This window comes from Herbiconiux sp. L3-i23 (assembly GCF_023734115.1).
Classification (GTDB): domain Bacteria; phylum Actinomycetota; class Actinomycetes; order Actinomycetales; family Microbacteriaceae; genus Naasia.
The window spans coordinates 1-223,784 of sequence record NZ_AP025737.1; the positions used below are offsets into that span (position 1 = coordinate 1).

The window sequence follows — 223,784 nt, forward strand, 5'->3', positions numbered from 1 at the left end:
ATTCTCCGACATCTCAACGGTTTCCGAGGTCACAGCGTGGTCTCGGGGGCATCGGCCGAACGCCGCTCCGGCGCAGAGCGCCACAGTTCACGGGAGCCCAATGGCAGAGGCAGCACAGACCAGGCAGGTCTGGAGCGCGATGCTCGATGCGCTCGGTACCGACGATCGGATCACGCCGCAGCTCCGAGGGTTCATCAACCTCGTCGAGCCCAAAGGCATCATGGCCGGCACCATGTACCTCGAGGTCCCCAACGACCTCACCCGCGGAATGCTCGAGCAGCGCATCCGTGTCCCTCTACTGAATGCGATCGCCTCCCTCGACCCCGGGCTCGAAGTGGCGAACTTCGCGATCGTCGTCAACCCTGACATCGATACCAGCCCGGTGGTGCCCGTCAGCGACGCCGCCGAGCCGCACTACATCGAGACCCCGGTGCAGACCGTCACCGAACAGGGCGCCCCTGTGGCGCGCGGCGAGACGCGGCTGAACGGCAAGTACAACTTCGACAATTTCGTCATCGGCGCCTCCAACCGCTTCGCCCATGCCGCCGCCGTCGCGGTGGCCGAGGCGCCGGCGAAGGCGTACAACCCGCTGTTCATCTACGGCGACTCCGGTCTCGGCAAGACGCACCTGCTTCACGCGATCGGCCACTACGCGGTCAATCTGTATCCCGGCATCCGAGTGCGGTACGTCAGCTCCGAGGAGTTCACGAACGACTTCATCAACTCGATCGCCACGAACCGTTCGTCGCTGTTCCAGGCGAGGTACCGCGATGTCGACGTGCTCCTCATCGACGACATCCAGTTCCTGCAGGGCAAGGACTCCACTCAAGAGGCGTTCTTCCATACCTTCAACACGCTGCACGACCACAACAAGCAGGTCGTCATCACCAGCGATCTTCCGCCGAAGCATTTGACGGGGTTCGAGGACCGTATGCGCTCGCGGTTCGAGTGGGGTCTGATCACCGACGTCCAAGCGCCCGACCTCGAGACCCGCATCGCGATCCTCCGCAAGAGGGCGCAGAGCGACAAGCTGCAGGTTCCCGACGACATCCTCGAGTTCATGGCTTCGAAGGTGTCGAGCAACATCCGCGAGCTCGAGGGAACCCTGATCAGGGTGACCGCGTTCGCCAGCCTCAACCGGACTCCCGTCGACATGTCGTTGGTGCAGACGGTGTTGAAGGACCTCATCACGCTCGATGAGGACAACGTCATCGCGCCGGTCGACATCATCAATCACACCGCCGACTACTTCAAGCTGAGCGTCGACGACCTCTACGGCTCGTCGCGTTCGCAAGCCATCGCCACGGCCCGTCAGATCGCCATGTACCTCTGCAGGGAGCTGACGAACCTCTCACTCCCCAAGATCGGCCAGCTCTTCGGCGGACGCGACCACACCACCGTCATGTACGCGAACAAGAAGATCAGCGAGCTCATGAAAGAGCGGCGATCGATCTACAACCAGGTGACGGAACTCACAAGCCGGATCAAGCAGAATCACCGCTACTCGCGCGGTTGACCGACCGGTTCTCCACAGTTTCCACAGGCTTTTCCCCCGTTCATGCCTCTTCGGGGATGCTTCGCCGCGCGCTGCTCACAGCATGTGGACGGATCTGTGGACAAGTCGGGGACGACACGCGACGGGCCTGTGGGGAATCCCATCGATCATGTGCAACTCGATCGGCCGAGGCCCCCTGCCGATCGACATCGTCCGCAGCGGCCCCCACACGAGATGCACATCTTCCATGGGTGTAGTTCCCTACTCCCGACAAGGATGTCAGCCGGCCGTCCACACCATCCACACCCGTTAAGAGTGTTCCTATAGATATTCCTTCTGACTTCTCCGACAACCTTTTACCGACGGCGGGAGAGCGGGGCAGAGGCGCGGACGCCCGGTTATGCGCGGGGGACACAGCCGCTAGCATTGACCACCGGTAAGAACAGACAGGGGAAAGCGTGAAGTTCCAGGCGAACAGGGACGTCTTCAGCGAGGCTGTGTCCTTCGCGGTGAAACTCCTTCCCCAGCGGACGACCCTTCCGATCCTGAGCGGTGTGCTCATCGAGGCCGGCAGCAACGGTCTCACCCTGTCGTCGTTCGACTACGAGGTGTCCGCCCGCACCGAGATCGCCGCCGAGGTTTCCGAGCCCGGCCGTGCGCTGGTGTCCGGTCGACTCCTCGCCGACATCGCCAGCCGACTCCCGAACGCACCCGTCGAGGTGGCCTCCGAGGACAGCCGCATCGTGGTCCGCGCCGGCTCCGCCCGCTTCACCCTTCTGAGCATGCCGGTCGAGGAGTACCCGAGCCTGCCGAAGATCGGCGAGCCCACCGGTGTCGTCGCCGCCGACGTCTTCGCGAGCGCCGTCGCCCAGGTCGCGGTCGCCGCGTCGCGCGACGACGTCACGCCCGTCATCACCGGTGTCCAGCTCGAGATCTCCGGCGACCGACTCAACCTCATCGCCACCGACCGGTACCGCGTCGCCGTGCGCGGCATCCAGTGGGAGGCGAGCGCCGACGGGCTCGAGAAGCTCAGCGCCCTCGTCCCCGCCCGCACGCTCCAGGAGGTCGGCAAGACCTTCGGCTCGAGCGGCACGATCGCGATCTCGATCTCCGGCAGCGAGGACCGCGAGCTCATCGCGTTCAGCGCAGACCGCAAGACGGTGACGTCGCTCCTGATCAAGGGCAACTTCCCGCCCGTCGGTCGCCTGTTCCCCGAGGTCGTCGAGAACTACGCCGTGATGAACACCGGCGAGCTGATCGAGGCCACCCGCCGAGTCCAGCTCGTGCTCGAGCGCGAAGCCGCGCTCCGATACTCCTTCGACCTCGACGGTCTGACGCTCGAAGCCATCGGCAGCGAGCAGGCTCAGGCCTCCGAGAACATCGAAGCCCTTCTGACCGGGACTGACACCGTCGTCTCCCTCAAGCCGCAGTTCTTGCTCGACGGGCTGGGAGCCGTTCACTCGGAGTTCGTGCGCATCGCGTTCACGAAGACCGAGAACCCGAACAAGCCGGGTCCGGTGCTCATCACCAGCCAGTCCAGCAAGGAGCAGAGCGGAACCGACGACTATCGGTACCTGCTGCAGCCCAACCTCCTGCTGCGCTGATCACGAAGGAAACACCTCACATGCAACTCGGTCTCATCGGTCTCGGCAAGATGGGCAACAACATGCGTACCCGGCTGCAGAACGCCGGTATCGACGTGGTGGGCTACGACACGAATCCCGACGTCTCCGACGTCAAGGACCTCGCCGAACTCGCGTCGCGCCTCGAGGCGCCGCGCACCGTCTGGGTGATGGTCCCCGCCGGAGAGATCACCGACTCGGTGATCACCGAGCTCGCGGGAGTCCTCGAACAGGGCGACCTGGTCATCGACGGCGGCAACTCGAAGTTCACCGAAGACTTCAAGCACGCCGAGCTGCTCGCGAAGACCGGCGTCGACTACGTCGACTGCGGTGTCTCGGGCGGCGTCTGGGGTCTGAAGAACGGCTACGGCCTGATGGTGGGCGGCAGCGACGAGCAGGTCCAGCGCGTCATGCCGATCTTCGACGCGCTGCGCCCCGAGGGTCCTCGCGAGGAGAGCTTCGTGCACGTCGGCCCGGTCGGCGCCGGCCACTACGCGAAGATGGTGCACAACGGCGTCGAGTACGCCATGATGCAGTCCTACGCCGAGGGCTTCGAGCTTCTCCGTTCGCGTGACGACCTCATCAAGGACGTCACCGGCACCTTCAAGGCCTGGCAGCGCGGCACGGTCGTCCGCTCGTGGCTCCTCGAGCTGCTCGTGCTCGCGCTCGAACAGGACCCCGACTTCGAGGAGATCGACGACTACGTCGCCGACTCGGGCGAGGGCCGCTGGACCGTCGAAGAGGCTGTCGACCGCAAGGTGCCGATGCCCGCGATCGCCGCGTCGCTGTTCGCGCGTTACGTCTCCCAGCAGGACCAGTCTCCGGCGATGAAGGCCGTCGCCGCGCTACGTCAGCAGTTCGGCGGACACGCCACCAAGCCGTCCGCCGACGGCTGAGTAGAAGAGGTCCGGCGTGAGGGTGCGCCATCTGAACCTGGTCGACTTCCGTAATTACGAGAGCGCCGACGTCGAGCTGCTGCCCGGCGTCAACGTGTTCGTCGGCAGCAACGGCCAGGGGAAGACCAACCTCGTCGAGTCCCTCGGCTACCTCAGCACCCTCGGGTCCCACCGGGTCTCGTCCGACCAGGCGCTCGTGCGTCAGGGGAAGGATTCCGCGATCGTCCGAGCGCTGCTGGCGCACGGCGACCGCGAGATCCTCGTGGAACTGCAGATCAACGCGGGTTCGGCCAACAAGGTGCAGGTGGGCAGGTCCCCGGCGAAGCTCCGGGACCTGCCCCGGTACCTGTCGAGTGTGCTCTTCGCCCCCGAAGACCTGTCGCTGGTGCGCGGCGATCCGTCGGGGCGCCGCCGGATGCTCGACAATCTGCTCGTCCTGCTCTCTCCTCGCCTGGCCGGAGTGCTCTCGGACTACGACCGGGTCCTCCGTCAGCGCAACACCCTGCTCAAGAGCGCCCGCGCCACGGGGACAAAGGGCGCGGGGCTCGCCACCCTCGACATCTGGGACGAACGGCTCGTGGAGCTGGGATCCGAGATCGTCGCGCAGCGCCTGTCCCTCGTCGACCAGCTGCGCGGACACGTCGCCGGTGCGTATACCGCCATCGCCGGCGCCGACCACCGCCCCCGACTCGGGATGCAGGTGAGCGTCCTCGCGAACGATCCCGACTCCGACGACCGCGGTACCGAGCGGGTGGAGTCGAGCATCGACGCCGCCGAGCTGGCCGAGCGCTTCCGCGAGAGCCTTTCGCGGGTGCGTCCACGCGAACTCGACCGCGCGATCACGCTCGTCGGGCCCCACCGCGACGACCTGCACCTCGAACTCAACGGACTTCCGGCCCGCGGATACGCCAGTCACGGGGAGTCCTGGTCGTTCGCGCTCGCTCTGCGACTCGCCGCTGCGGAACTGGTCCGCGAGAGCTCGTCGGCTGGTGACCCGGTACTGATCCTCGACGACGTGTTCGCCGAGCTCGACGAACCCCGACGCGAGCGCTTGGCCGTCGCCGTCGCCGGCTACGAGCAGGTCCTCGTCACCGCAGCCGTCGAGGGCGACATCCCGTCGACGCTCACCGGTCGGCTGATCCGCATCCGCGCAGGTCGCATCGACGGGGTCGCCGAGCAGACCGCCGACGGGGATGTCGCGTGAAGGACGACGACGTTCGGGACGAGGCGAGGTCGGTGTATCTCCGTCTGCGGGAGGCGTTCGGAGGTGCTCCGCGGACGTCGGCGAGGCGGACGAAGAGCAGGCGGGCCAAGGAAGGCGAGACGGTTCCCTTCGGACCCGGCCGCGACCCCGGCACCATGGGGGACGTGCTCGATTCGCTCACGAAGACGATGGGGTGGACGACGCCGCTGGCGCAGACCGACCTCGTCGCCGCATGGCGCGACATCGCGGGGCCGGAGACCGCGGAGCACTCCTCTCCTACCGGCATCGACGACGGAGTGCTGCAGGTTAAGTGCGATTCGACCGCGTGGGCGACGCAGCTCCGACTGATGCGGACCGAGCTGATCACGCGCATCATGAGGGAGTACCCGGACGCCGGTGTGGAGAACATCTCCTTTTCCGGGCCTGGTGCCCCCACCTGGAAACGTGGTCCCAGGTCGATTCCAGGGCGGGGTCCGCGCGATACCTACGGGTGAGCCGACAAAAGAGGTCACCCCTGCGGAATTCGTCGCTCAGAAAGCCTCTGACGCCGCCGCGCCCCCTCCAGGTTTGATAGGATCGTACGGACCGGCGGGAGCCTTGAACGTATGACAGACGACACGAACACGACCACGCCGGATGACAGCTACGGCGCCAGCGCGATCCAAGTGCTGGAAGGCCTCGAAGCCGTTCGCAAGCGGCCCGGCATGTACATCGGTTCGACTGGACCTCGCGGTCTGCATCACCTCGTCTACGAGATCGTCGACAACTCGGTCGACGAGGCGCTCGCGGGCTACTGCGACAACATCCAGATCTTCATCCGCGCCGACGGGGCCGTGACGGTCATCGACAACGGCCGCGGCATCCCGGTCGACATCCACCCGGTGGAGAAGCGGTCGACCGTCGAGGTGGTCCTCACCGTGCTGCACGCGGGCGGCAAGTTCGGCGGTGGCGGTTACGCCGTCTCCGGTGGTCTCCACGGCGTCGGATCCTCGGTCGTGAACGCGCTGTCGACGCGCCTCGACGTCGAGGTGCGCCGTCAAGGGTTCGTCTGGCGCCAGAGCTTCGAGAACGGCGTCCCTCTGGCACCGCTCGAGAAGGGCGAGGCCTCCGACGAAACGGGCACCTCGATCACCTTCTGGCCGAACGCCGAGATCTTCGAGACCGTCGACTTCGACTATGAGACGCTCCGCACGCGCTTCCAGCAGATGGCCTTCCTCAACAAGGGTCTGCGAATCGCGATGACCGACGAGCGACAGGAGATCGGCGACGACGGCGAACCCGTCGACGGCCTGACCCACGTCTACCTGTACGAGCGCGGACTCGTCGACTACGTCGAGTACCTCAACGCGTCGAAGAAGGCCGATCTGGTCAACAACGAGGTCATCGACTTCGAGGCCGAAGACACCGAGCGCAAGATCTCGCTCGAGGTCGCGATGCAGTGGACGACGAGCTATACCGAGAGCGTCCACACCTACGCGAACACGATCAACACCCACGAGGGCGGCACCCACGAAGAGGGCTTCCGCGCCGCACTGACCACGCTCGTCAACAAGTACGCGCGCGACAAGGGCATCCTCAAGGAGAAGGACGACAACCTCTCCGGCGACGACGTGCGCGAAGGCCTTACCGCCGTCATCTCGGTGAAGCTCGGGGAGCCGCAGTTCGAGGGCCAGACGAAGACCAAGCTCGGCAACACCGAGGCGAAGGCGTTCGTGCAGCGCGTCGCCGGCGACCAGCTGGGCGACTGGTTCGAGCGCAACCCGCTGCAGGCCAAGGAGATCATCCGCAAGGCGATCCAGGCCGCGACTGCGCGCATGGCCGCGCGGAAGGCGCGAGAGACCGCTCGACGCAAGGGCCTGCTCGAGGGCGGCGGTATGCCGGGCAAGCTCAAGGACTGCCAGAGCAAGGACCCGACGGTATCCGAGATCTTCATCGTCGAGGGCGACTCCGCCGGCGGTTCCGCGGGGACGGGACGCAACCCGTTCACGCAGGCGATCCTGCCGCTGCGCGGCAAGATCCTCAACGTCGAGAAGGCACGACTCGACCGCGCCCTCGGCAACGCCGAGGTGCAGGCGATGATCACGGCATTCGGTACCGGCATCGGCGAGGACTTCAACGCCGAGAAGGCGCGGTACCACAAGGTCATCCTGATGGCCGACGCCGATGTCGACGGCCAGCACATCACGACGCTGCTGCTGACCCTGCTGTTCCGGTACATGCGGCCGCTCATCGAGCTCGGCTACGTGTACCTCGCCATGCCGCCGCTCTACCGCATCAAGTGGAGCAACGCACCGCACGACTACGTGTACAGCGACGCCGAACGCGACGCGGTGCTCAGCGATGGGCAGGCGAACAACAAGCGCATCCCCAAGGAGAACGGGATCCAGCGCTACAAGGGCCTTGGCGAGATGGACTACAAGGAGCTGTGGGAGACCACCATGGATCCCGACACCCGGACGCTCCGGCAGGTGACCCTCGACGACGCCGCGGCGGCCGACGAGATCTTCGCCACCCTGATGGGCGAGGACGTCGAGTCCCGCCGCTCGTTCATCCAGCGCAACGCCAAAGACGTCCGCTTCCTGGACATCTGACCGCGCGATCGTGCCGGCGACGGCGGTCGGGTGACGCGCACTCGTGTGCCCCTCATCCGGACCGCCGACCTAGAGCTTTCCACCGACTTCCCACCGTAAGAACGGACCCCGATGACCGACAAGATCGAGCAGGTAGACCTTCAGCTCGAGATGCAGAGGTCGTACCTCGACTACGCGATGAGCGTGATCGTGGGACGCGCCCTCCCCGACGTACGCGACGGGCTGAAGCCGGTGCACCGCCGGGTCGTCTACGCGATGTTCGACGGCGGCTACCGCCCCGACCGGGCGTTCAGCAAGTGCGCCCGCGTGGTCGGCGAGGTCATGGGGCAGTACCACCCGCACGGTGACAGCGCGATCTACGACGCCCTCGTCCGACTCGTGCAGCCGTGGAGCCTGCGGTATCCGCTCGCTCTCGGCCAGGGCAACTTCGGCTCTCCGGGCAACGACGGCGCCGCGGCGTCGCGGTACACCGAGACGAAGATGGCCCCGCTCGCCATGGAGATGGTGCGCGACATCGACAAGGAGACCGTCGACTTCCAGGACAACTACGACGGGCGCACCCAGGAGCCCGTCGTCCTGCCGAGTCGGTTCCCGAACCTGCTGGTCAACGGATCGGTCGGTATCGCCGTCGGCATGGCCACCAACATCCCGCCGCACAACCTGCGCGAGGTCGCCGACGGCGCCCTGTGGGCACTCGCGAACCCCGAAGCCACCCGCGAGGAGCTGCTCGCCGCGCTGATGCAGCGCATCAAGGGACCCGACTTCCCGACCGGCGCGCAGATCCTCGGCACCAAGGGCATCCAGGACGCGTACCTCACCGGTCGCGGATCGATCACGATGCGCGCCGTCGTCAACGTCGAGGAGATCCAGGGACGCACCTGCCTCGTCGTCACCGAACTGCCCTACCAGGTCAACCCCGACAACCTCGCGGTGAAGATCGCCGAGCTGGTCAAGGACAACCGCATCGCCGGCATCTCCGACATCCGCGACGAGAGCTCGGGCCGCACCGGTCAGCGCCTCGTCGTCGTGCTGAAGCGCGATGCGGTCGCGAAGGTCGTCCTCAACAACCTGTACAAGCACACGCAGCTGCAGGAGAACTTCGGCGCCAACATGCTGGCGATCGTCGACGGGGTGCCTCGCACCCTGCCGATCGACGGCTTCATCTCGGCGTGGGTCGACCACCAGATCGATGTCATCGTCCGTCGCACCGAGTACCTGCTGCGTGAGGCCGAGGAGCAGGCGCACATCCTCCGCGGTTATCTCAAGGCGCTCGACGCGCTCGACGAGGTCATCGCTCTCATCCGCCGGTCTCCGACCGCCGACGCCGCGCAGACCGGCCTCATGGAGTTGCTCGACGTCGACGAGATCCAGGCCGACGCGATCCTGCGCCTGCAGCTGCGCCGCCTCGCCGCGCTCGAGCGGCAGAAGATCGTCGATCAGGCGGCCGAGATCGAGCTGCAGATCGCGGACTACAAGGACATCCTCGCGAGCCCGTCGCGTCAGCGCACGATCATCAGCGACGAGCTGACCGAGATCGTCGACCGCTTCGGCGACGAGCGTCGGACCGAGATCCTGCTCGGCTACGACGGCGACATGAGCATCGAGGATCTGATCCCCGAAGAGGAGATGGTCGTCACCGTCACGCGCGGCGGGTACATCAAGCGCACGCGCAGCGACAACTACCGCAGCCAGCACCGCGGCGGCCGCGGCGTGCGAGGTGCGCAGCTGCGCGCCGACGACGTCGTCGAGCACTTCTTCGTCACCACCACCCACCACTGGCTGCTGTTCTTCACCGACAAGGGCCGGGTCTACCGGGCGAAGGCCTACGAGGTTCAGGAGGGCGGCCGCGACGCGAAGGGTCAGCACGTCGCCAACCTGCTGGCGCTGCAGCCCGATGAGCAGATCGCGGAAGTGCTCGACATCCGCGACTACAACGTCTCGCAGTACCTGGTGCTCGCCACCCGCAACGGTCTCGTCAAGAAGACGGCGCTCACCGAATACGACACGAACCGCACCGGTGGCATCATCGCGATCAACCTGCGCGAGGGCGACGAGCTCGTCTCGGCGCTGCTCGTGAACTCCGACACCGACGTGCTGATGGTGTCGAAGAAGGGCATGTCGATCCGGTTCACCGCGACCGACGAGGCCTTGCGCCCGATGGGCCGCAGCACGTCCGGCGTGATGGGCATGAGTTTCCGCGACGAGGATCAACTTCTGTCGGCGTCGGTCGTCGGCGGCGACGAGGCTGAGAACTACGTGTTCATCGTCACCGAGGGCGGCTACGCGAAGCGCACTTCGGTAGACCAGTACCGTGTGCAGAACCGTGGCGGACTCGGCATCAAGGTCGCGAAGCTCGAAGAGGCTCGCGGCGACCTGGCCGGTGCGCTCATCGTCACCGAGGGCGACGAGGTTCTCGTCGTTCTGGCAGGCGGAAAGGTGGTTCGTTCGGGTGTCTCCGAGGTCCCGGCCAAGGGACGTGACACCATGGGTGTTGTCTTCGCTCGCTTCAGTGCGCAGGACAGGATCATCGCTGTCGCCAAGAACAGCGAACGCAACGTGGAAGGCAACGCCGAGGGTGACACCCCCGAGGGCGAAGCAGTAGAGGCTCCGGGAGAGGGAGAGAACGCCGATGAGTAGTGTCGCCGAGAAACTCGCGCGCAAGTCGTCTTCGTCTGCGCGGACCCCTCAGGCCAAGCAGGTCCGTCTGAAGCTGGTCTACGTCGACTTCTGGTCGGCGGTGAAGCTGTCGTTCCTCGTGATGGTCGCGCTCGGCATCGTGCTGATCGTGGGCAGCTTCCTCGTCTGGATGGTGCTCGCGCAGACGGGTATCTTCGACACCCTGAGCGGCCTCTACGGTGAGATCTCCGGCGAGGACAGCTTCAGCATCACCGAGATCTTCGGACTCGGACAGGTGCTCGGCATCGCCCTGGTGCTGGCCATCCTCAACATCATCGTCGGCACCGTGCTCGGCGCGATCGCGACGGTGCTGTACAACCTGAGCGTCCGCATCACCGGCGGTGTGCTCGTCGGTTTCGCCAACCAGTAGGCGATTCGCACAGCAGGCCATCCGTAAGGTAAAGTCGAACCTGCTGTTTTCGGGGCTATAGCTCAGGCGGTTAGAGCGCTTCGCTGATAACGAAGAGGTCCCAGGTTCAAGTCCTGGTAGCCCCACGTACACCCGGTGCGCCGCTTCGGCGGCGCATCGGAGCACACGGGGACGTAGCTCAGTTGGCAGAGCGCCTGCTTTGCAAGCAGGATGTCAGGGGTTCGATTCCCCTCGTCTCCACAAACGACGAACCAAGCGCCACCGAAGGGTGGCGCTTTTTGTCGTTTGTGGAGACGAGAGGATGAGAAGCCGGGTGAAGGTGGGCCCCTGCCCGCGAGGGGCCCCGGGCGGCGCGAAGCGACGGCTGGGGGAGCGGGTAGGGAGTCGATTCCCCTCGTCTCCACAGACGGCACTGTGTTGGCTAACGATCAAGGCGTCGGCCAAAGGGCGGCGCTCTTGTCATTTGTGGATGGTGCACCTCCCTCGTATCGCTTCGCTCAACGGGCGGGTCTTGAGGGACTTTCGGCCCCGCATTCCGCGCCGCCGGGGGCCGCTAGAGTCGTTAGGGCCGTCGAGACGGCTCTCTTCGACAACGAGAACGGTGAATGCGATGCGAATCGGTATCCTCACGTCCGGCGGTGACTGCCCCGGTCTCAACGCGGTGATCCGCGGCGCGGTGCTGAAGGGCGACCGTGCCTACAACGCCGAGTTCGCCGGCTTCCGCTACGGGTGGCGCGGCGTCGTCGAGGGCGACATCGTGCCGCTGGACCGTCACGACGTGCGCGGTCTCTCGCGTCAGGGAGGAACCATTCTCGGCTCCTCGCGGACCAACCCCTTCGAAGGCGAGAACGGCGGGCCCGACAACATCAAGCGGACCCTGGCGGAGAACGGCATCGACGCGATCATCGCGATCGGCGGTGAAGGGACCCTCGCCGCCGCGCGCCGACTGTCCGACGAGGGCATCAACATCGTGGGCGTCCCCAAGACGATCGACAACGACCTCGCCGGCACCGACTACTCGTTCGGCTTCGACACCGCCGTCGAGATCGCCACCGAGGCGATCGACCGCGTGCGGACGACCGCCGAATCGCACCAGCGCTGCATCCTCGTCGAGGTCATGGGCCGCCACGTCGGGTGGATCGCCCTGCACTCGGGGATGGCCGCCGGTGCGCACGCCATCCTCATCCCCGAGCGCCCGATGAGCATCGAGCAGATCTGCGAGTGGGTCGAAAGCGTCCGCGACCGCGGCCGGGCTGCGGTGCTGGCCGTCTCCGAGGGCTTCCGTCTCAGCACGATGGAGGAGGAGCACTCGCACCTCGGACTCGACGCATTCAACCGCCCCCGCCTGGGCGGTATCGCCGAGCTGCTCGCCCCGATGATCGAGGCGCGCACCGGCATCGAATCGCGCTCGGTCGCCCTCGGGCACCTGCAGCGCGGCGGTGTGCCGAGCGCCTACGACCGGGTCCTCGCCACGCGGCTCGGAATCCACGCGGTCGACGCGGTCGTCGCCGAGCAATGGGGCACCATGGTCGCCCTCCGCGGCACCGACATCGTGCACTCCACCATCGCCGAGGCCACGGGCGGGCTCAACACGGTGCCCGACGCCCGCTACGACGAGGCCGCCGGACTGTTCGGCTGAGAGACGCCGCAACGAAGAAGGCCCGCCCCCTGAGGGAGCGGGCCTTCTTCGTCGAGAATCGTCAGGCGGCGGGAGTCGTCGGCGGGACGTCTCCGGGTGCCGCCTCGGGCTCGTCGTCGGCGATCCACAGATCGTCGTCGGCCCGGAAGGTCTGCCACGCGGCGTATGCGAGGCCCGCGAGGGCCACGACACCGAGACCGACGAGCACGAAGGTTCCGGCGCCGGGGCCGGACTTCTTCGGGCCGATGGCCTTCTTCGCGTTCTTGGTCGCCTTCTTCGCCTTCTTGGTGACCACCTCGGCGGTCTTCTCCGTGCGGCCGCGGACGGCATCGACCACGGAGAGGGCCGATCCGACCACGCCGGCGACGGCGGGAAGGACCTCATCGACCACGGTGTGCTTGGCCGAGTTCACGGCCGCGTTGGTGACGGCGCGTCCGCGCTCGACACCGGGGCGGAACCGCTCGTCGTACGTCGTCTGCACCCGGGGAACGACCTCCTCGCGGGTGAGGTGACCGGCCTGTCGTGATGCCTCGCGGATCACCGACGTGGCACGGTCGAGGACCTGCTGCTGCTCCTGCCAAAGCTCCTCAGCGTGACCCTTGAGCTTGCGGAGCTCCTTCTTGCGCTTGCGGGAAAGACCCATCCTTCGCCTCCAATGCGGGAATGCTCGCGTCGCTCCATCTTGCCATCTAGTCCACTGGGAGCGACCTGAGGGTTTACAGAGGCTCGGTAGGATCGAGACATGACCTCGCACACCGCAGTCGCGACCCTTCACACCACGCAGGGCGACATCCGCATCAACCTCTTCGGCAACCACGCTCCCAAGACGGTGCAGAACTTCGTCGGACTCGCCACGGGAGCGATCGAGTGGACCGACCCGGCCACCGGCGACAAGCGCACCGACCCGCTGTACTCCGACATCGTCTTCCACCGCATCATCCCCGACTTCATGATCCAGGGCGGCGACCCGCTCGGGAACGGCACCGGCGGCCCCGGCTACGAGTTCAACGACGAGATCCACCCCGAGCTCGACTTCACCGCGCCCTACGTGCTCGCCATGGCGAACGCGGGGACGTACGCCGGCAAGGGCACCAACGGATCCCAGTTCTTCATCACGACGGCGCCCACCACCTGGCTGCAGGGCAAGCACACCATCTTCGGTGTCGTCGCCGACGACGAGTCGAAGGCCGTCGTCGACAAGCTCGGCACGGTGGCCACCGACGGACGCGACCGTCCGCTCGAGGAGCAGCGCCTCACGAGCATCGACATCACCGAGGCCTGATCGGTGCCGAGCCAGGGCTCCAGTCGCGCCTGGCGGCGCTTCGTCACGGCCGTCGCCCCGTCGGCCACCAACGTGATCATCTCGGTCACCCTGCTCGTGTTCCTGGTGCAGCTGCTCCCGGGCATCGGGTCGGCGGTGACCGCCGCACTGCTGTACTCGCCCGCGTACTCGGGGTTCCCCGGCTACCCGTTCGAGCCGTGGCGTCTCGTCACCGTCGCGCTGGTGCATTCGCCGCAGCAGCTGTTCCACATCTTCTTCAACATGCTCGCGCTGTGGATGTTCGGTCAGCAGCTCGAGACGATGCTCGGCAAGTGGCGCTTCCTCGCTCTCTACGTCATCTCGACGTTGGGCGGCTCGGTGGCGGTGCTGCTGCTGCAGGGCGGAAGCGTCGTAGGTGCCTCGGGGGCGATCTTCGGTCTTCTCGGCGCCTTCTTCGTCCTGGTGCGCAAGCTCGGGGGCAACACCACCGGGCTGCTCATCGTCATCGGTCTGAACCTCGCGATCGGCTTCTTCGTCGGGTCGATCTCCTGGCAGGCGCACGTCGGCGGCCTGGTGGCCGGCGCCATCGTGGGCATCATCTACTCACAGACCAGGCATCGCCGACTCCGCCCGCTGCAGGTCGGCCTGTTGGCCGGATTCTCGGTGATCCTCGTGATCGTGGGCGTCTATCCGGCCCTCATCTACTGAGCCCGGTTATCCACAGGACAATCCACACTGTGCATAGAGTTACACCCGTGTAACTCCCTAGGGGCACCCGCATCCACCCGGGTACGAAGAAGGGCCGGTGAACTTCACCGGCCCTTCTTCATGTCGTGTTGGGGTCAACGCCACCTGGTGGTCATCAGGAAGCCGATGAAGGCGATGCCGAACCCGATCAGAATGTTCCAGCTCTCGAGCGAGGGGATCGGCCACGCGCCCTGGCTGACGTAGAACACGATGACCCAGGCCAGGCCGAGGAGCATGAAGCCGAACATGAGCGGCTTGAACCAGACGGGGTTCGGAGCCCCCTCGCCGGAGCGCTCGTCGACGGGACGGTCGGAGGAGCGCAGCTTCACACGTGCCATGCGCGGGAGTCTATCAAAAGCGATCAGCGTGAATATCGGTGGAGCAGCGCGGAGACGGTGAAGCACGAGCACGTAGGATCGCCTGGTGAGCAGGAGGAGAGCCGAGCCGCGTACGTCGCGGAGCATCTCGGCGGTGGGGGTCTTCGGCGAACTGCTCGTCACCGCAGGGGTACTCGTGCTGCTGTTCCTCGGCTGGCAGCTGTGGTGGAACGACATGATCCTCGCCGGCTCGCAGACCTCCGCCGCGCAGGAGCAGAGTCGAGAGTGGAACGATCGGGTCGAGCCCGCTCCGGTGCCGAGTGCGAGCGCCGCGACCGAGGGAGCGCCCGTCGACTTCGGTGACCCCCTCGTCGCCGAGGAGCCGGGCCACGGCGACGTCATCGCGAATCTCTACGTGCCACGATTCGGCGAGGACTACGTGCGCACCATCGCGCAGGGCACCAGCACCGACGTCCTGAACAGCACCCGGCTCGGTATCGGGCACTACGAGGGAACCCAGATGCCCGGTGCCGTCGGCAACTTCGCCATCGCGGCTCACCGCAGCGCCTACGGCGGCGGTATGCACCTCATCAACGAGTTCCGTCTCGGCGACCCCATCTACGTCGAGACTCCCGACGGCTGGTACACCTACCGCTTCACGAACCTCGAGTACGTCCTTCCCTCCGCGGTCAGCGTGCTCGACCAGGTGCCGAAGAACCCGGGCATCGCGGCAGGCGATCGCATCATCACGCTGACGAGCTGCAACCCGCTGTACTCGACCAACGAGCGGATCATCGCCTATGGCGTCCTCGACTCGTGGCAGCCGCGATCGGCCGGCGCTCCCGCCGAGCTGTCCGCGCAGATCGCCGAGGAGGGCTGATGTACGCCGCACTCTGGAGGGTCCTGCCGGGGCCCTGGTGGGTTCGTGCACTGATCCTGCTCGTCCTCCTCGCCGCCCTGCTCTTCGTCCTCGCGACCTGGGTCTTCCCCTGGGTCGACACGATGCTGAACCCGCAGGAAGTGACGGTGGGCAGTACCAGCGCTGGAGGTGCGCGATGACCCGGATCCTCGTGATCGACAACTACGACAGCTTCGTCTACACGTTGAACGGCTACCTGCAGCAACTCGGAGCCGAGACCGACGTCGTGCGCAACGACGCCATACAGGAATCGGACCTGCAGGAGACGCTCGCCGAGTACGACGGGGTCCTCGTCTCACCCGGTCCGGGCAAGCCCGGCGACGCCGGTGTCTCGATCGCCGCGGTGCACGCGGCCATCGAGAGCGGTCAGCCGTTGCTCGGAGTGTGCCTCGGCCACCAGGCGATCGCCGAGGCGCTCGGTGGCGTCGTCACCAACGCCGAAGAGCTGATGCACGGTAAGACCTCGAAGGTCGAGCACGACGGCAGCGACTTCTACGACGGCGTACCGCAGCCGTTCACCGCGACCCGCTATCACTCGCTCGCCGTCGTGGACGGCACCGTGCCGTCGGACCTCGAGGTCACCTCGCGTACGACCGGCGGCGTGATCATGGGTCTGCAGCACGTCGAGCGACCGGTCTTCGGAGTGCAGTTCCACCCCGAGTCGGTGCTGACCGAGGGCGGCTACCGGATGCTCGGCAACTGGCTCGGTGTCGTCGGACTCGACAGCGCGCGAGAGCGCGCGAAGTCGCTCAACCCGCTGATCACCGCTCGCACCGACTGATCGAGCCGCGGCGTCCCGGATGGGATGCGCGGACGGACGATCAGGTTCCGTCGCAGTAGTCGATGACGATCTCGGAGCCCTGCGGCACCGTTCCCGGGGGCATCGACTGGGTCACGACGATGTCGCTCTGCGGTCCGCAGCCGCCGGTGCGTCCGATCGTCACCCGCAGACCCAGCTCGGGACCTTCGAGGATTCCGCGCGCCTCGGCGATGGTGAGATTGCGCACGTCGGGGAGTTCGACGACCCCGTCGGAGACGATCAGGTTCACCGTGGATCCCTCGCCGAGCTGCGTGCCGGCAGGCGGGTCGCTGCTGATGACGACGTCGTTCGCGTAGGTCGGTGAATGCTGCCGGGTGATCGACCCGACGGTGAAGCCCTGCGCGGTCAGCGCCTCCTGCGCCCCGGCGAGGCCGGTGTTCTCCACATCCGGCACGGCTGCCTGCGCGATCCCGCTCGACACGTACACGTCGACGGAGTCGCCCTGCGCGAGTCGCGTGCCGGCGGGCGGATCGGTGCGGATCACCTGACCCTCTGCGATGGTCGGACTCGTCTCGGTGTGCTGGCTGACGACGAGATCGAGGTCTCGCAGCGCTTCAGCCGCACTGTCATAGGTGGCGCCGGTGAGGTCGGGCACTTCGCGGGCGACGTCGACCACCTGCTGGGTAGGCGAGAGGCTGACGACCCAGAAGACCACGGCGGCGACGATGACGATCACGGCGAGGATGCCGGACCAGATCCAGACCGCAGGAGGCCGGTTCTGGGTGCGGACGATCGTGTAGTCATCGGCCGCGAGCTGCTTCATCGCGGTCGAGGCCCCGAGGGTGTCGCTCGGTGCGGCGCCGAACAGCGTCGCACCGAAGTCCGGCTCGGGCAGCTTCTTCTGGGGGATCCGGCCCGACGCGGCCGTCTGGACGTCGTCGCGGAACTCGGCCGCGCTCTGGTAGCGCTCGTTGCGATCCTTGGTGAGCGCCCGCAGCACGACGGCGTCGAGGGCGGGGGAGATCTTGGGGTTGATCGAGCTCGGCACGGGCGGCTGCTCGCTCACGTGCTGGTAGGCGACGGCGACTGCGGTGTCGCCGCGGAACGGCGCCCGACCGGTGAGCATCTCGAAAAGGACGATGCCGGTCGAGTAGAGGTCGGTGCGGGCGTCGACGGACTCGCCGCGCGCCTGCTCCGGCGAGAAGTACTGGGCGGTGCCGAGGATCGCGGTGGTCTGGGCGACAGTTGCCGACGAGTCGGAGATGGCTCGGGCGATGCCGAAGTCCATCACCTTCACCTGGCCGTTGCGGGTGATCATGATGTTGCCGGGCTTGATGTCGCGGTGAACGACGCCGGCACGGTGGGAGTACTCGAGTGCGGTGAGGATGCCCTCGACGATGTGCGTCGCCTCGGCGGGCTCGAGCGGGCCCATCGAGATGATGTCCTTCACCATCTTGCCGTCGACGTACTCCATCACGATGAAGGGCACTTGGGTCTCGACCCCGCGCTCGTCGAGGACGATCTCCTCGCCGGCGTCGAAGACCCGGACGATCGTCGGGTGAGCCATGCGGGCCGCCGACTGCGCCTCCTGGCGGAAGCGCACGCGGAAGGCCGGGTCGGAGGCCAAGGACGAGCGCAGCAGCTTGATGGCGACGGTGCGTCCGAGGCGTGTGTCGGTGCCGAGGTGGACGTCGGCCATGCCGCCGCGACCGATCAGCGAACCGACCTGGTAGCGGCCGGCGAGGAGCCGACGGCCGTCGGTCGTCTTCGGTTTCTCGGTGGGACCCGTCGAGGTCGCCATCAGTTACCGTCCGTCGGCTCGGGGTTTGGAGCCGCCTGGACCTGGACGGTGAGCACACCGGAGTCGGGCGAGTTCCGCGATCCGCAATAGGCCACGTACGACACGGTGATCGGCCCGGTCGCGCCGGCGGTCACGTTGATCGAGGTGACATCGGCGCCGACGTTCTGGGTGCCGCTGTTCGGCACCCCGCTCACCGACACCCCGTACCCGGAGCGGCTGCCGCTCGGGCACGAGTTGAAGGCCGGCCAGCTCACCGGGAAGGTGGCGTTGGCGGCGACCGTCGAGTTCGGCGTGGTAGGCGCGTTCGGGGCGGGGATCTCCGCAACCGGTGCGTAATAGGTGACCGTGATGACCGTGCCCTTGGGCAGGTTGCCGGTGGGGTTCACCGAGTAGACGATGCCGACCTCGTCATCGGAGGTCGCCGCGTTGCCCTCGGTCAGCTCGACGCCGAGGCCGAGACCCTCGAGCGCGGCCTGCACGTCGCCGAAGGGGCGACCGGTGTAGTCGCCCTGATTCACGGTGACCGTGTTGCTTGTCTGCGTGGGCGTCGGTGTCGGCGTGGTGGGCCTCGCGCTGGTGGGCGGAGGGGAGCTGGTGGACGGGGTGTTGCCGCCGCCGTTGTTGTTCAGCGAGGTGATCAGGAACCCGATCAGCACGATGCCGAGCACCACGATGATCCCGATGAGCGGCCAGGTCCACGGGCTGCGCTTGCGCGGGGCGTCGCCGTCGGGGTTCTCACCGTCGGCAGCGGCCGCCGCGGCTCCGGCGCCTGCCGCGGCGGAGGGGAGGACCGTGGTCGCCTGCGTGGGCGCACCCTGGGCGGGGAAGAGCTGCGTCGCCGCCTCGGTGGGCGGGGTCGCCGCCCCGTGCGGCAGGATCGCCGGCACCGCGGCCGCGGCAGCCGCGACGTCGCCGCGGCGCAGCGCCTGAGCGGCGCGTGCCAGGTTCGCTGCGGAAGCGGGACGGTCGGACGGGCTCTTGGCGATGCACGCGTAGACGAGGTTCCGTACCGGCTCCGCGATGGTCAGCGGCAGCTCGGGCGGCGTCTCGTTGATCTGCGCCATCGCGATGGCGACCTGCGATTCGCCCGTGAAGGGGCGGCGTCCGGCGAGGGCCTCGTAGGCGACGATGCCGAGGGAGTAGATGTCCGTCGCGGGCGAGGCCGGGTGTCCGCTGGCCTGCTCGGGCGAGAGGTACTGGACCGTGCCCATCACCTGACCGGTCGCGGTGAGCGGGACCTGGTCGGCGATGCGGGCGATGCCGAAGTCGGTGATCTTGACACGCCCATCGGGCGTGATCAGGAGGTTTCCGGGCTTGATGTCGCGGTGCACCAGACCGGCCGCGTGGGCCGCCTGCAGGGCGGAAGCCGTCTGCGCGACGATGTCGAGCACCTTGCCCGTGGGCAGGGTGTGCTCGCGCTCGAGGATGGTCGAGAGTGCCTCGCCGGGGACGAGCTCCATCACGAGGTAGGCGCTGCCCTCCTCCTCGCCGTAGTCGTAGACGTTGGCGATGCCCTCGTGGTTGACGAGCGCGGCGTGACGGGCCTCAGCGCGGAAGCGCTCGAGGAACCCGGGATCGCCGAGGTACTCGTCCTTCAGGATCTTGATGGCGACGGTGCGCCCGATGACGAGGTCGGTGGCCTCCCAGACCTCGCCCATGCCGCCGATGGCGATCCTGCTGGCGAGTTGGTACCGAGAACCGAAGGTGAGCCCAGCTGCAGGTCTCATTTGTTCAGCACCGCCTCCATGACTGCCTTCGCGATCGGCGCGGCAACCAGGTTGCCGTAGCCCGTCTGCCCCAAACCGCCACCGTTCTCGACCACGACCGCTACAGCCACTCGGGGGTTGTCAGCGGGGGCGAACCCGGTGAACCACAAGGTGTAAGGATCGTCCTCACCGTTCTCAGCGGTCCCCGTCTTACCTGCCACGCTGACCCCGCCTATTCTTGCATTACTGGCCGCGCCGTTCTCGACGCCGTTGACCATCATCTGGGTCAACGTTGCAGAGGTGTTATCACTGATCGCCCGCGAGAACTCCGTCGGCTCCAGCTGTTGCCGGACCGACAGATCGGGGGCGAGGATCTGCTCGATGAGAGTGGGCCGCATGACCACTCCTCCGTTCGCGATTCCGGCGGAAACCATCGCCATCTGCATGGGCGTGGCGCGGTCGTCGCCCTGGCCGAAGGCCGAGAGCGCGGTCTGTGCATCGTCGAGTCCACGGGGGTAGGAGCTCGGGGTGACCGACATGGGCACGTCGAGTTCCTGACCGAAGCCGTAGGCGCGTGCCATGTCTCCGATGGCCTGCTCGCCGAGCTCGACGCCGAGCTCCGCGAACGGGATGTTGCAGGACAGTCGCAGTGCGGTCGCGATGGTCGCGGTGGAGCCGCCGCCGCACGAGCCGCCCTCGGAGTTGTTCACGAGCGAGTTGCTACCGGGCAGCTGGTAGGTGCTGGGGTTCGGGAACTCGCTGTCGGGCGTGTAGCGGCCGCTCTCGAGTGCGGCCGACGTGACGACGAGCTTGAAGACCGATCCGGGCGGATTGAGGCTTCCGCCGATGGCCCGGTTCTGCAGCGGCTCGGCGGGGTCGTCGAGCAGTGCCTGGTAGGTCGCCTCCGCTTGGCCGGTGTCGTGCACCGAGAGCAGGTTCGGGTCGAAGCCGGGCTTGGAGACCAGGGCCAGGATGGCGCCGGTGGCCGGGTCGAGGGCGACGACCGCGCCCTGCTGGTCGCCGAGCGCGTCGTATGCGGCCTGCTGGACAGCGGGGTCGATGGTCAGCTCGACGGTGTCGCCGACGGGTTCCTGGCCGGTGACGACGCGGTTGATCTGGTCGAAGAACTGCGAGCCGGCGCTGCCGCTCAGGTCCTCGTTCAGCGCGCCCTCGATGCCCGTCGGCTGGCCGCCGAGGGTGAGGTAGCCGGTGACCGACGAGTAGAGGTCGCCCTGCGGGTAGGTGCGCAGGAACTTGTACTCGTCGTCGACCGGCACCGACTCGGCGATCGGCTGACCGTCGACGAGGATCGGACCGCGCTGGGCCGAGTAGCTCTCGTACAAGGTGCGGACGTTGCGGGGGTCGTTGTCGAGGGCGTCGACCTGGACGACCTGGATGATCGAAGTCGAGGTGAGCAGGGCGACGAACATCAGGACCACGAGGATGCTGACGCGCTTCAGTTCGCGGTTCATCGTGCACCCCCGCTCATACGACGATCCTCGGCTGGGTTCGCACGGAATCCGAGACGCGCAGCAGCAGCGCGGCGATGATCCAGTTCGCGACGAGAGCCGAACCGCCCGCCGCGAGGAACGGCGTGGTGAGGCCGGTGAGCGGGATGACGCGGGTCACGCCGCCGATGACGATGAAGCACTGCAGGGCGAGCACGAAGGACAGACCGACGGCGAGGAGCTTGCCGAAATCGTCCTGCCCCGCGAAGCCGATGCGCAGTCCGCGTGAGACCAGCAGCAGATAGAGCGCGAGGATGCAGAAGATGCCGGTGATGCCGAGCTCTTCGCCGAGGGTGGCGATGATGTAGTCGCTCTGCGCGACGGGGGTGAGGTCGGGGCGCCCCTGGCCGAGGCCGGTGCCGACGATGCCGCCGTTCGCGAGACCGAAGATGCCCTGCACCAGCTGGTACGAGCCGCCGTCGGCGTCGTAGATCGCCGGGTTGAAGGCGTCGAGCCAGTTCTGCAGTCGACCGTTCACGTAGCTGAGGGTCTGGCTGGCGACCAGCGCGCCCGCGGCGAACATGAGCAGGCCGATGAGCACCCAGCTGAAGCGGCCGGTGGCGACGTAGATCATCACGAGGAAGAGCCCGAAGTAGAGCAGGGCGGTTCCGAGGTCGCGCTGGAACACGATCACCGACATGGCGAGTGCCCAGATGACGAGGATGGGGCCGAGGTCGCGCACGCGGGGGAGCTGGAGGCCGAGGAACTTCTTGCCGACGATGGCGAGCGACTCGCGCCTCGTGACGAGGTAGCCGGCGAAGAACACGGCGAGGGCGATCTTCGCGACCTCGCCGGGCTGGAAGGTGAACGCGCCGACGCCGATCCAGACGCGCGCGCCGTTGATCTCGAGTCCAATGCCGGGAAGCATCGGTAGCAGCAGGAGGACCACGCCGACGAGCATGGCGAGGTAGGTGTAGCGCTGCAGGATGCGGTGGTTGCGCACGATGAGCAGCACCGCGATGGCGATCGCGATGGCGATCGCGGTCCAGACGATCTGGCGGACGGCGACGGAGTCCCAGCCCGAGTCGTTGTAGGCGATGTCGACGCGGTAGATGCCGGCGATGCCGATGCCGTTCAGCAGGGTCGCGATCGGCAGGATGAACGGATCGGCCTCAGGAGCGACGAAGCGCATGCTGAGATGCATCGCGAGGGTGAGGACCGACAGGCCGACCCCGAGCGTGATGAGGGTGGTGTCGATCGTGCCGATAGCGCCGAGCTGCACGAGAACGATGGCCGCCGAGTTGATCAGCCACACGAGCACGAGCAGCACGAGCTCGAGGTTGCGCAGCTTGCGCGGGATGCGCATCGTGCGCACCTTGCGGCCGTCGTCCTTGCGAGGCGGGGCGGCGTTCGTGGCGACCTGTTCGGTGGTCACTGCGCGCTCCCCGAGGTCGTGTTCCTCTCGAGGTTGGTCACGATCGCGAGGGCGTCGGTGATCGAGTCGGCGCTGATCGTGTCCTCGACGCGCGTCTGGTAGAAGGTGGGCAGGTCGTCGACGGCGATGTCGGTGTCCTGGAAGACGGAGGACAGCGGGATCGGACCGATGCTCTGTTGGACGCCCTGGTAGATCGCGACGCGGTCGCCGTTGACACCGACGTAGTAGCGCGACTGGGTCCACTGGTATCCGACGACGGCGGCGGTGATCGCGCCGGCGAGGATCACGGCGACGCTGACGAGCCAGGTGAGGCGCCGACGTCCCGCCCGCTTGCGGTCCTCGGCGATGAGGGCGTCGAGGTAGTCGTCGGCGTCGGACTCGAGGTGGGTCTCGCGCGCGACCGAGGACGACTTGATGGGGTGCAGCAGCAGGGAGGGCAGGCGGAGCCGACGTCCGGCCTCGGGGTCGAACTCGAGGGGAGCGGCGGCCGATCCGACCGTCACCGCGACCGACGGCGCGTCGGGGGCGACCTGCTGCGGGTCGATGTCGGCGACGACGACGGTGACGTTGTCGGGGGCCCCGTGGTCGAGCGCCTCCTTCACCAGCTGGTCGGCGACGTCGCTCGGCGAGCCGTCCTCCTGCAGCAGCTGGTGGATGCGCTCCTCGGAGACGTAGCTGCTGAGCCCGTCCGAGCAGAGCAGCCACCGGTCACCGGGTGTAGTGCCGAGGATGCTGGTGTCGATCTCGGGTGCGGCGTCGATGTCGCCGAGCACGCGCATCAGCACCGATCGGCGAGGGTGCACCGCCGCTTCCTCCGGCGTGATGCGTCCGCTGTCGACGAGACGTTGCACGAACGTGTGGTCGGCGGTGATCTGGGTGAGCTCGCCGCCGCGGAGCAGGTAGATGCGCGAGTCGCCGATGTGGGCGATGGCGATGCTGTCGCCGACGCGGATCATGGCGCTGACGGTGGTGCCCATCCCGGTCAGCTCGGGGTGTTCGAAGACGGTCTCGGCGAGCAGCTGGTTGGCGGCGACGAGTGCCGACTGCAGGGCGAACTCGGCGTCCTGGGGCGAGGCGTAGTACTGGGTGTCGGTCTCGGCGATGCGGTTCACGGCGATCGCGGAGGCGACGTCGCCGCCCGCGTGGCCGCCCATCCCGTCGGCGACGACGAAGAGCTGACCGCCGGCGAAGCCGGAGTCCTGGTTGTTGGAGCGCACCTTGCCGACGTGCGACACGGCGGCGCCGACCGTTCTCTGAGCCACCGGGGGTTACCGCCGCAACTCGAAGCTCGTCGCGCCGACCTTGATGGGGGTGTTCATGGGCACCTGGGTCGGGACGGTGATGCGCTTGCCGTCGAGGAAGGTGCCGTTGGTGGAATCGAGGTCTTGGATGACCCACTCATCGCTCCACAGCAGGAGACGCGCGTGGTGGGTGGAGGTGTAGTCGTCGCGGATCTGGAAGCCCGATTCGCTCGAACGGCCGATGGTGAGCGGCTCGGTGCCCAGCGGGATCTCGAGGCCCGACTTGGGGCCCGAGGTGATGACGAGGCGGCTCGCGGTCTTCGTGGTCGCCATGGGCTTGGAGCCCTGAGTGGCGACGGGCGGCCCGGTCGGCAGCGACTGTACGGCCGGGGGAGTGTGCACAGGAGGTGTGGGAGCGGCGAACGCCGGCTGCTCCTGCACCTTGCGGACGCGGCTGCCGAACAGGTCGGAGCGGAGGGCGTAGACGACGGCGAAGACGAACGCCCACAGCAGAGCGAGGAAGGCGATCCTCAGGATGAGGAGAGTGAGTTCGCTCATCGGTCCGCCCAGAAGTTGCCGAGGTCGTCGCCGCGGTTGCCGCCGCCGCTCTGATACCCGCTGCTCTGGCCGGCGTCGGCACTCTGCGGCAGCACCCGGAACACGATACGGGTACGGCCGATCTGCACCACCGAGTCGGGTGCGAGCAGGGCCTTCGACACCCGCTGACCGTTGAGGGTGGTGCCGTTGGTCGAGCCGAGGTCGTTGACCTGCGCCCGCTCGCCGTCCCACAGGATCTCGACGTGCTTGCGGCTGGTGCCGGTGTCGTCGAGGGTGATGTCGGCGTCGTGTCCGCGGCCGATGACGGTGCGCGACTGGGTGAGCGGGTAGCGCTTGCCCCCGATGTCGAGCACCGGGTTCCAGGAGACGCGGCCCTGCACGGATCCGGAATCGACCCGGAGCAAGCCGTCGGTCATCGACGGCTCCTCGGTGAGGACGATGCTGATCGGGCCGGCGAACTGGTAGCCCTGCGACTTGGCGTGCTGCTGGACGAGGCTCGTGAGCTCGTCGATGAGGCTCGCTCCGAGGGAGCTCATGCGGGCGAAGTCGCCGGACGACAGCTGCACGGTGAAGCGGTTGGGGGCGAGGATGCGGTCGCGGGAGACGACGGCGGCGCGGGTGTCGAGTTCCTTCCGCAGCGCAGCGGTGATCTCGAGCGGCTGCAGACCCGACTTGAAGGTCTTCGCGAAGGCGCCGTTGACCGCACGCTCGAGACCTCTTTCGAAGCTGTCGAGAATGCCCAAGGGTCGGCGGCCTTCCGTTGTGAGAGCGCGGTGATGCCACGCATGGCTAGCGGAATGCTATCCGCACAGCCTTACAGCCCCGTGCTCGTGCGCCGGTAACGGCGCGCGGAGACCGGAAATGGGGCGTCGCCGGTGTGCTAATCTCGTTGGTCGGCGCGCAAGCGTCGATGGTGAGCGCGAGTGGCGGAATAGGCAGACGCGCACGGTTCAGGTCCGTGTGCCCGTGAGGGCGTGGGGGTTCAACTCCCCCCTCGCGCACCAAAGAGTAGTTCGTGTAACTGGGCGACCGGGATTGTGTATCTCGGTCGCCGAGTGCATTCCAGGGGTCGAACGGCACCGCTTAGGCCTTCAGCGCCGGGTCGACGTTCCCTACCGACAAGATGTCTAGGTGTTTCGGTCGCCATTGGCTGTTGAGGCGAGCCCGCAGCTCGATGCGGGTCGAATCCGGGCATGGCGAAGCCGCCGGGCTGCCGGCGGTGCTTGGGTGTCTCGAGCTGGGCTGTCTACGTGCGGGAAGGATGACGGGTACGTCGTCCATCCAGAGGCTTCGCTCGCATCGGCTGAAGCAGATCCGAGCGGCGCCGCGCCTTTCTCCGGGGCGACTTCGGATCGCGGGGAGCCTCGTGACGGTCGAGGAAGGTCTTGAGCTTGCGGATGTTGCCGCCGACGACTCCGAGGGTCGCCATCAGGTACTGGTAGGCGTAGCCACGGCCGGGTCGTCTGTACGGGTTGGCGATGTCTTCGTGGTGCCCGCTCTTGAGGTAGGCGTTGGCGCCTTCAACGGTTGAACGCAGCCCGTAGTACTTGATCCACTGCTTGGACCGGAAAGGGAAGTGCTGCCGGTATTTGAGTCCGACGGTTCCCGGAATGGACACGGTTTTCGAAGTGGGGCGCGGGAGGATCTCACCGGTGATCCGGTCGACGTACTCGTCGTCGTCGAGTTCGGGCACGAAGTAGCGCTGGAAGCCGTCTCCGTCGGGTCGGCCCTTGGGCTTGAGTCGGAAGCGCTCGCGTTCGTCGATGCGGGCGTTGCGTTCGTGTTCGGTGATGCGGCCCTCGCGGAAGTCCCGCTCCGCGTCGATCAGGGTGCCGCGCTTGCAGTGCACGTACCACTGACCCTCGACCAGGATGAACTGCTCGTACGAAGCGCGAGTCCCTAGTTGGTTGATCTTGTAATCGAACATGAAGCGGTGACCCAGTGCCGTGAGCGGGCTCGCGAAATTGTCGACGTGTAGCCCGTTGTAAGCGCGGTCGACGGCGACGAATCCGGCGGGATGTCCGACGTCGGTGAGGTGCTCGTACATCATCCTGGGCGCGCGGGTGATCTCCGAAGGAGGGTGGTAGCCGACAGCAGCGAAGAGCAGGGGGAAGTCAGTGCTGTCGGCGTCGTCGTCGGGATGGTTGCGGATCATCGCGGCCAGCTCCAGCTCGTACCCGTAGAACCGCTTCTCCCGGGCCTTGCCTTTGCCGTTGTGATCTCCGGTGCGGATGTACCAGTTGGCATCGAAGTCCACGGAGTAGGGGACACCTTCATCTGACTTGCCGCCTTTGCCTAGGACAGCGATGAAGGTGGCGTCCAGGGCAGAGTTGCCCTGCCAGCCGGTCACATGCTTGCCGGCTAGTTTCACCGAGGCGGTGACGAGCGCGTTCATGGAGGCGTCGATTCGCTTCTGGCGGATGGCCTGAACCGCGGGGTCGCGCCACTTCAGCAGTTCCTGTGCCTGCTCGGGACTGAGGATCTTCTGTCGGGTGATGCGCTCTCCGACGGGATCCCACCTGGTCCTCGAGCGATGTATCTTCGTCCGCCCTTGCCAGGATGTCCATGTCGTTGAAAGCGTGATCGATGGCTGACCTGCAGGCGTACCACAGCAAGCCCCTCAGGAGCAGACCTTGTCGCTCATCGTGGGCCCGCTCGGCTGTGGTCTCCTCGTCATCGGACCGGCCTGGGAGGAAGAGATAGTCGATTCCTTGCAGGCGGGCGGCGTCAGCGATCAAAGTCGCTTCGCTCCTCCCAGCTGTCTGGGTGTTCCGGATCTGATCGCCGCGCCACGCGGCAACATCGACAGGCGGGGCCTCGCGTGTTCGCCAGAGGACGAGGCCTAGCTCGACTCCGGGGAGTTGCAAGGGTGGTTCGAGAGTCAGGAAGGCATTGATCGCTTCGACGTCGCTCGATCGGATCACAGCCTCTAGAGCGAGCTTCTTGTCGGCGTCAGTCGCCCAGCTGTTCGGGCTGTTGATGCGGTTGATCGCTGCGCTGCGGAGCGGCCTTGGTCGCGCGTTGGGCGAAATCATGTCGGGAGGCGCGAATTATCATCAGAGCTGCCAGCAACGCTCCGAGTGCCAACCAGATGTCGGCCACATTGCCGATGAAAAGTTCGCCGTAGGCGAGGAAATCGGTGACATGGCCGATGCCGAAGCCAGGGTGAGCAAAGAGGCGGTCGGCGAGGTTTCCGGTGGCTCCTCCCCAGACGAGCCCGACAGCAGCCGCCCAGGAGAGAGTCTTGGTGTGAGCTGCGACCCAGAACAGACCAATCACGGCCAATGTGGCGATCCCGGTGAGAAGCAAGGTGCTGCCGGAACCCAAGGACATGACGGTGCCGGGATTGTAGGTGAGTTCCAGGCCGAATAGATCGCCGACGAGGGGTGTCCGTCCCCGCCCCGATAGCTCAGCGATGGCAACCGCTTTGCTGACCTGGTCGATTACGACCGCAGCTGCCGCGATGGCCGCTGTAACCCCGAAGCGCTGCCAGTTGACGGTGGGGGTGAGTAAGTGTTCTCGGACGCTGGTCATGGGTGAACCGTAACGGGTGCCGCTTTCGATGAGGCAGTGGCCAGGGTGGCCAGCAGCAGTCCACGAGAAGTAAGCGCCGCGAAGCTTCCATTCTTAGATAAGAGCGAGCTAGCTCATCTGGGACTCTTACAGGCGCTTGGCAGCCTTCGTACCGTGACCAGCGTTGTGCCTGCCCATCGGGCGCTGTGGCGGGTTCGGGGTTTCAGTCGTCGTGACGCGTGTAGATGGCTGAGTCCGCGAGTAGGTGCGGCGGTGTTGGCCGGCCTGATGATGGACGCGGGATTCCCCGGGCTCGGCTGGTGGCCGGTCACCTTCCTCGGCATCGCGGTGCTGTTGGAGCTGCTGCATCGAAGCTCTGTTCCGGTCGCGTTGGGGCTTGGAGCGGTCAGCGGTTTGACCTTCTACCTCGCGCACGTCTCATGGACCGCGGAGTACCTCGGACCAGTCCCGTGGTTGGCGCTATCGGTGCTCGAGTCGACGATTTTCGCCGTCGGAGCGGCAGCGATCGCGTTCCTCTGGGCTCTGATCGAGCGGGTTTGGCCGACTCGGGCGGGTCGGCTGGTAATGGTCCCGCTCGCGGTTGGGGGGACCTGGGTAGCCCGGGAGACCGTGGCGGGGAGTTGGCCCTACGGAGGGTTCGCGTGGGGTCGGATCGCCTACTCCCAGTCGGAGGGGCCGTTGGCGCCGCTGATCGCCTGGGTCGGAGTCTCAGGCTTCAGCTTCGTCGTCGTCGCGACCATCGTGCTGAGCATCCAACTCCTCTGCCGCCGACGGCCTCCTCTTCGATCGGTGAGCGCAGTGGTCGCGCTGGGTGTGCTCTTGCTCGCGTTCCCGGTGTGGCAGCCGACGACGTCGGGATCTCTGCGTGTGGCGGCGGTGCAGGGTAACGGACCGGCGGGGTACTTCGACGCCCGAGCGAGCGGGGACCTCATCGCAGCTCAAATCGCCGCGACCGAGGCTGCCGTCGGAACAGGGGCGGACGTTGTCGTATGGCCCGAGAACAGCATGGACGAAGACCCGCTCAACTCGGCCACCACCGGACGGCGCCTGACAGATCTGTCCAGGACACTGTCTGCACCCCTGGTGGTCGGGGCAATAACGCAACGCGACGGCCTCTACTACAACAGCTCACTGGTCTGGACTCCCGACGGCCCCACCGGGCTATACGACAAGAATCACCCGGTGCCCTTTGGCGAGTACGTTCCCGACCGGGCGTTCTGGTCTCTGCTTGCCCCTGAGCTCATTGACTTAGTGAAGCGTGACTATCAAATCGGCACTCTCGCCCCGGCGGTCGACGTCGGAGGAGTAAAAGCCGGTGTCTCGCTCTGCTTCGACATCGTCGACGATCGCCTCATCACTCAGATGATCAAGGAGGACGCGCAGATCATCCTCGCCCAAACGAACAACGCCGATTTCGGTCAAACCGACGAGGCCGCGCAGCAGCTGGCCATCGCTCGATCGCGCGCCATCGAAACCGGCCGGACCGTCGTCAACATCTCAACCGTCGGTCGTAGCCAGATCATCCTCCCCGACGGCACGACCTCGGCGGAGATCCCCGCCTTCCAGCCCGGCAGCCTCGTCGACGATGTTCCGCTCGTGGAGGAGGACACCCCAGCCACCGTCCTCCGTGACGTGATCGCGTCAACGATCGCGCTCTGCGCCCTCGTTCCCCTCCTCGCCGGATCCCTCGTCGTGCTCGTCGGACGCACTCAGCGCCGCCGCATCTTCTGAGGCGGCATCGCCCGCTGCTGCGGCGGCTGCCGCCTGAGCCTCGAGCTCCAGACGGATCTGCTCCCGAGACTCCTCCCGATAGCGCACCCGCCTGACCCGCCGCATCATGTCGACTGCGATCAGCACAGCGGCGGCGGCCACCACCAGAATCGCGGCGAAGCCGAGCGGCCCCGGCGTGATGACATTCGGGTCGAAAGTCGCCGAAGGAGACGGCGTCGGGAATGGAGCAGGAGTCTCTCCTCGGACGGCTTGAAACATCAACGGCCCTTTCGCGTGACTCGACACCATGGCCTCAGTCTGGCACAATCTGCGTATGTTCGAAGATAGCCAGGTTACTGAGTATGATCCTCAGAACCAGAACGTCGAAATCGCGGCGGAGTTGTTCGCCATGCTCTCCGACCCGACACGGATCCGGATCGTCCTGATTCTCTCGAGCGACGAGCGGTCGGTGAACGAGATCGCAGAATTCCTCGACAAGGCACCGACAACCGTTTCTCAGCACCTGGCCAAGCTGCGTATGGCGCGGCTGGTGGCCACCCGTCACGAGGGCAACCGGGTGTTCTACCGGCTCGCTAACGATCACGCCCGGCAGCTGGTGCAGGACGCTCTCCACCAAAGCGAGCACACCACCGGAGGGCCCCTCCGGCACGACGACTCCCGGGCGGACCGCTGATGGCCCACGACCACGCGCAGTCGACTGCCGGACACCCCAACCGGCTCCGCCTGGCGATCGCGCTATCGCTGACGAGTAGCGTCCTCATCGTCGAACTCATCGGCGCGGCCATCACGGGAAGCCTTGCCCTCCTCGTCGACGCCGCACACATGTTGACCGATGCGGGAGGGCTAGCGATCGCGCTGACTGCCGCGACCCTCATGCTTCGCCCGCCCACCTCCCGCCGGACCTGGGGTTTCCGGCGGCTGGAGGTGCTCGCGGCTCTCGCGCAAGCCGCCGTTCTCCTCGCCGTGGGGGTGTTCGCTTTCATCGAAGGAGCTCGCCGACTATTCGAGCCTCCAGAACTTCCTTCCAGTGAGCTGCTGGTGTTCGGTGTCATCGGATTGGCTGCGAACGTCCTCTCGATCCTGGTGTTGAGCTCAGGCCGGAACAGCAACCTGAATCTCAAGGCTGCGTTCCTCGAAGTCCTCAACGACGCACTGGGCTCCGTCGCCGTCATCGTCAGTGCTCTGGTCATCACGTGGACCGGCTGGTCCGGTGCCGACGCGATCGCGGGGATGCTCATCAGCGCCCTGATCGTCCCGCGAACACTCCTACTGATGCGGGACTCGAGCTCAGTCCTGCTGGAGACCACGCCGAAGAACCTGAATCTCGACGAAGTCCGCTCCCACATACTCCGGATGCCGGGTGTGATCGAGGTCCACGATCTGCACGCGTCGTTGATCGGAACCGGGCTGCCGATTCTCTCGGCGCATGTCATCGTCGACGACGCCAGATTCCGTGACGGGTCGGCACCCGAGCTCATCCGGCAGCTGCAGGACTGCGTGGCACAGGACTTCGACGTCAAGATCGAGCATTCGACGTTTCAGCTGGAGCCGGCCGATCATGGAGACCGCGAACACACCGGCCACTCGTGAGCCGCGGCGGCGACATAGTGCCGCTTTGTTACGATGTGGGCGATAAGAGGGTGAGACGAGGTGACGGATGAGCAAGTTGAATGGCTCTTCCGCGACCTCGGGAACTTCCCGTGCACTCGTCGCCTGGCTGCTTGTCCTCGGAACGGTGCTGGCTTTGCTGCTGGCCCACTCAGCGGAGCGCCCTCACGCCGACTCAGACGCTGGCACACGGTTCGCAGTGTCACTTTCGACGCCTTCGCCTGACTTGATCTCTCAGCAGTCTTCCTCGAACCTTGTGAGTTCGGGTCCTTCGACCGAACTCGTTGGACTGCAGGACTTGGATGCGGGCCTTCTGTGCCTCACCCTTGCTATCGGCTGCGTGATCGCGCTGCTGCTCGCTGCGTTACGACTCCCTGCCCGCGCGAGCCTCCTGCTGACTCTGCTTCCGCGACCTGGCCCTATCGGCAGCTCTTCCGCCGACAAGTTCGACGCTTCTAGCGCTTCGACTGCTTTCCCCGCGATTCTGCGCGTCTAGGACGGGCCGAGCCGGCGTACCCCCGCGCCGAAAGCTTCACCCATCCTCCAGATGACTTCGCTCGATCATTCGAGCACGCAGGAAAGCACGTGCACACCACACCCACATCCCCATCGGACGTTGACACCCCCGCCCCTACCCGAAGGTCTCTCAGGCAAGCACGTTCGAGCCTGATCCGCCCGCGCCCTCGCACTATTGGACGCGCCCACGCCAGGCGGCGCGCCCACACCGAGTCCGCCCGATCTCGATCGTCGGTGCGTCGTTCGGTCGTATCGGTCGTTTCCGCGGCCCTCGTCGCAGGATTAGCGATCGCCACCTCCCTACCCGCAATCGCTGTTGGTCCCCCAGACGAGACCGGTTCCGCCCCAGCATCGACGATTTCCGCTGGTTCTCAGGAACTGAAGATGACCACGTCCGCGCCTGCATCGCCGATCACCCGTGACGGGTACACCGCCTCGACACCGACTCAGGTCGCTGCGTTGCAGAGCATGCGGACCGCACCGACCTACGTCAACGACCTCACCTCGCCGGTGCAGTGGCCGTTTCCCGCCGGTGTCCCGTTCAGCGACATGTATGGTCCCCGCTCGTGCGACGGCTGCGCATCGTTCCACAAGGGCATCGACATGCTCCCGGGAGTCGGCACCCCGATCCAGGTGATCGCCGACGGGACGGTCATCGAGACCGGCGAATCCGACTCGGGGTTCGGGGTCTACGCCATCGTCGAACACGTCGTGGACGGGCGTCGAATCACCACCTTGTACGCGCACATGCAGTGGGGCTCCCTGCTGCTGGAACGAGGACAGACCGTCAGAGTCGGCGACGGCGTGGGGCGGGTCGGAAGCACCGGGCTGAGCACCGGGCCGCACCTGCACTTCGAGGTCACCGAAGACGGCCAATCAGTTGATCCCTACGCATGGCTGACAGAAAAGGTCGGACGATGAACACCACTCAGAACACCAGCCGGACACGCCGGATCATCTACCTCGTCGCCGGCTTGGTCGCCGCGGCTGCAATCGCTGTAGTGATCGCAATCGTGGTCAACACCACTGCCCGCACGGCGGCGCTCACCGAAACCGACGGCCCGGCCCAGGTTCTTCGCGATGACACTCACCGGCTCGACGTCGCCGAGAACGGTGAGGTCACACTGGTGGAGTTCCTCGACTTCGAATGCGAAGCCTGCGGAGCCTTCTACCCGTTTGTCGAGGAGTTACGAGCCAGGTACGACGGCCAGATCACTTTCGCTGTCCGGTACTTCCCGATCCCGAGTCACAAGAACTCGGAGAACGCCGCGATCGCCGCGCAGGCGGCATCCGAACAGGGGCAGTTCGAAGCGATGTACGAGCGGCTCTTCGAGACCCAGACGCAATGGGCGGAGAAACAGGACTCACAGGCGGCGGTATTCCGAACCTACGCACAAGAGCTGGGGCTGGACATGACCGACTACGACGCAGCGGTCGCCGACCCGGACACGCAAGCTCGCGTGCAATCGGACTTTGCTGACGGGATCGAGCTGGGTGTAGAAGGCACCCCCAGCTTCTTCCTGAACGGCGAGAGACTCGAACCAGAGTCCGCGCAAGACTTCGTCGACGCAATCGACGCCGCCCTAGCGCAATGAGAGCCGTCCCGGCAGCTGCGGCAAGCGTGCTCGTCATAGGGGTCCTCGCCGGCTGCGCCAGCGCCGATCCCATCGCCGAACAGTACCGCTCCGGCAGCGAACAGAACTACGTCGCCGGAGACGGAAGCGTCCTCGAAATCGCGGCAGAATCGCGCGACGAGCCCGTCACCTTCGCCGGTGAACTCGACACCGGCGGCACCCTGTCAAGCAGCGACTTCGACGGCGACATCCTGGTGGTCAACTTCTGGTACGCCTCCTGCCCACCATGTCGGGCGGAAGCCCCGGATCTCGAGGCGGTGAACCTCGCATACGCCGACAAGGGTGTCTCCTTCCTCGGCGTGAATGTCCGGGACGACAGTGCAGCAGCTCTGGCCTTCGCCGACACCTTCAATGTCACCTACCCCTCCCTCCTCGACCGCGAAGGCAGGATCCTTCTCGAGTTCAGCGGCCTCGTCGCGCCGAACGCGGTGCCCACGACCCTGGTCCTCGACCGCCAATCTCGGGTGGCCGCACGAGTCCTCGGCCAACTCTCCGACCGGTCGATCCTCGAGTCCCTGATCGACCGCGTGCTGGCAGAGAAGTGACACCACGCAACCGCACCCGCAACCGGTGCAAAGGCAGAGCCGCCGCCTCCTGGGCCGCCGTCGCGATCATCCTCAGCCAGGTCCTCCAAGGCGGAGCGGCAGCGGCCGCCGAATACCCGACCTGGGCAGAAGTCGAGGCGGCACGCTCCGACGAGGCGACCAAACGGGCCCAGATCGAACGCCTGTCGGCAACCGTGGCTCAGCTCGACGCGGAAGCCAGCGCCGCCCGCGTCGAGTCCGACCGCCAATCGCAACTCTTCGAAACCGCGCAGGCCGCCGTCGACGAAGCAGCACAAGAGTCCACGGACCTGAGCGCCCGGGCCCAAACTGCTCAGCAGCAGGCGAACGAATCGAAGCGCCAAGCCGGCCGAGTCGCCGCGCTAATGTCACGATCGGCCACCATGGGAGTCGCTGTCGAAGCGCTGCTCCAAGTCGACGGCGCCGAAAACCTTCTGACCCGGCTGGGCTCCGCGGCCCGCCTCAGCATCTCGCTCGGCGCTGTCCGCGAGAGCGCAGAGCGAGACCAACGCCAGGCGACTGCGCTACTCGGACAAGCCGAAGTCGCCCTCACCGAACGACAACGACTCCTCACCATTGCCGACAACACGATGCGCGCCGCAGCAACAGCAAGCGCGGCAGCCGAAAGCAAGCTCGCCGAGCAGCAGCAGTTCGGCGAACAACTCAGGGCACAACTGGCCGTTCTGGAGGAAAACCGGGCCGCCACCGAGAGTGACTACAGCCGAGGTCAAGAGGCGAAGCGCGCAGCAGAACAGAGCGCCCCAAACTACGACTCCGGTCAACTCAGCGGCCAAGGCTGGGCCCGCCCCGTGCCCGGCCGCATCACCGACCCGTATGGGCCAAGACCCCAACAACCGGTGGCAGGAGTGAATCCGTTCCACTACGCCACCGACCTCTCCGGCGGATGCGGAACCCCGATCTACGCCGCTACCAGCGGGACCGTCGACTACGCCGGATGGTTCGGGACTTACGGTAATTGGCTCCTCATCGACCACGGCTCCGGCGTTCAAACCGGATACGCCCACACCTCCAAGCTCCTGGTCAGTCAGGGGCAGCAGGTGGCAGCCGGTCAAGTGGTCGCGCTGGTGGGAACCACCGGCGCCTCCACCGGCTGCCACCTGCACTACGAGGTCAGAGTCGATGGAGCTCGAATCGACCCCGAGCCGTTCATGAGCAGCAGGGGAGCTCCTCTTGGCTAGCGCCTCGACCCGGGACCGCGACCTGCCGCCCGTCGCTCGCGGCAAACTGGTCGCCCTGATGGTCCTGCTGCCGGCGATCAGCGTCCTCGCCGCCGCGACAGCCTTCTCAGTGGTCGTCCCGTTCGAACCGGCGGTACTGGACAGCGGCGGCACCGTTGTCACGCTCGGAGCACCGATCGTGAAGTCCACACTCAACCTCACTATGGCGACCACCGCGGGGGCGCTGGTGCTCGCCACCGTCGTACTCCCTCCCGGCAGGTCTCGAAACCGGGCCCTCGACGTCGCCACCATCGCCGCGGCCTCCAGCGTCCCCCTCATCGCCGCCGGCGCGGTGCTGTCGTTCCTCGGCCTCGCCGGCCGCTTCGACCCGGCAGTCTTCCTCCCCGCCTTTGGTCAGTACCTCACCGAGATCGAGCTCGGTCAGGCCTGGATATTCACATTCCTCGCCACCGCGATACTCGCGATCCTTTGCTTTGCAGCACGAGGAGCGTGGACGGTCGCCTTCGCAACCGTCCTGTCCCTTCTGGCGTTCGTCCCGCTGGCGCTTCAAGGCCACGCGGCCGGTGCGGGAAGCCACAACTCCGCCTCCTCGGCGCTGTGGCTACACATGAGCGGGGCGGCGGTCTGGATCGGTGGACTCGTCGTCTTGTGCATCCTTTGGCTGAAGCGGGACGCCCGCACTCCAACCGTCGCTGCTTCGACCCTGGAGCGCTACTCCACCATTGCGCTGCTGTGCTTCGTCGTGGTCGCCGTATCCGGCACGATCGGCGCCGCGATCCGATTCCAGACCCCCGAGCAGCTGATCACCACCCCCTACGGATGGCTGATCATCGCCAAAGTCACACTGCTCTGCGCACTGGGCATGGCTGGCGTCCTGCACCGACGGATCTCGATCAGACAGGTGCGTGCCGGCAACCTTCGGATCTTCTGGCGCCTCGTCATCGCGGAGATCGCTCTGATGGGCTTGGCGGCGGGAACCGCCTCGGTGCTCGCTCGGACACCGATCCCGAAGAAAGAAGAGCTCGCGGTGACCGCCGCTCAGCGGTTGACCGGGCAGCCGCTACCACCGTTCCCCGACCTGCCGGCGCTGCTTCTCTCCTTCACCCCGGACCCCATCTGGCTGCTCGCCGGCGGCATCGGGGCCGTCGCCTACTCGATCGGAGTCAGCCGGCTGGCTCGGCGGGGCGACCGTTGGCCGGTCGGGCGCACCGTCAGCTGGCTCACCGGACTGGTCGTTCTCGTTTACGCCACGAACGGTGGAGCGGGCCTGTACGGCACCTACCTGTTCAGCGCCCACATGGCCAGCCACATGCTCCTCGGGATGGTGGCTCCGATCCTCCTGGTCGCGGGAGCACCGATGACCCTCGCTCTTCGAGCAATTCCCGCCCGCACTGACGGCAGCAGGGGGGTGCGCGAATGGTTGATCGCCGCGACGAAGTCCATTCCAGCCCGCATCCTCACCCACCCGATCGTCGCCGCCGGCGTTTTCGGAGTGTCCCTCATCGTGTTCTACTTCACACCGCTGCTGGGATGGGCGGTAGAAGATCCGATCGGTCACCAGTGGATGGTCGCGCACTTCGTGATCACCGGGTACCTGTTCGCGTTGAGCCTCTTCGGCGCCGACCCCATCCCGTACCGGGCTCCCTACCCGCTGCGGCTGCTGATCTTGCTCATCACAATGGCGTTCCACGCGTTCTTCGGACTCGCCATCATCACCTCGGGCAACTTGCTGCTGCCGGACTGGTACGGCGTCATCGCGACCGGATGGGGAATCAATCCGCTAGAGGATCAGCGGGTTGCCGGCGGGATCGCCTGGGGTATCGGCGAAATCCCCGCGCTGGCATTAGCCCTTCTGATCGCCGCCCAATGGTCCCGCTCCGATGGGCGAGAAACCCGCCGACGAGACCGCCACGCCGACCGTACCGACGACGCGGAACTGCGCGCCTACAACGATCGACTGCGACGTCTGAGCGAGAAACGTGGACGCTGACTCGCTGCCCATTCCACCGGAGGGCGCTCCGGACCTGCTCGCGTTCCTCAGCCCCGGCGACGCGGTCGTGCCGGTTCTCCCGGTAGCGATGACCGTCATCGCGGCGCTGTACCTGGCCGGCCTCATCCGGGTGAAACTATCGGGTCGGGCATGGCCGGCGTGGCGAGCCGTCAGTTTCCTGGTGGGCTGTCTGGCCGTCGTCGCGACCACCGGCCTCGCGCTCGAGGACTACGGGTACCGCATGTTCTCGGTGTTCATGTTCCAGCAGCTGACCTTGATGATGGCGGTGCCGCCGCTACTCGTTCTCGGAGCGCCAATGAGGCTTCTCCTCGATCTCCGCCTGCGGTCGTCGGCCGGGCGTCGGATCACGGCGGGAGTCATCGCGGTCATGCGGTCTCGAGGATTCGGGTTCGCGCTGCAGCCGGCGTTCACCATCCCGCTGTTCCTGCTGAGTTTCTACGGCCTCTACCTCACTGACCTCGCCGACCTGCTGCTCGGGTCGATAGTCGGCCATGTCGGACTCGAGGTGTTTTTCCTTGTTGCAGGAATGCTGTTCACCGTTCCGCTGCTGTCCACCGGTCCGATGCCGTTCCGGATGACTCATCACGGTCGGCTACTGGATCTGTTCGTCGAGATGCCTCTGCACGCGTTCTTCGGCGTATTTCTGATGATGGGCACCCGGCCGCTGGTCAACCTGTTCGCAACACCACCCGTCGCCTGGGACATCGACCCCATCGCCGATCAAGCGGTCGCCGGAGGGCTTGCCTGGTCCTACGGAGAGGCACCGACACTGATCATGATCCTGATCATGCTCGGACGCTGGTACCGAAGCGACACCCGGAAAGCGCAGGAACGAGACCGGCGGGTCGACCGAGACGGGGACGCCGAACTCGAGGCCTACAACGAGCGTCTCCGTCTCGCGGCGGAACGCGACCACCGGAGACTATGATGCACCGCCCCTACGACCACATCACCGAAGAGCCCGACCGTCCAGAACTGGCAGCTCCCCGCCCGCGAGCCCGCCACCGGGTCGCACGCTTCAGCCGTTGGCTCTGGACCGAACTGACCAGCATGAGAACCGCGCTGGTCCTGCTGCTGCTGCTGGCCATTGCCGCCATTCCCGGATCGCTGGTACCGCAACGAAGCGCCGACCCCAACGGGGTCGTCCAATACACCGACAACAACCCGCAACTGGCGGAGATACTCGATGCACTGCAGGTCTTCGACTCGTACTCCTCGTTTTGGTTCTCCAGCATCTACCTGTTGCTGTTCATCTCGCTGATCGGGTGCCTCGTCCCCAGGATCCGGCACCACTGGGCCGCGCTACGCGCGCGCCCCCCGAGGGCACCCGCCCGCTTCACCCGCATGCCCGCCCACCACAATCAAGAGCTCCCATCAATGACAGCCGAAACAGCGGCTCACGCCGCCGAAAGGCTGCTCAAGCGGCAGCTCTACCGGGTCAGCACCGAGGTCACCCCAACCTCGATCGCGGTCAGCGCCGAGCGCGGGTACATCCGCGAGACCGGAAACCTGGTCTTCCACCTCTCGATGGTCGGCGTACTCATCGCCGTCGGTCTCGGCGGCGGATTCTCTTACACCGGACAACGGGTTCTGGTCGAAGGGGAAGGGTTCGCCAACACGCTCAGCGCCTATGACTCGTTCAACCCGGGGCGCTTCTTCACCGATACCCAACTCGCCCCGTTCGCCCTCACCCTGGACGATCTCGCCGTCGACTACGAGACGGAGAACACCAACGCGATCGGACAACCCATCGATTTCACCGCGTCCGTGTCTACCAGATGGCAGGGAACGGAAGAAGCCATTCCGCAGCAGGTGAAAGTCAACGAGCCGATCAACGTCGCCGGAAGCGACATCTTCCTGCTCGGAAACGGTTACGCCCCTGAGATCACCGTCACTTCGCCGGCGGGCGACGTTGTGCTGCAGGAGAAGATCCCGTTCCTTCCTCAAGATGCCTTCTTGACCTCTCTCGGAATCATCAAGGTTCCCGATGGGCTCGCCGAGCAGATCGGCATGATCGGCTTCTTCTATCCGACTCAGACTGTGGGAGACAGCGGTGCCTACTTCTCCGAAAACCCCGACATGCTCAACCCCGTCCTCACCCTCAATACGTTCACAGGAGACCTGGGCCTGGAAGACGGGATTCCGCGCTCCGTGTACGCGTTGGACACCAGCGAGCTCACGCAACTGACAGGAGGGGACAGCGGTGTCGACTCGATCGAACTGCGACCCGGTGAGAGCGCTCAGCTTCCCAACGGGCTCGGTACCGTCGCACTCGGGGAGGTGCCAAGATTCGCGTCCTTTGACATCAGTTTCGACCCGGGCCAGACCTGGGTCCTGATCTTCTCGATCGTCATCGTGGCAGGGCTGCTAGCCTCGCTGCTCATTCCGCGGCGAAGGATATGGGTGCGGGTAAGCCAGAGCGGCGACGGGGTTGTCGCCGAATACGCAGGCCTGGCTCGAGGGGACGACCCCGGTCTGGAACGGGTCGTCGAAGAACTCGCCACCCAGCACCTCGACACGCTGCAACGCGCGGGTGGGGGAGCCATGTCTGACACCCCCACCCACACGATCTAGCGTCGCCGCAACCGCATTCCGATCGCGAGCCCCACAAGTCCGCCGATCACCAGAACACCACCGACGCTGAGGCCGACAATGAGGCCAACGGTGTCCGTAGGCGACTCAGCAACGCCATCGGAGGGCGTGGCCTCAGCCTGCGCCCCCTCGGCGCACACCGGCGGGGTATCCGAGCCGACCGATGCCGTGTTCCCGTCCGCTGGCACGAAGTCGAAATCGAACGCATCCGAGATCGTGTGACCATCGGTTGAGACCGCGCGCCAGGTCACGGTATAGCGACCCGGTTCGCCGAGCTCGACCGGCATCGACATGGTGTCATCCACCAGATCGACGCACCCGTCGCCGTAAAATGCCCCCGCACCATCCTCGACCCGGATGACGAATGCGTTACCGATTCCGTTGAGATCGAGAAGCGCGTCGCTGAACCTGAGGGATACCTCGTCCACTGTCGTGGCCTCGGCCCCCTGGGATGGAGTGGTCTGCAGCAGTGAGTCGTGCGCCTGAGCCGGCGCCGATGGAAGGGCGATAAGTGCCAACGCAACCGCCGCGGTCACGACGATTCGTCGCTTCACCGTGCGCGCCTGCCGCTACGCACCAAGGCGGCGATCGCCAGCGCCCCAGCAAACACGGCGACCGCTAGAGCACTGATCGCCAGTCCGAGCAGGAGCCCCCCGTTCTCGTTGGGAGCAATCGACTCGTCATCGGCGGCGCCGACCGAGGAAGCAGAGCCGTGCCCGCCTTCCGGAGCTGCGTCATTGATGTACAGCACTGGGGCTGGGCTGAGGGACTCATCCGACTCGTATTGTTCGGGCGTTGCCGACCAATCGGATACCTCGCCGTCGTCATAGCTCTGAACGACGGGAAGCACGAGATTTCCCGCTTCGGGAACCGGACCCACCCGGATGGTGAAGGTTTCGAACGCGAACGGCGCGATCCCTCCCTGGGGGTCCGCCGTGTAGATCACCCGCGTCGGAGCCGTGGTGATCGTGGTCTCACCTACGGTGACAGGCTCCGCGAGCTCTTCCTGAAGCACCGCTGTCGTCCACCCCGGGATCGCTTGATATCGAACATTGACCAGGGGGGTGTCAGTGGGCAGAAGAATCTCCACCTTGGTGGTGGAGGCTGTTTCCGATTCGTTCGGAATGGTGAAAGTGAGAGCCGCGGTTTCGCCCGCGGCCGCCGAACTCGGGCTGAGACCCACGTGAGCGTTGGCTGCAATGGCAGGGGCGATGGCCAGGACGGCGCCGAGGGAAAGCGCGGCAAGCGCGCCAAAGGACTTTGTTCTCATTATCGGATGTGCTTTCGGTTCAGGCCCTAGGGGCCAAGTCAGAGAAGGATGTGGACAGGGCCAACGGGCGGCCCTCTCCTCCACACCCACCTCGACGGAACCGAGTCGATGCGCTCCCGCGCGGGCGGGATGAACTCGAGCTTCTGCGGGAACCGAGGAAGGACTACCGCGGTCAACCGGGTGACACCACGGACGCGGCGGACGACCGTAGCGATCGTTGCGTCGAGCTGCCGAGTGCCCACCACCGTGTAGAGAACGGTCAGGACTGCGGCAGCAACGTGCAGCCAGGCCATATCGGCATGTTGATCGCCGCCGGTGAGCGTCAACATCCCGATCGGCGCACCATGGTGGCCCCCGGAGGGGACGACGGACGGGGTGTGGCTGGAAAGCCCGAAGATCGCGTGGTAGACGAATTGCGCGCCGCCGACTCCAACGCACAGACGCACGAGGCTCGGTTTGGAGGCAGAGACCGCGATCGCGATGATCACACTCGCGGCGAACGCCAGGGCGATCGCAGCGGGGGAGGGAAGGCACCCGGACGCGAGAGTGTGCGCGCCGAGCGCGACAGCGGTCGAGAACGACCCGACTGCGCTACCGCGTTTGACGCGGGACTGACGGGCAGCCAGGACATCGGCTTCCGGTCGTCGGGAAGCTGCCGGGCTCCGCCGCTTCATCTCCGACCTCCGACATCGAGCCTAGCCTGAGCGGCGACAACCGGCGATCTCGCGCCTTCAGCGGTCACCCGTCGAAGGGCCGTTGCGGGGTTCGCCCTGAAAGTCGATCACAGCAGAGGATACGTCGCGGTCGTCGCGGGGCCTTCGGTAAGTGATTCGGTCCGCCCAGCGGCGCAACGAATGGGAAAAGACGAGTAGAGCGGTGACCGCGACGAGAAGGCCCGCACCGAGCAACCAATCTGATGCTGCGGGCTCTACAGTCGGGTGTGGCCGCGGCGACATCGCCTCCACCGCAACAACCTGGCCCGCCGGGGGAGCGGAAACGCCAGACGCGGGTGGAGTCAACGCCTCTATCCCGGCGCTACCCGAGTTCGGCTCGATCACCCGTCGACTGTACATGATGCGCTGTATAGTCACTGCATGCTGACTATCGCGAGCAAGCTCGACGTCATGAACCGACTCGGGCGGGCGATGGCCGATCCGACGCGGTCGCGGATCTTGATGGAGCTCTTGTCGGGCCCGGGCTATCCGGCCCAGCTCGCCGACGTGCTCCAGATCTCCCGCACCAACGTGTCGAATCACCTGACCTGCCTGCGCGGCTGCGGAATCGTGGTAGCCACCCCTGAAGGGAGGCAGACTCGTTACGAGATCGCCGACCCTCATCTGACCCAGGCGATCACGTTGCTGGTCGACACGGTTCTCGCGTACGACGACGGCGTCGCCTGCTCAGGTGACGACTGCGACGTGCCGCTGTGCTGCTCCACCTCGAAGCGGTCGTCGGCAGAGGTGTCGCTGTGAGCGAGGAGTGCTGCGGCCCCGACGAGACACGCAAAACCCCCTCGCCGGTGCGTCTGCAGCTCACGAGGCCGATGACCGGCGGGGATGGATGCTGCGGTCCACTCGACGATGGGTCTCTGGGTGCAGTCCCGCACGATCGCCAGAAACGGCAGCACCTTGCCGGTGACGCGTGCTGCGGCCCGGAGGGGCCAGCCGTGCCTCCGACGGACCATGAGAGTGTCGAATCAGAGGTAGAAGAGAATCGGCCGCCGGTCTGGCGAGACATCGCGCTGCTTCCGCCCGCCGTCGCGGGCCTGGCTCTGGTCAGCGGCTATGTGTTCGAATGGTCGGGGCTGGGGATGCCGGCTCTGATCCTCCAATGGGTGTCGCTCATCGCCGGGGCCTACACCTTCGTGCCCGGCGCGGTACGCCGGTTGATGCACCGCCGGTTGGGCGTCGGTCTGCTGATGACCATCGCCGCGGTCGGTGCGGTCGCGCTCGGACATGTCGGCGAGGCAGCAACACTTGCGTTCCTCTTCTCACTCGCAGAGGCCCTCGAAGATCGGGCGATGGATCGCGCCAAGGAGGGACTGAAGGCGCTTCTGGCTCTCGTTCCTGCAACGGTTCGCATCTCCCGCCTTTCCGGCGAAGTCACGGTCCCTGCCGCGGAGGTGCAGGAGCTCGACATCATCGTCGTCGGCGCCGGCGACCGGGTCGCCACGGATGGTGTCGTCGTCGAGGGACGATCGAGCATCGACACTTCCGCCGTGACGGGCGAGTCCATACCCGTCGCAGTCGGGCCTGGCGACGAAGTTCCAGCCGGGGCGGTGAACGGGGCGGCGACATTGCGCATCGAAGCGACAGCCGACGGTCGCGACAACTCACTTACCCAGATCGTTCACCTGGTCGAGCAGGCGCATGCTCGAAAGGGGGACCGCGCTCGCCTGGCCGACCGAATCGCACGACCGCTGGTTCCCGCAGTCCTGATCGCGGCCGCTGTCGTCGCTCTGCTCGGAGTTCTCGTCGGCGACCCCGGACTGTGGGCCGAACGCGCACTGGTGGTGCTCGTCGCTGCGTCGCCGTGCGCGCTTGCCATCGCCGTGCCCGTCACCGTGATCAGTGCTATCGGGTCGGCGTCGAAGTTCGGCGTCATCATCAAATCGGGTGAGGCCTTCGAACGATTCGGCACGATTCGTACGATCGCCTTCGACAAGACCGGCACTCTCACTCGCAATGAGCCGCAGGTCGTCGACGTCGCGACGTCCGCCCCGCGAACCCGTGACGAGGTGCTGGCTCTCGCGGCCTCGTTGGAGGCGAACAGCAATCACCCGCTCGCATCGGCGATCACCGCCGCGGCCGCCGGCGACATTGCTCGCGCCGCGGACGTGGTCGAGGAGGCCGGTCACGGCGTCAGCGGCTGGGTCGACGGAGCCGCCGTGCGTATCGGAAACACTCGATGGTTGAATCCCGGCCCCTTGGAGGCTGCGTCGGACGCGATGGCGAACGCTGGCATGACGGTTGTCGTGGTGGAGATCAACGGTGAGATCGCGGGGGTGATCGGAGTGCGCGACGAACTGAGACCGGAGGCGGCGGAGACCATCCGCATGCTCGCCGACCAGGGTGTCGCAACCGTCATGCTCACCGGTGACAATGAGCGCACCGCGAAGGTGCTCGCCGCGCAGGCCGGCATCGACGACGTCCGCGCCGGTCAACTGCCAAAGGACAAGGCCGAAGCGATGATCACCCTGGCCAGTGCCGGCCCCACCGCGATGGTCGGTGATGGAATCAACGACGCGCCCGCCCTCGCCAGCGCCACCACAGGGATCGCGATGGGATTGAAAGGCTCCGCGGCGGCGATCGAGTCCGCTGACATCGCTTTCACCGGCACCGACCTGCGGCTCATTCCCGACGCTCTCCAACACGCCCGACGCGGCCGTCGCATCATGACGGTCAACATCGGGTTGGCTCTGACCATCATCGTCGTGCTCTTTCCGCTGGCGCTCTTCGGAGTGCTGGGGCTTGCCGGAGTCGTGCTCGTTCACGAAATCGCGGAAGTCGTCGTCATAGCGAACGGAGTCCGCGCGGCTCGCCGCCCCAAACGGTCAGCTGGCGGGGCCGACGCTCGTGTCTTCCAGCGAGAGCTCGCAGGCGCACCGACGTGAGACGCCGCACGGCAGGGAGGCTGTGAGATCGCGACTCTGTGAAAGAATCTGCGCATGGATGCAGATAAGACGACTTGCGGGCGGCACCCCGAGAGTCCCTACGTCGAGCTCGCCGTCGAGATCTTCGCGATGCTCGCCGATGCCACGCGGGTGCGGATCGTCCTGGCATTGCGGAACGAGGAGCTCTCTGTCAATCACCTCGCCGATATCGTCGACAAGTCGCCGGCGGCCGTCTCGCAACACCTCGCCAAGCTCCGCCTCGCCCGCGTCGTCGCCACACGGCAGGAGGGCACCCGCGTGTTCTATCGACTCGCGAACGAGCACGCGAGCCGGTTGGTGAGCGACGCGATCTTCCAGGCCGAGCATGCACTGACCAATACGCCTGCTCACCACCGCGAGCACACAGCCGACGGCCTGGGCTGATGCTCGGCGCCCTCCGGAACGCGGGTGTTCAGGCAGCACTGGCTTCCGCGGTGCTCTTCGGTGCCGGCACGCCCCTCGCGAAGCTCCTGCTCGAGGACGTCAGTCCGTGGCTGCTCGCTGGGCTGCTCTACTGCGGGTCCGGAGCCGGTCTGGGGCTGTATCGCCTGATCCGGCGCCCTGCGCGCGTCACGATCGCGCGCTCCCAGCTGCTTCCGCTGGCCGGCGCGGTCGTCTTCGGTGGAGTCGTCGGGCCGGTCCTTCTCCTGGTCGGCCTCTCCAGCATGCCGGCGTCGGGTGCGTCCCTACTGCTCAACGCGGAAGGCGTCTTCACCGCCGCGTTGGCCTGGTTCGTGTTCCGTGAGAACTTCGACCGTCGCATCGCGCTCGGCATGCTCGCCATCGTCGCCGGCGCCATCGTGCTCAGCATCCCCGCCGGAGCGACCTTCGGCAGCCCATGGCCCTCCCTGGCGATTCTTGGCGCATGCCTCAGCTGGGGGCTCGACAACAACCTCACCCGCAAGCTCGCCCTCACCGACGCCACCTGGCTGGCCGCGGTCAAAGGCGGCGTCGCCGGGCCGGTCAACCTCGTCCTCGCGTTCGGTCTCGGCGCGCAACTGCCCGGAGCGCTCGCAATCGGCGCATCGATGGGGATCGGGCTGGTCTCCTACGGCGTCAGTCTGGTGCTCTTCATCGTGGCCATGCGCCATGTCGGCACCGCCCGCGCCGGTGCTTACTACTCGATCGCTCCCTTTTTCGGAGCGGTTCTCGCGCTCGCCCTCGGGGAACCGCTCACCTGGTCGGTGGTGGTCGCTGGCGTGCTGATGGGGCTCGGCGTGTGGCTACACCTCACCGAACGGCACGAGCATGAGCACACGCATGACGCGATCACGCACGATCACTGGCACACGCACGACGAACATCATCAGCACGATCATGACGCCGGCACGGAAGCCACGGTGATCGGCTGGCACCGTCACGTCCACACCCATCAACCGATCACCCACACGCACGAGCACTACCCCGACGCTCACCATCGCCACCGCCACCGCCAGCGAACCCAAGACGCGCATTCTTCTTAGGAACGCACTCCCTTGCCTTGGAAGGTCCGCAAGAGAATCCCTAAACGGTACGGCCGGCAAGCATCACCAGGGAGCGGGCGAGATGAGCCCGCGATCAACGGAATTTCGAGCAGCTCTAGCTTGAGGTCCGGTGGCGATGGCTACGGGCTGTCAGGTGGTCTGACGGCCGAACACCGTTAGAGGGGGCATAAGGGCTGTACCCCCGGCGAAGGTGCCGTGCATGTCGCCCAAGCTCCAATCATCGATCACGGCGGCGAAGCCTTGGACCTCACGGCCGTCGATCTCGAACGACTGACGGATCATATCCAGAGGATGGGAATCGATCTCGTTGATCACCGGCCACGCTGTTTCTGCATCGGCGCCAGGAACCAAGCCCTGACAACCAGACGAGGTGTTCGCCTTCGGTGGTAGGCACGACGACGGCGAGCGACCAGAGTTTGCCGTCCTTTCCCGCGAGTTCAGCGGCTTCGAGTACCTCGTGCACCTGGCTGTCGACGAAGTCGAGCGCGGCCAGTTCACTGGCGGGGCCCGAGTACAGGAAGAGCCGGTATTGCGCCGCTCGAGTGACGAGCCCGGCGTCGGGCGACTCGACGATGCCCACTCTCATGGCGACCTCTCGCGCGTCGGCACGCGGTGCGGTGCCCGGCGCGCCCTCCGACGGTAACCCGCGAGTCGCCGCCGTGGAAGGGGGCGTCTCGCGCTCGCGGAGATCGGATACTCAGCGGTGGGCGCCCCCGGTTCCGCGGCGTCCGCGCCGGGAGTACCGTCGGCAGGCCGGGAGTACCGTCGGCAGCGCGGGGCTCCGCGCATCGGAGGAGGTGGCGGATGAGTGCGATGACACTGCTCGAACGGATCTGGTCCGGTATCGGCGGCGATCCCGCCGCCATTGGCCGTGTCGACGAGGGGCCACGACCCGCCGGTATGTCTGAGCCGCTCTGGCGGCTCACCCACGATTCCATCGCCGCCGCCGCGTTGCAGGCCTCGGAGCTGGCCGGCGGATCGGCGCGCGTGCGACTGGACACCGACCGGGTGCTCACCTCGGTCACCAGCGAGCGGCACTTCCTCCTCGACGGGCAGCCGCCGCAGATTTGGAGCGACCTGTCCGGCTTCTGGCGCTCGGCCGACGGATGGATGCGCACGCACACCAACTACCCCCACCATCGCGAACGCCTGCTGCGGTCGCTCGATCTCGCCGCAGGGGCCACCGTCGAGGAGTTCGCGGTGCGGGTCGCGATGAGCCACGGCGCCGATGTCGAGTCGAGGGCTGCGGCGAACGGTGCGCTCGCCGTCCGGGTGCGCAGCGTGGGCGAATGGCGTGCGCACCCGGTGGGCGCCGCGGTGGGAGACGAGCCGCTCATCGGCATCGACCGCGACCTGGTGAATGCGCCCACCCGGTCTGCGCGGGGTTCGCGCCCGCTCGACGGCGTCAGGGTGCTCGACCTCACCCGGGTCATTGCAGGCCCGGTGGCGTCGCGGACGCTGGCGCTGTTCGGAGCCGACGTGCTCAGAGTCGACTCGCCCGACCTCGTCGAGCCGGAGTGGCAGCACCTCGACAGCGGCGCGGGCAAACGGTCGGCGCTTCTGCGGCTCTCGGACCGGTCCGCGCTCGACGATCTCCTCGCTGGCGCCGACGTCGTGCCGGTCGGCTACCGGCCGGGATCCCTCGACCGGTTCGGTCTCGATCCCGCCGGTCTGAGCGCGCGGTACCCCTCGCTCGTGGTCGGCCGGCTGGACGCGTGGGGGTGGGGCACCGAGTGGAGCTCACGCCGCGGGTTCGACAGCCTCGTACAGGCGGCGTCCGGCATCGCGGCGACGTCGAGTGCCGACGGGGACCACCCGGGAGCGCTGCCGTATCAGGCGCTCGACCACGCGAGCGGCTACCTGCTCGCGACCGGCGTCATGCGAGCACTGCAGCTGCGGGACGCCAATAGGGGAGGATCCGACGTTCGGGTGTCTCTGGCGCGGACCGCGCATGAACTGCTCGGGCTCGGCTTCGCAGGCCCGGAGCCGCTGCCGAGCTTCGAGCCCACCGTGACGGTGATGGTCTCGGGGGCGGGACGCATCACCAGTACCGAACCGGCACCGGCGTTCGCCGGGTCACCGACCACGTGGCCGGCGGCGAGCAGATCGTGGGGAGGAGATGAGCCGCGCTGGCTCGAGCGGCAGGCGCGCTGATTCAGCCCGCGGGGACGGGCGGCGGAGTGCGCAGCACCTTCTGCATCGACTTCCCGCGCGCCACCTCGTCGATGAGCTTGTCGAGGTAGCGGATCTTCTGCATCAGCGGATCCTCGATCTCCTCGACCCGGACTCCGCAGATCACGCCGGTGATGGAGGCGCTAGCGGGGTTGAGTTCCACCCCGCCGAAGAACTGCTCGAAGGTCGTGCCCGCGGCGAGATGTCCCTGCATCGTCGGCTCGTCGACACCGGTGAGCCACTCGATGACCTCGTCGAGTTCGGCCTTCGAGTGTCCCTTCCGCTCGAGCTTCTGCAGGTAGAGCGGATAGACCGACGCGACGGGCATGGAGAAGATCCGGCTCATGCCACGCAGGCTACGACGCAAGTACCGTTCGCCGGAAGCCCTCCCGTCCCGCGCCTTCCGAGAGACGCGGGATGGGGGAGACCGCAGCCTCAGTGGGCGGAGTAGCCACCGTCGACCAGGTGGTAGCTGCCTGAGATGAAGGACGCGGCGTCGCTCAGCAGGAACAGTGTCAGCGCGGCGACCTCCTTGTCCGTGCCGAGACGACCTGCCGCGTGCTCGCCTTCGAGCGCGACGAGAGCCTCGGCCGAGAGGCTCGACCGGACGAGGGGCGTGTCGATGAAGCCGGGGCCGACGGCGTTGGTGCGCACGCCCTGGGCCGTGTACTCGAGTGCGGCGACCTTGGTCAGGCCGACGAGGGCGTGCTTGCTCGCCACATACGCGGCGTTCTGCGCGATACCGACCGAGCCGAGGACCGAGGCCATGTTGACCACGGCGCCGCCGCCGGATTCGACGATGGCCGGGAGCTGGAACTTGAGGCCGTAGAAGACGCCGTCGAGGTCGACCGCGCGCACGCGATCCCATGCAGCGACGTCGTAGTCGCCGATCGTCTGGGGCGGAGCGCCGATCCCCGCATTGTTGACGGCGAGGTGGAGGCCCCCGAAGGTCTCCTTCGCGAACGCGACGGCCGCCTCCGAGTCCTTCCACTCGGCGGTGTTCTGTACGAACGCCGCCGCGGAGCCGCCGGCCGCGACGATCTCGTCGACGACGCTCTGCGCGGCCTCCCGCTTGATGTCGGTCACGACGACCGATGCGCCCTCGGCGGCGAGCTCACGCGAGATCTCCGCCCCGATTCCGCTTCCTCCGCCGGTGACGACGGCCACTCTGCTGTCGAACCTGGCCATGACGACCACTTCCTCACTACCTCGATGGTCCCTGCTCTTCCGCTCCCGATGCTGGCGGCGGAGCATGAGTGGGCACCGATGATCCGGTGCGATCCCGCTGAGCGAAGGAGCCGGTCATGGCGCGACCCGTCGTCCACTTCGAGATCACCGGACGCGATCCGGATGCTCTGCGGTCCTTCTACGCCCGGGTCTTCGACTGGGATTTCGACACCGCGTCGCCTGTGGCGCCCGAGGTCTCCGACGAGGGTCGGTACGGCTTCATCGAGACCGGCGAGGAGGGCGGCATCCCGGGAGGAGTCGGCGGGGGAGCGGAGCACGAGCCGCGCGCGATCTTCTACGTGTCGGTCGACGATGTCGCCGCGGCGCTCGCCGACGCGGTCGATGCCGGCGGGACCGCCGTGATGGGTCCCGCGGCGAACCCGAACGGCAGACTCGTCGTCGCCCACTTCCGCGACCCGGAGGGCAACCTCGTCGGGCTCGCCGGACCGCGCTGAGCTCAGCCGAGCAGTTCGGCGCGCAGTTCCGCGGGGTCGGCGGCGATCGCGATCGCCCCGGTCCACTCGGCCGGCGATCCGTAACCCCATTCGACGGAGATGGTCGGGACGCCGTTGGCGCGGGCGCCGATCACGTCGTGGGTGCGGTCTCCGACCATCACCGGGTTCGACAGGTCGACGCCGTCGGCCCGAAGGTGATCGAGCACCCAGGCGACGACGTCCTCCTTCTCGCTGCGGGTCTCGTCGTCGCTGCCGCCGCCGATGAAGGTGAAGAGGTGGTCGAGCCCGTAGTGGGCGAGGATGCGCTTCGCCTGCCGTTCCGGCTTCGACGTCGCGAGAGCGAGCGGGATCCCGGCGTCGTGCACAGCGTGGAGAACCTCGGGAACGCCCGGGTACAGGGTGCTGTCGAAGGCGCCACGGGCTTGGTATTCCTCGCGGTAGATCTCGAGGGCGCGCTGCCGCTGGTCCTCGGGGATGCGCATGGCGGCGAAGCCGTCCATGATCGGCGGGCCGATGAACTCCAGCAGCTCCGAGGGGCGGGGCGTCGGGCGGCCGAGCTGTTCAAGGGTGTGGATCAGTGACGCCGTGATCCCCGACGCGGAGTCGGTGATGGTGCCGTCGAGGTCGAACAGCACGGCGGTCCAGGGTCGTTGGGTCACCCGCGCCACCCTATCCGCCACGCGTTGCCTGTCCGTTCAGGCGTACCCGGTCGTTGAGAAGGACACGAGTCCCCGCCCGGTCGTTGAGTAGGCGCGCCAGCGCCGTATCGAAACGGCTCGAGTAAGCGAGGAACGAGCGCATCGAGAGCAGACGTGCTGTGGTCTCGATGCGCTCCGCTTACTCGACCCGTCTCGATACGCTCCTTCGTCGCTACTCGACGACCGGGTCGGGGTTCGACCCTTGAGAGGGTCGCCGGTTGCCAACTCCGGTCGTTGAGTAGGCGCGCCAGCGCCGTATCGAAACGGCTCGAGTAAGCGAGGAACGAGCGCATCGAGAGCGCAGTGCTGTGGTCTCGGTGCGCTTCGCTTACTCGACCCGTCTCGATACGCTCCTTCGTCGCTACTCGACGACCGGGTCGGGGTCAGAAGAGGCGGGACTCGGCGTCGTCCATGCCGCGCATCGCGTCGTAGTCGAGCACCAGGCAGCGGATGCCGCGGTCCTGAGCGAGCGTGCGCGCCTGCGGTTTGATCTCCTGCGCGGCGAACACCCCGGTGACGGGAGCCAGGTGCGGATCCCGGTTCATCAGCTCGAGGTAGCGGGTCAGCTGCTCGACCCCGTCGATGTCGCCGCGCCGCTTCAGCTCGACCGCGACCGACCTGCCCTCGGCGTCGCGGGCGAGGATGTCGACCGGACCGATGGCGGTCATGTACTCGCGGCGCACCAGGGTGTGGCCGGGGCCGAGGAGTTCGATCTGCTCGGCGAGCAGCTTCTGCAGATCGGCTTCGACGCCGTCCTTCACCAGCCCGGGGTCGATGCCGAGCTCGTGCGAGCTGTCGGAGAGCACCTCGAACAGCGAGACGACGAGCTTGTCGTTCGTCTTGCCCGCCGTGACCGTCCACAGCTCGGTGATACCCGCCGCGCGCTGAGCGTCGTCGGGCTCGCCGACGACGAGCGAGCAGGGCGGGCTCATCCAGTTGAGCGGCTTGTACGAGCCGCCGTCGGAGTGGATGAGGACGCTGCCGTCGGCCTTCACCATCAGCACCCGCGTGGCGAGCGGCAGATGCGCGGAGAGGCGACCGGCGTAGTCGACTGAGCAACGGGCGACGACGAGACGCATTAGTCGATGTTAAGCCGCGGAACGCTCCTGCGCGGCAGGCTGCGGTTCGCGCGCGGCGGGGCTCGCGATGCCGGCGAGGGCGATGAGCACCAGCACGGGGATCAGCCCGAGAAGCAGCCCGACGTGGTCGCCGAGGAAGCCGATCAGCGGCGGCCCGGCGAGGAAGGCGAGGTATCCGATCGTCGACACCACACTCACCCGGCCGGCCGCCTTGCGCGGGTCGTCGGCCGCCGCGGACATCCCCACCGGGAAGCCGAGCGCAGCCCCGAGACCCCACAGCACTGTCGCGGCGATGGCGACGGCTGGATCCGGCACGAAGATGACGAGACCCAGCCCGAGCACCGCCGCGACGGCGGAGGCGCGCAGGACGGGGACGCGGCCGAAACGGTCGAGGAGCTTCACCCCGGCGAGGCGGCCGACCGTCATCGACAACAGGAAGAGGGAGAGCACCAGGGCGGCCTGGTCGTTGGCGAGGCCGTGCCCGTCGACCATGGCGAGCGCGAGCCAGTCGTTCGCCGACCCTTCGGCGAAGGCCATGCCGAGCACGATCACGCCGATCATCAGGGTGCGCGGCTCGGTCCACGCCGACAGTCGCGAGCGGATGCCCGGATGCGCGGACTCGGTGCCCGGCTCCTCAGGTTCGATGTCGGCGAGCTCCGACTGGAAGAACCGCACCGCCACGAGGAGGCTCGCGAGGATGAGGACGCTCATGACCCCCGTGTGCACGAGCAGCGGGATGTCGAGTGCTTCGGCGGCGGCGCCGATCGCGGTGCCGACGACGGTGCCGACGCTGAACATGGCGTGGAAGATCGGCATCACCGCGCGTCCGAGCATCCGCTCGTTCGCGGCACCCGACACGTTCATCGCGACGTCGCAGCAGCCGTTGCCCGCGCCGAACAGGGCGAGCCCCGCGAAGGTGAGCCAGACGCTGTCCACCCCGACCCCCACCGCGGCGATCGGCAGGCCGAACACTCCGATGCCGAGTGCGAGCAGCAGGGTGCGCGTCGCACCGAAGCGGGCGATGATGTGGCTCGCGAGGCTGAGACCGACGATGGATCCGGCGGCGACTCCGAAGAGCACGATGCCGATGACGGTGGTCGAGACCTCGAGTTCGTCGCGAACCCGGGGGACGCGCGAGAGCCAGGTCGCGATCGCGAGACCCGAGAGGCCGAACGTGACGAAGACGGCGTTGCGCCAGGCGGTGATCTGCGGTCGGGAGGGCAGCGCCGGCGAAGTCACCTACGAAAGCCTAATGTCGGCCTCCGACTGCCCGATGGGGATCCATGCGGTTCCTCGCGCCCGCAATCCGAGGGTGACGGCACGGGCGCCGAGCATGCCGACGCCCAGCGCGATCCACAGCCCGGCGACCGCGAGGCGCGGATCGTCGGGGGCGAAGGCCACCGCCGGCCACAGAGCGAGCAGGTACACGCCAAGGTTGACGACCCCCGCGAGCGCGAGGTAGCGCCCGTCGCCGGCGCCGATCAAAACGCCGTCGAGCACGAACACGTACCCGGCGAGCGGTAGAGCGGCGGCCGTGAGGAGCGACGCCACGGTCAGCGCCTCGCGCACGACGGGGTCGGAGGTGAACACGACGCCGAGCAGCGGGGATGCGAGCGCGAGAAGCAGCCCGAGCGCCAGCCCCGCCAGGAGCCCGGACCGCACGAGCCGCCGCGTGATGGCGACGACACGGGGCACGTCCGCGGCGCCGATACCGTGCCCGATCATCGCCTGACCCGCGATCGCGAGGGCATCGAGGGCGAAGGCGGCGGCGAGGAACACCGTCATCGCAACCTGCATCGTCGCCAACTCGATTACCCCGAGGGCGGCCGCCGCCGCGGTCGTCGCCACGAACGATGCGCGGAGGCTCAGTGTTCGGAGGAACAGCCAGCCGCCGCCGAGGGCCGCGGCGCTGACACCGCTGAGTCCGGGCCGCAGTCGAGCTCCGACCGGCCGGGCTGCCCGCACGGCGAGTACCGCGTAGACGAGCGCCATCGCCCATTGTGCGATCACGGTGCCGAGGGCCGACCCGGCGATGCCGAGCCCGGCGCCGTAGATCAGGAGCGCATTGAGCACCGCGTTCGCCGCGAACCCGATGCCCGCCACCACGAGGGTCGTGCGGGTGTCCTGGAGTCCGCGCAGCAGACCGCTCGCGGCGATCACGACGAGCATCGCCGGCACACCCCAGAGCGACAGCGAGTAGTAGGTGATCGCCGCCTCCGCGACGGGTGCCTCCGTCCCGAACGCGCCCACCACCAGAGGGGCGGTGGGGATGCCGACGGCCGTGATGACCGCGCCCAGGCCGAGAGCGAGCCACATCCCGTCGATCCCCGCCGTCACAGCCCCCGCCCGATCGCCGGCGCCGAGGCGTCTCGCGACCGCCGGTGTGGTGGCGTAAGCGAGGAAGATCAGCAGCCCGATGAGGGTCTGCAGCACCGTGCTCGCGATACTCAGCCCGCCGAGCGCGACCTCGCCGAGATGACCGACGAGCGCCGTGTCGGTGAGAAGGAACAGCGGCTCGGCCACCAGGGCGCCGAGGGCGGGCACGGCGAGGCGCGCGATCTCACGATCGAGGGGGGAGAGGAGCTGTCGTCGTGTCATGGCCGAATCCGACGCTAGGGCATGTCTCGACCCGCTTCCCGGCGAGTCGGCCGTGCTCGCCCTACTCTGGAACGCGATGAGCGAGATCACCGAGCCCGCCCTGCCCTCCGGCCTGAACTCCGACGACTTCGATCCGGAGGTCCGCCCGCAGGACGACCTGTTCCGCCACGTCAACGGACGGTGGATCGACCGCACCGAGATCCCCTCCGACCGGGCGCGGTACGGCTCCTTCTACCTGCTCGCCGAGCGGGCCGAGGAAGCGGTGCGCGACATCATCGTCGAGGCGCAGACCGCCTCGGAAGGATCGCAGGAGCGCGCCATCGGCGACCTCTTCGCGAGTTTCATGGACGAGGAGCGCGTCGAGGCGCTCGGCAGCGCGCCCCTCACCGCCATGCTCGACGAGGTCCGCGCCGTCGACTCGATCCCGGCGCTGCTCCAGACCGTCGGACGTTTGGAGCGCAGCGGCACCTCCGGGGTGCTGCGGCTCTTCATCGACAACGACCCGGGCAACCCCGAGCGCTACCTCGTCTTCATCGAGCAGGGCGGCATCGGCCTGCCCGATGAGAGCTACTACCGCGACGACAAGTTCGCCGACGTCCGCGCCGCGTACCTCGCGCACCTCGAGCGGGTCTTCGCTCTCGCCGACTGGCCCGATGCGGCGCTCGCCGCCGAGCGGGTGTTCGAGCTCGAGACCGCCGTCGCCGCCACCCACTGGGACAACGTGCGCACCCGCGACAGCGAGGCCACCTACAACCTCCGCTCCTGGCAGGACGTGCAGGAGCTGGCGGGCGTCGACCTCGCGCCGTGGCTCACCGGCCTCGACGCGCCCGCCTCGGCGCTCGATGAGGTCGTCGTCCGTGAGCCCGACTTCCTCGCCGGTGTCGGACCCCTGCTCGTCGAGGACCGACGGGACGCCTGGCGCGACTGGCTCGCGTGGCAGGTCATCCGCAGCACCTCGCCGTACCTGCCCGACGCGTTCGTCGCCGCGAACTTCGACTTCTACGGGCGCACCCTCACCGGCACGCCCGACATCCGCGCCCGGTGGAAGCGCGGCGTCTCGCTCGTCGAAGGCGCGCTCGGCGAGGCGGTGGGCCGCACCTATGTCGAGCGGCACTTCCCGCCCGCCGCGAAGACCGAGATGGATGTGCTCGTCGGCCGCCTGATCGAGGCCTACCGTCGCTCCATCACCGCCCTCGATTGGATGAGCGAGGAGACCCGCGCCCGGGCGCTCGACAAGCTCGACAAGTTCGTGCCCAAGATCGGCTATCCGGCGAAGTGGCGCGACTACTCGTCGCTCGTGATCGACGCCACCGACCTGCTCGGCAACGTCCGCCGCGCGAACGAGTTCGAATTCGCGCGGGAGCTCGCGAAGATCGGCGCCCCGCTCGACCGCGACGAGTGGTTCATGACGCCGCAGACGGTCAACGCGTACTACAACCCCGGCTTCAACGAGATCGTCTTCCCCGCCGCGATCCTGCAGTTCCCGTTCTTCGTGGAAGGCCGCGACCCGGCCGCGAACTACGGTGCGATCGGCGCGGTGATCGGCCACGAGATCGGCCACGGCTTCGACGATCAGGGGTCGCGCTTCGACGGCGACGGCCGACTCACCGACTGGTGGACGCCGGAGGACCGCGCGGCGTTCGAGGAACGCACCGCGAGCCTCATCGCCCAGTACGACGCGCTCGAACCGGCGCAGACGCCGGGGCACCACGTCAACGGTGCACTCACCATCGGCGAGAACATCGGCGACCTCGGTGGACTCGGCATCGCCTGGAAGGCGTACCTGCTCTCGCTCGAGGGGGAGGAGCCGCCGGTCATCGACGGCCTCACCGGAGCGCAGCGTTTCTTCCTCTCCTGGGCGCAGGCCTGGCAGCAGAAGTCCCGCACCGAAGAGGTGCTCCGTCTCCTCGCCATCGACCCGCACTCGCCGAGCGAGTTCCGGTGCAACCAGATCGTGCGCAACCTCGCTCCCTTCTACGACGCCTTCGACGTCCGCGAGGGTGATGCGCTGTGGCTGCCACCCGAGACCCGCGTAACCATCTGGTGACAGCGACCACCGAACGCCGGCGCCGAGGGCGCCATCACGGCGGCCCGAGAGGGCGTCACCGCGGCTTCGAGGTCGTGGAGAACTTCAGCGCGGGCTTCCAGGCCCTCGCCCATCTCGCGCTGGACGGCGCCCAGGTGTCGGCGCGCGCGATCGATCTGATGTCGGGGCGGGTGCTGTTCTCGGTCGACGACCACATCGTGCTACCGACGGCGGGCATCGGGAAGGTGCTGCTGCTCCTCGAGGTCTCGGCGGGGCTCGGCGCGAACGGCCACTCGCGGTACGACCTGCTCGACCGCACGTCGGCCGACGAGGTCGCCGAGTCGGGCATCTGGCAGCACCTGCACGCCCCCACCTTCCCGCTCGCCGATGCGGCGACGCTGGTGGGTGGGATGAGCGACAACGTGGCCACCAACGTCCTGCTCCGCCGTGTCGGCCTGTCCGCGGTGCGCGAGCGCGCCGACGAGCTGGGGCTGCAGAAGACCGCGCTCCTCGACCATGTGCGCGATCGTCGCGGGCCCGACGACGCCCCGCAGCTCTCCGTCGGGTCGATGGCGGAGCTCGTCTGGCTCTTCGCCGCGATCGCGCGGGGCGAGGCGGTCGACGCGACGACGAGCTACCGCGTCGCCGACTGGCTGGCGCTCGGGGTCGACCTCTCGATGGTCGCCTCGGCGTTCGGGCTCGACCCGCTGTCGCATCTGCGGTCGGACCACAATCTGGCGCTGTTCAACTCGACCGGGCACGAGCGGGGGCTGCTCAGCGAGGTCGGCGTCCTCCGCGGGCCGCGGGCCGGCGTCGCTTACGGCGTGACCGTGTCCTACCGGGACGGTCGACTCACCGATCGTCTGTCAGCGCTGCACGCGATGCGGACGATCGGCTTCGACCTGCTCGAGTACGTGCACTGACATCAGGTCAGGCGGTCGCGTAGCGCTCGTCGCCTGCTTCGTCGGCGTCGGGCTTGACTCCGAGGTCGAAGAGGACGTCGAACGCCGCGGTCACCTCGGCGGCACGGCCTTCGCGCGCGAGTGACTTCGCGCGCTGCGTCGGTGCGTGCACGAGGACGCTCACGAGGTGGCGCATCGCCCGCTCGGCCGCTTCGGTCGCCTCTCCGCGGGCACGGAGGCGCTCGAGCTCGGCGTCGAGCAGGTCGAAGACGCGCGATCGGTAGGCGACGACCGCGGAGGTGACCTGCTGCTCGGCCGACTCCGCGTGGTACGCGGCAGCGGCCGAGCCGATGAGCGCGCGGGCGTCGTCGGTCGCCGCCAGCTCTTCGAGCGGAGCATGCAGTCGGATGGTCTCGAGATCGAGGAGCTCGGTGTGGGGGAGGCCGCCCACAGCGGGGTCCACGTTGCGCGGCAGACCCATGTCGATCACGAAGAGCGGCGCCGACGTCGCGGAGCGGGCACCCTCGATCATGTCGCGGGTGAGCACCACGGTCTCGGCGGTGCTGCAGGTGACGATGACCGTGGCGGTGGCGAGCGCGTCGGCGAGCGTCTCCCGCGTCACGGCGCGGACGCCTTCCCGGGTGGCGAACTTGTGGGCGCGACCCGAGGGCGAAAACACTCCGACCTCGGTCACACCGCGGTCGCGGAGGGCGGCGAGGCTCGCCCCCGCGTACTTGCCGGTGCCCACCAGCAGGATCTCCTGGTCGCGCCAGTCGGAGATGCGGCTCGATGCCAGGTCGAGGGCGAGGCGCACGATCGAGCGACCGGCGCCGCCGACGCCGGTGTTGGTCTGCACGGCCCGCGACGCGGTCGACGCCCGCTGGAAGAGTCGCTCGAGTTCGGGTGAGGTGGTACCGGCGACGCGGGCCGAGTCGAGGGCGCGACGCACCTGGCCGGCGATCTCGCCCTCGCCGACGACGACCGACTCGAGTCCGCTCGAGACGGCGAAGAGGTGTTCGGCGACCTCGGGTCCCGAGTGCACGGCGGTCGAGCCGCGCAGCTCCTCGGCGGTGATGCCGGTGCGCTCGGCGATCAGCTCGATGGCGCCCTGCGCCGCGAGTTCGCGTGCGGCCGGGAGAGGTTCGTCGATGTCGAGGTAGGCCTCGAAGCGGTTGCAGGTCGCGACCACCACGGCACCGGTCACGAAGCCGGTGTGATCGACGAGATCGGGACCGACCGAGGGTCCGGAGACGGAGAGACGCTCGAGGAGATCGAAGGCCGCCGTACGGTGGCTCGCTGAGAGACAGAGGAGCACGACAAGTAATTCTACGCGCCGTGGAACACTTGGCTCTGTGTCTGCCCTGTCCGCCAATCACCCGCTCCTCGACGGTCGTACCTCCGACGCCCCTCTGATCCGCGCCTACCGCGGTGAACGGCAGCCGTCGCCGCCCGTGTGGTTCATGCGCCAGGCCGGGCGTTCGCTGCCCGAGTATCGCGAGCTGCGCGAGGGAGTCGCGATGCTCGACAGCTGCCTCGACCCCGAGATGGCCAGCGAGATCACCCTTCAGCCCGTCCGGCGTCACGGCGTCGACGCGGCCATCTTCTTCAGCGACATCGTCATCCCCCTGAAGCTCTCGGGCGTCGCCGTCGATATCGTCCCCGGCCGCGGACCCGTGCTCGAGTCGCCGGTGCGAGACGCCGCCGACGTGCGTGCGCTGCGCTCTCACACCCTCGAACCCGATGCTCTCGCACCGGTCGAGGCGGGAGTGCGCCGGACCGTCGAGCAGCTCGGAACCACTCCGCTCATCGGCTTCGCGGGCGCTCCGTTCACCCTCGCCGCCTACCTCGTCGAAGGCGGACCGTCCAAGGACCACCTGCGGGCCCGCGCGATGATGCGCGCCGATCCCGAGAGCTGGCGGGCCCTGATGGAGTGGACCGCCGATGTCACGGGCGCCTTCCTGCGAGCTCAGCTCCAGGCCGGCGCGAGCGCAGCGCAGCTGTTCGACTCGTGGGCGGGGTCTCTCTCGCCGCACGACTACGAGGAGTCGGTGCTGTGGGCGTCGCGCCGCGCGCTCGACCACGTCCGCGATCTCGAGGTCCCGCTCGTCCACTTCGGCGTCGGCACCGGCGAGATCCTGCCCGCGATGCTGAGTGCCGGCGTCGACGCCGTGGGCGTGGACTGGCGCACTCCGCTCGACGAGGCCTCCCGGCGTCTCGGCGGATCGACCACCGTGCAGGGCAACCTCGACCCGGCGATCCTGAGCGCACCCTGGCCGATCGTCGAGTCCGCCGTGCTCGACGTCGTCGACCGTGGCCGGGCCGCTCCCGCCCACGTGTTCAACCTCGGGCACGGAGTACCGGCCGACGCGGACCCGTCGGTACTGACCCGGATCGTCGAACTGCTCCACTCGGGAGCGGCGCGCTCGTGACCCGGACCCTCGTCATCGGGGGAGGGGTGGCGGGACTCGTCGCCGCTCGCGCCGCCGCCATCCGCGGCGACGAGGTCACCCTGATCGAGGCGGACGAGCGACTCGGCGGCCTGGTCGACCAGGCCGTCCTCGGCGGCGTGCCGATCGACATGGGCGCCGAGAGCATCGCGACCCGCGGAACCGCGATCGCATCGCTCCTCGGCGCCGTCGGGCTGGAGAGCGCGCCCGTCGCACCCGGCGGTGCACGGCTGTTCCTCGACGGCGCCGTCTTCCCGCTGCCGTCGGCGAGCCTGCTGGGCATCCCCGGCTCGCCGCTCGCCGACGACGTCCGCCGCATCATCGGCACTCGCGCGTCCCTGCGCGCATGGGCGGATCGCATCCGACCCGAACTGCACATCGGCCGGGAGACGAACCTCGGCTCCCTCGTCCGCCGCCGGATGGGGCCCACCGTGCTCGACGACCTGGTGCGCCCCGTGGTCGAAGGCGTCTACGGGGTGGACCCGGACGACGCCGACGTCGACGCGCTCATCCCCGGACTCAACACCGCGCTGACCAGGGCAGGGTCACTGTCGGGCGCGGTGCTGTCCCTTCGCAGCGGAGCGCCGGCGGGAGCCGCCGTCGCGGGTATCGCCGGCGGCGTCGGCGCGCTGGTCGCGGCGCTCGCCGACTCGCTCGTCGCGGTGGGAGGAGAGATCCGCCGCAGCTCTCCCGCGCTCGCCATCGCGCGCGCGGCCGACCGCTTCGAGGTCGCCATCCCCGACGGCACCCTCGAGGCCGACCGCGTCGTCGTGGCCACCCCCGGTCCCGTTGCGCGGAGACTCCTCCGCGAAACGGTTCCGACCGGCGAGTGGCCGCGATCGCGCACGAGTCGCGCGGTCGCGGTGATGCTCGACGCGCCGTCGCTCGATCAGGCTCCTCTCGGCACCGGAGTGCTCGTCGCTCGTCCCTCGGAGGGCGGTCCGACCGCGCTGACGCACTCGAGCGCCAAGTGGCCGTGGCTGCGTGAGATCCTCCCGCCCTCCCGTCACGTGATCCGGCTGTCCTACCGCGGTGACGGGCCGCCGGTCGGAGTTGCGAAAGCAGTCGCCGATGCGGCGACGCTCTTCGGCGCGCCCCTCCAGGAGTCGGCTGTGGTCGGATCGGCCGAACATACCTGGGTTCAGGACGCGCCTCGCGCCCTGCTCGGCGTCCGCGCCGCAGCCGAGGAGTTCGAACGCGCCGTTCGCGAGGTGGACGGGCTCGCGGTCACGGGCGCTTGGATCGCGGGAACCGGCATCGCGTCGATCGTGCCCCATGCGCAAGCGGCCGGAGCCGCCTGATCACGCCATTTGCTTTTCCTAGTTCGTCTAACTAGATTCTCTCCGTAAGCACATCTCGACGGAGGGACAAGCGATGAACAAGTTGAGGGAAGCCGCGGTCGTGCGGACTCGGTACCAGCGCCAGACTCCCGCCGCTCCGTCGACCATGATCGACTGGACCGTCGCCCAGCCCGGCCTCTGGGTCGGCCGCATCGGTCTCGACTTCGCCGGGCTCGTCGAGCTCGGCGCCGACGGCTACGTGGTAACCGACTGGCGCGGCGAGAAGCTCGGCACCCACGCTGCGCTCGAAGACGCGCAGCTCTCCCTCGAGCCGGCACAGCGTTCACTGCAGCGCGACCTGCAGGAGCGTGCCGCCGCCCGCACCAACGCCCTCCTGAGCTGCGCGCTCGTCGTCGGAACGCTGACCGTCGCCGGTGCGGTCGGGGCCTGGCTGGCACAGTCGGCGTGAGCGTCACCACCGACGAGCGCGGCGCATCGGGGTACTGGTACCCCGATGACGACCTCCGCGCCGTCGATGTCCTGAACGCGTTGCGCGCCTACCGCTCCGCGGAGTCCGCGATGCGCAAACGGACTCGCTCATCGATGGGGATGGGCGAGACCGATCTCAGCGCCCTGCGGTACCTTCTCGCCGAGGCGAGGGCCGGACGCACGGTCAGCCCTAAGGACCTCGCGGTGCGACTCGAGATCTCAACGGCATCCGTGTCGGTGCTGATCGACCGCCTCGAGAAGAGCGGCCATGTCGTCCGGCGACGTTCGCCGACCGACGGACGTGGAGTCATCGTCGAGGCGACTCCGTCCACGGAGGCCGAAGTGCGCGGCACTCTCGGGGCGATGCACGGTCGCATGCACGAGGTCGCGGACTCGATGACGCCCGAGGAGGCACGCGCCGTCGTGCACTTCCTCCGCCGCATGACCGCCGCGGTCGACTCGATCGACCCGCCCCATTCTGAGCGTTGACTGACCGCCAGGTGGTCTTAGGTTATTCCCGGTTTGGAATCGGGCTGTACGGCTACTGTGTGGGGCACGAACAAGACTGACGATCGGAGCTGTCATGAAGGGCAAGCTGGTTTTCGCCACCGGACTCGCGGTCGGCTATGTGCTGGGCACGCGCGCGGGTCGACGCCGCTACGAGCAGATCAAGGCGAGCGCGCAGAAGCTGTGGACGAGCGCGCCCGTCCAGAAGGGCGTCGAGCAGGTCCAGGGCTTCGTCGACGAGCACAGCCCCGACGTCCCGGCGGTTCTCGCCGACGGCGCGAAGAAGGTCATCGACAAGGTCGCCGAGTCGGCCTCGGGCAAGTCCGCGGCGCGCAAGGCGTCCTCGCAGACCCGCTCGACGACGACGCGACGCAGCTCCGGGGCGTCGGCGAACGACGCCGCGACCGAGTGAGGCACAGGTGACTGATACCGACGGCGCCGATGTGCGGAAGAAGTCGCTCGGCAAACTCATCGCCGATGTGCCCGGACTCGTCGGGCAGCTCATCCGCGACGAGATCGATCAGATCAAGAAGGAGCTCGTCAGCAAGCTGACAGCGCTCGGTATCGGGGTCGGGCTCTTCGCCGCGGCCGCGTTCCTCGGCTTCTTCCTGTTCGCGGTGCTCCTCGCCGCCGCGATCCTCGGACTCGCGGTGGTGTTCCCGGGCTGGCTCGCGGCGCTGATCGTCGCCGGAGCGCTGCTCGTCATCATCGTGATCCTCGTGCTCATCGGAGTCGCGCGCCTGAAGAAGGGCGTGCCGCCGGTTCCCGAGGAGACCATCAAGAGCGTGAAGAACGACGTGAGAGCGATCAAGGGGATGGGTAAGTATGACCACTGACGACCAGTCGCTGACCCACAAGGAACGGGCACTCGGCGAGATCCGCGACGACATCGAGACGACCCGCGAGAAGCTCGCGGCGACGCTCGACGCCATCGAGGACAAGCTCAATCTGCCCAAGCAGGCGCAGCAGGCAGCCGGCAAGCTCGGTGACCGTTTCCGCGACCTGCAGCGCGACAACCCCGTCGTGCTGTACGCCTCGGCGGCGATCGTGGCGCTCGGCACGGTCGGCGGAGTGCTCGTCTGGCGCATGGCCAGACGATGACGTCTCCTCGTTTTTGATCGCTGCTCCGGCGGGTGTGTAATGGAGGTCATGACGTCCACAGGCTTCGCCGTGTGGACGGTGTTCCATCGTGACCCGTCTACCCCATCCACCCCGGACGACGCACCCGCTCTCGAGACGCTCATCGCTTCTCTCGCCGAGCGCGGCGTCGTGACCCGGGGCTTCTACGACGTCTCCGGCCTTCGGGCCGACGCGGACATCATGGTCTGGCTCCACGGAGAAGACCCGGCCGCGCTGCAGGCCGCTATCCGCGAACTCCGGCGCTCGCCGATGCTCGCCGCCCACGGCGTGAGCTGGAGTGCCATGGGCGTGCACCGCGACGCGGAGTTCAACCGTTCGCACGTGCCCGGCTTCCTCCGCGGCGAGCACGCTCGGGAGTGGCTCACCGTCTACCCCTTCAACCGCTCGTACGACTGGTACGTGCTCCCCGAGGACGACCGCAAGCGCATGCTGATCGAGCACGGCCGCAAGGGCGCCGCGTACAAGTCGGTCGTCGCGAACACCGTCGCCGCGTTCGCGCTCGGCGACTACGAGTGGATCCTGCCGATGGAATCGGACTCTCTCACCGACCTCGTCGACATGATGCGGGAGCTGCGCGCCACCGACGCGCGTCTGCACGTGCGCGAGGAGATCCCCTTCTTCACCGGACGACGCATCGCCGTCGCCGAGATCGCCGAGGTGCTGTCGTGACCGGAGTCGTCCCTGCGGCCACCCCCGCCGCGGAGAACGGGCCCGAGCACGTCTCGGAGCCCACCGCCTACGACGCCATCCTCCTTGCGAGCTTCGGCGGGCCCGAGGGGCAGGATGATGTCATCCCGTTCCTGCGCAACGTGACCCGTGGCCGCGGCATCCCCGATGAGCGCCTCGAGGAGGTGGCCCACCACTACCGCGCGTTCGGCGGCGTGAGCCCGATCAACGATCAGAACCGCGAACTGAAGGCGGCGCTCGAGGCGGAGCTGGAGCGGCGCGGCATCGACCTGCCCGTCATCTGGGGCAACCGCAACTGGGACCCCTACCTCGCCGACGCTCTCCGCGACGCCGCCGGTGCGGGTCATCGCAAGCTCATCGCCATCGCGACCAGCGCGTACAGCTCCTACTCGAGCTGCCGCCAGTACCGCGAGGACTTCGCGATGGCGCTCGACGCGACCGGGCTCGACGGCACGCTGCAGATCGACAAGGTGCGGCAGTTCTTCGACCACCCGGGATTCGTGCAGCCGTTCATCGACGGAGTGCGCGACGGTCTCGACGAGGTGCAGCGCGCGGTGCCGGGCATCGATCTGGCGACCGAAGTGCGTCTGCTCTTCGCGACCCATTCCATCCCGAGCACCGATGCCGCCAAGTCCGGACCGGACTTCCGCGGCTTCGGCGAGGGCGGCGCGTACGCGGCCCAGCACCTCGCGGTCGCCGAGGTCGTCGCCGCGGAGTCCGGACGCGGTGTCCCGTGGGAGCTCGTCTACCAGTCGCGCAGCGGGCCGCCGAGCCAGCCCTGGCTCGAACCCGACATCAACGACCGCATCGAGGAGCTCGCGAAGGACGGCGTCCGCGCCGTCGTCATCGTTCCGATCGGGTTCGTCAGCGACCACATGGAGGTCAAGTGGGACCTCGACACCGAAGCGGTCGAGACCGCCGGTGAGCACGGCATGATCGCCGTCCGAGTCCCCACGCCGGGCACCCACGCCGCCTACGTCTCGGGCCTCGTCGACCTGGTTCTCGAACGCCGGGACGGGATCCCGGCCGCCGAGCGGCCCGCCGTCACCTCGCTCGGGCCGTGGTACGACGTGTGCCGGCCGGGGTGCTGCGAGAACGTGAGGCTCGGCTTCAAACCAGCCGTCGCCGGGTTGGCGCCGTGACCATTCGGGTCGGAACCCGGGGGAGCGCGCTCGCGCTCGCCCAGGCAGGTCACATCGCCGACCGGCTGGCCGAGGCCGCCGACGAGGAGGTCGTCCTCGTCCCGATCTCGAGCGAGGGCGACATCGACTCGTCGTCGCTGTCCGTGATCGGAGGACGCGGCGTGTTCGCGGGCGCCCTCCGCGAGGCGCTGCTGGCCGGACGGTGCGATGTGCTCGTGCATTCGCTGAAGGATCTGCCCACCGTCCCCGCTGAGGGGCTCGTCGTGGCGGCGGTTCCGGAGCGCGCCGACGCGCGGGACGTGCTCTGCGCGCGCGACGGCGCGACCCTCGACACGCTGCCCGCCGGCGCGCGGGTCGGCACGGGATCCCCCCGCCGGATCGCTCAGCTTCGCCGACGCCGTCCGGACCTCGAGATCGTCGACCTGCGCGGGAACGTCGACACCCGTCTGCTCCGCGCGAAGACCGGCGACCTCGACGCGGTGGTGCTCTCTCTCGCCGGACTCGAACGTCTCGGCCGCGCCGACGAGGTCACCGAGTACCTCGACCTCGACGCGTGGCCGACGGCCGCCGGTCAGGGGGCGCTCGCGATCGAGGTGCGCGAGGCCGATGCGGCGCACCTTCGCCCGCCGTTCCCCGAGCCGGGACCGGTCGGACGCGCGCTGCGCGGACTCTCCGACGCGACCTCCGAGCACTGCATCGCCGCCGAGCGCGATGTCCTCCGCGGGCTCGACGCGGGCTGCACCGCGCCGATCGGCGTCTCTGCGCGCATCATCGACGGCGAGTTGGCCCTGCACGCCGTCGTGTACGCACCCTCGGGCGAGGCCAACGTCGAGCACCGTGCCACCGCTCCCTTCGACTCCGACGACCTCTCCACCCTTCAGGACGCGGCAGCCGCGCTCGCCCGCGAGACCGTCACGGCGCTCCTCGATGACGGCGCCGCCGACCTCGCCCCGGTCGGTGCCGCATGACCCGCCGCGGACCACTGACCGGGTGGCGTGTCCTCGTCCCGCGCGGCGGACCATGGGGTCACGGCGTCGCCGCAGACCTCCGCCTGCGCGGCGCGACCCCGGTGGTCGCTCCGATGATCAACTTCGCCAGCACCGCCGATTCCGAGTCGCTGGTGCACGCACTCGACGAGCTGAAGGCCGGGCGCTTCGACTGGATGTCGGTGACCAGTGCCACCACGGTCGACGTGCTGTCGTCGCACCGGGTGGTCGTGCCCGACTCGACCCGTATCGCGGCGGTCGGCGAGACCACGGCGGCAGCGCTCGTCGCCGCCGGCTACCGGGTCGACTTCGTGCCGAGCCGCGACAATTCGGCCGCCGGTCTGCTGGCCGAATGGGATGAGGCGACCGGTGCCTCAGTTCCGCAGCGAATCCTGGCGCTGCGCTCCGATATCGCGAAGCCCGTGCTCACCGACGGCCTGCGGGCTGCGGGGCACGACGTCGAGTCGGTCATCGCCTACCGCACGGTGGGCGTTCCGGTCGATCCCGCGGTGATCCACGACATCGCGGCCGGAGCGTTCCGGGCGATCCTCGTCACCTCCGGAAGCGTGGCGACTCAGATCCACGAGCAGTTCGGCGAGATCCCCGAGGGCACCCTGGTCGCCTGCATCGGTCCGCGCACCGCGGCGGACGCGCGCAACGTGGGTCTGCGGGTCGACCTCGTCGCGGAGGAGCGCAGCGCCGAATCACTCATCGAAGCCCTCGTCGGCGTGGTCCGATCGGGCGCGGAAGAAGACCGATGATCCCCATCAGACCCCGCCGTCTGCGCAGCACTCCCGCGATGAGGGCGCTGACCGCCGAGACGCGACTGCACCGGTCGCGTCTCGTGCTGCCGATGTTCGTGCGCGAAGGCATCGACGAGCCCGTCGCGATCACCTCGATGCCGGGAGTGGTCCAGCACTCGCTCGACTCGGTGCGCCGCGCCGTCACCGAGGCCGCGGAAGCGGGCATCGGGGGCGTGATGCTGTTCGGCATCCCCGAGGAGAAGGACGCGGTGGGCTCCGGAGCCACCGACCCCGACGGCATCCTCAACGTCGCCACCCGTGTGGTGGCCGAAGAGGTCGGCGATGCGCTCGTCGTGCAGACCGACCTCTGCCTCGACGAATTCACCGACCACGGCCATTGCGGTGTTCTCGCCGCCGACGGGAGCGTCGACAACGACGCCACCCTCGAGCGGTACGCCGACATGGCCATCGCCCAGGCAGAGAGCGGCTCGCAGCTGCTCGGACTCAGCGGCATGATGGACGGCCAGGTCGCGGTCGTCCGCGCCGCGCTCGACGACGCCGGTCACAGCGGAGTCGCGGTGCTCGGATACGCCGCGAAGTACGCGTCGGCGTTCTACGGCCCGTTCCGCGAAGCGGTCGATTCGTCGCTGAAGGGCGACCGCCGCAGCTACCAGCTCGACCCCGGTAACGGGCGCGAGGGTCTGCGCGAGGCGCTGCTCGACATCGACGAGGGCGCCGACGTCGTCATGGTGAAGCCCGCGAGCCACTACCTCGACGTCCTCGCCGAGGTCGCGGCGGCGAGCGAGATCCCCGTGTGGGCCTACCAGGTGTCGGGCGAGTACGCGATGCTCGAAGCCGCGGCGGCCCACGGATGGATCACCCGTCGACCGGCGATCCTCGAGTCGCTGACCGCGATCTTCCGCGCCGGCGGCGATGTCGCCCTCACCTACTGGGCCGTCGAGGTCGCCCGCTGGTTGGACGAGCGATGACCGACGGCGCCCTCTTCGCCCGCGCGAAGCAGTCCATCCCCGGCGGGGTCAATTCACCGGTCCGTGCCTTCCGCTCGGTCGGCGGCGACCCCGTCTTCATCGCGAGCGCACGCGGCCCGTTCGTCTACGACACCGACGGCACGGAGTACGTCGACCTGGTCTGCTCGTGGGGGCCGATGATCCTCGGCCACGCGCATCCCGAGGTCGTCGACGCGGTGCAGACCGCCGCATCTCGAGGCTTGTCGTTCGGTGCTCCGACCCTCGCCGAGGTCGAGCTCGCCGAGCTCGTACGCGACCGCGTCTCGGCCGACGGCGCCCGACCGCTCGAGCGCATCCGGCTCGTCTCCACCGGCACCGAGGCGACCATGACGGCGATCCGCCTCGCCCGCGGCTACACCGGGCGCGACGTGATCATCAAGTTCGCCGGGCACTACCACGGGCATTCCGACGGGCTGCTCGCCGAGGCCGGCTCGGGCCTTGCGACTCTCGCGATCCCGGGGTCGGCCGGTGTCCCGGCGGACGTCGCCGCGCACACGCTGGTGATCCCGTACAACGACCTCGACGCCGTCGAGGCGGCCTTCGCCGCGCACGCCGGGCGGATCGCCGCGGTGATCGTGGAAGCCGCGTCGGCCAACATGGGGGTCGTGCCGCCGACGCCCGGCTTCAACGCGGCGCTCTCCCGCATCGCGCACGAGCATGGCGCCCTGCTCATCGTCGATGAAGTCCTCACCGGTTTCCGTGTGGGACCCGCCGGATGGTGGGGGTACGAGAACGCCGGGGCGCTGGCGTATCAGCCCGACATCGTCACCTACGGCAAGGTCATCGGCGGCGGGATGCCCCTCGCCGCGATCGCCGGTCGAGCCGACGTACTCGACCTGCTCGCCCCGCTCGGCCCCGTCTATCAGGCCGGCACCCTCTCGGGGAATCCGGTCGCGGTGGCCGCCGGGCTCACGACGCTGCGTCTCGCCGATGCCGACGTGTATCGACGGGTCGATTCCGCTGCCCAGCGGGTCGCGCAGGCGGCGTCGCGAGCGTTGGCCGCCGAGGGCGTCGCCCACGTCGTCCAGAACGCGGGCAGCCTCTTCAGCATCGTCTTCGCCGACGAGGCCGCCACCGATTACGACGCCGTGCGCGCGCAGGAGTCGTGGCGGTATCCGCCGTTCTTCCACTCGATGCTCGATCAGGGCGTCTCGCTGCCGCCGTCGGTGTTCGAGGCCTGGTTCCTCTCCGCCTCCCACGACGACGATGCGATCGGACGGATCGAAGCAGCGCTGCCCGCCGCTGCCCGCGCCGCAGCCGCCGCCGTCGCCCCCGTCGCGTAGTTCGAGCGGATGCGTGCGAGGGGCGCTCGCCGCGGAGCAGTCGCCGCCGGCGCGCTACTGCTGGTCGGGGTGCTCGCCGGCTGCGGGCCCGGCGGTAGCCCCTCGTCCTCCGCCGAGTCGGCGACCCCCTCCGCCGTGCCGCTCGAGGGCGATCGGGATGGCGACGGACAGCTGTCCGAGTTCGAGAAGCAGGTCCTCGCCCGGAACGCGCCGCGGGAGGTGGCGCTGGCGGACGGTACTGCCGCGACGGTGACCCCGGGCGAGCCACTACCGCAACCGGTCACGGACCAGATCGTGGCGGAGGCGCTGCCGGCGGTGGCCGAGGTCAGTTCGATCGATGAGTTCGAGTCCTTCGACGGGCGGAAGAAGCTCCGCGCTCTCGCCGACCGATATGCGGCGTTGCTCAGTCGCTCGGTCGTGATCGTCTACCCCGACAGGTCCGACTACTGGAACTGGGAAGTCTCGAGCGACGCCGGTGATGTGGCGGTGACGGGAATCAGCGGGACCAAGGACCGAGATGCAACTGTCGCGGCGGCTGCGGAATGGGTGGAGTCCGAGGACGCCTACCTCATCGTGGTCGGCTGAAGGCCGCTTGCGGTAGGGTCCCCGGCGATCGACGACCCGAGTATCTCGGATTGCGCATAGCGAGAGGGTTCGCGTGCAGGCCGCGCCTCCGCGCTAATGTGAACGTCGTTCACATCTCCGGCAGGCAGCGAGGACTCTCCGTGCGACCACTCCGCTACTCGATCAACGTCACGCTCGACGGTTCCGTCTCCCACGAGGTGGGGCTGCCGCCGGATGCGGAATCGATGAGGTACTGGGCCGAGCAGATGGACCGCGCCGACGCTCTCCTCTTCGGCCGCGTGACCTACCGGATGATGGAATCCGCGTGGCGGAAGCCCGCCGAGGGAGCATGGCCCGCGTGGATGAGCGACTGGCAGCTGCCGTTCGCCGAGGCCATCGACACGGCGAAGAAATACGTGTTCTCGAGCACGCTGCCCGCGGTCGACTGGAACGCCGAGCTGATTCGCGGGGACGTGCGGAGCGCCGTCGATGCGCTCAAACGGGAGCCGGGCGAAGCGATCTGGGTGGGCGGGGTGACCCTTCCGGTCGCACTGGCGGAGTGGGGACTCATCGACGAATACGAGTTCGTCGTGCATCCGGTGATCGCCGGACGCGGACCGTCCCTGCTCGGCGGGCTGCACGAGCAGATCCCGCTCGAACCGGTGGACCGGCGGGAGCTCGCGTCAGGCGTCGTGGTTCAGCGGTACCGGCCGGCCCGCCCCGTCGGCTGACGATCCCGTGAGGTCAGGTGCGGACGTCGATGACGACCCTGCCCGCGACCTTCCCCGCGAGGACCTCCCGGGCGACGGCGGCCGCCCGGTCGAGCGGTTCGGTGCGCGGCGCGATCCGGTCGATCGCGTCGGCATGCAGGGTCGCGAGATCGTTCCACGCCGCTTCCCGCCGCTCCCGTGGCGCATCGACCGAGTTGATACCCGCGAGGGTGACGCCGCGCAGGATGAACGGCATGACCGTGCCGGGGAGATCGGTGCCTCCTGCCATCCCGCAGGCGGCGACGACCCCGTCGTACCGGGTCTGGGCGAGGACGTTCACGAGCGTCGGCCCGCCGACCGAGTCGATCGCGCCCGCCCAGCGGCTCGCCTGAAGCGGCTTGCCCACCTCGGAGCCGATCGCCGAACGGTCGACGACCTCCGCCGCGCCGAGCGCGACGAGCGCGTCGCCGAGGCTGTCCGCGCGGCCGGTGACCGCGACGACGCGGTAGCCGCGCGCGGCGAGGAGGGCGATCGCGAACGATCCCACTCCACCGGCCGCCCCGGTCACGACGATGTCGCCGGAGTCGGGAGTCACTCCGTGCTCGACGAGGGAGCGCACCGACAGGGCGGCGGTGAAGCCCGCCGTTCCGATCGCGGCCGCCGCCCGGGCGGGGACGCCGTCGGGCAGTGACAGCGTGGCAGCGGCCGGCACCGCGGCGCGGGCGGCGAGTCCGCCGTCGGTGCGCTCGCCCAACCCCGCCCCGTTGACGACGACGATCTCGCCCTCACGGAAGCCGTGCGAGGCCTCCCGCACCCGGCCGACGACATCGATCCCGGGCGTCAGCGGATACTCGCGCAGGATGCCCGCACCGCCGGTGAGTGCGATCGCGTCCTTGTAGTTGATCGACGTGAAGAGCACATCCGTGTCGACGAACCCTTCCGGTGGATCGGCGGGTTCGCGCGTGCGCAGAATCGCCTCCGGTTTCGCGTCGGGCAGCGGCCTGTCCACGATGATCGCCCGATATCCCGTCGATGGATGCTTACCGCTCACGGTCCGGTTCCTCCTCGTCAGCACAGCATCATCGCCGCACCCGCTCAACGCTACGCGTCTCCCGTCGCGCGACACGAGTCCGAGGTGTCCGAGCGGTCGCTTACGATGTGCGGATGGTGGCTGGGGGGACGTACGTGCGCGGCCGTCCACGCACCGCGCCGATGCGCGCCGCCGGTGGCGGCCGGGTCGCCCCCGGCGCCGCGTCCGAGTCCGATCGTGCCCCGATCCGATGCGTCGAGACGGTCTGGCAACCGCCGCACCCGGTCGACCTGGCGATCGTCCTCGCGCCCCTCCGTCGCGGCACCGGCGACCCCACCATGCGGTGGGATCTCGATGGGACGAGCGGCCCCCGCGGGATCTGGCGCACGTTCCGCACGCCGAACGGGGCCGCCACCGCGCACTTCGCCCAGCGGCTGAGCGGCGAGATCCACGTCAGCGCCTGGGGCGACGGTGCCGAGTGGGTGGTCGGCCGGGTGCCCGAGCTCCTCGGTGGTGGCGACGACTGGTCAGACCTCGACGTCAGCGCGGTACCCATGCTCGCCGAGACGATGCGCCGCACTCCGGGGCTCCGTCTGCCTCGCGTCGGTCTCGTGCTCGAGATGATGATCCCGGCGATCATCGAGCAGCGCATCACCAGCCTCGAGGCGCGTCACTCGTGGCGCGTGCTGGTCAACGAGTTCGGTACTCCCGCTCCCGGACCTGTTCCCGTCGGTCTGCGCGTCGTGCCCGACGCCGCCACCTGGATCCGCATCCCCTCCTGGAAGTGGCATCGCGCGGGCGTCGACCCCAGTCGGTCCCGATCCTGCATTCGTGCCGCGCAGGTCGCCGCCGGCCTCGAGCGGACCCTCGACAGTCCGGGAGGTCCCGATGTCGAGCGGCGGATGCGCTCCGTGCCGGGAGTCGGCGTATGGACGGCGGCCGAGACGGCGCAGCGCTCGCACGGGGACGGCGACGCGGTCAGCGTCGGCGACTACCACGTGCACGACGTCGTCGGCTTCGCGCTGACGGGCGAGCGCGCCGACGACGACCGCATGCTCGAACTGCTCGAACCGTGGAAGGGCCACCGGCAGCGGGTGGTGCGGCTGATCTACGCGAGCGGCTTCCGCAAACCGCGCTTCGGGCCGCGGATGACGGTGCAGGACCACCGGTCGCACTGACGCGCACAGACGCGTACTGACGCGGTGGCCACGGGGTCAGCTCGGGCCGTAGACGAAGATGCGGTCCGGATCCCAGGCGGAGCGGGTCTCGTTGAGGCGGCTGAAGGCATCGGCGGGCCAGGCGCTCGCGAACTGCTGCGTCGAGGCGACGTGACCGAGGAAATTGATGTTCGTCTCCTCGGCGATCCACGGCAGGATGCCCGACACGATGTAGTCGGAGCTCTGCGGCAGTACCGTGTCGAACAGCTCGGGTAGCGGCACCCCGATCATCACGAGGGTGAAGGGTGCCGCGCCGCCGCCGACGGCGCTGTCGAGCGCCGCGCTGCGAGTGGCACCCGCCCCGATGTGCCGGATCTCGATGGCGATGAAGGGCACGTCCTTGCCCGCTCCGGCGCGGGAGAGCAGTGCGGTGACGAAGTCGTCGTCGATGTCGGCGAGCTGCATGCCGCGATCCCAGGCGGGGCCGGCCTGATCGGGATCGTCGTGGATCGAGCCGATCTCGGTGGTCGGCATGTCGCCGATGAGGTCGAGGAACGCGGGAGCCGCGGCGCGCATGGGCTGCAGGATGCGCTCACCCTCCGCCGAGTCGCCGACGAACGCGAAGCGCAGATGCAGGGCGAAGCGGCCGCGGAGGTTCTCGGGCACTTCGTCGATCGGGGGGAAGCGCAACAGTGCGACGGACGAGGTGACCGTGTCGGGCACCTCGTGCACCCATTCCACCCACGCGCGCAGCGCGTCCTCGATGTGATCGGTGTCGAAGAACAGGCCGCCGCCGTAGACATGGGTCAGCGGGATCAGTTCGAGGTCCATGTCGACCACGATCCCGAGCCCGCCCTTGCCGCCGCGCAGCGCCCAGAAGAGGTCGGGATGCTCGTCGGCCGTGGCCCGGACGAGCCGTCCGTCTGCGGTGACGACCGAGAAGCCGCGCACCCAGTCCGCGGTGAAACCATAGGTACGGGCGAGCGGGCCGAGACCGCCGCCCAGCGTGTAGCCGACCGCGCCGACGTTGGTCGACGATCCGGTGATCGGGGTCAGCCCTTGCCGAGCGGCGCGTTCGACCACGGCGCCCCATCGGGCTCCGGCACCGATCGTCGCGATCCTGCGTGCACCGTCGACGCTCACGCCCGACATCCGCCGCGTGGTGATGAGGACGCCGTCGGTGATCGGTGCGAAGGCGCCGTGACCCGTGGCTTGCACGAAGACGGGGAGCCGGTGCTGCGAGGCGAAGGTGACGGCGGCGAGCATGTCGTCGGCGGTCCGCGCGCCGACGACGACATCGGGGTCGTGCACGATGGCCGTGTTGAAGCAGGCCGCCTCTTCGGCGAGGCCCGAGTCGCCGCGGGCCAGTACGACCCCCGAGACGCCGGCGCGCAGCTCGGCGAGTTCGTCGAGGGTGATGGGCCGGCCCATATCGATGACCATAATCCGTCAATGATGCGCGCGGGCATGCGCATGGGGCAGTGTCGCGGCATCCTCCTAGGCGCTTCGGATGGAACTTGCCGAGTATTCGCTGACTGGGACGTGCGTCGGGGTGTCGTGGGACGGCCGCGCCGCCGATCCGAGGACCTAGGCTTCACCGCATGAGGGAAGCCGCCGAGGCCGGACGCGTTCCGGACGAGCTCGCCGAAGAAGCCGTCGCGACGGTCCGCCGTTGGCTCGGCGAGATCGGCGGCGAACCGCTGGATCCCGCCGCCGAACGGCTCGCGGGTGTCTTGAAGGACCCCGACGGACTCGACTTCACGTTGGGCTTCGTGGACGGAGTGGTGCGTCCCGAAGACGTGCGGGTCGCCGGCCGGAACTTCTATCGACTCGGAGACCGCGTCCCCGGATTCCTGCCGGCATGGCTGCGCGCCGCCGTCAAGGTGGGGTCGCTCGTCGCGCCGGTGCTGCCGTGGGTGGTCGTCCCGATCGCTCGTCGAGTGCTGCGCGGCATGGTGTCCCATCTGCTGGTCGACGCGCGCCCCGAGCGGCTCGGCGCGGGCATCGCCGCACTGCGCACCGACGGCGTCCGCCTGAACCTCAACCTGTTGGGCGAGGCGGTGCTCGGCGAGGGCGAATCGGAGCATCGGTTCGAGGGCACCAAGCGTCTGCTCGAGCGCGACGACGTCGACTACGTCTCCATCAAGGTGTCCTCCGTCGCGCCAGGACTCTCGATGTGGGCGTTCGACGACGAGGTCGCGCGGGTGGTCGAGCGACTGCTGCCGCTCTACCGCTTCGCCGCGTCGTCGCCGAACCCCAAGTTCATCAACCTCGACATGGAGGAGTACCGCGACCTCGACCTCACCCTCGCCGTGTTCACCCGACTGCTCGAGACCCCGGGCCTCGAGCGGCTGGAGGCGGGTGTGGTGCTGCAGGCCTACCTGCCGGACGCGTTCCCGGCCCTGCGGCGGGTGCAGGAGTGGGCTGCCGCTCGGGTGGCGCGCGGTGGCGCCCCCGTCAAGGTCCGCGTCGTGAAGGGCGCCAATCTGGCGATGGAGCGGGTGGACGCGGCCATCCACGGTTGGCCGCTCGCGACCTGGCCGTCGAAGGTCGAGACCGACGCGGCCTACCTGCGCATGCTCGACTGGGCGCTTGCACCCGAACGCACCGCGGCGGTGCGGATCGGCATCGCCGGTCACAACCTCTTCGACCTCGCGTGGGCGTGGGCGCTGGCCGGCCGCCGGGGCGTGACCGGCGACGTCGACATCGAGATGCTGCTCGGCATGGCGGCCGGAGGCGCATCCGCGGTGCGGCGCGAGGTCGGCCACGTGCTGCTCTACACCCCGGTCGTCGACCCCGCCGAGTTCGATGTCGCGATCGCGTACCTCGTGCGCCGGCTCGAAGAGAACGCGAGCGACGAGAACTTCATGTCCGTGGCATTCGAGCTCGGCGACTCGCCGGAGGCGTTCGAACGCGAGCGTCTCCGGTTCGTCGACGCCCTCGAGCTCGCCGCCGCCGACGTCGTCAGCACCAATCGGGTGCAGGACCGTCGCGCAGATCCGCGGCGCGACAGCGCTGCAGGGTTCGAGAACGAACCGGACACCGACCCGTCGACCGCGGGCAACCGCGAATGGGGCGGGGGCATCCGCCGCAGGGCGCTCTCCAGCGAGCTGGGACTCGAGACCCTGCGCGCCGCGCGGCTCGCCGACTCCGACGATCTCGACGCCGTCGTCGATCGCCTGGCCGACGCGGCCGACGAATGGGCGGAGCGGCCCGCACGCGAACGCGCCGCGGTACTCGATCGCGCGGCCGACGCGCTCGCCCGCGCCCGCGCGGACCTCATCGAGGTCGCCATGACCGAGACGGGCAAGACCATCGCCGAGGGCGACCCCGAGGTCAGCGAGGCGATCGACTTCGCCCGCTACTACGCCGAACTCGCCCGCGGCCTCGAGGGCATCGACGGCGCCCAGGCCCGGCCCGTCCGCGTCACGGCGGTCATCCCGCCGTGGAACTTCCCGATCTCGATCCCCGCGGGCGGTGTCCTCGCGGCGCTCGCCGCCGGAAGCGGGGTGCTGTTCAAGCCCGCTCCGGAGGCGCGACGCACGGGGGCTGTCGTGGCCGACGCGCTCTGGAGTGCCGGAGTACCCCGAGACCTGCTGGCATTCGTCGACCTCGACGAGCAGGAACTGGGGCGCCAGCTCATCGAGCATCCCCGCGTCGATCAGGTGCTGCTCACCGGCTCGTGGGACACGGCGGCGCTCTTCCACTCGTGGCGACCCAGCCTGCGACTCTTCGCCGAGACGAGCGGCAAGAACGCCATCGTCGTGACCCCGAGCGCGGATCTCGATCTCGCCGCCGCCGACGCCGTCCGATCGGCTTTCGGTCACGCGGGGCAGAAGTGCTCGGCCGCGAGCCTCGTCATCCTCGTCGGCTCGGTGGGGCGATCCCGTCGGTTCCTCGACCAGCTCGTCGACGCTGCCGCGTCGCTGCGCGTCGGTGTCCCGGAGGTCGCGACCACGCAGATGGGCCCGCTCGTGAACCCCGCCTCCGGCAAGTTGCTGCACGCCCTCACCACCCTGTCGCAGGGCGAGTCGTGGCTGCTCGAGCCGCGCAGGCTCGACGCCGAGGGCAGGATCTGGAGTCCCGGCATCCGCGACCGGGTCGCCGCCGACTCCGAGTTCCACCGCACCGAGTATTTCGGTCCGGTGCTGGGGATCATGCGCGCCGCGACCCTCGAGCAGGCCATCGAACTGCAGAACGCCGTGCCGTACGGCCTGACGGCAGGCCTGCACTCGCTCGACGCCGCCGAGATCGCCGAGTGGCTCGAGTCGGTCGAGGCCGGCAACCTCTACCTGAACCGCGGTATCACCGGCGCCATCGTCGCCCGGCAGCCGTTCGGTGGGTGGAAGCGCTCGTCCGTCGGAGGTGGAGGCAAGGCGGGAGGACCCAACGCGCTGCTCCGGCTGCTCGATTGGGAGTCCGATCCCGTGCAGCCGGGCAAGGACATCGCGCTCAGCGGCATCGGCGAGCGGGTCGCCGCCCTCATCGACGCGGCGACGGGCGATCTTCCTTACGAGGGCTTCGAGTTCGTCCGCGCCGCCGCGCGCAGCGACGAGAAGGCGTGGAACGAGGAGTTCGGGGTCGCCCGTGAACTCGCCCACCTCGGCGTCGAACGCAACGTCTTCCGCTACCGCCCCGCCCGAGTCGTCCTGCGGCTGGCGTCCGACGGAAGCGCCTCGGAGCTGATCCGACTCCTCGCGGCCGGCACGCGTGTGCGGGCGGGCATGACGGTGTCGACTGATCGGGCGTTGTCCGAGACGCTGTCCGGCCTGCTCGAGCGGCGAGGCGTCTCCGTGACGGTGGAGGCGGATCAGGCGTTCCTCGACCGCCTCCGCGCAGGGGATTTCGCGGGCGAGCGGATCCGCCTCGTGGGCGGCGACCCCGTGCTGGTGCACGACGCGCTCCGCGACGACCCCGACGCCGTGGTCTATTCCGGCGAGGTGACGGCGTCCGGACGAATCGAGACGCTGCCGTTCCTCCTCGAGCAGGCGATCTCGATGACGGCTCACCGCTTCGGCAACCCCGACCACCTGACGGACGGGCTCGTCTGACTCTGCTCAGGTGCCGCGTGAGACCAGCTTCGACAGCACGATCGCGCTGCGCGTGTGGTCGACGTTCGGCGCCACCCGCACCCGTTCGAGGGCAAGTTCGAGGCTCGGAATGTCGCGGCTGCGCATCCGCACGATCGCGTCGGCGCTGCCCGTGACCGTTCCGGCGTCGATGACCTCGGGCACCGCCTGCAGAATGCGCTTCAGCTCGGCGGGCGCCACGGTGCCGCGACAGAACAGCTCGACGTAGGCCTCGGTGCTCTGCCCCTCGACCTCGGGGTCGACCTGGATGGTGAACGAGCGGATCACCCCCGTCGCCACGAGCCGGTCGACGCGGCGTTTGACGGCGGATGGCGAGAGGCCGACGACGGCGCCGATGTCGCCGTACGCGGAGCGCGCGTTGAGCCGGAGGAGGTCGAGGATGCGGTGGTCGATGTTGTCCACGCGCTGAGCGTACGCGCGTTCGTTGCCTTTCGTACGATTCTGCGCAGCATACGTGCGCTTCGCGACGCAATGGCGCGCGATGCGTTCTGCATGATGTCAAGGGACGCCTGAGGAGGGCCGATGACGATCACCGAGAGCGCGGCGCTCGCAACGCCGCATCGACGGCCGCTGCGCCGCACCTACTTGATGTGCGAGCCGAGCCACTTCACCGTCGACTACCGGATCAACCCCTGGATGCATCCGAGCGAGCCGACCGACACCGCCCTCGCGCTCGAGCAGTGGCGGAGCCTGCGACAGGTGTTCCTGTCGCTCGGCCACCAGGTCGAACTGATCGAGCCCGCGGCCGGACTCCCCGACATGGTCTACGCGGCCAACGGCGGCTTCACCCTCGGCGGGGTCGCCTACTCGGCACGCTTCGCGCATGCCGAACGCGCCGACGAAGGCCCGCTCTACGCGTCCTGGTTCGCGGACAACGGCTTCGAGGTCGCCGACGCGACCGAGATCAACGAGGGCGAGGGCGACTTCCTGCTCGTCGGTGACGTGATCCTCGCCGGCCACGGCTTCCGCAGCAGCACCCGCTCGCACGACGAGGTGGCCCAGGTCTTCGGACGCGAGGTCGTCGCTCTCGAATTGGTCGATCCGCGGTTCTATCATCTCGACACCGCGATCGCGGTGCTCGATCCCGTGACACCGGCCTCCGGTGAGGCGAACATCGCCTACCTGCCCGGCGCCTTCAGCGACGCGAGCAGACGCATCCTCGAAGAGCGCTATCCCGACGCGATCCTGGTCTCCGACGAGGACGCCGTCTGGCTCGGGCTCAACTCGATCAGCGACGGCTACAACGTCGTCATCGCCTCGCGAGCCACCGGCTTCGAGGCGCAACTGCGCGCCCGCGGCTACAACCCGATCGGCGTCGACCTGTCCGAGCTGCTCAAGGGCGGAGGGGGAGTCAAGTGCTGCACGCTGGAACTGCGCCGGTGACCGGTTCGAGCCCGCTGGCGCGCAACTACTCGCCGCTTCCCGTTACGATCGCCGACGGATCCGGAGCCTGGGTGACCGACGGCGATGGTCGCCGTTACCTCGACTTCCTCGCCGCCTACTCCGCGGTGAACTTCGGTCACGGGCACCCCGCGCTCATCGCGGCCGCGCAGGAGCAGCTGCAGCGCATCACCCTCACCAGCCGGGCCTTCGACAACGACCGTCTACTGCCCTTCGCCGAGGCGCTGACGTCACTGGCCGGCAAACAGATGATGCTCCCGATGAACACCGGCGCCGAGGCGGTCGAATCGGGCATCAAGGTCGCCCGGGCGTGGGGGTACCGGATGAAGGGCGTCGCCCCCGACCGCGCCGAGATCATCGTCGCCGCGGGCAACTTCCACGGCCGTACGACCACCATCGTCGGCTTCAGCGACGACCCGCAGGCCCGCGACGACTTCGGACCGTTCGCGCCCGGGTTCCGCACCGTGCCCTACGGCGACATCGACGCCCTCCGATCGGCTATCGGCGAGAACACTGTCGCGGTGCTCATCGAACCGATCCAGGGAGAAGCGGGCGTCGTGATCCCGCCCGAGGGCTACCTCCGTGCCGTGCGCGAGACGTGCACTCGCAACGACGTGCTGTTCATCGCCGACGAGATCCAGTCCGGTCTGGGCCGCACAGGAGCGACGTTCGAGTGCGACAACGCCGGAGTCGTCCCCGACGTCTACCTGCTCGGCAAGGCGCTCGGCGGCGGCATCGTGCCCGTCTCGGCCGTCGTCGCCGACGAGGCGGTGCTCGGAGTGCTCCGGCCTGGGGAGCACGGGTCGACCTTCGGCGGCAACCCGCTCGCCGCCTCGGTCGGGCTCGCCGTCGTCCGGCTGCTCGAGACCGGCGAGTACCAGGACCGGGCACGTCACCTCGGCGAGCTGCTCGGCGACCGTCTGCGCAGCCTCGTCGGGCGCGGCGTCACCGCCGTCCGCAGTCGCGGACTGTGGGCGGGGGCCGACATCGATCCGGCGCTCGGCACCGGCCGGGAGGTCGCCGAGGACATGCTGGCTCGCGGCGTGCTCGTGAAGGACACCCACGGGCAGACGCTGCGGTTCGCGCCGCCCCTCGTCATCGGGCAGGACGACCTCGAGTGGGCGCTCGACCGCTTCGATCAGGTCCTCGCCGCCCGCCGGAACTCCGTGCCCTCGGCGTCCCACGACGGCCGCTGAGAGGGTTCTGAGGCGAAACACCGCCGCAACACGCCCTGGCTAGAGTCGCTCCATGGGAGACCTCTTCGACGGATATGCGACCCGATCCGCTCCGCAGAAGGTTCCGCCCCGCCGTCCCGCGTGGGACGAGATGTTCCCCGACACCACCTCGTCGCATCTCACCGCCGCGGCCCGGTCGCCGTACCGCGAGATCCACTCGGCGCTGTCGCGGATGACGCAGGAGGAGCTGCGCGGGCGCACCGATGCGCTGGCGTCGAGCTACCTCGCGCAGGGCGTCACCTTCGACTTCGCCGGCGAGGAGCGGCCGTTCCCCCTCGACGCGGTGCCGCGGGTGATCGACCAGGCGGAATGGACGCGGGTCGAGGCGGGCATCAAGCAGCGGGTCCTCGCGCTCGAGGCGTTCCTCGCCGATGTGTACGGACCTCAGCGCGCTGTGCTCGACGGAGTGATCCCCGCCTCGCTGATCAGCTCCTCGTCGAACTACCACCGCGAGGCGGCAGGCGTGGTGCCGCCGAACGGGGTGCGCATCCAGGTCTCCGGCATCGACCTCATCCGTGACGAAGCCGGCGAGTGGCGGGTGCTCGAGGACAACGTCCGCGTGCCGAGCGGTGTCAGCTACGTCATCTCGAACCGCCGTGTGATGGCGCAGACCCTGCCCGAACTGTTCGTCTCCATGCGGGTGCGTCCGGTCGGCGACTACCCCCACCGACTGCTCCAGGCGCTCCGGGCGAGCGCCCCGGCCGGGGTCGACGACCCGACGGTGGTCGTGCTCACACCGGGCGTGTTCAACTCGGCCTATTTCGAGCACACCCTTCTGGCGCGTCTGATGGGTGTCGAGCTGGTCGAAGGGCGCGACCTGTTCTGCTCGGGCGGACGCGTATGGATGCGCACCACCGCCGGGCCGACCCGCGTCGATGTGATCTACCGTCGGGTCGACGACGAGTTCCTCGACCCGCTGCAGTTCCGTGCGGACTCGATGCTCGGCTCGCCCGGCCTCATGCTCGCCGCGCGCCTCGGCAACGTCACCATCGCGAACGCGGTGGGCAACGGCGTCGCCGACGACAAGCTGGTCTACACGTACCTGCCCGACCTCATCCGCTACTACCTCGGCGAGGACGCCATCCTGCCGAACGTCGACACCTGGCGGCTCGAGGACCCGGGAGCACTCGAGGAGGTCCTCGACCGTCTCGACGAGCTCGTCGTGAAGCCGGTCGACAGCTCGGGCGGCAAGGGCCTCGTCGTCGGGCCCGCTGCGTCGGCCCGCGAGCTCGACGACCTGCGCACCCGGCTGAAGGCCGACCCTCGCGGGTGGATCGCCCAGCCGGTGGTCCAGCTGTCGACCATTCCGACGCTCGTCGAGGACGGCATGCGTCCGCGGCACGCCGATCTGCGCCCGTTCGCGGTGAACGACGGCCGCGACGTCTGGGTGTTGCCCGGCGGTCTCACGCGCGTGGCTCTGCCGGAGGGGCAGCTGGTGGTGAACTCGAGCCAGGGCGGCGGCAGCAAGGACACCTGGGTCGTCGGCCACGCACCGCTGTACAGCGGCGGCGCCCGGAGCGTGCAGAACCTGGTCGCGGGCCAGGCCGCTCCGACGAGTTCGATCCCGATCATCCGCGAGCACGCCCCCGACCACTCGCCCCTCGACCGCCCTCGGGACCGCGGCGAACAGCAACAACAGCAACAACAGTCCGCCAAATCCGATATTGCGGGCACAGACGCACGTTCCGGCGTGCCTACAAGCCCGGAACGTGCGTTCTCAGACCAGACAACCACAGGGGAGGAGAGCTGATGCTCAGCCGCATCGCCGAGAGCCTCTTCTGGATCGGCCGCTACATCGAACGTGGTGACGGCACCGCCCGCATCCTCGACGTGCACCTGCAGCTCCTTCTCGAGGATCCATGGATCGAGGAGGACGTCGCCTGCCGTTCGCTGATGTCGGTGATGGGCAGCTCCGCCGCCGACGACAGGGCGCTCACCCGCCAGGACGTGCTCGCGATCCTCGCCGTCGACCGCACCCACCCGGCCTCGATCGCCTACTCACTGGGAGCGGCGCGGGAGAACGCGCGGCGGGCTCGCGAGATCGTCTCCTCCGAGCTGTGGGAGTGCCTCAACACGACGAGGGCTCGTATGCCGCGCCGGGTATCGAGCGAGAAGGTGCACGAGTTCTTCGGCTGGATCCGCGAACGCGCGGCGCTCGCCGTGGGGATCATCGAGTCGCAGACGAGCCGTGACGAGACCTGGCAGTTCTTCACACTCGGTCGCAGCATCGAACGCGCGGACATGACCGCGCGCCTGCTGGCCACCCGGTCGCTGACCGAGGCGAGCGGCCCGAGTTGGACGACGATCCTGCGCTCCTGCGGCGCCTACGAGGCGTACCTGCGCACCTACCGTGGAGTCCCGTCCGCGCGGAACGCGGCCGAGTTCCTCCTGCTCGACCGACTCTTCCCGCGCTCCGTGCTGTTCTCGGTGGCGCGAGCGGAAGAGTGCCTGCGGCAGCTCGAACCGCGCAGCGAGCGGGTGGGCGTCTCGGATCAGGCCCAGCGCGAGCTCGGCCAGATCCGCAGCCTGCTGGAGTACCGGCCCATCGCCGAGATCCTCGAGGACCTGCCGGGCTACATGGACGCGGTGCAGACGGCGACGTCATCGGCGTCCGAAGCGATTCGGCAGCGCTACTTCCCAACCCATGCCGACCCGATCTGGACAGGGGAGAGCGCAACATGAAGCGTCTGCGGATCCGGCACCAGACCGGCTTCTCCTACGAGGGCGAGGTCACCGCGTCGTACAACGAGGCGCGGATGCTCCCGGCGAACTCCGACGGTCAGTTCGTGCTGCACTCGCAGCTGGAGATCTCTCCACTGTCGTCGCAGCACGGGTACGTCGACTACTGGGGAACGAGGGTCAGCTCGTTCGAGATCCTCACCCCTCACCGCGACCTGTCCCTCACGGCGACGAGTCTCGTCGAGGTGCGCGAGCGCGAACATTCCGCGACCGGCATCTCATGGGAGGAGCTGCCCGAACTCGCCGCATCGCAGGTGCAGTACATCGAGCAGACCCGACAGACCACGCTGACGCAGCCGCCGGACGACGTCGTCGAACTCGCGCGACGCATCGCGGCGGAGACGAGCGGCCCGTGCGAGGCGGCGGAAGCGATCGCCCGGGCGGTCGGCGAGTCGATGGAGTACATGCAGGGCGTCACCGGCGTGCACTCGACGGCGAGGGAGGCCTGGGCCGAGCGCAAGGGCGTCTGCCAGGACATCACTCATGTGGCGCTCGGCGCTCTTCGCAGCCTCGGCATTCCCGCCCGCTACGTGTCGGGCTACCTGCACCCGAAGCCCGACGCGGAGGTCGGCGAGACGGTGACGGGCGAGTCGCACGCGTGGATCGAGTGGTTCTGCGGCGACTGGCACGCGTGGGATCCGACCAACCTGATCCCGATCGGCGATCGTCATGTGCTGGTGGGTCGAGGGCGCGACTACAAGGATGTCGCCCCGCTACGCGGCGTCTACGCGGGGCCGTTCCGTTCGGATCTGTTCGTGCGGGTCGAGATCACCCGCGAATCCTGACGGCCGCGCCCCGTGGCGGGTGCAGGATGAGGCATGCCTGAATTCGTCGACGCGCACGGCGTCGCCATCGTCTATTACGAGTGGGAGGCGCCTGCGCCGAAGGGCGTGGTGCAGATCGCGCACGGCGTCGGCGAGCACGTTGGGCGCTACGCGCACCTCGTCGACTCGCTGGTCGCCGCCGGGTACTCGGTGGTCGCCGACGATCATCGCGGCCACGGCGCGACGGGGATGCGGCAGCACGGCGGAGACCGCTCCAAACTCGGACGCCTCGGGCCCGGCGGCCTTCGCGCCACCATCGACGCGGTCGTGCAGCTGTCCGAGCTCACCCGCGCCGCGCATCCGGGACTGCCCCTCATCATGATCGGCCACTCGTGGGGGTCGCTGATGGCGCAGATCATCGTCAACCGGCGCCCTACCCTGTACGACGCGGTGGTGCTGACGGGTACCGCCTATCGCGCGTTCGGATCGATGAACGGCGGTGACCTCAACAAGCGTCACGCGCACCTGGGCACCACCGGCGCGGAGTGGTTGTCGCGCGACCCGGAGATCTCCGGCTCGTTCTACTCCGATCCGCTGAACTTCTCGGCGGACATCCTGAAGCTGTTCGGCCTCGCCGACGCGTTGCGGCTGTTCGGACGCCCCGCCCGCGGGCTGCCCGCCGACCTGCCGGTGCTGATCATGGTCGGCGACGACGATTCGCTGGGCGGCGCAGCGAGTGCGCAGCGTCTCGCTCGCGCCTACCGACAGCGAAGCGGCCTGCGCGACGTCGAAGCGCGGGTGTACCCCGATGCCCGACACGAGGTCTTCAACGAGCTGAACAAGGACGAGGTCATCGCCGACCTGGTCGCCTGGACCGACGCCCGCGTGACGAGCGCGGCGTCGTCGCGGTGAGCGGGCGTAAGTTGGTGTGAGTGCGCTCGGCGCACGGCGGATCTCGACTAAAGACGGAGCACCGGTGCACGGCGAATACAAGGTTCCTGGCGGCAAGCTCGTCGTCGTCGATCTCGATGTGGTCGACGGGGCGATCGCGAACTTCCGACTCGCAGGCGACTTCTTCCTCGAACCCGACTCCGCGCTCGACGCGATCGACGGAGCCGTCAACGGTCTGCCGGCCGACGCGGACGCGCAGCACATCGCGGCGTCCATCCGCGCTGCGCTGCCGGTGGATGCGGTGCTGCTGGGCTTCACCCCCGAGGCGGTCGCCACCGCGGTGCGGCGCTCGATCGGCAACGCGACGACGTGGCGCGACTACGAGTGGGAGATCCTGCATCCGGGTCCGCTGTCGCCGGCGATGCACCTCGCGCTCGATCAGGTGCTCACCGACGAGGTCGGAGCGGGGCGCCGCGGGCCGCTGCTGCGGTTCTGGGAGTGGGACCGTTCCGCGATCGTGATCGGCAGCTTCCAGTCGCTGCGCAACGAGGTCGATCTCGACAACGCCGCCAAGTACGGGGTCGAGGTCGTCCGACGGATCAGCGGCGGCGGCGCGATGTTCATGGAGGCGGGAACCGCAATCACCTACTCGCTCTACGCGCCCGGAGACCTGGTCAGGGGCATGTCGTTCGCCGAGTCCTACGCGTACCTCGACGAGTGGGCGATCACGGCGCTGCGCTCGCTCGGCATCGACGCGTTCTACCAGCCTCTCAACGACATCACGTCGCCGAAGGGCAAGATCGGCGGTGCCGCTCAGAAGCGGCTCGGCGGAGGTGCAGTGCTGCACCACGTGACCATGAGCTACGACATGGACGGCGCGAAGATGGTCGAAGTGCTGCGCATCGGTCGCGAGAAGCTCAGCGACAAGGGCACGACGAGTGCCGCGAAGCGCGTCGACCCGCTGCGCAGCCAGACCGGTCTGCCGCGCGCCGAGATCATCGAGCGGATGACGTCGACCTTCACCTCGCTCTACGGGGCGACCGCCGGCGAGATCACCTCCGCCGAGTACCAGGCCGCAGAAGAGCTCGTCGCATCGAAATTCAGCACCGAGGAGTGGTTGACCCGCGTGCCGTGACCGCCGCCGCTCAGGCGGTGGTGGATGCGCGGACGACGAGCTCGGTGGGCATCATCGTCACGCGCTCGACCGGCTCGCCGGCGATGAGTCGCACCAGCATCTCGGCCATCGCCTGCCCGAGCGCCGTCGATGGCTGCATGACGGTGGTGAGCGGCGGGTCGCTGGTCTCGCCGAAGTAGTCGCCGTCGAAGCCGGCGACGGCGACGTCACCCGGCACCGAGAGGCCGCGCTCGCGCAGAGCGCTCAGGGCGCCGGCCGCCATCTGGTCGTTCGAGGCGAAGACCGCGTCGATGGGAAGACCGCGGTCGAGCAGTCGCCGCATCGCCTCGGCGCCGTGCCGCGGCGAGAAGTCGCCGACTTCGACCATGTCGTCGTGGAGTCCTGCGCCCCGCATCGCCTGCCGCCACCCTTCGAGGCGGTCGACGCCGGCGGGCATGTCCTGCCGACCGGCGATCAACGCGATGTCCTGGCGGCCGAGGTCGACGAGGTGCTGGGTGACCATCCTCGCCGCCGCGACGTTGTCGACGTCGACGAAATAGCTGCCGTCCTCTTCCGCTGACAGCGGTCGGCCGCCGAAGACGACGGGCAGAGTGGACCCGAGTCGGGCGTAGGAGTGGTCGCCGCTGTGGTGCGACACGACGAGCGCGCCGTCGACGTTGCCGCCGAGAAGGTAGCGCCGAGTCTTCTCGGGGGTCGCTTCCGACGCGATGACCATGTTGAGCGTGTACTCGGTCTCAGACAGGTAGAGGGCGGCGCCCTGCACCACTGAGGCGAAGAACGGGTCGGCGAAGACCTTCGCGGTCGATTCCGGCACGACCAGGGCGACGACCTGCGTCTTCCTGCTCGCGAGCGAGCGCGCTGCACGGTTGGGCACGTAGCCGAGCGTGTCGATGGCGCGCTGCACTGCGGAGGCCGCCTCGGCCTTCACATGCGGCGAGTTGTTGACGACGCGGCTGACCGTCGATCGGGACACCCCCGCGAGCGCCGCCACCTCTTCGAGAGTGGGTGCGGCGGTCGGCGTGATCTCGCTGGTCACGGTCACCTCGTATCGTCGATGCGCTTCGAGGTTAGCGGAGCGCCGTGACGGTCGAGATCACGCGGGCGTACGCCAGGGCGCTGTCCTTCGGAGTGCGCTCGAGGGTGTCGTAGTCGACGTGGACGATGCCGAACCGTTTGCCGTATCCCCACGCCCATTCGAAGTTGTCGAGCAGGGACCACACGAAGTAGCCCCGCACGTCGGCGCCGGCGTCGATCGCCTCGCCCATCGCCGCGATGTGCGCCTCGATGTATCGGGTGCGGTCTACGTCGTGGATGCCGCCGTCGGGGGCGATCTCGTCGTCGTACGCGGCCCCGTTCTCGGTGATGAAGAGCGGAGGCAGCGTCGGATAGTCGCGGGTGAGGCGTTCGAGGAGCACCCGCAGTCCCTCGGGGTTCACCTCCCAGTCCATCGCCGTGCGCGGCAGCCCACGACTCGGGAAGGTGAGGTGCTCCGACCCGACGAACGGGGACGAGGTCTCTCGTTCCGTCGGCGTCAGCCCCGGTCGTGCGCCCGCCGGCAGGGGATGCCCGCTGACGTTGTCGTCGTGGTAGTGGTTCACCCCGAGGAAGTCGATGCCGGCGGCGATGGTCTCGAGGTCGCCGGGCCTGACCAGCCCCTCGAAGTCGTGTTCGCGCACGTCGTCGAGGAAGTCGCGCGGATACCGGCCGAGGAGGACCGGCTCGAGGAAGGCGCGGTTCCAGATCGCGTCGAGGCGACGGGCGGCGTCGAGATCGATCGGGTCGGTGGGGTCGGCCGGCACCGCATTGGTGAGGTTGAGGGTGATGCCGACCTTCTCGGCGCCCGCGGTGCGCAGCGCGCTCGCGGCGAGACCGTGGCCGAGGTGCTGGTAATGCAGTGCGGCGAGACCGGCTCGGGGCTCCCGCCTGCCGGGGGCGTGCTCGCCTCCCGCGTAGCCGATCAGCGACGAGCAGAGCGGCTCGTTGAACGTCGTCCAGTGAGTGACCCGGTCGCCGAGTGCCGCGTGCACATCGGAGGCGTACTCCGCGAAGCGGAAGGCGGTGTCGCGCGCCGCCCAGCCGCCGCGCTCTTCGAGGGCCTGGGGGAGATCCCAGTGGTAGAGAGTGAGCCAGGGGAGGATGTCCGCTTCGAGGAGCTCGTCGACGAGTCGCGAGTAGAAGTCGAGCCCGCGGCCGTTGACGGTGCGGTCGCCCGGCTTCACGCGCGCCCAGCTCACCGAGAACCGGTACGAGCCGATGCCGAGCCGCTTCATCAGGGCGACGTCCTCGGGCATGCGGTGGTAGTGGTCCACCGCCCGCTCCGGCGTCTCACCCCGCGCGGTGGCGAGCGGCTGCCTCGCGTAGGCGTCCCAGATCGAGTCCTCCTTGCCGTCCTCGTGGGCGGCGCCTTCGACCTGGGCCGCGGCGGTGGCGGTGCCCCAGAGGAAACCGTCCGGCCAGCGCCGATCCTGCGCCGGCGCGCTCATCCCTTGACCGCCCCGCTCATGATGCCGGCGATGAGCTGGCGACCGGCGAGCACGAAGAGGATCAGCAGTGGTATCACCGAGAGCACTGCGCCGGTGAGCACGATCGAGTAGTCGACGTAGTAGCCCGACTGCAGTTGGGACAGCGCCGTCTGCAGGGTCGGATTCGTCGGGCTGAGCACGATGACCGGCCACAGATAGTCGGTCCACGCCATCATGAAGGTGAACAGGCCGAGGATCGCCATCGCCGGTCGGGCAGCGGGAACCGCGACGGTGAGGAATGTGCGGAACTGGTTCGCCCCGTCGACGCGGGCCGCCTCGATCAGCTCGTCGGGGATCACGTCGACGAGGTACTGGCGCATGAAGAAGACGCCGAACGCGGTGACGAGCGTGGGCACGATTACGGCCCCGAGGGTGCCGGTCCAGCCGAGCTGCCGCATCACGATGAACAGCGGGATGATGCCGAGCTGGGTCGGGATCGCCATGGTGGCGACCACGGCGATCATGAGCCCGTCGCGGCCGCGGAACCGCAGCTTGGCGAAGGCGTAGCCGGCGAGGGTCGAGAAGGTGACGACCGACAGGGTGATCACGCCCGAGACGATGATGCTGTTGAGGAGCGCGGTCCAGAACGGGATCGCATCGAAGACCTTGGCGGCGTTCGCGAGGAAGTTCCCGCCGGGGATCAGGGGGAGCGTCTCGCCGCGGGTGGCGTTCGTTCCGCTACCGACGACGAACGACCACCACAGCGGGTAGGTGCCGCCGACGAGGAACGCGGTGAGCAGTCCGTAGGTGAGGAACCCGGGGCGGTCGATGATTCCGGCGCGGCCTCGACGGCGCGGCAGCAGGCTGCGGCGTCGGACGGGGAACGCGACGTTGGTGGCGGGGGCGGTCATTTCGTGGTCGCCTTCCGGGCGGTGTCGGATTCGGTGGTGGCGACGGTGGCGGCGTCGGTCGCCGAGGCGACGGCGATCGCCTCGTCGGCGATGACCGCGCTCCTCCTCTTCGCTCGGGCCGAGGCGCGACGAGTGCGCACACGGTTCTCCGCCGACGCGATCCGTCGGGAGATGAAGAAGTTCAGGAGGCCGACGAGCACGATGAGGAGGAAGAGGAGCCACGCGACGGCGGCGGCCTCCCCGAAGTCCTGGCGGAAGAACGCCATCTCCCACAGGTAGAGCACCGTGGTCTGGAACTGCCGATCGGCGCCGCCGATGCCTCCCGCGTTGGAGACGTCGAAGAGGCGCGGCTCGGCGAAGATCTGCAGGCCGCCGATGGTGGCGGTGATGATGACGAAGATCAAGGTGGGACGGATGCCCGGGAGCGTGATCGAGGTGAAGCGACGGAACTTGCCGGCTCCGTCGAGCGCGGCCGATTCGTGCAGTTCGCGCGGGACCGCCTGCATGGCGGCGAGCAGGATGAGCGCGTTGTAGCCCGTCCAGCGCCAGTTGACCATCGTCGCGATCGCGATGTGGCTGGCGAGAGTATCGTGCTTCCACTCGATCGGGCCGATGCCGATCAAGCCCAGGAGATTGTTGGCGAGTCCCTGCTGCTCGTTGAACACGCTGGAGAAGATGAGGGCGACGGCGACGGGGGAGACCACGTAGGGGAGCAGGATGCTCATCCGCCAGAAGGTCTTGGCACGCAGCGCCTGGTCGAGGACACCGGCGATGAGGAGCGCGACCGCGATCTGCGGCGCCGCCGAGAGCAGGAAGATGCTGACGGTGTTGCCGATCGAGTTCCAGAAGAACCGGTCGCCGAGCACCGCCGCGAAGTTGCCGAGACCGACGAAGTCGCCCTGGCCCTGCAGCAGCTGCCAGTCGTACAGGGAGACGACCAGCGTGTAGACGAGCGGGAAGGCGCCGACCACTCCGAAGAGCAGGAAGAACGGCGAGATGTAGAAGTACGGCGAGGCTTTGAGGTCGAAGCGGCTGAGGCGCTGGCGCCGTGTGAGGGGCGTGTGTCGAGGCTGCCGCTGTTCGCGGACCGCGGTGGTCGGAGGGGTGAGCGTGCTGGTCATGACAACGGCTTTCGAAGAAGGAGGGGTGCCCGCCCGAGGGGACCGCGGGCGGGCGCCCCGGTGGATCAGTTCTTGACCAGGTCGTTCAGCAGGGCGATCGCTTCGGACCATCCGGCCGTCGCGTCGACCTCACCGCGGTCGACCTTCTGCAGTACGGGGCCGAAGACGTTCTCCTGGATGAGCGAGTCGTCTGGGCCCTTGTACTGGGCGACGACGCCTTCCGCCCGCTTGGCGAGGATCGCGCCGACGGGAGCGTCGTTGAAGAACGCGTTCGGCTCACCCTTGGCGGCGAGGTCCTCTTCGGCCGCGATGGTGCTCGGGAAGGTTCCCGCCGCCTCGAATTGAGCGATCTGCTGCTCGGGCTCGGTCAGCCACGAGGCCAGCGCCGCGGCTTCCTCCGGGTGCTTCGACTGGGTCGGCACCGACAGGAACGCGCCACCCCAGTTGGCGGGGCCGCCGGGGAAGACGTCGGCGAAGTCCCAACCGGAGTTCGCGGTGTCACCGCCGCCGGCTTCGACCTGACCCTGCACGACGCCGAGCATCCAGCCCGGGCAGACGAAGGTCGCGAAGGTGCCGTCGACGAAGGACTTGCCGCCGTTCCAGTCCCACGCCGTCTGGGCTGCGGAGAGACCGGACGCGGCACCGTCGGTGATCCAACCCCAACGCTCCTCGAGGTCGGCGTTGCCTTCGACGTTCAGCTCACCGTCGCTGGTGTAGTAGCCCTCGGGCAGCTGATTGACCATTGCATTCCAGACGAAGCCGGAGTGGTCGTACCAGGCCTTGCCGGTCGTCGACTGGTACTGCTTGCCGACCGTGAAGTAGTCGTCCCAGGTCGAGTCGGCTCCGCCGAGCAGCTCGGCCACGGCCTCGCGGTCGGAGGGCAGCCCGGCGGCCTCGAACGCCGTGCGGTTGTAGCAGAGGCCCTCGGGTCCGATGTCGGTGCCGTAGCCGATGACGCGCCCGTCGGGGTCGGTCGCCTGCTCGTACTTCCAGTCCACCCAGTCGCCGGCGCGGTCCTCGATGCCGTACTCGCGCAGATCGACGAACTGGTCGGAGACCTCCATGATCGAGCCGAGCCAGCCCTCTTCGACCGCGACGACGTCCGACAGTCCGCTGCCAGCTGCCAGCTTGGTGAACGCGTCGGTGCGGGCGTTTCCGCCGGTGTCGATGTTGTTGGCGACGATCTTGATGCCGGGGTTCGCGGCCTCGTACTCGGCGTAGAGGTCGTCGTAGCCGAAGGTGCCGAAGGTGGTGATCGTGAGCTCGATCTCTCCTTCGGACTCACCGCCGGAGCCGGATGCGCATCCGGTGGCGAGAAGGGCGAGGGTCGTCGCAGTGGCGACGCTCGCAGCGATTTTCGTGCGTGACGATTTCACGGTCACTCCTTTGTGTGCGTGGGAGTCGAGAGAGCGCGCCGTCCGGCATCCCCGCCATTGGGAGCGCTCTCACGAAGGTGACGCCGATTATATGGGCGTCGTGAAAGGGCTGTCAAGAGAGCGCTCCCAAACGGCGCGCCGCCTACCCCGCAGGAGGTCGAGCCGCCTCGCCGCCGTAGGCTCGTGGGGTGAATTCGTTCCTCCACCGCGGAGTGGCCGTCGCGCTCGCGATGGTGTCCGTCGTCGCCGTCAGCGCCTGCGCGATGGAGAAGCCGGCACCGTCGGCGGCCCCGACCACGACGGCGCCGCCGTCGATCCCTGCGCCGACCCAGTCGACGCCCGCTCCGCCTCCTCCGCCGCCCACATTCGACAAGGCGGCGCGGTCGATCGACGATCCGACGAGCATCTGGGTGGTCGTCAACCGCCTGCGCCCGCTCAACCCGCAGGATTATGTGGCGCCCGACCTGGTCGACGTCCCCGTCGAGCACACCTGGGAGCCCGTGCTCCGCCAAGAGGCCTCCGACGCGATCGTCGCGATGTTCGCCGCCGCGCAGGCGGAGGCCGGTCTCTACTTGGCGTCCAACAGCGCCTACCGCTCGTACTCGACGCAGGTGGATCTCTGGTCGCCGGACGACCCCACTACCGCGCCGCCCGGGACCAGCGAGCACCAGACGGGGCTCGCCATGGACATCGGCGCCTCGTCGGGGAACTGCTCGCTGAACACCTGCTTCGCCGACACCGCCGAGGGGCAGTGGCTCGCGGCCAACGCGTACCGCTTCGGCTTCCTCCTGCGTTTCCCGTCGGACAAGGCCGAGGTGACGGGTTACCCGTTCGAGCCCTGGCATTACCGGTACATCGGCGTCGATCTGTCGACCGAGATGCACAACACGGGCATCACGACGCTCGAGGAGTTCTTCGGCCTTCCGCCGGCGCCCGCGTGAGCGGCGACCTGACTCGCCGTGTCGTCGAAGCGACACGGCGAGTCAGGTGAACGCGTCCCCTAGCCGCCGAGGGCGGCGTCGACGATGGTCTTCGCCTCGCGCTGCACCTCGCGCAGATGCTCCTCGCCCTTGAACGACTCGGCGTAGATCTTGTAGACGTCCTCGGTGCCCGAGGGACGCGCGGCGAACCAGGCGTGCTCGGTGACGACCTTGACTCCGCCGATCGCCGCGTCGTTGCCGGGCGCCTTCGACAGCTTCGCGGTGATCTTCTCGCCCGCGACCTCGTCGGCCGAGATGGCGTCGCCGTCGAGCTTCGACAGAGTCGCCTTCTGGTCCTTCGTCGCCGCCGCGTCCACCCGCTCGTACGCGGGAGAGCCGAACTCGGCCGTCAGTGCCTCGTAGTGCTGGCTCGGAGTCTTGCCGGTCTTCGCGAGGATCTCGCTCGCGAGGAGAGCGAGGATGATGCCGTCCTTGTCGGTGGTCCACACCGAGCCGTCGAAGCGCAGGAAGCTGGCCCCCGCCGACTCCTCGCCGCCGAACGCGACCGAACCGTCGATCAGGCCGGGGACGAACCACTTGAACCCTACGGGGACCTCCCACAGGCGCCGGCCGAGCGACTCCGCGACCCGGTCGATCATGCTCGACGAAACGAGCGTCTTGCCGATCGCGGCGTCGGGGCTCCAGTCGGGGCGATTCGCGTAGAGGTACTGGATCGCGACCGCGAGGTAGTGGTTGGGGTTCATCAGCCCGGCGTCGGGCGTGACGATGCCGTGGCGGTCGGAGTCGGCGTCGTTGCCGGTGAGGATGTCGTAGTCGTGACGGCGCGCGACCACCGAGGCCATCGCCGAGGCCGACGACGGGTCCATCCGGATCTTGCCGTCCCAGTCGAGGGTCATGAAGCGCCAGGTCGGATCGATCGCGCCGTTCACGATGGTGAGGTCGAGCCCGTAGCGGTCGCGGATCGCCTCCCAGTAGCTGAGGCTCGCACCGCCCAATGGGTCAGCGCCGATGCGGATCTTGGAGTCGCGGATCGCCGCCATGTCGATGATGTTCTCGAGGTCGTCGACGTAGTGGCCGCGGAAGTCGTACGTCTCGACGGCGGTCGGCTCGGCGCGCTTCACATCCTTCAGACCCCCCGCGATGAGCTCATTCGCGCGGGCGGCGATCCACGACGTGGCGTCGCTGTCGGCGGGCCCGCCGTGCGGCGGGTTGTACTTGAAGCCACCGTCGCGGGGCGGGTTGTGGCTCGGCGTGACGACGATACCGTCGGCTTGGTCGTCGTCGGCGGCGGACTTGTTGTAGCGGAGGATCGCGTGCGACACCGCCGGGGTCGGGGTGTAACCGTCGAACTCGTCGGCGAGCACCCGGACGCCGTTGGCGACGAGCACCTCGAGTGCCGTGGTCTCGGCCGGTCGACTGAGCGCGTGGGTGTCGCGGCCGATGAAGAGCGGCCCGGTGATGCCCTGCTCGGTGCGGTAATCGACGATCGCCTGCGTGGTCGCCGCGATGTGGTCGTCGTTGAACGCGGTGTCGAACGAGCTGCCGCGGTGCCCCGATGTGCCGAACACGACGCGCTGCTCGGGGACGTTCACGTCGGGATGCAGTTCGAAGTAGGCCGCGACGAGAGCCTTGGTGTCGATGAGGTCGGACTCGAGGGCGGGGGTTCCGGCGCGATCGTGCATGCCCCCATCTTCGCGCGGCCCTACCGCTATCCTCTACTCCATGTCCGAGCCCGAAGCACCTTCCGAGCCCGGTTACAGCTACCTGGGACCTGCCGGAACGTTCACTGAAGCCGCGCTGACCCAGGTGGAGGCCGCGCGCGGCAAGCCGTGGCGGTCGGTCAACAACGTCGGCGAGGCGCTCGACGACGTCGTCGCAGGGCGGAGCGTCGCCGCGATGATCGCGATCGAGAACTCCGTCGAGGGTGGCGTCACCGCGACCCAGGACGCCCTCACCACCATCCCCGGCCTCCGGATCACGGGGGAGTACCTCGTGCCGGTCGAGTTCGTGCTCGTCGCCCGCCCCGGCACCACGTTGGCCGACGTGCGGACCATCGGAGCGCATCCCGTCGCCTACGCGCAGTGCCGGCGCTACATCGACGCGACCCTGCCGAGCCACGGCCACATCCCGTCGAGCTCGAACGTGCAGGCCGCCTCCGACCTGTTCGGAGCCGGTGCGGCCCTCCTCGACGCGGCGATCGCGCCTCCAGGCATCGTCGACCACTACCCGGTCGAGGTGTTGGCCGAGAACATCGGCGACAACCCCAACGCGGTCACCCGCTTCGTGCTGGTCAGCACCACCACCGACCTGCCCGAACGGACCGGCGCAGACAAGACGAGCCTCGTCGCCGACCTCCCCGAGGACAAGGCCGGAGCGCTCCTCGAACTGCTCGAGCAGTTCTCGACCCGGGGCATCAACCTCAGCCTGCTGCAGTCGCGCCCCATCGGAGATGCGCTCGGACGGTACCGATTCGTCATCGACCTCGACGGTCACGCCCACGACGAGCGGGTCGCCGACGCCCTGCTCGGTCTGCGACGCTTCAGCCCCCGCGTGGTGTTCCTCGGGTCGTATCCGCGCGCGGACGGTGTTCCGGTGCACCACGTCGCCCAGTACTCCGACGACAACTTCATCGAGGCGCGCGACTGGCTGCGCGGCATCCTCAGCGGAGAACGCGTCGACCCGTAAGTCGATGGTCCGCGGCGAGGACCCTGAGGGGTGCGCCTACTCGGTCGGCAGGACGTCGGCCTCGTCGGCCGGGATCTTCACCGTGAGCGCCGACGGGTCGACCCACGACCGCACCGCCGAGACGGTGCCGAAGCTGTCGCCGTCGAGCTGGAACTCCTGCGGGGTCTCGGGCCGGATGATGATCTGCTTGCCCTTCATGTAGCGGAGGGTTCGCACTTCCTTCGTCTTGCCCATCAGCTTGCGGCCGACGACGGTGCGCCGCAGCACCCCGTTCTCCCACACGATCTTGACCCAGATCTGCAGCCATCCGATCAAGCCGTCCGGACGCAGCGCCACGATGTCGAACAGGCCGTCGTCGACCGCCGCTTCGGGCAGCAGCAGGATGTTGGCAGGCAGCGAGCCGCAGTTGCCGATGAGGATCGTGTTGACCCGCAGCGAGCGAGGCGCCTCCTCGTCGAGGCGGAAGCGGATGCGCAGACGGTTGCTGCCCCGCAGCGATCGGACGATCGCGTCGACGTAGGCGAGCCACCCCACCCGCTTCTTGAGGTCGGGGTTCGTGTTCGCGATCATCTTCGCGTCGAGCCCCAGGCCCGCCATGACGAGGAACACGTGCCGGTCGCGGCTGGCGTCGGAACGCTCGATTTCGACGATGCCGAGGTCGATCTTGCGGTCGGCGCCGGTGAAGGCCGTGGCGACCGATTCCGGCAGGTTCGCGAGCGTCAGGTTCAGATTCCGGGCGAGCAGGTTGCCCGTCCCGGACGGAAGCAGCGCGATCGGCACACCGGTGTCACGCAGCGCCTCCGCGACGGCGCGCACGGTGCCGTCGCCACCGGCAGCGAGCACGACGTCGGCTCCCGAGTCGACGGCCTCCTTGGTCTGGCCTCCGCCCGGATCCTCCTCGGTGGTCTCGTACCAGCGGGTCTCGCCCCACCCCGATTCGGCAGCCTGAGCGTTCACCACGCTCTTCAGCGCCTCGACGTCGACCTTGACCGGGTTGTAGACGACAGCGGCGGTGCGCGCAGACGGAGTAGAGGCCATTCGCACACGCTAACGCAGCGTCCCTGGGCGTCGATATGGCGCAAGTTCGCGCCGCTAGGCTTGCTGCCGTGATCGACCCCGCTCTTCTTCGCGATTCCCCTGATCTCGTCAAGCGTTCGCAAGCTGCGCGCGGTGCGTCGGAACAGCTGGTCGACGACGCGAGAGCAGCGGACGCCGACCGTCGCGCGGCGCTCGCCGAGTTCGAGGGGCTCCGCGCCGAGCAGAACGCGTTCGGCAAGAAGGTGGCCGCCGCTCCGAAGGAGGAGAAGGCCGCGCTCGTCGCCGAGGTGCAGCAGCTCGCCGCCGCGGTGAAGACGGCGGGCGCCCGATCCACCGCGGCTGACGAGGCCTTCACGGCTCTCGCCCGCCGCATCCCCAACATCGTGCTCGACGGCGTCCCGCCGGGAGGCGAGGACGACTTCGTCGTGCTGCGCGAGGTCGGTGATAAGCCCGCGTTCGACTTCCCCGCGCGCGACCACCTCGAGATCGGCGAGGGTCTCGACGCGATCGACATGGCTCGTGGCGCGAAGGTGTCGGGGGCCCGGTTCTACTTCCTCAAGGGCATCGGCGCACGGCTCGAGCTCGCCATCATGAGCCTCGCCCTCGATCGGGCGCTCGCCGCCGGTTTCACGCCCGTCATCCCGCCGACGCTGGTGCGCCCCGAGATCATGGAGGGAACCGGCTTCCTCGGCGAGCACGCCGACGAGGTCTACTACCTCCCCGACGACGAGCTCTATCTGACCGGAACCAGCGAGGTCGCGCTCGCCGGCCTGCACTCCGACGAGATCGTCGACCTCGCGAAAGGCCCGATCCGGTACGCCGGATGGTCGACCTGCTACCGCCGCGAGGCCGGCTCCTACGGCAAGGACACTCGGGGCATCATCCGCGTGCACCAGTTCAACAAGCTCGAGATGTTCGTCTACACCACCCCCGACCAGGCGGAGGACGAGCATGCGCGACTCCTCGGCTGGCAGGAGTCGATGCTGCAGGCCCTCGGCCTCAGCTACCGGGTCATCGACACCGCGGCCGGCGATCTCGGAACCAGCGCGGCCCGCAAGTTCGATGTCGAAGCGTGGGTTCCCACCCAGGACGCCTACCGCGAGCTGACCTCGACGTCGAACTGCACGACGTTCCAGGGGCGCCGCCTCGGCATCCGCGCCCGCGGGGAGTCGGGCAAGACCGAGCCGGTCGCGACGCTCAACGGAACTCTCGCGACCACCCGATGGATCGTCGCCCTTCTCGAGACGCACCAGCGCGCCGACGGCTCCGTCGCGGTCCCCGAAGCGCTTCGGCCCTACCTCGGCGGACTCGAGGTGCTCGAGCCGGTGGCCGCTCGATGACCGTGCCGGCCGACGAGCGGTGGCTCATCGCCCTCGACATCGACGGCACCGTCGTGCACGAGAACGGGCGTCTGAGCGACGAGGTCCGCGACCAGGTCCAGCGACTGAGCACGGCCGGCCACGAGGTCATGCTCGCGACGGGCCGCTCCGTCGCCTCCACTCTGCCGGTGCTCGACCAGCTCGGCATCGCCCCCGAATACGTCGTCTGCTCGAACGGGGCGATCACGGTCCGCCGCGACGCGCTCGCCCCGATGGGCTACCGCCGCGAGTACGTCGAGACGTTCGACCCGGCCAGCGTCCTCACCACGATCCGATCGCACCTCGAGGGTGCGCGGTACGCGGTCGAAGACGAGACCGGGTTCTACCGCTACACCGAACCGTTCCCGGACTCGGTGCTCGGCTTGGGCTCCGAACAGGTCAGCTTCGACGAGCTGCTCGGCACTCGCGCGACCCGCGTCGTCGTCATCTCACCCGATCACGCCGTCGAGGAGTTCCTCGGGGTCGTCGAACGCATGGGCCTGCACCGGGTGAGCTACGCCGTCGGCTGGACCGCCTGGCTCGACATCGCTCCCGACGGCGTCAACAAGGCCACCGCCATGGAGCGGGTCCGCAGCATCCTCGGCGTCCCGCGCGACCGCGTGGTGGCGGTGGGTGACGGGCGCAACGACATCGAACTGCTCGAGTGGGCCGGGGAGTCCGGCCGCGGCGTCGCCATGGGCCAGGCCCCGGCCGAGGTCATCGAGGCGGCGTCCGAGACGACGGGCACGGTGGCCGAGGACGGCCTCGCGACAGCATTGAGCGCCGTCCCCGCCTGATCACCGTCCGCCCGCTCCTCCCGCGAAGCGGTACGAAGGTCGGATCTGGGCGCGGCGCCGACCGCTCCTTCCGCGCAGACGCGGGCTAGACTCGGTGCCGCTCCGCGTGCGGAGCGAGGAGGGCTGTCCGAGCGGCCGATGGAGCCAGTCTTGAAAACTGGTGGGCAGAAATGTCTCGTGGGTTCGAATCCCACGCCCTCCGCAGCGGGGTGACCCGACGGAGGAGCGCGCGCCCCGGTGCGGAGGGCGTGTTCTGAGAAGCTACTCCGGTGGTGGGCCCACGCCGCCGGTCACGACGCGACGCGAAGCGGCGTGGCGTCCGAGCGCAGCGGGGATCGAATCCCACGCCCTCCGCGACGGGGTGACCCGGCGCAGGAGGGCGGCCTCGCTGCAGCCGTGGACTGAGGACCCACCCGCGTCGTTTGGACTCACGCCCGCTGTTCCGACGCGGCCCGGCTCAGACGTCGTGGCGGGGCGGCTCCGCGAAGTCGGGGCCGGACAGTGGCTGGAACACCGAGATCGGCATCTTGTCGGGTGCCAGCATCCGCGCACTGATGGCGTGGTCAGCGGTCGGCTCCGGGATGTCCACTCGCTCAGCGCCCGCCGCCTCCAGTGTCGCGATCGTCGATCGGGCATCCTCCGACTGGAAGACCAACCGCAGCTTCGGGGCGGGAGGGTCGGAGAGCGCGCCGTCGTCGTCGAGGTCGGGATGCACGAGCTCGATGGTCGCCCGACCCACGTCGAGCACGAGCTGGGCGCCCTTCTTGTTGCGGTAGCCCTGCAACTGCTCGAGGCCGAGGGTGTCGCGGTAGAAGCGGACCGCCGCCTCCCAGTCCGGGGCCTCGATCACGACTCGCAGCTGCGAAACCTGAGGGGTGTTGTCTGGGGTGGGGTTTTCGATCGCATCGGCATCAGTCACGCGTTCGACCGTAAGACGGCGAGTGGATCGTCGACCATGCTCGACAGCGATTCCTCAGGTCGCACCGGGGCACTGATCAGTCCTCACTATGCGCGTCTTCAGCCCGTAGCCCGGCGCACCGCCGCCCTACCCGAGCTGCCCGATCACCGGTACCATATGGGGTCGCAGATCGCACGCCCGCGCCATGCTCGCGCGGCTTCCTTATGAAGTGTGTGTGGCTCGGGCGCGACGCGCCGACCATGCCATAGCCTGCTGATCCGGGCTCCTCTCCTCTCGAGGGGCCCTCTGCGATGCGATGACGCCCACCGGATCCGGCCCTCGCCGGGTGCGGCCCGAGACCAACGCCCGCAAAGGGGAAGCGATGAGCGAAATGACGCGGAGATCGAGACGGAAGCCGACCGTCACGCCGATCGCGCGCCACGGCAAGCTGCGCCGCTCGAGCGTGACTCTCGCCATCCTCAAGATCGTCGGACTCGTCACCGCCGTCGCGGTCGTCAGCGTCGGTTCGATCGCCGGTATCGCAGCGTGGGATCTGTCCCACCAGATCAAGACCGTGGAGATATCCGAGGAGATCGCGGGCCCCATTCCCGAGATCGGTCCCTACTCGGGTGGCTTCAACATGCTGCTGATCGGCAGCGACAGCCGCGCCAACTCCGCCTACTCCTACGGTGAAGACCCGGAGAGCGAACTCAACGACGTCAACATCCTCCTGCACGTCTCGGCCGACCACACGAACGCCGTCGCGATCAGCTTCCCGCGAGACATGTACGTGCCGATCCCCGAATGCAGCGACGGCGACGGCGGCACCAACGGGCCCGCCTCGTCCCAGAAGATCAACACCGCCCTGATGTACGGCGGCGGGATGGCGAAGGACGGTCTCAGCTGCGCGGTCGCGACCGTCTCCGAGCTGACCGGGCTCAGCATCCCGTTCGCGGCGACGATCACCTTCGACGGCGTCATCGAGATGTCCAACGCGATCGGCGGCGTCCCCGTCTGCGTGGCGAGCCCCATCGAGGACGAGCACACCGAGCTCTACCTCGACGCCGGCACCCACAACCTCCAGGGCGTCGACGCGCTGAAGTTCCTCCGCACCCGCTACGGCGTCGGCGACGGAAGCGACGTGACCCGCATCAGTTCGCAGCAGGTGTTCCTCTCCGCGCTGGTGCGCCAGGTGAAGAGCTCCGACACGCTCGGCGATGTCGGCAAGCTGTACGGCCTCGCAGGCGCCGCGGTGCGCAACATGGTCTTCACGTCGTCTCTCAACAACATCGACACCCTCGTGCAGATCGCCCGCGCGCTGCAGCCGATCGACCTGAGCAAGATCGCGTTCGTGCAGTACCCGACGTATCCGGTCGATGGGGGCCTCGAGCCCAACTACGACTCGGCCCAGGTGCTGATCGACGCGATCAACGCCGACCAGGCCGTCACCGTCCAGGCCCCGCCGGAGGACTCGCGCGGTTCGGTCGCCGACCCGAACGCCGTCGCCCCGGTCGATCCGAACGCGGTCGACCCGGCGACGGTCGACCCCGCCGATCCGAACGCGACGACGCCGCCCGCCGACACGTCGGTCGTGCTTCCCGATGACGTTCTCGGTCAGGTCGCCGCCGAATCCCGATGCACCGTGGGTCGCACCCTCGACGACCAGTAGGAGGTGTCGGGGCACGGTCCGCCCGAACCGCAGACCATGCCCCGACGGCTTTCACCTGTCGGCGCGCCTCGTGCGCGACAGGAGGAAAATCCCGAGGCCACCCATGAGCACCGCGAGAGCGGCCGGAAGGGCGAGAGCCCACGGATCCGTCCCGGTGTCGGCGAGAGTCTCGAGCTGGACGTCCCTGACCTCGCCGTCGCGGGAGTCGGGCAGGGCAAGAGTCGGAAGCTGCAGGTTCGGCGCAACGCTGCGCACAACCGGGGTTTCCTTCGCGGGCTGATCGATGCCGTCGTCGGTGGGCGTCTCGACGGTCGGCGTCTCCTCGGTGGGGGTCTCGATCGTGGGAGTCTCGTCGATCGGGGTCTGCTCAGCAGGAGGCTCTTCCGCGGGCGTCTCGTCGGTCGGGGTCTCGTGGCCGGGGGTCTCGTCGCCAGGGGTCTCCTCGGTCGGCGTCTCGACCGACGGGGTGTCGATCGGCTCTTCGGTCGCGGGCTCCTCCGGCGTGGTGACCGGCGGGACGGGTGTCTCGTCGAGCCCGTTCACGTCGAGGGACGGGATGAACGCGATGTGGTGGATCTCTCCCGAGCCTCTGACGGTGGCCGAGGCGGCGACGACCTGACCCTCGAGCGGAGTGCTCTTCTCGAAGACGAAGTGCGCGTCGGGAGCGAGGAGGGATCCGCTGAAGAGGCGGCTCCCGGTCACGGTGAGCGAGTCGGTGTCGACGTTCCACAGCACGTACTTCGCGATCGCGTTGCCGCCTTCTGCGAACGACGGGTTGTCGAGGCGGGTAGTGCCGGCGGGCAGGTTGATCACGAGAGGGGTGGTCGCCGACGGCGTCGCACCGGCGAAGAACTTGAGGTTGAACTTGCCGTTCTGCATGGCGGCGAGCTGACCGGGCGTGACGTTCCAGACGTTCACGGCGTCTGCGGCGAGGGTGAGGCCCAGGCTCGAGCCGTCGAGGTTGCTTCCGTTGCGCGGTCCCTCGGTGACGGACACTTCGTGGGCCCCGTCGCCGGTGGCGGAGTAGAGGTCCGCGGACAGTGCCCGGTAGCGGGAGAAGGTGCCGACGAAGGTCGCGCTGAACGCCTCCGCATTCGGAGCCACCGGCTCGCTCGATGCGATTCCCGGCGAACCGGCGATGAGGTAGCCGCCCTCTGCGCGCACGCGGCCGTTGGGCTGCACGGTGTACCCGGTGTTCGCAGCCCCGAGGACGACGTTGGGGTAGCTCTCCGCGGACAGGTTCACCATCTCGCTGTCGCGACCGCCGCCCATCGTGAGGCCGCCGTCGACCAGGAGTCGCAAGGGAATGCCGGCGACGACGGGGCGGTCGGCGGCGGCCTGGTGGCCTCCGGCCATGACCGTGTACTTGTTCTGCACGACGAGGTCGCCGCCGACGGCCCAGCTGCCTTCGGTCTCGCTGGTGCTGTTCCAGGTCGCGTCGCCCTCGGTCAGCACGGTGAAGCCGGCGTTGCCCGCCAGGGCGGGGACATCGGACGAGGCGGCCGTCGCTGTGGACGGAACGAGGAGGAGGCTCCCGGCGAGGAGCGCGAGAGCTGCGGTGGAAGAGAGGACGATGCGGCGTGCGGGGACGCCGAAGGGCAGGGTGGAAGCCACGGGGGAGGGCCGTTTCGGGTAAGGGCGCCCGGGGTCGGGTATCGAGTTCGTACTCGGGTGGACGTCGGCCGGGGTGAGGCGTTCGTTCGGATCTCACTGGGGTGGGTGAGGGGTGGGGATCGGGTACGGCGATGGGGAGGCGCCGTCCACCATCTTGGGGACAGACGATGTACCCCGGAAGTCCCCCATTCGTGCGACACCCGTTCGGGGGAGGGGTTTTCCGCGCCGGAACGGCTGGTGTGTACGAAGCGGGCTCAGAAGTCGACTATGCTGTTCGGAGCGTTTGGAGACGTCGCATAGTCCGGTCGAGTGCACCACCCTGCTAAGGTGGAGAGGGGTTTAGACTCCTCCGTGGGTTCAAATCCCACCGTCTCCGCCATTCGCTGCTGGTTCACTCCGGCAACGGCTGACCTGCGCCCGTAGCTCAATGGATAGAGCATCTGACTACGGATCAGAAGGTTGGGGGTTCGAGTCCCTCCGGGCGCACAAAGGAAAAAGGTCGGCACCGACAGGTGCCGGCCTTTTCTTGCTTTGTCCGGGTGGAGGATCGAGAAGCCTCTCTCAGGGGTGGGCCCCGACCGCGAGGGTCCCCGCGCGACGCGAAGCGGTGTGGGGTAGCGGTTGGGATCGAGTCCCTCCGTCCGGGACTCCCTCAGTGAGTTACCGCAGCTGATCCGCGATCGGGACGGACCTTTCGTGGTCGACATCGCCGGTGTGGGCGGTGGTGACGGTCTCGATCAGCACGATCTGCACCTCCTGCTCGGCGATCGGGTTGTGTCGGACGCCTCGGGGGACCACGTAGAACTGTCCGGGGCCGAGGTGCACCTCCCTGTCGCCCTCGAGCTGGATGCGAAGCTCGCCCGATACGACGTAGAAGAGCTCGTCCTCGGCGTCGTGGGCGTGCCAGACCAGCTCCCCGAGTAGCTTGGCGACCTTGACGTACTGGTCGTTCACCCGGCCGACCACGCGGGGGTTCCGGTGGTCGGTGAGCGTGGCGAGGGCGGCGGCGATATCGACGGGATCGGTTTCGGTCACAACCGAAACCTAGACCCGCACCGCTGCCGCGTCAGGTGACGCGATCGACAAGCCCGCGGCGGAGGACGATACGACTTCCTCCACCTCGTCGATGCGCGTCGAGCGTCTGCCGCCCGCACCCGTAACCACTCGTTCAGGAAGCGGACCGAGACTGCGACCATGCGATTCGGTATCCACTTCATGGACTTCAACATCCCCGGCGGCTCGAGCGCGATCGCGCCGGCGCTCGCCTCGACGGCCCAGGCGGCGGAGGCGGCGGGAGCCTCCTGGTTCACCGTGATGGACCACTACTTCCAGATGGAGCAGTTCCGCACCGCGCACGACCCGATGCTCGAGGCCTACACGACGCTCGGGTTCGTCGCGGCGAAGACCGAGCGGATGCTCCTCGGCACCGTCGTCACCGGCGTCACCTACCGCCACCCGGGTCTGCTGTCGAAGATCGTCGCCACCCTCGACGTGCTGTCGGAGGGGCGCGCCTTCCTCGGCATCGGTGCCGCCTGGTACGAGCGGGAGCATCGAGCGCTCGGCGTCCCGTACCCGCCGCTCGCGGAACGGTTCGAGCGTCTCGAGGAGGCCCTGCAGATCGCGCAGCAGATGTGGAGCGACGACGAGGGCGCCTTCGAGGGCGAGCACTACCGCCTGGCCGAGACCATCGACGTGCCCTCGCCGGTGCGCCGACCGCCGATCGTGATCGGTGGTTCCGGCGAGCAGAAGACCCTTCGCCTGGTGGCGCAGTACGCCGACGCAACCAATCTCATCGTCCCCGATGCGGACACGGCTCGGCACAAGCTCGAGGTCCTGAAAGGTCACTGCGACGCCGTCGGTCGCGATTACGACTCGATCGAGAAGACGGCGATGGCCGGAACGGGGGATCCGCTCGGCGACGTGGACGGGGCGTTGCGCCGCGCGGAGGAGTTCGCGGCCGTCGGGATCGAGCATCTGCACTTCCGCGCGATCACACCCGACCCGGCGGGGTGGGTGCGGCGGTTCGGCAACGAGCTCGCACCGCGTCTGTCGGAGATCGGCTGACGAGTCTTGGACGTGAAGAAGGCCGGCACCGTAATCCGGTGTCGGCCTTCTTCAGTCAGAAGGTGGTGGTCGTCACCACTTCTGCCAGTCGCCGCCGCCCCACTGCGAGCCGCGGTCGGTGTTGAGCACGTCGTTGAGGGTGTTCGACAGGGTGTTGTCGACCACGTCGAGCGTGTCGTTGAGGATTTCGGCGTCGTTGAGGACGTTGACGTCGCCGCCGTTGACGCTGTTGCCGCTGGCGATGTCGCCGGTCGAGACGTCGCCGCTCGCGATGTCGCCGGTGTCGACGTTGCCGAACTCGTTGCCGTTCAGCGTGTCGTTGCCGTTCAGGACCTCGTTGCCGCTGAAGTTGCCGTTCGCGACGTCGCTCACGTTGCCGATGTCGCCGAGCGAGATGTCGCCGACGTTGCCGACGGTGCTGTCGCCGCTGAGGATGTGGTCGTCACCGTTCAGGATGCCGTTGCGGTCGTTGTCCCGCGAGTTGAATCCGTTCAGGGTGTCGTTGAGGATCTTGTTGACCGAGCTGTAGCTGTCGTTGTCCTGCGTGTGCTTGGTGCTCGACGAGACCGACGAGAAGCTGTCGCCCGAGCCGCGGTGCGACTCCGATGCCTGTGCGGGCATGACGACTCCGACGGTGAGGATTGCGGCGGCGGCGCCGGCGGCTCCAACGATTCCAGTCCGCTTCATGAAGGTGTTCATTGTGGTGACTCCTTGTTCTCGGTGTAGCGCCCCGGGCTTCCCCTCGAGGCATGAGGGGTCCGGAGGGAGTCCGCGATTCGGTTTGGTCGGACAGTCCCGAAACGCCCCTCGAACGAGGGTCGGACACCCTTGGATCCGCGTCATTGCGGGGATGAATCCGGAGTCTGGCAGTTGTCTGGGTGTGACCGATCGCACGCTGGTTAGCGATGGAGAAGCGGGCCCGCGATGATGGAAGCATGCCGAAACAGCCTTCGACGCCCGAACGCACCGGGCGTCCCGTTCTGCTGCCCTCGATCCTTGGAGCGGCGGCAGTGATGGCGGGGCTGTTCGTGATCGGTACCGACGGCTACACCGTCATCCGCTACCTGGTGAGCATCCTGGCGCTCATCGTCGCCGTCATGGCGGTGCAATCGGCTCGATGGCCGTGGTCGATCCCCGTGGTCGTCATCGCCATCGTGTGGAATCCCGTCTTCGTCGTGCCACTCGAGGGCACCGTCTTCGCGGCGCTGCACATCGTCGCGGCCGCCGTCTTTCTCGCGACGGGACTCCTGCTTCGCGCGCCGATCGAGCCGGCTCCGCGACGCCGATAGACCGTTCCACTCCCCCCGAACGGGGGACAACGGTGGCCCCCGCTGATCTACGTGGGGTGCGTGTTCGGCGGTATGGCGGGGAGTAGCGGCGCGCTCGCTGAGACGGTGAGGCGGACGAGGGGGACAATTCCGACGATCTGTCCGCCATATGGGGGACATTTCAGTTTCAAAGCAGGATCGGCACTATATGTTGTGGGAAGAAGTCGGAGCGCACGCAAAGGCTTCCCCACCCGTCAGCCCGAAAGCTACCCGATACGCGGGAAAACCCCCCAACTTCCGCGTAGGCAGTCGGCAATGACCTCGTGGCCAACATCGAGACGAAGCAGGACTACCCACCCAGCACGGCGCTTTTCTGCGCGCCGGTTCTCTGTTGACTATTGCCGGTGGCGGCCCAGCCGCCACCGGCAGAGTCGTTTAAAGGCGTACCTCTGAGCGCGGCGGTCTCGGTGCGCTTCGCTCACTCGACCCTGGGCCCATGGCGCACGCTTGCGCCAGGGATTCGACACGCTCCTTGGCCGCTACGGGACTCGGTCGTCGAGTAGGCGCGAAGCGCCGTATCGAGACGGCTCGAGTAGCGAGGAACGAGCGTATCGAGAGCGCAGTTATAGATCTCAGCGCCGTGGTCTCGATGCGCTTCGCTTACTCGACCCGTTTCGATACGCTCCTCCGTCGCTACTCAACGACCGAATTCGGTCGTCGAGTAGGCGCGCCAGCGCCGTATCGAGAGTGCAGGGCCGGGGTCAGGTGTCGCCGCGGCGGAGTTTGTCGGTGAGGCGCTTCAGCTCGTCGAGTTCGTCGCCATCGAGGGCGCTGCCGACGCGACGTTCGATCGATCGGGCATGCTCGATCGCGACGGTTCTGAACGCTTCGAGGCCGGCGGGAGTGAGGCCGACGAGCGTGCCGCGCCCATCGGTCGCGTCGGGCCACTTCTCGACCAGCCCTCGCACGACGAGCCGGTCGACGAGTCGACTGATGCTCGGCTGAGTGAGCAGCACCTGCTGGGTGAGATCCCGCAACCGGCACCGGCGCTCCGGCGCCCGCGACAGGTTGAAGAGCACGTCGTACTCGTTGAGCGACATGCTGCGCGGGAACTCCACGGCGAGTTGCCGCATGACCGCGACCTGCGCGCGGAACAGGGACTCCCACGCGCTGACCGCATCGACGCTCGACATGCTGCCCTCCTCGGTGATGCAACCCACCCTAGGGGTGGGCGGCGGAGGATGCCGCATCCGGATCGGGCAGATCAGGGAGGAATCCGCTGACCGTAGACGTGATTGAGGGCCGGCCGCAGAGGCTGGCGGCCGGCCCTCTCCCTTGCACCAAGAGTGTCCTGCAATCACATTCCGCGGTAGCTGCCACAGCAAACAACTAACGCTTTAGAAAGATATAACGGTTAGGTAACGCCGCACCAGTACCCGTCGGATCTTTTCGCTGAGAATCGTCTGAGTCGACGACTTCCGAGTCAGATCCGGTCGGGGCTCGGAGCGTGCAGCGAGTGGCGGACGACCACGTCGGCGTGACGGTCGAAGCGATATCCCGATCCGCGAACGGTGCGGACGATCGACTGGTAGTTGCCGAGCTTCGAGCGCAGGCGCCGGATGTGCACGTCGATGGTGCGCTCGTTGGGTGCGTCCTCGTCGCCCTGGGCCCAGAGGGCCTCGATCAGCTGGGGGCGGTCGATCGTGCGCCCCTCGCGCAGCACCAGGAACTGGAGCAGCTCGAACTCTTTGAAGGTCAGCGGGGCGGTATCGGCGCCGAGGGTGACGCGCTTGCGGGAGATGTCGATGGTGACGCCGCCGGCGGCACTCGCCGTCCGCTCGTCCTCATCGGCGGCGTGGCGACGACCGGCCACAGCAGAGGGCTCCTGCAGTGCGCGGCGAACGACATCGACGTCGCGTCCACCGGCCCGGGTGGGGGCGAGTGCCACCGCGGCGTGGGTCTCGGAACCGGGCACGAGCTCCGCGGTGAGGGCGCGGAGCGCATTCACGAGCGTGGTCAGGTCGATTCCCGCGGCCGCAGCCTTGGCTTCGTCGACTCCAACGTACAGCGCGAATCCGCGCGCTTCGGTGCCGGCGGGGACGGCGTGCAGACGAGGGGCGGTCGGCGCGGCCGGTTCGGCGGGCGCTTCGACGCGGTGGAGGGGAGCGACGGGACGATCGAGCTGGACGAGAGACATGGGAGAAGACCTCTGATGATGATGTGGCGGTGCCGGATGCCGCCGGAGAAGGCGGCGATGCCGAGGAAGTACGACCTCGGCGCGCGGTTCCCGATGGGAACCGGAGTCCTCAGGCGCTCGAGAACCCGCGGACGCGGGCTCGATCAGAGCGGAGAACTCCTCGGAAAGCGGTCGGAAGGTTCGCTCAGCGGCACATTCGACACGACATCGCGCGGCCGGCCATCATCATGCCGGTCGTTCCCAGGGCCTCGAGGGAGGTCAGGGTGCGCGAATAGTGAGACATGCGGTCGAGCATGGCCTACCCGAGCGAGAGTTGTCAACCGGTCCGGCGGGCGCGCCGCCGGAGCGGAGGGTCAGGAGACGGTGCCGTAGAGGCGATCGCCGGCGTCGCCGAGGCCCGGGATGATGTAGCCGTGGTCGTCGAGGCGCTCGTCCAGAGCACCGAGCACGATCGTCACCTGACGGTCCGCCGTCGCCTGCTCGATCATCGCGAGACCCTCCGGCGCGGCGAGGAGGCAGATGGCCGTGACGTCGACCGCACCCCGGTCGAACAGGTACTCGATCGCGGCGAGCAGCGACCCGCCGGTGGCCAGCATGGGGTCGAGCACGAAGCACTGCCGGTTCGAGAGATCCTCGGGGAGGCGCTCGGCGTAGACGCTCGGCTCGAGCGTCTCCTCGTTGCGGACCATGCCGAGGAATCCGACCTCGGCGCTCGGCAAGAGCTTCACCATGCCGTCGAGCATGCCGAGGCCGGCACGCAGGATGGGCACGACGAGGGGCTTCGGGTCGCCGATCGCGACACCGGTCGTCGTGGCGACGGGGGTCTCGATCTCGACCTCCTCGACCCGCACCAGTCGGGTGGCCTCGTAGGCGAGCAGAGTGACGAGCTCCTCCGTCAGGGCGCGGAAGATCGACGACGGGGTGGACTTGTCCCGGAGCACGGTCAGCTTGTGGGTGATCAGAGGATGGTCGGCCACGTGCACTCGCATAGGGTCAATCTAACCAGGGCCCCGGAGAACCGGGGTCCGCGGGGGCCGGCGAGAAGCGCAGGCCCGGAGAGGCGCGAGTGGAGCGAGCAGACGCCGAACGGTGGATGACTGCGGCTCTGGCCCAGGCCGAGGCCGCGCTGCGCTCCGACGACGTGCCCGTCGGTGCAGTGGTGGTCGATGCCGAGGGCGCCGTCGTCGGCGTCGGCCGGAACGAACGCGAGCTCACCGGAGATCCGACCGCGCATGCCGAGCTCGTCGCGCTTCGGAATGCGGCGGCGCAGCGCGGTGATTGGAACCTCGCCGACTGCACCCTCGTCGTCACTCTCGAGCCGTGCGCGATGTGCGCCGGCGCCGTGCTCGCCGCTCGCATGCCGCGGGTCGTCTACGGGGCGTGGGACGACAAGGCCGGTGCCGCGGGCTCCGTCTACGACCTGCTTCGCGACCGACGGCTGCCGCACCGCGTCGACGTGCTCACCGGGATCATGGCCGACGAGTCGGCGGCTCTGCTCGCTCGGTTCTTCGAGCAGCGTCGCGACGGATGAGCCGTCGCGACGGGCCGCGTCAGTCGAGCGCGCGGATGACGATCGTCTCGGTGGGTGTCGCGGCGTCGGCGGCGATGTCCGGCTCGACGAAGACCGCCTGAACGCGAGGGTCGGCCTGGCGGACGGCGTGCTCGACCTCGCTGATCGCGAAGACGATCTCGGCGAGGCGCAGCGCGGGGGAGAGCCCGACCCGCGCGACCACGACGAGACCGCCGTCGGGGCGCTCGAGCGCGTGCAGTGCAGACACCCCCTTGATCGGTCCGACGGCGTGGATCGCCGTGTCGATTGCCGTGAGGTCGGGTGTCGTCGCCATTGCGTCCGCCTTCGAATCCGAGGGTTGCCCCAATCCTAGGATGGGCGCGTGCAGGATCAGCGACCCGACTCCCTTCCCCGCATCGCCCTCCTCGGCGCCGGCTCGATGGGGCGCGCGATCCTCGCCGGCCTGCTGGCTCCCGGCGTGACGGCGGACAGCATCGCGGTCACCACGCGCAGCGCCAGGTCGGCGGCCGAGCTGCCCTCGCGCGGTGGCCTCTCCGTCGCGTCGGTAGATCACGCGCCCGACGCGAACCGGATCGCCGCGAGTGAGGCCGATGTCGTGATCCTCGCGGTGAAGCCGGCCGGTGTGCTGGCGCTCGCCGCGGACATCGCGTCCGCCGTGCGGGAGGGGGCCATCGTGGTCAGCGTCGCGGCAGGGGTTCCCACCGCCGCGCTCGAGGAGGTGCTTCCCGGCACCGCGGTGGTGCGGGCGATGCCGAACACTCCCGCCACCGTCGGCCTCGGGGTCACCGGCCTCAGCGCCGGCGCCGCAGCCGACGCGAAGGCGCTCGATCTCGTCGCCCGCGTCTTCGCGACGGTCGGAACCGTGCATCGCGTGCCAGAGGCGCAGCTCGACGCTCTGACGGCGATCTCGGGCTCGGGTCCTGCCTACGTGTTCTATCTCGTCGAGAAGCTCGCCGCGGCCGGATCGACGCTCGGCCTCGACCCCGAGCTGTCGACGGCGCTCGCCGCCGAGACCTTCCGAGGCGCTGCGGAGCTGCTCGTGCAGAGCGGTGAGGCGCCCGAGGTTCTGCGCGCGAAGGTCACGAGCCCGAACGGGACGACCGAGAAGGCGATCGCCGTGTTCGACGCGAACGACGTCCCTCAGATCCTCGAGGCCGCCGCGGAGGCGGCACGTCGCCGCTCAGCGGAACTCGCCGCCCAGTACGGCACCCGACCCCGCTGACCCCCTGCCACCGGACCCCCGCGAGCGCGGTGTGTTGCTCCGAGCGCGGGTGTTCAAACAGGCGCGCTCGCACCAACACACCTCCCTCGCGCTGAAGCGCGCGATGGGCCCAGCTCGCCGGGGTGGCAAGGGTCCGAGGTAGTGGTGCGCGGGGTCAGACGAGGGAGGCGAAGCGCTCGATGTCGGCGTTGGTGCCCGAGACGATGATCAGGTCGTGGTTCGACACGACCGTGTCGGCGGTCGCGTAGGTGAAGGGTTTGCCCGGCGACTTCACGCCGACGACCGTGATGCGGAACTTGCGGCGCACATCCGACTGGGTAAGCGAGAGCCCTCGGATGGGCTTGGGCGGGTACATCTTCACCAGCGCGAAGTCGTCGTCGAACTGGATGTAGTCGAGCATCCGCCCCGAGACGAGGTGCGCGACGCGTTCGCCGGCCTCGGCTTCGGGGTAGATGACGTGGTTCGCGCCGATGCGCTCGAGGATCTTGCCGTGCGACTGCGAGATCGCCTTGGCCCAGATCTGCGGGATCTTCAGATCGACGAGGTTCGCGGTAATGAGGACGCTCGCCTCGATCGACGACCCGACGGCCACGACGGCGATCGAGAACTCCTCGGCGCCGAGCTGGCGGAGCGCGTCGATGCTGCGGGCGTCGGCTTGCACGGCGTGCGTGATGCGCTCGGACCACTTCTGGACGAGTCCGGCGTTCTCGTCGATCGCGAGGACCTCGCGGTCGAGTCGGTCGAGCTGACCGGCGGTGGCGGCGCCGAAGCGGCCGAGACCGATGACGAGCACCGGCGCGTTGTGCGGAATCCGGTCAACCAACGATCGGCCTCTCCTCGGCACGGTTGAACAGCTGTCGTCGCTGGCTCGCTGCGAGTGCCGCGGCGAGTGTCACTGTACCAATGCGGCCCATGAACATCGTCGCGGAGAGGACGTACTTGCCGGGGTCCTCGAGGGTCGCCGTGAAGCCGCTCGACAGGCCGGAGGTGCCGAAGGCGGAGATGACGTCGAAGAGGACGGCGTCGAGGTTGGCTTCCTTCTGCAGCTGCAGCAGCACGATGCAGGACAGCGCGACGGTGGTGGCGCCCCACAGCACGACGCTGACCGCGAGGCGGAGCACGTCGCCCGGGATCTTGCGCTCGAACGCCTCCATCGATGCGCTGCCACGCGCTTCGGCGAACGCGGCGATGAACAGGATCGCGATGGTCGTCACTTTGATACCACCGGCGGTCGACGCGGATCCGCCGCCGATGAACATCAGCATGTCGGTGACGAGCATGCTCGAGTGGTTGAGGTCGCCGGTGTCGAATGTCGAGAAGCCGCCGGACCGCGTCATCACCGACAGGAACAGCGATTGGAAGGCGAGGTGGCCGACACCGTCGCCGCCGAACGACTTCTCGTTGCCTGCCTCGAGGGCCATGTAGGTGACGGCGCCGAGCAGGAAGAGGATGCCGGTCGTCAGCAGGGTGAGCTTGACGTGCAGCGACCAGCGACGAGGCCGTTTGAAGTTCTTGCTGAGCGCGTAGATGACGGGGAAGCCGAGCCCGCCGAGGACGACGCCGATCATCAGCACGGTGAGGAAGTAGAAGTCGGTCGCGTAGGGGGCGAGGCCGGTGTCGGTGAACACGAAGCCGGTGTTGGTGAACGCCATCGCGGAGAAGTAGAGCGCGTCGACGACCGCGGTGCCGACGGGCAGCCCATCGAGGAGCAGGCGCGGGAAGAGCAGGATGGCGAGCGCCGCCTCGATGACGAGCATGCTGACGGCGACGGTCGCGAGCAGGCCGCCGACCTCGCCGAGCCGCGACGCGGGGCTGTCGCCCTGGCCGCCGCGCTGCAGCGCCATCGGGTTCACGTCGCCGGCGGCGAGCAGCTTCTGCCGGAGTCCCAGCCGGCGGGAGACGATGAGTCCCATCACGGACGCGAGTGTCAGCACACCGACCGCGCCGAGCTGGGTCGCGATGACGATGACCACCTGACCGAGCGGCGACCAGTGCGTCGCCGTGTCCACGGTGGTGAGGCCGGTGACGCAGATCGCGGAGGTCGCCGTGAAGAGCGCGTCCGCGAGATCGGTGCGCCGTCCACTGGCCGACATGATCGGCAGCGACAGGAGCGTCGTGAACAGCAGGATCAGTCCGACGAAGATCACGATGGCGAAGCGCGCGGGCGTGCGCGAGGCCAGGTAGGTGAAGCCGTCGCGGAGGCGGACGCCGATGGGGCGTCTGTCGATCGTCTGCACCATGCGGACCTCCTCGGTCAGTCATGCTAGGCGGGTCCGCACGAATCCGGGGATGCGCCGGGAATCGTCCGAGCCCTACCCTTGCACCATGGCGGACATCTTCGACGTCATTGCCGACGTGACGAGGCGCGAACTGCTGCGCATTCTGTTGGAGCGATACGTGGAGGGCGCCGATGCCCCTCACGGCGGAGAGATGAGCGTCGGCGAGCTCGTCACTTCGATGGGGCTCAGCCAACCGACCGTGTCGAAGCACCTCAAGGTGCTGCGCGACAGCTCGCTGGTCACCGTGCGCGACCAGGGTCAGCACCGGTTCTACCGGCTCGACTACGCGCCGCTGGAGACGGTCGAGGATTGGTTGCTGCCGTTCCTCAGCGCCGACTTCGACCCGACGGAGGACGGCCACGCCGACGGTGTCATGTTGAACGCGCGCCTGCGCCGGGTCGCGACGCGCATCGGCGCATTCGCGGGCACCGCCGGGCACCGGGTCTCGTCGGTCACCGCTCGATTGCGTCGCGACGGCGCCTGATCGCGCTGCACAGGCTTCTTTACAGTTGTCACATCTGCACCTAGAGTTTTCATGCTGCACAGGAGTTGCGGTGTCTCACGGCGCGCCACGCGTCGGACTGCTGACGGAACGGTAGTGAATGCACAAGGGAGGGGATGCCGCGATGTCTTTCGCCGATGCTCGCTTCCTCACCGTCGCCGAGGTGGCGGACATGATGCGCGTCTCGCGCATGACCGTCTACCGCCTCGTGCACTCGGGCGAGCTGCCCGCCATCCGCTTCGGCCGGTCGTTCCGTGTGCCCGAGTCGGCGGTGCAGGCCGCGATCGAGAATCACGTCGCGGACACTGCCTGACAACTCCGCCTGAAAGGCGGTTGTCCACCTGCGGTAGACTGCGGGGGCACGTTTTCCGAGGTCTGTACTGACCCGGTCGTCCGTACAGATCCGTTAGAAGGAAAATCCATGGGTTCAGTCATCAAGAAGCGCCGCAAGCGCATGGCGAAGAAGAAGCACCGCAAGCTGCTGCGCAAGACGCGTCACCAGCGTCGCAACAAGAAGTAGATCGCTTCCGATCGAACGACGAGAGCCGGGCATTCGTGCCCGGCTTTCGTCATGTCGGGGACGTTTAGGCTGAACGGGTGAGCGCCACTTCCCTGTCGTTGTACGGCAAGCCCGGATGTCACCTGTGCGAGGTCGCGAAGGAGATCGTCGACACGGTGGTCGCGGAGTTCCCGGAAGGCGCGGTCGACCTCGAGGAGATCGACATCCTGCAGGACCCGGAGCTGGTCGAGAAGTACGGCGAACGCATCCCCGTCCTCTTGATCGACGCCGAATTGCACGCGTTCTGGCGCGTCGACTCGGGCCGCCTGCGCAGGGCACTCGACGCCGCCGTCACCGTCCCGAACTGACCCCCCACCCCCGCGACAGCTCGCGGGGGTGAAGGTGGGCTAGGGGAGGAGGCGGTTCGGGCCGCGGAACAGGTACGTGGTCTCGCGGATGCTCGGCAGGTGCAGCATCAGCATCAGCACGCGGCTGAGACCCATGCCGAAGCCGCCGTGCGGGGGCACTCCGTAGCGGAAGAAGTCGAGGTAGAAGTCGAGCTCTTCCGGCTCGAGTCCCTTGTCCTTCGCCTGCTCGATGAGGACGTCGACGCGGTGCTCGCGCTGAGCGCCCGTCGAGATCTCGGTGCCGTTGAAGATGAGGTCGTAGCTCTGCGTGAGCGACGGGTCGTCGTCGTGGCGGTGGTGGTAGAACGGCCGGATGCTCGAGGCGTAGTCGGTGAGGAAGACGAACTCGCTGCCGAGCTCCTCCTTCACATAGGCCGAGATCTGGCGCTCGCCCTCGGGGTCCATGTCGTCGTCGGCGCGGGGCACCGTGTATCCGCGCTCGGCCACGATGCGCTTCGCCTCGGCGAGCGGGATACGCGGGAACGGTGTGGAGGGGACGACGACGTCGACGTCGAAGAGCGCCTTGATCTCGTCGCCGTGCTTCTCCTTGACCGCGGTGAAGCCCGCGACGATGAGGGCCTCGTGCATCTGCATGACGTCTTCGGCGCTGTCGACCCAGCTGATCTCGGCGTCGACGCTTGTGAACTCGGTCGCGTGCCGCGAGGTGAAGGACGGGTCGGCGCGGAACGCGGGACCGATCTCGAAGACCGAGCCGAAGCCGGCCGGCTGCGCCATCTGCTTGAAGAACTGCGGGCTCTGCGAGAGGTACGCCTTGCCCTCGAAGTAACCGAGCTCGAACAGCTCGGCGCGCGACTCGCTCGCGCTCGCCATCAGCTTCGGGGTGTGGATCTCGACGAAGTCGTGCTCGACCCACCAGGTGCGCAGCGCGTGCTCGAACGTGGTCTGGATGCGGAACACGAGGTTCTGCTCGGGGCGGCGCAGGTCGAGGAAACGCCAGTCGAGCCGCTTGTCGATGCTGCTGTCGTCGGCGATCGGGTTCTCGGGAAGCGCCTTGCCGACGACCTCGAACTCGTCGATCTTGACCTCGATGCCGCCGAGCTTGACGCGCTCGTCGTGCTTCAGCTGGCCGGTGACCTTCACGAAGCTGCCGAGGGTGAGCTCGGAGATGCTCGTCGCGATCGCGTCATCTTCGGCGGGCCGGGGGCGCACCAGCTGAACAGAGCCGCTCTCGTCGCGGAGGATGACGAACTGCACCTTCTTCTGATCGCGGACGGTCTCGACCCAGCCCGCGACGGTTACGGGGCCGTCGTCGAGGCCGGACAGGTGCTTGATCAGGGTGCGAGTCACGGCGACAAAGCTTACTCGGGCTGTCTGCTGACCGAATCAAGGAAAAAGCGGGCTCGAGTCACACGTTCATGCCGATCGGAGGGGGTCGAAGGGCCTGATCTCCTTGATTCGGTCAGCCCTCCCGCTTCGGCCCTGACCGAATGCAGGAGAAATTGCCGTGACGGCCCCGGATCCGGCCCCTTTCGACCCTCCGACACCAGAATCTCCTGCATTCGGTCAGAAAGAAGGGGAGAGGACTGCCGGACCGGGCGCTCGAGGAGATGCGGTCGCCGCCCGTTTCCTTCCGGAACTCCTCGATTCGAGCGGGGAGCGGCGAGTTCTACGCCTCGTAGACTTAGGGCCGTGTCCGCCAGTGCCATCCATCTCGTGCGTCACGGCGAGGTGCACAACCCGACGGGTGTGCTCTACGGGCGCATCGAGGGGTTCGGCCTCTCCGAACTCGGAACGAGGATGGCCGGCGCCGCGGCAACTTCGCTTGCCGATCGCCCCATCACGCGCCTCGTCGCGTCGCCGCTGCAGCGCACGCAGGAGTCCGCGGCGCCGTGGTCCGAACGTTTCGGTCTCGACATCGCCACCGACGAGCGCGTGATCGAGCCGTGGAACAAGTTCGAGGGCACACGCGTGCGATTCGGGCCCGCGATGTTCGCGAAGCCGGAGCTCTGGCAGTGGGTGCGCAACCCGTTGCAGCCGAGCTGGGGCGAACCGTACGTGCAGATCGCCGACCGCATGCTCGCCGCGATCTCCGACGCCTACGACTCCGTCGATGACGGCGAGGTCGTCATCGTCTCGCACCAGCTGCCGATCTGGATGGTGCACCGGCGGTTGAGCGGCGACCGTCTCTACCACGACCCCCGCCGCCGCCGATGCTCGCTGTCGAGCATCACCACGCTCGAGAAGCGGGGCGACCGATTCGTCGAGACGTCGTACAGCGACCCGGCCGCCGGCCTCGCTCAGGGCGCCGTCGATGAGGGAGCGGTATGAGGAAGACACGGGGCCTCTTGGCTATCGTCGCCGCGACCGCACTGCTGCTGGCCGGGTGCGCCAGCGACCCGCTCGCCGATCAGTACCGCGAGGGCAGCGGCAAGGACTACATCGCGGGTGACGGCACGGTCGAGACCTTCGGGGTCGACTCGCGCGGCGAGCCCGTCGAATTCGAGGGCGCCACCGAGAGCGGCGACGAGTTCTCGTCGACCGACGCGCTCGGAGACGTGCTCGTCGTCAACTTCTGGTACGCTCAGTGCCCGCCCTGCCGCGCCGAGGCGAGAGACCTGCAGTCGATCGCCGAGGACTCCGCGGCCGACGGGGTGCAGTTCGTGGGCGTCAACACCCGCGACGAGGCGGGGACCGCGTTGACCTTCGCCGAAGAGTTCGGAGTGACCTACCCGAGCATCCTCGACTACAAGGACGCCGGAGTGCAGCTGGCGTTCAGCGCCCGCATTCCACCGAACGCGGTGCCGACCACTCTCGTGCTCGACCGTGGGGGCCGGGTCGCCGCCCGCATCCTCGGGCAGGTGACCGAGCCGAGCATCCTCGAGACGATCATCCGCGAGACGGCCGACGAGACTGCATGATGGGCGGCATCGAGTCCGTCGTCGCAGGTCCGCTCCTGCTCGCGATCCCCGTGGCGCTGCTGGCGGGCCTCGTCTCGTTCGCGTCCCCGTGCGTGCTCCCCTTGGTGCCCGGATACCTGGCGTACGTCGGCGGGTTCACCGACGGGGTCGCCCCCGCCGACCGCGCCCGCAGCGACCGTCGACGGGTCGTGCTCGGGGCCGGGCTGTTCGTGCTCGGATTCGCCGCGGTCTTCGTCCTCTTCGGGATCGCTTTCGGCGCCGCCGGGTTCTGGCTCATCCAGTGGCGCGACCTCATCACCCGCATCGCCGGCGCCGTCGTCATCGTCATGGGGCTCGTCTTCGTCGGCCGCTTCGGCCTGCTGCAACGCGAGGTCAAGTCGACCTGGCGCCCAGTGGCCGGCCTGGTCGGCGCTCCGCTGCTCGGGGCGGTCTTCGCGGTCGGATGGACCCCGTGCATGGGACCGACGCTCGCCACCATCCTCAGCCTCAGCTTCGGTGGCGGATCGCCGGTGCAGGGCGCGCTCCTCGGCCTCGCCTACGCGCTCGGCCTCGGGCTGCCGTTCGTGCTGGTCGCGCTCGGGCTGAGCTGGGCCGCCGGAGCGATCGGCTGGCTGCGCCGCCACATCCGCGCCGTGAACATCGTCGGCGGAGTCGTGCTGATCATCATCGGCGTCCTCATGGTGGCAGGCCTCTGGAACGCCTGGATGCTGCAGCTCGGGGCGGTGATCGGCGACTATGGCACGCCCCTCTGACCCCAGAGCCGCTGAGCCCAAGCGCCCCTCCGACCACATCGACGAGGCGGAGCAGGAGGTCATCGGCGGGCCGAAGCTCGGTGTCGTCGGCTGGCTGCGCTTCGCGTGGCGCCAGCTCACGAGCATGCGCACGGCGCTGTTCCTGCTGCTGCTCCTCGCCATCGCCGCCGTGCCCGGGTCTCTGGTGCCTCAACGATCGTCCGACCCGAACGGCGTCAGCCAGTACGAGACCGACCACCCCGACCTGTTCCCGGTGATCGACGCGCTGCAAGGCTTCGACGTCTACACCTCGGTGTGGTTCTCCGCGATCTATCTGCTGCTGTTCGTGTCGCTGATCGGCTGCGTCGTCCCGCGTGTCTCGCACCACTGGAAGGCGATGCGCGCGAAGCCGCCGCGGACACCGGCGCGGCTGCAGCGTCTCGAGCACCACGAGGTCCGGACGTCGTCGGCCTCGGTCGACGACGCCGTGTCGAGTGCCGAGAAGCTGCTGCGCTCCCGTCGCTACCGGGTCGAACGGTACGGCGACTCGGTCTCCGCTGAGCGCGGCTACCTGCGCGAGACCGGCAACCTGGTGTTCCACGCCTCGCTCGTCGGCATCCTCGTCGGCGTCGCGCTCGGAGGCAGCTTCGGTTACAGCGGTCAGAAGGTCGTCGTCGAGGGGGAGCCCTTCGTCAACTACATCGGCGGTTACGACTCCTTCAACCGGGGCCGGCTGATCTCCGACGCCTCGCTGGTGCCGTACCGGTTGCAGCTCGACGGTCTCGACGTTCAGTACGAGACCGACAACGAGAACGCGATCGGCGCTCCCCTCGACTACACCGCGTCGGTCACGGTGACCGAACCCGACGGTGCGCAGCGGGCGGAGCAGATCAAGGTCAACGAACCGCTGCGCGAGGACGGCACCGACGTCTTCCTGCTCGGCAATGGGTACGCCCCGCGGATCACCGTGACGGATCCCGATGGCGATGTGGTGTTCTCGGGTTCGGTGCCCTTCCTTCCGCAGGATGCGCAGCTCACCTCCGTCGGCATCGTAAAGGTTCCCGACGGCCTGGCCGAGCAGATCGGCATGGTCGGGTTCTTCTATCCGACGCCGGTCGAACTCGACAGCGGCGCACTCGCGTCGGCCTTCCCCGACCTCGACGATCCGGTGCTGAGTTTCAACGTGTACTCGGGCGATCTCGGTCTCGACGAGGGCATTCCGCGTTCGGTATACGCGCTCGATACCGACGATCTCGAGCAGATCGCGGGCATCGACGCCGACGTGCCCGGGCTGCAGCTGCGCGAGGGCGAGAGCGCCGAACTCCCGAACGGCCTCGGCACCGTGACCTTCGACGGAGTGAGCCGGTTCGCCTCCCTCGAGATCCACCACGATCCGTCGCAGCTGTTCGTGCTGGCGTTCGCCGTGCTCGTGCTGGCCGGGCTTCTGACCTCGCTCTTCATCCCGCGACGTCGCCTTTGGGTGAAGGCCGTGCGCACCTCCGATGGCGAGATCGAGCTGCAGTACGCGGGCCTCGCGCGGGGGGAAGACCCTCGACTCGGAGAGGCGGTCACCGAGCTCGCCGACGCCCATGCCGAGGCGCTCGACCGGGTGAGCGTGCGGCCCGACAGCCCCGTCGCGCCGCCCAGGACGTAGGCTTACCAGCGTGACGCAGGCCCTCGACGAGATCTCGGTCGTCCTCCTCTTTTCCGCGATGGGTGTTTACGCCCTCGCGTTCATCGCGTTCACCCTCGACCTCGCGCGTCGTTCCGCCCGCGTCGGCGACGTGGCGGTGTCAGGTGCCGAGCGCATCGCCGCCGCCCGCGCCTCCGGCGGGGTCGCGACCATCCAGCGCACCGAGACCGTCGACAAGGCCGGCGCCCTGGGCCGCACCAAGGAGTCGGTGGCGCTGCGGATCGGCGTCGTGCTGGCCGTCATCGGCTGGCTCCTGCAGCTCGGGGCGACCGTGCTGCGCGGCATCGCCGCCGAGCGGGTGCCCTGGGCGAACATGTACGAGTTCGCCATGACGGGCACGCTTCTCATCATGGGCGTCTTCCTGCTGACGCTGCTCCGGCGCGACCTCCGCTTCCTCGGCGCCATCGTCACGGGCCTCGTCGTCATCCTCCTGGGCATCACGACCGTCGCGTTCCGCGTCGACGTCGTTCCGCTGCCGCCGGCGCTGCAGTCGTACTGGCTCGTCATCCACGTGCTGGTCGCGATCCTCGCCACCGCGTTCTACACGATCGGGTTCGCCCTGTCGGTGGTGCAGCTGCTGCAGACCCGTCGCGAGGGCGGCGCGGCCCCGAGCCGGTTCCGCCTTCCGGGCGCCATCCCGAGCGCGAAGGCCCTCGAGAACACGGCCTACCGCGTGATCGTCATCGGTTTCGTGTTCTGGACCTTCACCCTCATCGCGGGCGCCATCTGGGCCGAGCACGCGTGGGGCCGCTACTGGGGCTGGGACACCAAAGAGGTGTGGACCTTCATCATCTGGGTCATCTACGCCGGCTACATCCACGCCCGTGCGACGAAGGGCTGGCGCGGCTCACGGTCGGCCTGGCTCGCGATCATCGGCTTCTCGGCGGTGCTCTTCAACTTCGGCATCGTCAACGTGTTCTTCAAGGGACTGCACGCCTACTCGGGACTCTGATCCTCCGTCGTCGGAATGGCGGCGAGGAGCGCGTGGGTACGCTCGATCCGCGCACGCCACCAGGCGGTCCTCTCGGGTGACGCCGCCCACCGCTCGAGCAGAGCGGGGTCGGGTTCCACCCGTCGCACGTCGATCCCGCCGTCGAAGGGGAGCAGCGGCCGGTCGGTGACGTCCGCCGCAAGAAGCGCGGCGGTGCCAAGCCCGCAGTCGAAGCGGAGGTCGGGCAGGGCCGCGGCGAGTTGGGCACCCATGGCCAGTCCGACCGAGGTCTCGAGCGCGCTCGACACGACGACGGGAAGGCCCAGTCGGGCGGCATGGCGGAGTGCAGGACCGATACCGCCGAGCGGCGCGGCCTTGACGATGACGATGTCCGCGGCGTCGGAGAGGTCGACCGAGTCGGGGTCATCGGCCTTGCGCAGACCCTCGTCGGCGGCGATGTCGATGCCGATCCGCCGGATGCGGCCTCGCAACTCGGCGAGCTCGTCGAGGGTCGCGCAGGGCTGCTCGACGTACTCGATATCGAACCGTTCGAGTTGTCGGATCGCGTGCTCCGCCTCGTCGACGTTCCAGGCGCCGTTCGCGTCCACCCTGATCCGTCCGGCGCCACCGAGCGCCTGGCGGACCGCCGCCACACGGGCGAGGTCGTCGGCGAGCTCGCTCCCGCGCTCGGCGACCTTCACCTTCGCCGTTCGAGCACCCGGAAAAGTGTCGAGCACCTCTGCGACGTCGTCGGCCGGAACGGCGGGCACTGTCGCGTTCACGGGAATCCGGCCGCGAATCGGCGCGGGTGCCTCCTCCCAGCCGAACTCGATCGCCGCTCGCAACCAGCGCGACGACTCCCGGTCGTCGTACTCGACGAACGGCGAGAACTCCGACCAGCCGTGCGGCCCGCGAAGGAGTGCGGTTTCCCGTCGCTCGATTCCGCGGAAGCGCCGCCGCAGCGGCAGCTCGACGACGTGAAGATCGGTTAACACATCATCGATATCGGGACGCATGCGATCGATTCTGCCGTCAGCGCTGCGGGAATCGCCTGTCAGATCGTTGCCGCAACCGTGCGGCGGAATCACCTACTCCCGTCCGCTGACGGAGTTGACGTGCCGCTCATCGTCAACAGGAGCATGCTGGCCTGGACGACGACCGCCCCTGATGGGCGCGTTGTGTCCGCTTCCATCCAACATCCCAGCGGCACGAAAGAAGGAAACCGTCATGTCGAACCCCCTCGCCGCGTACCTCGACCTCACGACTCCGCACGTCGCCGACGCCTGCATGCGACTCGGAATCGAGGTGCGCTGCGTCCCGGCCGGAACCCGTCCGGTCTCGGCTAACACTCACTTCGTCGGACGGGTGCGACCCGCGCGGCACAGCGGAAGCGTCGACGTCTTCCTCGAAGCGTTCGAGCACGCGGAGGAGGGGGATGTGCTGGTGGTCGACAACGGCGGTCGTCTCGATGAGGCGTGCGTGGGTGACCTCGTCGCCCTTGAGGCGCTCGGCGCCGGGCTGGCGGGGATCGTGATCTGGGGTCTGCATCGCGATACGCCCGAGTTGCGGGAGATCGGTCTCCCCCTGCTGAGCCTCGGAACTCTTCCCACCGGACCGGCCACCGCGTCCCCGTCGTCGGCGGATGCTCTCGAGAGCGCGCACTGCGGAGAGCACCTTCTCACCCGCGCCGACTTCGTGCTGGCCGACGACGACGGCGCGGTCTTCCTCCCGTTCGACCGGGCCGAGGAAATCGCCGACAAGGCGGCAGAGATCCGCGACACGGAGCGGAGGCAGGCGCACCTGATGCGCAATGGCACCAGCCTGCGCCGACAGACGCGCTTCACGGAGTACCTGGCCGCCCGCGTCGAGGGGGGCCTCACGTTCCGTGAACACCTCAGGGGTGTCGGCGCCGCCGTGGAGGAGTAGCAGGTCAGCGACCCTCGATGTGACGATGGGACACCCGGTCGGTTTTTCACGGTCGGTTGATGCGGGCGCCGGAGCGCCCCGCATCAATCTCAGCCGTTCGTCTCGACCGACAGCCACTCCCATTGCCTCGAGCACGAACGGGAGCACGACCGAGCCCAAGCGGTAGGCGCTGTTGCGGGTCTCGCCGGATACCCCTCCCTGTCTGTCCGCTCGAGCGTCTCAGGCCGCGGCAGCTAGCCAATTCTGGCGAGCCCGTCGGCGACCGAGTCGATGACAGAGGGAAGCATCAGTTCCGCGGCATAGTGTGCGAGCGTGCCGAAGGACGAACCGACTCAGGATCAGCCCGTGATGGACGGGGCCGAAGACGCCACCGCCCAGGAGAAGCGCGACGGTCGACAAGACCAGATCGACGCCGACGAGGTGCGCGACGCAGCGGTCGCCACAGAGAGAGAATCCAAGGGAGAAACCTCTCGCGTGGTCGAGTAGCCCTGGAGGGGCCGATCAGCTGCGCAGGGCGAGCACGAACGGGAGCACGGCCGGCGCGCCGGCGCCGCGCAGCAGGCGCGCTGCGACCGTGAGAGTCCAGCGGCTGTCGGCCAGGTCGTCGATCAGCAGCACGGGCCCCGTCGCCGAAGCCAGCTCGGACACGAGTCCGTCGCCGACCCGGAACGCCGGCCAGACCGAGCCCAGACGGTAGGCGCTGTTGCCGGTCTCGCCGGGTGCGCCCCCTTCGCCTGCGCGCTCGAGCGCCCCGAGACGCGGCAGCCTGCCGATTCGGGCGAGCCCGTCGGCGACAGAGTCGATGAGCAGCGGGCGGCTGCGGCTCGGCATCGTGACGATGCCAACCGGTCGTTCGTCCCACTTCCACTCGGCGAGGACCCGTACGCAGGCCTCGAGCATGCCCTGCGTCACCGGCTGGTCGGGCGCCCCGGCGGCGAAGAGCTCGCGGAGCGGTCCTCCCCAGCCGAGGTCGGTGAGTCGAGCGAGTGCGCGGCCTTCACCGGCTCGTTCGGTCTGCGGCAGGTTGCCTCGAACCGGCACGCCGCGGGAGCTCGCGCCCGTCGGCCACTGCGCACGCGGCTCGACGACGACGCCCACGCGGTCGAGCGACTGGGTGGCCTCCCGGCTCGAGTCCTCCGGGACGTCGGTCGGGTACCAGGCGCCGGCGCACCGGTCGCATCGCCCGCACGGTGCTGCGCTCGGATCGTCGAGCGTGCGCTGCAGGAACTCCATACGACAACCGTCGGTCGTCTCGTAATCGAGCATGTGCTGCTGCTCGGCCGTGCGCGCCTCGGCGATCCGGTCGTAACGGTCGGCGTCGTACGACCACGGCGTTCCCGTCGACACCCATCCGCCTCGCACCCGCCGCACCGCGCCGTCGACGTCGAGGACCTTCAGCAGCAGCTCGAGCCGCGATCGCCGGATGTCGACCAGCGCTTCGAGCGCCGGGGTGGAGAGAGGCTCGTCGCCGAGTTCCCGCAGCACCGCTTCGGCCCGCTCCTGAGTGGGCATCGCCGCGGTAGCGAAGTACTGCCAGATATCCGGATCCTCGGGGCCGGGAAGCAGCAGGACGTCGGCGTTCTCTGTGGCACGTCCGGCGCGTCCGACCTGCTGGTAGTAAGCCACCGGCGAGCTCGGGGCGCCGAGGTGCAGCACGAAGCCGAGATCGGGCTTGTCGAAGCCCATGCCGAGGGCGCTCGTCGCGACGAGCGCCTTGACCCTGTTCTGCTCGAGCAACTCTTCGGCCTGTTCGCGCTGGTCGGGGTCGGTCTGACCCGTGTAAGCGAGGACCTCGTGGCCTGCTTCGCGCAGCAGCCGCGCGGTGTCCTCGGCCGCCGAGACGGTGAGGGCGTAGATGATGCCGCTGCCCGGCAACTCGCTGATATGCGCCATGAGCCAGCCGAGCCGGGCCGCGGCATTGGGCAGTCTCAGGACGCCGAGGCGGAGCGAGCTCCGTGCGAGCGGCCCGCGGATGGTCAGCACCGCACCGGCGGCGGGCCCTGCCGCGCCGAGCTGCTCGGCGACATCGGCGACGACTCGGGCATTCGCCGTGGCCGTCGTCGCCAGCACGGGAACGCCGGTCGGAATCCGCTCGATCAGTTCGCGTAACCGGCGGTAGTCGGGTCGGAAGTCGTGACCCCAATCGGAGATGCAATGCGCCTCGTCGACCACGACGAGCCCGGTGCGATCGACCAGCTCGGGCAGTTGCTCGTCGCGGAAGGTCGGATTGTTGAGACGCTCCGGCGACACCAGCAGCACGTCCACCTCGTCGCGCGCGATCTGAGCGCGAACGTCGTCCCACTCGTGGGCGTTGGCCGAGTTGATGGCGACCGCCCGCACTCCCGCGCGCGCGGCGGCGGCGACCTGATCGCGCATCAACGCGAGCAGCGGGGAGACGAGCAGTGTGGGCCCGGCCCCGCGGTCGCGCAGCAGTCGGGTGGCGACGAAGTAGACCGCCGACTTGCCCCAGCCGGTGCGCTGCACGACCAGCGCCCGCCGGGCATCGTCTACGAGCGCCGAGATCGCCTCGAACTGGCCGTCGTGGAAGACCGCGTCGGGCCGACCGACCAGCTCGCGGAGTGCGGATTCGGCAGCGACGCGGGTATCCATCTCCCAAGCCTGCCAGGCCGGTCCGACACCGCGATCCGAGCGATCACTCCGCTTCGATGGGAAGCCACAGCTCGCAGGTCGCGGTGCTGAAGTCGTCCGAGCGCTCGAGCACCGCGACGATCGACGGACCGGGGCGCAGCCGCCAGGGGTTCGAGGGGAACCAGTCGGTGGCGGTCGCCGCCCATGCCTTCTGCAGGACGGCCGGATAATCGCCCGCGACCCGGAAGACGGCCCACATGCCGGCCGGAACGCGGATGACGTCGAGATCGTCGGGCGCGGCCGTGGAGTCGCGGATGGCGACGCCGTGCAGGTAGATCAGTTCGGTTCCTTCGGTGTAGTCGGGGTCGACGTCTGCGCTGACCTGCAGCAGTCCTGCCGGCTCCGTCTCGCTGAGCGCTTTCAGACGGATGTGCTCCGACGCGGGGAGCGACTCGACATGGGCTCGGATGTGAGGATTGATCCCCTCGTGGATGAGAGGCACCTACGCGGCGTGGCCTACGAGGCGGAAGTCCGGTCGATTCTCGATGCGGGTGTCCATACTGCTGCTTCCTTCGACGGTCAGGCGGAACCTGAGTTGCGGTTGTGTTCGAAGAGGGCCGCCCGAACGGCGTACGTCGGCGGGACTCGCGCCGTGCACCGATCGGAACGCCCGGCCGAACGCCTCGGTGGAGCCGTACCCGTATCGCACTGCGATCGCCAACAACTCACCGCCGCCGAGGACGTCTCCGACCGCGACCGTCATCCGTCGGCGGCGGATGTACTCCGAAAGCGGCATGCCCGAAAGCGAGGCGAACATCCGGCGGAGGTGGTACTCCGTCGTCCCGAGACCAGACGCGAGCGCGCTCACCTCGATGTCGTCGGTCAGACGTTCCTCGATCAGCTCGACGAGTCGGTTCAGTTCCGCGATCATGGCGCTCCCTTCGGCAACCACCTTGCCGATCTCACCGCGATCGAACCCTACTTCCGCGGTCCGATCCGATCGGTTCCTCTCGTCGAGCGAGCAGTGGAGCAAGATTTTCGGCCCGACGCTTGACCCTGCCGTAGCGTCAGCCCTTCACGCTCGTCGCATGAACACTTCACTCACCTGGATCGAAAAGCTCGTCGGCAGCATCGACGACAAGAAGCAGTACCGCGACTACCGGGCGCGCGTCCGCCGCCTGCCCGGCGACTACCGTTCGACGGCCGAGGCCATCGAGCGCTACCTCACCCACGTCGGACCCACCTCGGACAGTGATGCGCTCCTCGCCGTGCTCACCGACCTCGTCGAACGACTGGAGGCCGGCGTCGCCCGCGGCGCCTCCGTGGCCGACGTCATCGGCGATGACCCCGTCGCATTCGCCGAGGAGCTCCTGCGGGTGCATCCCGGCGCCGGCTGGATGGATGGCTGGATCGGGAGCGAGCGCACACGGCTGACGGATGCGGTGCGCGCCGCGAGCGCGAGCGCGGGCGCGGGCGGTGCACGATGAGCGCGGCGACGGTGCCGGCGATCGCGGTCCGCGGCATCGAGAAGTCGTACAAGGAGTTGCGAGTGCTGCGCGGCGTCGACCTCGAGGTGCAACGCGGCACCGTGTTCGCGCTGCTCGGCTCGAACAGGGCGGGCAAGACGACGCTCGTGAAGATCCTCTCCACCCTGCTGAAGGCCGACTCGGGGACGGCGTCGATCGTCGGACTCGACGTCGCGACGCAGGCGGCCGAGGTGCGGGCGGCGATCAGCCTGACCGGGCAGTTCGCCGCCGTCGACGAGCAGCTGAGCGGACGCGAGAATCTCGTGCTCATCGCCCGCCTCCGCCATCTGCGTTCGCCGGGCGCCATCGCCGACGAGCTGCTCGCCCGCTTCTCGCTTACCGAGGCCGGCGCCCGGAAGGCGTCGACCTACTCGGGTGGCATGCGGCGGCGGCTGGACATCGCGATGAGCCTCATCGGCGACCCGGCCGTCATCTTCCTCGACGAGCCGACCACCGGCCTCGACCCCGAGGCACGGCAGGAGGTGTGGGAGACGGTGCGGCAGCTCGTCGGCAAAGGCACCACCGTGCTGCTGACGACCCAGTACCTGGAGGAGGCCGAGCAGCTCGCCGATCGCATCGCGATCCTGCACCAGGGCCGCATCATCGTCGACGGAACGCTCGCCGAGCTCAAGAAGCTGCTGCCCGCCGCGACCGTCGAGTACGTCGAGAAGCAGCCCACCCTCGAGGAGGTGTTCCTCGCCCTGACCGGCGACGGCGCCGACGAGATCACCGACCAGACCGACGCCGAGACCACCGGCGGCAGCGCTGCCACGGCATCGGCCGAGAAGTAGAAGGAACGAATCCATGAACACGCACTTCTTCGGCGACACCGCCGTGCTCACCGGTCGCTCACTGACCCACATCGTGCGCAGCCCCGACACCATCATCACGACCGCGGTGACACCCGTCGCGATCATGCTGCTCTTCGTCTACGTCTTCGGAGGCGCCATCGACACCGGCGGCGCCTCGGACTCGTACGTCGTCTACCTGCTCCCCGGAATCCTGCTCATCACCGTCGCGTCGGGCATCGCATACACCGCGTACCGGTTGTTCGGCGACCTGCAGGGCGGCATCTTCGAACGCTTCCAGTCGATGCCGATCGCCCGCGCCTCGGTGCTGTGGGCGCACGTCCTCACCTCGCTCATCGCCAATTTCGTCTCGCTGGTGCTGGTCGTCGGCGTCGCTCTGATCATGGGCTTCCGCACCGGCGCCGACATCGGCGGCTGGCTCGCGGTGATCGGCATCATGGCCCTGTTCACCTTCGCCCTCACCTGGCTCGCGGTCATTCCGGGCCTGCTCGCCAGTTCGGTCGAGGGGGCGAGCGCGTTCTCCTACCCGCTCATCTTCCTGCCGTTCATCAGTTCGGCCTTCGCGCCGACGGAGTCGATGCCCGGCCCGGTGCGCTGGTTCGCCGAGAACCAGCCCGTCACCTCGATCGTCGACTCGATCCGCGCGATCTTCGCGGGCCGGCCGGTGGGCGGAGAACTGTGGGTCGCCCTCGCGTGGTGCGCAGGCATCCTGGTGGTCGCCTTCGCCGTGTCGATGGTCGTCTACCGACGGAAGACCTCCTGACGGCTCGCGCCGACGGGAGCAGGAAGGGCAGGATCGGACCGTGCTGACCATCAGTCAACTGGCCGCCTACGCCGGTGTCACCGTGCGGGCCGTCCGTCACTACCATCAGATCGGGCTGCTGCCGGAACCGGAGCGCGACCGGTCCGGCTACCGCCGATACGGTGCGCACGCGGTGGTGTCGCTCGTGAAGATCGCCACCCTCGCCGATGCCGGCGTGCCGCTGGCCGAGATCGCCGAACTGCTCGAGGCCGACGATGCGACCTTCGCCGCCGCCGTCCGCCGCATCGACGCACGGATCCGCGACGAGATCGCGAGGCTCGAGCGCAGCCGCGACTCGGTGGAGCAGTTGGCTGCGGGCGATGCGATGCTGCTGCCGCCGGAGGTGGTGGAGTATCTCGACCGCCTACGGGCTCTCGGCATCTCGGGACCCGTGCTCGAGGGCGAGCGAGACGGCTGGGTCATCATGGCGGCGCGCTGGCCCGACCGGGTGCGCGAATGGATGCCGGGCAAGCTGGCCTCGCTCGAGGATCCGCGCATCGTGCGGCTCTACCAGGTGCTGTCGCGGCTGTTCACAGAGGAGCCGGACGAACCCCTGATGGTCGAGGCGGCGGACCTCATGGCGAGCCTCGCCGAGGAGGCGTACGAGCAGGGCTACAACACCCAGCAGGAGTCGCAGGAGGACGAGGTCCCCTTCGATCTGCTCGAGCTGCTGGCACTGGAAACCGACCCTCGCGCGCAGCGGATGGTCGAATTGATGCGCGAGCGTGGCTGGGCGGGATGGACCCGGCTGGAACGGGTGGCCCCGCTGGGCTGAGTTCCGGTATGGGCTGCCCCTCAGCCCTCCTCGGCGGCCCAGCGTCCGAGCGCCACGATCGCCGCGCGCAGTGCGCGTCCGCGGTCGGTCAGCGCGTACGCGCGGGTGTTGTGACGCAGCGGCAACCGCGAGAGCACCCCCGCTTCTTCGAGCTCGCGCAGGCGGGTGGCCAGTATGTTCGTCGGCACTCCGAGCTCGCGCTGCAGGTCGCCGTAGCGCTTCGGCTCGTCGAGCAACTGCTCCACGATGAGCAGAGCCCATCGGGCTCCGACGATGTCGAGCGCTGCGGCGAGGTCGCTCACGCGGTCGGGGCGGCGTCCGTCTTCATCCAGAACGGCGAGTAGTGGTAGCCGTCGGGGTCGTCGAACTGGCGCTGGTACATGAAGGGGTAGTCGTCGGTGTCGCCGATGCGCCCGCCCGCCGCACCGGCGCGCTCGACGAGCTCGTCCACCGCTTCCCGGCTGCCGAGATCGAACGAGACGGTGACCTTGGATGGCGTGTCGGGTCCGCCGATCAGCTCTTCGGTGCCGCCGACGCTGGCGTACATCTCACGGCTGCCGAGCATGAGGTACTGCTCGGGGGCGATCGCGAAGCACGACACGTTGTGGTCGGACATCTCGGGGTTCAGGGTCCACCCGAGGGCGGTGTAGAAGGCGGTGGCGCGCTCGACGTTCTCGACCGGGCAGGTGATGAAAAGGCTCATGCGGGCATACTTGCAAAATGCAAGTACCCCTGTCAATGGGTGCGAGAGCGGGCCGTCGCGACGCAGGAACGACTCGCTGTCGCTTGCGCGCCTCAGGCGACCGCGCGCTTGACGAGGTCGAGCAATCGCTTCTCGTCCTCGTCCGAGAGAGCGAGGATCGCGTACGAGCTCGGCCACATGCCACCGTCTCCGATGAGCGTCGCGTCCTCGAATCCGAAGGTGGAGGACGTGGTCTTGTACTTCGACGCGGCCATGAAGAAGCAGACCACCGTGCCGTCGAGGTAGTAGGCGGGCTGGCCGTAGCGGAGCTTCGGCTGCAGCTGTGGAACCTGCTCGAGGATCGCCTCGTGGATGCGGAGGGCGATGTGCTGCTCGTCGGGCGTCATCGCATCGATGATCTTCCGCACCTCGGCGTCGCCGTTCTCGCGCTTCTTGAGTTCCGCGGCTCGGACCCTCATCGCCTTTCGCTCGTCGGCGGAGAACGTGTCGGACTGGTCGGGCATGGTCTTCCCTTCGGTTGCGAGAGCGTTCCTCAACGTTAGGGAGCAGCATCGCTCCTGTCTTCTCGAAACCTGACCGGTCGGCGCTCGTCGTCGCGGTCGGGCCGGCGCCGTGTCACGCCCGCGAAGGGCTCAGCGGAGCGGAATAGGCTCGGGGCATGGCCGTCTCCGAACTGTTCGACCCCGAAGAGTGGACCGATGTCGACGGGTGGGCCGGTGACGACATCACCTACCACCGTTCCCGCGACGGGCGCATCGCGCGGGTCGCGTTCAACCGCCCCGAGGTGCGCAACGCGTTCCGCCCTCAGACGGTCGACGAGCTCTACCGTGCCCTCGATCACGCGCGGCAGGACTCGCGGGTCGGCGTGGTGCTGCTGACCGGGAACGGCCCGAGCCCGAAGGACGGCGGCTGGGCGTTCTGCAGCGGCGGCGACCAGCGCATCCGCGGCCGTGACGGCTATCGGTACGAGTCCGGCGAGACCGCGACCGGGCGCCTGCACATCCTCGAGGTGCAGCGCCTCATCCGCTTCATGCCGAAGGTCGTCATCGCCGTGATCCCCGGCTGGGCGGCCGGCGGCGGGCATTCGCTGCACGTGGTCTGCGACCTCAGCATCGCGAGCGCCGAACACGGCAGGTTCAAGCAGACCGACGCCGACGTCGGATCCTTCGACGCGGGCTACGGCAGCGCCTACTTCGCCCGACAGGTGGGCCAGAAGTTCGCCCGCGAAGTCTTCTTCCTCGCCCGGGAGTACAGCGCCGAGCGGGCGCTCGAGACCGGGGCGATCAACGCGGTCGTGCCGCACGCCGAGCTCGAGAGCACCGCTCTCGACTGGGCGCGCGAGATCCTCGGCAAGTCGCCGACCGCGATCCGGATGCTGAAGTTCGCGTTCAACGCGGTGGACGACGGCATGGTCGGCCAGCAGGTCTTCGCCGGGGAGGCGACCCGTCTCGCGTACGGCACCGACGAAGCGGTCGAGGGGCGCGACGCGTTCCTCGAGAAGCGCGATCCCGACTGGTCGCCCTACCCGTGGCACTTCTGATCCCGACGCGTCGATGAGACCGCTCCAGCCGATCCGGGCCGACCCCGCCGAGGTGCTGGTCGCCCTTCGTGCGGCGCTCGCCGGAGACGGGCCCGCCCTGCTCCCGTATCCGATCGACGCGGAGCCTCCGACCGGGCTGCCCGAGAGCGTGCCGAAGCGGGTCGCCGTCGTCATCGAGACCTCGGGAAGCGCGGGTACTCCGAAGCGGGTCGCGCTCAGTGCCGACGCGCTGCTCGCCGGCGCCGCGATGACCGACGCCGCACTCGGCGGCCCGGGACGCTGGCTCCTCGCCCTTCCCGTCCACTACATCGCCGGGCTGCAGGTGCTGGTGCGGAGCATCGCCTCTGGAACAGAACCCGAGATCATCGCCCCCGGATTCTCACCCGCCGACTTCGCCGCGGCGGTCGAGCGTTTCGGCGACGAGCGCCGATTCACCGCGCTCGTCCCCGCCCAGCTCGGCCGGCTGGTGGACGCCGCCGAAGCGGATGCGGAACTGAGAAGCGCGTTGCGAGGAATGCATAAGACGCTCGTCGGCGGGCAAAGCCTTCCCGGTGCACTCGCCGTTCGCGCCGCCGACGCCGGACTCGAGATCGTCCGGACCTACGGGTCATCGGAAACCGCGGGCGGTTGCGTCTACGACGGTCGTCCGCTCGGCAGCACCGCGGTCGAGATCGTCGACGGGGAGATCTGGCTGTCGACCCCCGCGCTCGCCGAGGAGTACGTCGGCGACCCCGGACGGACCGCCGCGGCATTCCCCTCGCGCGACGGACTGCGCTGGTACCGCACCGGCGACGAGGGCCGATTCGACGACGGCCGGCTGACCGTGACCGGGCGCCGCGACGATGTCATCATCTCCGGGGGAGAGAAGGTCTCGCTCGGGCTGATCGAATCCGCGGTCCGTGAGCTCCCGGGGTCGGAGGGCGCCGTCGTCATCGCCGGCGACGACGACGAGTGGGGGCAGGTCCCCGTCCTCGTCACGACGGGGGAGACGGATCTCGCCGCGGTGCGCGCCGCGGTCGTCGAGCGTCTCGGGCGGGCCGCCGGTCCACGACGGCTGCTCCGGCTCGAGCGCATCCCGTTGCTCGCGAGCGGCAAACCCGACCGCCAGACGCTGCGCCGACTGGTCGGCGATGCGCGCCCCTCGGTGCACGTGACCGCCCTGCTCGTCGGCGACGGTGCAGGCCGGACCCTGCTCGTTCGCAAGCGGGGCACCGCTTCCTACATGCAGCCCGGCGGCAAACGCGAACCCGGCGAGACGGCCGCCGAAGCGGGAGTGCGCGAACTCGTGGAGGAGCTCGGCATCGCCACCACCGTCTCCGACCTCACCCCCCTCGGTACCTTCCGATCGCGGGCGGCCAACGAGGCCGGTCACGATGTCGTCGCCGACGCGTTCGCCGTCGATGTCGCCCCCCACGAGCCGACACCGCAGGCCGAGATCGACCACGCGCTCTGGGTGACGCCCGCCGACGCGGCCGACCTCCCCCTCGCGCCGCTGACGCGCGAACACCTGCTGCCGCTGCTGACGGCCGGTCCGGCCGGTGAGGCGGGCAACGGCGAATAGAATGCGCCGGTGCCCAAGAGCAAGACGAAGAAGCGTCCCGCCCGCAAGAAGCCGCAGCATCACGCGCCGGTAGCGGGGACGAAGACGCGCACGGCACCTCGCAGCCCGCGCGCCGCGCGTGCCGGAATCGGCGGCTGGATCGGTGCCGCCCGCCCGCGCACCCTGACCCTCGCGGTCGCCCCTGTCGCGCTCGGCACCGGCGCCGCGTACCTCGCCGGCGGCGCGGTGTGGCACGAGTACCGCATCCTGCTCTGCCTGGCCGTCGCCGTGCTGCTGCAGATCGGCGTCAACTTCGCCAACGACTACTCCGACGGCGTCCGCGGAACCGACAAGCACCGCGTCGGACCGGCGCGCATCACCGCATCGGGAGCCGCGAAGCCGCGCACCGTCCTCACCGTCGCGCTCGTCTTCTTCGCCCTCGCGGCGCTCGCCGGGCTGGCGCTCGTTCTCATCACGCAACTGTGGTGGCTGCTCGCCGTCGGCGCCGTCGCGATCGCCGCCGCCTGGTTCTACACCGGCGGTAAGCGTCCCTACGGCTACGCCGGGCTCGGGGAGCTGTCGGTGTTCGTCTTCTTCGGTCTCGTCGCCACCATCGGAACCACCTACGTCCAGATCGAGCAGGTGCCGACCGAGTCGTGGCTGTCGGCGATCGGCATCGGCCTGCTCGCCTGCGCGGTGCTGGTCGTCAACAACATGCGCGACATCGAGCAGGACCGCATCGCCGGCAAGCGCACCCTCAGCGTGCTCATCGGGCTGCGCTGGTCGAGGATCCTCTTCTGCGTGCTGCTCGGTGCGCCGTTCGTGATCGTCGGGTTCTTCTCGATCTTCTACCCGCTGGCGATCCTCGTGTTCTTCGCGCTGCTACTGGCGGTTCCCGCCGGGCTCATCGCGGTCACGGCGCGCACCGCGAAGGAGCTCGTGCTCTCCCTCAGCCTCACCAGCATCCTGGCGCTGGTCTACGGCGTGGGTCTCGGAGCCGCGTTCGCGTTCTGACGCCACGTCGTCCTCCGCGTCCGCATCATCGTCGTGGCCGCCGCCGCGGCGGGCCCCCTCGATTTGCTCGGACACCGCCGCGCGCGGCTTCGTGAAGAAGATGTAGGAGACGCAGAACGCGATCACCGCGGCGAGGATGGTCGAGATCCACGGTTCGATCGGCAGCAGGAGCAGCAGCACCGCGAGGATCACCGCGAACAGCCCCAGTCGCAGGAGCGAGAACCAGAGCCAGGCCAGATTGCGGCGACGAGGAGCTTCCACGGGCTTCAGTGTAGGTCGCGAGCATCCATCACTCCCTCAGTCGCCCTGCTCTATCGTTGAGCCATGGCTCGGTTCTGGGTGATCGCGGCGGTCGTCGCGGTGGCCTTCATGATCTACTCGCTCGTCGACTGCGCACTCGCCGATCGATCGCGGATCCGTGGCCCGCGCAAGTTCGTGTGGATCCTGCTGATCCTGCTGCTGCCGATCATCGGCGGGCTGCTGTGGTTCGTCATCGGCCGTGGCCGCGCGACCCGTCCGCCGGTGCAGCGTCGACCGGTCGCCCCCGACGACGACCCCGCCTTCCTCGACCGGCTCCGGCGCGAAGCCGACCAGGAGGAGCGCATCCGGCGACTCGAGAAGGAGCTCGCCGACCTCGACGACGACCCGGCGGCAGACCCCGACGGCCCGGCGACCCCTGAGGGTCCCAGCAAGACCGACGGCAAGGACGGCACGGACAACGCCGACCGCCGCGATGCCTGACGCGGGCAATCCCGCGAGCGTCTTCGCGACGGCGCTGCTGCGCCGGCTCGCCGCCCACGGGATGCGGCACGTCGTCCTGAGTCCGGGGTCCCGGTCGCAGGCGCTGGCCCTCGCTGCCGCTCACGCGGAGAAGGACGGCCTCCTCACGGTGCACGTGAGGATCGATGAGCGTTCCGCCGGGTTCCTCGCTCTCGGGCTCACCCGGGCGTCCGGCACCCCGGTCGCCGTCATCACCACCTCCGGCACCGCGGTCGCGAACCTGCACCCGGCCATGCTCGAGGCGTGGCATTTCGGCGATCCGCTTATCGCCATCACGGCGGATCGCCCGGCCGAGCTGCGCGGCCGGGGAGCGAACCAGACCACTACGCAGCCCGGCATCTTCGGCCCCGCCGCCACCTGGGAGGTCGACGTCGCGGCGCCGACCGGTGGCGACGCCGACGTGACCGAGGCCTACCGGGTCGCCGACGACGCCTACGAGGCGGCGCTGGTCGGGCAGCCCTTCCCGGCGCCCGTTCACATCAATCTCGCTCTGCGGGACCCGCTCTCGGGCCCGGCCGACATCCCGAGCGATGCCCCGGTGCGGTCGGTGTCGCGCGGCGACGGCGAGGCGCGCCTTCTCGACGGCGGGCTGCGCACCGTGGTGGTCGCCGGTGCCGGCGCCGGTCCGGCCGCCGAGTCGCTCGCCCGCGAGGCGCAGTGGCCGCTGCTGGCCGAGGTGACGAGCAGCGCCCGCTTCGGTCCCTCCCTCGTGCCCGCCTACCGCCGAGTACTGGGCGACGCCGCTCTCGTCGCCGACGTCGAGCGGGTCGTGGTCTTCGGCCGCCCGAACCTCAGCCGTCAGGTCCCCGCTCTGCTGTCGCGCTCGGGCGTCGAGGTCGTCGTCGTGCGAGCGGCGGGCGCCGAGCAGTTCGACCCGGCCGCCCGGGCGGAGGTCGTCGACGCGGTCGCCCTCACGGACGGCTTCGACCCCGACCGTGCCTGGCTGGGGCGGTGGATCGTCGCCGGCCGTGCGCTGGACGACGACGGCGACGACGCCGCGTACATCGGCGGCAGCGGGTCGTCCTCGCCCGCCGAACGCAACAGGCTCGTCCGCTCGGAACTCGACGCGATCCGCGCGCCGATCTCGCGGCGCTACCTCGTCGACGCCGTCTGGCGGGCGAGCTGGCCGCATGATCGGCTCTGGTTGGCCGCGTCGCGCCTCGTGCGCGAGGCCGACGCGAGTGTGCCGGGGAAGAAGATTTGGGTGCACTCGAGTCGAGGGCTCGCCGGTATCGACGGCACCATCTCGTCAGCGCTCGGTCTCGCGCTCGCCGCCGCCGACGATCCGCGCGGCGCCGCGGGCACGACCCGCGTCCTCCTCGGCGACCTCGCCTTCCTGCACGACGTCGGCGGGCTGCTGCTGCCGCCCGGCGAAGCGCGACCCCGCATCCAGCTCATCGTCGGCAACGACCGGGGCGGCTCGATCTTCGACGGTCTCGAGGTCGCGGCGACCGCCGACCCCGACCTGTTCGACCGCGTGCTCTACACCCCGCACACCGTCGACATCGCCGCCCTCGCGCAGGCGTACGGATGGGAGTACCTCAGCGTCTCGACGCGGGGCGACCTCGACCGGGCGCTCACCTCGCCGGCGCAAGGGCCGAGCATCCTCGAAGTGCCGCTCGGTCGCTGAGCCGGTCGGGCCGCATCCGGGAAACGGTCGGCGCCGGTCGCGTGTCGCTCCGCGCTGCGGCAGACCGATGTGCCTAGCCTGTCTTCCTCTTCGAAAGGACGGGCATGGACATCTCCGACATCATCGGCGTCTCGATCCTCGTCGCCTCCGGTGCGGCCATGGTCGCCGGTCTGCTGCGTCAGTTCCCGGTGCGGCTACGTCGCCGCGGCTAACCGAACGCTTCGACGATCGGTCGGAACTTCATCGCCGTCTCGGCGAGCTCCCGCTCCGGCTCGGACCCTGCGACGACCCCCGCCCCGGCGTACGCGGTGATGGTGTCGCCGTCGACCTGTGCACAGCGCAGCGCAATCGCCCATTCGCCGTCGCCGTTCGCGCTCAGCCAGCCGACGGGTCCGGCGTAGCGGCCTCGATCGAACGGTTCGAGCTCGTCGATCGTCGCCGTCGCGACCGCCGTCGGCGTGCCCGCCACCGCGGCGGTCGGATGCAGCGATCGCAGGAGATCGAGCGAGCTCGAGCGGTCGGAGAGCACTCCCTCGACGTCGCTCGCGAGGTGCCAGAGGTTCGGCAGCTTCAGGGCGAACGGAACGTCGCTCGCCGCCAGCGACGAGGTGTGCGGGGTGAGTGCGGCGAGGACGCTGCGCAGCGCGAAGCCATGCTCGTCGTGGTCCTTGTCCGAGGTCACCAGGGCGAGCGCGGCGGCGCTGTCACTGGCGGCGTCGACGCCGCGGGCGCTGCTGCCCGCGAGCACACGGGCCTGGACCGTGCCCGAGTCGACGCGCACGAGCATCTCGGGGCTCGAGCCGATGAGGCCGTCGACGGCGAAGGTCCAGCAGTCGGGGTAGCTCGTCGCGAGCCGTTCGAGCGGCGTGCGCAGATCGAACGAGGTCGGCAGCTCGCCGCGGAGGTCGCGCGCGAGGACGACCTTCTCGACCCGGCCCGCCTCGATCTCCCGTACCGCCTGCGCGACCGCCGCCGAATACGCGCTCTCGGCCATGCGGCCAGGGGTGAACCGGATCGCCGGAGCGGTGCCCGGCTCGGCGAGAGCGGGCGAGCCGGCGGGAGTCTCGCCGACGACCGTAATGCGGGTGAGCCACGCTCTGCCGCCGCGCCGACCGAAGATGATGCGAGGCACGATGAGCGTGCTGAGCGTCGAGGAGGTGGGGGAGAAGGCGAACGAGCCGAACGCGACGAGGCCGGTACCCGGCAGGTGCAGTGGGTCGTCGATGGTGCTGCGTGCGCTGAGAGCACGCCAGGCCTCGGCGGCGTCGTCGAAACGAGACGCCCCAGAGAACTCCCACCGGACCGCTTCCCCGACGCCGACGAAGCCTTCGCCCCCTCGCAGCCAGGCCAGCGGAGCGGCCGGGTCGGTCGAGCGGAGCAGCGAGTCGAGGGAGCCAGTGTCGGGAAGTGCCATGGTGGCCACCGACAGGGTCGGGGTCTCTACCGGAAGCACCCACCGAGCCTACGCCCGCACAGCTGCGGGAAGGCCCGGACCTTCGTCCACCGTACGTCCATGTCACTCCACCTAGAATCTCCTTGTGAACAGCGCGGACCTCGGCAAGCGTGCGTCCGATGTGGCGGCGATGTTCGACACCGTGTCGACTCGCTACGACCGCACGAACACGGTCCTCTCCGTCGGCAACGACGTCATCTGGCGCGCCGCGACGACGAAGGCCGTCGACCCGCGCCCGGGCGAGCGGATCCTCGACCTCGCCGCCGGTACCGGGACTTCGAGCGCGGCGCTCGCGAAGTCGGGCGCCGAGATCGTCGCGGCGGACTTCTCCGCCGGCATGCTCGAGGTCGGACGCCGCCGCAACGCGGGCGTGCGCAACCTCACGTTCGTGCACGCCGACGCCCTCGACCTTCCGTTCGAGGACGACGAGTTCGACGCGGTGACCATGTCCTTCGGCCTGCGCAACGTCGAAGACACCCACACGGCGCTGTCGGAGCTGTACCGCGTGACGAAGCCAGGCGGCCGCATCGTGATCTGCGAGTTCTCGCGTCCCGTGAACGGCGTGCTCCGCCTCGGGCACCGCATCTACCTCCGCGCCGCCATGCCGCTGCTGTCGAAGCTGTCGAGCTCCAACGCTCCGGCCTACGACTACCTCGGCGACTCGATCTTCGACTGGGCCGATCAGCCCACCCTCGCGTCGTGGATCCGCGACGCCGGGTACACCGACGTCGCCTACCGCAACCTGACCGGAGGGGTGGTCGCGTTGCACCGCGGCACCAAGCCGGGGAGCAGCCGGTGAGCCCGGCGATCCCCGCGACGAGGCGCAGCAAGGCGCTCTCATCGCAGCTCGGCCTGACCGAACGCATCTTCTCGAGCCGCGACGACCGCGCGATGGCGGCGACCATCGAAGACGGGCTCGCCCTCGTCGAAGAAGGCCTGCTGCGCGAACTCGAGTTCGCCGACAACATCGCCGACGTCACCTCCCGCTACCTGCTCTCCGCCGGGGGCAAGCGGGTGCGCCCCATGCTCACCCTGCTCACCGCTCAGCTCGGTGACGGCAACGTCCCCGCCGTGCTCGCCGCCGCCCAGGTCGTCGAGATCACGCACCTCGCGTCCCTGTACCACGACGACGTGATGGACGAAGCGGAGCAGCGACGCGGTGTGCCGAGCGCCCAGGCAGTGTGGGGCAACTCGGTCGCGATCCTCACCGGCGATCTGCTGTTCGCGCGGGCCAGCAAGCTGGTCGCCTCGCTCGGCGAGCGGGCGATCATCCTGCAGGCCGATACCTTCGAACGCCTCGTCCTCGGCCAGCTCAACGAGACCGCCGGCCCGCAGGAGGGCGACGACCCCATCGAGCACTACATCGAGGTGCTCGCCAACAAGACGGGGTCGCTGATCGCGGCGGCCGCTCAGATGGGTGTCGTCTTCAGCAACGCGGCGGAAGAGTACGAGAACGCCGTCATGCTCTTCGGCGAGCGGATCGGCGTCGCCTTCCAGCTCGTGGACGACGTCATCGACCTGTCGCCACGTGCCGACGACACCGGCAAGGTCGCGGGCACCGACCTCCGCGCCGGCGTGCCGACCCTTCCCCTCCTCTACCTGCGCCGCTCCGCGCTCACCGACCCGCAGGCCGCGGGCCTCCTCGCCCGCCTCGAGGCGGGCATCGCGTCGGACGAGTCGCCGGAGTTCGAGTCGGCCATCGCGGAGCTCCGCGAGCACCCCGTCACCGCGACGACCCTCGCCGAGGCGCAGCGCTGGGCCGACGACGCGGTCGCCGCACTCGCACCCCTTCCCGACGGATCGGTGAAGAAGGCGCTCACGCGCTTCGCCGAAGCCATGGTCGAGCGTTCGCGCTGACCCGACGAGCAAGTAAGGATACGAACCGCATGACCAAGCTCCGGCTGGCCATCGTCGGCGCGGGCCCGGCAGGGATCTACGCCGCCGACCTCGCGATCAAGGCGGAGCGCGCATTCGACGTCTCCATCGACCTGTTCGAGCGCCTCCCCGCGCCGTACGGGCTCGTCCGCTACGGCGTCGCACCCGACCACCCGCGCATCAAGGGGATCATCTCGGCGCTGCGCGAGGTGCTGGACCGCGGCGACATCCGCTTCTTCGGCAACGTCGAGTACGGCGTCGACATCACCCTCGACGACCTGAAGCGCCACTACAACGCCGTCATCTTCTCCACCGGGTCGTTCGGCGACGCGCCTCTCGACATCCCCGGCATCGAGCTCGACGGCTCGTACGGCGCCGCGGACTTCGTCAGCTGGTACGACGGGCACCCCGACGTACCGCGCACCTGGCCGCTCGAGGCGAAGGAGATCGCGGTCATCGGCAACGGCAACGTCGCGCTCGACGTCGCCCGCATCCTCGTGAAGCATCCCGAAGACCTGCTGCCGACGGAGATCCCCGACAACGTGTACGAGGGTCTGAAGGCCTCGCCGGTCACCGACGTGCACGTCCTCGGCCGTCGCGGACCCGCCCAGGTGAAGTTCACCCCGCTTGAGCTTCGCGAGCTCGGCGAGGTGCCCGACGTCGACATGATCGTCTACGACGAGGACTTCGACTACGACGAGGCGTCGAAGACCGCGATCGCCACGAACAAGCAGGTGTTCGTGATGGACAAGGTGCTGAACCAGTGGCGTCAGCGCGAGACCGGCACCGCGAGCCGGCGTCTGCACCTGCACTTCTACGCGAAGCCGCTCGAGGTGCTCGGTGAGGACGGCAAGGTCGCCGGCTTCCGGTGGGAGCGCACCGAGCCCGACGGCGAGGGCGGAGTCCGTGGCACGGGCGAGATCCGCGAGCTGCCCATCCAGGCCATCTATCGGGCGGTCGGCTACTTCGGGTCGCCGCTGCCGGAGATCCCGTTCGACGAGAAGCGCGGCGTCATCCCCAATCGCGAAGGCCAGGTGCTCGACGACGCCGATGAGCCGCTCAACGGCGTGTACGCGACCGGGTGGATCAAGCGCGGACCGGTCGGCCTCATCGGGCATACCAAGTCCGACGCGATGGAGACCCTCGGCCACGTGCTGAACGACCAGGGCAACTGGTGGACCCCCACCGAGCCCGAGGAGTCGGCGGTGCCGGCGCTGCTCGAGTCGCGCGGGGTCGAGTTCACGACGGTCGACGGCTGGCACCTCCTCGACGCCCACGAGCTCGCCCTGGGCGAAAAAGTCGGCCGCACGAGAATCAAGGTCGTCCCCCGCGACGAAATGACCGCGATCTCCCGCGCTTAGATCCGATATTGCGGGCATGAACGCACGTTCCGGCGGGCGCACAAGCCCGGAACACACGTTCTCGGGAGGGCGTTCCGGGCGAACGCGCACGTTGCGGCGGGCCGCGGACGCCGGAACGCACTCGCGCCCGTTGATCGACGACCGCGTGGATGCAGTCGGCGCCTACTGCAGCGCGGAGGTGAGGCGGGCGAGGTTGTCGAGCACGGTCGAGCGCAGTGGCTGCTTGTGCCACTCGTCGAGGGTGAGCTGCCGGCTGTTCTGACGGTAGTGCGCCTCGACCTCGCGCATCTGTGCGACGAAGCGGCGGTCGGGCACCATCAGCGACACTTCGAGGTTGAGGCTGAACGAGCGGATGTCCATGTTGCTCGACCCGATGACCGCGACCTCGTCGTCGATCGTGAAGTGCTTCGCGTGCAGGATGTACGGCGCCCGATACATCCAGATGATGACACCCGCGTTGAGCAGCGCCTCGTAGTACGACCGCTGCGCGTGGTAGACGAGGGCCTGGTCGCCGATCTCGGAGACGAACAGCTCCACGTGCAGCCCCCGCTGCACCGCGGTGGTGATGGCCATCAGCATCGACTCGTCGGGCACGAAGTACGGCGACGTGATGATGATCTTCTCCTGCGCCGAGTAGAGCAGCGAGTTGAACAGCCTCAGGTTGTTCTCGCCCTCGAACCCGGGACCGCTCGGCACCACCTGGCAGTCGACGTACCGCGGATCGTCGTCGTCGGTGATGGGCTCGGCCTCGCGGGTGAGCAGCTCGCCGGTCTCGCCGTACCAGTCGGTGATGAAGATGGCGTTGACGCCGGCGACGATCGGCCCCTTGAGGCGCACGATGATGTCCTGCCACTGCAACCCGCGGCGCTTGTTGCTGCGCTTGTTGTAGCTGCGGTCGACCATGTTCTGCGACCCCATGAACGCGACGTTGCCGTCGACGACGAGGAGCTTGCGGTGGTTGCGCAGGTCGGGGCGCTGATACTTCCATCTCCACGGCTGCACGGGCAGCAGCAGATGCCACGCGATCCCCGCCTTGCGCAGGTAGCGGATGGTGGTGAAGTAACCGGGGGAGCGCAGCGACGCGATGTGGTCGAGCAGCACCCGGACGACGAGTCCTCGTTTCTTCGCGTCGGCGAGGGCTTCGAAGAAGGGGCGTGTGGTGTCGTCGAGGGCGAGGATGTAGAACTGCGCGTGCACGTAACGCTTCGCGCCCCGCACGGCGTCGGTCATCGCCGCGATCGACTCGTGGTAGTTCTCGTAGAGCCGGGTCTGGTTGCCGCCGACGAGCGGCATGGCGCCGAGGGTGCGGTTCAGCTCGACCACCGACTGCAGCCACTGCGGACGCTCCGGGTCGTGCGCGACCCGGTCCATGCCCTCGGTGGTGTCGAGGATGAACGTGTTGATCTCGCGCTGCTTCTCGCGCCGCCGCTTGGGCAAATGCGGGCTGCCGATGAGGAGGAAGAGGAAGAGGCCGACGTACGGCAGGAAGAAGACGAGCAGCAGCCAGGCGGTCGCCGATCCCGGTTTGCGGTTGCGCGGGATGACGATGATCGCGCCGATCCTGATCGCGAAGTCGAGGACCAGCAGGAAAATACCGAGGGCGAGCGTCATTCCCGCCGAATCCATGCGCCGAAGTCTATAGACGCGAGGGGTCGGGCCGATCGCCCCAGGCCGAGGGACGCGTTCGGAATCTCCGCCTAACGGTTAGGCGGTCACCCAGGTCAGCGGAAGTTGATGAACTGCAGGTCGATGTCGATGTCGGCGCCCTTGAGCAGCGCGATGGTCGCCTGCAGGTCGTCGCGGCTCTTCGAGGAGACCCGCAGCTCGTCGCCCTGCACCTGGCTCTTCACGCTCTTCGGTGCCTCGTCGCGGATGATCTTGCCGAGCTTCTTCGCGTTCTCCTGCGTGATCCCCTCCTTGAGAGTGGATGCGAGGCGGAACTCCTTGCCGCTCGGCTGCGGGTCACCCGACTCGAGGCTCTTCAGCGAGATGCCGCGCTTGATGAGCTTCGACTGGAACACGTCGAGCACCGCGAGGGCGCGGTCCTCGCTGTTCGCCTTGATCAGGATGGTGTCGCCGCTCCATTCGATGGAGGCGTCGGTGCCCTTGAAGTCGTAGCGCTGCTCGACCTCTTTGCGCGCCTGATTGAGGGCGTTGTCCGCCTCCTGGCGGTCGACCTTGCTGACCACGTCGAACGATGAATCTGCCATCCCTCCATGCTAGCCAGGGCGGCGCACCGGGCGATTTCTCTCCTGCCGGGAGAACCCCTATCCTTGTCGAGCGCCTCCGGACAGAAGACCTGATCTCTGGCCGGAGCAGCAATGGCGAGTTACCCAAGCGGCCAAAGGGATCTGACTGTAAATCAGCCGGCGTAGCCTTCGGGGGTTCGAATCCCTCACTCGCCACCACGCAGTCGAAGAGCCGTCCTCCGGGGCGGCTCTTCTGCGTTGTCGTGTGAGCGAGCAGCCCTTCGTATCGCTGCGCGGGGCGGGCGGGCGGGGGCGGAGATGGCGCCGCTGCTAGCGTTGCGCGCATGCGCTGGGGGCGGGTCTACTTCGCTCTTCAGGCGTTCGCCGGAGCCGCCTGGTGGGTGTCGGTGTTCACGGTCCCGGTCGTGCGCACGGCAACGCTCGGGTCGCTCGACCCGATGCTCGTGGCGATCGCCGATATCCCGTTGTTCGTGATCGGCTCGGCACTCGCCGCGCTTGAGGTGCGTGCTGCCGCCGAAGTCGCGACAGCATGGACGTCGCTCGTGCTCCTCGCGCTCGCCGTCTACGCGACGGCGACCGGTGAAGCGGGCTGGGGTGTTCTCGCCATGGCGGCGGCCGTCGGCGGATCGGTGCTGGCGCTCCTCCTCGTCCGGCTCGGCCGGATCCCGACGGAGTGGATCATCGCCGGTCCCTTCGCCTTCCGGCCCGCCCGATCCCGCATCGGCTGGGTGTCCCACCTCGGCGCGACCCTCGCCCAGATCATCGTGTTCTGGGGCTTCTTCCTCGTCGTGATGCCCACGATCATCGCGTTCGTCGAACGACGGTGGGGTTTCTTCATCCAGACTCCACCCATCGTCGCGGTGGGTGGGCTCGTGGTGTTCGCGGCCGCGAGTGCGCTCGGTCTGTGGGCGGCCGTGGCCATGTCGACCCACGGTGACGGGACCCCGTTGCCGGCGGCGATGACGAACCGGCTGGTGATCGCCGGGCCCTACCGGTTCGTGCGCAATCCGATGGCGATGGCGGGCATCGTGCAGGGCGCCGCCGTCGGCCTGATGCTGTCGTCCTGGTTGGTCGTCGTCTACGCGATCGCGGGTTCGCTCGTGTGGAACTACATCGTCCGCCCACTCGAAGAAGCCGACCTCGAGAGTAGGTTCGGCGAGGCCTACGACCGGTATCGCACCGCAGTGCGCTGCTGGGTGCCGCGGATCCCGGGGGTAGCACCGCTGGGGCGCTGAGGTCGGGCGTTGTCGGGCCTCGCAACTACAGCTCAGAACTCCGGCGCTGTGCTCTCGATACGCTCGTTCCTCGCTACTCGAGCCGTCTCGGTGCGCTTCGCTTACTCGACGACCGGTTTTCTCCTAATCGCTCGGCTCAACGAGCGGGACCTGACTCGGTCGTCGAGTAGCGACGGAGAAGCGCATCGAGACCACAGCGCGCACGCTCAGTACGAGCCGCGAGGCGTTCAGGGGATGGGTGTTGGATGGGAGCATGACGCTCGCGGCCTCCGGACTCGACGACCTGCTCCTCATCGCCCGCGACACGGCGCTCGCCGCGGGTGCGCTCGCCCTCCAGCGCAAACGCGAAGGCGTCGAGGTCGCGCAGACCAAGACGACGCCGCTCGACATCGTCACGCATGCCGACCGCGAGACCGAGGCGCTGATCCGCGGACTGCTCTCGGACGCACGTCCCGACGACGGGTTCCTCGGGGAAGAGTCCGGCGGAGACGCTGGAACCAGCGGGCTCACCTGGGTCGTCGACCCGATCGACGGCACCGTCAACTTCCTCTACGGCATTCCGGCCTGGTCGGTGAGCATCGCCGTCGTCGAAGGCGACCCCGACCCGGCGACCTGGCGGGCGCTGGCGGGCGCGGTGGTGAACCCTGTCACCGGCGACGTGTTCACGGCGACGGCCGGTGGCGGCGCGCGACTCGGAGACGACCTCATCCGCGTGAACGACGACGTCCCGTTCGACCGGGCGCTGGTCGGCACCGGCTTCGCCTACGACGTGAATTCTCGCGGTGATCAGATCGCCACCGTGAGTGCGCTGCTCGGCCGGGTCCGCGACGTGCGCCGCATGGGATCCGCGGCACTCGACCTCTGCAGCGTCGCTGCCGGCCGGCTCGACGCCTACTACGAGCGCGGACTCAACCCGTGGGATCAGGCCGCCGGGGCACTGATCGCGAAGGAGGCCGGGGCCAGCGTCGTCGGGGTCGGCGGCGGTCCCGCGGGCAAGGAACTGACCCTCGCCGCAGCGCCGGCGCTCGCCGCCGAACTGCTCGAGTTCGTCACGGAGTTCGGCGCCCCCGAATCCTGAGAATCCTCGCCCAGCTCTCGACAGTTGTGGGAAGTGCACGTACGGTAATCCTGGTTTGATGCGATCGCATCCAAAAAACCAGTGAAGAACGACTCGAAACCCGTTCCGCACACCGCCACGAGTTGGTGCGGAACTCGACCTGGAACTCCTCGCCTTTTGCCTTCTGCCACCCCGCCTGCCGATGCTCACCGCTCTGAGAACGACACCCGAGGTCCTGCCTCTCAGGTTCCGCTGACCCGTCGGGCTCTGCGAGACCAGGCGGCGTCGACATCGGTCGGCTCACGCAAGGCGCGGCGCACCGGATTCGACGGGGACGTCGTGACGACGTCGCGCGAGGCGCGTCGGATCGCGATGGGTGCCCCGAAGCGGACGAGCACCACCAGCCGCAAAGCGGTCGTCCGCTCCTTCATCAGCGCGACCACCATGATCGCCGTCGCCGCGATCGCCGTCGTCACCTCGGTGCCCGCGAACGCTCTGCTGAGCGCCGAAGACCTCGCCAGCGGACAGCTCGGCGTGGTGCAGCCCCGCGAGACCCAGACGCTCACCAGCGCCGGCGCCGGTGCCGCCGCCGAGGTCATCAGCCGTGACGCCTACAGCGTGTCCGACCCGGCCGAGAACGCCCTCCAGAACAAGTGGGACGGCGGTGTGGGGACCTTCACCAACGATCCGAACGGCGCCATCCAGTGGCCGTTCGCCGTCGGCGTGCCGATCTCATCCGGTTTCGGCTACCGGCCCGAGCAGCCCGCCGGGGCGAAGCCGTTCCACTCCGGTCTCGACTTCAACCCGGGAGTCGGTGCGCCGATCCAGGCCATCGCCGACGGGGTGGTGAAGACGGTCATCGAGTCCGACTCAGGTTTCGGCGTCCACGTGTTCATCGAGCACAATGTGGGTGGGCAGAAGATCACGAGCCTGTACGCTCACATGCAGTTCGGCTCCGTGCCGCTCGTCGAGGGGCAGACGGTCTCGGCCGGAGACAGGGTCGGATTGGTCGGCAGCACCGGGCAAGTCACCGGACCGCATCTGCACTTCGAACTCCAGCCGGACGGTGGCGAACAGATCGATCCGTACGCCTGGCTCAAAGCCAACGCCGGTTGAGTCCCGGCAGGGCGGCTGCGTCCGCGTCGAACCAGCGCCTATGCTGGCCGGCGAGACGCGATCATGGACCAGACTCCCCCCGGCACGGCAACGCGACGCGGTAGGCGCGACGCCGAGCGCGCCCGCCGGGCCGTCTCCATCCGACCGACGGCCGACCTGCGGCTCACACGCTTCCGCGCCGATGCGGGGGCGTCACGTGTCGCGGTGCCCCGACCGAGCACCCGTCGTCGTCCCGTGCTCGCGACGCTCACGATGGCGTTCGTCGCCGTTGTGACGGTGGTCACGACGATTCCCGTCAACTCGCTGCTCACTCCGGCGGATCTCGCCCAGGCCATCGCCCCGGAGTCGATCGTGACGGACATCCAGCCGCAGCAGCTGGGGGAGGTGAGCGGAGGAGCCGACGTCCCGATCGCGCGCGACGGGTACAGCGTCACTTCCCTCCGCCAGCAGTTGGCCGCCGTCTCGGCGGGGCGACCCGCGGCCTTCACGAACAACCCGTCGGGCACCATCCAGTGGCCGTTCGCGGCGGGCGTGCCGATATCCGATCAGTTCGGGCCCCGTGTGCTCTGCGACACCTGCGGGGTGACGATGCACCGCGGCGTCGACTTCCTCCCGGGACGCGGGGCACCGATCCAGATCATCGCCGACGGCGTCGTGCGCTACGTCGAAGAGTCCGACGACGGACTCGGCGTGCACGTGATCGTCGACCATCAGATCAACGGCCGGCTCGTCTCCTCCGTCTACTGCCACATGGAGTTCGGTTCCGTCGCCGTCTCGGTGGGCGAACCCGTGCGGGTCGGCCAGCTGGTCGGCATCGTCGGCGACACCGGGTTCGCCTTCGGCCCGCACCTCCATTTCGAGATCCGACTCGACGGCACCGAGAACGTCGACCCAGTGGCGTGGCTCACCGAGAACGCCGGCTGAGCCGCAGCTCCCGGCCCTCTCGCGGTGGCGGCTTGATCAGCTAGCGCGGAGCCAGACCGTCGTCTCGGGAGGCAGCGTCGCGCCGTCGAGCGGCTCGCTCGCGAGGATCACGTCTTCGACCGGAAGCTCGACGGGGACAGTGCCCAGGTTCGCGACGACCGTGACGCCCGCGTTGTCATAGGCGACGACATCGGGCCCGAACTCGTGGCGCCAGGTGAGGTGGCCGGTGCCGAGCGCGGCGGCATCGCGTTCGGTCAAAGCGGTGCGGTAGAGCTCCAGCGTCGACCCCGCTCGGCCCCGCTGACGGTCGCGCGCGAAGTCGGCCCATTCGGCGGGCTGGGGGAGCCAGCTCGCTCCGGTCGTGTTGAACCCATACGCGGGGGCGCTCGCCTCCCACGGGATGGGGACGCGGCAGCCGTCGCGGCCGTACTTCTCGCCGTTCGTGCGGAAGAAGGTGGGGTCCTGACGCGCCTCGTCGGGGAGGTTCACGGCCTCGGGCAGCCCGAGCTCCTCGCCCTGGTACAGGTACGCACTTCCGGGCAGCCCCAGCATCAGCATGGTCGCGGCGCGGGCCCGGCGGAGGCCGAGTTCGACGATCGGCTGTCCGGCACTGTTCGGGCCGACTCCCGCGCCCTGCGGATTCGGGGCGGTGAGGGCGAGCCGGGTGGCGTGCCGGACGACGTCGTGGTTCGACAGCACCCAGGTGCTCGGGGCGCCGACCGAGGCGAATGCGTCGATCGAGTCGGTGATGACCTTCCGCAGTGCGGGAGCCGACCACTCGGTCTCGAGGTAGGTGAAGTTGAAGGCCTGATCCATCTCGTCGGGCCGCACCCAGAGCGCGAGCTTCGAGAGCGGGTCGACCCAGGCTTCCGCGCAGAGCACCCGGTCGCCCTCGTACTCGTCGAGCACGCGCCGCCAGTCGCGGAAGATCTGGTGCACGCCTTCTTGGGCCCAGTAGGGAGGGCTCGAGGGCGTGCTGTCCTCGATCTCGGGCGAGAGCGCGACGCCGCCGGCGCCGCCCATCGATCCGGCGCCTTCCTCAGCCCTCCAGTCGGGCAGCCCGTCGGCTTTCACCATGCCGTGCGCGACGTCGACCCGGAACCCGTCGACGCCGCGGTCGAGCCAGAAGCGAAGTACGTCGATGAAGCGCTCGTGCACCCACGGGTTGTTCCAGTCGAAGTCGGGCTGCGACTTGTCGAACAGGTGCAGGTACCACTGACCCGGTGTTCCGTCGGTCCGGGTGGTGCGGGTCCAGGCGTCACCGCCGAAGACCGACTCCCAGTTGTTCGGGGGCAGGTCGCCGTCGGGCCCGCGACCGTCGCGGAAGATGTAGCGCGCCCGCTCGGGGCTGCCCTCGGGGGCGGCGAGGGCTTCCTGGAACCACACGTGCTGGTCGGAGCTGTGGTTGGGGACGAGGTCGACGATGACTTTGAGCTCGAGCTCGTGTGCCTTGTGGAGGAGTGCGTCGAAGTCGTCGAGCGTGCCGAAGAGGGGGTCGATGTCGCAGTAGTCGGCCACGTCGTAGCCGGCGTCGTTCTGCGGCGACCGGTAGAAGGGCGAGAGCCAGATCGCGTCGATGCCGAGGTCGGCGAGGGAGTCGAGGCGTGCCGTGATGCCGGGGAGGTCGCCGACGCCGTCACCGTCGGAGTCCGCGAACGACCGGGGGTAGATCTGGTAGATGACGGCGGAGCGCCACCACTCGTCGGCGAGCCCCGTCGAGGAGAGGGCGACGTCGGTGTCCAGGGAGCCGTCTTCGGCGGTGCGGGTGGGCTCGATGGGCGCGTTGTCGATCGTCACCCAGACACCCTAACCAGCGGGATCGGGCCTTTCGGGTGCGTGCGGTGTGAGGGCTTACAAGATGTGGTCCCAGGGGATGCTACGATCTTCCGGTGCCGAAAACGGCCGGCCTCGGCCGCGCCGCATCGGCTACGCCCCGATAGCTCAGTGGTAGAGCACTTCCATGGTAAGGAAGGGGTCGTCAGTTCAATCCTGACTCGGGGCTCTGGTTCGCTCGGTTCGCCGGGCTGGCCTCGCGGCGGGGTAGCTCAGGTGGTTAGAGCACACGGCTCATAATCGTGGTGTCGCGGGTTCGAGTCCCGCCCTCGCTACAGACGACGAAGGCCCCGCTCCGGCGGGGCTTTCGTCGTCTGTAGCGAGTAAACCCACGCGGCCGGTACCAGCGCGACGCGAAGCAGCGTGATGGCCGAGCCACGGGGACGGATCGAGAAGTCGCTCCCACGGTGGGCACACACGGCCCGTGGCCGACTGCTTAGCTTGCGCCCATGAAATCTTCCGTCGCCGTCCTCGGGTTGGGGCGTATGGGGCTGCCGGTGGCGTCTCGCTTGCGGGATGCCGGTCGCGAAGTGGTGGTCTTCGATGTCGATCCGTCCCGGGCGGCGGCGGCTCGCGCCGCCGGGCTCCCGGTGGCGACGGATGCGGTGACGCAGGCGGCCGAGGTCGACGTCCTCCTCACGGTCCTGCCCGGGCCCGGCGAATGCGAGGCGGCGATGCTCGGCGGAGTGCTCGACGCGATGCGTCCGGGCTCCCTGTGGCTCGACCTCACCAGCAATTCGCCGTCGGTCGCGGAGCGGATCGCACGGGCCGCCGCGGATCGCGGGGTCGCCGCCGTCGCGGCTCCCATGCTCGGCGGCCCGGACGATGCGGAGCGGGGGAGCCTCGGCTTCTATCTCGCGGGCGAGGCGGCCGCGCTCGACGTGGCGACGCCGATCCTGCACGACCTCGGCGACGAAAGTCGCCTCCTCCGCGCGGGCGACCGGGTGGCTCAGGCGCACGTCGCGAAGCTGGCGGTCAACGGCCTATGGTTCAGTCAGGTCGTCGCGGTCACCGAGATGCTGCTGCTGGCGCAAGCCCACGGGCTCTCGGCCGAGACGTTTCAGCACATCCTCGAATCGAGCCCCGCTCGGAGCGAGTTCACCGAGGCCTATCTCCCGCGTCTGATCTCGGGCGACTACATCGACTCGTTCGGCGTCGACCGCGTGGTCGAGGAGCTCGACGAGGTGGTCCGACTCGCTGCCGCCGCCGGGACGCCGTCCGCATCGATCGACGCCGTGACCACGGTGCACGCGGACGCGCTCGCGCGTTACGGCCCGATCGGCGGCGAGATGCTCGCGGCGCGGCATCTTCGAGAATCGGCAGCTGCCGATTCGCAGGCGGTCACAACCGCCAGCTGAGCGAGTTGAACGCGTCGCTCGAGAGCCCCAGGTCGAAGTAGCAGGCGGCAATCTCGGCGCGTGCGGCGTCGGGGTCGACGCCGTCGCGGACCAGGATCACGCTGCCCGGGTCGGTGAGCAGGCTCCCCGGATTGCGCACCGCGGTGATCCGTCCGTCGAGGGTCTGCCGCAACTCCCACACGATCCGGGTCGCCACGAAGGCGAAGATCTGCGGTGAGAGAGGCCGCCGGCGTCGATGCGACGGATGAACGCGAGCACGGCCGGCGAAGGAACGGCGGCGCCCGCCCGCGACGTAGTCCACTCGATATCGGGCGTAGCCGCCGATCGCAGGCTCATAGTCGATGGCGGCCGACGTGATGCTCGGCCGGCGGTCGAACAGCCCCTCACTGGTGCCGACCATGATCCAGCGTCCCGCCATCTCCGCGCTCACGACGACGCGCGCTCGGGCGACGGACTCGGCGGACATCACGGCTCCAGAGGGGGTTGGAAGACGCGAGCGTACCAACCGCGGCGGCGCCGGGTCCGGCCCCCGTTGTGGGTTCTAGCGACCGAACGAACCGGTGCCCTCGGAGCCGACCGCGATGCGCTCCCGCACCAGGCGACCGCCGACGCGCAGCTCGAGGTCGACCGTGAAGTCGGTTCCCGACGGGATCCAGTCGACGGCGGCGGGCTCGAAGACGGCCTTTGCGCGCCAGACCCCGTGCCGCAGAGTGCGGCGCACCGTCGCGGGGCGCCGCAGCTCGACCGACAGCGGTGTTCCGTGCACCGCGATCGCCGCGTCGAGCGCACCCGGCTCGGTGTCGACGCCCGACAGGCGGAAGTCCGCGGAGACGGTGAGGCCGTCGCGTCCGCGAGAGGCGGTGCCGCCCCGCGGTGCGATGGTGACGGCGCGCCCCCGTGGGCGGCGGGCTGCGGCCCGGGTGAGGACGTCGGCCCAGCGACGGGTGACGGCCTGGTCGGTGAATCGGGCCGCGGTCTCCATCGCCGCCACGCGCATCGGCTCCAGTTCCGCGGCCGGAGTGCTCGCGATGCGGGCGAGTGCGTCCGCGAGGGACTCGAAGTCGCCCAGGGGGATGAGTACGCCGTTGACGCCGTCGTCGATGATGTCGGCGGGACCGTACGGCATGTCGTAGCTGATCGGGATCGACCCGCGCGACATCCCCTCCGCGAGGACGAGGGGGAACCCCTCGCTGGTGCTCGTCAGGGTGAAGAACGACGCGTCGGCGAAGTGCTCGACGGCGCCGCGCTCGAAGCCGTGCAGCACGACGGCGTCGCCGAGGGCGTGCTCCGCCACGAGGGCGTCGAGGGCGGAGCGTTCGGGTCCGTCACCGTAGACGTCGAGTCGCACGTCGGCGCCGGCGGACCGGGCGCGCCCCACTGCGAGCAGCGCGTGATCGACGCGTTTGCGTGCCTCGAGCCCGGCGATGCTGACGCCGGCGCGCGGATCGCGGTCGAGGGCGGGCGTGCGGGAGGGCAGCGCCGTCGCATTGGGCACCACGTCGAGCCGCTCGCCGAGGCGGATGAGCGAGTCCACGTCGTCGCGCTGCCGGTCGGAGAGGAGTACCACCGACTCGAAGTCGGCGGCCGACGCGACGGCCTCGCGACGGGACGGCTTCACCGCACCCCAGGGGCGGGCATCCGTCGCTAGGTGGGAGTTGTGCACGAGGTGCACGCGGGTGGCCCTCGGGTTGCCGTAGCCGGCGAGCGTGGGAGCGGAGGTCTTGCTGTCGACGATGAAGAACGCGTCGTCGTCCCCCGTGAGCAGGTCGAGCCAGGCATGGTAGAACGGCCGCGCCCGGGTGAAGCCCACGACCGGTTCGCCGGCCGCATCGCACAACACGATCGAGCGACCGCCGACGGTTCCGCGCTGCGCGACGTCGCGCCGATCGCTCACGGCCACCGTGCCATTGGGGCGGAAACGGTCGGTCTGCAGCAGCTCGCCGGTGTCGGAGAAGCGGCGGCGGGTGCGGCCCTCGCCGCCGGCCAGCGGGTCGAACGCGTCGAGCGCCTTCCGCTTGCCGCCGCGGAGCTCCGGGAGAGAGCCGGTGCGGCGCTCGAGGTCGTCCCAGAGGTTGCGCACCTCGACTCCGTCGCCGAGGCGACCGTCGGCGGTGAGGGTGGCGATGATCTCGTCGTAGTCGTCGCGGGCGTCGAAGGTGAGCACCTCGACCGGTCGTCCCGCCAGCTGCGCGAACGCGCGGGATCGCCGGAGCATCGCGGCGGTCATCCCGCCGTATTGCGTGGTCAGGCCCCAGGTGACCGCGAACTGACGCCCTTCGGGGAAGGCGATGGCAGGGCGGTCGGAGGCGGCGGTCACGCCTTTCACGTTAGGCCCGCCGAGCTGAACCCGCGCCCATCTCGGCGAAGCGCCGGGTCAGCACCGCGAGGGTGCGCGCATCGCTGTCGACCGCTCCGCCCTCGTGGTTGTTGAAGGGCCACACGTCGATCTCTTTCGGGCCCGCGTAGGCGTTGAACGCGGCGAACACCGTCGACGGCTTGCACGTCTCGTCCATCAGCGCCGCCGAGAACCACGCGGGAGCGTTCGCGCGGGCGGCGAAGTTCACGCCGTCGAAGTACGACAGGGTGCCCTGCACCTGATCGACCTGCTCGCGGTGGACGGCGAGATACCGGACGATCTCGCGGTACGGGTCGTTGTCGTGGATGGTGATGGCGCGGGGGAAGTCGCAGAGGAACGGCACGTACGGCACCACCGCGGCGAGGTCGTCGACGAGGCCGCCGACGGCGAGGGACAGGCCCCCGCCCTGGCTGCCGCCGTGCACGGCCACGCGTGTCGCGTCGATCTCGGGCAGCGTGCGGACCGCGTCCACCGCGCGGACTGCGTCCGTGATGAGTCGCCGGTAGTAGTAGGTCTCCTTCGAGGTGATGCCGCGCGTCATGAATCCGGGGATCTGCGGCCCCGCGCCCGCCTCGTCGGGGGTGTCGCCCGCCGACCAGAAGGACCCCTGCCCGCGTGTGTCCATGAGGAGGTGCGCGAAACCTGCGGACGCCCACAGCAGGTTCTCGATCGACCGGCCGCGACCGCCGCCGTAGCCGACGTACTGCACCACCGCAGGCAGCGGGCCCGATCGCTCGCGCGGCATCCGCAGCCACCCCCGCACCGGCTGCCCCGCGTACCCCGGGAACGCCACATCGAAGACGTCGACGGTGACGAGTCCGGTGTCGACAGGGACCACCGAGACCGTGCCGCTCGCGGCCCTGCTCTCCTGGAGGGTCGACTCCCAGAAGGAGTCGAAGTCGTCGGGGGCGGTCTGACTGCTGCGGTACTCGCGGAGCTGCGGCTCCGGCATGTCGACGTACATCCGATCCTCTCGTTGCCGCCCGACGGGGCGTCGGTGTCGTGTTCTTCCGATGCTCATCATGGCCACAGCGGGCTCCTCGGTCCACACGCGGCCTGCCGCGCCGCAACGCTTCGTAGACTGGCCCGGTGCCAGTGAATGCCGAGATCCAGGGGCGGTCGTATCCGCCGACCCCGCCCTACCTCGTCGGACGCGAGAAGATCCGCGAGTTCGCGCGCGCCGTGCTCGCGACCGATCCGATCTCCTTCGACCTCGACGCCGCCCGCGCGGCCGGATTCGAGGACCTCGTCGCGCCGCCCACCTTCGGTGTGGTCGTGCAGGAGCAGGCCCTCGCCCAGCTCCTCGCCGACGAGGACGCCGGCATCGACTTCTCGCGCGTGGTGCACGGCGACCAGCGCTTCACCTTCACGCGGCCGATCGTCGCGGGCGACGAGCTCTCCGCCGTCCTCACGGTCACGAGCGTCAAAACACTCGGAGGCAACTCGATGGTGACCGCGGAGACCGCACTGACCGACGCCGGTGGCGACCACGTCGTGACCGCCACCTCCTCCCTCGTCGTCAGGGGCGACGAATGAGCCGCGCCCTCGCCGACCTGACCGTCGGTGACGTCATCGCCGAGCGCGAACTCTCCGTCACGCGGGACACGCTCGTCCGCTATGCCGGCGCCTCGGGGGACTTCAACCCCATCCACTACCGCGACGACGTCGCCGCCGAGGTCGGGCTGCCCGGCGTGCTCGCGCACGGAATGCTGACCATGGGCGCCGCCGTCCAGGTCGTCGTCGACTGGATCGGTGGAGCACACCTCGTCCGCGACTACCAGGTGCGCTTCACACGACCCGTCGTGGTCGACCCCGCCGACGGCGCCGTCATCGGCATCACGGCGAAGATCGGCGCGATCGACGCCGAGGCCCGCGCCGCACGAGTCGACCTCACCGTCACCTACGCCGGAAGCACCGTCCTCGGCAAGGCCCAGGCCGTCACGGTCGTGGAGTGACCTCCGTGACCACGCTGCCGTTGGCCGACCTCACGACCATGCGGGTCGGCGGGCCGGCCGACGTCATCGACGCCGGCTCCGAGACCGAGATCGTCGACGCCGCTCTCGGTCTCTGGGCGGACGATGAGGAGTGGATGGTGCTCGGCGGAGGATCGAACACGATCGCCGCCGATGACGGATTCGAGGGCACGGTCCTCCGCACGGTCTCGCGCGGCATCGAGGTGCTGCCCGAGAGCACCCGGACCTCGAGCATCCCCCTGGTCGCGCACCAGGACACCGCACGGGCCGATCGGGAGCGTTCGCCCGAGACACCGCGCGTGCGGATCCGCGTGCAGGCCGGCCACCCGTGGGACGAGCTCGTCGCCGAGACGGTGGCGAACGGCTGGTCGGGTCTCGAGGCGCTGTCCGGCATCCCGGGATCGACGGGGGCGTCTCCCATCCAGAACATCGGCGCCTACGGTCAGGAGCTCGCCGCCTCGCTCGTCGCCGTCGACTTCCTCGACCGTTTCGAGAACGCCCCTCGGCGCCTCCGCGCTTCCGAGCTGGGGCTCGGATACCGTACCTCCGTCTTCAAACAGGGGCGCGAAGGCGTCGTCACGGCGGTCGAGTTCGAGCTCGCCGCCCCGGGCGGCGATGCGCTGAGCCAGCCTCTCGGGTACTCCCAGCTCGCCCATGCCCTCGGCGCCAAGCTCGGCGACCGGGTGCCGATCTCGGTCCTGCGCGAGGCGGTGCTCGACCTGCGGCGCGGCAAGGGGATGGTGCTCGACCCGGCGGACCCCGACTCGGTGAGCGCCGGATCGTTCTTCACCAATCCGATCGTCTCCGAGCGCTTCGCGCGGACCCTGCCCGACGAGGCGCCGCGCTGGCCGACGAGCCTCGACGAGCCCGACATCGTGGTCCCGCTCGGCACCGTTCCCCCGTCGCGGGCATCCGAGCGTGCGGAGAAGGACGAGTACCGGGTCAAGCTCAGCGCCGCCTGGCTCATCGAGCACTCCGGTATCACCCGCGGCTTCCGGCTGACCGGATCCCGCGCGGCGATCTCGACGAAGCACACCCTCGCCCTGGTCAACACCGGTGGGGCGACGACGACCGAGATCCTCGAGCTCGCCCGCTACGTGCGCGCCATGGTCCAGGTCGAGTTCGGGGTGCTGCTGCAGCCCGAGCCGGTGATCGTCGGAACGAGCATCTGACCCCGTCGCTCAGTTGACGCGGACCAGGGTCCTCTGCAGTCCCGACGACCCGTTGGGTGCGATCGGGGCGCGCTCCTCGGTCTGCACGGTGCCCGCCTTGTCGGTGGTGCGAACCGCGACGTAGTGGGTGCCGCTCGTGGCCTCCCAGTCGAGGAACCACTGCACCCAGCTGGCGTCGTTGATCGGGTTCGAGACGGTCGCGGGCTGCCAGTCGCCGTCGTCGATCTGCACCTCGACCCGGGCTACACCGACCGGCTGCGCCCAAGCCATCCCGGCGATCTTCACGAGACCGGCGGGAACGGCCTTGTCGACGCGAGGCGTGTCGATGCGGGAGGACAGCTTGATGGGCGCTTCGGCGTCGTAGCCGCGCGGCGTCCAGTAGGCCTCGTCCGCGTCGAAGGTGGTGACCTTGAGCTCGCTCAACCACTTCGTGGCCGACACGTAGCCGTAGAGGCCGGGCACGACCATCCGCACGGGGAAACCGTGTTCGAGAGGCAGGGGCTCTCCATTCATCGCGACCGCGAGGATCGCGTCGAGCCCGTCGTCGGTCAGCGCGCTCAGGGGCGTGCTCGCGGTGTAGCCATCGACACTGCGCGAGAGCACCATGTCGGCGCCGTTCTGCGGCGACGCCAACGCGAGGACATCGCGCACCGGCACACCGGTCCAGATCGCGTTGCCGACGAGGCCGCCGCCGACCTCGTTGGAGACGCAGGTGAGGGTGACCCCGTACTCATCAAGCCCCATCGCCACCAGCTCGTCGAAGGTGAGGGTGATCTCCTCGTCGACCATGCCCGTCACCGTGAGGGCCCAGGTCGCCGGGTCGACCGAGGGCACCGTGAGCGCGGTGTCGACCCGGTAGAAGTCCGCGTTGGGGGTGACGAGCGGCGAGAGGCCCTCGATGTCGAACTCGGCACCGGCGGGGAGCTCGACGCGCGAACGGGGAGCGGGAAGGCGCAGCGCCTCGCGCACCGCGGTGCCCGAGGTGACCGCGGCGTTCACCAATCGGGCGCCGACGCCGACGATCAGGGCGCCCGCCCCGGTGGCGAGCGAGATGCGCAGGAAGCTGCGGCGCGCGAGTCCTGCCTCGTCCGTGCCGTCCGTGCCGTCCGTGCCGTCCGAGACCGCTGTCCTCCATCGGGCGATGCGTCCCACGAGGAGCACGAGCACCACCACGCCCGCCGCAGTGCCGACCGCCGACGGGATGGCGGCCAGCGCCGGCACCACCCCGGCGCGAGTCGCGGTCGCCGCCACCGCCGCCGCGCCGGCGAGACCGAGCAGCGCGGCGCCGAATGGCGGACGGACGAGCTGCAGGAGACCGGCGATAGCGGCCCCGATCACCGCGGCGAGGCCGACGGAGATGAGGAGGATCGGCTTGTCCGCGGTGCCGAACAGCTCGATCGCGAGTTCCTTGATGGGGCGGGGAACGATGTCGATGACGAAGGCGCCGACCGCGAGAAGCGGGCTCGCCTGACGGGCGATGAGAAGGGCGACCAGCTCGGCGACGGCCAGGAGGGCCGCAGCGCTCACCACGCCGGCGAATGCCGCCGCGATACGGGTGTGCGGTGCACCGCGTCTGCTCTTCATCGCGTCCTCCGGATCGGTTCGTCTCCTAGGGGTTCGTCGCGGGTGCTCCTTCCGGATTGTCGGAGGCGGCGGTCGGATTTCCCAGCGAGTTCCCACCTTCGGGGCCAATCCGATCGCCCCTCCACCGCCGAAACCCTTGTTGTCGCCGCATCGCTGCGACGACCGGCCGGACAGCAGGCCGAACCACAGCAAGGAGACTTCGATGCCCACTATCAAGCCCCGCATGTTCGCGGCCCTCGGCCTCGCCGCCATCGCGACCTTCGGCCTCGCCGCCTGTTCCTCCGGCGGATCGATGGACTCGTCCGACGAGACCAGCACCTCGCCGAGCGCCGCCCCCACCGAAGAGATGATGGACCCGATGGCCGACCTCGTCGGCTCCGGCTGCGCCGCCTACGCCGAGGCCGTGCCGGATGGTGCCGGATCGGTCGAGGGCATGTCGCTCGACCCGGTCGCCACCGCCGCCAGCAACAACCCGCTGCTCACCACCCTCGTCGCCGCCGTCTCGGGTCAACTGAACCCCGACGTGAACCTGGTCGACACCCTCAACAGCAGCGAGTTCACCGTCTTCGCCCCCGTCGACGACGCGTTCGCGAAGATCGACGCTGCCACGGTCGAGTCGCTGAAGCTGCCGGAGAACGCTCCGCTGCTGACCAGCATCCTCACCTACCACGTGATCCCTGGCCAGATCGCGCCGGATGAGATCGACGGCACCCACACCACCGTCAACGGAGCCGACGTGACCGTCACCGGCAGCGGTGACGACATCAAGGTCGGCGACGCCGGCGCCACCGTCATCTGTGGTGGGGTCAAGACCGCCAACGCCACCGTGTACCTCATCGACTCGGTGCTCATGCCCCCGGCCTGACCCACATCTTCGCCGGGATTCAGGAACGCCCGGCCCTCCTCGAGAGGGCCGGGCGTTCTCACGCGCTCAGCGGGAGGGCAGGATGCCGAGCTCGAGCGCGAGCGTGACGGCGCGAGTGCGGTCGGAGACTCCCAGCTTCTCGAAGACGTGCAGCAGGTGCGTCTTGACGGTGGCCTCCCCGATGAAGAGCCGCCGCGCGATGTCCGGATTGCTCAGACCGTCGGCGACGAGCGCGAGGACCTCGCGCTCGCGGGCGCTGAGCCGGGGAGCCGCGACGGGTCCGCGCACCCGGCCGACGAGCGCCGCCGCGATTGAGGGGGCCAGCACCGTGTCGCCGCGGGCGACCGAGCGGATGCCGGCGACGATCTCGTCGGGCGGCCCGGCCTTCAGCAGGTAGCCGCTCGCGCCCGCCCCGATGGCATCGAGGATCTGCGCGTCGGTCTCGTACGTGGTGAGTACGAGCACCTTCGTCTCGGGGCGCGCCGCGAGGATGCGGGCTGTGGCGCCGGCGCCGTCGAGCCGCGGCATCTGCAGGTCCATGAGCACCACGTCGGGTTCAAGTGATGCCGCAAGGGCGACGGCCTCCTCACCGTCCGCGGCCTCGCCGACGACCTCGACGAACTCGCTGGCGGCGAGCAGACCCACGATCCCCGTGCGGACGATCGGATGGTCGTCGACGACGAGCGCGCGGATGATCGGATCGGTCACAGCTCTCCCTCCACGGGCACGCGCACCACGAGTTCCGTGCCTGATCGATGCGCAGGCCCGACGGTCATCGTGCCACCGACGAGTGCCAGCCGGTCGCGCATGCCGCTCAGCCCGAAGCCCGGCGACCGCAGCGACTCCGCCTCGGTGATACCGCGCCCGTCATCGGTGACCTCGAGCCGGACGGCGCCGTCGCGCCGGGTCACGACCAGTCGCACTGCCGTCGCTCCGGCATGCTTGCGCACGTTAGCGAGCGCCTCCTGAGCGCAGCGCAGCAGCACCACCTCCAGTTCGCGCGTCATCGCGGCGTCGACCGCGACCTCCACCCGCAGGCCCGTCTCGCGCTCGAAACGGTCGCCGAGCCGCGCCATCGCGTCGGCCAGACCGCCGTCGAGAGGGACAGCGGCGCTGTCGGCGACCACGGCGCGGGCCTCGCCGAGGGCCTCGACCCCCACCGTCTCGATCAGCTCGAGCTGGCCGCGCAGGGAGGCCAGGTCGGGATTCGCGGTCGCCGCGGTCGCGGAGGCGCGCTGAGCCAGCATCACCAGCCCCGTGAGGCTCTGCGCGATCGTGTCGTGCACCTCGCGGGCGATCCGTTCCCGCTCGGCCACCCCGCCTGCGTCGCGGTGCGCCCGCGCGAGCTGGTCCTGCGCGGCCGTCAGCTCGGCGAGCAGCCGCGCCCGCTGCTCGCCCCACTCGGCGATCCGCGTGATCCAGAAGCCGAACGCCAGACTGAATAGCAGCGACAGGCCGATGATGGTGACCGTCGGAGGCACTGCGTCCGCATCGGCACCGAACCAGAGGAAGAAGCCCGCGCCCGCCGCGAGGGCGACGACGATGTTCGCGACGATCGCCTCCCGCAGCGTGCGGGCGGCGGTCCAGACGAACGGGTAGACGAGCGACTGCAGCAGACCCGAGTTCGGCCCCCATGCGATCGCGACCGCCATGGCTGCGATGAGCACGACGCCGAAGACGAGGGCGGCACCACGCGACCGGAACGACCGTCGTCCGAAGGCGAACCACGCCACCGGGATGACCGCGATGATCGCGGCGACCAGCAGCGGCGACTGGTATTCGCCGGCGACGAGGTTCGTCACCACCGTGATGACCGGCACCCCGACGAAGGCCGCGTGCCACCAGGCGAGACCGCCGCCGGTGGTCACCGCAATGCTCTCCGACGGCGACCCCGACTTCCTCGCGCCGGCATCTCCCGTCGCGTCGGCGTCCGAACCGCTCATGCGTCCTTACGATTCCACCGGAAGGTCAGCACGCTCACGATGACACCCGCCACCAGCCAGACGCCCAGCACGAGCGCCGCGGTGCCGAGATCCCAGCTGCCGCCGGCCTCGGCCACGGCGAAGGACTCGGGGAGGAAGGCGGCGCGCATCCCCTGTGCGATCCACTTCAGCGGGAAGACGCCGGCGACGTTCTGCAACCAGTCGGGCAGCATCGTGAACTGGATGTACACGCCCGAGACGAACTGCAGCACGAGGAGGATCGGCACGATCACCGCCGAGGCGCTCTTGCCCGATCGCGGCAGCCGCGACAGCCCGATCCCGAGCGCCGCCGCCGTCGCGATGCCGAGCAGGTACACCCAGATGAAAGTCCACCAATGCTCGCCGTCGGAGGGCAGCTCGACTCCGAACGCCACCCGCGCCACGATCAGCAGCAGAGCGAGCTGCATCAGCGAGGTGATGAGCACCTGACCGAGCTTGCCGAGGAAGTACGACAGCACCGGCAGCGGGGTCCCTGCGAGACGCTTCAGAGTTCCGTCCGAGCGCTCCGTCGCGATGTCGATCGCGAGGTTCTGCACCCCGCTCAGCAGCACCCCGGCGGCCACCATGCCGGGCAGGTAGTACGCAGCCATGGTCACGCCACCCGAGCCGTCGGGGGCGGTTCCCACGTTGCCCGACGAGCCGAACGCGATGGCGAAGATGATGAAGATGACGGTCGGGAAGAGGAAGGTGAAGAAGAGCGAGTCGCCCTGCCGGAAGTAGGTCTTCACCTCGTACGCGGCGCGTGCCCCACCGAGGCGCAGGGTCCGCACGAGACCGTTGTCGAGTTCGGGGGTGCCGAGCGGCGAAGCGCCCAGGGTCGATGCGGTCATGACAGCTGAGGCTCCTTGGTCGAGGCGCTCGCGGCCTCATCGGCTTCGACGAGCTCGAGGTAGATGTCTTCGAGGCTGGGACGCACCACTTCGAGGTCCCTCGGCTCGCCGCCGGTGCGGGCGGTGAGGTCGGCGACGAACGCGGCGGGAGACTGGGTCCGTTCCTCCCGGAGCCCGCCGTCGTCGCGCCAGCGCACGATCGGCACTCGCGCGTCCGCGCCACCGAGCTCGTCGATGCGTCCTTCGGCGACGACGAGTCCTCCCGCGATGACGACCGCGCGATCGCTCAGCTGGGCGGCCTCGTCGAGGTAGTGGGTGGTGAGCAGGATGCTCGTGCCCTCCGCCTGGAGGCCGCGGATCAGATCCCAGAATGCGCGTCGCGCTTCGGGGTCGAACCCGGTCGTCGGCTCGTCGAGGAAGAGCACCTCGGGGCGGCCGATGATGCCGAGGGCGACGTCCACCCGGCGCCGCTGCCCGCCGGAGAGGGCTTTGATGCGCGTCTTCGCCTTCTCGCGGAGTCCGACCGCGTCGATGACCTCGTCGACGTCCTTCGGGTGCGGATAGAACCCGGCGAAGTGGGCGAGCTGCTCGCGGACCGTGACGTTGCCCGGCTCGCCGGTGCTCTGCAGGACGATGCCGAGGCGCGCTTTCCAGTCGAGGCCGCCGTGCTGCGGGTCCGTCCCGAGCACGGAGACGGTGCCGCCGGACCGGTTGCGGAACCCCTCGAGAATCTCGATGGTCGTCGACTTGCCGGCACCGTTCGGACCGAGCAGCGCGAACGTCTCACCCCGCCGGATCTCGAAGTCGACGCCCTGGAGGGCGGCGAACTCGCCGTAGCTCTTCGTGAGGCCCGCCACCTGGACGACGGGCTCGGAGTTGGAGGTCATGACTCAATGCTGGCCGTGCCCGCCCCGGAACAACAGCACCGGTCGGCGTAAGCGGACATCCACCACCCGGTGGACCCTCACCCCTACCCCGGCGAGCGCGGTGTGTTGCTCCCAGCGCGGGTGTTTGAACAGGCGCGCTCGTATCAACACACCGCGCTCGCGAGGGGGGACTCAGCCCCTGAGGCGCTCGTTGCGGCGGCGGTCACCCGGCACCCGGATCGCCCTGCGGCGGACGAACATGGCTGTTCCGATGCCGGCGATCACCAACGCGGTGCCGACCGGCGCGAGGATGAGTTCCGCGCCGGTATCCGGGAGCGCGGCAGCCGCCGGCAGCGCGGCAGCATCGTCACCGCTGCGGGATGGTGTGAGCGTCACGGCGTTGCTCGAGGGGGTCGTTCCGGAAGCGCCGACAGCGCGGAGCACGAGAGTTGTCGAGGAGTTCTGGCTCACCGAGGTCACGACGGCGCTCCAGTTCCGCCCGCTGATCCGCGATGCGCTCGCCGCCGTCCACGTCACGCCGCCATCGCTGCTGTACTCGACGCCGGTGACCGCACTGTCGTCGGCGGAGAAGGAGAAGAACAGCTCCGCGGATCCCGCCGTCCCCCACATCGCGGAATCGATCGTCGGAGTCGGCAGGGGGCAGGCGGTTGTCGTCACCGCCGCGGCGCCGGCGCCGTATGTGGTCGCCTGGCTGTTGGTGACGGCCGTCGCGGTCGGCGCGGCGAAGTTCGAGCCGCCGCCACCACCCGCACCCTGCGAGCTGTAGAACCACTGGCCCTTGTTCGACGAACCGCCTCCGCCGCCGAAGTAACCGCCGCCGCCGCCACCACCGGCTTCGGCCGCATTCCCGCCGAGCAGCGACGAGCCCGCCTGCCCGTTGGAGGGGCCGGCGCCGCCGGAAGCGACACCTCCGGCACCTCCCGTGCTGGTCGTCCCTCCGCCGGCGCCTCCCGCGGGAGGTGAGGACAGGTTCGTGCCCGCCGCCCCGGAGGGCCCGGCGTCGCCGCCCTGCTCCGAGCCGTTGCCGCCGCCACCCCCGGCGACGAGGACGGGAGCGTCGCTCGCGCCGCCCGCACGCACGATGGTGGCGCCGCCACCGCCGCCGCCCGACACGTACTGCCCTCCCGGGCTCGTTCCGCCCGAGGCCTGGCCGCCGGACAGACCGCCGATGCCGCCGCCGGCGACGTTCTGATGCCCGCCGCGGTCACCCACCTGGATGGTGAAGGCGTCGCCTGCCGTCACCGCGAGAGTCGCCTCGACGAGGCCACCGCGTCCGCCCCAGAGTCCGGTGGGCGCCTCGGCTCCGGGCGCGAAGCCACCGCCGCTGCCGCCGGTGATCGACCAGGTGACCGAGCAGACCCCGGCGGGGACGGTCCACGTCGCGACACCGCTGGACGGCGTCCACGATGCGGTGGGAACGGCGCTCGCGCTCGTCGGCACGAGCACGGCAGCCCCCGCGCTCATGAGCATCAATGCGGTGACGGCACCCGCGCGGCCGGCAGTGCGGCGAGAAGACATGTGAACCCCCTGGTCTGTCCATCGAAGAATGGAGCACGAGGAGCTCGGTGAGGTGCGGCGCAGACACCGTCCGGGCGTTCTTCACCCCGCAGTTCACCCGTCAGTCGAAGTAACCGGCTCTCTCGAGCCGTGACACCGCGTCCTCGCGAGAGGACACCCCGAGCTTTCGGTAGACGGTTCGCAGCTGGGTCTTCACCGTGTTGAGCGATACGTGGAGGTCTGCGGCGATCCCCGCGAGGGCTGCCCCTCCACGCAGCCGGCGCACCAGGATCTCTTCGCGTGGGGTGAGGCGCGGAAGCCGCGAGCGGGTCGCGTCGACGGCGGGGATCCGGCTGAGACGTCGGCGCAGATCGAGTTCGACGACCCGTCCTTCGCCGCTCGACCGCCCCAGGCCCGCCAGTAACGGCTCGAGTTGGTCGGCGGGGAGTGTCAGGAGGGGCGTCAAAGACTCGGACTCGACCAGCATGCGCGCCGCGACCGCGAACGTCTCGTCCGACCGGCGCGGGTCCCCGAGCCGTGCGTGTGCGATCGCGCGTCGCAGGAGAATGGGCGGGGTCGTGCGCAGACAGTGCTTCGGGCCCATCCGAATGCAGTCATCCGTGACCATCAGCGCTGCGCGAGGGTCCTCGAGCAGCAGGTGTGCCGCTGCTCGCTGCATGTCGTAGCAGAGGACGTGCTCGGACGGACTGGGGACGGACTCGAGCAGGGAGAGGGCTCGACGAGCCTCCCCGGCGGTGAGGAGGAGATCGGCGTAGATCCCGAGACAGAAGCCGCGGACCAGTGCGAGGGTCTCGCCCGCTTTGACATCGCCGATGACGCTCAAGAGGAGAGGGACGGCGCTGGGTGCGTCCGCCTCGCAGAGGGCTGCCATCGCTCGAGCGCCCATCGCAGTCGTCGTCCAGGGGTCCTCGTCTGAGACGGCGTCGATTTCCTCGGCGATGGAGCGGAGCCGACGGGGGTCGAGTCGTGCCGAGGCGATCAGGATCTCCGCCAGCAGCAGGGGGTAAGCGGATTGTCCGGTCTCGAAGCCTCGGTCCGACTGAATGCGCCGACACGTCTGCACCGACTCGGCGGCGTCGGTGTAGCGGCCGTCGAGCGCCCTGGCGAGTGCGAGCAGCCCCCCTGCCGCGAGGACGAGTGCGTCGTCGGATGCGCGGTCGGCGTAGGCCACGGCGCGGCCGGCGAGCGAGTGTCCGACGCGCAGCCGTCCGGCCGCCAGATGGGCCTCCGCCGCCGCGCTGAGCAGCAGCGCGCGCTGTCCGGCGGACAAGGCGGTCTGCTCGTCCGCCCAGGCGAGGGCGGAATCGCTCAGGTTGAGCGCGCGAGGGTGGCGTCCGAGTCGCGACGCGGCGACGACGACCGCGGCCCGGCTCTCGGCGGTCTGCGTCATCTCCCTCTCCGCCGAGGATCGGGCGACCGCCTCCAGATCGATCGTCGGCGCGACGATTCCACCGGCGACGACGGATGCCACCACCGACTCCACGGCGGCCGCTAGCGAATCGCGGGAGGCGGGCATGGGGTCATCGTAGACACCGCGCGCAGCCTCGCCGTCGTCGATGCGGCCGACTCGAGGGCGGGCCTGTCTCCGGCGCTTGGCTCTGGGTCAGCCGGTCACCGTGGCGAGGAAGGCGAGGGTGCCGGCGAGGGCCGTGTGCGCCTCGTCGAAGTCGAGGTGGAACTGGTACTCGTGCGGCAGCGCCGGGGTCGTGTCTGCGGGCCAGAAAAGGGCGGTGACGTCGACCCCGAGGGAGGTCAGCCTCTCGGCGAGTGGCTTCGACTGGCCGTCCGTGAGCGGATCGCCGTTGCCGCCCGTGACGAAGGTGGCCGGGAAGTCGGCGGTCACGAAGTCGATCGTCGACATCTGATCACCGGCCGGGGTGTTCGACCAGTCCCGCTCGCCCGTGTACGCCCAGAGCGCCGACTTGAATCCCCATCCGACGATTCCGTGCGCCCCGGCGGCGAGCTCGTCCAGGTCGTAGACGCCGCAGTTCAGCACCACACCGCGCAGCTGCTCCGGTCGGAGGGCCGGCACGACGTCGGCTCGAGCGGCGAACTCGGGATTCGTCGTGATCGTGGCGAGCTCGCTGGCGAGCTGCGATCCCGCCGAGTCGCCGGCGAGGACGATGCGGCTCGGGTCGACGCGCAGGTCGGCGGCGTTGTCGAGGATGTAGCGCAGCGCCTCGTTCAGCTGGTCGATCGCCGTCGGATAGGTGGCTTCGGGCGCGATCGTGTAGTTGAGCCCGATCGCGGTGTAGCCCTCGGCGGCGATCATCTTCAGGTAGGGCGCGACGTCCCGCTTGTCGCCCGAGATCCAGGCGCCGCCGTGGATCCAGACCACCGTCGGCAGCGGGCCGTTGCCGTCGGCGGAGAAGACGTCGAGCGTCGTGTCGGGGCCGGCGCCCGCGTATGCGATGTCGTAATCCGACGTGTACCCGTCGGCGGGGACGAAGGGGAGCATTTCCTCTACGGTGTCCGCCGCGCCCTTCTCGAATACGGCGCGGATGAGCAGCGCGGGCAACCACGGGCTGACGAGCGAGTAGATCACGGTTCCGAGGAGCGCCCCGAGCGCGATGCTCGGCACGAGCCGCGAGGGTCGCCGATACCAGGGGCGGGAGCGTCGAGAGTCGGCCACGACCGCCAACGTATCGACCCCCAACCCCCCTCTTGCCCCCGCGAGCGCGGTGTGTTGATACGAGCGCGCCTGTATAAACACCCGCGCTCGCAGCAACACACCGCGCTCGCAGGGGTGAAGGGGTGGAGGGGTGGGGAGGTTAGGAGAAGAGGCGCTGGAGGCGCTGGACGCCCTCGAGGAGGGCGTCGTCGCCGAGGGCGTAGGAGAAGCGCAGGAAGCCGCCCGGACCGAATGCTTCACCCGGAACCGCCGCGACCTCGGCCTTGTCGAGGATGAGGTCGGCGAGCTCGAGGGAGGTGGCCGGGGTGCTGCCCGCCCACTCGCGACCGAGCAGACCGGTCACATCCGGGTAGACGTAGAAAGCCCCCTCGGGAGTCGGCGTCACGACGCCGTCGATCTTGTTCAGCTCCTCGACCATCACGCGGCGCCTGCGGTCGAAGGCGCGGCGCATCGCCTCGACTTCGTCCTGAGGACCGGTGAGCGCCGCGATCGCGGCGCGCTGCGAGATGTTCGACACGTTGGAGCTCAGGTGCGACTGCAGGTTCGCGGCCGCCTTGATGGCATCGGCGGGCCCGATCATCCAGCCGAGACGCCACCCGGTCATCGCGTACGACTTGGCGACGCCGTTGACGAGGATCGTGCGGTCGGCGAGCGAGGGCACCACGTCGACGATCGACACGGCGGCCTTCGGGGTCTCGCCCTCGGCGAGACCCTCGGGGTAGACGAGGTTCTGGTAGATCTCATCGGTGATGACCCACAAGCCGTTCGCGTCGGCCCACTCGCCGATCGCGCGCGTCTGCTCCTCCGAGTAGACGGCACCGGTCGGGTTCGACGGGGAGACGAAGAGCAGCACCTTCGTGCGGTCGGTGCGGGCCGCCTCGAGCTGTTCGACCGTGACGAGGTAGTCCTGATCGGCCCCGGCGAACACCTCGACGGGCACACCGCCCGCGAGCTTCACGACCTCGGGGTACGTGGTCCAGTACGGCGCGGGAAGCAGCACCTCGTCGCCGTCGCCGACGATGGCCTGGAATGCCTGGTAGACGCCCTGCTTGCCGCCGTTGGTGACGATGACCTGCGCGGGGTCGACCTCGAGACCGCTGTCGCGGAGCGTCTTCGCGGCGATCGCCTCGCGCAGCTCGGGCAGACCGGCGGCGGCCGTGTACCGGTGGTTGCGCGGGTCGCGGACCGCCTCGAGCGCCGCCTCGACGATGAACGCGGGAGTCGGGAAGTCGGGCTCGCCGGCCGCGTAACTGATGACGGGGCGACCCGCCGCCTGCAGTGCCTTCGCCTTCGCGTCGACCTTGAGCGTCGCCGAGGGCGCGATCGCGGCCAGGCGGGGAGAGATTCTGGGGCGTTCGCCGGTCATGCCTGCAAGCCTAGGGCGCGCCCGCACCACGCGACGAGCCGATCCGCGGTCACCGGGTGAGCACGGGGAAGGCGTCGGTGAGCGCGTCGATGATCGACTGCACGGCGATGGCGAGCAGGATCAGCCCGAAGATGCGGCTGAGGATGTTCATCCCCGAGTTCCCGAGGATCTTCTGCAGACGCGGCGCGAAGAACAGCACGACGGCGATCGCCGCGGCGACGACGAGCACCACGATCGCGCCGCCGATCAGGTTCAGGACGCCGGTGTGCTGCTCGGCGAAGGTGATGACGAGGCTGATCGCGCCCGGCCCCGCGATGATCGGGATCGCGAGGGGGACGACGGTCGGCGACGAACCGCCACCGGGAGCGGGGCCGCCCGTCTTCGCGGTGAGCATCGCCCAACCGATGCTGGCGACCAGCAGGTTGCCGGCGATCCGGAACGAGGTCAGATCGATGCCGAACGCCGCGAGCACGTACTTGCCGACGAGCAGCGAGACGAGCAGCACCGCGCTCACCGCGACCCCGACGAGAAGTGCCGTGCGCCGCTGCTTCGCGGCGTCGAATCCCGCCGTCAGTCCGAGGAAGATCGGCACGCTGCCGATCGGGTTGGTGATGGTCAGCAGGGCTATCGCGACGGCGATGAGCCCCGGCGCCTCGATGCCCGCATCCATGTCGGCTCCCTCCCGCCGCGGCAACCCTAGCGGGGCGCTCCGATCCCGGTGTTAGACTTGGCGGCACTGGTTGGAAGTCGCCGTACTTCGCCGCGCCTGCTGGCGTGTCTTTCCCGCAGAGGAATCCGTGGGAACGAGAGCGGAGCCGTGGCCGCTTCCAGTCGCCTTAGGGCGGTGGCTCAATTGGTAGAGCAGCGGTCTCCAAAACCGCAGGTTGCAGGTTCGAGTCCTGTCCGCCCTGCTCATTACCCCCGGCACCCAGCCGGGACGGGAATGGACGGCTGAAGAGCCGACGAAACGTACGACAGTAGAGGTGAGGTCCCATCGTGGCGCGAAAGGTCGTCGACGAGCCCAGTGAGGACGTCGTAGCCGTTGCCCGGGCCGAACGGCAGGCGCGACGCTCGCCGTTCGCGCGCATCGCGCTGTTCGTGCGCCAGGTGATCGGCGAGCTCAAGAAGGTCGTCACCCCGACCCGTCGCGAGCTCCTCGGTTTCACGACCGTCGTGCTGATCTTCGTGGTCATCATGATGGCGGTCGTCAGCCTGCTCGACTTCGCCTTCAGCGCCCTCGTCGTCTTCGTCTTCGGCGATCCGTCCATCGCACAGTGATCGCGGTGCACTCCGGCCACCCATGCCGGATGCACTGAACCGTCAGAAAAGAGAGCCAGAAACCGTGTCGAACTCCGAGCGCGACCACCGCGACGACATCGACCTCGGCCCCGCCGCAGAGCAGGGCTCCGAGGTCGACGAGAACCAGGAGGGTGACGTCTTCGAGGCCGACGAGCGTCAGAGCGAGTCCGCCGAGCACACCGCCCTCTCCGTCGTCTCCGACGACGAGGACGACCTCGACGAGGCCCTTGAGGCCATCGAGGAGGCGGCCGACCCCGAAGCGGACGAGGCCGTCGACGAGGCGCTCGAGGTGCACAACCTCGACGACGCCGAGGCCGCCGTCGAGGCGACCGAGGACGAAGAGGAAGAGAACCTCGCCGAGCGCCCCGAGGCGGTGCTCGAGGAGCTCGAGAGCGACCTCGAAGACGCCGAGGCCGAGGTCGAGCTCGACCCCTACGAGGAGTTCCGCCGCGAACTGCGCGGCAAGCTCGGCAAGTGGTACGTCATCCACTCGTACGCCGGCTTCGAGAAGCGCGTCAAGCAGAACATCGAGCAGCGCAAGGGCAGCCTCGGCCAGGAGGACTCGGTCTTCGAGGTCCAGGTCCCCATGGAAGACGTCGTCGAGATCAAGAACGGTCAGCGCAAGCTGGTCAACCGCGTGCGCATCCCCGGCTACGTGCTGGTGCGCATGGACCTCAACGAGGAATCGTGGTCGGTCGTGCGTCACACCCCCGGTGTGACCGGCTTCGTCGGCAACGCGCACCAGCCGGTGCCGCTGCGCTTCGAAGAGGCGTTCAACATGCTGAAGAGCACCGTCCAGATCGCCGAGGCTCCCGCCAAGGCGAGCGGCGGCGCCAAGGGGTCGCCCACTCAGGCTCGGGTCATCCCCGCCGAGGTCGACTTCGAGATCGGCGAGACCATCACGATCAAGGAGGGCTCGTTCGCGGGCCTGCCCGGCACCATCAGCGAGATCAAGCCCGAGAGCGGCAAGCTCACGGTCCTCGTCTCGCTGTTCGAGCGCGAGACGCCGGTCGAGCTCAGCTTCGACCAGGTCACCAAGCTCTGACCCTAGGTACTTCCGTCATCCGACGGTAAGATCTGCGGGGCCTTTCTTCGGAGGGGCTGCGCGCACCGCGCTCCGGAACGGCCGGAGAAGCGGGAGAACGACCATGCGGTCGTTCGGGAAAGGAAGAAACAATGGCACCGAAGAAGAAGGTCACGGGGCTCATCAAGCTCCAGATCAACGCCGGCGCCGCTAACCCCGCACCGCCCATCGGGCCTGCGCTGGGTCAGCACGGCGTCAACATCATGGAGTTCTGCAAGGCGTACAACGCCGCGACCGAGTCGCAGCGCGGAAACGTCATCCCCGTCGAGATCACCGTGTACGAGGACCGCTCGTTCACGTTCGTGCTCAAGACCCCGCCGGCCGCTGAGCTGATCAAGAAGGCTGCGGGCGTCGGCAAGGGCTCCTCCACTCCTCACACCGTCAAGGTCGCGAAGCTCACCCGTGAGCAGGTGCGTCAGATCGCGGAGCAGAAGCAGCCCGACCTGAACGCGAACGACATCGAAGCCGCCGAGAAGATCATCGCCGGCACCGCCCGCTCCATGGGCATCACGGTCGAAGGCTGAGGACGAAGAACATGGCACAGAAGAGCAAGGCGTACCGCGCCGCCGCCGAGAAGATCGAGGACGGCAAGTTCTACACCCCCACCGAGGCCGTCGAGCTGGCGAAGCAGACCGGTTCGGCGAAGTTCGACTCGACCGTCGAGGTCGCGCTGAAGCTCGGCGTCGACCCCCGCAAGGCCGACCAGATGGTGCGCGGCACCGTGCTGCTGCCCCACGGCACCGGCAAGACCGCCCGCGTCATCGTGTTCGCGCAGGGTCCGGCCGCTGAGGCCGCCATCGCCGCCGGCGCGGACGAGGTCGGCTCGGACGAGCTCATCGAGAAGGTTGCCGGCGGATGGACCGCGTTCGACGCGGCCGTCGCCACCCCCGACCTGATGGGCAAGGTCGGTCGTCTCGGAAAGGTTCTCGGACCCCGTGGTCTGATGCCGAACCCGAAGACCGGCACCGTCACGCCGAACGCCGCTCAGGCGGTCACCGACATCAAGGGCGGAAAGATCGAGTTCCGCACCGACAAGCACGCCAACGTCCACTTCGTGGTCGGCAAGGCGGGCTTCAGCGAGGAGCAGCTGTCGGAGAACCTCCGCGCCGCCCTCGACGAGGTGCAGCGTCTCAAGCCGTCGGCCGCCAAGGGTCGCTACATCCAGAAGGGGTCGGTCTCGACCACGTTCGGCCCGGGCATCCCGCTCGACGTCAACGCCCTCTGAGCGTAAGCACTCGAAGTGCCCGCTTCTGCCGGTAGTTCCTCGGAACGACCCGCCGAAGCGGGCACTTCGTCGTTCAACACCCCGTCGGCGAGTGACGTGCGGGTCGCGGACGAGCGCGACGCGGCGGTCCTCACCGCCATCGCGGCCGTGACCTTTCCGCTCGCGTGCCCGCCGACGACGACCGACGCGGCCAAGGCCGACTTCATCGCGCGCCACCTCTCGCTCGGCAGCTTCCAGCGCTACCTCGCCGACCCCGAGCGGATGATCCTCCTCGCGGAGTACCGGGGCCGCCCCGCGGGGTACACGATGCTGGTCTTCGCGGAGCCGACCGACACCGATGTCCTCGCCGTCGTGCGGCCGCGCCCGACGGTCGAGCTCAGCAAGTGCTACGTGCTCCCCGAGCTGCACGGTCACGGGCTCGCGTCGGCGCTGATCGACGCGAGCGTCGCCGCCGCGACGCAGCGCGGGGCGCGCTCGATGTGGCTGGGCGTGAACCAGTTCAACTCGCGCGCCAACCGCTTCTACGAGAAGAGCGGGTTCACTCGGATCGGGGTCAAACGCTTCCTCGTCGGCGACGTCTGGGAGCACGACTTCGTGCGCGAACGCATCCTCGAGGGCGCAGTTCGTCAGTAGTCGCTGACCTTGAGCACCACTTTGCCGCGCACGTGGCCCTGCTCCACGAGGCGATGCGCCTCGGCGGCGGCGGAGAGGTCGAAGACCTTCTCGACCCTGGCCTTGACGTCGCCCGACGTGATGAGGCGCGAGATGACGGCGAGCGTGCCGGCGTCGGGGACCACCCAGTACCCGGTCGCGCGCACGCCGGCCGCCGCCGCCGCGGCGATCACGTGGGGAGCGTCCGCGCTCGGCAGGGTGACGAGCAGTCCGCCCGGCCGCAGCACGGAGATCGACCGGGTCGCGGTGCGGTCCTTCGCGTCGCCGACCGCGTCGATGACCACGTCGAAGTCGGCGAGCACATCGTCGAATCGGACGCTGCGGTGGTCGATCACGCGAGTGGCGCCGAGGGAACGCACCCACTCCTCGTTCGTCTCGGACGCGGTGGCAGTGACCTCGGCGCCGAAATAGGCGGCGAACTGGACGGCGAGGTGACCGACTCCGCCGGCGCCCGCGTGGATGAGCACCCGCTGGCCCTCGTGCGCCTTCGCGATGTCGACGGTCGCGCCCCACGCGGTGAGCGCTGCGAGCGGCACGGCCGCCGCCTCGACGTGGGAGAGCACCGAGGGTTTCCGTGCCACGCTCAGCGCGGGAACCGACACGTATTCGGCGTAGGCGCCGGACTGCCGGGGGAAGCCGGCCATCCCGAACACCTCGTCGCCCGGCTGCAGCGGGAAGGCGCCGTACGGAGCCTCGACCACCACGCCGCTGAAGTCGTAGCCCGGCACGACGGGCCAGCCGCCGATCCCTGCGGCCACGCCGTCGCCCGCCCGGGTCTTCACATCGACGGGGTTGACTCCCGCGGCGAGCACGCGGACCAGTACCTCGCTGCCGACCCGTGTCGGCGGTGCGACCTGCCCGAGGGTGAGGACCTCGGGGCCGCCCGGACCCGAGGCGAGGATCGCGCGCATCGATCGCGGAAGCGCGGGCATCGGCGCGGCGGGTGTCGGGATACTGGCGATGCTCTCGGCCTGCACTGGTCCCCCTCGTGGTAGCGCCGCACCGGGTCGCGGCCTGCCGCCAGTCAACTCGGCCAATGATTCGCCGGTGTTACAGGGGTGTTCCCGGTGCGCGACGATTCCGGGCGGACGGGTCAGCGTTCCGCGACGGTGCCGCCCTTGATCCGCAGTCTCCGCGGCGCTCGCTTAGCGACGGCCGAGTCGTGGGTCACGACGATGAGGGTCAGCTTCTCCTCCCGCCACTGCGCCTCGAGCAGATCCATGATCTCGTCGCGGGTCTGCTCGTCGAGGTTGCCGGTCGGCTCGTCGGCGAGGAGCACGCGAGGCCTCTTCACCAGCGCCCGCGCGATGGCGACGCGCTGCTGCTGACCACCGGACAATTCACTGGGCAGGTGCGAGAGGCGCTCGCCGAGGCCGACGCTCTCGAGCGCCTCGGATGCGCGGTGGCGACGTTCGGTGGGGTCGATCCCCAGCGGAGCGAGCGCGGTCTCGACGTTCTCGAGCGCGGTGAGCGTGGGGATGAGATTGAACCCCTGGAACACGAAGCCGATCTGTTCCGCACGGATGGTCGCCAGCTTCGCATCGGGGAGCGCCGAGAGGTCGTCGCCGCCGAGGGTCACCGATCCGGTGGTCGAACGGTCGAGCGCACCGAGGAGCTGCAGCAGCGTCGATTTCCCACCGCCCGTCGGGCCCTGGATCGCGACCAGCTCGCCGTCGTCGATGGCGAGATCCACGCCGGTGAGCGCGGTGACCTTCCGCTTGGAGCTGTCATAGACCTTGCTGACCCCGGTGAGCGTGTACATGGTGCGTCCTTTCGAAGGGGATGGGGAAGAAGTCAGTCGACCGAGCGAAACGCGGCGGCCGGGCGGAGGCGGGCGGCGCGCCAGCCTCCGAACGCGCCGGCGAGGAGACCGCCGAGGAGGGCGAGGCCGACGGCGATACCGACCACCGCGACGGTCACCGGCAGTTGCAGCACCACCTCCGAGGTGGTCAGCGCGGCCTGGGCGCCGAACCCGCCGGGCATGGCTCCGCCGCCCGGCATGCCGCCGCCTTGCATCGCATCGCCGGGCATGCCGCCTCCGGTTGCGGTGGCCCCGCTCGTGCCGATGGTCGGCGCGATCAGGTTGACGACGAGGATTCCGACGAGTCCGAGAGCGATGCCCGCGACCCCGCCGATCGCTCCCTGCACGAGCGATTCTCCCGCGACCTGGCCGACGATCCGACGGTTGCTCCAGCCGAGAGCCTTCAGCGTGCCGAACTCGCGGGTGCGGCGCGTGACGCCGGAGATGGTGAAGAGGATCGCGACGAGGAAGGCGGCGAGGAGGACGATGAGCGACAGCCACGTCCCGAGGCTCGTGATCATGCTGGAGGCGGTCGACACCGATCCGGCCACGCTGGCCGCGAGGTCCTCCTGGGTGCTCACCGTCATCTCGGGCAGTGCCTCTTCGAGGTCCGCCTTCACGGTGTCGATCCCGTCGGCGGATGAGGCCTGCACGTAGACGCTCGAGACCTGGCCATCGAGGCCGGCGAGCGTCTGGGCGACGTCGAGCGGGATGTACACATTCGATGCGCTCTCGCCGTCGGACGTCGTCGATGCCACGACGCCGACGACCTCGAAGCTCGTCCCCGCGATGTCGACGGTGTCGCCGACCGCGAGTCCTTCCTCGGTCGCATAGGAGCTGTCGAGGAGCGCCACGTCGGCGCCCGCGTCGGCGGAGTCGAGCACGCGTCCGTCCGACAGCTCCGCTGCGGTCAGTGGACCGATGGCGTCGGCGGACGGGTCGATGCCGAGCACCGTGAAGGCGGCGATGTCGAACGCGCTTCCGCCTGCGCCGTCGGGTCCCCCGGCCGGCGGCTGACCGCCGTCGGAGGCCGACCCATCAGCGCCCGGCTGGCGCTGCATCTGCGAGAAGTCCGGCAGTTCGCCGTCGACGGTGGTGTTCGTGAGCGACAGCACGCCGACCGCCGCGACGACGCCATCGGTGCTCGCGGCGGTGGCCACCGCCGCCGCGTCGAAGGTCGACGTGCCGCGGCCCGCCTCGAGCCGGGACTGGCTGACGGACGTCGTGCCGTCTTCGGTCGCGCCGTCGTCGGTGCCGAATTCGAAGCGCTGGCCGCCGCCCTCGTCCTCGGCGGGGGGTTCGGGTGTCGCCGTCACGGTGATGTCGGTGCCGACGCCGTAGAGCGATTCGAGTACGGTCGCCTGCGCGTTCTTCACGCCGGCGGCGACCGAGTTGACGATGATCACGAGCGCGATGGCGAGCGCCATCCCGATGGCGATGGTGATGGTCTGACGGCGTCTGTTCGACAGCTCGCGGCGCAGATAGGTTCCGAACACTGACGTCTCCAAGTCGAATATGACCGCTCATGCCGGCGGTCGACGTGGCGAAGCTAAGTACGACCGTTATGAGCGGCGCGAGAGCGCCGTATGCGAGGCCTTCGATATCTCTCTGTATCGGCATAGTCCGCCCTCAGGGCATTCATAGGAAACGCGCGATACTCGATTACATGGCCGCTTCCGACACCTCCGCCCGACCGAAGACCGCTCCGATGCGCCGTGCGGACGGCTCGCCGATCCGCGTCCTGGTCGTCGACGACGAGCCCACCCTCACCGACCTGCTCTCGATGGCGCTGCGCTACGAGGGCTGGGAGGTCAAGACCGCGGCCGACGGGCGCAGCGCCATCTCGACGGCGCGCGATTTCAAGCCCGACGCGATCGTGCTCGACATCATGCTCCCGGACATCGACGGCCTGCAGGTGCTCTCGCGGGTGCGTGCGGACGGCGGCGACACCGCGGTGCTGTTCCTCACCGCGAAGGACTCGCTCGACGACCGCATCACCGGCCTCACCGCCGGCGGCGACGACTATGTGACCAAGCCGTTCAGCCTCGAGGAGCTCGTCGCCCGCCTGCGCGGGCTCATCCGTCGCTCGATCGCGTCGGTCACGACCGAGAACGACCCCGTCATCACCGTCGGCGACCTCTCGCTCGACGAGGACAGCCACGAGGTGTTCCGCGACGGCCAGCTGATCGAGCTCACGGCCACCGAGTTCGAGCTGCTGCGCTTCCTCATGCGCAATCCGCGTCGGGTGCTGAGCAAGGCGCAGATCCTCGACCGGGTCTGGAGCTACGACTTCGGCGGCAAGTCCAGTGTCGTCGAGATCTACATCTCGTATCTGCGCCGCAAGATCGACGCCGGCCGCGCCGCGATGATCCACACGGTCCGCGGGGCCGGTTACCTCATCAAGCCCGCGACATGAGGAAGCCCCGCAGTCTGCGGGCACGTCTCGTCCTCATCGTCGTCTGCCTGATGGCGAGCGTCGGCGTCGTCGTCGGCGCGCTCAGCGTGCTCCTGTTCAACAGCTACCTGGTCGCGCAGCTCGATGACAGCCTGCGCCAGTCCGCGGGTCGCACGAGCGGGTCGTACGGTCCGCTTCCCGGGTTCGATTCGCAGGGCAGCGGCCAGGCACCCGACTACGGCGCACCGGGGCAGGCCTCCGGCACGATCTCGGGCGTCATCGTCGACAACATCCTGATCCGGGCGGGCTACCCGGACGCGTACGGCGAGAACCAGATCCTCGACCGCGGTCAGCTCACCCGCCTCGCGACGGTGCCGCTCGACGGCCAGCCGCACACCGTCTACCTCGGCCGCGACCTCGGCGACTACCGGGTCATCTCGACCGCCGTCCGCGGCACCGAGAACGTCGTGCTCCTCACCGCGCTTCCGTTGAAGGACGTGCACACGCTCACGGGTCAGCTCGCGCTCGTGTTCGCGCTGGTGACCGCCGCGGGCATCGCTCTCGCCGCCGCCGTCGCGACCTTCGTCGTCGATGTCGCGCTGCGGCCGTTGCACCGCGTCGCGTCCGCCGCGGCGACCGTCGCCGACCTGCCCCTCGACCGCGGAGACGTCGACATCGACGTGCGGGTCCCGGACGAGGACACGGACACGCGAACAGAGGTCGGCCAGGTGGGCTCTGCGCTCAACCGGCTGCTCAGTCATGTCGGCACGGCGCTCGCGGTGCGTCAGCGCAGCGAGGACAAGGTGCGCCAGTTCGTCGCCGACGCGAGCCACGAGCTGCGCACGCCGCTGGCGAGCATCCGCGGATACTCCGAGCTCACCCGCCGCATGGACGACACCCTCTCGCCCCAGGTCGAGCACAACCTCGGACGGATCGAGTCCGAGGCGATGCGGATGACCTCCCTCGTCGAGGATCTGTTGCTGCTCGCCCGCCTCGATTCGCAGCGCGAGCTGCGGCAGGAGGATGTCGACCTCTCGTTGATCGCGTTGGAGGCGGTGGGCGACGCCCACGTCGCCGGTCCCGAGCACGTCTGGCTGCTCGATCTGCCCGAGGACCCCGTCGTGGTCACCGGCGACGACCCGCGGCTGCGTCAGGTGCTGGTGAACCTGCTCGGCAACGCGCGGACCCACACTCCGCCGGGCACGACGATCACGACGAGCCTCGAGGTGGTGCAGGACCAGGTGGTGCTCCGCGTCGCGGACGACGGACCCGGCATCGACCCGTCTCTGCGCGCCTCGCTGTTCGAGCGCTTCACCCGGGGCGACAATTCGCGCACTCGAGCGACGGGCAGCACCGGTCTCGGACTGTCGATCGTCAAGGCCGTCGTCGACGCGCACGGCGGCAGCGTCGCGGTGTCGAGCGAACCGGGGGACACCGTCTTCATCGTCCGCCTGCCGCTCGGCCACCAGACGGCACAGATCGGGTCGGCATAGACAGGTCACGAGAAGTGCGCAGCTGGCTCACAGTCGGTTCGCGGCGTCCGGTGGTCGCCTAGCCCTCGGTATCGTCGGAGAGAAGGGCGGGCGACGTGGCTCAGGCATCGGCACAGGCGGGCGAGACGAAGACGGTGACGACCTCCATCCCCGAGCGGATGGACAGGCTGCCGTGGTCGAAGTTCCATTGGCTCGTGGTGCTCGGACTCGGCACCGTGTGGATCCTCGACGGTCTCGAGGTGACCATCGTCGGTGCCCTCGGATCCCGGCTCACCGAGGAGAGCAGCGGACTCGGCCTCACCGCGGGCGAGATCGGTCTCGCCGCGGCGATCTACGTGGCGGGCGCCTGCACCGGTGCACTCGGCTTCGGCTATCTCACCGACCGATTCGGGCGGAAGAAGCTCTTCATCGCGACCCTCGGGCTCTATCTGCTCGCCACCGTCGCGACCGCCTTCGCGCCCAACGCGATCTTCTTCTTCGTCTGCCGATTCCTCACGGGAGCGGGCATCGGCGGCGAGTACGCCGCCATCAACTCGGCCATCGACGAGCTCATCCCGGCGCGCCGTCGCGGCGTCGTCGATCTCGCCATCAACGGCTCGTACTGGCTCGGTACCGCATTCGGTGCGCTGCTCACCGTCGTGCTGCTCGACACCAATATCTTCCCGCCCGAGCTCGGATGGCGCCTCGCCTTCGGTCTCGGGGCCGTGCTCGGCCTCCTCATCCTCATCGTGCGCCGGACCGTCCCCGAGTCGCCGCGATGGGCGGTCATCCACGGGCGCGACGAGCAGGCCGAGGCGACGGTCTCCGAGATCGAGGAGCGGATCGAGCGCGAGAAGGGCGAGAAGCTGCCGCCCGCCAAGGGCGAGATGAAGATCCATCAGCGCAAGTCGACGGGCTTCGGCGAGATCGTGAAGACGGCGGTGACGCGCTACCCGAAGCGCTTCGTGCTCGGCCTCTCGCTGTTCGTGGGGCAGGCATTCCTCTACAACGCGGTCTTCTTCACCTACGCGCTGGTGCTCACCGAGCTGCTCGGCGTGCCGGACAACATCGCGCCGTACTCGCTGGTGCCGATCGCGATCGGCAACTTCCTCGGGCCGCTGCTGCTCGGGCACTTCTTCGACAGCATCGGCCGCCGCGTGATGATCAGCACCAGCTACATCGGGTCGGGTGTGCTGCTCGTCGGCACCGGCATCCTCTTCGGATCCGGCGTCCTCGACGCGTTCTGGCTCACCGTCTGCTGGGTCGTCGTGTTCTTCTTCGCCTCGGCGGGCGCGAGCTCGGCCTACCTCACGGTCAGCGAGATCTTCCCGATGGAGACCCGCGCGATGGCCATCGCGTTCTTCTACGCGGTGGGCACCGGTCTCGGCGGCATCATCGGCCCGATCCTGTTCGGCCAGTTCATCGAGCAGGGTATCGAGCAGGTCGCGATCGGCTACTACATCGGTGCGGGGCTCATGATCGCTGCCGGACTCGTCGAGGTCTTCCTCGGAGTCAACGCGGAACGGAAGTCGCTGGAAGAGATCGCGGAGCCGCTCAGCACGGCGAAGTAGCGGCCCGAGGGTGAGAGGCTGAGCCGGTGAAGATCGCGTTGACGGGTGGTAGCGGCAAACTCGGACGATTCGTGCTCGAGGGTCTGCGTGCCGCCGGCAACACGGTGACCAACCTCGATCGGCGAGGCGAGATGGGGCCGGGCTTCGTGCCCGTCGATCTCACCGACTACGGACAGGTCGTCGACGCGCTGCTCGGAACCGACGAGCGAGACGGCGGATTCGACGCCCTCGTCCACCTCGCCGCGATCCCCGCACCGGGACTCGCCACCAACTCCGCGACCTTCCGCAACAACATGCTGTCGGGATTCAACACCGTCGACGCCGCGATCTCGACCGGTATCCGCAACATCGTGTTCGCGTCCAGTGAGACGGTGCTTGGGCTGCCGTTCGAGATCGATCCTCCGTACATCCCGGTCGACGAGGAGTACACGACGCGACCCGAGTCGACCTACTCGATGGTGAAGGCCATGGAGGAGGAGATGGCGAGCCACTACGCGCGCCGGTTCCCCGATCTGAAGATCGTCGGATTGCGCTTCTCGAACGTCATGGCTCCTGAGGATTACGCCGCGTTCGAGGACTTTCAAGACGACCCGCTCGTGCGCAAATGGAACCTCTGGGGTTACATCGACGCTCGCGATGGTGCGCAGGCGGTGCTTCGCGCGCTCGAATCAGACCGACGCGGGTTCGACCGTTTCATCATCGCTGCGGCCGACACGGTGATGCGCACTCCGAGCGCAGAGCTCGCCGACGCGGTGTTCCCGCGCGTGGAGCGGGCGCGAAGGATCAGCGGCAACGAGACGCTGCTGTCGATCGAGCATGCCCGCGCGGTGCTCGGATACGAACCGCAGTACTCGTGGCGCGACGCGACGCGCTAGTCCGTATCGCTCCCGGCCGCTAGGGAGTGGGCGCGCCCCGGGGAGCGCCGACGTGCCCGACCACCGCGACGAACACAGTGATCAGCGCCGCCAGCCCGATGCCCCAGACCAGACCGAGACGCAGCAGTGCGGCGCCGACGAGGGCGCCGAATGCGATGAGGACTATCGCGGAGAGTCGGCGGAGCCACTTCTGACCGTTCGCTTTGCCGAGCCGCGACTCGAACGCCAGCCCGACGAGGGTCGACGTCACGACGACGGTCGTCACATCGGCGACTCCGAGATGCCGGGCGACACCGGCCTGCATGCCCATCGCCGCTCCGAGCAGGCTCGTGACGGTGAAGAGGAACGGTTCGGCGGGTGATTCGCCTCCGACGAGGACCGGGATGATGCTCACCACGATGATCGCGGCCACCACCGCCAGCAGCCAGGTGGCGCGACGCGTCCAGCCGACCGGGGCGCGTCGAAGGACCCGGCCGGCGACGATCGCACCGAGCACGAAGCCGACGAGCGCCAGAACGGGGCCCACGATGGGCAGATCGTCGGCACCGGTCAGCGCCATGCCGAGGATGACGACGTTGCCGGTCATATTGCCGGTGAACACCCGATCGAGGCCGAGATAGCCGACCGCGTCGACGACGCCCGTCGAGAAGGTGAGCGCCAACATGAGCATCAGGTGCAGTCGAGGCTGATCGCCGCGGAGCCGGTGGATCACGAGGGTCCTTTCCCGTCGACCGGCTGAGGCGGCACGACTGGGGCGATTGAAGCGCATCCGTGTTTCCCGGCCGTAACACGCCCTCGTTAGGGTGAGAGCCGACCACCCGGCGGGAAGGAGCGACACGTGTCGCAGCTGTCGATACTCCAGCCCGATCCCGACCAGGTCCGTGGCGACCACTACCTTCCCGTGCGGGTCGACGAGGTGTTCTGGGGTCGCCTGCCCTGCGCGGCCGACCGTCCCATCCTCACCGTCGACCCCGGCGAGAGCGTCACCATCGACACGCTCAGCCACGAAGGTCTGCTCGAAGATCAGGGCAGCGACCCGGTCGCGTACTTCTCGCGGCACGGCGTCGCCGCTGATGCGGTGCTGTCCGACGCGGTCGATCTCGTTCTGCACGGAGGCGCCCGCACCGCGGGGGTCGACGGTCCCCACGTCGTCACCGGACCGATCGCCGTGCGGGGCGCTCAGCCAGGTGACCTGCTCGTGATGGAGGTCGTCGAGCTGCTGCCGCGGGTGCCGTACGGAGTCATCTCGAATCGACACGGTCGCGGGGCCCTGCCAGGGGAGTTCCCGCTGCAGGGTGAAGCGTTCAGTGTGTTCGCCCGTGCAGCGGAGACCGGTGACGGACTGGTGGGCAGCATCCCGTTCGCCGAGGGATCCGATCGGACCGCCCGATTCGGGTTGGCGCCGTTTCTCGGGGTCATGGGCGTCGCCGTCGCCGGCGACGACCGTCCGCACTCGGTGCCGCCGGGCGCATTCGGCGGCAATATCGACATCAAGCTCCTCACCGAGGGTGCGCGGCTGCTGCTGCCGGTGCAGGTCCCGGGCGCCAACGCCTACATCGGCGACCCGCACTTCGCCCAGGGCGACGGCGAGGTGGCGCTCACCGCGATGGAGGCGTCGCTGCGCGCCACCATCCGCTTCGACGTCATCCCGGCCGACCAGGCGCTCGAGCAGTTCGGTCGCGTCACGGGCCCACTGGTGCAGACCCACGAGTTCCTCGTGCCGACCGGGTTGCACGAAGACCTCGACGAGGCCGTGCGGCTCTGCGTGCGGGCATCGATCGATCTGCTCGAGGCCCGCTTCGGGATGGACCGATCGCACGCCCTCGCCTATCTCTCCGCCGCCACCGACTTCGACATCTCCCAAGTCGTCGACGTCGTGAAGGGCGTGCACGCCAAGATCCGGGTGGGTGACCTCGGATGACCTCGTTCTCCGTCGCCACCGACGCTCCGATCACAGCCGATGCTCCGCTCCCCGACGGGCTGGTCGCCGCGTTCTGGCGGTACGAGCGCGCGCTGATGGCCGACGACATCGCCGAGCTCGACCGCCTCTTCGCACCGCGAAACGACACGCTCCGCGGTGACGCGGGCGGACTGCTCGTCGGGCACGACGCCATCGCCGCCTTCCGCCGGGGACGAGGCGGAGCGCCGAAGCGGCGGGTGGCCGAGGTGCACGTGCAGGTCATCCGCGACGACGCCGCCCTCGTCGTGGCGGTCCTTGCTCCGATCGCCGGAGGCCGCGGTCAGCAGACCCAGCTCTGGCGACGCCTCGGGGGAACGTGGCTCGTCACGGCCGCGCATGTCTCGGGACCCGGCCCCGCCATCGACGGGCGCATCTGGCGCATCGTCGGCACCCCGCTGACCCGGCCAACCGGACACGGTGCGCTCGACGGCGAGACGGTCGCCGTCAAGGACCTCTTCGCGATCGCGGGACATCGCATCGGCGGGGGAGTGCCGGCGTACCTCGCCGACGCGTCGGCGTCACGCATCACCGCCGCCGCCGTCGGCGACCTCCTCGCGGCCGGCGCATCGGTCGTCGGTATCGCCCGCACCGACGAGTTCGCCTACAGCATCGCCGGCGCGAACCCCCACTACGGCACCCCGCCGAACGCCGCCGTGCCCGGGGGCCTGCCGGGCGGCAGTTCGAATGGACCCGCGAGTGCCGTCGCGCTCGGGCAGGCGAGCATCGGCCTCGCCACCGACACCGCCGGATCGATCCGCGTGCCCGCCTCCTATCAGGGGCTCTGGGGTCTGCGGACCACGTACGGCGCGGTGAGCGTCAACGGGGTCCACCCGCTGGCGCCGTCCTTCGACACGGTCGGCTGGCTCACCCGGTCGGGCGAAGTGCTGGCTCGCGTCAGCGCCGCCGTGCTGGGCACCGCGACAGGGCTGCCCAGCCGCATCGCCGTCGCCCCCGCCCTCACCGACCATCTCGACCCGGCCGTCGCCGACGCGTTCCGCTCCGGTATCGCCGACCTGGTCGCGTCCGGGCGGATCGAGCACCCCGTCGAGGTCGTCCTCCCCGATGCCGATCTCGCGTACTCCGCGTTCCGAACGGTGCAGGCAGCCGAAGCGTGGCGGGTCAACGGCGAGTGGCTCGAGGCGCACCCCGGAGCGGTGAGCGGTGCCGTCGCTGAACGCTTCCGCCATGCCGCGACGGTCACCGCGGACCAGGAGCGAGCGGCCCGCGACGAGCTTCACACGATCCGGACCCGGATCGACGACGCCCTCGAGGGAATGCTCCTGGCACTGCCCGCCGCCGCATCGGCCGCCCCTCAGACGACTGCGCCCGCAGAGGAGATCGACCGCGTGCGCACTGCGACACTCCAGCTGACCTGCTTCGCCGGCATCGCCGGGGCTCCCAGCCTCTCCGCCCCGCTGCTGCGTACGCCGGCCGGCCCGCTGGGCCTCGCCCTCATCGGACCGCGCGGAAGCGATACCGCGCTGGCGTCGTTCGCGGCCGGCCTCGCCGACTGACGCTCGTCATCGCGGCGCTTCGGGTGATCAGGGTCGACGGCTGAAGACGTAGTGGACGACGCCCGACGGTGATGCGGTCACCTCGACCGTGAAACGCTCCTCCAACCCTTCGAGACCGTCCCATAGCCGCACGCCGCGTCCGAGGACGATCGGCACGACCACGATGTGGAGATGGTCGACCAAGTCGGCTTCGAGGAACTCCCTCACGACGGTCGGGCCGCCGCCGAGGCGCACGTCGCGGCCGTCGGCCAGCTCGGTCGCCAACTCGAGGGCCGCGTGCGGGGCCAGCTGTCGGAAGAGGAAGGTGGTCTCGCCGACGACGAGATCGGGGCGCTCGTGGTGGGTCAGCACCACGACGGGCGTATGGAACGGCGGTTCGTCGCCCCACCAGCCGCGCCACGAGTCGTCCTCCCACGGTCCGGTCTGCGGGCCGAACTTGCCGCGGCCCATGATCTCGGCGCCGATGTTCCGTTCGGTGGCCGACGCGAACGCATCGTCGACGCCGACCGTCCCGGCCCCGACGGCCTCGTCCTCGTGGCCGGACATGCCGACGAAGGTGCGGGTGGGGAAGAACCACTCCATCAGCCGCCCGCCGGCGTGGCCGAACGGTGCCTCGAATGACTGGCCCTCACCGGTGGCGAATCCGTCGAGGGAGAGGGCCAGGCTGTGCACGCGAAGTTTGCTCACCCGAGCATCGTGCCACTCCGGCGGCGTGCACGGATCAGGAATCTCGGCCCGAAACCGCGCGACTGGCGCACGGATCAGGACCGATCCGGCCACTTCTCCTGATCGGCGTACGAACTCCTGATCCGTGCACTCGGCGGGGCGAGGGTCGGGTGCGAAATCTTCCCGCAACGCGTCCTGCCTATGCTCGACAGGTCAGCCGCACAGAAGGAGGGCGCCGTGGCCGCGCTGCCGATCGATCCGCCCGCCCGCCTCCTCATGGGGCCGGGGCCGATCAACGCCGACCCGCGGGTGCTGCGGGCGATGTCCGCCCAGCTCGTCGGCCAGTACGACCCCGCGATGACCGCCTACATGGCCGAGACGCAGGAGCTCTACCGCGACGTCTTCCGCACCGCGAACGACGCGACGCTGCTCATCGACGGCACCAGCCGCGCCGGCATCGAAGCGGCGCTCGTGTCGCTCATCACCCCCGGCGACCGCGTGCTCGTGCCGATCTTCGGCCGCTTCGGGCACCTGCTCGTCGAGATCGCCGAGCGCTGCGGTGCCGATGTGCACACCATCGAGACCGAGTGGGGCACCGTCTTCGCGCCTGAGCAGATCGAGGCCGCGATCATCGAGGTGCGGCCCGCGCTCCTCGCCGTCGTGCACGGCGACACCTCGACGACGCTCGCTCAACCGCTCGAGGACCTGGGGGCGATCTGCCGCGCCCACGACGTCCTCTTCTACACCGACGTCACCGCGAGCATCGGCGGCAACGAATTCCTCGCCGACGAGTGGGGCCTGGATGCGGTGACCGCCGGCCTGCAGAAGTGCCTCGGCGGTCCGTCGGGAAGCGCGCCCATCACACTGTCGCCCCGCGCCGTCGACGTCATCACCGCGCGGAAGAGTATCGAGGCCGGAATCCGGGCCGAGGGCGACGCCGTTCGCGACGACCGCATCCGCAGCAACTACTTCGACCTCGCGATGGTCCTCGACTATTGGGGACCGCGCCGGCTCAATCACCACACCGAGGCGACGACCATGCTCTACGGCGCACGCGAGTGCGCACGCATCCTCGTGGAGGAGGGGCTCGAGACCGCGTGGCAGCGCCACCGGCTGCACGGCACCGCGATGGCCGAGGGTCTCGCCGCCCTCGGGCTCGCCGTGTTCGGCGACCAGCAGCACCGCATGAACAACGTGGTCGGGGTCGAGATCCCCGACGGCGTCGACGGCGAGGCCATCCGCTCCGAGCTGCTGCACGACTACGGAATCGAGATCGGCACCTCGTTCGGGCCGCTGCACGGCAGGATCTGGCGGGTCGGCACCATGGGCTACAACGCGCGCAAGGACGCCGTGCTCGTCACCCTCGCCTCCCTCGAGCAGGTGCTGCGCCGCGCCGGCGTCCGCGTCAGCGCGGGAGCCGGCGCGTCGGCGGCGCAGGACGTGTACGGGAGCGCGGTATGACCCCGCACCCGCCCGCTCAGCGATCGGTGCCCGGCGCCGCTCGAGCGCTGGCGCACTGCCACGAGTTGGCGCGCATCAGCTCGCTCGACGACGCGATCGAACGCGTCCACCTCTCCACCGAGCACAAGATCGCGAACGCGCTCGCCGCCGCCTGGATGCAGGAGGTCGGACTCGACACCTGGGTCGACGAGGCGGGTAACCTCTGCGGACGCCTCGAGGGACACAAGCCCGGACTGCCGGCGCTGGTGCTCGGCAGCCACCTCGACACCGTCACCGACGCCGGCGCCTACGACGGCATGCTCGGTGTGATGCTCGCCATCGAGGTCGTCGATCGGATCCGACGCAGCGGTCGCCGCCTGCCCTTCGCTCTCGAAGTCGTCGGCTTCACCGACGAGGAGGGCACCCGATTCGGCAACGCACTGATGGGCAGCCGCGCCTTCGCCGGATTGTGGGACCCGGCATGGACCGAGCTGGAGGACCGCAAGGGCGTGACCCTCCGCGACGCGGCGAAGAACTTCGGACTCGATCCCGACGCCATCGGCGACGCCGCCCGCCGCTCCGAAGACCTGGTCGGCTACCTCGAGACGCACATCGAGCAGGGCCCCTCCCTGCTCGACGCCGACCGGGCGCTCGCGGTGGTGTCATCCATCGCGGGTGCGCGACGGCTCGCGCTCACCGTGACCGGCCGGGCGGGTCACGCCGGCGGAACCCCGTACGCGCGCCGCCGGGACGCCCTGGTCGGCGCGAGCGAGATCATCGTCGAGATCGAGCGGATCGCGAAGCGCACCGACACCGTCGCGACCGTCGGCCGCGTGCGCGCCTTCCCGGGCGGCGTCAACGTCGTGCCCGGCGTCGCCCGGTTCTCGCTCGACCTGCGTGCCGAGTCGGACGAGCGGCGCGACGCCGCGTTCGAGGAGATCGAGGCGTTCGCCCGCGACGTCTGCGAACGCCGCGGGCTCGCCTGGCAGGCCGACGAGTTCTACCGCGCCGACGCCGTCGTCTGCGATCCCGCCTTGCGCTTCGCGGTGGAGCAGGGCATCCGCGCTACCGGTGACGACGAGCCGATGGTGCTGTGGAGCAGAGCGGGACACGACGGCATGGCGGTGCAGGCGGTCACCGGGTTCGCGATGCTCTTCCTACGCTGCGGCAATGACGGAGTCAGTCATCACCCCGACGAGATCGTCGCCGAATCCGACGTCGAGGCGGCGCTCGACGCCTTCGAGGCGACGGTGCTGGCCGTCGCCGACGCGCGCGGCTGACACGACCGCAGCGCACTCACCGGTGGTCGATGTCGTCGCCCGACCAGAGGTCGCCGCACTCGACCTCGAGCGCGCCGGCGGCATGGAGGTAGGCGCCCGCGCCGTGATCGCCCTGCGACGCGGCTCGCGCTCCCGCCCAGTGATCGCGTCCGAGGAGCACGGGATGTCCGGGGTGGCCGCCGTAGACCGCCCTTCGCAGCGACGAGCCCGTCACGGGCGCGACGGTGATGATCCGCTCGACCGCGCTCGTCGGCATCGTGGGCACGTCCACCGGGACGATGAGGACCGCGGCGACATCGGTCCGGTCGAGAGCATCCAGCCCGGCGCGCAGCGAATCGCTGAGACCGGCGGAGATCGGAGGGGCCATCACCGCGGTTGCGGGGGAGGGCAGGAGGTCCGTCGCCTGCGGCAGATCGGGTGGAACGACGGCGCTGACCACCAGGCCGGCCTCGATGAGGGTCGTCGCCACCTCCGTCAGCCACGGACGCCCGTCGGGCGTGGTGGCGAGCGCCTTGGGGCCGCCGAACCGCTGACCCCGCCCCGCGGCCAGCACCAGCCCCGCCACCTCCGCCATGGCTACAGTTAACGCCACGCCCCGACCTGTGGGGCTCGATCCGCGAAGGACCCTCCGTGCCTGATCTCGCTCCGCCCGAGCTCCGCGACCGGCTGTCCGCCGCCCTCGGAGTGCAGCGGTGGGTCGACGCCGTCGCCGAACGGGCGCCGTACGACTCGCTCGACGACCTCGTCGTGTTGGCGCGGAGCGTGGCGACGCCGCTGTCGGACGACGAGCTCGACGAAGCGCTCGCGCATCATCCGCGGATCGGCGAACGCGCCTCGGGAGACGGCGCCTCGGCTCGCCTGTCGCAGGGCGAACAGGGCGGCCTCGGCCTCGCCGACGCCGAGATCGACGCCGAGATCGTCGAGGGCAACGCACTCTACGAGGAGCGCTTCGGTCGCGTCTTCCTCATCCGCGCCGCCGGACGCAGCCGGTCGGACGTGCTGCGGGAACTCACCCGCCGTCTCGAGTCGGGGGCCGGCACCGAGGCCGAAGAGGCGAAGGAGCAGCTGCGGCAGATCATGGAGCTGCGCCTGCGCACGCTGTTCAACGACGGGGGAGCGATCGCGCTATGAGTCAGATCACCACGCACGTGCTCGACGCCGCCCTCGGGATGCCGGCCGAGGGGATCTCCGTCGCACTCGACGGATGGCGCGACGGAGGCTGGGTGTCCGTCGCATCCGGCATGACCGACGCGGACGGCCGCGTACGGGACCTCGGGTCCGAAAGCGTCGACGACGGCACCTACCGGCTGAGCTTCGGAACAGGCGAATACTTCAGTCGCTCCGGCCGCGACACCTTCTATCCGGAGGTCACTGTGGTCTTCGCGGTCGCGACGGGCGACCACTACCACGTGCCGATCCTGCTGAGCCCCTACTCGTACAGCACCTACCGCGGCAGCTGATCGCCGAGCCGCAGTCGCGGTTCGGATACCTGATTCGGCGCTCGACCGACGTGGCCGCCCTTTCTCGGCGCAAGGGAAGCGCCGACCTCACATTCGTGATCGCTCCGTCGTCGATCTCATGACGACGGAGTAGCACTTGGGAGGGCGCATCGTGCGAGAGATCGTGATCGTGGGTGGCGGCTACGCGGGCTTCTACACGGCGTGGAAACTCGAGAAGCGCCTGCGACCCGGTGAGGCGCGCGTGACGGTGATCGATCCGCGGCCCTCTATGACCTACCAGCCGTTCCTGCCCGAGGTCGCGGCCGGGTCGGTCGAGGCGCGGCACGTCGTCATCTCGTTCCGCCGGCATCTTCGCCGCACCCGTCTGATCGCCGGCGCCGCCACCCGGATCGACCACGCGTCGCACACCGTGCGGGTAGCGCCCAAGGACGGCGCCCCGTTCGACGTTCCCTATGACATCGTCGTGGTGACGGCCGGTGCCGTCACCAGGACGTTCCCGATTCCCGGACTACTGGAGGAGGCGATCGGCATGAAGCAGGTGGAGGAGGCGGTGGCCATTCGCGACTACATCCTCACCGCCTTCGACCGCGCCTCCGTGCTTCCGCCCGGGCCCGAGCGTCGACGACTGCTCACCGTCACCTTCGTCGGAGGCGGGTTCTCCGGGGTCGAGGGATTCGGTGAGACGCTCTCGCTGGCGCACGACCTGTTGAAGCTGTATCCGGAACTCGAGCCCGACGACGTCGCCTTCCATCTCGTCGAGGCGCAAGCACGCATCCTGCCCGAGGTGGGCGAGAGGCCGGGTCGATGGGTCGTCGAGCATCTTCGATCGAGAGGCGGACGGATCCATCTCGAGGCGCAGATGGTGTCGGTGGTGGACGGGCACGTCGTCCTTTCGACCGGCGACGAGTACGACACCGGCCTCATCGTGTGGGTGGCCGGTAACGCCGCTAATCCTGTCGTCACCAGCCACACCGATCTTCCGCTCAGCGCTCGCGGATACGTGCGGGTGCGTGCCGACCTGCGGGTGGAAGGCGACGACGGCATCGTCTCCGATGCGTGGGCTGCCGGTGACGACGCGGCGGTACCCGACCTGGCATCGTCCACGCCCGGCGCGCTGACGGTGCCGAACGCGCAGCACGCCGTTCGGCAGGGGATGCTGCTGGCGACCAACCTCCTCGCAGTCCTCCGCGGCCGCGAGCCGAAGGATTATGTGCACCACAGTCTCGGTGTCGTCGCCACGCTCGGCCTGGGGCGGGGGATCTTCCAGTACAAAGGGATCGTGATCAAGGGCTTCCCCGGGTGGGTCATGCATCGCGGCTACCACGTGCTCGCGGTTCCCAGTTGGGAGCGCAAGATGCGGGTACTCCTGGTGTGGTTGGGCGCTCTTCTCGGCGGCCGCGACATCGCCTCCCTCGGATCGATCACCGAGCCGCGACGTGCGTTCGTCAGCGGGGGTGTTCCGTCAGCTTCTCCGCGGGCCACTCTTCTCACGCCTCCTGCCGGGGTCGCGCGGGTGGCCGACTCCGAAGGCGAGCGGTGAGTCACATCGAAGCGCACCCTGGCGACTCATCCGGCCCGGGAGGCGTACCGCCCGAAGTGGAAGCAGAACGCCGTCGCCTGGTCGCGATCGGCTACCGAATGCTCGGCACCCTCGCCGACGCCGAGGACGCGGTCCAGGAGACGTACGTCCGCTGGTTCCGCATGACCGACGCGGAACGCGATGCCATCGTCAACACCCAGGGGTGGCTGACCCGGGTGATGAGCCGGGTATGCCTCGACATCCTCGGCTCGGCTCGTGCTCGGCGGGAGCGCTACGTCGGCGAATGGCTGCCGGAGCCGGTGCCGGCCGACCTTTTCGCCGATACCGCCGCGGTCCCGCGACAAGACGCGGGGGCAGACCCTCTCGAGCGTGTGACCCTGAGCGAGGAGGTGAGTACCGCCCTGCTGATCGTCATGGAGAGCATGACGCCGGCCGAACGGGTCTCCTTCGTACTCCACGACGTGTTCGCAGTTCCCTTCGACGAGATCGCCGCGATCGTGGGACGCAGCAACGCTGCAGTGAGACAGCTCGCCACCTCGGGCAGACGCCGAGTACATCAGTACGACGCCCGGCCGGCGAGCACTCGTGAGCACGACGAGGTCACCCGCGCGTTCGCCGACGCCTGCGCCGGCGGCGACCTGACCGTGTTGATGAGTCTTCTCGACCCTTCCGTCGCCCTCCGCTCGGACGGCGGAGGCGTGGTCAACGCGGCCCGTCGGCCCGTTCTCGGTGTCTCGAACGTTGCTCGATTCGTGCTCGGCATGTTCCAGAAGCGCCCCTTGCTCACCCTGCAGCAGCACCGCACCGGGGACGGCATCGCCTTCGTCGTCGTCGACGCCGACACGCTCTTGGGAGTCATCAATCTCAAGGTGCGCGGCGGCCGTGTGAGCGACGTCTGGATTCAGGTCAATCCGCAGAAGCTCACCGCCTGGTCCGTTCCGCACTGACCTCACACATCACGACCTCGTGTCGTCATCTCTTCGACCGAACCACTCGGCTTGAAAGGGCGGACATGAGGATCCTCATTATCGGCGGCGCCGGGCACGTCGGCGCTCGCCTCGTTGCACGGCTGCGCCAATCGGGACACGACGTGCGCGTCGGGTCCCGCGATCACGGAGTCGACGCCCTGACGGGAGCGGGGCTCGGCGACGCGATGACGGGCATCGATGTCGTCGTCGATGTGCTCAACACGACGGAGATGGAGCCGGCAGCGGCGACGGCGTTCTTCAAAGTCAGTACCGAACGGATCATCGCCGCGGAGCAGACCGCCGGCGTCCGGCACCATGTGCTCCTCTCGATCGTCGGCGCCGACCGTGCCCGGGGGAACGGGTACTACGTCGGGAAAGTCGCTCAAGAAGACGCGGTTCGAGCAGCGGAGGTGTCCTATTCCATCGTCCGAGCCACACAGTTCTACGACTTCGTGCCCACCATTGCGGACTGGCTCACCGTCGATGGATCCGTCCAAGCCCCCCGCATGCTGCTGCAACCGGTCGACGTCGACGATGTCGTGGACCTTCTCGCGGAGGTCGCCACGGGTGCTCCGCTCTACGATGCCGTCTCCCTCGCCGGCCCTAGTCAGTACCATCTCGACGTTCTTCTCCGCGCCGTGCTCGCTGATCGTGCCGACGGTCGCGAGGTACTTACCATCGACGGGATCGCGCTCGGAGCCGACGCGGACGATTCGCTGGTTCCGCTCGGCGCCCACCGCACCGGTCGCCGCCCGTTTCCCATCGACGTGCCGTCCGCCGGATGAGTGCCGAACGGATGTCAGCGCGCGCGACGACCGGTGGCCGGATCGGTCGCGTTCAGCTCATCGCCCTCATCGGCACCGTCATCATCGCCGCGGTGGTCGGGGTCTGGGCGTACGCGTTGCCCCGCGAGTTCTACGACCACTTCCCGTCGTTCCTCGGCGAGTGGATCTCACAGGACGGCCCGTTCAACGAGCATCTGATTCGCGACCACGGAGCCCAGTACCTCGCGTTGGGTGCAGGCAGTGTGGCAGCGCTCATCGTGCGAAGCCGAGTTCTGTACCGGGTTCTCGGCATCGTGTGGGGTCTGTTCGGTGTGCTCCATTTCGCCTACCACGTCACCCATCTCGACCATATGACCGTGGCCGACGCCACCGCTCAGGTCATCGTCCTCGCCGTCGCTGCCATCCTTGGAGTCGGCATAGCGGTGCCTCCACGACCGGAACGCGAGTCGTCAGCAGGATCGCCGTCCCGGTGACGGTACTTTCCTGCGCACCCTGAGCCCCAGTCCCTGCCGAGAGCGGGAGGGACTGAGGCTCACCTGCGGTCAGCTCGCGAGCGGGATTCCGCGAACTGGGTAGAGTGTCGTTCCCTGCCGGTACTCACCACGAGGGACGAGGCCATCGATCGGGCCGGTCACCTCGTCTGTCACGACTTCGCGGGCGTCTCCCGACGCGGCGAGCGTCGCGCGGAAGAGGTCGTCGAGGTGGTACTGCTCGGGACCCGCCAGCTCGATCTCTCCCAGTGGGTCGGACATGGCCACATCGACGAGCAACTGTACGAGCTCGTCGATCTCGACCGGCTGAATGAGGGCCCGCGACGCATGGACGACCCCGTCAGAGGTGTGCTGGTCCGCGAGAACCGGGATGTAGCTCTGGAACTGCGTCGAACGCACGATCGTGTAAGGAATACCGGCGGCCTTGACAGCCCGCTCCTGGGCGACTTTCCCGAGGTAGTACCCCTGGTCGGACGCATCACCTTCGCCCACCCCCACGATCGAGAGAAGGACATGGTGTCGGACGCCTGTCGCCATCCCCGCCTCAGTCAGAGTGCGGGTCGTTCTCTCGAAGAACTCGACGGCTCCCTCCCGATCGAACCGTCCCGTGTTCACCACGTTGACAATCACTGTCGCTCCGCTCAGTGCTTCATGCAGTCCGCTGCCCTCGATCAGATCTATACCGTCCTCCAGACCCCCTGAGACGGTCTCGACCCCACGGACATTCAGCATGGTTGCTACTTTCGAGCCGACGCGTCCGCGTCCACCCGCAATGAATACCTTCACGTTTCTCCCTCGAGGGCGGAGGTTCCGCCCCTGCCAAGAGGACGAATGGGTGCCGTCGTTCGTGAGGTCGATTCACCGACCCGGCCGACGTCCGTGGACCATCTTGACTTCAGCGGCTAATGTTCATAGCTTTATGGCTATGAACATTAGCCACTTGTCGAGCGGCGGGCAGGACTGATGCCTCGCGCCGGACTCGACCCCGACATCGTCGCGCGCCGCGCGATCGAGATCATCGATGCCCGCGGTGTCGAAGCGCTGACTCTCGCCGGTGTCGCTGCCGATTTGGGCGTCGCCACCCCGAGCCTTTACAAGCATGTCGGCGGGCTCGACGACCTCGTCGACAGAGTCGCCGCCATCGTCACCGCCGAGCTGGCGAGCGGAATCGGCGACGCCACCCGCGGTCGTTCCGGACGCGACGCACTGGAGGCGCTCGCCGCGGCGTACCGCCGTTTCGCGCTCGAGCACCCCGGCACCTATCCGCTCTCGCAGCGACACCGAGACTCGCAGCGGTGGACGACGTCGGCCGCCGCAGCGCTCGCTGCAGTCATCGACGCGCTCCGCGCCTACGGCGTCACCGGAGACGACGTCGATCGCATCCGCTTCGTGCGGGCCGCGCTGCACGGCTTCGTGGACCTCGAACGCGGCGGCGGATTCGGCATGCCCGCATCGGTCGACGCGAGCTTCGCCGTTCTCGTCGGCTCCCTCGACGCGACACTGCGGACGGCGGTCGACGCATGAACGCCACAACCCTGATCCAGCGTCTCGAAGGCGGCCTCATCGCCGCCGTCTCCATCGGAGGGACGATCGCCCTCGCCCCCAGCCTCTGGTGGCTGCCGCTCGCCGCGTTCCTCGTCTTCGACCTGTCCGCGCTGGGGTACCTGCGCTCGCCCCGCCTCGGGGCCATCTCCTACAACGCGGTGCATAACTACGCATGGCCCGCCGTGGTAGGCCTCGTCGCGCTCGTCAGCCTTCCGTTCTCGGCGACGGTGGCGCTGGTGTGCGCCCTCGTCGCCCTCGCCGGGGCGTTCCACGTCGGAGTCGATCGTGCGCTCGGCTACGGACTCAAGCACCCCGACGCGTTCACGCACACCCACCTCGGCTGGATCGGGCGCGATCGCTCCGAGCCGCACGAGGTTTGAGAGCGGGCTCCCTCAAGGCCCGGGGTCAGTACTCGGTGCGCGCCTCGTGCTCGAGCCAGGCCTCGAACGGGGCCGTGGCATCGGCCGGCCGCACCGACTCGGTGATCATGTGCCACTCCTCCCGTGGGCGTGCCAGGAGGTCGTAGAAGGCGCGGTCGTCGAAGCCGCCGCGAGCGGCGTCGTCGCGGTCGGCGGCGAACACGACGCGGTCGACCCGCGCCCACAGCGACGCAGACAGGCAGAGCGGGCACGGCTCGCACGAGGTGTAGAGGGTCGCCCCGGCGAGTGAGAAGTCGCCGACCGCCTGGCACGCGGCTCGGATGGCCTGCACCTCGGCGTGCGCGGTCGGGTCGAGATCGCGAGTGACCCGGTTCTGGCCCTCGGCGATGAGCTCGCCGTCGCGCACGATCACCGCCCCGAACGGGCCACCCCCATCGGCGACATTGGCGACCGCGAGTGCGATCGCCTGCGCGAGCCAGCGCTCGTCGTCTGCCCACGACATCAGGCGAGCCCCGCCGACTCGCGCCACGCGTCGCCCGCCGGTTCGGCGTCGTCGCGCACCACCGTCGCTTGGATGAGGCCGTACGGGCGGTCGGCGGCGTGGAAGACCTCGCCGTCGTTGTCGAGACCGAACGAGGAGAAGTCGACGAGGAAGTGGTGCTTGTTCGGAGCGCTCAGCTCGACCTCGGCGATGCGGGGGAACGCCTCGATGGCGGCCTTGCCCATCTCCCACAGGGTCTGCTGCAGCGCCAGCGAGTGAACGGTCGCGAAGCGTGCGGTCATGATGGCCTTGACGCCCTCGTACATGGCGTTCCAATCGACGTCATCGAGGTCCCCGCTGACGCGCCATCTCGCGACCAGCGACGTCGCCATGACGCGGTCGTCGGTGGGCTGGAGCGTCGTGAACTCGTCGACGAGGAAGTCCTTGAACTCGGACCCCGTCGACTTGAGGATGACGAGATCCTTGAAGCCCTGGACCACGTGCGATCCGGCCGGCTCGACGGTCACCGCGGCGGTGCGGACTTCTTTGCCCGAACGCACCCAGGTGTGCTCGTGCGGGACCCCGTCGACGCTGACGCGATCCCAGGCGAAGCCCTCGATCTCGATGCGTGCGCCGTGAACCGGGTCGACGTCGTCGACGAAGTGGCGGGCGAGACTCAGCCCGTAGGCCTCGATCGGATCGGTGGGGTGCGTCTTCGCCCAGACGAACGCGGTGTTCTTCTGGGTGTCGGTGGGCAGCACGGCGGCCTGGTCGCCGTGCGTGTATGCGGCCTCGAAGTCGCCGCGCAGCGCGGTGGTGACGTTGAGGTCGACGATCTCGTGCCGCGGGGAGTCGCGGGTGATGCGCACGAGATGCGTCTCGGCCTTGCCGTACTGATGTGACCCGAGCACTATCGACATGATTCGGATGATCCCAGGTCAGTGTGTCGAGAGTGTTTCCGGTCCGTCACGCCACTCGCGCTGCAGCATGGCGAAGACGGTCGTGGTGGTCCATTCGCCCTTGAACCAGTCGGCCTCCACGAAGTCGGCCTCCCGACGCATCCCGAGCCGTTCGAGCACCCGAGCCGATGGGATGTTGCGCACGTCGATCCGCCCGATCACCCGGTGCATGCCGAGGCCGTCGAAGGCGAGGGCGAGCAGAGCGCGGGCCGCCTCGGTGGCGTAGCCCCGACCGCGAACCGCGGGATCGAAGATGTAGCCGATCTCGCCCTGACGCGCTTCCTCTTAGCTGCGGAACAAGACCACATCACCGACGAGCAGGCCCGACGCGCGCTCCTCGACCCCGAGGGTCCGCGCGCTTCCGAGCGCTTCCAGCGAGGTCTCGGCCCACTGATGGGTGAGCCTCCGATCGATCTCGGCCTCGTCCATCGGCGGAAAGGGAACATATCGGCACACGTCAGGCAGCGACCGGTACCCCAGCAGGGCGGCGCGGTCGTCCGTCGTCAGAGGACGGAGGCGCAGCCTTTCCGTCACGATGACGAGGCCGTCATCGGTCGCTTCGTCGCCACGGTGCGCGACGGTGATCATGGACGCGACAGTACTCCTGAACGGGCGAGCAGCGTCCCGCGGGTGGTGGGGGAGCGGACGTCGACGGTCGCGCCGCCGAGGAGGGTGCGCCGCACCGCCCCGACGAGGTGGCGGCCGTCGTAGGCGCTGACCGGGTTCTTGTGCAGCAGCGCCGATGCGTCGACGGTGAGCTGCTGGTCCGGGGCGAAGACGACGAGGTCGGCTCGGGAGCCGACGGCGATCGATCCGCGGTCGGCGAGATCGGCGAAGCGCGCGGTGGCGGTCGCCATCCAGCCGACCACGGTCTCGAGCGGGATGCCGCGCGAGCGCGCCGCGGTCCACATGGCGGGGAGCCCGAGCTGTAGGCCGGCGATCCCGCCCCACGCGACCTGGAAGTCGCCGTCGCCCGCGAGTTTCAATTCGGCGGTGCTCGGTGAATGGTCGGAGACGACGATGTCGAGCGTGCCGTCGAGCAGGCCCTTCCAGAGCGCGTCCTGGTTCGCGGCGTCGCGGATCGGCGGGCAGCATTTGAACTGCGTCGCCCCGTCGGGGATGTGCTCCTCGTCGAGCGTCAGGTAATGAGGGCAGGTCTCAGCGGTGATGGGCAGCCCCTCGGCCTTCGCCGCGTCGATCAGGGGCAGCGCCTGGGCCGCGGACAGGTGCAGGATGTGCGCCCGCGCGCCGGTCTCCCGGACGCCGTCAATCACGGCGGCGATCGCGTCGAGTTCCGCCTCGGGCGGCCGAGATCCGACGAAGCGGCGGTAGTCCACGCCGCCATCGTCCGTGGAGCGTTCGAGCACACCGGGGTCTTCGGCGTGGACGATGAGCAGTCCATCGAACTCGGCGATCTCGGCCAGTGCCTGCCGCAGCTGGGCTCGGTCGAGGTGCGGGAACTCGTCGACCCCGCTGGGAGCGAGGAACGCTTTGAAACCGAAGACGCCGGCATCGTGCAGCGCGCGGAGCGAACCGAGGGACGACGGGACGGCTCCGCCCCAGAACCCGACGTCGATCGCGCTGCTGGGGGCTGCGATGCTGCGCTTGAGCTCGAGCGCGTCGACGTCGATGGTGGGCGGGATGGAGTTCAGTGGCATGTCGACGAGGGTGGTGACTCCACCGGCGGCGGCAGCGCGGGTCGCGGAGGCGAACCCCTCCCACTCTGTTCTACCGGGTTCGTTGACGTGTACGTGGGTGTCGACGAGCCCCGGCAGCAGCACCTCGTCGGGGGCGAGCACGGTGCGCTCGCCGGCGGGGAGGTCCGCGCCCAGCGGAACGATCGCAGCGATCCGGCCCGCGGAGACCGCGACCGACGCCGGCCGGAACCGACCGTCGACGAGCACCCTCTCGGCCTCGATCACCAGCTCGTAATCGGACATGCGCTCAGCCCCTTCCCGTGGCGGTTCGGGCATTCAAGCAGGCTCGTGCGTCGGCGGTGTTACGACTGCGGCAGCGCCGCGAGCGCGCGGCGTTCGCGCTCGAAGTCCTTGCGGTACTCGGCGATGTCCGCGTCGAGGGTGAGCGCGTCGATGGTGAAGACGAGGCGATCCTCCCGGTCGACGAGTCCGCGGTCGGCGAGAGCCGCCTTCAGGATCGCGGCGAGGATCTGCAACTGGAGTCGACGGTTCGTAGCGTCGGCGGGGATCCAGGTGAGGAAGCGGCGCAGAACCGCGGGCAGCAGGGTGACCGGGCTCATCCGCGCGAGCGCGCAGCCGGGATCGAGTTCACGCTCGAGCCGGACGAGCGTCAGTGCGTCGGGGCTCAACAGGTCGTCGCACTCGGTCTCGATGCAATCGTGGAGGGCGGTCTCGAGCGATTCGAGGCGCCGCAGCCGCAGTCCCGTCGCACGAAGGATTCGTGCGCGGAAGAAGTCGCCGAGGTAGCTGTGGAGGTCGGGGTGGGGTGACATGCGCCGATGCTGCCCCCACCCACCGACACCACGACGCGCCCTGGCGCTGTGCTCTCGATACGCTCGTTCCTCGCTACTCGAGCCTGGGCCCACCGCGCACGCTTGCGCGGGGGACTCGATACGGCGCTGCGCCCTACTCGACGACCGGGTAGAGGTGTCGCGCCCTTCGTATCGCTTCGCGGGGCGGGCGGGCGGCCGTTGGAACATGGACGAAACACCCGTGCGTCAGCATGGGTAGGTTCGACAGCGACAGGAGGCGCGCATGCTGGAGATCGCCGAGCGGGTGCTCGCCGCGCTCGACGCCGGTCGCGACGTCGCCGTAGCCACCGTCACGCGGGTCACCGGGAGCGCCCCGCGCACCGTCGGCACTTCGATGGGACTCGCGGGCGGACAGGTGCTCGGCAGCATCTCGGGCGGCTGCGTCGAGGGCGCCGCCGTCGACGCCTGCGAGCGGGTGCTCGAGAGCGGCGAGGCCGAACGGAACCGCTTCGGGTTCACCGACGACGACGCCTTCGCCGTGGGGCTCTCGTGCGGCGGCGAGTTGGACGTCATCGTCACCCTCGTCGGATCTCCCGCGCTCGTCGCCGAACTCCGAGCCGCTGCCGCAGGCGACGAGGCGGGAGTCGCGACCGTCGTCGACGGTCCGCGAGCGCTCCTGGGTCGCACCGTTGCGGCGACGGTCGGACGCGACCTCGACGGCGACCTGATCGCGGACGACCTCGCCGCCGCCGGACTGCCCTCGCTCTCGCTCGACCGCATCCGCGCCGTCGTCGGCGCAACGGTCGATGCCGGGCGCACGGACGAGGTCACCGTCGACTGCGGCGACGAGACGCTCACACTCCTCGTGGAGTCGCACCGGGCCGCACCCCGCCTCTTCGTCATCGGCGCGGTCGAGTTCGCCGCGGCGCTCGCCGTGGCCGCACGTCCGCTCGGCTACCGCATCACGGTGTGCGACGCGCGGCCGGTCTTCGCGACCGCCGAGCGCTTCCCGGCCGCCGACGAGGTCGTCACCGAATGGCCGAGCCTCTACCTCGCGGGCCAGAGCATCGGTCCGCGTGACGTCATCTGCGTGCTGAGCCACGACGACCGGTTCGACATCCCCGTCCTTTGTGAGGCGCTCGAGTCTCCGGCGGAGTTCGTCGGCGCGCTCGGTTCGCGGCGCACGCACGAGCGGCGGATCGCCGCGCTCCGGGACGCCGGCGTCTCGGGGCAGGCGATCGCCCGACTTCATTCCCCGATCGGTATGGATCTCGGCGCGAGCACTCCCGAGGAGACGGCGGTGTCCATCCTCGCCGAGGTGCTCGCAGCCCGGAACGGCGCGAGCGGCGCTCCGCTGCGCGATCTCGACGGCGCGATCCATCGCCCGACGACGAGCGCGGGCGCCCGGTGACGCGGACGATCCTCCGCGGCGGGCACGTCGTCACCGTCGACGCGGCGGACACCGAGCACGCCGACGGCACCGTCGCCATCGAGGACGGCCGCATCATCGCCGTCGGCGACGCGGCGCCGGCGGGATGGGACGACGCCGAGATCGTCGACGCGAGCGGGTGCCTGATCACTCCCGGGCTGATCAACACCCACCACCACCTCTACCAGTGGCTCACCCGCGGCTGGGCGCAGGACGCGATCCTGTTCGACTGGCTCGTCGCGCTCTATCCGACCTGGGCGCGCATCGACGCCGACCTGGTGCGGTCGGGCGCGGCCGCGGCGATGGCGGTGCTCGCGCGCTCGGGCTGCACCCTCGTCGGCGACCACCACTACGTCTTCCCGCAGGGCGGCGGCGACATCATCGGCGGCATCGTCGAGGCGGCTTCCGAGGTCGGGGTCCGACTGCATGCCACGCGCGGATCGATGGACCTCGGGCGATCGCAGGGCGGACTCCCTCCCGATTTCGCGGTCGAGACGACCGACGCGATCCTCGAGGCGAGCATCCAGGCGGTCTCCCGCTATCACGACCCGTCTCCGGATGCGCGGGTGCAGGTCGCGCTGGCCCCCTGCTCGCCGTTCTCAGTGACGGGCGAGCTGCTCCGAGAGTCGGCGGCACTCGCCCGTGACCTCGGTGTCCGCCTGCACACGCACGGCGCCGAGACCGTCGAGGAGGAGGCGTTCTGCCGCGAACGCTTCGGCATGGGCCCCACCGACTACCTCGAGGGTCTCGGCTGGCTCGGCCGCGACGTCTGGATGGCGCACTGCGTCCACCTCGACGAGCGTGACATCGCGAAGTTCGCGGCGACCGGCACCGGCGTGGCGCACTGCCCGTCGTCGAACGGGCGCCTCGCGGCAGGGATGGCGCCCATCGCCGACCTCCTGCGCGCCGGCGCCCCGGTGGGTCTCGGGGTCGACGGCGCCGCGTCGAACGAATCGGGGCAGCTCGCCACCGAGATCCGGCAGGCGGTGCTGATGGGGCGATTGCGCTCCGGCGCCGACCGGATGAGCGGGCGGGATGCGCTGCGGATCGCCACTATGGGCGGCGCCCGTGTGCTCGGGCGCGACGCGGACCTCGGATCGCTCGAGCCGGGCAAGCTCGCCGACATCGCCGTCTGGCGCATCGACGGCGTCGAACACGCGGGGATCGCCGATCCCGTGGCAGCCTTGACCCTCGGCGCTCAGCCGCCGCTATCGCTACTACTCGTCGGAGGTGAGGCCGTCGTGCGCGACGGAGAACTCGTGAAGTCGGACAGTCGGGCCATCGCCCGCCGTGGCGCGGACGCCGCGCGCACCCTGGCGGCGCGCGCATGAGCGGAGGCATCCCGGTCTACTTCGATTGCGACACCGGCATCGACGACACCTTGGCGCTGTTCTACCTGCTGTCGCGTCCGAACCACGATCTCGTCGGGGTCGGCTGCGTCAGCGGCAACGTCGACGCGGCGCAGGCGGCCCGCAACACGCTCGACCTGCTCGCCCTCGCCGGGCGCCCCGACGTGCCGGTCGCGGTGGGCGAGCACGACTTCCTCACCGCGCCCTACACGCAGGGGCCGGCGCACATCCACGGCGTGAACGGTGTCGGCGACGTCACGTTGGCGACGAGTGGCGAGCCGGTCGAGCAGGACGCGGCCGACCTCCTCATCGCCCTCTCACACCAATACGAGGGCGCCCTGGAGGTCATCGCCGTCGGTCCGTTGACGAACCTCGCCGTCGCGGTCGCCCGCGACCCGGAGCTCGCCTCTCGCGTCGCGCGGGTCACGATCATGGGTGGCGCCGCGCTCGCGCCCGGCAACCTCTCGCCGGCGGCGGAGGCGAACATCGGTCACGATCCGGAGGCCGCCGCAGCGGTGTTCGACGCCGGATGGCCCGTGACGATGGTCGGCCTCGACGTGACGATGCACCACCGGATGACCGATGCGGAGCGTCAGCAGCTCGTCGCCGCGGGCACTCCGCTGCAGACCACGCTCGCCGAGATCCTCGACACCTATTTCGGTTTCTACGACGGCATCCTCGGCGTCCGCGAATGCACCCTGCACGACCCCCTCGCGGTCGCCGTCGCGACCGGCGACGCGGTGCCGAGCCTCGCGCCGGTGGTCAAGGTGAAGGTGGAGACCGGGTCGGGGCCTGCGCGCGGGGCGACCGTCGCCGACCTGCGGGGCATGTACCGGGGCCATCCGCCCGTCGAGGGTGCTCGGCACACGGTCGTGCTCACGATCGATCGCCCGTTCGGCCCCGACATGCTCGAGGCTCTTCTCGCCCTGAAACCGGCGAGCTGACGTGAGCGCCCGAGACGGGAACCGGCCGCCTCGCACCCGGCGTCTGCGACGCCTCGCAGTGGGGCTCTGGATCGGGGCGGCGGTGCTCGCGGTGACCGCGGTGCTGTTCATCGGTTTGTTCGACGAGGTGCCGGGCATCGTGACCACCGGCCTGTCGCTGGCCGCATCGGGGCTGGTGGTGGCCGGCATCATCGTGTGGGGTCGCGCCGACCCGGCCTACGATCGCAGGACGTTCGACCACGAGCCCGACTGAATCTGCTCCGCGACCGGACGTGACGGTGCACGAGGACGGTGAAACGCATGGTTGAGCGGGACCTATCCAGCGGCGGAGCAGGGTCGGAGGGGCGGAAGCTTCACGACCTGCTGGTTTACACGGATGTCGAGGACCAGCTACCGATCCTGCGCCCGTGGCTGTCGGTGCTCCTGCTCCTGGTCGGGGTCGCGGTGCTCGTCATGCTGGCGCCGCTGATCGCCGTCACCACAGAGAGCCTCCGGTTCACGGTCGCCGTGGGTTGCCTGGGCGGGGTCCTCGTCTTCCTCGGCGGACGCTCGCTGTGGCTGGTGCTGCGGGGACCGCGACGCGACTGAGCGACCGGAGTCGACGTCCCGCCGGCCCTAGCGTTCGCGGTCTGCCGTAACACCTCCGATACACGGCTGGTGTTCACTGGGGCGACCGACCACGGCGAGAGGAGGCGGTCATGGATCAGGGCACCGTCACCTCGTACCGGTTCGCGCGCGACCGCGCCGATCTCGCGCTCGGCCCCGGCGAGAAGGTCGTCGCCGGCGGAACGTGGCTCTACTCCGAGCCGCAGACCCACCTCACCGGGTTCGTCGACATCACCCCCATGCCGTGGCCGCACCTCGAGTTCCCCGACGACGGGGGACTCGTCGTCGCCGCCACCTGCACCATCGCGGAGCTGGCGGAGCTCGCCGACGACCCGCGGTGGAGAGCGGCGCCGCTGTTCTTCCAGTGCGCCTCGGCTCTGCTGGCCTCTTTCAAGATCTGGAGCATCGCGACGGTCGGCGGCAACATCTGCCAGTCGTTCTCGGCCGCGGGCATGGTGTCGCTCGCAACGGCGCTCGACGCGACCGCCCTCGTCTGGACAGCCGGCGGCGGTGAGTACCGCCGGCCGGTCGCCGGGTTGATGACGGGAAACGGCACCAACTCCCTCGCGCCCGGCGACGTGCTGCGATCGGTGTCCTTCCCCGCGGATGCGCTCCGCGCGAGAACCGCCTACCGCAAGATCGCGCTCGCCGAACTCGGACGCTCGGGCGCCGTGCTGACCGGACGCCGGCACGACGACGGACGCACCGTCTTCGGCATCACCGCCGCGACGCTCACCCCCACGGTGCTGCGCTTCCCGCAGCCCCCGAGTGCTGAGGAACTGCGTTCCACCGTCGCCGCGGCGAGCGGCTACTACACCGACCCGCTCGGCAGCGCCGACTGGCGGCGCGGGGTCAGCGAGGTGCTCCTCGAGGAGATCCGGGTCGAACTCGGAGGTGACGAGTGAGATTCGAGATCAACGGCGAACCGGTCGACGCCGACCCCCGCCCGGGCCAGGTGCTGCGAACGCTGCTCCGAGAGCAGGGGCACGTCGAGGTCAAGAAGGGCTGCGACGCCGGGGACTGCGGCGCCTGCGCGGTGCTCCTCGACGGCACGCCCGTGCACTCCTGCATCCTGCCCGCTGCGCGAGTCGAAGGACACGCGGTCACCACCGTCGCCGGGCTCGGCGCCCCCGATCACCTGCATCCGATGCAGGAGGCCTTCGTCGACCACTTCGGCTTCCAGTGCGGGTTCTGCACCGCGGGCATGGTCGTCACCGCGTCCACCCTCGACGAGGACGACCTCGACGACCTTCCGCGGCTGATGAAAGGCAACCTCTGCCGCTGCACCGGATACCGGGCGATCGACGATGCGATCCGTGACGGGGTCGCGAGGGGCAAGGCGCAGAACCTCGGCTCGACCGGCCTCGACGACCGCCCCGCCGCCGGGGTCGTCGGCACCTCGCCCGTTCCTCCCGCCTCGCGCCGGGTCGTCTCCGGCGCAGAGCCGTTCACCTTCGACACCGACCTCACGGGCGCCCTGCACCTGCGCGTGCTCGGCAGCCCGCACGCGCACGCGCGCATCCTCTCCATCGACACCTCCGCGGCGGAGGCCGTCGAGGGAGTGCAGCTCGTGCTCACCCACCGCGACGTGCCGGACACCCTGTACTCGTCCGCCCGGCACGAGCACCGCGAAGACGACCCCGACGACACGAGGATGCTCGACAGCGTCGTCCGGTTCCGCGGTCAGCGGGTCGCCGCGGTGGTGGCCGACACCGTCGCGGCCGCCGAAGAGGCCTGCCGCCGCATCGAGATCGAGTGGGAGGTGCTGCCCGCCGTGTTCGATCCTGAGGAGGCCCGCGCTCCCGGCGCCCCACTGCTGCACCCCGACCGCACGCCCGCCGATCGCGTCGATCACGCCGACCGCAACACCGTCGCCGCGCTGCACAGCGGGTACGGCGACATCGAGCAGGGCCTCGCCGCCGCGGCCGCGACCGTCTCCGGGGAGTGGCGCACCCAGCGCATCGCGCACGCCCAGCTCGAGACCCACGGCTCGATCGGCTGGCTCGACGACGACGGCCGCCTCGTCATCCGCACCAGCACGCAGGTGCCGTTCCTCACCCGCGCCGAACTCAGCCGCCTGCTCGATCTGCCCGTGGACCGCATCCGCGTGCTCACCGCGCGGGTCGGCGGCGGATTCGGCGGCAAGCAGGAGATGTTCACCGAGGATCTCGTGGCGCTCGCCGTGCTGCGCACCGGTCGCCGCGTCGCATGGGAGATGAGTCGCAACGACGAGTTCGTGCGCACGAGCGTCCGCCACCCGATGCGAGTCGGCGTGACGCTGGGCGCCGCGGCCGACGGACGGTTGACCGCGATGAAGGTCGAGGTGCTCTCGGACACCGGCGCCTACGGCAACCATTCGCGTGGCGTGCTGTTCCACGGCTGCGCCGAGTCGATCAGCCTCTACCGATCGCCGGCGAAACGGGTCGATGCCGAGGTCGTCTACACGAACAACGTGCCGTCGGGAGCGTTCCGCGGCTACGGGCTGGGGCAAGTGGTGTTCGCCGTCGAGTCGGCGATGGACGACCTGGCCCTCGAACTCGGTATCGACCCGTTCGAGCTGCGCCGCATCAACGCGATCACCGAGGGCGAGCCGGTGCTCGCCGGGCATGGTGAAGCCGAGGCCGACCTCGTCTGGGGCAGTTACGGGCTCGACCAGTGCCTCGACCTCGCCGACGCGGCTCTGCGGCGCGGCAACGGTGTCGCCGGCCCCGAGGGCGAGCACTGGCGGGTAGGCGAGGGGATGGCGGCGGCGATGATCGCCACCATGGCCCCCTACGGCCACATCTCGCAGGTGACCGTCGCGCTCGCCCCTGACGGCGGTGTCGAGCTCGGCGTGGGCACGACCGAGTTCGGCAACGGCACGACCACCGTGCACGCGCAGATCGTGTCGACCGTGCTGGGCGTCCCGATGGAGCGCATCCGCATCCGACAGTCGGACACCGACGCCGCCGCCTACGACACCGGAGCCTTCGCCTCCGCAGGCATAACGGTCGCGGGCAAGGCGCTGCACGCCGCCGCCACCACGTTGCGTCGAGTGCTGCTCGACACCGCGCGTCGTGTCAGCGGTGTGCTCGAACCCGGCGTCCTCGACGAGCATGGTGTGCGGATGGGATCGAGGACGATCCCCTTCGCCGACCTGCTGGCCGCCGCTCCCGCCGAGTATCGAGTGGGCGATCGGATCGTCGCCGACGGCAGCGAGCTCGGCGAGGTGCGTTCGCTCGCCTTCAACGTCCAGGCGTTCCGGGTGGCGGTCGACGTGCGCACCGGAGTGGTGCGCGTGCTGCAGTCGGTGCACGCCGCCGACGCGGGCACCGTGATGAATCCCGAGCAGTGCATCGGCCAGGTGGAGGGCGGTGTGGCCCAGGCGCTGGGCGGTGCGCTCTACGAAGAGGTTCAACTGGACGGTGAAGGTCGAGTCTTGAACCCGGTGTTCCGCACCTACCGTGTGCCGCAGATGGCCGACATCCCACGCACCGAGGTGTACTTCGCCGACACCAGCGACGATCTGGGGCCTTTCGGCGCGAAGTCGATGAGCGAGTCGCCCTACAACCCCGTCGCCGCGGCGATGGCGAACGCGGTGCGGCGCGCGCTCGGCGTCCGACCGCATGAGACGCCGATGTCGCGCGACCGCGTCTGGCGCCTCGCGGCCGACGCCCGTTGAGCGCGCCGATACGAAGGAGCGATCAGCCCCAGGGCAGATCCTGATCGGACCCGACGGGAGCCAGCGGCACGACGAGAACCGGCCGGTGCTGACGGTGCGCGAGGTGCACCGCAACCGACCCGTTGAAGAACTCGCGGACACTCGCCCGCACGGTCGACTCCCGCGTGCCGACCACGATCATCGCCGCATCCCGTTCGTCGGCGAGGGCGGACAGTGCCGCCGCCGGATCGCCCGCCATCCGGTGCGTCTCCCACTGCACCCCGGGAGGCAGCAGCGCGACGATCCGCTCCGCCAGCTCCGCACCGAATTCCCGTGGAACGTCGTCGGCCGCGTCGAGCTTCATCGACATGGTCGGCTCGATGATCGGATCCGCCGGGCTGAAGATGCCCGCAACCGAGTACCGGTCGGTATCGACGTAGACGAAATGGAGTCGCGCCTGCATCAACGTCGCGAACCGCGCGGCGGTGCGCGTCACCTCGTCGGGCTGGGTCGGGACCACGCCGACCACGATGGAAGTGCCCCTGCTCTCGTCAGCCATGGTCGACTCCTCACACCGTCAGTGCGCTGGTCTCTTCCTACACCCGACATCAGCGGCGGGATAGGGGTGCGGCGTCAGTCGATGCCGAGCGCGCGCCGGGCGTTGACCTGCCGGGTCTGCCGCTTCAGCGTGAAGAGGTCGTAGATCGTGCCGAGGCCGAGCAGGCCGAAGGTCAGCAGCCAGATGATGCCGCGGAAGATGCGGCCGAGGTAGAAGTGCTGCACACCGGCGACTCCGACGAGGGTCGGCAGCATGAAGACGTAGGCGAGCCCCGAATCCTTCGGTGGCAGGGACGAATAGGCGCTCATCGGTGCGGTTCCTCTCGACTAGTGGGGTCCACGCTAGCGAGCGCACCTGCCCCGATGCCGAGATGCCCAGTTCTGCGGGTGTTTCGCGTCGAAGACCCGCAGAACTGGGCACCTCGAGGATCAGGCGGGGAGGTCGATGCCCTGCGAGCGCGCGTAGTCGCGCACCTGCTCGATGTAGGCCGCGCGGCGGCCGGCCGGCAGCCATGACGCCTCGAACGAGTTGATCGCGAGCTGCACCAGGTCCTTCGAGGTCAGCTCGGCCTGCTCGGCGAGCGCGACGTAGTTGTCGGCGACGTACGCGCCGAAATAGGCGGGGTCGTCGGAGTTCAGCATGACCCGGACACCGCGGCGCAGCAGCCCGACGATCTCGTCGGACTTCATCTGCTCGGTCACGAACGAGTTCGACACAGGGCAGGTGGTGAGCCCGAGCCCCTTCGCCTTGACCAGCTCGACGAGCGAGTCATCCTCGACGATGTTGGTGCCGTGATCGATGCGGTCGACCGCGATCTCCTCGATCACCGTGCGGATGTTGTCGATCGAGCCGACCTGGTCGATGTCGCAGTGCATCGTCAGGAAGAAGCCCTCGGCCTTCGCGCGGGTGAAGACGGCGGCGAACTTGGCGGGCGGGTTGTCGCGCTCGTCGGAATCGAGGCCGACTCCCACGATCCACTGCTTGTAGGGCAGCGCCTCCATGAGGGTCGCCATCGCGTACTCGGCCGAGAAGTCGCGCAAGAAGCAGAGGATCAGCTCCGCCGAGACGCCGAGCTCGTCCTGTGCCCTCACGGCCGCGCGTCGATAGCCCGAGATGACGTTCTCGAACGGCACGCCACGGCTCGTGTGCGCCTGCGGGTCGAAGAACATCTCGACGTGGACGACGCCGTTCTCCTTGGCCTTCAACAGGTACGCCCAGGCGAGATCGTGGAAGTCGTCCGCCGTCTGCAGCACCTGCATGGCCGGGTAGTAGACGGCGAGGAAGCTCGTCAGGTCGGTGAAGTTGTAGGTGGCGCGCACGTCCTCGACGGTCTTCTCGGCCAGCTCGATTCCGTTGCGGGCGGCGAGCTCGAACTTCAGCTCGGGCTCGAGGGTGCCCTCGAGGTGCAGGTGCAGCTCTGCCTTCGGCAGACCGTAGGCGAAGGACTTCAGATCGGACATTGTGATGCTTCCTCGGATCGGTGGGGCGGAGTGTTCAGGCGCGGTCGGCCATGCCCATGCGGGCGAGGACGACGGCCTCGATCACCTGGACGACCTGGTAGAGCGCGACGGAGACGATGGTGATCATGACGACGGCGGCCCACAGGTCGGGGAACTTCGCCTGCGCTGCGAACTCGACGCCGGCACGGCCGATGCCGTTGCCGGTCGAGAGGATCTCGGCGAGGAGCGCCCCCGTGATCGCGCCGGGCACCGAGACGCGGATCGCGGCGAAGAGCGACGGCAGCGCGCCGGGCAGGGCGACCTTGCGGATCGCCGTCCAGGTGCTACCGCCGTAGACGGAGACGACGTCGAGCATCTGCGGTGAGGCGTTCTTCAGGCCGAACGCGATGGTGACGAGCGCGGGGAAGAGCACGACGATGCCGCCGATGACGGCGACCGACGCGTCGGTGCCGAAACCGAAGATCAGGATGATGACGGGGGCGAGCGCGACGAGCGGCACCGAGCGCAGCAGTGTCGCGACGGGCATGAGGGCCGACTCGACGGTGCGGGAGAGCCGGAAGAGGATCGCCCCCACGATGGCAACGGCGAGTCCGGCGAGGAAGCCGACAGCCGAGTGCTCGAGCGTCACCGCGAGGTTGGCACCGAGCACGGCCCGGTTCTCGCCGGCGTCCTCGTCGAGGAAGAGGAAGTCGACGACGTCGAGCGGCCCCTTCGCGACGTAGGGCGAGACCCCGGTGAGGTACACGACGGCGAGCCAGATGAGCACGATGATGACGAACGTCGACAGGGCGACGAGGGAGCTGCGGCCGAGCGCGCGCAGGATCGCCTTCGTCGTCGCGCCGGCGGACACGCGCTCGCCCTGCGATGCGGGGGCGGTGGCGGGGGAGGAGACGGTGGTCATGACCGGGCGCTCCTTCCCGACGACCAGGGCGCGACCATCCGGGCGATGAGGCCGACGAGCGCGAAGCCGATGATGGCGACGAGCGCGCAGATCAGGAACAGCGCCCAGACCCGCGGCGAGTTGAGCGACACCTGCGATGAGACGAGCATCGGCCCGACACCGCGGTCGATCTTGCCGAAGTACTCGCCGAGGATCGCGCCGAGGAAGGCGGCGGGCACCGCGATCTGCAGCGAGTTGAGGATGGAGGGGAGCGCGGCGATGAGGCGCACCTTGCGCAGTTGAGTGAAGCGCGATCCGCCGTAGACGGTGACGACGTCGAGGGCGGCCTTGTCGGCGGCTTTCAGGCCGAGCAGCGAGCCGACGACGGTGGTGAAGACGACCGAGAGCCCCGCGAAGAAGACGGCGGTGGCGGAGGGGTCGCCGGCGCTGCGGGCGCCACCGAGGATGATGATCGCGAGCGGCCCGATCGCGACGATGGGCACGCAGTACGTGATGACGGCGATCTGGTTGATGACGCCGTCGAGCCACGGCGCGAGCAGCACGATCGTGGCGAGGATCAGGGCGATCAGGTTGCCCCAGAAGTAGCCGATGCCGGCTTCGGTGATGGTGACGGCGAAGTTCGACCAGTACAGCTCGATGCCGTCGTCGGCGAGCGCTTGGAGCACCGCGAGGGGCGACGGCACGGGAGCGTAGCCGCCCGATGCGGGGACGAGCAGCGATGCGATCCACCAGACCGCGACGACGCCGACGGCGCCGATGAGGGCAGAGGCCCAGCCGGGGAGACGGATCGCGCTCATGGAAGGGCGGTCGGCGTCGGAACGGGAATCGGCTCAGCCGACCCGGACGACTCGGGAGTCGCTTCCCCGCTCGTCGTCTCGCCCGCGCCGAAGAGCAGATCGGAGGCGTGGTCGACGTAGGCGTGGAACTCGGGCGTGCGCATCATCTCGGGGGTACGCGGCCGCGGGAGGTCGATCTGCATGACCTCCTTCACCCGGCCGGGACGCGGGGACATGACCGCGACCTGGTCGGAGAGGAAGATCGCCTCGGAGATGCCGTGGGTGACCATCAGGGTCGTCGCCGGCTTCTCGGTCCAGATGCGCAGGAGTTCGAGGTTGAGGCGCTGACGGGTCATGTCGTCGAGTGCGCCGAAGGGCTCGTCGAGCAGCAGCACCGACGGCTTCATGACGAGGGAGCGGGCGATGGACACGCGCTGGCGCATACCGCCCGAGAGCTGGGCGGGTTTGGCCTTCTCGAAGCCGCGGAGGCCGACGAGGTCGATGAGCTCGTCGATGTAGGCGGTGTCGACGGGTTTGCCGGCGATCTCGAACGGCAGGCGGATGTTCGACAGCACCGAACGCCACGGGAGAAGGGCGTGGTCCTGGAATGCGATGCCGAGCTCGTTGTTCTTGCGCAGCTCCTTGGGGCTCTTGCCGTCGACGCGGGTGGTGCCCGATGTCGGGTCCTCGAGCCCGGCGAGGATTCGCAGGATGGTCGACTTGCCGCAGCCCGAGGGGCCGAGCAGCGACAGGAAGCTGCCCTGCTCGGAGTGGAGGTTGGCGTCCTGCAGTGCCACGATCGTGCGGCTGCCGACCCGGAACTCCTTGTGCAGGTCGCTGATGTGCAGGCCGGTGCCCGAGGCCTGCTGGCCCCGGGCACCGGTGGTGTCGCTAGTGGTCACTAAAGGGTCCGATCAGCCCGCGTAGGCGATGAGCTCGGGGTTCTCCTCGTAGACCTCGGCGAGCAGCGAGAGGTCGAAGAGGTCGGACGCCTCGATGTCGAGCCCGACAGCCTTCAGGGTAGCGATGGTGCGCTCCTGCAGCTCGTCGGTGATGACGAACAGGCCGTTCTCCTCGGTGTCGGAGGACACGACGAGCTCGTTCTGCGCCTTCGAGCCTTCGATGGCCTTCGCCATGTCGAGGTCGAGGTCGACGCCGTACTCCTCGACGGCGAGGCGGGCACCCTCTTCGGGGTCGGCCAGCTGGTCGGTCCAGCCCTTGATCTCGGCGACGAGGAACGCCTTCAGCATCTCGCGGTTCTCGGCGAGGGTCTGGTCGGTCACCGTGATCGTCTCGGCGACGAACGGCAGGCCGTTGTCGGCGAAATTGAGGGTGGTGACGTCGATGCCCTGCATGCTGACCGTGATCACCTCGTTGGTGATGTACGAGACGAAGCCGTCGACGTCGCCGTTGACGAGCACCGAGGGGTCGTAGTCGACGGGAACGACGGTGACCTCGGATGCGTCGATGTCGTTCGCGGCGAGCAGCGCCTCGAAGAGCGAGGTGTTCGACGCCTGCACGCCGATCCGCTTGCCGATCATGTCCTCGGGGGTTGCGATGTTACCGCCGTCGGCGAGCGACAGGATGGTGAAGGGGTTGGCCTGGAAGGTGGCGCCGATGATCTTCAGCGGCGCCTCCTCGTTGGCGACGACAGTGCCGACTGCGACCGAGTCGGACAGGGCGATGTCGGCGGAGCCCGAGAGCAGCTCGGCGGTGCCGGTCGAGGGACCCGCGGTCATGACGACCTCGGAGAAGCCGGCCTCATCGAAGTAGCCCTTGCTGTCGGCGAAGAACTCGCCCGCGAACTCCTCGTTCTTGATCCAGGACAGCTGCAGGTTGAGGTCGCCGTAATCGGCGGACCCCGACTCGCTGTCGGACGCCGCGTCGGCGCCGCCGGAGCAGGCCGCGAGGGTCAGTGCGACGGCTGCGGCGCCGACCGCGAGTGCGGTGCGGCGGGCCGTCGTGAGGGTGAATCGTGCCATTGGTGTGATCGTCTCCACTCTGGGTGCGGGGGTGGCGTGACGCGCGATCCGGCACGGAGGAAGACGTGCGCCGGAGGCTGTCGGCGTCTTCGCCGGGGGTGCGACGAGAGCGACATTAGGGCCGCGACGTTTCCGGAAACGCTCCCCATGTTTCTCGGATGTAAAACCTCGCTCTCACGGTCGGTCGGCGATGGCGTCGACCTCCCGCACATGACCGATAGCTTCTCGGAAGCTTGTATTAGTCAACCTAGTTGACTACATTGGTGGACAACCGAGTTGTCTATTCGAGGAGAAGTCCATGACGAACATCACCCACTCTTCCGCGTCCATGACCGCAGTCGCTCACCACACCATGCAGAGCGCCGACGCGACCCTCCACTACGTCACCGCCGGCAGCGAAGGCACCCCCATCCTTCTCGTCCACGGCTGGCCCGAGACGTGGTGGGCCTTCCGTTCCGTCATTCCGCTTCTGGCGGCAACGCACCGAGTAGTCGCAGTGGATCTCCGCGGCTTCGGGGACTCAAGTGCTAGAGAGGGTGACTACTCCGACGCGGCGTCGGCGGAAGACCTCCATCGTCTCGTCGAACACGTCGGATTCGGACCGGTCCACCTTGCCTGCCAGGACCTCAGCGGTGGCCCCGCGCTGCGCTTCGCCGTCACGCACCCCGAGGATGTGCTCAGCTTCATCGGAACCGAGACCACCTTCCCAGGGTTCGGCATGGAGATGTTGGCCGACGTCAACAACGGCGGCTCCTGGCACCTCGGCTTCTTCGGCGCCCCAGGCATCCCGGAGATGCTGCTTCCGGGACACGAGCGAGATGTTCTCGACTGGGCGTACACGGTCATGGGCGCCGATCGAGACACCGTGACCCACGAAGACCTCGCCGAGTTCGAGCGGACCTACGCCCGGCCGCACGCCGAACGAGGACCTGCCGGTCTCTACCAGGCACTCTTCGCCGACAGGGGCGCACTGCGCTCCCTCGTCGAGGGTGCGCCTCTGCAGGTGCCTATCCTCGCGATCGACGGACCCAACCGGCCCTTCACCGAAATGACGCTCCGCCAGGTCGGCGAGAACATCACCTCCGTGCACATCGACGGAGTCGGCCACCTCGTAGCCCAGCAGGCGCCCGACCGATTCGCGGCCGCCGTCCTCGAGTTCGTCGATCGCGTCGACGCTTGCTGACTCGCGCCCGATCTGGCCGGCCGGACCCATCTGCCTGCCGGCCAGACGCCGACCCTGAATAGGCTGAATCGATGACACACCCGGGCGCTGACCTCGCGCTTCTGCTCCTCGCTTCCTATCGGAAGCTCGTCGATCAGGCCGTGCTCGAACTCGCACACCACGGCCACGCGGACGTGACGCCCACCCTTCACTACGCGATGAGCGCAATCGACCTCGGTGCAGGAACAGCGTCCGAGCTGGCGCAGGCGCTGGCGGTCACCAAACAGGCTGCGGCCAAGACCGTCTCTGTGCTGCTCGCTCGGGGCTACATCGATATCGATGTCGACCCCGACGACCGACGACGAAAGCGCCTCCGCGTCACCGTCGCCGGACACCGCGTCATGCAGGACGGCGCCGCCATCTTCGACACGCTGCGCGAGAACTGGGCGGAACAAGCGGGAAAGGAAGCCGTCGAAGCGCTCGAGGAAACGCTGCGGGACTACACCCGCGACGCCCCTATCCGGCTCGACTCACCAGGATGGTCGAACGATGTGTGATCCCCGCGCACGCTGAGTCGAGGGGCTGCGTATCCGATACTCGGGCCCCCGCCGGCTCGAGGGCCACGAACGGGACCCGTCGAGCCGGACGAGGCAGTGCGGACCCTATGACTGCGAGCCGCGGCGGATGAGCGCGACGGCGCCGGCGATGGCGAAGTAGAGGCCACCGGCGATCGGCGCCATGACCAGCCACCAGAAGTGCAGGCCGTACTCGCCGCGCGCCATTTCGATCGCGAACGGGATGAGCGCGACGCCGAGGATCAGAGCGATGAGGCCGAAGACGAGCGAGAAGACGGGACGGCCAGGGGTGAACGAACGCATCCCGCCACGCTATTGACGGCGGGCGCCCGGCGGTCCTCCCACTTCGCGGGCCACTCGGGGCTCGCTTGCCGCACGCCGGGTCGTCGGTTATGCTCGTGGACAGCCAAAGACCGTCGGTTGTCGGCGTGCCCGGAAGTCCCTTCCGGATTCGTCGCCTAAGGCTCGCAGAATGCGAGGGCCTGCGCAGGTGTGTGAAGTGGAATCCGATCGCCAGATCGAGTCGAAGCTCCGTGCGTCTGCGCGGAGCTTTTTTCATTGTGCGGGTGCGGCGGTCTTGTCCGACCACAACACAAGGAGTCCCATGGCGACGAAGGAAGCGTCGGTTGCCGAGCTCTCGGACCAGTTCCAGAACTCGAACGCAGCCCTGCTGACCGAGTACCGCGGACTCACGGTCGCGCAGCTCAAGCAGCTGCGTGCGAACATCCGTGAGCACGCGACCTACGCCGTGGTGAAGAACACGCTGACCAAGATCGCGGCGAACAACGCGGGCATCACGTCTTTCGACGATGAGCTCGCGGGCCCCTCTGCGATCGCGTTCGTGCACGGCGACACTGTCGCCGTCGCGAAGGCGCTGCGTGATTTCGCCAAGGCGAATCCTCTCCTGGTCGTGAAGAGCGGGTATTTCGACGGTGCACCGCTCACCGCCGACGAGGTCACGAAGCTCGCCGACCTCGAGTCCCGTGAGGTGCTGCTGGCCAAGGCCGCCGGCGCCATGAAGGCCACGCTCACGCGTGCCGTCTACACGATCAACGCGCCGCTGTCGAAGGCCGTTCGCACGGTCGACGCTCTGCGCGACAAGCAGGAGTCCGCGGCCTGAACCTCAGGCTGTCGGTAGGACGAGAAACCCAACACAAGGAGATAAACGATGGCAAAGCTGTCGACTGACGAGCTGCTCGAGGCGTTCAAGGAGCTTTCCCTGATCGAGCTCAGCGAGTTCGTGAAGAAGTTCGAGGAGACCTTCGACGTCACCGCCGCCGCGCCCGTCGCGGTTGCCGGTGCTGCTGGCCCCGCCGCCGGCGCGCCCGCCGAAGAGGTCGAGGAGAAGACCGAGTTCGACGTCATCCTCGAGGCTGCCGGCGACAAGAAGATCCAGGTCATCAAGGAGGTCCGCGCGCTCACGAGCCTCGGCCTCGGCGAGGCCAAGGCCCTGGTGGACGGTGCTCCCAAGCCCGTCCTCGAAGGCGTCAACAAGGAAGCGGCCGACAAGGCCAAGGAGCAGCTCGAAGGCGCCGGCGCGACCGTTTCGGTCAAGTGATCGCCCGGTGACGCGCTAGCGTCACCAGCGATCAGGTCGAGTGACCCGCGGTTCAGCGGGGCGAAACGAGACCTGTGACCGAGCGTTTCGCCTGATCTGATCAGAGCGATTCCGTAACGAAAGGCCCCGTCTCCCAGTGGGAGGCGGGGCCTTTCGTCATGCCGGGAGGCGCGGCGCTGCGAGGGGAGAGCTACTCGGCCGTGTAGGTCGCGGCGACGCCGAGGATCCAGGTGACCCCGAAGCCGTCGGTCAGCATCCCGAAGCCGGCGCTGAACGCCGATGCGGCGAGTGGCTCGATGATGGTCCCTCCGGCCGAGAGCGCGTCCCAGTAGCCCTGCACCTCGTCGAGGGTCTCGCCCTCGACCGAGACGAAGAACGGCTGGTCGGTGAGAGTTACGCCGTTCTCGCGGTGCGTCGAGCCCGCCGTCTCAGCCGAGCCGCCGAATTGACCGGGGATGTCGTAGGCGAGCACGCGGAGGCCGGACTCGCTCGTCACCTGACCGAAGACGACGTTCGACGCGCCGGGCGCGTCCGCGGGCATGCCGAAGTCGCCGTACGTCGTGATCGCCAGCTGCCCGCCGAACACCGACTGGTAGAAGCTCAACGCCGCGCGAGCGTCGCCACGGAAGTTGAGGTGGGTGGTGGTCGTGATGCTCATGTCAGCTCCTGAAGGGATGTGAACGGGTTCGTTCCCGATGTCATCAAGCCTGGCGGTCGTGTAGGTCAGATTCGGTCCTACACCGGAACTAGTCTCGAACCATGGCCACCCCGACCTCACGACTGCTCGAGCTCTTGTCGCTGCTGCAGACGCGGCGCGATTGGCCTGGCTCGCTGCTCGCCGAGCGCCTCTCGATCAGTCATCGCACCGTGCGTCGCGACGTCGATCGGCTGCGCGAGATGGGCTACCGCATCACGGCGACGATGGGGCCCGAAGGCGGCTACCGCCTCGAGGCAGGGAGCGAGTTGCCGCCGCTGCTCTTCGACGACGATCAGGCCATCGCGCTCGCGGTCGCCCTGCAGGCGGCGACCGTCACCGGGGTCGGCATCGCCGAGGCGGCCATGCGCGCGCTCACCACGGTGCGGCAGGTCCTGCCGTCGCGATTGCGTCACCGGCTCGGGTCGCTCGAGTTCACCGCCCTGCCGGGGCGCTCCGACGATGCGGTGTCGCCCGACGTGCTCATCGCCCTCTCGACGGCGGTCCGCGGATCCGAGTTGTTGCGCTTCGAGTACGCGAGCCGTTCCAGTGATGCCTCGGAGATCAGGCCGCCGAGACGGGTGGAGCCGCACCATCTCGTGACCTCGAACGGCTGCTGGTATCTCGTGGCCTGGGATCTCGACATCGACGCTTGGCGCATCTTCCGAGCCGACCGCATCACTCCGCGCGAGCCGACCGGTAAGCGGTTCACCACTCGTCCGTTGCCGGGCGGCGACGTGGCTCACTACGTGGCTGCCCGGTTCAAGGGATCGCAAGAGGAGAACCGGTGGCCCTGCGTTGGCACGGTGATCGTCGACCGCCCGGCGAGCGACGTCCGTCCTTTCGCCGAGGACGGCGTCGTCGTCGACCTCGGCGGCGGGCGCTGCAGCATCGAGACGGGTGCGTGGTCGTGGGTCGGCCTCGCGGCGAACCTCAACCGCTTCGACGCCGACATCGAGGTGGTCGGGCCGCCCGAGCTCAAACACGCCTTCCAGCGGCTCGCCGAGCGCAACGCTGCGACGGCGCGGTAGACCCGTCTTCGCGATCCGGGGCTGAGCGGGGTGTGGTTCGCCTATCGGCCCTGGCGAATGCTGGAGCCATGGACATCAGCAACAACAACACCATCTTCATCCCCGGCGCCACCTCGGGCATCGGCCTCGGCCTCGCTCTGCGGCTCCAGGCCGAGGGCAACACCGTGATCGTCGGCGGTCGTCGCACCGACCTGCTCCGCGAGATCGCCGCCGAGCAACCCGGCATCGACACCATCGAGATCGACACGACCGACGCCGACTCCATCGCGACCGCCGCCGCAGACCTGGCCGAGCGTCACCCGCGCCTGAACACCCTCATCACGATGGCGGGCATCATGGAGCCCGAGAACCTGCTCGACCCGGCCTCGATCGACGTGGCCGAGCGCACCGTCGAGGTCAACCTGCTCGGGCCCATCCGACTCGTCAACGCGTTCCTGCCCGCGCTGCTGGCGCAGCCGGACGCCACAATCATGACGGTCAGCTCAGGCCTCGCCTACGTGCCGCTGCCCGCGACCCCCACCTACAACGCGACCAAGGCGGCGATCCACTCGTTCACCGAGTCGCTGCGGGTGCAGCTCGCCGACACCGCGGTACAGGTCGTCGAACTCGTTCCGCCCGCCACCCAGACCACGCTGATGGGATTGGACAAGAGCCCGACGGCCATGCCGCTCGAGGAGTTCCTCGACGAGGTCATCAGTCTGCTGAAGGCGCAGCCCGCCGCCGAACAGATCCTCGTCGAGCGGGTCAAGTGGCAGCGCAACGCCGTGGCGGAGGGCCGCTACCAGGACGTCCTCGGCGTCCTCAGCGGCCGCCACCGCTGAGCGCACCGGCGACTGAGGCGCGGCGCTGCCCCGGTCGTCGAGTAGCGACGTAGGAGCGTATCGAGACGGCTCGAGCAGCGACGAAGGAGCGTGTCGAGAGCACGGTTCGATGTCAGTGGCTGGCACGCCGACGCGAATGGAAGGATGGAACGCGATGCCTCGATTCCAGCAGGACCAGCTCGGCGAGTTCCTCCGGACCCGCCGCGATCACCTGCTCCCGCGCGACGTCGGGCTGACGGTCGGGCCTCGCCGCCGCACCCCTGGCCTGCGCCGCGACGAGGTCGCGATGCTCGCCAACATGTCGAGCGACTACTACGAGCGCATCGAGCAGGGCCGAGGTCCCCAGCCGTCCCCGGCGATGCTCGGCGCCATCGCGCGGGCACTGCGCCTCGATCTCACCGAGCGCGATCACATCTACACGCTCGGCGGGCATCCCGTCCCCGAGCCGAACGTGGCCCTCGGATACGCGGACCCCGGCCTCATGACGGTGCTCGACGCCCTCGCCCCGCGCGTGCCGGCGCTCATCGCCGACGACCTGCACAATGTGGTCGGTCAGAACCCGCTGAACATCGCGCTGCTCGGCCAGCTCGTCGGTGAGCCCGGGTTCCGTTCCAACTTCGTGTGGCACTGGTTCCTCGACCCCGTTTACGCCGAGCTCTACGCACCGAACGACCGCGAGCAGCTCAGCCGCACCTACGCCGCCGAGTTGCGCGGCGCGTCGGCACGCCGTCCGGACGACGCCGACGCGGCGGGCCTCATCGACGAGCTCCGCAGCAACAGCGCCGACTTCGAGCGGGCGTGGGCGCTGAACGAGGTCACGACGTCGGTCACCACGCGGAAGGTGCTGCAGCACCCGCTCGTCGGCCTGCTCGACTGCCACTGCGACATCGTCGTGAGCCCGCCGTCGGGCCAGCGGCTCGTCCTCTTCCGTGGGACACCCGGCACCGACACCAGCGAGCGCCTCGCGATGCTGCAGGTGCTCGGCACCCAGGAACTCGCCGCCGGCGCCTGAGCGTCAGCGGCGCTCTGCTGGAAAGTCTGCAGACGGCTACGCGGTGATCCAGGCCAGTTCGCGGGCCTGGACGAGGGCGTCGCGGTACTCGCGCAGCGAGGCGGGCGAGAGGTGCACTCCGCCGTCGGTGCCGGCCACGGCGAGTTCCTCGGCGGCCGCTTCGAGGTTGCCGATCTCGAGGTGCGCGAGAGCCGCCTCGAGCGAGCATTCGGCCTCGAGCGAGACGCGACGCATACCGGGGACGGCGGTCGAGTCGGAGCAGCGCATGCGCGCGCTCATCGCGGCGACGACCGCGTGATGCGGGCGACCACTGAGGCGAAGAGTGCGGGCGCGTTCGATCTCGCCTTCGATGGAGTCGGCGATGTTCACGGCCGTGCTGACGGCGCGCGTGACGTAGGTGAGCGATGTCGGGTTCATCGGGGAAGATGCCTCTCGGGTAGTGCCTCGCGTCGGGTAACACGAGGTGAGACGAGTCCGACCCTAAACGCACGATCCATGCGCTGTAAAGCACTCGGCCCCCGTTGTGGGGGCGGCGACCCGGCGTGGCGCTACGCGCCGGCCGTCGGCGGGCTGGTAGAGGTGCGCTCGATCAGCTCGAGCGGGATGGCGATCTCGAGCGGCTCCGGAGTCTTCGCGCCGCCGAGGAGGTCGAGCACGATCGCGACCGCGAGCGTGCCCTGCTCCGACGGGATCTGCCGCACGGTGGTGAGACCGAAGACCGCCGACATGGGGTGGTCGTCGACCCCGACCACGGAAAGCTGCGACGGGATCGCGATGTCGAGCGCGCGGGCGGCGAGAATCACGCTGTGCGCCACCTCGTCGCTCGCCGCCACGATCGCGGTGGGGCGATCGGGTGCGGCGAGGAGATGCATCGCCGCGTCGTAGCCGTCCTCCACCGTCATCCGGCTGGCCACGAAATCACCGCGCCGCTCGGGGAGCCCCGCCTCGGCCATCGCGGTGCGGAAGCCGTGCAGACGCTTGCCGTGCACCCCGAACGGCAGCTCGCCCGCGAGGGTGCCGCCGAGGTGGAGGAGTCTGGTGTGCCCGAGCCGCAGGAGATGGCGGGTCGCCATCGTCGCGGCGGCGACATCGTCGATGCGCACCGTGGTGGTCCCCGCCAGCTCCCCGCCCACACCGACCAGCGGCTTGCGTAGCGAGGTCAGCGAGTGCATCTGCGCCGACTCGAGCTCCATGCCGACCGCGATGACGGCATCCACCCGTTTGCGGACGAGGAAGTAATCGAAGACGCGTCGCTGCTGCGCAAGGTCGCCGCGGAGCCGGTAGAGGGTGAGGTCGTACCCGGCCGCGAGCAGCGCCTCCTCGATGCCGTCGATCACCTCGGCGAAGAACCACCGGTTGATGTACGGCGTGATCACGCCGACGTTGCGCGTGCGACCCGTCACGAGGCTCGCGGCGTTCGTCGACGCCACGTAGCCGAGTTGGAGTGCCGCCTGCGCGACCCGCTCCCGGGTGGCCGCCGAGACATAGCCGGTGCTGTTCAGGGCGCGCGAAGCCGTCGCCTTCGACACCCCTGCCAGGCGCGCGACATCGACCAGCGACTTCACGGGACCCTTCCTCGGACCGCGCGGGGCCGGGAGACGGCGGGCATCCTCGCCCGACGTGTGGAACCGGTCCCACAGGCGAACACCCTAGTCGGACAGGCCGGGCGCGGTCATCCCGAATCCGCAGGACGAGCGCCGTGTTCGAATCGTGACCTTCGACGTGGGCTGGAACTTGCGACTCTGAGAGCGCTCGCTTACCGTCGACTCTGGAACCGGTTCCGCACCGAGATCGAAGACGGTCGACGGCGGAGCCCACCTTGCACCAGGACGATCCGGTCCCACTCGACCGGACGTCCGAATCTCAAAGAGGAGAGGAATTCATGAGCGCAAGACTGCGTCGTCGCCTCATCGTCCCGATCACCCTCGCCGCAGCTGCGGGCATCGCGCTCGCCGGTTGTACGGGGGACATCGCGGCGGAAGACGCGGCTGATGTCGACTGCACGCCCTACGAGGACTACGGCACGTTCGACGGCGAAGAGGTCACCATCTCGGGAACCATCGTCGAGACCGAGGCCGACCGCCTGATCGCTTCGTGGTCCGACTTCGCCACGTGCACCGACATCAACATCGAGTACCAGGGCAGCCGTGACTTCGAGGCAACCATCGCCCAGCTCGCCGAGGGCGGCAACGCTCCCGACATCGGCATCGTCCCGCAGCCCGGCCTCGTCGCGCTGCTGGCCGAGAACGGCTACCTCGAGGCAGCCCCCGAGGGCGTCGAGGCCAACGTCGACGAGTTCTGGAGCCCCGACTGGAAGGCGTACAGCACCATCGACGGCACCTTCTACGGCGCCCCGATGCTCGCAAGCGTCAAGGGCTACATCTGGTACTCGCCGGCCGAGTTCGAGGAGAAGGGCTACGAGATCCCGACCACGATCGACGAGCTCATGACCCTCACCCAGACCATCGCCGACGAGGGCGACCACCTTCCTTGGTGCGCAGGCCTCGAATCCGGTGAGGCGACCGGTTGGCCCGGAACCGACTGGATCGAGGACTTCGTGCTCCGCCAGGCGGGCCCCGAGGTCTACGACCAGTGGGTCACCCACGAGATCCCCTTCAACGACCCGCAGATCGTCGCGGCGTTCGACGCAGCCGGCGAGATCCTGAAGAACCCGGACTACATCGACGTGCAGTCGCTCGTCGCGACCCCGTTCCAGGAGGGTGGCCTGCCCATCCTCGACGGCACGTGCTCGCTGCACCACCAGGCCTCGTTCTACGAGGTCAACTGGGGTGACGGCGTGACCGTGGCGCCCGATGGCGACGTCTACGCGTTCATCATGCCCCCGGTCGAGGCCGGCGGTGACCTCCAGGTCACCGGTGGTGGCGAGACCGTCGTCGCGTTCCGTTCCAGCGACGCGATCACCGCGGTGCTCGAGCACATGAGCTCCGACACGTTCGCGCAGCTGCGCGTCGAGCAGGGCGGCACCGTCAGCGCCAACAACGCCGTCGACCCGTCCACCGCCTCGAGCCCGCTGCTGCAGCAGACGATCGAGATCCTGCAGGACCCGAACACGACGTTCCGCTACGACGGTTCCGACCTCATGCCGGGCGCCGTCGGATCGAACTCGTTCTGGAAGGGCATCGTCGGCTGGGTCAGCGGCGACAGCACCCAGCAGACGGTCGACACCATCGAGTCGAGCTGGCCGTCCTGATCGGTTGACGCCGCAATAGAGTGAGCGGGAGGATCGCATCCCCGGCCTGCCGGGCCACGTGATCCTCCCGCTCTCCCATCTTTCAACGTCGAACGAAGGGCACTGAAGCACCATGACCACCGCTGATCTGATCGGCAAGATCCTCCAGCTCGCCGGAGGCGTCGCGATATTCGCGGCGGTCGTCGGGCTCATCCTGTTCCTCGTGGACCGGGCCCCCAAGCGCAGCCGCGACTACCTGCAGCTCGCCGCGTTCGTCGGCCCTGCGCTGATCCTGCTCATCGTCGGTCTCATCTGGCCGGCCATCCGCACGACCAGCCTCGCGTTCTTCAACCGCACCGGCGAGTGGACCGGCTTCGACAACTTCATCTGGGCCTTCACCCAGCCCGATGCGTTGCGCACCCTGCTCAACACGGTCATCTGGGTCGTGCTGGTGCCGCTGCTGTCGACGGGAATCGGCCTCGCCTACGCCGTCTTCATCGACAAGAGCCGCGGTGAGCGGTTCTTCAAGGCGCTCGTGTTCATGCCGATGGCGATCTCCTTCGTCGGTGCCGGAATCATCTGGCGCTTCGTCTACGACTTCAAGTCGCAGGGTCGCGACCAGATCGGTCTGCTCAACGCGATCGTCGTCGCCTTCGGCGGCGAACCCGTGCAGTGGTTGCAGACCTCGCCGCTCAACACGTTCCTGCTCATCGTCGTCATGGTCTGGATCCAGACCGGTTTCGCGATGGTGGTGCTCTCGGCGGCGATCAAGGGCATCCCGACCGAGCAGATCGAGGCCGCGCAGCTCGACGGCACCAACGCCTGGCAGCGCTTCCGCAACGTCACCGTGCCCGGCATCCGCAGCTCGCTCGTGGTCGTGATCACCACCATCTCGATCGCGACTCTCAAGGTCTTCGACATCGTCCGCACGATGACCGCCGGAAACTTCGACACCAGCGTCGTCGCCAACGAGATGTACACCCAGGCGTTCCGAGCGAATGAGCCCGGTCGAGGGTCGGCGCTCGCGGTGATCCTGTTCCTGCTCGTGCTCCCGATCGTCATCTACAACGTCCGTGTTCTTCGTAAGCAGAGGGAAGTCCGATGAGCAGCGTCGCTCCTGTCGACCTACCGATCCCCGGATCGAAAGCCACCAAGGGCGCGATCGAGGTCGCGGAGGAGGGGCAGGCGCAGACGATGCGCGTCAAGCGCCGCCTGACCTCGCGCGGCGCGACGATCGCGGCCCTCATCATCGCGGTGCTGTGGACGATGCCCACCTTCGGGCTGTTCATCTCGTCGTTCCGCCCCGCCGAGGCCATTCAGAGCTCCGGCTGGTGGACCTGGTTCGTGAACCCGAGCTTCACGCTCGAGAACTACCAGGAGGTGCTGCTGTCGACGTCGCAGTCG

The 223,784-nt window shown here is 68.9% G+C and carries 223 protein-coding genes, 10 tRNA genes and 3 pseudogenes (1 of these 236 running past the window's edge); 145 read left to right on the forward strand and 91 right to left on the reverse strand.

The window, feature by feature from the left end; all coding sequences use genetic code 11:
• Window positions 1-100: 100 nt before the first annotated feature.
• From dnaA to NGH83_RS00055, 11 genes are all read left to right on the forward strand, one after another.
• Window positions 101-1,516: a chromosomal replication initiator protein DnaA gene (dnaA, locus tag NGH83_RS00005; protein WP_251857046.1), complete on the forward strand. Its 1,416-nt coding sequence runs from the start codon at window positions 101-103 to the stop codon at window positions 1,514-1,516.
• A 437-nt stretch (window positions 1,517-1,953) separates the two neighbouring features.
• Window positions 1,954-3,099 (forward strand): DNA polymerase III subunit beta, encoded by a 1,146-nt coding sequence (gene dnaN, locus NGH83_RS00010; RefSeq protein WP_251857047.1) that lies wholly within the window; start codon window positions 1,954-1,956, stop codon window positions 3,097-3,099.
• A 20-nt stretch (window positions 3,100-3,119) separates the two neighbouring features.
• Window positions 3,120-4,013 carry a phosphogluconate dehydrogenase (NAD(+)-dependent, decarboxylating) gene (gene gnd, locus NGH83_RS00015; RefSeq protein ID WP_251857048.1) on the forward strand — a complete coding sequence of 298 codons (894 nt, stop codon included), beginning with the start codon at window positions 3,120-3,122 and terminating at the stop codon, window positions 4,011-4,013.
• 16 nt (window positions 4,014-4,029) lie between these two features.
• Entirely contained in the window at window positions 4,030-5,217 is a 1,188-nt protein-coding gene (gene recF / locus NGH83_RS00020; protein ID WP_251857049.1) for a DNA replication/repair protein RecF, read from the forward strand.
• A gap of 32 nt (window positions 5,218-5,249) precedes the next feature.
• Complete coding sequence (locus NGH83_RS00025; protein ID WP_251857050.1) at window positions 5,250-5,711, forward strand: DUF721 domain-containing protein; 462 nt, start codon at window positions 5,250-5,252, stop codon at window positions 5,709-5,711.
• Window positions 5,712-5,822: 111 nt separating this feature from the next.
• The gene (gene gyrB / locus NGH83_RS00030; RefSeq protein ID WP_251857051.1) at window positions 5,823-7,808 is read left to right on the forward strand and encodes a DNA topoisomerase (ATP-hydrolyzing) subunit B; all 1,986 of its coding nucleotides are present in this window, start codon (window positions 5,823-5,825) and stop codon (window positions 7,806-7,808) included.
• 111 nt (window positions 7,809-7,919) lie between these two features.
• Window positions 7,920-10,445, forward strand: coding sequence for a DNA gyrase subunit A (gene gyrA / locus NGH83_RS00035; RefSeq protein WP_251857052.1), 2,526 nt, complete (start codon window positions 7,920-7,922; stop codon window positions 10,443-10,445).
• Entirely contained in the window at window positions 10,438-10,854 is a 417-nt protein-coding gene (locus tag NGH83_RS00040) for a DUF3566 domain-containing protein (protein WP_251857053.1), read from the forward strand. The genes gyrA and NGH83_RS00040 overlap by 8 nt, the downstream gene beginning before the upstream one ends.
• A 51-nt stretch (window positions 10,855-10,905) precedes the next feature.
• A tRNA-Ile gene (locus tag NGH83_RS00045) sits at window positions 10,906-10,979 on the forward strand.
• Window positions 10,980-11,021: 42 nt separating this feature from the next.
• A tRNA-Ala gene (locus tag NGH83_RS00050) sits at window positions 11,022-11,094 on the forward strand.
• A 370-nt stretch (window positions 11,095-11,464) separates the two neighbouring features.
• Window positions 11,465-12,493 (forward strand): 6-phosphofructokinase, encoded by a 1,029-nt coding sequence (locus NGH83_RS00055; protein WP_251857054.1) that lies wholly within the window; start codon window positions 11,465-11,467, stop codon window positions 12,491-12,493.
• Window positions 12,494-12,554: 61 nt separating this feature from the next.
• Here NGH83_RS00055 and NGH83_RS00060 read toward each other — a convergent pair whose 3' ends face one another.
• The gene (locus tag NGH83_RS00060; RefSeq protein ID WP_251857056.1) at window positions 12,555-13,136 is read right to left on the reverse strand and encodes a hypothetical protein; all 582 of its coding nucleotides are present in this window, start codon (window positions 13,134-13,136) and stop codon (window positions 12,555-12,557) included.
• 99 nt (window positions 13,137-13,235) lie between these two features.
• Here NGH83_RS00060 and NGH83_RS00065 point away from each other — a divergent pair, with 99 nt between their 5' ends.
• Window positions 13,236-13,775, forward strand: a complete 540-nt coding sequence (locus tag NGH83_RS00065) for a peptidylprolyl isomerase (protein ID WP_251857057.1) — start codon at window positions 13,236-13,238, stop codon at window positions 13,773-13,775.
• Between the two features lie 3 nt (window positions 13,776-13,778).
• Entirely contained in the window at window positions 13,779-14,462 is a 684-nt protein-coding gene (locus NGH83_RS00070; protein WP_251857058.1) for a rhomboid family intramembrane serine protease, read from the forward strand.
• A 134-nt stretch (window positions 14,463-14,596) separates the two neighbouring features.
• Here the strand turns inward: NGH83_RS00070 and NGH83_RS00075 are convergent, their stop codons facing one another.
• Entirely contained in the window at window positions 14,597-14,839 is a 243-nt protein-coding gene (locus tag NGH83_RS00075) for a cell division protein CrgA (RefSeq protein ID WP_251857059.1), read from the reverse strand.
• Window positions 14,840-14,924: 85 nt separating this feature from the next.
• On the opposite strand from NGH83_RS00075, the gene NGH83_RS00080 reads away from it, so the two are divergent.
• The 3 genes from NGH83_RS00080 to NGH83_RS00090 are packed head-to-tail and all read left to right on the forward strand — an operon-like array spanning window position 14,925 to window position 16,518.
• Complete coding sequence (locus NGH83_RS00080; RefSeq protein WP_251857060.1) at window positions 14,925-15,698, forward strand: class E sortase; 774 nt, start codon at window positions 14,925-14,927, stop codon at window positions 15,696-15,698.
• Window positions 15,698-15,877, forward strand: coding sequence for a hypothetical protein (locus NGH83_RS00085; protein WP_251857061.1), 180 nt, complete (start codon window positions 15,698-15,700; stop codon window positions 15,875-15,877). The genes NGH83_RS00080 and NGH83_RS00085 overlap by 1 nt, the downstream gene beginning before the upstream one ends.
• Window positions 15,874-16,518 (forward strand): aminodeoxychorismate/anthranilate synthase component II, encoded by a 645-nt coding sequence (locus NGH83_RS00090; protein WP_251857062.1) that lies wholly within the window; start codon window positions 15,874-15,876, stop codon window positions 16,516-16,518. Before NGH83_RS00085 ends, NGH83_RS00090 begins: the two co-directional genes overlap by 4 nt.
• A gap of 40 nt (window positions 16,519-16,558) precedes the next feature.
• On the opposite strand, the gene pknB is transcribed toward NGH83_RS00090, so the two are convergent.
• The 7 genes from pknB to NGH83_RS00125 form a co-directional block, all read right to left on the reverse strand.
• Complete coding sequence (gene pknB / locus NGH83_RS00095; RefSeq protein ID WP_251857064.1) at window positions 16,559-18,298, reverse strand: Stk1 family PASTA domain-containing Ser/Thr kinase; 1,740 nt, start codon at window positions 18,296-18,298, stop codon at window positions 16,559-16,561.
• Entirely contained in the window at window positions 18,298-20,025 is a 1,728-nt protein-coding gene (locus NGH83_RS00100) for a protein kinase (protein WP_251857066.1), read from the reverse strand. The genes pknB and NGH83_RS00100 overlap by 1 nt, the downstream gene beginning before the upstream one ends.
• Window positions 20,022-21,476, reverse strand: coding sequence for a penicillin-binding protein 2 (locus NGH83_RS00105; RefSeq protein ID WP_251857067.1), 1,455 nt, complete (start codon window positions 21,474-21,476; stop codon window positions 20,022-20,024). The genes NGH83_RS00100 and NGH83_RS00105 overlap by 4 nt, the downstream gene beginning before the upstream one ends.
• 13 nt (window positions 21,477-21,489) lie before the next feature.
• Window positions 21,490-22,818 (reverse strand): FtsW/RodA/SpoVE family cell cycle protein, encoded by a 1,329-nt coding sequence (locus NGH83_RS00110; protein WP_251858553.1) that lies wholly within the window; start codon window positions 22,816-22,818, stop codon window positions 21,490-21,492.
• Window positions 22,819-22,883: 65 nt separating this feature from the next.
• Window positions 22,884-24,149, reverse strand: a complete 1,266-nt coding sequence (locus NGH83_RS00115) for a Stp1/IreP family PP2C-type Ser/Thr phosphatase (protein ID WP_251857069.1) — start codon at window positions 24,147-24,149, stop codon at window positions 22,884-22,886.
• Window positions 24,150-24,155: 6 nt separating this feature from the next.
• Window positions 24,156-24,686, reverse strand: coding sequence for an FHA domain-containing protein (locus NGH83_RS00120; protein ID WP_251857070.1), 531 nt, complete (start codon window positions 24,684-24,686; stop codon window positions 24,156-24,158).
• Window positions 24,683-25,429 (reverse strand): DUF3662 and FHA domain-containing protein, encoded by a 747-nt coding sequence (locus NGH83_RS00125; protein ID WP_251857071.1) that lies wholly within the window; start codon window positions 25,427-25,429, stop codon window positions 24,683-24,685. Before NGH83_RS00125 ends, NGH83_RS00120 begins: the two co-directional genes overlap by 4 nt.
• 174 nt (window positions 25,430-25,603) lie before the next feature.
• On the opposite strand from NGH83_RS00125, the gene NGH83_RS00130 reads away from it, so the two are divergent.
• Window positions 25,604-25,690: transfer RNA gene (locus NGH83_RS00130), tRNA-Leu, on the forward strand.
• Between the two features lie 242 nt (window positions 25,691-25,932).
• Here the strand turns inward: NGH83_RS00130 and NGH83_RS00135 are convergent.
• Entirely contained in the window at window positions 25,933-27,081 is a 1,149-nt protein-coding gene (locus NGH83_RS00135; RefSeq protein WP_251857073.1) for a hypothetical protein, read from the reverse strand.
• 557 nt (window positions 27,082-27,638) lie between these two features.
• Window positions 27,639-28,220 (reverse strand): signal peptidase II, encoded by a 582-nt coding sequence (locus NGH83_RS00140; protein ID WP_251857075.1) that lies wholly within the window; start codon window positions 28,218-28,220, stop codon window positions 27,639-27,641.
• 252 nt (window positions 28,221-28,472) lie between these two features.
• Here NGH83_RS00140 and lnt point away from each other — a divergent pair, with 252 nt between their 5' ends.
• A complete protein-coding gene (gene lnt / locus NGH83_RS00145; RefSeq protein ID WP_251857077.1) occupies window positions 28,473-29,951 on the forward strand; it encodes an apolipoprotein N-acyltransferase in 1,479 nt (492 codons plus the stop codon).
• On the opposite strand, the gene NGH83_RS00150 is transcribed toward lnt, so the two are convergent.
• Window positions 29,862-30,239: a hypothetical protein gene (locus NGH83_RS00150; RefSeq protein ID WP_251857079.1), complete on the reverse strand. Its 378-nt coding sequence runs from the start codon at window positions 30,237-30,239 to the stop codon at window positions 29,862-29,864. The two genes, lnt and NGH83_RS00150, sit on opposite strands and share 90 nt — an antisense overlap.
• A gap of 25 nt (window positions 30,240-30,264) precedes the next feature.
• Between NGH83_RS00150 and NGH83_RS00155 the strand changes: the two genes are divergently transcribed.
• From NGH83_RS00155 to NGH83_RS00195, 9 genes are all read left to right on the forward strand, one after another.
• The gene (locus NGH83_RS00155) at window positions 30,265-30,624 is read left to right on the forward strand and encodes a metalloregulator ArsR/SmtB family transcription factor (protein ID WP_251857080.1); all 360 of its coding nucleotides are present in this window, start codon (window positions 30,265-30,267) and stop codon (window positions 30,622-30,624) included.
• Window positions 30,624-31,541, forward strand: coding sequence for a cation diffusion facilitator family transporter (locus NGH83_RS00160; protein WP_251857081.1), 918 nt, complete (start codon window positions 30,624-30,626; stop codon window positions 31,539-31,541). Before NGH83_RS00155 ends, NGH83_RS00160 begins: the two co-directional genes overlap by 1 nt.
• Before the next feature lie 918 nt (window positions 31,542-32,459).
• Window positions 32,460-32,996 carry a M23 family metallopeptidase gene (locus NGH83_RS00165; RefSeq protein WP_251857082.1) on the forward strand — a complete coding sequence of 179 codons (537 nt, stop codon included), beginning with the start codon at window positions 32,460-32,462 and terminating at the stop codon, window positions 32,994-32,996.
• Entirely contained in the window at window positions 32,993-33,670 is a 678-nt protein-coding gene (locus tag NGH83_RS00170) for a thioredoxin domain-containing protein (protein WP_251857083.1), read from the forward strand. The genes NGH83_RS00165 and NGH83_RS00170 overlap by 4 nt, the downstream gene beginning before the upstream one ends.
• Window positions 33,667-34,254 carry a TlpA disulfide reductase family protein gene (locus NGH83_RS00175; protein WP_251857084.1) on the forward strand — a complete coding sequence of 196 codons (588 nt, stop codon included), beginning with the start codon at window positions 33,667-33,669 and terminating at the stop codon, window positions 34,252-34,254. Before NGH83_RS00170 ends, NGH83_RS00175 begins: the two co-directional genes overlap by 4 nt.
• Window positions 34,251-35,471 (forward strand): M23 family metallopeptidase, encoded by a 1,221-nt coding sequence (locus NGH83_RS00180; RefSeq protein WP_251857085.1) that lies wholly within the window; start codon window positions 34,251-34,253, stop codon window positions 35,469-35,471. Before NGH83_RS00175 ends, NGH83_RS00180 begins: the two co-directional genes overlap by 4 nt.
• Window positions 35,464-37,461, forward strand: a complete 1,998-nt coding sequence (locus NGH83_RS00185; RefSeq protein ID WP_251857086.1) for a cytochrome c oxidase assembly protein — start codon at window positions 35,464-35,466, stop codon at window positions 37,459-37,461. Before NGH83_RS00180 ends, NGH83_RS00185 begins: the two co-directional genes overlap by 8 nt.
• Complete coding sequence (locus NGH83_RS00190; RefSeq protein ID WP_251857087.1) at window positions 37,451-38,410, forward strand: cytochrome c oxidase assembly protein; 960 nt, start codon at window positions 37,451-37,453, stop codon at window positions 38,408-38,410. Before NGH83_RS00185 ends, NGH83_RS00190 begins: the two co-directional genes overlap by 11 nt.
• Window positions 38,407-40,056: a cytochrome c biogenesis protein ResB gene (locus NGH83_RS00195; protein WP_251857088.1), complete on the forward strand. Its 1,650-nt coding sequence runs from the start codon at window positions 38,407-38,409 to the stop codon at window positions 40,054-40,056. Before NGH83_RS00190 ends, NGH83_RS00195 begins: the two co-directional genes overlap by 4 nt.
• Here NGH83_RS00195 and NGH83_RS00200 read toward each other — a convergent pair.
• The 3 genes from NGH83_RS00200 to NGH83_RS00210 are packed head-to-tail and all read right to left on the reverse strand — an operon-like array spanning window position 40,053 to window position 41,832.
• Window positions 40,053-40,628 (reverse strand): copper resistance CopC family protein, encoded by a 576-nt coding sequence (locus NGH83_RS00200; protein ID WP_251857089.1) that lies wholly within the window; start codon window positions 40,626-40,628, stop codon window positions 40,053-40,055. The two genes, NGH83_RS00195 and NGH83_RS00200, sit on opposite strands and share 4 nt — an antisense overlap.
• Complete coding sequence (locus NGH83_RS00205; protein WP_251857090.1) at window positions 40,625-41,344, reverse strand: YcnI family protein; 720 nt, start codon at window positions 41,342-41,344, stop codon at window positions 40,625-40,627. The genes NGH83_RS00200 and NGH83_RS00205 overlap by 4 nt, the downstream gene beginning before the upstream one ends.
• Before the next feature lie 38 nt (window positions 41,345-41,382).
• A complete protein-coding gene (locus NGH83_RS00210) occupies window positions 41,383-41,832 on the reverse strand; it encodes a hypothetical protein (RefSeq protein WP_251857091.1) in 450 nt (149 codons plus the stop codon).
• Between the two features lie 606 nt (window positions 41,833-42,438).
• Between NGH83_RS00210 and NGH83_RS00215 the strand changes: the two genes are divergently transcribed.
• From NGH83_RS00215 to NGH83_RS00230, 4 genes are read left to right on the forward strand one after another with little or no spacing between them, the layout of a single operon-like run.
• On the forward strand, window positions 42,439-42,816 hold the full coding sequence (locus NGH83_RS00215) for a helix-turn-helix transcriptional regulator (RefSeq protein WP_251857092.1): 378 nt from the start codon (window positions 42,439-42,441) through the stop codon (window positions 42,814-42,816).
• Window positions 42,813-44,957 carry a heavy metal translocating P-type ATPase gene (locus tag NGH83_RS00220; protein WP_371872703.1) on the forward strand — a complete coding sequence of 715 codons (2,145 nt, stop codon included), beginning with the start codon at window positions 42,813-42,815 and terminating at the stop codon, window positions 44,955-44,957. The genes NGH83_RS00215 and NGH83_RS00220 overlap by 4 nt, the downstream gene beginning before the upstream one ends.
• A gap of 54 nt (window positions 44,958-45,011) precedes the next feature.
• On the forward strand, window positions 45,012-45,380 hold the full coding sequence (locus NGH83_RS00225) for a metalloregulator ArsR/SmtB family transcription factor (RefSeq protein WP_251857093.1): 369 nt from the start codon (window positions 45,012-45,014) through the stop codon (window positions 45,378-45,380).
• Window positions 45,380-46,459 (forward strand): DMT family transporter, encoded by a 1,080-nt coding sequence (locus NGH83_RS00230; RefSeq protein WP_251857094.1) that lies wholly within the window; start codon window positions 45,380-45,382, stop codon window positions 46,457-46,459. Before NGH83_RS00225 ends, NGH83_RS00230 begins: the two co-directional genes overlap by 1 nt.
• Window positions 46,460-46,609: 150 nt before the next feature.
• On the opposite strand, the gene NGH83_RS00235 is transcribed toward NGH83_RS00230, so the two are convergent.
• Entirely contained in the window at window positions 46,610-46,795 is a 186-nt protein-coding gene (locus NGH83_RS00235; protein ID WP_251857095.1) for a hypothetical protein, read from the reverse strand.
• Between the two features lie 489 nt (window positions 46,796-47,284).
• Here NGH83_RS00235 and NGH83_RS00240 point away from each other — a divergent pair, with 489 nt between their 5' ends.
• Window positions 47,285-48,634, forward strand: coding sequence for a CoA transferase (locus NGH83_RS00240; protein WP_251857096.1), 1,350 nt, complete (start codon window positions 47,285-47,287; stop codon window positions 48,632-48,634).
• A 1-nt stretch (window position 48,635) separates the two neighbouring features.
• Here the strand turns inward: NGH83_RS00240 and NGH83_RS00245 are convergent, their stop codons facing one another.
• Together NGH83_RS00245 and NGH83_RS00250 are read right to left on the reverse strand one after the other, a co-directional pair.
• A complete protein-coding gene (locus tag NGH83_RS00245; RefSeq protein WP_251857097.1) occupies window positions 48,636-48,998 on the reverse strand; it encodes a DUF2200 domain-containing protein in 363 nt (120 codons plus the stop codon).
• 89 nt (window positions 48,999-49,087) lie between these two features.
• The gene (locus tag NGH83_RS00250; protein WP_251857098.1) at window positions 49,088-49,840 is read right to left on the reverse strand and encodes an SDR family NAD(P)-dependent oxidoreductase; all 753 of its coding nucleotides are present in this window, start codon (window positions 49,838-49,840) and stop codon (window positions 49,088-49,090) included.
• A 116-nt stretch (window positions 49,841-49,956) separates the two neighbouring features.
• On the opposite strand from NGH83_RS00250, the gene NGH83_RS00255 reads away from it, so the two are divergent.
• A complete protein-coding gene (locus NGH83_RS00255; RefSeq protein ID WP_251857099.1) occupies window positions 49,957-50,334 on the forward strand; it encodes a VOC family protein in 378 nt (125 codons plus the stop codon).
• Between the two features lie 2 nt (window positions 50,335-50,336).
• Here NGH83_RS00255 and NGH83_RS00260 read toward each other — a convergent pair whose 3' ends face one another.
• From NGH83_RS00260 to NGH83_RS00275, 4 genes are all read right to left on the reverse strand, one after another.
• On the reverse strand, window positions 50,337-50,993 hold the full coding sequence (locus tag NGH83_RS00260; RefSeq protein WP_251857100.1) for an HAD hydrolase-like protein: 657 nt from the start codon (window positions 50,991-50,993) through the stop codon (window positions 50,337-50,339).
• Between the two features lie 422 nt (window positions 50,994-51,415).
• Entirely contained in the window at window positions 51,416-52,111 is a 696-nt protein-coding gene (gene nucS / locus NGH83_RS00265; RefSeq protein ID WP_251857101.1) for an endonuclease NucS, read from the reverse strand.
• A gap of 9 nt (window positions 52,112-52,120) precedes the next feature.
• Window positions 52,121-53,350: an MFS transporter gene (locus NGH83_RS00270; protein WP_251857102.1), complete on the reverse strand. Its 1,230-nt coding sequence runs from the start codon at window positions 53,348-53,350 to the stop codon at window positions 52,121-52,123.
• Window positions 53,351-54,709, reverse strand: a complete 1,359-nt coding sequence (locus NGH83_RS00275) for an MATE family efflux transporter (RefSeq protein WP_251857103.1) — start codon at window positions 54,707-54,709, stop codon at window positions 53,351-53,353.
• A 76-nt stretch (window positions 54,710-54,785) separates the two neighbouring features.
• On the opposite strand from NGH83_RS00275, the gene NGH83_RS00280 reads away from it, so the two are divergent.
• Window positions 54,786-56,756 (forward strand): M13 family metallopeptidase, encoded by a 1,971-nt coding sequence (locus tag NGH83_RS00280; protein ID WP_251858555.1) that lies wholly within the window; start codon window positions 54,786-54,788, stop codon window positions 56,754-56,756.
• A gap of 74 nt (window positions 56,757-56,830) precedes the next feature.
• Window positions 56,831-57,658 (forward strand): serine hydrolase, encoded by an 828-nt coding sequence (locus NGH83_RS00285; RefSeq protein ID WP_251857104.1) that lies wholly within the window; start codon window positions 56,831-56,833, stop codon window positions 57,656-57,658.
• Between the two features lie 7 nt (window positions 57,659-57,665).
• On the opposite strand, the gene NGH83_RS00290 is transcribed toward NGH83_RS00285, so the two are convergent.
• The gene (locus NGH83_RS00290) at window positions 57,666-58,952 is read right to left on the reverse strand and encodes a glutamyl-tRNA reductase (RefSeq protein WP_251857105.1); all 1,287 of its coding nucleotides are present in this window, start codon (window positions 58,950-58,952) and stop codon (window positions 57,666-57,668) included.
• A 37-nt stretch (window positions 58,953-58,989) separates the two neighbouring features.
• On the opposite strand from NGH83_RS00290, the gene hemE reads away from it, so the two are divergent.
• The 15 genes from hemE to NGH83_RS00365 all read left to right on the forward strand — a co-directional run bounded on the left by hemE (window position 58,990) and on the right by NGH83_RS00365 (window position 70,664).
• The gene (hemE, locus tag NGH83_RS00295) at window positions 58,990-60,066 is read left to right on the forward strand and encodes a uroporphyrinogen decarboxylase (protein WP_251857106.1); all 1,077 of its coding nucleotides are present in this window, start codon (window positions 58,990-58,992) and stop codon (window positions 60,064-60,066) included.
• Entirely contained in the window at window positions 60,063-61,385 is a 1,323-nt protein-coding gene (locus NGH83_RS00300) for an NAD(P)/FAD-dependent oxidoreductase (RefSeq protein WP_251857107.1), read from the forward strand. The genes hemE and NGH83_RS00300 overlap by 4 nt, the downstream gene beginning before the upstream one ends.
• A 73-nt stretch (window positions 61,386-61,458) precedes the next feature.
• Window positions 61,459-61,833: a hypothetical protein gene (locus tag NGH83_RS00305; protein WP_251857108.1), complete on the forward strand. Its 375-nt coding sequence runs from the start codon at window positions 61,459-61,461 to the stop codon at window positions 61,831-61,833.
• Complete coding sequence (locus NGH83_RS00310) at window positions 61,830-62,342, forward strand: MarR family winged helix-turn-helix transcriptional regulator (RefSeq protein ID WP_251857109.1); 513 nt, start codon at window positions 61,830-61,832, stop codon at window positions 62,340-62,342. The genes NGH83_RS00305 and NGH83_RS00310 overlap by 4 nt, the downstream gene beginning before the upstream one ends.
• Window positions 62,343-62,436: 94 nt before the next feature.
• Window positions 62,437-62,772, forward strand: a complete 336-nt coding sequence (locus tag NGH83_RS00315) for a YtxH domain-containing protein (RefSeq protein WP_251857110.1) — start codon at window positions 62,437-62,439, stop codon at window positions 62,770-62,772.
• 7 nt (window positions 62,773-62,779) lie between these two features.
• On the forward strand, window positions 62,780-63,196 hold the full coding sequence (locus NGH83_RS00320; protein ID WP_251857111.1) for a phage holin family protein: 417 nt from the start codon (window positions 62,780-62,782) through the stop codon (window positions 63,194-63,196).
• Entirely contained in the window at window positions 63,186-63,461 is a 276-nt protein-coding gene (locus NGH83_RS00325; protein ID WP_251857112.1) for a DUF3618 domain-containing protein, read from the forward strand. The genes NGH83_RS00320 and NGH83_RS00325 overlap by 11 nt, the downstream gene beginning before the upstream one ends.
• Before the next feature lie 48 nt (window positions 63,462-63,509).
• Window positions 63,510-64,169, forward strand: a complete 660-nt coding sequence (hemQ, locus tag NGH83_RS00330) for a hydrogen peroxide-dependent heme synthase (protein WP_371872704.1) — start codon at window positions 63,510-63,512, stop codon at window positions 64,167-64,169.
• Window positions 64,166-65,329: a ferrochelatase gene (locus NGH83_RS00335; protein ID WP_251857114.1), complete on the forward strand. Its 1,164-nt coding sequence runs from the start codon at window positions 64,166-64,168 to the stop codon at window positions 65,327-65,329. The genes hemQ and NGH83_RS00335 overlap by 4 nt, the downstream gene beginning before the upstream one ends.
• The gene (hemC, locus tag NGH83_RS00340; protein WP_251857115.1) at window positions 65,326-66,297 is read left to right on the forward strand and encodes a hydroxymethylbilane synthase; all 972 of its coding nucleotides are present in this window, start codon (window positions 65,326-65,328) and stop codon (window positions 66,295-66,297) included. Before NGH83_RS00335 ends, hemC begins: the two co-directional genes overlap by 4 nt.
• Window positions 66,294-67,076, forward strand: coding sequence for a uroporphyrinogen-III synthase (locus NGH83_RS00345; protein ID WP_251857116.1), 783 nt, complete (start codon window positions 66,294-66,296; stop codon window positions 67,074-67,076). The genes hemC and NGH83_RS00345 overlap by 4 nt, the downstream gene beginning before the upstream one ends.
• Window positions 67,073-68,047 (forward strand): porphobilinogen synthase, encoded by a 975-nt coding sequence (hemB, locus tag NGH83_RS00350; protein ID WP_251857117.1) that lies wholly within the window; start codon window positions 67,073-67,075, stop codon window positions 68,045-68,047. Before NGH83_RS00345 ends, hemB begins: the two co-directional genes overlap by 4 nt.
• Entirely contained in the window at window positions 68,044-69,369 is a 1,326-nt protein-coding gene (gene hemL / locus NGH83_RS00355) for a glutamate-1-semialdehyde 2,1-aminomutase (protein WP_251857118.1), read from the forward strand. The genes hemB and hemL overlap by 4 nt, the downstream gene beginning before the upstream one ends.
• Before the next feature lie 9 nt (window positions 69,370-69,378).
• A complete protein-coding gene (locus tag NGH83_RS00360) occupies window positions 69,379-69,954 on the forward strand; it encodes a hypothetical protein (RefSeq protein WP_251857119.1) in 576 nt (191 codons plus the stop codon).
• A 140-nt stretch (window positions 69,955-70,094) separates the two neighbouring features.
• Window positions 70,095-70,664 (forward strand): dihydrofolate reductase family protein, encoded by a 570-nt coding sequence (locus NGH83_RS00365; protein WP_251857120.1) that lies wholly within the window; start codon window positions 70,095-70,097, stop codon window positions 70,662-70,664.
• Window positions 70,665-70,677: 13 nt separating this feature from the next.
• On the opposite strand, the gene NGH83_RS00370 is transcribed toward NGH83_RS00365, so the two are convergent.
• On the reverse strand, window positions 70,678-71,694 hold the full coding sequence (locus tag NGH83_RS00370; RefSeq protein WP_251857121.1) for an acryloyl-CoA reductase: 1,017 nt from the start codon (window positions 71,692-71,694) through the stop codon (window positions 70,678-70,680).
• Between the two features lie 113 nt (window positions 71,695-71,807).
• On the opposite strand from NGH83_RS00370, the gene NGH83_RS00375 reads away from it, so the two are divergent.
• Entirely contained in the window at window positions 71,808-72,851 is a 1,044-nt protein-coding gene (locus tag NGH83_RS00375) for a DNA-3-methyladenine glycosylase (protein WP_251857122.1), read from the forward strand.
• Window positions 72,852-72,887: 36 nt separating this feature from the next.
• On the opposite strand, the gene NGH83_RS00380 is transcribed toward NGH83_RS00375, so the two are convergent.
• Window positions 72,888-74,261, reverse strand: a complete 1,374-nt coding sequence (locus NGH83_RS00380; RefSeq protein WP_251857123.1) for an FAD-binding oxidoreductase — start codon at window positions 74,259-74,261, stop codon at window positions 72,888-72,890.
• A gap of 170 nt (window positions 74,262-74,431) precedes the next feature.
• Between NGH83_RS00380 and NGH83_RS00385 the strand changes: the two genes are divergently transcribed.
• Window positions 74,432-77,881 (forward strand): bifunctional proline dehydrogenase/L-glutamate gamma-semialdehyde dehydrogenase, encoded by a 3,450-nt coding sequence (locus NGH83_RS00385; protein WP_251857124.1) that lies wholly within the window; start codon window positions 74,432-74,434, stop codon window positions 77,879-77,881.
• Window positions 77,882-77,887: 6 nt separating this feature from the next.
• Here NGH83_RS00385 and NGH83_RS00390 read toward each other — a convergent pair whose 3' ends face one another.
• The gene (locus tag NGH83_RS00390) at window positions 77,888-78,322 is read right to left on the reverse strand and encodes an Lrp/AsnC family transcriptional regulator (RefSeq protein WP_251857125.1); all 435 of its coding nucleotides are present in this window, start codon (window positions 78,320-78,322) and stop codon (window positions 77,888-77,890) included.
• Between the two features lie 120 nt (window positions 78,323-78,442).
• Here NGH83_RS00390 and ddaH point away from each other — a divergent pair, with 120 nt between their 5' ends.
• From ddaH to NGH83_RS00425, 7 genes are all read left to right on the forward strand, one after another.
• Window positions 78,443-79,303 (forward strand): dimethylargininase, encoded by an 861-nt coding sequence (ddaH, locus tag NGH83_RS00395; RefSeq protein ID WP_251857126.1) that lies wholly within the window; start codon window positions 78,443-78,445, stop codon window positions 79,301-79,303.
• Window positions 79,300-80,517: an ornithine--oxo-acid transaminase gene (gene rocD / locus NGH83_RS00400; RefSeq protein ID WP_305881789.1), complete on the forward strand. Its 1,218-nt coding sequence runs from the start codon at window positions 79,300-79,302 to the stop codon at window positions 80,515-80,517. Before ddaH ends, rocD begins: the two co-directional genes overlap by 4 nt.
• A 52-nt stretch (window positions 80,518-80,569) precedes the next feature.
• The gene (locus tag NGH83_RS00405) at window positions 80,570-82,306 is read left to right on the forward strand and encodes a circularly permuted type 2 ATP-grasp protein (RefSeq protein ID WP_251857128.1); all 1,737 of its coding nucleotides are present in this window, start codon (window positions 80,570-80,572) and stop codon (window positions 82,304-82,306) included.
• On the forward strand, window positions 82,306-83,238 hold the full coding sequence (locus NGH83_RS00410; protein WP_251857129.1) for an alpha-E domain-containing protein: 933 nt from the start codon (window positions 82,306-82,308) through the stop codon (window positions 83,236-83,238). Before NGH83_RS00405 ends, NGH83_RS00410 begins: the two co-directional genes overlap by 1 nt.
• Window positions 83,235-84,080, forward strand: a complete 846-nt coding sequence (locus tag NGH83_RS00415) for a transglutaminase family protein (RefSeq protein ID WP_251857130.1) — start codon at window positions 83,235-83,237, stop codon at window positions 84,078-84,080. The genes NGH83_RS00410 and NGH83_RS00415 overlap by 4 nt, the downstream gene beginning before the upstream one ends.
• A 33-nt stretch (window positions 84,081-84,113) precedes the next feature.
• The gene (locus NGH83_RS00420) at window positions 84,114-84,971 is read left to right on the forward strand and encodes an alpha/beta hydrolase (protein ID WP_251857131.1); all 858 of its coding nucleotides are present in this window, start codon (window positions 84,114-84,116) and stop codon (window positions 84,969-84,971) included.
• 64 nt (window positions 84,972-85,035) lie between these two features.
• Complete coding sequence (locus tag NGH83_RS00425; RefSeq protein WP_251857132.1) at window positions 85,036-86,085, forward strand: biotin/lipoate A/B protein ligase family protein; 1,050 nt, start codon at window positions 85,036-85,038, stop codon at window positions 86,083-86,085.
• Between the two features lie 10 nt (window positions 86,086-86,095).
• On the opposite strand, the gene NGH83_RS00430 is transcribed toward NGH83_RS00425, so the two are convergent.
• The 5 genes from NGH83_RS00430 to NGH83_RS00450 all read right to left on the reverse strand — a co-directional run bounded on the left by NGH83_RS00430 (window position 86,096) and on the right by NGH83_RS00450 (window position 91,955).
• Entirely contained in the window at window positions 86,096-87,121 is a 1,026-nt protein-coding gene (locus NGH83_RS00430) for a LacI family DNA-binding transcriptional regulator (RefSeq protein ID WP_251857133.1), read from the reverse strand.
• A gap of 31 nt (window positions 87,122-87,152) precedes the next feature.
• Window positions 87,153-88,568, reverse strand: coding sequence for a GH1 family beta-glucosidase (locus tag NGH83_RS00435; protein WP_251857134.1), 1,416 nt, complete (start codon window positions 88,566-88,568; stop codon window positions 87,153-87,155).
• Complete coding sequence (locus NGH83_RS00440) at window positions 88,565-89,458, reverse strand: carbohydrate ABC transporter permease (RefSeq protein WP_251857135.1); 894 nt, start codon at window positions 89,456-89,458, stop codon at window positions 88,565-88,567. Before NGH83_RS00440 ends, NGH83_RS00435 begins: the two co-directional genes overlap by 4 nt.
• A complete protein-coding gene (locus NGH83_RS00445) occupies window positions 89,455-90,579 on the reverse strand; it encodes a carbohydrate ABC transporter permease (RefSeq protein ID WP_251857136.1) in 1,125 nt (374 codons plus the stop codon). The genes NGH83_RS00440 and NGH83_RS00445 overlap by 4 nt, the downstream gene beginning before the upstream one ends.
• 65 nt (window positions 90,580-90,644) lie before the next feature.
• Window positions 90,645-91,955 (reverse strand): ABC transporter substrate-binding protein, encoded by a 1,311-nt coding sequence (locus NGH83_RS00450; RefSeq protein ID WP_251857137.1) that lies wholly within the window; start codon window positions 91,953-91,955, stop codon window positions 90,645-90,647.
• Window positions 91,956-92,143: 188 nt separating this feature from the next.
• Here NGH83_RS00450 and NGH83_RS00455 point away from each other — a divergent pair, with 188 nt between their 5' ends.
• Window positions 92,144-92,896, forward strand: coding sequence for a D-alanyl-D-alanine carboxypeptidase family protein (locus NGH83_RS00455; protein ID WP_251857138.1), 753 nt, complete (start codon window positions 92,144-92,146; stop codon window positions 92,894-92,896).
• A gap of 59 nt (window positions 92,897-92,955) precedes the next feature.
• Here the strand turns inward: NGH83_RS00455 and pgm are convergent, their stop codons facing one another.
• Window positions 92,956-94,578, reverse strand: a complete 1,623-nt coding sequence (pgm, locus tag NGH83_RS00460; protein WP_251857139.1) for a phosphoglucomutase (alpha-D-glucose-1,6-bisphosphate-dependent) — start codon at window positions 94,576-94,578, stop codon at window positions 92,956-92,958.
• 40 nt (window positions 94,579-94,618) lie between these two features.
• Between pgm and pheA the strand changes: the two genes are divergently transcribed.
• Complete coding sequence (gene pheA, locus NGH83_RS00465; protein ID WP_251857140.1) at window positions 94,619-95,581, forward strand: prephenate dehydratase; 963 nt, start codon at window positions 94,619-94,621, stop codon at window positions 95,579-95,581.
• Between the two features lie 36 nt (window positions 95,582-95,617).
• Here pheA and NGH83_RS00470 read toward each other — a convergent pair whose 3' ends face one another.
• Entirely contained in the window at window positions 95,618-96,619 is a 1,002-nt protein-coding gene (locus NGH83_RS00470) for a diacylglycerol kinase family protein (protein ID WP_251857141.1), read from the reverse strand.
• Window positions 96,620-96,687: 68 nt separating this feature from the next.
• Between NGH83_RS00470 and serS the strand changes: the two genes are divergently transcribed.
• The 3 genes from serS (at window position 96,688) to NGH83_RS00485 (ending at window position 98,976) form a co-directional block, all read left to right on the forward strand.
• A complete protein-coding gene (gene serS / locus NGH83_RS00475; RefSeq protein ID WP_251857142.1) occupies window positions 96,688-97,959 on the forward strand; it encodes a serine--tRNA ligase in 1,272 nt (423 codons plus the stop codon).
• A complete protein-coding gene (locus NGH83_RS00480; protein ID WP_251857143.1) occupies window positions 97,956-98,774 on the forward strand; it encodes an HAD family hydrolase in 819 nt (272 codons plus the stop codon). Before serS ends, NGH83_RS00480 begins: the two co-directional genes overlap by 4 nt.
• Before the next feature lie 117 nt (window positions 98,775-98,891).
• Window positions 98,892-98,976: transfer RNA gene (locus NGH83_RS00485), tRNA-Ser, on the forward strand.
• A gap of 255 nt (window positions 98,977-99,231) precedes the next feature.
• On the opposite strand, the gene NGH83_RS00490 is transcribed toward NGH83_RS00485, so the two are convergent.
• A complete protein-coding gene (locus tag NGH83_RS00490; RefSeq protein WP_251857144.1) occupies window positions 99,232-99,693 on the reverse strand; it encodes a VOC family protein in 462 nt (153 codons plus the stop codon).
• A gap of 361 nt (window positions 99,694-100,054) precedes the next feature.
• Here NGH83_RS00490 and NGH83_RS00495 point away from each other — a divergent pair, with 361 nt between their 5' ends.
• On the forward strand, window positions 100,055-101,341 hold the full coding sequence (locus NGH83_RS00495) for an LCP family protein (protein WP_251857145.1): 1,287 nt from the start codon (window positions 100,055-100,057) through the stop codon (window positions 101,339-101,341).
• A 51-nt stretch (window positions 101,342-101,392) separates the two neighbouring features.
• Here NGH83_RS00495 and NGH83_RS15290 read toward each other — a convergent pair whose 3' ends face one another.
• Window positions 101,393-102,955, reverse strand: coding sequence for a collagen-binding domain-containing protein (locus NGH83_RS15290; protein WP_305881790.1), 1,563 nt, complete (start codon window positions 102,953-102,955; stop codon window positions 101,393-101,395).
• Window positions 102,956-103,240: 285 nt separating this feature from the next.
• On the opposite strand from NGH83_RS15290, the gene NGH83_RS00505 reads away from it, so the two are divergent.
• Together NGH83_RS00505 and NGH83_RS00510 are read left to right on the forward strand one after the other, a co-directional pair.
• Window positions 103,241-103,334 (forward strand) — tRNA-Ser (locus NGH83_RS00505).
• Between the two features lie 34 nt (window positions 103,335-103,368).
• Window positions 103,369-103,441 (forward strand) — tRNA-Arg (locus NGH83_RS00510).
• Between the two features lie 174 nt (window positions 103,442-103,615).
• Here the strand turns inward: NGH83_RS00510 and NGH83_RS00515 are convergent.
• Window positions 103,616-103,990, reverse strand: coding sequence for a cupin domain-containing protein (locus NGH83_RS00515; RefSeq protein WP_251857146.1), 375 nt, complete (start codon window positions 103,988-103,990; stop codon window positions 103,616-103,618).
• Window positions 103,991-104,149: 159 nt separating this feature from the next.
• On the opposite strand from NGH83_RS00515, the gene NGH83_RS00520 reads away from it, so the two are divergent.
• The gene (locus NGH83_RS00520) at window positions 104,150-105,019 is read left to right on the forward strand and encodes an LLM class F420-dependent oxidoreductase (protein WP_251857147.1); all 870 of its coding nucleotides are present in this window, start codon (window positions 104,150-104,152) and stop codon (window positions 105,017-105,019) included.
• 72 nt (window positions 105,020-105,091) lie between these two features.
• Here the strand turns inward: NGH83_RS00520 and NGH83_RS00525 are convergent, their stop codons facing one another.
• On the reverse strand, window positions 105,092-105,706 hold the full coding sequence (locus tag NGH83_RS00525; protein WP_251857148.1) for a hypothetical protein: 615 nt from the start codon (window positions 105,704-105,706) through the stop codon (window positions 105,092-105,094).
• Window positions 105,707-105,954: 248 nt separating this feature from the next.
• Here NGH83_RS00525 and NGH83_RS00530 point away from each other — a divergent pair, with 248 nt between their 5' ends.
• Window positions 105,955-106,308 carry a DUF6804 family protein gene (locus tag NGH83_RS00530; protein ID WP_251857149.1) on the forward strand — a complete coding sequence of 118 codons (354 nt, stop codon included), beginning with the start codon at window positions 105,955-105,957 and terminating at the stop codon, window positions 106,306-106,308.
• Window positions 106,309-107,048: 740 nt separating this feature from the next.
• Here NGH83_RS00530 and NGH83_RS00535 read toward each other — a convergent pair.
• From NGH83_RS00535 to upp, 3 genes are all read right to left on the reverse strand, one after another.
• Window positions 107,049-107,480, reverse strand: a complete 432-nt coding sequence (locus NGH83_RS00535) for a MarR family winged helix-turn-helix transcriptional regulator (RefSeq protein ID WP_251857150.1) — start codon at window positions 107,478-107,480, stop codon at window positions 107,049-107,051.
• Between the two features lie 290 nt (window positions 107,481-107,770).
• Window positions 107,771-108,484: a winged helix-turn-helix domain-containing protein gene (locus NGH83_RS00540; RefSeq protein ID WP_251857151.1), complete on the reverse strand. Its 714-nt coding sequence runs from the start codon at window positions 108,482-108,484 to the stop codon at window positions 107,771-107,773.
• A gap of 353 nt (window positions 108,485-108,837) precedes the next feature.
• A complete protein-coding gene (gene upp, locus NGH83_RS00545; RefSeq protein ID WP_251857152.1) occupies window positions 108,838-109,473 on the reverse strand; it encodes a uracil phosphoribosyltransferase in 636 nt (211 codons plus the stop codon).
• A 77-nt stretch (window positions 109,474-109,550) separates the two neighbouring features.
• On the opposite strand from upp, the gene tadA reads away from it, so the two are divergent.
• A complete protein-coding gene (gene tadA / locus NGH83_RS00550; RefSeq protein WP_256470108.1) occupies window positions 109,551-110,015 on the forward strand; it encodes a tRNA adenosine(34) deaminase TadA in 465 nt (154 codons plus the stop codon).
• A gap of 19 nt (window positions 110,016-110,034) precedes the next feature.
• On the opposite strand, the gene NGH83_RS00555 is transcribed toward tadA, so the two are convergent.
• The gene (locus NGH83_RS00555) at window positions 110,035-110,328 is read right to left on the reverse strand and encodes a hypothetical protein (RefSeq protein ID WP_251857154.1); all 294 of its coding nucleotides are present in this window, start codon (window positions 110,326-110,328) and stop codon (window positions 110,035-110,037) included.
• 48 nt (window positions 110,329-110,376) lie between these two features.
• On the opposite strand from NGH83_RS00555, the gene proC reads away from it, so the two are divergent.
• The gene (proC, locus tag NGH83_RS00560) at window positions 110,377-111,237 is read left to right on the forward strand and encodes a pyrroline-5-carboxylate reductase (RefSeq protein WP_256470109.1); all 861 of its coding nucleotides are present in this window, start codon (window positions 110,377-110,379) and stop codon (window positions 111,235-111,237) included.
• Window positions 111,238-111,391: 154 nt separating this feature from the next.
• On the opposite strand, the gene NGH83_RS00565 is transcribed toward proC, so the two are convergent.
• Window positions 111,392-112,060: a TrkA family potassium uptake protein gene (locus tag NGH83_RS00565; RefSeq protein WP_251857155.1), complete on the reverse strand. Its 669-nt coding sequence runs from the start codon at window positions 112,058-112,060 to the stop codon at window positions 111,392-111,394.
• Complete coding sequence (locus tag NGH83_RS00570; RefSeq protein WP_251857156.1) at window positions 112,053-113,477, reverse strand: TrkH family potassium uptake protein; 1,425 nt, start codon at window positions 113,475-113,477, stop codon at window positions 112,053-112,055. The genes NGH83_RS00565 and NGH83_RS00570 overlap by 8 nt, the downstream gene beginning before the upstream one ends.
• 85 nt (window positions 113,478-113,562) lie before the next feature.
• On the opposite strand from NGH83_RS00570, the gene NGH83_RS00575 reads away from it, so the two are divergent.
• The 4 genes from NGH83_RS00575 to NGH83_RS00590 all read left to right on the forward strand — a co-directional run bounded on the left by NGH83_RS00575 (window position 113,563) and on the right by NGH83_RS00590 (window position 114,885).
• Window positions 113,563-114,000 carry a helix-turn-helix transcriptional regulator gene (locus NGH83_RS00575; RefSeq protein WP_251857157.1) on the forward strand — a complete coding sequence of 146 codons (438 nt, stop codon included), beginning with the start codon at window positions 113,563-113,565 and terminating at the stop codon, window positions 113,998-114,000.
• Window positions 114,001-114,142: 142 nt separating this feature from the next.
• On the forward strand, window positions 114,143-114,331 hold the full coding sequence (locus NGH83_RS00580; protein ID WP_251857158.1) for an AlpA family transcriptional regulator: 189 nt from the start codon (window positions 114,143-114,145) through the stop codon (window positions 114,329-114,331).
• Window positions 114,332-114,439: 108 nt separating this feature from the next.
• Complete coding sequence (locus NGH83_RS00585) at window positions 114,440-114,538, forward strand: 30S ribosomal protein bS22 (RefSeq protein ID WP_003792170.1); 99 nt, start codon at window positions 114,440-114,442, stop codon at window positions 114,536-114,538.
• Window positions 114,539-114,615: 77 nt separating this feature from the next.
• Complete coding sequence (locus NGH83_RS00590; RefSeq protein WP_251857159.1) at window positions 114,616-114,885, forward strand: glutaredoxin family protein; 270 nt, start codon at window positions 114,616-114,618, stop codon at window positions 114,883-114,885.
• Between the two features lie 39 nt (window positions 114,886-114,924).
• Here NGH83_RS00590 and aspS read toward each other — a convergent pair whose 3' ends face one another.
• Window positions 114,925-116,220 (reverse strand): aspartate--tRNA(Asn) ligase, encoded by a 1,296-nt coding sequence (aspS, locus tag NGH83_RS00595; protein WP_251858557.1) that lies wholly within the window; start codon window positions 116,218-116,220, stop codon window positions 114,925-114,927.
• 354 nt (window positions 116,221-116,574) lie between these two features.
• Here aspS and NGH83_RS00600 point away from each other — a divergent pair, with 354 nt between their 5' ends.
• From NGH83_RS00600 to ccsB, 5 genes are read left to right on the forward strand one after another with little or no spacing between them, the layout of a single operon-like run.
• Window positions 116,575-117,213 (forward strand): histidine phosphatase family protein, encoded by a 639-nt coding sequence (locus NGH83_RS00600; protein ID WP_251857160.1) that lies wholly within the window; start codon window positions 116,575-116,577, stop codon window positions 117,211-117,213.
• A 17-nt stretch (window positions 117,214-117,230) separates the two neighbouring features.
• A complete protein-coding gene (locus NGH83_RS00605) occupies window positions 117,231-117,803 on the forward strand; it encodes a TlpA family protein disulfide reductase (RefSeq protein WP_371872709.1) in 573 nt (190 codons plus the stop codon).
• Window positions 117,803-118,555: a cytochrome c biogenesis CcdA family protein gene (locus NGH83_RS00610; RefSeq protein WP_251858559.1), complete on the forward strand. Its 753-nt coding sequence runs from the start codon at window positions 117,803-117,805 to the stop codon at window positions 118,553-118,555. The genes NGH83_RS00605 and NGH83_RS00610 overlap by 1 nt, the downstream gene beginning before the upstream one ends.
• Complete coding sequence (locus NGH83_RS00615) at window positions 118,539-120,188, forward strand: cytochrome c biogenesis protein ResB (protein WP_251857161.1); 1,650 nt, start codon at window positions 118,539-118,541, stop codon at window positions 120,186-120,188. The genes NGH83_RS00610 and NGH83_RS00615 overlap by 17 nt, the downstream gene beginning before the upstream one ends.
• Window positions 120,189-120,198: 10 nt before the next feature.
• Window positions 120,199-121,179, forward strand: a complete 981-nt coding sequence (gene ccsB, locus NGH83_RS00620; RefSeq protein WP_371872711.1) for a c-type cytochrome biogenesis protein CcsB — start codon at window positions 120,199-120,201, stop codon at window positions 121,177-121,179.
• Here ccsB and NGH83_RS00625 read toward each other — a convergent pair.
• Entirely contained in the window at window positions 121,164-122,174 is a 1,011-nt protein-coding gene (locus tag NGH83_RS00625) for an o-succinylbenzoate synthase (RefSeq protein WP_251857162.1), read from the reverse strand. The two genes, ccsB and NGH83_RS00625, sit on opposite strands and share 16 nt — an antisense overlap.
• A 211-nt stretch (window positions 122,175-122,385) precedes the next feature.
• On the opposite strand from NGH83_RS00625, the gene NGH83_RS00630 reads away from it, so the two are divergent.
• The gene (locus NGH83_RS00630; protein WP_251857163.1) at window positions 122,386-123,084 is read left to right on the forward strand and encodes an RraA family protein; all 699 of its coding nucleotides are present in this window, start codon (window positions 122,386-122,388) and stop codon (window positions 123,082-123,084) included.
• Window positions 123,085-123,396: 312 nt separating this feature from the next.
• Complete coding sequence (locus NGH83_RS00635) at window positions 123,397-123,570, forward strand: hypothetical protein (RefSeq protein WP_251857164.1); 174 nt, start codon at window positions 123,397-123,399, stop codon at window positions 123,568-123,570.
• A 15-nt stretch (window positions 123,571-123,585) separates the two neighbouring features.
• Here NGH83_RS00635 and NGH83_RS00640 read toward each other — a convergent pair whose 3' ends face one another.
• Both NGH83_RS00640 and NGH83_RS00645 read right to left on the reverse strand, forming a co-directional pair.
• A complete protein-coding gene (locus NGH83_RS00640; RefSeq protein WP_251857165.1) occupies window positions 123,586-125,694 on the reverse strand; it encodes an ATP-dependent DNA helicase RecQ in 2,109 nt (702 codons plus the stop codon).
• 43 nt (window positions 125,695-125,737) lie between these two features.
• Window positions 125,738-126,604 (reverse strand): annotated as a pseudogene (locus NGH83_RS00645) (GyrI-like domain-containing protein).
• Window positions 126,605-126,761: 157 nt separating this feature from the next.
• Between NGH83_RS00645 and NGH83_RS00650 the strand changes: the two are divergent.
• Genes NGH83_RS00650 through NGH83_RS00665 form a run of 4 tightly spaced genes read left to right on the forward strand, consistent with a single transcriptional unit; the run spans window position 126,762 to window position 129,585 of the window.
• The gene (locus tag NGH83_RS00650; RefSeq protein WP_251857166.1) at window positions 126,762-127,160 is read left to right on the forward strand and encodes a DUF1048 domain-containing protein; all 399 of its coding nucleotides are present in this window, start codon (window positions 126,762-126,764) and stop codon (window positions 127,158-127,160) included.
• Window positions 127,157-127,990, forward strand: coding sequence for an ABC transporter ATP-binding protein (locus tag NGH83_RS00655; RefSeq protein ID WP_251857167.1), 834 nt, complete (start codon window positions 127,157-127,159; stop codon window positions 127,988-127,990). The genes NGH83_RS00650 and NGH83_RS00655 overlap by 4 nt, the downstream gene beginning before the upstream one ends.
• A gap of 13 nt (window positions 127,991-128,003) precedes the next feature.
• Complete coding sequence (locus tag NGH83_RS00660) at window positions 128,004-128,771, forward strand: ABC transporter permease (protein ID WP_251857168.1); 768 nt, start codon at window positions 128,004-128,006, stop codon at window positions 128,769-128,771.
• 40 nt (window positions 128,772-128,811) lie between these two features.
• Complete coding sequence (locus NGH83_RS00665) at window positions 128,812-129,585, forward strand: MerR family transcriptional regulator (protein ID WP_251857169.1); 774 nt, start codon at window positions 128,812-128,814, stop codon at window positions 129,583-129,585.
• Window positions 129,586-129,605: 20 nt separating this feature from the next.
• On the opposite strand, the gene NGH83_RS00670 is transcribed toward NGH83_RS00665, so the two are convergent.
• The 3 genes from NGH83_RS00670 to NGH83_RS00680 form a co-directional block, all read right to left on the reverse strand.
• Window positions 129,606-129,887, reverse strand: coding sequence for a helix-turn-helix domain-containing protein (locus NGH83_RS00670; protein WP_251857170.1), 282 nt, complete (start codon window positions 129,885-129,887; stop codon window positions 129,606-129,608).
• Window positions 129,884-130,288, reverse strand: coding sequence for a VOC family protein (locus NGH83_RS00675; RefSeq protein ID WP_251857171.1), 405 nt, complete (start codon window positions 130,286-130,288; stop codon window positions 129,884-129,886). The genes NGH83_RS00670 and NGH83_RS00675 overlap by 4 nt, the downstream gene beginning before the upstream one ends.
• Window positions 130,289-130,380: 92 nt before the next feature.
• Window positions 130,381-130,791: a DUF1801 domain-containing protein gene (locus tag NGH83_RS00680; protein WP_251857172.1), complete on the reverse strand. Its 411-nt coding sequence runs from the start codon at window positions 130,789-130,791 to the stop codon at window positions 130,381-130,383.
• 155 nt (window positions 130,792-130,946) lie between these two features.
• Here NGH83_RS00680 and NGH83_RS00685 point away from each other — a divergent pair, with 155 nt between their 5' ends.
• Genes NGH83_RS00685 through NGH83_RS00700 form a run of 3 tightly spaced genes read left to right on the forward strand, consistent with a single transcriptional unit; the run spans window position 130,947 to window position 134,382 of the window.
• Window positions 130,947-131,828, forward strand: a complete 882-nt coding sequence (locus NGH83_RS00685) for a 1,4-dihydroxy-2-naphthoyl-CoA synthase (protein ID WP_251857173.1) — start codon at window positions 130,947-130,949, stop codon at window positions 131,826-131,828.
• Between the two features lie 13 nt (window positions 131,829-131,841).
• Window positions 131,842-133,389, forward strand: coding sequence for an AMP-binding protein (locus NGH83_RS00690; protein ID WP_371872715.1), 1,548 nt, complete (start codon window positions 131,842-131,844; stop codon window positions 133,387-133,389).
• Window positions 133,390-133,398: 9 nt separating this feature from the next.
• Window positions 133,399-134,382 carry a 1,4-dihydroxy-2-naphthoate polyprenyltransferase gene (locus NGH83_RS00700; protein ID WP_256470110.1) on the forward strand — a complete coding sequence of 328 codons (984 nt, stop codon included), beginning with the start codon at window positions 133,399-133,401 and terminating at the stop codon, window positions 134,380-134,382.
• A gap of 69 nt (window positions 134,383-134,451) precedes the next feature.
• Here the strand turns inward: NGH83_RS00700 and NGH83_RS15310 are convergent.
• Window positions 134,452-134,643 (reverse strand): annotated as a pseudogene (locus NGH83_RS15310) (DUF4229 domain-containing protein); the annotation flags it as partial.
• Window positions 134,644-134,706: 63 nt separating this feature from the next.
• Here NGH83_RS15310 and NGH83_RS00705 point away from each other — a divergent pair.
• Both NGH83_RS00705 and menD read left to right on the forward strand, forming a co-directional pair.
• Window positions 134,707-135,123 (forward strand): PLDc N-terminal domain-containing protein, encoded by a 417-nt coding sequence (locus NGH83_RS00705; protein WP_251857174.1) that lies wholly within the window; start codon window positions 134,707-134,709, stop codon window positions 135,121-135,123.
• On the forward strand, window positions 135,116-136,792 hold the full coding sequence (menD, locus tag NGH83_RS00710) for a 2-succinyl-5-enolpyruvyl-6-hydroxy-3-cyclohexene-1-carboxylic-acid synthase (RefSeq protein WP_251857175.1): 1,677 nt from the start codon (window positions 135,116-135,118) through the stop codon (window positions 136,790-136,792). The genes NGH83_RS00705 and menD overlap by 8 nt, the downstream gene beginning before the upstream one ends.
• A gap of 208 nt (window positions 136,793-137,000) precedes the next feature.
• On the opposite strand, the gene NGH83_RS00715 is transcribed toward menD, so the two are convergent.
• Window positions 137,001-138,206: an isochorismate synthase MenF gene (locus NGH83_RS00715; RefSeq protein WP_251858563.1), complete on the reverse strand. Its 1,206-nt coding sequence runs from the start codon at window positions 138,204-138,206 to the stop codon at window positions 137,001-137,003.
• Window positions 138,207-138,330: 124 nt separating this feature from the next.
• On the opposite strand from NGH83_RS00715, the gene NGH83_RS00720 reads away from it, so the two are divergent.
• From NGH83_RS00720 to NGH83_RS00730, 3 genes are read left to right on the forward strand one after another with little or no spacing between them, the layout of a single operon-like run.
• Window positions 138,331-139,044, forward strand: coding sequence for a class I SAM-dependent methyltransferase (locus tag NGH83_RS00720; RefSeq protein ID WP_251857176.1), 714 nt, complete (start codon window positions 138,331-138,333; stop codon window positions 139,042-139,044).
• Window positions 139,041-140,102 carry a polyprenyl synthetase family protein gene (locus NGH83_RS00725; RefSeq protein WP_251857177.1) on the forward strand — a complete coding sequence of 354 codons (1,062 nt, stop codon included), beginning with the start codon at window positions 139,041-139,043 and terminating at the stop codon, window positions 140,100-140,102. Before NGH83_RS00720 ends, NGH83_RS00725 begins: the two co-directional genes overlap by 4 nt.
• A gap of 29 nt (window positions 140,103-140,131) precedes the next feature.
• Window positions 140,132-141,481, forward strand: coding sequence for an FAD-dependent oxidoreductase (locus NGH83_RS00730; RefSeq protein ID WP_251857178.1), 1,350 nt, complete (start codon window positions 140,132-140,134; stop codon window positions 141,479-141,481).
• Window positions 141,482-141,643: 162 nt separating this feature from the next.
• On the opposite strand, the gene cls is transcribed toward NGH83_RS00730, so the two are convergent.
• Both cls and NGH83_RS00740 read right to left on the reverse strand, forming a co-directional pair.
• Window positions 141,644-143,107 carry a cardiolipin synthase gene (cls, locus tag NGH83_RS00735; RefSeq protein WP_251857179.1) on the reverse strand — a complete coding sequence of 488 codons (1,464 nt, stop codon included), beginning with the start codon at window positions 143,105-143,107 and terminating at the stop codon, window positions 141,644-141,646.
• Between the two features lie 95 nt (window positions 143,108-143,202).
• The gene (locus NGH83_RS00740; RefSeq protein ID WP_251857180.1) at window positions 143,203-143,691 is read right to left on the reverse strand and encodes a YajQ family cyclic di-GMP-binding protein; all 489 of its coding nucleotides are present in this window, start codon (window positions 143,689-143,691) and stop codon (window positions 143,203-143,205) included.
• A gap of 113 nt (window positions 143,692-143,804) precedes the next feature.
• Between NGH83_RS00740 and NGH83_RS00745 the strand changes: the two genes are divergently transcribed.
• The 5 genes from NGH83_RS00745 (at window position 143,805) to NGH83_RS00765 (ending at window position 148,023) form a co-directional block, all read left to right on the forward strand.
• Window positions 143,805-143,889 (forward strand) — tRNA-Tyr (locus NGH83_RS00745).
• Window positions 143,890-144,014: 125 nt separating this feature from the next.
• Complete coding sequence (locus NGH83_RS00750; protein WP_251857181.1) at window positions 144,015-144,926, forward strand: isoprenylcysteine carboxylmethyltransferase family protein; 912 nt, start codon at window positions 144,015-144,017, stop codon at window positions 144,924-144,926.
• Between the two features lie 253 nt (window positions 144,927-145,179).
• On the forward strand, window positions 145,180-146,004 hold the full coding sequence (locus NGH83_RS00755; RefSeq protein WP_251857182.1) for an inositol monophosphatase family protein: 825 nt from the start codon (window positions 145,180-145,182) through the stop codon (window positions 146,002-146,004).
• 318 nt (window positions 146,005-146,322) lie between these two features.
• Window positions 146,323-147,099, forward strand: coding sequence for a M23 family metallopeptidase (locus tag NGH83_RS00760; protein ID WP_251857183.1), 777 nt, complete (start codon window positions 146,323-146,325; stop codon window positions 147,097-147,099).
• A gap of 63 nt (window positions 147,100-147,162) precedes the next feature.
• Window positions 147,163-148,023, forward strand: a complete 861-nt coding sequence (locus NGH83_RS00765) for a M23 family metallopeptidase (protein WP_251857184.1) — start codon at window positions 147,163-147,165, stop codon at window positions 148,021-148,023.
• A gap of 36 nt (window positions 148,024-148,059) precedes the next feature.
• On the opposite strand, the gene NGH83_RS00770 is transcribed toward NGH83_RS00765, so the two are convergent.
• Window positions 148,060-149,766, reverse strand: a complete 1,707-nt coding sequence (locus NGH83_RS00770) for a glycoside hydrolase family 13 protein (protein ID WP_251858564.1) — start codon at window positions 149,764-149,766, stop codon at window positions 148,060-148,062.
• A 187-nt stretch (window positions 149,767-149,953) separates the two neighbouring features.
• Between NGH83_RS00770 and NGH83_RS00775 the strand changes: the two genes are divergently transcribed.
• The 3 genes from NGH83_RS00775 (at window position 149,954) to NGH83_RS00785 (ending at window position 151,214) form a co-directional block, all read left to right on the forward strand.
• A tRNA-Thr gene (locus NGH83_RS00775) sits at window positions 149,954-150,025 on the forward strand.
• Window positions 150,026-150,057: 32 nt separating this feature from the next.
• A tRNA-Met gene (locus tag NGH83_RS00780) sits at window positions 150,058-150,131 on the forward strand.
• Window positions 150,132-150,305: 174 nt separating this feature from the next.
• Window positions 150,306-151,214, forward strand: coding sequence for an NAD(P)-dependent oxidoreductase (locus tag NGH83_RS00785; protein ID WP_251857185.1), 909 nt, complete (start codon window positions 150,306-150,308; stop codon window positions 151,212-151,214).
• Here NGH83_RS00785 and NGH83_RS00790 read toward each other — a convergent pair.
• From NGH83_RS00790 to NGH83_RS00800, 3 genes are all read right to left on the reverse strand, one after another.
• Window positions 151,198-151,680, reverse strand: coding sequence for a hypothetical protein (locus tag NGH83_RS00790; protein WP_251857186.1), 483 nt, complete (start codon window positions 151,678-151,680; stop codon window positions 151,198-151,200). The genes NGH83_RS00785 and NGH83_RS00790 overlap by 17 nt on opposite strands.
• A 75-nt stretch (window positions 151,681-151,755) precedes the next feature.
• Complete coding sequence (locus tag NGH83_RS00795) at window positions 151,756-153,531, reverse strand: glycosyltransferase (protein ID WP_251857187.1); 1,776 nt, start codon at window positions 153,529-153,531, stop codon at window positions 151,756-151,758.
• 10 nt (window positions 153,532-153,541) lie between these two features.
• Window positions 153,542-154,534, reverse strand: a complete 993-nt coding sequence (locus tag NGH83_RS00800) for an acetylxylan esterase (RefSeq protein ID WP_251857188.1) — start codon at window positions 154,532-154,534, stop codon at window positions 153,542-153,544.
• A 125-nt stretch (window positions 154,535-154,659) separates the two neighbouring features.
• On the opposite strand from NGH83_RS00800, the gene NGH83_RS00805 reads away from it, so the two are divergent.
• The 3 genes from NGH83_RS00805 to NGH83_RS00815 are packed head-to-tail and all read left to right on the forward strand — an operon-like array spanning window position 154,660 to window position 156,715.
• A complete protein-coding gene (locus NGH83_RS00805; RefSeq protein ID WP_251857189.1) occupies window positions 154,660-155,106 on the forward strand; it encodes a MaoC family dehydratase N-terminal domain-containing protein in 447 nt (148 codons plus the stop codon).
• Window positions 155,103-155,525 (forward strand): MaoC/PaaZ C-terminal domain-containing protein, encoded by a 423-nt coding sequence (locus NGH83_RS00810; RefSeq protein WP_251857190.1) that lies wholly within the window; start codon window positions 155,103-155,105, stop codon window positions 155,523-155,525. The genes NGH83_RS00805 and NGH83_RS00810 overlap by 4 nt, the downstream gene beginning before the upstream one ends.
• 38 nt (window positions 155,526-155,563) lie before the next feature.
• Window positions 155,564-156,715 carry a UDP-N-acetylmuramate dehydrogenase gene (locus NGH83_RS00815; protein ID WP_251858565.1) on the forward strand — a complete coding sequence of 384 codons (1,152 nt, stop codon included), beginning with the start codon at window positions 155,564-155,566 and terminating at the stop codon, window positions 156,713-156,715.
• 9 nt (window positions 156,716-156,724) lie between these two features.
• On the opposite strand, the gene NGH83_RS00820 is transcribed toward NGH83_RS00815, so the two are convergent.
• Window positions 156,725-158,299, reverse strand: a complete 1,575-nt coding sequence (locus NGH83_RS00820) for a molybdopterin-dependent oxidoreductase (protein WP_251857191.1) — start codon at window positions 158,297-158,299, stop codon at window positions 156,725-156,727.
• 202 nt (window positions 158,300-158,501) lie between these two features.
• Here NGH83_RS00820 and NGH83_RS00825 point away from each other — a divergent pair, with 202 nt between their 5' ends.
• Window positions 158,502-159,164 (forward strand): fasciclin domain-containing protein, encoded by a 663-nt coding sequence (locus NGH83_RS00825; RefSeq protein WP_251857192.1) that lies wholly within the window; start codon window positions 158,502-158,504, stop codon window positions 159,162-159,164.
• A 66-nt stretch (window positions 159,165-159,230) separates the two neighbouring features.
• On the opposite strand, the gene NGH83_RS00830 is transcribed toward NGH83_RS00825, so the two are convergent.
• The 9 genes from NGH83_RS00830 to NGH83_RS00870 all read right to left on the reverse strand — a co-directional run bounded on the left by NGH83_RS00830 (window position 159,231) and on the right by NGH83_RS00870 (window position 169,049).
• Window positions 159,231-159,872 (reverse strand): response regulator transcription factor, encoded by a 642-nt coding sequence (locus NGH83_RS00830; protein WP_305881791.1) that lies wholly within the window; start codon window positions 159,870-159,872, stop codon window positions 159,231-159,233.
• Window positions 159,869-161,107 carry a sensor histidine kinase gene (locus NGH83_RS00835; RefSeq protein WP_251857193.1) on the reverse strand — a complete coding sequence of 413 codons (1,239 nt, stop codon included), beginning with the start codon at window positions 161,105-161,107 and terminating at the stop codon, window positions 159,869-159,871. Before NGH83_RS00835 ends, NGH83_RS00830 begins: the two co-directional genes overlap by 4 nt.
• The gene (locus NGH83_RS00840) at window positions 161,104-161,976 is read right to left on the reverse strand and encodes an ABC transporter permease (protein WP_251857194.1); all 873 of its coding nucleotides are present in this window, start codon (window positions 161,974-161,976) and stop codon (window positions 161,104-161,106) included. The genes NGH83_RS00835 and NGH83_RS00840 overlap by 4 nt, the downstream gene beginning before the upstream one ends.
• Window positions 161,973-162,863 (reverse strand): ABC transporter ATP-binding protein, encoded by an 891-nt coding sequence (locus NGH83_RS00845; protein WP_251857195.1) that lies wholly within the window; start codon window positions 162,861-162,863, stop codon window positions 161,973-161,975. The genes NGH83_RS00840 and NGH83_RS00845 overlap by 4 nt, the downstream gene beginning before the upstream one ends.
• 171 nt (window positions 162,864-163,034) lie before the next feature.
• On the reverse strand, window positions 163,035-164,381 hold the full coding sequence (locus NGH83_RS00850) for a glycine-rich protein (RefSeq protein ID WP_251857196.1): 1,347 nt from the start codon (window positions 164,379-164,381) through the stop codon (window positions 163,035-163,037).
• Between the two features lie 100 nt (window positions 164,382-164,481).
• The gene (locus NGH83_RS00855; protein ID WP_251857197.1) at window positions 164,482-165,897 is read right to left on the reverse strand and encodes a helix-turn-helix transcriptional regulator; all 1,416 of its coding nucleotides are present in this window, start codon (window positions 165,895-165,897) and stop codon (window positions 164,482-164,484) included.
• An 87-nt stretch (window positions 165,898-165,984) separates the two neighbouring features.
• A complete protein-coding gene (locus tag NGH83_RS00860; protein WP_251857198.1) occupies window positions 165,985-166,962 on the reverse strand; it encodes an alpha/beta hydrolase in 978 nt (325 codons plus the stop codon).
• Between the two features lie 190 nt (window positions 166,963-167,152).
• Window positions 167,153-168,379, reverse strand: a complete 1,227-nt coding sequence (locus NGH83_RS00865; RefSeq protein WP_251857199.1) for a pyridoxal phosphate-dependent aminotransferase — start codon at window positions 168,377-168,379, stop codon at window positions 167,153-167,155.
• A gap of 49 nt (window positions 168,380-168,428) precedes the next feature.
• A complete protein-coding gene (locus NGH83_RS00870; protein ID WP_251857200.1) occupies window positions 168,429-169,049 on the reverse strand; it encodes a MarC family protein in 621 nt (206 codons plus the stop codon).
• A gap of 168 nt (window positions 169,050-169,217) precedes the next feature.
• On the opposite strand from NGH83_RS00870, the gene NGH83_RS00875 reads away from it, so the two are divergent.
• The 6 genes from NGH83_RS00875 to NGH83_RS00900 all read left to right on the forward strand — a co-directional run bounded on the left by NGH83_RS00875 (window position 169,218) and on the right by NGH83_RS00900 (window position 172,620).
• A tRNA-Trp gene (locus tag NGH83_RS00875) sits at window positions 169,218-169,290 on the forward strand.
• 85 nt (window positions 169,291-169,375) lie between these two features.
• Complete coding sequence (gene secE, locus NGH83_RS00880) at window positions 169,376-169,657, forward strand: preprotein translocase subunit SecE (RefSeq protein WP_251857201.1); 282 nt, start codon at window positions 169,376-169,378, stop codon at window positions 169,655-169,657.
• A 64-nt stretch (window positions 169,658-169,721) separates the two neighbouring features.
• Window positions 169,722-170,723: a transcription termination/antitermination protein NusG gene (gene nusG / locus NGH83_RS00885; RefSeq protein ID WP_251857202.1), complete on the forward strand. Its 1,002-nt coding sequence runs from the start codon at window positions 169,722-169,724 to the stop codon at window positions 170,721-170,723.
• Window positions 170,724-170,854: 131 nt separating this feature from the next.
• On the forward strand, window positions 170,855-171,286 hold the full coding sequence (rplK, locus tag NGH83_RS00890) for a 50S ribosomal protein L11 (RefSeq protein WP_251857203.1): 432 nt from the start codon (window positions 170,855-170,857) through the stop codon (window positions 171,284-171,286).
• A gap of 11 nt (window positions 171,287-171,297) precedes the next feature.
• On the forward strand, window positions 171,298-171,987 hold the full coding sequence (gene rplA / locus NGH83_RS00895) for a 50S ribosomal protein L1 (RefSeq protein WP_251857204.1): 690 nt from the start codon (window positions 171,298-171,300) through the stop codon (window positions 171,985-171,987).
• 15 nt (window positions 171,988-172,002) lie between these two features.
• Window positions 172,003-172,620 carry a GNAT family N-acetyltransferase gene (locus NGH83_RS00900; protein WP_251857205.1) on the forward strand — a complete coding sequence of 206 codons (618 nt, stop codon included), beginning with the start codon at window positions 172,003-172,005 and terminating at the stop codon, window positions 172,618-172,620.
• Here NGH83_RS00900 and NGH83_RS00905 read toward each other — a convergent pair.
• From NGH83_RS00905 to NGH83_RS00915, 3 genes are all read right to left on the reverse strand, one after another.
• A complete protein-coding gene (locus tag NGH83_RS00905; RefSeq protein WP_371872718.1) occupies window positions 172,614-173,636 on the reverse strand; it encodes an NADP-dependent oxidoreductase in 1,023 nt (340 codons plus the stop codon). The two genes, NGH83_RS00900 and NGH83_RS00905, sit on opposite strands and share 7 nt — an antisense overlap.
• A gap of 116 nt (window positions 173,637-173,752) precedes the next feature.
• Window positions 173,753-174,421 (reverse strand): ABC transporter ATP-binding protein, encoded by a 669-nt coding sequence (locus tag NGH83_RS00910; RefSeq protein WP_251857206.1) that lies wholly within the window; start codon window positions 174,419-174,421, stop codon window positions 173,753-173,755.
• Between the two features lie 32 nt (window positions 174,422-174,453).
• Entirely contained in the window at window positions 174,454-175,956 is a 1,503-nt protein-coding gene (locus NGH83_RS00915; protein ID WP_251857207.1) for an ABC transporter permease, read from the reverse strand.
• A gap of 170 nt (window positions 175,957-176,126) precedes the next feature.
• Between NGH83_RS00915 and NGH83_RS00920 the strand changes: the two genes are divergently transcribed.
• The 4 genes from NGH83_RS00920 (at window position 176,127) to NGH83_RS00935 (ending at window position 180,773) form a co-directional block, all read left to right on the forward strand.
• Window positions 176,127-176,876 carry a response regulator transcription factor gene (locus NGH83_RS00920; RefSeq protein WP_305881792.1) on the forward strand — a complete coding sequence of 250 codons (750 nt, stop codon included), beginning with the start codon at window positions 176,127-176,129 and terminating at the stop codon, window positions 176,874-176,876.
• On the forward strand, window positions 176,873-178,348 hold the full coding sequence (locus tag NGH83_RS00925) for a cell wall metabolism sensor histidine kinase WalK (protein WP_251857208.1): 1,476 nt from the start codon (window positions 176,873-176,875) through the stop codon (window positions 178,346-178,348). The genes NGH83_RS00920 and NGH83_RS00925 overlap by 4 nt, the downstream gene beginning before the upstream one ends.
• A 95-nt stretch (window positions 178,349-178,443) precedes the next feature.
• The gene (locus NGH83_RS00930; RefSeq protein ID WP_371872719.1) at window positions 178,444-179,898 is read left to right on the forward strand and encodes an MFS transporter; all 1,455 of its coding nucleotides are present in this window, start codon (window positions 178,444-178,446) and stop codon (window positions 179,896-179,898) included.
• A gap of 26 nt (window positions 179,899-179,924) precedes the next feature.
• Window positions 179,925-180,773 (forward strand): NAD(P)-dependent oxidoreductase, encoded by an 849-nt coding sequence (locus NGH83_RS00935; RefSeq protein WP_251857209.1) that lies wholly within the window; start codon window positions 179,925-179,927, stop codon window positions 180,771-180,773.
• 19 nt (window positions 180,774-180,792) lie between these two features.
• Here the strand turns inward: NGH83_RS00935 and NGH83_RS00940 are convergent, their stop codons facing one another.
• Entirely contained in the window at window positions 180,793-181,485 is a 693-nt protein-coding gene (locus NGH83_RS00940) for a YoaK family protein (protein ID WP_251857210.1), read from the reverse strand.
• 126 nt (window positions 181,486-181,611) lie between these two features.
• Between NGH83_RS00940 and NGH83_RS00945 the strand changes: the two genes are divergently transcribed.
• Together NGH83_RS00945 and NGH83_RS00950 are read left to right on the forward strand one after the other, a co-directional pair.
• Window positions 181,612-182,694, forward strand: a complete 1,083-nt coding sequence (locus NGH83_RS00945; RefSeq protein WP_251857211.1) for an acetamidase/formamidase family protein — start codon at window positions 181,612-181,614, stop codon at window positions 182,692-182,694.
• A complete protein-coding gene (locus tag NGH83_RS00950) occupies window positions 182,691-184,247 on the forward strand; it encodes an AtzH-like domain-containing protein (RefSeq protein ID WP_251857212.1) in 1,557 nt (518 codons plus the stop codon). The genes NGH83_RS00945 and NGH83_RS00950 overlap by 4 nt, the downstream gene beginning before the upstream one ends.
• Before the next feature lie 27 nt (window positions 184,248-184,274).
• Here NGH83_RS00950 and NGH83_RS00955 read toward each other — a convergent pair whose 3' ends face one another.
• Entirely contained in the window at window positions 184,275-184,934 is a 660-nt protein-coding gene (locus NGH83_RS00955; RefSeq protein WP_251857213.1) for a dihydrofolate reductase family protein, read from the reverse strand.
• Between the two features lie 255 nt (window positions 184,935-185,189).
• Here NGH83_RS00955 and NGH83_RS00960 point away from each other — a divergent pair, with 255 nt between their 5' ends.
• A complete protein-coding gene (locus NGH83_RS00960) occupies window positions 185,190-186,374 on the forward strand; it encodes an alanine--glyoxylate aminotransferase family protein (protein WP_251858570.1) in 1,185 nt (394 codons plus the stop codon).
• Complete coding sequence (locus NGH83_RS00965; protein ID WP_251857214.1) at window positions 186,371-187,633, forward strand: allantoate amidohydrolase; 1,263 nt, start codon at window positions 186,371-186,373, stop codon at window positions 187,631-187,633. Before NGH83_RS00960 ends, NGH83_RS00965 begins: the two co-directional genes overlap by 4 nt.
• 16 nt (window positions 187,634-187,649) lie before the next feature.
• Here NGH83_RS00965 and NGH83_RS00970 read toward each other — a convergent pair whose 3' ends face one another.
• Window positions 187,650-188,207, reverse strand: a complete 558-nt coding sequence (locus NGH83_RS00970; RefSeq protein WP_251857215.1) for an NTP transferase domain-containing protein — start codon at window positions 188,205-188,207, stop codon at window positions 187,650-187,652.
• Between the two features lie 56 nt (window positions 188,208-188,263).
• Between NGH83_RS00970 and uraD the strand changes: the two genes are divergently transcribed.
• The 6 genes from uraD (at window position 188,264) to NGH83_RS01000 (ending at window position 192,859) form a co-directional block, all read left to right on the forward strand.
• A complete protein-coding gene (gene uraD, locus NGH83_RS00975) occupies window positions 188,264-188,764 on the forward strand; it encodes a 2-oxo-4-hydroxy-4-carboxy-5-ureidoimidazoline decarboxylase (protein ID WP_251857216.1) in 501 nt (166 codons plus the stop codon).
• Window positions 188,761-189,093 (forward strand): hydroxyisourate hydrolase, encoded by a 333-nt coding sequence (gene uraH / locus NGH83_RS00980; RefSeq protein ID WP_251857217.1) that lies wholly within the window; start codon window positions 188,761-188,763, stop codon window positions 189,091-189,093. Before uraD ends, uraH begins: the two co-directional genes overlap by 4 nt.
• A 151-nt stretch (window positions 189,094-189,244) precedes the next feature.
• A complete protein-coding gene (locus tag NGH83_RS00985) occupies window positions 189,245-190,633 on the forward strand; it encodes an NAD(P)/FAD-dependent oxidoreductase (RefSeq protein WP_251857218.1) in 1,389 nt (462 codons plus the stop codon).
• Between the two features lie 56 nt (window positions 190,634-190,689).
• On the forward strand, window positions 190,690-191,580 hold the full coding sequence (gene sigJ / locus NGH83_RS00990) for an RNA polymerase sigma factor SigJ (protein WP_251857219.1): 891 nt from the start codon (window positions 190,690-190,692) through the stop codon (window positions 191,578-191,580).
• Between the two features lie 65 nt (window positions 191,581-191,645).
• The gene (locus NGH83_RS00995) at window positions 191,646-192,386 is read left to right on the forward strand and encodes an SDR family oxidoreductase (RefSeq protein ID WP_251857220.1); all 741 of its coding nucleotides are present in this window, start codon (window positions 191,646-191,648) and stop codon (window positions 192,384-192,386) included.
• An 11-nt stretch (window positions 192,387-192,397) separates the two neighbouring features.
• Window positions 192,398-192,859, forward strand: a complete 462-nt coding sequence (locus tag NGH83_RS01000; protein ID WP_251857221.1) for a hypothetical protein — start codon at window positions 192,398-192,400, stop codon at window positions 192,857-192,859.
• Window positions 192,860-192,928: 69 nt separating this feature from the next.
• On the opposite strand, the gene NGH83_RS01005 is transcribed toward NGH83_RS01000, so the two are convergent.
• Window positions 192,929-193,663 (reverse strand): SDR family oxidoreductase, encoded by a 735-nt coding sequence (locus tag NGH83_RS01005; protein WP_256470111.1) that lies wholly within the window; start codon window positions 193,661-193,663, stop codon window positions 192,929-192,931.
• A gap of 177 nt (window positions 193,664-193,840) precedes the next feature.
• On the opposite strand from NGH83_RS01005, the gene NGH83_RS01010 reads away from it, so the two are divergent.
• Window positions 193,841-194,401 (forward strand): TetR/AcrR family transcriptional regulator, encoded by a 561-nt coding sequence (locus tag NGH83_RS01010; RefSeq protein WP_251857223.1) that lies wholly within the window; start codon window positions 193,841-193,843, stop codon window positions 194,399-194,401.
• Window positions 194,398-194,802, forward strand: coding sequence for a DUF4260 domain-containing protein (locus NGH83_RS01015; RefSeq protein ID WP_251857224.1), 405 nt, complete (start codon window positions 194,398-194,400; stop codon window positions 194,800-194,802). The genes NGH83_RS01010 and NGH83_RS01015 overlap by 4 nt, the downstream gene beginning before the upstream one ends.
• Before the next feature lie 25 nt (window positions 194,803-194,827).
• Here the strand turns inward: NGH83_RS01015 and NGH83_RS01020 are convergent, their stop codons facing one another.
• The 5 genes and pseudogenes from NGH83_RS01020 to NGH83_RS01040 form a co-directional block, all read right to left on the reverse strand.
• Entirely contained in the window at window positions 194,828-195,304 is a 477-nt protein-coding gene (locus NGH83_RS01020) for a nucleoside deaminase (RefSeq protein WP_251857225.1), read from the reverse strand.
• Window positions 195,304-196,203 (reverse strand): factor-independent urate hydroxylase, encoded by a 900-nt coding sequence (pucL, locus tag NGH83_RS01025; RefSeq protein ID WP_251857226.1) that lies wholly within the window; start codon window positions 196,201-196,203, stop codon window positions 195,304-195,306. The genes NGH83_RS01020 and pucL overlap by 1 nt, the downstream gene beginning before the upstream one ends.
• Window positions 196,204-196,221: 18 nt before the next feature.
• Window positions 196,222-196,830, reverse strand: a pseudogene (locus tag NGH83_RS01030) (GNAT family N-acetyltransferase).
• The gene (allB, locus tag NGH83_RS01035; protein ID WP_251857227.1) at window positions 196,827-198,182 is read right to left on the reverse strand and encodes an allantoinase AllB; all 1,356 of its coding nucleotides are present in this window, start codon (window positions 198,180-198,182) and stop codon (window positions 196,827-196,829) included. The pseudogene NGH83_RS01030 and the gene allB overlap by 4 nt, the downstream one beginning before the upstream one ends.
• 59 nt (window positions 198,183-198,241) lie before the next feature.
• Entirely contained in the window at window positions 198,242-198,712 is a 471-nt protein-coding gene (locus NGH83_RS01040) for a hypothetical protein (protein WP_251857228.1), read from the reverse strand.
• A 262-nt stretch (window positions 198,713-198,974) separates the two neighbouring features.
• On the opposite strand from NGH83_RS01040, the gene NGH83_RS01045 reads away from it, so the two are divergent.
• The 7 genes from NGH83_RS01045 to NGH83_RS01075 all read left to right on the forward strand — a co-directional run bounded on the left by NGH83_RS01045 (window position 198,975) and on the right by NGH83_RS01075 (window position 206,680).
• Window positions 198,975-200,102 carry an XdhC family protein gene (locus NGH83_RS01045; RefSeq protein WP_251857229.1) on the forward strand — a complete coding sequence of 376 codons (1,128 nt, stop codon included), beginning with the start codon at window positions 198,975-198,977 and terminating at the stop codon, window positions 200,100-200,102.
• Window positions 200,099-201,451, forward strand: coding sequence for an 8-oxoguanine deaminase (locus NGH83_RS01050; RefSeq protein WP_251857230.1), 1,353 nt, complete (start codon window positions 200,099-200,101; stop codon window positions 201,449-201,451). Before NGH83_RS01045 ends, NGH83_RS01050 begins: the two co-directional genes overlap by 4 nt.
• Window positions 201,448-202,413, forward strand: coding sequence for a nucleoside hydrolase (locus NGH83_RS01055; RefSeq protein WP_251857231.1), 966 nt, complete (start codon window positions 201,448-201,450; stop codon window positions 202,411-202,413). Before NGH83_RS01050 ends, NGH83_RS01055 begins: the two co-directional genes overlap by 4 nt.
• 1 nt (window position 202,414) lies before the next feature.
• Window positions 202,415-202,666, forward strand: a complete 252-nt coding sequence (locus tag NGH83_RS01060) for a hypothetical protein (RefSeq protein ID WP_251857232.1) — start codon at window positions 202,415-202,417, stop codon at window positions 202,664-202,666.
• Window positions 202,667-202,713: 47 nt separating this feature from the next.
• A complete protein-coding gene (locus NGH83_RS01065; protein ID WP_251857233.1) occupies window positions 202,714-203,001 on the forward strand; it encodes a hypothetical protein in 288 nt (95 codons plus the stop codon).
• Between the two features lie 110 nt (window positions 203,002-203,111).
• Window positions 203,112-203,924: a xanthine dehydrogenase family protein subunit M gene (locus NGH83_RS01070; RefSeq protein ID WP_251857234.1), complete on the forward strand. Its 813-nt coding sequence runs from the start codon at window positions 203,112-203,114 to the stop codon at window positions 203,922-203,924.
• Entirely contained in the window at window positions 203,921-206,680 is a 2,760-nt protein-coding gene (locus NGH83_RS01075; protein WP_251857235.1) for a molybdopterin cofactor-binding domain-containing protein, read from the forward strand. Before NGH83_RS01070 ends, NGH83_RS01075 begins: the two co-directional genes overlap by 4 nt.
• A 22-nt stretch (window positions 206,681-206,702) precedes the next feature.
• Here the strand turns inward: NGH83_RS01075 and NGH83_RS01080 are convergent, their stop codons facing one another.
• From NGH83_RS01080 to NGH83_RS01110, 7 genes are all read right to left on the reverse strand, one after another.
• Window positions 206,703-207,218, reverse strand: coding sequence for a universal stress protein (locus tag NGH83_RS01080; protein WP_251857236.1), 516 nt, complete (start codon window positions 207,216-207,218; stop codon window positions 206,703-206,705).
• A 74-nt stretch (window positions 207,219-207,292) separates the two neighbouring features.
• Entirely contained in the window at window positions 207,293-207,526 is a 234-nt protein-coding gene (locus tag NGH83_RS01085) for an NINE protein (RefSeq protein WP_251857237.1), read from the reverse strand.
• Between the two features lie 120 nt (window positions 207,527-207,646).
• A complete protein-coding gene (gene add / locus NGH83_RS01090) occupies window positions 207,647-208,678 on the reverse strand; it encodes an adenosine deaminase (protein ID WP_251857238.1) in 1,032 nt (343 codons plus the stop codon).
• Between the two features lie 34 nt (window positions 208,679-208,712).
• Window positions 208,713-209,579, reverse strand: a complete 867-nt coding sequence (locus tag NGH83_RS01095) for an ABC transporter permease (RefSeq protein WP_251857239.1) — start codon at window positions 209,577-209,579, stop codon at window positions 208,713-208,715.
• Window positions 209,576-210,376: an ABC transporter permease gene (locus NGH83_RS01100; RefSeq protein WP_251857240.1), complete on the reverse strand. Its 801-nt coding sequence runs from the start codon at window positions 210,374-210,376 to the stop codon at window positions 209,576-209,578. The genes NGH83_RS01095 and NGH83_RS01100 overlap by 4 nt, the downstream gene beginning before the upstream one ends.
• A complete protein-coding gene (locus NGH83_RS01105; protein ID WP_251857241.1) occupies window positions 210,373-211,257 on the reverse strand; it encodes an ABC transporter ATP-binding protein in 885 nt (294 codons plus the stop codon). The genes NGH83_RS01100 and NGH83_RS01105 overlap by 4 nt, the downstream gene beginning before the upstream one ends.
• Window positions 211,258-211,269: 12 nt before the next feature.
• On the reverse strand, window positions 211,270-212,337 hold the full coding sequence (locus tag NGH83_RS01110) for an ABC transporter substrate-binding protein (RefSeq protein ID WP_251857242.1): 1,068 nt from the start codon (window positions 212,335-212,337) through the stop codon (window positions 211,270-211,272).
• 298 nt (window positions 212,338-212,635) lie between these two features.
• On the opposite strand from NGH83_RS01110, the gene NGH83_RS01115 reads away from it, so the two are divergent.
• Both NGH83_RS01115 and NGH83_RS01120 read left to right on the forward strand, forming a co-directional pair.
• Window positions 212,636-213,520, forward strand: coding sequence for an alpha/beta fold hydrolase (locus tag NGH83_RS01115; RefSeq protein ID WP_251857243.1), 885 nt, complete (start codon window positions 212,636-212,638; stop codon window positions 213,518-213,520).
• A 140-nt stretch (window positions 213,521-213,660) separates the two neighbouring features.
• Entirely contained in the window at window positions 213,661-214,056 is a 396-nt protein-coding gene (locus NGH83_RS01120; RefSeq protein ID WP_251857244.1) for a MarR family winged helix-turn-helix transcriptional regulator, read from the forward strand.
• Between the two features lie 105 nt (window positions 214,057-214,161).
• Here the strand turns inward: NGH83_RS01120 and NGH83_RS01125 are convergent, their stop codons facing one another.
• Window positions 214,162-214,377, reverse strand: a complete 216-nt coding sequence (locus NGH83_RS01125) for a hypothetical protein (RefSeq protein ID WP_251857245.1) — start codon at window positions 214,375-214,377, stop codon at window positions 214,162-214,164.
• Window positions 214,378-214,678: 301 nt separating this feature from the next.
• Between NGH83_RS01125 and rplJ the strand changes: the two genes are divergently transcribed.
• The gene (rplJ, locus tag NGH83_RS01130) at window positions 214,679-215,194 is read left to right on the forward strand and encodes a 50S ribosomal protein L10 (RefSeq protein WP_251857246.1); all 516 of its coding nucleotides are present in this window, start codon (window positions 214,679-214,681) and stop codon (window positions 215,192-215,194) included.
• Between the two features lie 48 nt (window positions 215,195-215,242).
• Window positions 215,243-215,632 carry a 50S ribosomal protein L7/L12 gene (rplL, locus tag NGH83_RS01135; RefSeq protein ID WP_251857247.1) on the forward strand — a complete coding sequence of 130 codons (390 nt, stop codon included), beginning with the start codon at window positions 215,243-215,245 and terminating at the stop codon, window positions 215,630-215,632.
• A 190-nt stretch (window positions 215,633-215,822) separates the two neighbouring features.
• On the opposite strand, the gene NGH83_RS01140 is transcribed toward rplL, so the two are convergent.
• On the reverse strand, window positions 215,823-216,290 hold the full coding sequence (locus tag NGH83_RS01140; RefSeq protein ID WP_251857248.1) for a VOC family protein: 468 nt from the start codon (window positions 216,288-216,290) through the stop codon (window positions 215,823-215,825).
• 101 nt (window positions 216,291-216,391) lie between these two features.
• Between NGH83_RS01140 and NGH83_RS01145 the strand changes: the two genes are divergently transcribed.
• From NGH83_RS01145 to NGH83_RS01155, 3 genes are all read left to right on the forward strand, one after another.
• Window positions 216,392-217,357 (forward strand): YafY family protein, encoded by a 966-nt coding sequence (locus tag NGH83_RS01145; RefSeq protein WP_251857249.1) that lies wholly within the window; start codon window positions 216,392-216,394, stop codon window positions 217,355-217,357.
• 68 nt (window positions 217,358-217,425) lie between these two features.
• The gene (locus NGH83_RS01150) at window positions 217,426-218,178 is read left to right on the forward strand and encodes an SDR family oxidoreductase (protein WP_251857250.1); all 753 of its coding nucleotides are present in this window, start codon (window positions 217,426-217,428) and stop codon (window positions 218,176-218,178) included.
• A 154-nt stretch (window positions 218,179-218,332) separates the two neighbouring features.
• A complete protein-coding gene (locus tag NGH83_RS01155; RefSeq protein ID WP_251857251.1) occupies window positions 218,333-219,190 on the forward strand; it encodes a helix-turn-helix transcriptional regulator in 858 nt (285 codons plus the stop codon).
• 36 nt (window positions 219,191-219,226) lie between these two features.
• On the opposite strand, the gene NGH83_RS01160 is transcribed toward NGH83_RS01155, so the two are convergent.
• Together NGH83_RS01160 and NGH83_RS01165 are read right to left on the reverse strand one after the other, a co-directional pair.
• Window positions 219,227-219,607: a hypothetical protein gene (locus tag NGH83_RS01160; RefSeq protein WP_251857252.1), complete on the reverse strand. Its 381-nt coding sequence runs from the start codon at window positions 219,605-219,607 to the stop codon at window positions 219,227-219,229.
• Between the two features lie 131 nt (window positions 219,608-219,738).
• A complete protein-coding gene (locus NGH83_RS01165) occupies window positions 219,739-220,755 on the reverse strand; it encodes a LacI family DNA-binding transcriptional regulator (RefSeq protein ID WP_251857253.1) in 1,017 nt (338 codons plus the stop codon).
• A gap of 317 nt (window positions 220,756-221,072) precedes the next feature.
• On the opposite strand from NGH83_RS01165, the gene NGH83_RS01170 reads away from it, so the two are divergent.
• From NGH83_RS01170 to NGH83_RS01180, 3 genes are all read left to right on the forward strand, one after another.
• A complete protein-coding gene (locus NGH83_RS01170) occupies window positions 221,073-222,401 on the forward strand; it encodes an ABC transporter substrate-binding protein (RefSeq protein ID WP_251857254.1) in 1,329 nt (442 codons plus the stop codon).
• Between the two features lie 112 nt (window positions 222,402-222,513).
• Window positions 222,514-223,485: a carbohydrate ABC transporter permease gene (locus NGH83_RS01175; protein ID WP_251857255.1), complete on the forward strand. Its 972-nt coding sequence runs from the start codon at window positions 222,514-222,516 to the stop codon at window positions 223,483-223,485.
• A protein-coding gene (locus NGH83_RS01180) for a carbohydrate ABC transporter permease (RefSeq protein WP_251857256.1) crosses the window boundary here: on the forward strand, window positions 223,482-223,784 show its 5' end (the start). It continues 690 nt past the right edge of the window; the window shows 303 of its 993 coding nt (coding positions 1-303); its start codon is at window positions 223,482-223,484; its stop codon lies off the right edge, out of view. Before NGH83_RS01175 ends, NGH83_RS01180 begins: the two co-directional genes overlap by 4 nt.

Bases quoted from the DNA above. Each gene is read 5' to 3' on its own strand.
- NGH83_RS00055 (WP_251857054.1), top strand. From the start codon at position 11,465: ATGCGAATCGGTATCCTCACGTCCGGCGGTGACTGCCCCGGTCTCAAC.
- NGH83_RS01085 (WP_251857237.1), bottom strand. From the start codon at position 207,526: ATGAGCGCCTATTCGTCCCTGCCACCGAAGGATTCGGGGCTCGCCTAC.
- NGH83_RS00250 (WP_251857098.1), bottom strand. From the start codon at position 49,840: ATGGCCAGGTTCGACAGCAGAGTGGCCGTCGTCACCGGCGGAGGAAGC.
- NGH83_RS00120 (WP_251857070.1), bottom strand. From the start codon at position 24,686: ATGAGCGAACTCACTCTCCTCATCCTGAGGATCGCCTTCCTCGCTCTG.
- NGH83_RS00755 (WP_251857182.1), top strand. From the start codon at position 145,180: ATGACGCTCGCGGCCTCCGGACTCGACGACCTGCTCCTCATCGCCCGC.
- NGH83_RS00845 (WP_251857195.1), bottom strand. From the start codon at position 162,863: ATGACCTCCAACTCCGAGCCCGTCGTCCAGGTGGCGGGCCTCACGAAG.
- NGH83_RS00105 (WP_251857067.1), bottom strand. From the start codon at position 21,476: ATGAACCGCGAACTGAAGCGCGTCAGCATCCTCGTGGTCCTGATGTTC.
- NGH83_RS00555 (WP_251857154.1), bottom strand. From the start codon at position 110,328: ATGGCGACGACACCCGACCTCACGGCAATCGACACGGCGATCCACGCC.
- ddaH (WP_251857126.1), top strand. From the start codon at position 78,443: ATGACGATCACCGAGAGCGCGGCGCTCGCAACGCCGCATCGACGGCCG.
- NGH83_RS00440 (WP_251857135.1), bottom strand. From the start codon at position 89,458: ATGACCGCCCCCGCCACCAACGTCGCGTTCCCCGTCCGACGCCGCAGC.
- NGH83_RS00835 (WP_251857193.1), bottom strand. From the start codon at position 161,107: ATGAGCGGTTCGGACGCCGACGCGACGGGAGATGCCGGCGCGAGGAAG.
- NGH83_RS01095 (WP_251857239.1), bottom strand. From the start codon at position 209,579: ATGACCACCGTCTCCTCCCCCGCCACCGCCCCCGCATCGCAGGGCGAG.
- pgm (WP_251857139.1), bottom strand. From the start codon at position 94,578: ATGCACGATCGCGCCGGAACCCCCGCCCTCGAGTCCGACCTCATCGAC.
- NGH83_RS00325 (WP_251857112.1), top strand. From the start codon at position 63,186: ATGACCACTGACGACCAGTCGCTGACCCACAAGGAACGGGCACTCGGC.
- NGH83_RS00305 (WP_251857108.1), top strand. From the start codon at position 61,459: ATGAACAAGTTGAGGGAAGCCGCGGTCGTGCGGACTCGGTACCAGCGC.
- gnd (WP_251857048.1), top strand. From the start codon at position 3,120: ATGCAACTCGGTCTCATCGGTCTCGGCAAGATGGGCAACAACATGCGT.
- nucS (WP_251857101.1), bottom strand. From the start codon at position 52,111: ATGCGTCTCGTCGTCGCCCGTTGCTCAGTCGACTACGCCGGTCGCCTC.
- NGH83_RS00950 (WP_251857212.1), top strand. From the start codon at position 182,691: ATGACCTCGTTCTCCGTCGCCACCGACGCTCCGATCACAGCCGATGCT.
- NGH83_RS00225 (WP_251857093.1), top strand. From the start codon at position 45,012: ATGGATGCAGATAAGACGACTTGCGGGCGGCACCCCGAGAGTCCCTAC.
- NGH83_RS01000 (WP_251857221.1), top strand. From the start codon at position 192,398: ATGTCAGCGCGCGCGACGACCGGTGGCCGGATCGGTCGCGTTCAGCTC.
- NGH83_RS00100 (WP_251857066.1), bottom strand. From the start codon at position 20,025: ATGAGACCTGCAGCTGGGCTCACCTTCGGTTCTCGGTACCAACTCGCC.
- gyrA (WP_251857052.1), top strand. From the start codon at position 7,920: ATGACCGACAAGATCGAGCAGGTAGACCTTCAGCTCGAGATGCAGAGG.
- NGH83_RS01080 (WP_251857236.1), bottom strand. From the start codon at position 207,218: ATGGCTGACGAGAGCAGGGGCACTTCCATCGTGGTCGGCGTGGTCCCG.
- NGH83_RS00245 (WP_251857097.1), bottom strand. From the start codon at position 48,998: ATGAGCCGGATCTTCTCCATGCCCGTCGCGTCGGTCTATCCGCTCTAC.
- rplK (WP_251857203.1), top strand. From the start codon at position 170,855: ATGGCACCGAAGAAGAAGGTCACGGGGCTCATCAAGCTCCAGATCAAC.
- NGH83_RS00790 (WP_251857186.1), bottom strand. From the start codon at position 151,680: ATGTCCGCCGAGTCCGTCGCCCGAGCGCGCGTCGTCGTGAGCGCGGAG.
- NGH83_RS00675 (WP_251857171.1), bottom strand. From the start codon at position 130,288: ATGAGCCTTTTCATCACCTGCCCGGTCGAGAACGTCGAGCGCGCCACC.
- NGH83_RS00820 (WP_251857191.1), bottom strand. From the start codon at position 158,299: ATGAAGAGCAGACGCGGTGCACCGCACACCCGTATCGCGGCGGCATTC.
- NGH83_RS01065 (WP_251857233.1), top strand. From the start codon at position 202,714: ATGGTTGAGCGGGACCTATCCAGCGGCGGAGCAGGGTCGGAGGGGCGG.
- NGH83_RS00140 (WP_251857075.1), bottom strand. From the start codon at position 28,220: ATGACCAGCGTCCGAGAACACTTACTCACCCCCACCGTCAACTGGCAG.
- NGH83_RS00205 (WP_251857090.1), bottom strand. From the start codon at position 41,344: ATGAGAACAAAGTCCTTTGGCGCGCTTGCCGCGCTTTCCCTCGGCGCC.
- NGH83_RS00630 (WP_251857163.1), top strand. From the start codon at position 122,386: ATGTCGAACCCCCTCGCCGCGTACCTCGACCTCACGACTCCGCACGTC.
- NGH83_RS00480 (WP_251857143.1), top strand. From the start codon at position 97,956: ATGACCGTGCCGGCCGACGAGCGGTGGCTCATCGCCCTCGACATCGAC.
- NGH83_RS00525 (WP_251857148.1), bottom strand. From the start codon at position 105,706: ATGAAGCGGACTGGAATCGTTGGAGCCGCCGGCGCCGCCGCCGCAATC.
- NGH83_RS00110 (WP_251858553.1), bottom strand. From the start codon at position 22,818: ATGCGCATCCCGCGCAAGCTGCGCAACCTCGAGCTCGTGCTGCTCGTG.
- NGH83_RS00705 (WP_251857174.1), top strand. From the start codon at position 134,707: ATGGCTCGGTTCTGGGTGATCGCGGCGGTCGTCGCGGTGGCCTTCATG.
- uraH (WP_251857217.1), top strand. From the start codon at position 188,761: ATGAGTCAGATCACCACGCACGTGCTCGACGCCGCCCTCGGGATGCCG.
- NGH83_RS00135 (WP_251857073.1), bottom strand. From the start codon at position 27,081: ATGAACGCGCTCGTCACCGCCTCGGTGAAACTAGCCGGCAAGCATGTG.
- NGH83_RS00065 (WP_251857057.1), top strand. From the start codon at position 13,236: ATGACCTCGCACACCGCAGTCGCGACCCTTCACACCACGCAGGGCGAC.
- NGH83_RS00625 (WP_251857162.1), bottom strand. From the start codon at position 122,174: ATGCGTCCCGATATCGATGATGTGTTAACCGATCTTCACGTCGTCGAG.
- NGH83_RS00815 (WP_251858565.1), top strand. From the start codon at position 155,564: ATGCGGGTCGGCGGGCCGGCCGACGTCATCGACGCCGGCTCCGAGACC.
- NGH83_RS00415 (WP_251857130.1), top strand. From the start codon at position 83,235: ATGAAGCGTCTGCGGATCCGGCACCAGACCGGCTTCTCCTACGAGGGC.
- NGH83_RS00865 (WP_251857199.1), bottom strand. From the start codon at position 168,379: ATGACCGGCGAACGCCCCAGAATCTCTCCCCGCCTGGCCGCGATCGCG.
- NGH83_RS00240 (WP_251857096.1), top strand. From the start codon at position 47,285: ATGAGTGCGATGACACTGCTCGAACGGATCTGGTCCGGTATCGGCGGC.
- NGH83_RS00170 (WP_251857083.1), top strand. From the start codon at position 32,993: ATGAACACCACTCAGAACACCAGCCGGACACGCCGGATCATCTACCTC.
- NGH83_RS00385 (WP_251857124.1), top strand. From the start codon at position 74,432: ATGAGGGAAGCCGCCGAGGCCGGACGCGTTCCGGACGAGCTCGCCGAA.
- NGH83_RS01100 (WP_251857240.1), bottom strand. From the start codon at position 210,376: ATGAGCGCGATCCGTCTCCCCGGCTGGGCCTCTGCCCTCATCGGCGCC.
- NGH83_RS00520 (WP_251857147.1), top strand. From the start codon at position 104,150: ATGCGATTCGGTATCCACTTCATGGACTTCAACATCCCCGGCGGCTCG.
- hemB (WP_251857117.1), top strand. From the start codon at position 67,073: ATGATCCCCATCAGACCCCGCCGTCTGCGCAGCACTCCCGCGATGAGG.
- NGH83_RS01015 (WP_251857224.1), top strand. From the start codon at position 194,398: ATGAACGCCACAACCCTGATCCAGCGTCTCGAAGGCGGCCTCATCGCC.
- NGH83_RS00360 (WP_251857119.1), top strand. From the start codon at position 69,379: ATGCGTGCGAGGGGCGCTCGCCGCGGAGCAGTCGCCGCCGGCGCGCTA.
- pknB (WP_251857064.1), bottom strand. From the start codon at position 18,298: ATGGCGACCTCGACGGGTCCCACCGAGAAACCGAAGACGACCGACGGC.
- NGH83_RS00960 (WP_251858570.1), top strand. From the start codon at position 185,190: ATGGGGCCGGGGCCGATCAACGCCGACCCGCGGGTGCTGCGGGCGATG.
- pucL (WP_251857226.1), bottom strand. From the start codon at position 196,203: ATGTCGATAGTGCTCGGGTCACATCAGTACGGCAAGGCCGAGACGCAT.
- NGH83_RS01040 (WP_251857228.1), bottom strand. From the start codon at position 198,712: ATGTCACCCCACCCCGACCTCCACAGCTACCTCGGCGACTTCTTCCGC.
- add (WP_251857238.1), bottom strand. From the start codon at position 208,678: ATGTCCGATCTGAAGTCCTTCGCCTACGGTCTGCCGAAGGCAGAGCTG.
- NGH83_RS00730 (WP_251857178.1), top strand. From the start codon at position 140,132: ATGACCAAGCTCCGGCTGGCCATCGTCGGCGCGGGCCCGGCAGGGATC.
- NGH83_RS00685 (WP_251857173.1), top strand. From the start codon at position 130,947: ATGGCCGTCTCCGAACTGTTCGACCCCGAAGAGTGGACCGATGTCGAC.
- NGH83_RS00380 (WP_251857123.1), bottom strand. From the start codon at position 74,261: ATGGGCCGGCCCATCACCCTCGACGAACTCGCCGAGCTGCGCGCCGGC.
- NGH83_RS01150 (WP_251857250.1), top strand. From the start codon at position 217,426: ATGGACATCAGCAACAACAACACCATCTTCATCCCCGGCGCCACCTCG.
- NGH83_RS00870 (WP_251857200.1), bottom strand. From the start codon at position 169,049: ATGGATGCGGGCATCGAGGCGCCGGGGCTCATCGCCGTCGCGATAGCC.
- NGH83_RS01160 (WP_251857252.1), bottom strand. From the start codon at position 219,607: ATGAACCCGACATCGCTCACCTACGTCACGCGCGCCGTCAGCACGGCC.
- NGH83_RS00910 (WP_251857206.1), bottom strand. From the start codon at position 174,421: ATGTACACGCTCACCGGGGTCAGCAAGGTCTATGACAGCTCCAAGCGG.
- NGH83_RS01140 (WP_251857248.1), bottom strand. From the start codon at position 216,290: ATGAGCATCACGACCACCACCCACCTCAACTTCCGTGGCGACGCTCGC.
- NGH83_RS00405 (WP_251857128.1), top strand. From the start codon at position 80,570: ATGGGAGACCTCTTCGACGGATATGCGACCCGATCCGCTCCGCAGAAG.
- NGH83_RS00160 (WP_251857081.1), top strand. From the start codon at position 30,624: ATGGCCCACGACCACGCGCAGTCGACTGCCGGACACCCCAACCGGCTC.
- NGH83_RS00650 (WP_251857166.1), top strand. From the start codon at position 126,762: ATGAACACTTCACTCACCTGGATCGAAAAGCTCGTCGGCAGCATCGAC.
- NGH83_RS00165 (WP_251857082.1), top strand. From the start codon at position 32,460: ATGACCACGTCCGCGCCTGCATCGCCGATCACCCGTGACGGGTACACC.
- NGH83_RS01070 (WP_251857234.1), top strand. From the start codon at position 203,112: ATGGATCAGGGCACCGTCACCTCGTACCGGTTCGCGCGCGACCGCGCC.
- NGH83_RS00060 (WP_251857056.1), bottom strand. From the start codon at position 13,136: ATGGGTCTTTCCCGCAAGCGCAAGAAGGAGCTCCGCAAGCTCAAGGGT.
- NGH83_RS00155 (WP_251857080.1), top strand. From the start codon at position 30,265: ATGTTCGAAGATAGCCAGGTTACTGAGTATGATCCTCAGAACCAGAAC.
- NGH83_RS00640 (WP_251857165.1), bottom strand. From the start codon at position 125,694: ATGGATACCCGCGTCGCTGCCGAATCCGCACTCCGCGAGCTGGTCGGT.
- NGH83_RS00090 (WP_251857062.1), top strand. From the start codon at position 15,874: ATGACCCGGATCCTCGTGATCGACAACTACGACAGCTTCGTCTACACG.
- cls (WP_251857179.1), bottom strand. From the start codon at position 143,107: ATGGATTCGGCGGGAATGACGCTCGCCCTCGGTATTTTCCTGCTGGTC.
- NGH83_RS00040 (WP_251857053.1), top strand. From the start codon at position 10,438: ATGAGTAGTGTCGCCGAGAAACTCGCGCGCAAGTCGTCTTCGTCTGCG.
- NGH83_RS00840 (WP_251857194.1), bottom strand. From the start codon at position 161,976: ATGACCGCATCGACCCTGGGCGCTTCGCCGCTCGGCACCCCCGAACTC.
- NGH83_RS00215 (WP_251857092.1), top strand. From the start codon at position 42,439: ATGCTGACTATCGCGAGCAAGCTCGACGTCATGAACCGACTCGGGCGG.
- NGH83_RS01055 (WP_251857231.1), top strand. From the start codon at position 201,448: ATGAGCGGAGGCATCCCGGTCTACTTCGATTGCGACACCGGCATCGAC.
- NGH83_RS00495 (WP_251857145.1), top strand. From the start codon at position 100,055: ATGAGCGAAATGACGCGGAGATCGAGACGGAAGCCGACCGTCACGCCG.
- NGH83_RS00825 (WP_251857192.1), top strand. From the start codon at position 158,502: ATGCCCACTATCAAGCCCCGCATGTTCGCGGCCCTCGGCCTCGCCGCC.
- upp (WP_251857152.1), bottom strand. From the start codon at position 109,473: ATGCGAGTGCACGTGGCCGACCATCCTCTGATCACCCACAAGCTGACC.
- NGH83_RS00445 (WP_251857136.1), bottom strand. From the start codon at position 90,579: ATGACCAGCACGCTCACCCCTCCGACCACCGCGGTCCGCGAACAGCGG.
- NGH83_RS01110 (WP_251857242.1), bottom strand. From the start codon at position 212,337: ATGGCACGATTCACCCTCACGACGGCCCGCCGCACCGCACTCGCGGTC.
- NGH83_RS00920 (WP_305881792.1), top strand. From the start codon at position 176,127: ATGGCCGCTTCCGACACCTCCGCCCGACCGAAGACCGCTCCGATGCGC.
- NGH83_RS00530 (WP_251857149.1), top strand. From the start codon at position 105,955: ATGCCGAAACAGCCTTCGACGCCCGAACGCACCGGGCGTCCCGTTCTG.
- NGH83_RS00800 (WP_251857188.1), bottom strand. From the start codon at position 154,534: ATGTACGTCGACATGCCGGAGCCGCAGCTCCGCGAGTACCGCAGCAGT.
- NGH83_RS01175 (WP_251857255.1), top strand. From the start codon at position 222,514: ATGACCACCGCTGATCTGATCGGCAAGATCCTCCAGCTCGCCGGAGGC.
- rplJ (WP_251857246.1), top strand. From the start codon at position 214,679: ATGGCGACGAAGGAAGCGTCGGTTGCCGAGCTCTCGGACCAGTTCCAG.
- NGH83_RS00345 (WP_251857116.1), top strand. From the start codon at position 66,294: ATGACCCGCCGCGGACCACTGACCGGGTGGCGTGTCCTCGTCCCGCGC.
- NGH83_RS00765 (WP_251857184.1), top strand. From the start codon at position 147,163: ATGGACCAGACTCCCCCCGGCACGGCAACGCGACGCGGTAGGCGCGAC.
- NGH83_RS00965 (WP_251857214.1), top strand. From the start codon at position 186,371: ATGACCCCGCACCCGCCCGCTCAGCGATCGGTGCCCGGCGCCGCTCGA.
- NGH83_RS01115 (WP_251857243.1), top strand. From the start codon at position 212,636: ATGACGAACATCACCCACTCTTCCGCGTCCATGACCGCAGTCGCTCAC.
- NGH83_RS00655 (WP_251857167.1), top strand. From the start codon at position 127,157: ATGAGCGCGGCGACGGTGCCGGCGATCGCGGTCCGCGGCATCGAGAAG.
- NGH83_RS00580 (WP_251857158.1), top strand. From the start codon at position 114,143: ATGTCTTTCGCCGATGCTCGCTTCCTCACCGTCGCCGAGGTGGCGGAC.
- NGH83_RS00150 (WP_251857079.1), bottom strand. From the start codon at position 30,239: ATGGTGTCGAGTCACGCGAAAGGGCCGTTGATGTTTCAAGCCGTCCGA.
- NGH83_RS00850 (WP_251857196.1), bottom strand. From the start codon at position 164,381: ATGTCTTCTCGCCGCACTGCCGGCCGCGCGGGTGCCGTCACCGCATTG.
- NGH83_RS00750 (WP_251857181.1), top strand. From the start codon at position 144,015: ATGCGCTGGGGGCGGGTCTACTTCGCTCTTCAGGCGTTCGCCGGAGCC.
- NGH83_RS00315 (WP_251857110.1), top strand. From the start codon at position 62,437: ATGAAGGGCAAGCTGGTTTTCGCCACCGGACTCGCGGTCGGCTATGTG.
- NGH83_RS00660 (WP_251857168.1), top strand. From the start codon at position 128,004: ATGAACACGCACTTCTTCGGCGACACCGCCGTGCTCACCGGTCGCTCA.
- NGH83_RS01020 (WP_251857225.1), bottom strand. From the start codon at position 195,304: ATGTCGTGGGCAGACGACGAGCGCTGGCTCGCGCAGGCGATCGCACTC.
- NGH83_RS00195 (WP_251857088.1), top strand. From the start codon at position 38,407: ATGATGCACCGCCCCTACGACCACATCACCGAAGAGCCCGACCGTCCA.
- NGH83_RS00085 (WP_251857061.1), top strand. From the start codon at position 15,698: ATGTACGCCGCACTCTGGAGGGTCCTGCCGGGGCCCTGGTGGGTTCGT.
- NGH83_RS01045 (WP_251857229.1), top strand. From the start codon at position 198,975: ATGCTGGAGATCGCCGAGCGGGTGCTCGCCGCGCTCGACGCCGGTCGC.
- hemQ (WP_371872704.1), top strand. From the start codon at position 63,510: ATGACGTCCACAGGCTTCGCCGTGTGGACGGTGTTCCATCGTGACCCG.
- NGH83_RS00535 (WP_251857150.1), bottom strand. From the start codon at position 107,480: ATGTCGAGCGTCGATGCGGTCAGCGCGTGGGAGTCCCTGTTCCGCGCG.
- NGH83_RS00995 (WP_251857220.1), top strand. From the start codon at position 191,646: ATGAGGATCCTCATTATCGGCGGCGCCGGGCACGTCGGCGCTCGCCTC.
- NGH83_RS00075 (WP_251857059.1), bottom strand. From the start codon at position 14,839: ATGGCACGTGTGAAGCTGCGCTCCTCCGACCGTCCCGTCGACGAGCGC.
- NGH83_RS00690 (WP_371872715.1), top strand. From the start codon at position 131,842: ATGAGACCGCTCCAGCCGATCCGGGCCGACCCCGCCGAGGTGCTGGTC.
- menD (WP_251857175.1), top strand. From the start codon at position 135,116: ATGCCTGACGCGGGCAATCCCGCGAGCGTCTTCGCGACGGCGCTGCTG.
- dnaA (WP_251857046.1), top strand. From the start codon at position 101: ATGGCAGAGGCAGCACAGACCAGGCAGGTCTGGAGCGCGATGCTCGAT.
- NGH83_RS00540 (WP_251857151.1), bottom strand. From the start codon at position 108,484: ATGTCTCTCGTCCAGCTCGATCGTCCCGTCGCTCCCCTCCACCGCGTC.
- NGH83_RS00230 (WP_251857094.1), top strand. From the start codon at position 45,380: ATGCTCGGCGCCCTCCGGAACGCGGGTGTTCAGGCAGCACTGGCTTCC.
- NGH83_RS00925 (WP_251857208.1), top strand. From the start codon at position 176,873: ATGAGGAAGCCCCGCAGTCTGCGGGCACGTCTCGTCCTCATCGTCGTC.
- NGH83_RS00280 (WP_251858555.1), top strand. From the start codon at position 54,786: ATGAGCGAGATCACCGAGCCCGCCCTGCCCTCCGGCCTGAACTCCGAC.
- pheA (WP_251857140.1), top strand. From the start codon at position 94,619: ATGTCCGAGCCCGAAGCACCTTCCGAGCCCGGTTACAGCTACCTGGGA.
- NGH83_RS00715 (WP_251858563.1), bottom strand. From the start codon at position 138,206: ATGGCACTTCCCGACACTGGCTCCCTCGACTCGCTGCTCCGCTCGACC.
- NGH83_RS00375 (WP_251857122.1), top strand. From the start codon at position 71,808: ATGGTGGCTGGGGGGACGTACGTGCGCGGCCGTCCACGCACCGCGCCG.
- NGH83_RS01170 (WP_251857254.1), top strand. From the start codon at position 221,073: ATGAGCGCAAGACTGCGTCGTCGCCTCATCGTCCCGATCACCCTCGCC.
- NGH83_RS00680 (WP_251857172.1), bottom strand. From the start codon at position 130,791: ATGCCCGACCAGTCCGACACGTTCTCCGCCGACGAGCGAAAGGCGATG.
- hemL (WP_251857118.1), top strand. From the start codon at position 68,044: ATGACCGACGGCGCCCTCTTCGCCCGCGCGAAGCAGTCCATCCCCGGC.
- NGH83_RS00585 (WP_003792170.1), top strand. From the start codon at position 114,440: ATGGGTTCAGTCATCAAGAAGCGCCGCAAGCGCATGGCGAAGAAGAAG.
- NGH83_RS00470 (WP_251857141.1), bottom strand. From the start codon at position 96,619: ATGGCCTCTACTCCGTCTGCGCGCACCGCCGCTGTCGTCTACAACCCG.
- NGH83_RS00435 (WP_251857134.1), bottom strand. From the start codon at position 88,568: ATGAGCGCGCCGGCGCAGGATCGGCGCTGGCCGGACGGTTTCCTCTGG.
- NGH83_RS00570 (WP_251857156.1), bottom strand. From the start codon at position 113,477: ATGGTGCAGACGATCGACAGACGCCCCATCGGCGTCCGCCTCCGCGAC.
- NGH83_RS00970 (WP_251857215.1), bottom strand. From the start codon at position 188,207: ATGGCGGAGGTGGCGGGGCTGGTGCTGGCCGCGGGGCGGGGTCAGCGG.
- NGH83_RS00810 (WP_251857190.1), top strand. From the start codon at position 155,103: ATGAGCCGCGCCCTCGCCGACCTGACCGTCGGTGACGTCATCGCCGAG.
- rplL (WP_251857247.1), top strand. From the start codon at position 215,243: ATGGCAAAGCTGTCGACTGACGAGCTGCTCGAGGCGTTCAAGGAGCTT.
- NGH83_RS00575 (WP_251857157.1), top strand. From the start codon at position 113,563: ATGGCGGACATCTTCGACGTCATTGCCGACGTGACGAGGCGCGAACTG.
- NGH83_RS01125 (WP_251857245.1), bottom strand. From the start codon at position 214,377: ATGCGTTCGTTCACCCCTGGCCGTCCCGTCTTCTCGCTCGTCTTCGGC.
- NGH83_RS01145 (WP_251857249.1), top strand. From the start codon at position 216,392: ATGGCCACCCCGACCTCACGACTGCTCGAGCTCTTGTCGCTGCTGCAG.
- NGH83_RS01010 (WP_251857223.1), top strand. From the start codon at position 193,841: ATGCCTCGCGCCGGACTCGACCCCGACATCGTCGCGCGCCGCGCGATC.
- NGH83_RS00420 (WP_251857131.1), top strand. From the start codon at position 84,114: ATGCCTGAATTCGTCGACGCGCACGGCGTCGCCATCGTCTATTACGAG.
- NGH83_RS00615 (WP_251857161.1), top strand. From the start codon at position 118,539: ATGGCACGCCCCTCTGACCCCAGAGCCGCTGAGCCCAAGCGCCCCTCC.
- NGH83_RS00275 (WP_251857103.1), bottom strand. From the start codon at position 54,709: ATGACACGACGACAGCTCCTCTCCCCCCTCGATCGTGAGATCGCGCGC.
- NGH83_RS00785 (WP_251857185.1), top strand. From the start codon at position 150,306: ATGAAATCTTCCGTCGCCGTCCTCGGGTTGGGGCGTATGGGGCTGCCG.
- NGH83_RS00855 (WP_251857197.1), bottom strand. From the start codon at position 165,897: ATGCCCGCCTCCCGCGATTCGCTAGCGGCCGCCGTGGAGTCGGTGGTG.
- NGH83_RS01155 (WP_251857251.1), top strand. From the start codon at position 218,333: ATGCCTCGATTCCAGCAGGACCAGCTCGGCGAGTTCCTCCGGACCCGC.
- NGH83_RS00410 (WP_251857129.1), top strand. From the start codon at position 82,306: ATGCTCAGCCGCATCGCCGAGAGCCTCTTCTGGATCGGCCGCTACATC.
- gyrB (WP_251857051.1), top strand. From the start codon at position 5,823: ATGACAGACGACACGAACACGACCACGCCGGATGACAGCTACGGCGCC.
- rplA (WP_251857204.1), top strand. From the start codon at position 171,298: ATGGCACAGAAGAGCAAGGCGTACCGCGCCGCCGCCGAGAAGATCGAG.
- NGH83_RS00610 (WP_251858559.1), top strand. From the start codon at position 117,803: ATGGGCGGCATCGAGTCCGTCGTCGCAGGTCCGCTCCTGCTCGCGATC.
- NGH83_RS00740 (WP_251857180.1), bottom strand. From the start codon at position 143,691: ATGGCAGATTCATCGTTCGACGTGGTCAGCAAGGTCGACCGCCAGGAG.
- NGH83_RS00255 (WP_251857099.1), top strand. From the start codon at position 49,957: ATGGCGCGACCCGTCGTCCACTTCGAGATCACCGGACGCGATCCGGAT.
- allB (WP_251857227.1), bottom strand. From the start codon at position 198,182: ATGTCCGATTACGAGCTGGTGATCGAGGCCGAGAGGGTGCTCGTCGAC.
- NGH83_RS00175 (WP_251857084.1), top strand. From the start codon at position 33,667: ATGAGAGCCGTCCCGGCAGCTGCGGCAAGCGTGCTCGTCATAGGGGTC.